This is a genomic window from Streptomyces sediminimaris (assembly GCF_047049295.1).
GTDB lineage: Bacteria > Actinomycetota > Actinomycetes > Streptomycetales > Streptomycetaceae > Streptomyces > Streptomyces sediminimaris.
This window is the reverse complement of sequence record NZ_JBJWOT010000001.1, coordinates 4,938,381-5,159,979: the sequence shown is the minus strand read 5'-3', so window position 1 is coordinate 5,159,979 and position 221,599 is coordinate 4,938,381. Positions and strand designations below refer to the sequence as shown.

Annotated in this window: 229 protein-coding genes and 4 tRNA genes (2 of these 233 only partly in view); 68 read left to right on the top strand and 165 right to left on the bottom strand. The window is 70.1% G+C overall.

The window, feature by feature from the left end; all coding sequences use genetic code 11:
- From ACJ9NR_RS24160 to ACJ9NR_RS24145, 4 genes are all read right to left on the bottom strand, one after another.
- Window positions 1-314, bottom strand: the start of a protein-coding gene (locus ACJ9NR_RS24160) for a serine/threonine-protein kinase (protein ID WP_412493004.1). Its footprint begins 1,375 nt before the window's first position; 314 of the gene's 1,689 nt are visible here — the first part of the coding sequence; it begins with the start codon at window positions 312-314; its stop codon lies off the left edge, out of view.
- 161 nt (window positions 315-475) lie between these two features.
- On the bottom strand, window positions 476-3,244 hold the full coding sequence (locus tag ACJ9NR_RS24155; RefSeq protein ID WP_412493003.1) for a serine/threonine kinase C-terminal domain-containing protein: 2,769 nt from the start codon (window positions 3,242-3,244) through the stop codon (window positions 476-478).
- 164 nt (window positions 3,245-3,408) lie between these two features.
- Complete coding sequence (locus ACJ9NR_RS24150; RefSeq protein WP_412493503.1) at window positions 3,409-5,658, bottom strand: serine/threonine-protein kinase; 2,250 nt, start codon at window positions 5,656-5,658, stop codon at window positions 3,409-3,411.
- A 213-nt stretch (window positions 5,659-5,871) separates the two neighbouring features.
- A complete protein-coding gene (locus ACJ9NR_RS24145; RefSeq protein WP_412493002.1) occupies window positions 5,872-7,578 on the bottom strand; it encodes a glycerol-3-phosphate dehydrogenase/oxidase in 1,707 nt (568 codons plus the stop codon).
- Between the two features lie 273 nt (window positions 7,579-7,851).
- Here ACJ9NR_RS24145 and ACJ9NR_RS24140 point away from each other — a divergent pair, with 273 nt between their 5' ends.
- The gene (locus ACJ9NR_RS24140; protein WP_412493001.1) at window positions 7,852-9,060 is read left to right on the top strand and encodes a nucleotide sugar dehydrogenase; all 1,209 of its coding nucleotides are present in this window, start codon (window positions 7,852-7,854) and stop codon (window positions 9,058-9,060) included.
- Window positions 9,061-9,753: 693 nt separating this feature from the next.
- Here ACJ9NR_RS24140 and ACJ9NR_RS24135 read toward each other — a convergent pair.
- From ACJ9NR_RS24135 to ACJ9NR_RS24120, 4 genes are all read right to left on the bottom strand, one after another.
- Window positions 9,754-10,878 carry a GuaB3 family IMP dehydrogenase-related protein gene (locus ACJ9NR_RS24135; protein WP_412493000.1) on the bottom strand — a complete coding sequence of 375 codons (1,125 nt, stop codon included), beginning with the start codon at window positions 10,876-10,878 and terminating at the stop codon, window positions 9,754-9,756.
- A gap of 117 nt (window positions 10,879-10,995) precedes the next feature.
- Window positions 10,996-12,498: an IMP dehydrogenase gene (gene guaB / locus ACJ9NR_RS24130; protein ID WP_412492999.1), complete on the bottom strand. Its 1,503-nt coding sequence runs from the start codon at window positions 12,496-12,498 to the stop codon at window positions 10,996-10,998.
- A 154-nt stretch (window positions 12,499-12,652) separates the two neighbouring features.
- Complete coding sequence (locus tag ACJ9NR_RS24125; protein WP_404198228.1) at window positions 12,653-13,240, bottom strand: sigma-70 family RNA polymerase sigma factor; 588 nt, start codon at window positions 13,238-13,240, stop codon at window positions 12,653-12,655.
- Window positions 13,241-13,505: 265 nt separating this feature from the next.
- Entirely contained in the window at window positions 13,506-14,117 is a 612-nt protein-coding gene (locus ACJ9NR_RS24120; RefSeq protein ID WP_003948568.1) for a response regulator transcription factor, read from the bottom strand.
- 382 nt (window positions 14,118-14,499) lie between these two features.
- Here ACJ9NR_RS24120 and ACJ9NR_RS24115 point away from each other — a divergent pair, with 382 nt between their 5' ends.
- Window positions 14,500-14,823 (top strand): WhiB family transcriptional regulator, encoded by a 324-nt coding sequence (locus ACJ9NR_RS24115; protein WP_412492998.1) that lies wholly within the window; start codon window positions 14,500-14,502, stop codon window positions 14,821-14,823.
- Window positions 14,824-14,868: 45 nt separating this feature from the next.
- Here ACJ9NR_RS24115 and ACJ9NR_RS24110 read toward each other — a convergent pair whose 3' ends face one another.
- Window positions 14,869-15,774 (bottom strand): LysR family transcriptional regulator, encoded by a 906-nt coding sequence (locus tag ACJ9NR_RS24110; protein WP_412492997.1) that lies wholly within the window; start codon window positions 15,772-15,774, stop codon window positions 14,869-14,871.
- Window positions 15,775-15,856: 82 nt separating this feature from the next.
- On the opposite strand from ACJ9NR_RS24110, the gene ACJ9NR_RS24105 reads away from it, so the two are divergent.
- Complete coding sequence (locus ACJ9NR_RS24105) at window positions 15,857-16,525, top strand: MOSC domain-containing protein (RefSeq protein ID WP_412492996.1); 669 nt, start codon at window positions 15,857-15,859, stop codon at window positions 16,523-16,525.
- Between the two features lie 76 nt (window positions 16,526-16,601).
- Window positions 16,602-17,375: an SDR family NAD(P)-dependent oxidoreductase gene (locus tag ACJ9NR_RS24100; protein ID WP_412492995.1), complete on the top strand. Its 774-nt coding sequence runs from the start codon at window positions 16,602-16,604 to the stop codon at window positions 17,373-17,375.
- A 233-nt stretch (window positions 17,376-17,608) separates the two neighbouring features.
- Here ACJ9NR_RS24100 and groL read toward each other — a convergent pair whose 3' ends face one another.
- The 4 genes from groL to ACJ9NR_RS24080 form a co-directional block, all read right to left on the bottom strand.
- Window positions 17,609-19,234 carry a chaperonin GroEL gene (gene groL, locus ACJ9NR_RS24095; RefSeq protein ID WP_412492994.1) on the bottom strand — a complete coding sequence of 542 codons (1,626 nt, stop codon included), beginning with the start codon at window positions 19,232-19,234 and terminating at the stop codon, window positions 17,609-17,611.
- Window positions 19,235-19,353: 119 nt separating this feature from the next.
- Window positions 19,354-19,662, bottom strand: a complete 309-nt coding sequence (gene groES, locus ACJ9NR_RS24090; protein WP_016434667.1) for a co-chaperone GroES — start codon at window positions 19,660-19,662, stop codon at window positions 19,354-19,356.
- Between the two features lie 265 nt (window positions 19,663-19,927).
- On the bottom strand, window positions 19,928-20,635 hold the full coding sequence (locus ACJ9NR_RS24085) for a polysaccharide deacetylase family protein (RefSeq protein ID WP_434056978.1): 708 nt from the start codon (window positions 20,633-20,635) through the stop codon (window positions 19,928-19,930).
- 107 nt (window positions 20,636-20,742) lie between these two features.
- Window positions 20,743-21,672, bottom strand: coding sequence for a polysaccharide deacetylase family protein (locus ACJ9NR_RS24080; protein WP_412492992.1), 930 nt, complete (start codon window positions 21,670-21,672; stop codon window positions 20,743-20,745).
- 90 nt (window positions 21,673-21,762) lie between these two features.
- On the opposite strand from ACJ9NR_RS24080, the gene ACJ9NR_RS24075 reads away from it, so the two are divergent.
- A complete protein-coding gene (locus ACJ9NR_RS24075; RefSeq protein WP_412492991.1) occupies window positions 21,763-22,938 on the top strand; it encodes a THUMP-like domain-containing protein in 1,176 nt (391 codons plus the stop codon).
- A gap of 11 nt (window positions 22,939-22,949) precedes the next feature.
- Here the strand turns inward: ACJ9NR_RS24075 and ACJ9NR_RS24070 are convergent, their stop codons facing one another.
- The 4 genes from ACJ9NR_RS24070 to ACJ9NR_RS24055 all read right to left on the bottom strand — a co-directional run bounded on the left by ACJ9NR_RS24070 (window position 22,950) and on the right by ACJ9NR_RS24055 (window position 27,167).
- Complete coding sequence (locus ACJ9NR_RS24070) at window positions 22,950-24,221, bottom strand: RNA polymerase sigma factor (RefSeq protein WP_412492990.1); 1,272 nt, start codon at window positions 24,219-24,221, stop codon at window positions 22,950-22,952.
- Window positions 24,222-24,268: 47 nt separating this feature from the next.
- Window positions 24,269-24,625 (bottom strand): YciI family protein, encoded by a 357-nt coding sequence (locus ACJ9NR_RS24065; RefSeq protein ID WP_412492989.1) that lies wholly within the window; start codon window positions 24,623-24,625, stop codon window positions 24,269-24,271.
- A gap of 150 nt (window positions 24,626-24,775) precedes the next feature.
- On the bottom strand, window positions 24,776-25,846 hold the full coding sequence (locus ACJ9NR_RS24060) for an LCP family protein (protein WP_412492988.1): 1,071 nt from the start codon (window positions 25,844-25,846) through the stop codon (window positions 24,776-24,778).
- A 256-nt stretch (window positions 25,847-26,102) separates the two neighbouring features.
- On the bottom strand, window positions 26,103-27,167 hold the full coding sequence (locus ACJ9NR_RS24055; protein ID WP_412492987.1) for a LacI family DNA-binding transcriptional regulator: 1,065 nt from the start codon (window positions 27,165-27,167) through the stop codon (window positions 26,103-26,105).
- A 130-nt stretch (window positions 27,168-27,297) separates the two neighbouring features.
- Between ACJ9NR_RS24055 and ACJ9NR_RS24050 the strand changes: the two genes are divergently transcribed.
- Window positions 27,298-29,601 (top strand): beta-xylosidase/alpha-l-arabinosidase, encoded by a 2,304-nt coding sequence (locus ACJ9NR_RS24050; protein ID WP_412492986.1) that lies wholly within the window; start codon window positions 27,298-27,300, stop codon window positions 29,599-29,601.
- A 28-nt stretch (window positions 29,602-29,629) separates the two neighbouring features.
- Entirely contained in the window at window positions 29,630-30,154 is a 525-nt protein-coding gene (locus ACJ9NR_RS24045) for a hypothetical protein (protein ID WP_412492985.1), read from the top strand.
- On the opposite strand, the gene ACJ9NR_RS24040 is transcribed toward ACJ9NR_RS24045, so the two are convergent.
- From ACJ9NR_RS24040 to tsaB, 4 genes are read right to left on the bottom strand one after another with little or no spacing between them, the layout of a single operon-like run.
- On the bottom strand, window positions 30,105-30,362 hold the full coding sequence (locus ACJ9NR_RS24040) for a hypothetical protein (protein ID WP_412492984.1): 258 nt from the start codon (window positions 30,360-30,362) through the stop codon (window positions 30,105-30,107). The genes ACJ9NR_RS24045 and ACJ9NR_RS24040 overlap by 50 nt on opposite strands.
- Entirely contained in the window at window positions 30,359-31,450 is a 1,092-nt protein-coding gene (tsaD, locus tag ACJ9NR_RS24035; RefSeq protein ID WP_412492983.1) for a tRNA (adenosine(37)-N6)-threonylcarbamoyltransferase complex transferase subunit TsaD, read from the bottom strand. The genes ACJ9NR_RS24040 and tsaD overlap by 4 nt, the downstream gene beginning before the upstream one ends.
- The gene (gene rimI / locus ACJ9NR_RS24030) at window positions 31,443-31,997 is read right to left on the bottom strand and encodes a ribosomal protein S18-alanine N-acetyltransferase (protein ID WP_412492982.1); all 555 of its coding nucleotides are present in this window, start codon (window positions 31,995-31,997) and stop codon (window positions 31,443-31,445) included. Before rimI ends, tsaD begins: the two co-directional genes overlap by 8 nt.
- Window positions 31,994-32,650: a tRNA (adenosine(37)-N6)-threonylcarbamoyltransferase complex dimerization subunit type 1 TsaB gene (gene tsaB / locus ACJ9NR_RS24025; protein ID WP_412492981.1), complete on the bottom strand. Its 657-nt coding sequence runs from the start codon at window positions 32,648-32,650 to the stop codon at window positions 31,994-31,996. Before tsaB ends, rimI begins: the two co-directional genes overlap by 4 nt.
- A gap of 113 nt (window positions 32,651-32,763) precedes the next feature.
- Between tsaB and ACJ9NR_RS24020 the strand changes: the two genes are divergently transcribed.
- On the top strand, window positions 32,764-33,321 hold the full coding sequence (locus ACJ9NR_RS24020) for a hypothetical protein (RefSeq protein ID WP_412492980.1): 558 nt from the start codon (window positions 32,764-32,766) through the stop codon (window positions 33,319-33,321).
- Window positions 33,322-33,348: 27 nt separating this feature from the next.
- Here the strand turns inward: ACJ9NR_RS24020 and ACJ9NR_RS24015 are convergent, their stop codons facing one another.
- The 7 genes from ACJ9NR_RS24015 to glmS all read right to left on the bottom strand — a co-directional run bounded on the left by ACJ9NR_RS24015 (window position 33,349) and on the right by glmS (window position 41,338).
- Window positions 33,349-33,513, bottom strand: a complete 165-nt coding sequence (locus tag ACJ9NR_RS24015) for a hypothetical protein (RefSeq protein WP_412492979.1) — start codon at window positions 33,511-33,513, stop codon at window positions 33,349-33,351.
- Window positions 33,514-33,727: 214 nt separating this feature from the next.
- A complete protein-coding gene (gene tsaE / locus ACJ9NR_RS24010; protein ID WP_412492978.1) occupies window positions 33,728-34,240 on the bottom strand; it encodes a tRNA (adenosine(37)-N6)-threonylcarbamoyltransferase complex ATPase subunit type 1 TsaE in 513 nt (170 codons plus the stop codon).
- On the bottom strand, window positions 34,206-35,447 hold the full coding sequence (locus ACJ9NR_RS24005; protein ID WP_412492977.1) for an alpha/beta fold hydrolase: 1,242 nt from the start codon (window positions 35,445-35,447) through the stop codon (window positions 34,206-34,208). The genes tsaE and ACJ9NR_RS24005 overlap by 35 nt, the downstream gene beginning before the upstream one ends.
- A 63-nt stretch (window positions 35,448-35,510) precedes the next feature.
- Window positions 35,511-36,677, bottom strand: a complete 1,167-nt coding sequence (gene alr / locus ACJ9NR_RS24000; RefSeq protein WP_412492976.1) for an alanine racemase — start codon at window positions 36,675-36,677, stop codon at window positions 35,511-35,513.
- A 760-nt stretch (window positions 36,678-37,437) separates the two neighbouring features.
- Window positions 37,438-38,922 (bottom strand): NAD(P)H-hydrate dehydratase, encoded by a 1,485-nt coding sequence (locus ACJ9NR_RS23995; RefSeq protein WP_412494381.1) that lies wholly within the window; start codon window positions 38,920-38,922, stop codon window positions 37,438-37,440.
- A 160-nt stretch (window positions 38,923-39,082) separates the two neighbouring features.
- The gene (locus ACJ9NR_RS23990) at window positions 39,083-39,454 is read right to left on the bottom strand and encodes a holo-ACP synthase (protein ID WP_412494380.1); all 372 of its coding nucleotides are present in this window, start codon (window positions 39,452-39,454) and stop codon (window positions 39,083-39,085) included.
- A gap of 36 nt (window positions 39,455-39,490) precedes the next feature.
- Window positions 39,491-41,338 (bottom strand): glutamine--fructose-6-phosphate transaminase (isomerizing), encoded by a 1,848-nt coding sequence (glmS, locus tag ACJ9NR_RS23985; protein ID WP_412494379.1) that lies wholly within the window; start codon window positions 41,336-41,338, stop codon window positions 39,491-39,493.
- Window positions 41,339-41,501: 163 nt separating this feature from the next.
- Here glmS and coaA point away from each other — a divergent pair, with 163 nt between their 5' ends.
- Entirely contained in the window at window positions 41,502-42,470 is a 969-nt protein-coding gene (gene coaA / locus ACJ9NR_RS23980) for a type I pantothenate kinase (protein ID WP_412494378.1), read from the top strand.
- A 16-nt stretch (window positions 42,471-42,486) separates the two neighbouring features.
- On the top strand, window positions 42,487-43,431 hold the full coding sequence (locus ACJ9NR_RS23975) for a DUF389 domain-containing protein (RefSeq protein ID WP_412494377.1): 945 nt from the start codon (window positions 42,487-42,489) through the stop codon (window positions 43,429-43,431).
- Between the two features lie 81 nt (window positions 43,432-43,512).
- On the opposite strand, the gene glmM is transcribed toward ACJ9NR_RS23975, so the two are convergent.
- The 3 genes from glmM to rplM form a co-directional block, all read right to left on the bottom strand.
- Complete coding sequence (gene glmM, locus ACJ9NR_RS23970; protein WP_412494376.1) at window positions 43,513-44,871, bottom strand: phosphoglucosamine mutase; 1,359 nt, start codon at window positions 44,869-44,871, stop codon at window positions 43,513-43,515.
- A 147-nt stretch (window positions 44,872-45,018) separates the two neighbouring features.
- A complete protein-coding gene (rpsI, locus tag ACJ9NR_RS23965; protein WP_412494375.1) occupies window positions 45,019-45,540 on the bottom strand; it encodes a 30S ribosomal protein S9 in 522 nt (173 codons plus the stop codon).
- 42 nt (window positions 45,541-45,582) lie between these two features.
- Entirely contained in the window at window positions 45,583-46,026 is a 444-nt protein-coding gene (gene rplM, locus ACJ9NR_RS23960; protein ID WP_412494374.1) for a 50S ribosomal protein L13, read from the bottom strand.
- 334 nt (window positions 46,027-46,360) lie between these two features.
- On the opposite strand from rplM, the gene ACJ9NR_RS23955 reads away from it, so the two are divergent.
- Window positions 46,361-47,242: a hypothetical protein gene (locus ACJ9NR_RS23955; protein ID WP_412494373.1), complete on the top strand. Its 882-nt coding sequence runs from the start codon at window positions 46,361-46,363 to the stop codon at window positions 47,240-47,242.
- 3 nt (window positions 47,243-47,245) lie between these two features.
- Here ACJ9NR_RS23955 and truA read toward each other — a convergent pair whose 3' ends face one another.
- The 32 genes from truA to rpsJ all read right to left on the bottom strand — a co-directional run bounded on the left by truA (window position 47,246) and on the right by rpsJ (window position 65,211).
- Window positions 47,246-48,103 carry a tRNA pseudouridine(38-40) synthase TruA gene (gene truA / locus ACJ9NR_RS23950; protein ID WP_412494372.1) on the bottom strand — a complete coding sequence of 286 codons (858 nt, stop codon included), beginning with the start codon at window positions 48,101-48,103 and terminating at the stop codon, window positions 47,246-47,248.
- 125 nt (window positions 48,104-48,228) lie between these two features.
- The gene (rplQ, locus tag ACJ9NR_RS23945) at window positions 48,229-48,723 is read right to left on the bottom strand and encodes a 50S ribosomal protein L17 (RefSeq protein ID WP_412494371.1); all 495 of its coding nucleotides are present in this window, start codon (window positions 48,721-48,723) and stop codon (window positions 48,229-48,231) included.
- Between the two features lie 115 nt (window positions 48,724-48,838).
- Window positions 48,839-49,861: a DNA-directed RNA polymerase subunit alpha gene (locus ACJ9NR_RS23940; RefSeq protein WP_412494370.1), complete on the bottom strand. Its 1,023-nt coding sequence runs from the start codon at window positions 49,859-49,861 to the stop codon at window positions 48,839-48,841.
- A gap of 149 nt (window positions 49,862-50,010) precedes the next feature.
- On the bottom strand, window positions 50,011-50,415 hold the full coding sequence (gene rpsK / locus ACJ9NR_RS23935) for a 30S ribosomal protein S11 (protein WP_017949643.1): 405 nt from the start codon (window positions 50,413-50,415) through the stop codon (window positions 50,011-50,013).
- Window positions 50,416-50,485: 70 nt separating this feature from the next.
- Window positions 50,486-50,866: a 30S ribosomal protein S13 gene (gene rpsM / locus ACJ9NR_RS23930; protein ID WP_037858429.1), complete on the bottom strand. Its 381-nt coding sequence runs from the start codon at window positions 50,864-50,866 to the stop codon at window positions 50,486-50,488.
- 209 nt (window positions 50,867-51,075) lie between these two features.
- Window positions 51,076-51,189: a 50S ribosomal protein L36 gene (gene rpmJ / locus ACJ9NR_RS23925; RefSeq protein ID WP_003974245.1), complete on the bottom strand. Its 114-nt coding sequence runs from the start codon at window positions 51,187-51,189 to the stop codon at window positions 51,076-51,078.
- Between the two features lie 59 nt (window positions 51,190-51,248).
- Window positions 51,249-51,470, bottom strand: a complete 222-nt coding sequence (infA, locus tag ACJ9NR_RS23920) for a translation initiation factor IF-1 (RefSeq protein ID WP_003948620.1) — start codon at window positions 51,468-51,470, stop codon at window positions 51,249-51,251.
- A gap of 153 nt (window positions 51,471-51,623) precedes the next feature.
- Window positions 51,624-52,460 (bottom strand): type I methionyl aminopeptidase, encoded by an 837-nt coding sequence (gene map / locus ACJ9NR_RS23915; RefSeq protein ID WP_412494369.1) that lies wholly within the window; start codon window positions 52,458-52,460, stop codon window positions 51,624-51,626.
- 141 nt (window positions 52,461-52,601) lie between these two features.
- A complete protein-coding gene (locus ACJ9NR_RS23910; protein ID WP_412494368.1) occupies window positions 52,602-52,976 on the bottom strand; it encodes a hypothetical protein in 375 nt (124 codons plus the stop codon).
- A 248-nt stretch (window positions 52,977-53,224) separates the two neighbouring features.
- Window positions 53,225-53,887 carry an adenylate kinase gene (locus ACJ9NR_RS23905; protein WP_412494367.1) on the bottom strand — a complete coding sequence of 221 codons (663 nt, stop codon included), beginning with the start codon at window positions 53,885-53,887 and terminating at the stop codon, window positions 53,225-53,227.
- Window positions 53,887-55,200, bottom strand: coding sequence for a preprotein translocase subunit SecY (gene secY / locus ACJ9NR_RS23900; protein WP_412494366.1), 1,314 nt, complete (start codon window positions 55,198-55,200; stop codon window positions 53,887-53,889). The genes ACJ9NR_RS23905 and secY overlap by 1 nt, the downstream gene beginning before the upstream one ends.
- A gap of 190 nt (window positions 55,201-55,390) precedes the next feature.
- Window positions 55,391-55,846, bottom strand: a complete 456-nt coding sequence (gene rplO, locus ACJ9NR_RS23895; RefSeq protein WP_412494365.1) for a 50S ribosomal protein L15 — start codon at window positions 55,844-55,846, stop codon at window positions 55,391-55,393.
- Between the two features lie 2 nt (window positions 55,847-55,848).
- Window positions 55,849-56,031 carry a 50S ribosomal protein L30 gene (rpmD, locus tag ACJ9NR_RS23890; protein ID WP_009190145.1) on the bottom strand — a complete coding sequence of 61 codons (183 nt, stop codon included), beginning with the start codon at window positions 56,029-56,031 and terminating at the stop codon, window positions 55,849-55,851.
- A 2-nt stretch (window positions 56,032-56,033) separates the two neighbouring features.
- On the bottom strand, window positions 56,034-56,639 hold the full coding sequence (rpsE, locus tag ACJ9NR_RS23885; RefSeq protein ID WP_019753099.1) for a 30S ribosomal protein S5: 606 nt from the start codon (window positions 56,637-56,639) through the stop codon (window positions 56,034-56,036).
- A 36-nt stretch (window positions 56,640-56,675) separates the two neighbouring features.
- Window positions 56,676-57,059 (bottom strand): 50S ribosomal protein L18, encoded by a 384-nt coding sequence (gene rplR, locus ACJ9NR_RS23880; RefSeq protein ID WP_412494364.1) that lies wholly within the window; start codon window positions 57,057-57,059, stop codon window positions 56,676-56,678.
- A 3-nt stretch (window positions 57,060-57,062) separates the two neighbouring features.
- Window positions 57,063-57,602: a 50S ribosomal protein L6 gene (rplF, locus tag ACJ9NR_RS23875; RefSeq protein WP_412494363.1), complete on the bottom strand. Its 540-nt coding sequence runs from the start codon at window positions 57,600-57,602 to the stop codon at window positions 57,063-57,065.
- 24 nt (window positions 57,603-57,626) lie between these two features.
- Window positions 57,627-58,025, bottom strand: a complete 399-nt coding sequence (gene rpsH / locus ACJ9NR_RS23870) for a 30S ribosomal protein S8 (protein ID WP_055706474.1) — start codon at window positions 58,023-58,025, stop codon at window positions 57,627-57,629.
- A 240-nt stretch (window positions 58,026-58,265) separates the two neighbouring features.
- Window positions 58,266-58,451, bottom strand: a complete 186-nt coding sequence (locus ACJ9NR_RS23865; RefSeq protein ID WP_003948630.1) for a type Z 30S ribosomal protein S14 — start codon at window positions 58,449-58,451, stop codon at window positions 58,266-58,268.
- A gap of 5 nt (window positions 58,452-58,456) precedes the next feature.
- Window positions 58,457-59,014, bottom strand: coding sequence for a 50S ribosomal protein L5 (gene rplE, locus ACJ9NR_RS23860; protein WP_301972795.1), 558 nt, complete (start codon window positions 59,012-59,014; stop codon window positions 58,457-58,459).
- On the bottom strand, window positions 59,014-59,337 hold the full coding sequence (rplX, locus tag ACJ9NR_RS23855; RefSeq protein ID WP_053674523.1) for a 50S ribosomal protein L24: 324 nt from the start codon (window positions 59,335-59,337) through the stop codon (window positions 59,014-59,016). The genes rplE and rplX overlap by 1 nt, the downstream gene beginning before the upstream one ends.
- A gap of 2 nt (window positions 59,338-59,339) precedes the next feature.
- Window positions 59,340-59,708, bottom strand: a complete 369-nt coding sequence (gene rplN / locus ACJ9NR_RS23850; RefSeq protein ID WP_376533033.1) for a 50S ribosomal protein L14 — start codon at window positions 59,706-59,708, stop codon at window positions 59,340-59,342.
- A 107-nt stretch (window positions 59,709-59,815) separates the two neighbouring features.
- Complete coding sequence (rpsQ, locus tag ACJ9NR_RS23845) at window positions 59,816-60,103, bottom strand: 30S ribosomal protein S17 (RefSeq protein ID WP_016434628.1); 288 nt, start codon at window positions 60,101-60,103, stop codon at window positions 59,816-59,818.
- On the bottom strand, window positions 60,103-60,327 hold the full coding sequence (rpmC, locus tag ACJ9NR_RS23840; protein WP_007494763.1) for a 50S ribosomal protein L29: 225 nt from the start codon (window positions 60,325-60,327) through the stop codon (window positions 60,103-60,105). The genes rpsQ and rpmC overlap by 1 nt, the downstream gene beginning before the upstream one ends.
- On the bottom strand, window positions 60,327-60,746 hold the full coding sequence (gene rplP, locus ACJ9NR_RS23835) for a 50S ribosomal protein L16 (RefSeq protein ID WP_009327094.1): 420 nt from the start codon (window positions 60,744-60,746) through the stop codon (window positions 60,327-60,329). The genes rpmC and rplP overlap by 1 nt, the downstream gene beginning before the upstream one ends.
- Window positions 60,747-60,751: 5 nt before the next feature.
- On the bottom strand, window positions 60,752-61,576 hold the full coding sequence (gene rpsC / locus ACJ9NR_RS23830; RefSeq protein WP_412494362.1) for a 30S ribosomal protein S3: 825 nt from the start codon (window positions 61,574-61,576) through the stop codon (window positions 60,752-60,754).
- Window positions 61,576-61,923, bottom strand: coding sequence for a 50S ribosomal protein L22 (gene rplV, locus ACJ9NR_RS23825; protein ID WP_003974262.1), 348 nt, complete (start codon window positions 61,921-61,923; stop codon window positions 61,576-61,578). Before rplV ends, rpsC begins: the two co-directional genes overlap by 1 nt.
- A 44-nt stretch (window positions 61,924-61,967) precedes the next feature.
- Complete coding sequence (gene rpsS, locus ACJ9NR_RS23820; RefSeq protein ID WP_016434625.1) at window positions 61,968-62,249, bottom strand: 30S ribosomal protein S19; 282 nt, start codon at window positions 62,247-62,249, stop codon at window positions 61,968-61,970.
- Between the two features lie 12 nt (window positions 62,250-62,261).
- Window positions 62,262-63,098 carry a 50S ribosomal protein L2 gene (gene rplB / locus ACJ9NR_RS23815; protein WP_393867690.1) on the bottom strand — a complete coding sequence of 279 codons (837 nt, stop codon included), beginning with the start codon at window positions 63,096-63,098 and terminating at the stop codon, window positions 62,262-62,264.
- 40 nt (window positions 63,099-63,138) lie between these two features.
- On the bottom strand, window positions 63,139-63,558 hold the full coding sequence (rplW, locus tag ACJ9NR_RS23810; protein ID WP_412494361.1) for a 50S ribosomal protein L23: 420 nt from the start codon (window positions 63,556-63,558) through the stop codon (window positions 63,139-63,141).
- Window positions 63,558-64,232: a 50S ribosomal protein L4 gene (gene rplD / locus ACJ9NR_RS23805; protein WP_412494360.1), complete on the bottom strand. Its 675-nt coding sequence runs from the start codon at window positions 64,230-64,232 to the stop codon at window positions 63,558-63,560. The genes rplW and rplD overlap by 1 nt, the downstream gene beginning before the upstream one ends.
- 9 nt (window positions 64,233-64,241) lie before the next feature.
- Window positions 64,242-64,886: a 50S ribosomal protein L3 gene (gene rplC, locus ACJ9NR_RS23800; RefSeq protein ID WP_208777383.1), complete on the bottom strand. Its 645-nt coding sequence runs from the start codon at window positions 64,884-64,886 to the stop codon at window positions 64,242-64,244.
- 16 nt (window positions 64,887-64,902) lie between these two features.
- Window positions 64,903-65,211: a 30S ribosomal protein S10 gene (gene rpsJ, locus ACJ9NR_RS23795; RefSeq protein WP_003948644.1), complete on the bottom strand. Its 309-nt coding sequence runs from the start codon at window positions 65,209-65,211 to the stop codon at window positions 64,903-64,905.
- A 579-nt stretch (window positions 65,212-65,790) separates the two neighbouring features.
- On the opposite strand from rpsJ, the gene ACJ9NR_RS23790 reads away from it, so the two are divergent.
- Window positions 65,791-66,963 carry a right-handed parallel beta-helix repeat-containing protein gene (locus ACJ9NR_RS23790; protein WP_412494359.1) on the top strand — a complete coding sequence of 391 codons (1,173 nt, stop codon included), beginning with the start codon at window positions 65,791-65,793 and terminating at the stop codon, window positions 66,961-66,963.
- Window positions 66,964-67,162: 199 nt separating this feature from the next.
- Here the strand turns inward: ACJ9NR_RS23790 and tuf are convergent, their stop codons facing one another.
- The 5 genes from tuf to ACJ9NR_RS23765 form a co-directional block, all read right to left on the bottom strand.
- Window positions 67,163-68,356: an elongation factor Tu gene (gene tuf / locus ACJ9NR_RS23785; RefSeq protein ID WP_412494358.1), complete on the bottom strand. Its 1,194-nt coding sequence runs from the start codon at window positions 68,354-68,356 to the stop codon at window positions 67,163-67,165.
- A 170-nt stretch (window positions 68,357-68,526) separates the two neighbouring features.
- Window positions 68,527-70,653 (bottom strand): elongation factor G, encoded by a 2,127-nt coding sequence (fusA, locus tag ACJ9NR_RS23780; RefSeq protein WP_412494357.1) that lies wholly within the window; start codon window positions 70,651-70,653, stop codon window positions 68,527-68,529.
- 39 nt (window positions 70,654-70,692) lie between these two features.
- Entirely contained in the window at window positions 70,693-71,163 is a 471-nt protein-coding gene (gene rpsG, locus ACJ9NR_RS23775; protein WP_003998848.1) for a 30S ribosomal protein S7, read from the bottom strand.
- Window positions 71,164-71,165: 2 nt separating this feature from the next.
- Window positions 71,166-71,537 (bottom strand): 30S ribosomal protein S12, encoded by a 372-nt coding sequence (rpsL, locus tag ACJ9NR_RS23770; protein ID WP_003948652.1) that lies wholly within the window; start codon window positions 71,535-71,537, stop codon window positions 71,166-71,168.
- Window positions 71,538-71,846: 309 nt separating this feature from the next.
- The gene (locus ACJ9NR_RS23765) at window positions 71,847-72,362 is read right to left on the bottom strand and encodes a DUF1707 and DUF4190 domain-containing protein (protein ID WP_412494356.1); all 516 of its coding nucleotides are present in this window, start codon (window positions 72,360-72,362) and stop codon (window positions 71,847-71,849) included.
- Between the two features lie 231 nt (window positions 72,363-72,593).
- On the opposite strand from ACJ9NR_RS23765, the gene ACJ9NR_RS23760 reads away from it, so the two are divergent.
- Window positions 72,594-73,634 (top strand): hypothetical protein, encoded by a 1,041-nt coding sequence (locus ACJ9NR_RS23760; RefSeq protein ID WP_412494355.1) that lies wholly within the window; start codon window positions 72,594-72,596, stop codon window positions 73,632-73,634.
- Window positions 73,635-73,884: 250 nt separating this feature from the next.
- Here ACJ9NR_RS23760 and ACJ9NR_RS23755 read toward each other — a convergent pair whose 3' ends face one another.
- The 11 genes from ACJ9NR_RS23755 to ACJ9NR_RS23705 all read right to left on the bottom strand — a co-directional run bounded on the left by ACJ9NR_RS23755 (window position 73,885) and on the right by ACJ9NR_RS23705 (window position 88,166).
- Window positions 73,885-77,784 carry a DNA-directed RNA polymerase subunit beta' gene (locus ACJ9NR_RS23755; protein ID WP_412494354.1) on the bottom strand — a complete coding sequence of 1,300 codons (3,900 nt, stop codon included), beginning with the start codon at window positions 77,782-77,784 and terminating at the stop codon, window positions 73,885-73,887.
- Between the two features lie 101 nt (window positions 77,785-77,885).
- On the bottom strand, window positions 77,886-81,371 hold the full coding sequence (gene rpoB, locus ACJ9NR_RS23750) for a DNA-directed RNA polymerase subunit beta (protein ID WP_412494353.1): 3,486 nt from the start codon (window positions 81,369-81,371) through the stop codon (window positions 77,886-77,888).
- Window positions 81,372-81,938: 567 nt separating this feature from the next.
- Window positions 81,939-82,328, bottom strand: a complete 390-nt coding sequence (gene rplL, locus ACJ9NR_RS23745) for a 50S ribosomal protein L7/L12 (RefSeq protein WP_412494394.1) — start codon at window positions 82,326-82,328, stop codon at window positions 81,939-81,941.
- Between the two features lie 146 nt (window positions 82,329-82,474).
- A complete protein-coding gene (gene rplJ / locus ACJ9NR_RS23740; protein WP_412494352.1) occupies window positions 82,475-83,005 on the bottom strand; it encodes a 50S ribosomal protein L10 in 531 nt (176 codons plus the stop codon).
- Window positions 83,006-83,284: 279 nt separating this feature from the next.
- The gene (locus ACJ9NR_RS23735; protein ID WP_412494351.1) at window positions 83,285-84,157 is read right to left on the bottom strand and encodes an SCO4651 family lipoprotein; all 873 of its coding nucleotides are present in this window, start codon (window positions 84,155-84,157) and stop codon (window positions 83,285-83,287) included.
- A 110-nt stretch (window positions 84,158-84,267) separates the two neighbouring features.
- Window positions 84,268-85,176: an SCO4651 family lipoprotein gene (locus ACJ9NR_RS23730; protein ID WP_412512735.1), complete on the bottom strand. Its 909-nt coding sequence runs from the start codon at window positions 85,174-85,176 to the stop codon at window positions 84,268-84,270.
- A 140-nt stretch (window positions 85,177-85,316) separates the two neighbouring features.
- Window positions 85,317-86,042, bottom strand: a complete 726-nt coding sequence (rplA, locus tag ACJ9NR_RS23725; protein WP_412494349.1) for a 50S ribosomal protein L1 — start codon at window positions 86,040-86,042, stop codon at window positions 85,317-85,319.
- An 82-nt stretch (window positions 86,043-86,124) separates the two neighbouring features.
- Window positions 86,125-86,559, bottom strand: a complete 435-nt coding sequence (rplK, locus tag ACJ9NR_RS23720; RefSeq protein WP_412494348.1) for a 50S ribosomal protein L11 — start codon at window positions 86,557-86,559, stop codon at window positions 86,125-86,127.
- 167 nt (window positions 86,560-86,726) lie between these two features.
- Window positions 86,727-87,623 carry a transcription termination/antitermination protein NusG gene (nusG, locus tag ACJ9NR_RS23715; RefSeq protein WP_412494347.1) on the bottom strand — a complete coding sequence of 299 codons (897 nt, stop codon included), beginning with the start codon at window positions 87,621-87,623 and terminating at the stop codon, window positions 86,727-86,729.
- An 80-nt stretch (window positions 87,624-87,703) separates the two neighbouring features.
- Entirely contained in the window at window positions 87,704-87,988 is a 285-nt protein-coding gene (gene secE / locus ACJ9NR_RS23710; RefSeq protein ID WP_412494346.1) for a preprotein translocase subunit SecE, read from the bottom strand.
- Window positions 87,989-88,093: 105 nt separating this feature from the next.
- Window positions 88,094-88,166, bottom strand: a tRNA-Trp gene (locus ACJ9NR_RS23705).
- Window positions 88,167-88,448: 282 nt separating this feature from the next.
- Here ACJ9NR_RS23705 and ACJ9NR_RS23700 point away from each other — a divergent pair.
- Together ACJ9NR_RS23700 and ACJ9NR_RS23695 are read left to right on the top strand one after the other, a co-directional pair.
- Window positions 88,449-89,675 (top strand): pyridoxal phosphate-dependent aminotransferase, encoded by a 1,227-nt coding sequence (locus tag ACJ9NR_RS23700; RefSeq protein WP_412494345.1) that lies wholly within the window; start codon window positions 88,449-88,451, stop codon window positions 89,673-89,675.
- A gap of 270 nt (window positions 89,676-89,945) precedes the next feature.
- The gene (locus ACJ9NR_RS23695; RefSeq protein WP_412494393.1) at window positions 89,946-91,019 is read left to right on the top strand and encodes an adenosine deaminase; all 1,074 of its coding nucleotides are present in this window, start codon (window positions 89,946-89,948) and stop codon (window positions 91,017-91,019) included.
- 441 nt (window positions 91,020-91,460) lie between these two features.
- Here the strand turns inward: ACJ9NR_RS23695 and ACJ9NR_RS23690 are convergent, their stop codons facing one another.
- Entirely contained in the window at window positions 91,461-92,072 is a 612-nt protein-coding gene (locus ACJ9NR_RS23690; RefSeq protein ID WP_412494344.1) for a TetR/AcrR family transcriptional regulator, read from the bottom strand.
- Between the two features lie 176 nt (window positions 92,073-92,248).
- Between ACJ9NR_RS23690 and ACJ9NR_RS23685 the strand changes: the two genes are divergently transcribed.
- Entirely contained in the window at window positions 92,249-92,881 is a 633-nt protein-coding gene (locus ACJ9NR_RS23685) for an NAD(P)-dependent oxidoreductase (protein WP_412494343.1), read from the top strand.
- Between the two features lie 220 nt (window positions 92,882-93,101).
- On the opposite strand, the gene ACJ9NR_RS23680 is transcribed toward ACJ9NR_RS23685, so the two are convergent.
- The 8 genes from ACJ9NR_RS23680 to ACJ9NR_RS23645 all read right to left on the bottom strand — a co-directional run bounded on the left by ACJ9NR_RS23680 (window position 93,102) and on the right by ACJ9NR_RS23645 (window position 98,705).
- Complete coding sequence (locus ACJ9NR_RS23680; RefSeq protein ID WP_412494342.1) at window positions 93,102-94,157, bottom strand: UDP-N-acetylmuramate dehydrogenase; 1,056 nt, start codon at window positions 94,155-94,157, stop codon at window positions 93,102-93,104.
- A gap of 244 nt (window positions 94,158-94,401) precedes the next feature.
- Complete coding sequence (locus tag ACJ9NR_RS23675; RefSeq protein ID WP_412494341.1) at window positions 94,402-95,844, bottom strand: DHA2 family efflux MFS transporter permease subunit; 1,443 nt, start codon at window positions 95,842-95,844, stop codon at window positions 94,402-94,404.
- A 118-nt stretch (window positions 95,845-95,962) separates the two neighbouring features.
- On the bottom strand, window positions 95,963-96,532 hold the full coding sequence (locus tag ACJ9NR_RS23670; protein ID WP_412494340.1) for a TetR/AcrR family transcriptional regulator: 570 nt from the start codon (window positions 96,530-96,532) through the stop codon (window positions 95,963-95,965).
- A 271-nt stretch (window positions 96,533-96,803) separates the two neighbouring features.
- Window positions 96,804-97,232: a MaoC family dehydratase gene (locus ACJ9NR_RS23665; RefSeq protein ID WP_412494339.1), complete on the bottom strand. Its 429-nt coding sequence runs from the start codon at window positions 97,230-97,232 to the stop codon at window positions 96,804-96,806.
- 7 nt (window positions 97,233-97,239) lie between these two features.
- Entirely contained in the window at window positions 97,240-97,692 is a 453-nt protein-coding gene (locus ACJ9NR_RS23660; RefSeq protein WP_412494338.1) for an FAS1-like dehydratase domain-containing protein, read from the bottom strand.
- Between the two features lie 567 nt (window positions 97,693-98,259).
- Window positions 98,260-98,424, bottom strand: coding sequence for a 50S ribosomal protein L33 (rpmG, locus tag ACJ9NR_RS23655; protein WP_003948671.1), 165 nt, complete (start codon window positions 98,422-98,424; stop codon window positions 98,260-98,262).
- Between the two features lie 89 nt (window positions 98,425-98,513).
- Window positions 98,514-98,586: transfer RNA gene (locus ACJ9NR_RS23650), tRNA-Met, on the bottom strand.
- Between the two features lie 46 nt (window positions 98,587-98,632).
- Window positions 98,633-98,705: transfer RNA gene (locus ACJ9NR_RS23645), tRNA-Thr, on the bottom strand.
- Between the two features lie 325 nt (window positions 98,706-99,030).
- Between ACJ9NR_RS23645 and ACJ9NR_RS23640 the strand changes: the two genes are divergently transcribed.
- Both ACJ9NR_RS23640 and ACJ9NR_RS23635 read left to right on the top strand, forming a co-directional pair.
- Window positions 99,031-100,338, top strand: a complete 1,308-nt coding sequence (locus ACJ9NR_RS23640; protein ID WP_412494337.1) for an amidohydrolase family protein — start codon at window positions 99,031-99,033, stop codon at window positions 100,336-100,338.
- A 218-nt stretch (window positions 100,339-100,556) separates the two neighbouring features.
- Window positions 100,557-101,213, top strand: coding sequence for an NAD(P)H-binding protein (locus ACJ9NR_RS23635; protein WP_412494336.1), 657 nt, complete (start codon window positions 100,557-100,559; stop codon window positions 101,211-101,213).
- Window positions 101,214-101,336: 123 nt separating this feature from the next.
- On the opposite strand, the gene ACJ9NR_RS23630 is transcribed toward ACJ9NR_RS23635, so the two are convergent.
- Both ACJ9NR_RS23630 and ACJ9NR_RS23625 read right to left on the bottom strand, forming a co-directional pair.
- On the bottom strand, window positions 101,337-101,549 hold the full coding sequence (locus ACJ9NR_RS23630) for a hypothetical protein (protein ID WP_412494335.1): 213 nt from the start codon (window positions 101,547-101,549) through the stop codon (window positions 101,337-101,339).
- A gap of 143 nt (window positions 101,550-101,692) precedes the next feature.
- A complete protein-coding gene (locus ACJ9NR_RS23625; protein ID WP_412494334.1) occupies window positions 101,693-102,166 on the bottom strand; it encodes an NUDIX hydrolase in 474 nt (157 codons plus the stop codon).
- Between the two features lie 185 nt (window positions 102,167-102,351).
- On the opposite strand from ACJ9NR_RS23625, the gene ACJ9NR_RS23620 reads away from it, so the two are divergent.
- A complete protein-coding gene (locus tag ACJ9NR_RS23620; protein WP_412494333.1) occupies window positions 102,352-104,007 on the top strand; it encodes an MFS transporter in 1,656 nt (551 codons plus the stop codon).
- A gap of 366 nt (window positions 104,008-104,373) precedes the next feature.
- On the opposite strand, the gene ACJ9NR_RS23615 is transcribed toward ACJ9NR_RS23620, so the two are convergent.
- The gene (locus ACJ9NR_RS23615) at window positions 104,374-104,739 is read right to left on the bottom strand and encodes a hypothetical protein (RefSeq protein WP_412494332.1); all 366 of its coding nucleotides are present in this window, start codon (window positions 104,737-104,739) and stop codon (window positions 104,374-104,376) included.
- A gap of 843 nt (window positions 104,740-105,582) precedes the next feature.
- Complete coding sequence (locus ACJ9NR_RS23610) at window positions 105,583-105,780, bottom strand: hypothetical protein (RefSeq protein WP_345660768.1); 198 nt, start codon at window positions 105,778-105,780, stop codon at window positions 105,583-105,585.
- A gap of 2,545 nt (window positions 105,781-108,325) precedes the next feature.
- Here ACJ9NR_RS23610 and ACJ9NR_RS23605 point away from each other — a divergent pair.
- The gene (locus ACJ9NR_RS23605) at window positions 108,326-108,787 is read left to right on the top strand and encodes a GntR family transcriptional regulator (protein WP_412494331.1); all 462 of its coding nucleotides are present in this window, start codon (window positions 108,326-108,328) and stop codon (window positions 108,785-108,787) included.
- Between the two features lies 1 nt (window position 108,788).
- Complete coding sequence (locus ACJ9NR_RS23600) at window positions 108,789-109,355, top strand: HD domain-containing protein (protein ID WP_412494330.1); 567 nt, start codon at window positions 108,789-108,791, stop codon at window positions 109,353-109,355.
- On the opposite strand, the gene ACJ9NR_RS23595 is transcribed toward ACJ9NR_RS23600, so the two are convergent.
- Both ACJ9NR_RS23595 and ACJ9NR_RS23590 read right to left on the bottom strand, forming a co-directional pair.
- Window positions 109,343-109,816, bottom strand: coding sequence for an NUDIX domain-containing protein (locus ACJ9NR_RS23595; protein WP_175434197.1), 474 nt, complete (start codon window positions 109,814-109,816; stop codon window positions 109,343-109,345). The two genes, ACJ9NR_RS23600 and ACJ9NR_RS23595, sit on opposite strands and share 13 nt — an antisense overlap.
- Window positions 109,817-109,818: 2 nt before the next feature.
- Window positions 109,819-110,586 (bottom strand): helix-turn-helix domain-containing protein, encoded by a 768-nt coding sequence (locus ACJ9NR_RS23590; protein ID WP_412494329.1) that lies wholly within the window; start codon window positions 110,584-110,586, stop codon window positions 109,819-109,821.
- Window positions 110,587-111,501: 915 nt separating this feature from the next.
- On the opposite strand from ACJ9NR_RS23590, the gene ACJ9NR_RS23585 reads away from it, so the two are divergent.
- The 12 genes from ACJ9NR_RS23585 (at window position 111,502) to ACJ9NR_RS23530 (ending at window position 121,110) form a co-directional block, all read left to right on the top strand.
- Window positions 111,502-111,771: a DUF6284 family protein gene (locus tag ACJ9NR_RS23585; protein ID WP_285435572.1), complete on the top strand. Its 270-nt coding sequence runs from the start codon at window positions 111,502-111,504 to the stop codon at window positions 111,769-111,771.
- Window positions 111,768-112,112: a hypothetical protein gene (locus tag ACJ9NR_RS23580; RefSeq protein ID WP_412494328.1), complete on the top strand. Its 345-nt coding sequence runs from the start codon at window positions 111,768-111,770 to the stop codon at window positions 112,110-112,112. Before ACJ9NR_RS23585 ends, ACJ9NR_RS23580 begins: the two co-directional genes overlap by 4 nt.
- Window positions 112,109-112,966, top strand: coding sequence for a protein spdB (locus ACJ9NR_RS23575; protein ID WP_412494327.1), 858 nt, complete (start codon window positions 112,109-112,111; stop codon window positions 112,964-112,966). The genes ACJ9NR_RS23580 and ACJ9NR_RS23575 overlap by 4 nt, the downstream gene beginning before the upstream one ends.
- Window positions 112,966-113,301 (top strand): RRQRL motif-containing zinc-binding protein, encoded by a 336-nt coding sequence (locus tag ACJ9NR_RS23570; protein WP_412494326.1) that lies wholly within the window; start codon window positions 112,966-112,968, stop codon window positions 113,299-113,301. Before ACJ9NR_RS23575 ends, ACJ9NR_RS23570 begins: the two co-directional genes overlap by 1 nt.
- 81 nt (window positions 113,302-113,382) lie before the next feature.
- Window positions 113,383-115,557, top strand: coding sequence for a cell division protein FtsK (locus ACJ9NR_RS23565; RefSeq protein WP_412494325.1), 2,175 nt, complete (start codon window positions 113,383-113,385; stop codon window positions 115,555-115,557).
- Window positions 115,558-115,698: 141 nt separating this feature from the next.
- Complete coding sequence (locus tag ACJ9NR_RS23560) at window positions 115,699-115,968, top strand: hypothetical protein (RefSeq protein WP_412494324.1); 270 nt, start codon at window positions 115,699-115,701, stop codon at window positions 115,966-115,968.
- The gene (locus tag ACJ9NR_RS23555; protein WP_328398940.1) at window positions 115,965-116,159 is read left to right on the top strand and encodes a hypothetical protein; all 195 of its coding nucleotides are present in this window, start codon (window positions 115,965-115,967) and stop codon (window positions 116,157-116,159) included. Before ACJ9NR_RS23560 ends, ACJ9NR_RS23555 begins: the two co-directional genes overlap by 4 nt.
- Before the next feature lie 13 nt (window positions 116,160-116,172).
- Window positions 116,173-116,625: a hypothetical protein gene (locus ACJ9NR_RS23550; protein ID WP_412494323.1), complete on the top strand. Its 453-nt coding sequence runs from the start codon at window positions 116,173-116,175 to the stop codon at window positions 116,623-116,625.
- A gap of 91 nt (window positions 116,626-116,716) precedes the next feature.
- Window positions 116,717-117,604: a bifunctional DNA primase/polymerase gene (locus ACJ9NR_RS23545; RefSeq protein ID WP_412494322.1), complete on the top strand. Its 888-nt coding sequence runs from the start codon at window positions 116,717-116,719 to the stop codon at window positions 117,602-117,604.
- 2 nt (window positions 117,605-117,606) lie between these two features.
- Window positions 117,607-119,082 (top strand): AICE element replication initiation protein, encoded by a 1,476-nt coding sequence (locus ACJ9NR_RS23540; RefSeq protein ID WP_412494392.1) that lies wholly within the window; start codon window positions 117,607-117,609, stop codon window positions 119,080-119,082.
- 457 nt (window positions 119,083-119,539) lie between these two features.
- A complete protein-coding gene (locus ACJ9NR_RS23535; protein ID WP_030671993.1) occupies window positions 119,540-119,749 on the top strand; it encodes a helix-turn-helix transcriptional regulator in 210 nt (69 codons plus the stop codon).
- Window positions 119,746-121,110: a tyrosine-type recombinase/integrase gene (locus ACJ9NR_RS23530; RefSeq protein ID WP_412494321.1), complete on the top strand. Its 1,365-nt coding sequence runs from the start codon at window positions 119,746-119,748 to the stop codon at window positions 121,108-121,110. The genes ACJ9NR_RS23535 and ACJ9NR_RS23530 overlap by 4 nt, the downstream gene beginning before the upstream one ends.
- A gap of 153 nt (window positions 121,111-121,263) precedes the next feature.
- Here ACJ9NR_RS23530 and ACJ9NR_RS23525 read toward each other — a convergent pair.
- Window positions 121,264-121,345 (bottom strand) — tRNA-Tyr (locus tag ACJ9NR_RS23525).
- Between the two features lie 232 nt (window positions 121,346-121,577).
- Between ACJ9NR_RS23525 and ACJ9NR_RS23520 the strand changes: the two genes are divergently transcribed.
- Complete coding sequence (locus ACJ9NR_RS23520; RefSeq protein WP_412494320.1) at window positions 121,578-122,066, top strand: YajQ family cyclic di-GMP-binding protein; 489 nt, start codon at window positions 121,578-121,580, stop codon at window positions 122,064-122,066.
- A 19-nt stretch (window positions 122,067-122,085) separates the two neighbouring features.
- Here the strand turns inward: ACJ9NR_RS23520 and ACJ9NR_RS23515 are convergent, their stop codons facing one another.
- Both ACJ9NR_RS23515 and ACJ9NR_RS23510 read right to left on the bottom strand, forming a co-directional pair.
- Complete coding sequence (locus ACJ9NR_RS23515; protein WP_412494319.1) at window positions 122,086-123,444, bottom strand: tyrosine-type recombinase/integrase; 1,359 nt, start codon at window positions 123,442-123,444, stop codon at window positions 122,086-122,088.
- Window positions 123,437-123,976: a hypothetical protein gene (locus ACJ9NR_RS23510; protein WP_412494318.1), complete on the bottom strand. Its 540-nt coding sequence runs from the start codon at window positions 123,974-123,976 to the stop codon at window positions 123,437-123,439. The genes ACJ9NR_RS23515 and ACJ9NR_RS23510 overlap by 8 nt, the downstream gene beginning before the upstream one ends.
- 243 nt (window positions 123,977-124,219) lie before the next feature.
- On the opposite strand from ACJ9NR_RS23510, the gene ACJ9NR_RS23505 reads away from it, so the two are divergent.
- From ACJ9NR_RS23505 to ACJ9NR_RS23455, 11 genes are all read left to right on the top strand, one after another.
- Window positions 124,220-124,429, top strand: coding sequence for a helix-turn-helix transcriptional regulator (locus tag ACJ9NR_RS23505; RefSeq protein WP_412494317.1), 210 nt, complete (start codon window positions 124,220-124,222; stop codon window positions 124,427-124,429).
- A 125-nt stretch (window positions 124,430-124,554) separates the two neighbouring features.
- Complete coding sequence (locus tag ACJ9NR_RS23500; protein WP_412494316.1) at window positions 124,555-124,806, top strand: hypothetical protein; 252 nt, start codon at window positions 124,555-124,557, stop codon at window positions 124,804-124,806.
- Window positions 124,807-124,904: 98 nt separating this feature from the next.
- A complete protein-coding gene (locus ACJ9NR_RS23495; protein ID WP_412494315.1) occupies window positions 124,905-125,699 on the top strand; it encodes a hypothetical protein in 795 nt (264 codons plus the stop codon).
- Window positions 125,699-126,415 (top strand): ATP-binding protein, encoded by a 717-nt coding sequence (locus tag ACJ9NR_RS23490; protein ID WP_412494314.1) that lies wholly within the window; start codon window positions 125,699-125,701, stop codon window positions 126,413-126,415. The genes ACJ9NR_RS23495 and ACJ9NR_RS23490 overlap by 1 nt, the downstream gene beginning before the upstream one ends.
- Window positions 126,412-126,741 carry a hypothetical protein gene (locus tag ACJ9NR_RS23485; RefSeq protein ID WP_412494313.1) on the top strand — a complete coding sequence of 110 codons (330 nt, stop codon included), beginning with the start codon at window positions 126,412-126,414 and terminating at the stop codon, window positions 126,739-126,741. Before ACJ9NR_RS23490 ends, ACJ9NR_RS23485 begins: the two co-directional genes overlap by 4 nt.
- Window positions 126,742-126,830: 89 nt before the next feature.
- Window positions 126,831-127,169, top strand: a complete 339-nt coding sequence (locus ACJ9NR_RS23480) for a hypothetical protein (protein ID WP_412494312.1) — start codon at window positions 126,831-126,833, stop codon at window positions 127,167-127,169.
- Window positions 127,156-127,572: a helix-turn-helix domain-containing protein gene (locus ACJ9NR_RS23475; RefSeq protein WP_412494311.1), complete on the top strand. Its 417-nt coding sequence runs from the start codon at window positions 127,156-127,158 to the stop codon at window positions 127,570-127,572. Before ACJ9NR_RS23480 ends, ACJ9NR_RS23475 begins: the two co-directional genes overlap by 14 nt.
- Window positions 127,541-127,747, top strand: a complete 207-nt coding sequence (locus ACJ9NR_RS23470) for a hypothetical protein (RefSeq protein WP_412494310.1) — start codon at window positions 127,541-127,543, stop codon at window positions 127,745-127,747. The genes ACJ9NR_RS23475 and ACJ9NR_RS23470 overlap by 32 nt, the downstream gene beginning before the upstream one ends.
- Window positions 127,744-128,496: a hypothetical protein gene (locus tag ACJ9NR_RS23465; RefSeq protein ID WP_412494309.1), complete on the top strand. Its 753-nt coding sequence runs from the start codon at window positions 127,744-127,746 to the stop codon at window positions 128,494-128,496. Before ACJ9NR_RS23470 ends, ACJ9NR_RS23465 begins: the two co-directional genes overlap by 4 nt.
- A 4-nt stretch (window positions 128,497-128,500) precedes the next feature.
- Window positions 128,501-131,089 (top strand): phage tail protein, encoded by a 2,589-nt coding sequence (locus ACJ9NR_RS23460; RefSeq protein WP_412494308.1) that lies wholly within the window; start codon window positions 128,501-128,503, stop codon window positions 131,087-131,089.
- A complete protein-coding gene (locus ACJ9NR_RS23455; RefSeq protein WP_412494307.1) occupies window positions 131,086-131,493 on the top strand; it encodes a hypothetical protein in 408 nt (135 codons plus the stop codon). The genes ACJ9NR_RS23460 and ACJ9NR_RS23455 overlap by 4 nt, the downstream gene beginning before the upstream one ends.
- A gap of 5 nt (window positions 131,494-131,498) precedes the next feature.
- Here the strand turns inward: ACJ9NR_RS23455 and ACJ9NR_RS23450 are convergent, their stop codons facing one another.
- Window positions 131,499-131,741 carry a GntR family transcriptional regulator gene (locus ACJ9NR_RS23450; protein WP_412494306.1) on the bottom strand — a complete coding sequence of 81 codons (243 nt, stop codon included), beginning with the start codon at window positions 131,739-131,741 and terminating at the stop codon, window positions 131,499-131,501.
- Window positions 131,742-131,901: 160 nt separating this feature from the next.
- On the opposite strand from ACJ9NR_RS23450, the gene ACJ9NR_RS23445 reads away from it, so the two are divergent.
- Window positions 131,902-132,099 carry a hypothetical protein gene (locus tag ACJ9NR_RS23445; protein ID WP_412494305.1) on the top strand — a complete coding sequence of 66 codons (198 nt, stop codon included), beginning with the start codon at window positions 131,902-131,904 and terminating at the stop codon, window positions 132,097-132,099.
- Entirely contained in the window at window positions 132,096-132,308 is a 213-nt protein-coding gene (locus ACJ9NR_RS23440; RefSeq protein ID WP_412494304.1) for a hypothetical protein, read from the top strand. The genes ACJ9NR_RS23445 and ACJ9NR_RS23440 overlap by 4 nt, the downstream gene beginning before the upstream one ends.
- A gap of 321 nt (window positions 132,309-132,629) precedes the next feature.
- Here ACJ9NR_RS23440 and ACJ9NR_RS23435 read toward each other — a convergent pair whose 3' ends face one another.
- The 21 genes from ACJ9NR_RS23435 to ACJ9NR_RS23335 all read right to left on the bottom strand — a co-directional run bounded on the left by ACJ9NR_RS23435 (window position 132,630) and on the right by ACJ9NR_RS23335 (window position 148,259).
- Window positions 132,630-132,974 carry a hypothetical protein gene (locus ACJ9NR_RS23435; RefSeq protein WP_412494303.1) on the bottom strand — a complete coding sequence of 115 codons (345 nt, stop codon included), beginning with the start codon at window positions 132,972-132,974 and terminating at the stop codon, window positions 132,630-132,632.
- Complete coding sequence (locus tag ACJ9NR_RS23430; RefSeq protein ID WP_412494302.1) at window positions 132,974-133,486, bottom strand: hypothetical protein; 513 nt, start codon at window positions 133,484-133,486, stop codon at window positions 132,974-132,976. Before ACJ9NR_RS23430 ends, ACJ9NR_RS23435 begins: the two co-directional genes overlap by 1 nt.
- A gap of 10 nt (window positions 133,487-133,496) precedes the next feature.
- A complete protein-coding gene (locus ACJ9NR_RS23425; protein WP_412494301.1) occupies window positions 133,497-133,643 on the bottom strand; it encodes a hypothetical protein in 147 nt (48 codons plus the stop codon).
- Window positions 133,644-133,651: 8 nt separating this feature from the next.
- Window positions 133,652-133,990 (bottom strand): helix-turn-helix domain-containing protein, encoded by a 339-nt coding sequence (locus ACJ9NR_RS23420; RefSeq protein WP_412494300.1) that lies wholly within the window; start codon window positions 133,988-133,990, stop codon window positions 133,652-133,654.
- Window positions 133,987-134,172 carry a hypothetical protein gene (locus tag ACJ9NR_RS23415; RefSeq protein ID WP_412494299.1) on the bottom strand — a complete coding sequence of 62 codons (186 nt, stop codon included), beginning with the start codon at window positions 134,170-134,172 and terminating at the stop codon, window positions 133,987-133,989. Before ACJ9NR_RS23415 ends, ACJ9NR_RS23420 begins: the two co-directional genes overlap by 4 nt.
- A complete protein-coding gene (locus ACJ9NR_RS23410) occupies window positions 134,169-134,531 on the bottom strand; it encodes a DUF6907 domain-containing protein (protein ID WP_412494298.1) in 363 nt (120 codons plus the stop codon). The genes ACJ9NR_RS23415 and ACJ9NR_RS23410 overlap by 4 nt, the downstream gene beginning before the upstream one ends.
- Window positions 134,528-134,791, bottom strand: coding sequence for a hypothetical protein (locus tag ACJ9NR_RS23405; protein ID WP_412494297.1), 264 nt, complete (start codon window positions 134,789-134,791; stop codon window positions 134,528-134,530). The genes ACJ9NR_RS23410 and ACJ9NR_RS23405 overlap by 4 nt, the downstream gene beginning before the upstream one ends.
- A 457-nt stretch (window positions 134,792-135,248) precedes the next feature.
- Window positions 135,249-135,515 carry a GlsB/YeaQ/YmgE family stress response membrane protein gene (locus ACJ9NR_RS23400; RefSeq protein WP_412494296.1) on the bottom strand — a complete coding sequence of 89 codons (267 nt, stop codon included), beginning with the start codon at window positions 135,513-135,515 and terminating at the stop codon, window positions 135,249-135,251.
- 357 nt (window positions 135,516-135,872) lie between these two features.
- Complete coding sequence (locus ACJ9NR_RS23395) at window positions 135,873-136,439, bottom strand: SMI1/KNR4 family protein (RefSeq protein WP_412494295.1); 567 nt, start codon at window positions 136,437-136,439, stop codon at window positions 135,873-135,875.
- A gap of 76 nt (window positions 136,440-136,515) precedes the next feature.
- Window positions 136,516-136,908: a YccF domain-containing protein gene (locus ACJ9NR_RS23390; RefSeq protein WP_412494294.1), complete on the bottom strand. Its 393-nt coding sequence runs from the start codon at window positions 136,906-136,908 to the stop codon at window positions 136,516-136,518.
- Window positions 136,905-137,768 (bottom strand): zinc metalloprotease HtpX, encoded by an 864-nt coding sequence (htpX, locus tag ACJ9NR_RS23385; RefSeq protein ID WP_412494293.1) that lies wholly within the window; start codon window positions 137,766-137,768, stop codon window positions 136,905-136,907. Before htpX ends, ACJ9NR_RS23390 begins: the two co-directional genes overlap by 4 nt.
- A 263-nt stretch (window positions 137,769-138,031) precedes the next feature.
- Entirely contained in the window at window positions 138,032-139,552 is a 1,521-nt protein-coding gene (locus ACJ9NR_RS23380; protein ID WP_412494292.1) for an NADH-quinone oxidoreductase subunit N, read from the bottom strand.
- Complete coding sequence (locus tag ACJ9NR_RS23375) at window positions 139,549-141,177, bottom strand: complex I subunit 4 family protein (RefSeq protein WP_412494291.1); 1,629 nt, start codon at window positions 141,175-141,177, stop codon at window positions 139,549-139,551. The genes ACJ9NR_RS23380 and ACJ9NR_RS23375 overlap by 4 nt, the downstream gene beginning before the upstream one ends.
- 6 nt (window positions 141,178-141,183) lie before the next feature.
- Window positions 141,184-143,178, bottom strand: coding sequence for an NADH-quinone oxidoreductase subunit 5 family protein (locus tag ACJ9NR_RS23370; protein ID WP_412494290.1), 1,995 nt, complete (start codon window positions 143,176-143,178; stop codon window positions 141,184-141,186).
- Window positions 143,175-143,564 carry an NADH-quinone oxidoreductase subunit NuoK gene (nuoK, locus tag ACJ9NR_RS23365; RefSeq protein WP_412494289.1) on the bottom strand — a complete coding sequence of 130 codons (390 nt, stop codon included), beginning with the start codon at window positions 143,562-143,564 and terminating at the stop codon, window positions 143,175-143,177. The genes ACJ9NR_RS23370 and nuoK (ACJ9NR_RS23365) overlap by 4 nt, the downstream gene beginning before the upstream one ends.
- Window positions 143,564-144,208 carry an NADH-quinone oxidoreductase subunit J family protein gene (locus tag ACJ9NR_RS23360; RefSeq protein WP_412494288.1) on the bottom strand — a complete coding sequence of 215 codons (645 nt, stop codon included), beginning with the start codon at window positions 144,206-144,208 and terminating at the stop codon, window positions 143,564-143,566. The genes nuoK (ACJ9NR_RS23365) and ACJ9NR_RS23360 overlap by 1 nt, the downstream gene beginning before the upstream one ends.
- A complete protein-coding gene (locus ACJ9NR_RS23355) occupies window positions 144,205-144,780 on the bottom strand; it encodes a NuoI/complex I 23 kDa subunit family protein (RefSeq protein ID WP_412494287.1) in 576 nt (191 codons plus the stop codon). Before ACJ9NR_RS23355 ends, ACJ9NR_RS23360 begins: the two co-directional genes overlap by 4 nt.
- Window positions 144,780-145,748 carry a complex I subunit 1/NuoH family protein gene (locus ACJ9NR_RS23350; protein ID WP_412494286.1) on the bottom strand — a complete coding sequence of 323 codons (969 nt, stop codon included), beginning with the start codon at window positions 145,746-145,748 and terminating at the stop codon, window positions 144,780-144,782. Before ACJ9NR_RS23350 ends, ACJ9NR_RS23355 begins: the two co-directional genes overlap by 1 nt.
- The gene (locus ACJ9NR_RS23345; protein ID WP_412494285.1) at window positions 145,745-147,142 is read right to left on the bottom strand and encodes an NADH-quinone oxidoreductase subunit C; all 1,398 of its coding nucleotides are present in this window, start codon (window positions 147,140-147,142) and stop codon (window positions 145,745-145,747) included. Before ACJ9NR_RS23345 ends, ACJ9NR_RS23350 begins: the two co-directional genes overlap by 4 nt.
- Entirely contained in the window at window positions 147,139-147,876 is a 738-nt protein-coding gene (locus ACJ9NR_RS23340; protein ID WP_412494284.1) for an NADH-quinone oxidoreductase subunit B, read from the bottom strand. The genes ACJ9NR_RS23345 and ACJ9NR_RS23340 overlap by 4 nt, the downstream gene beginning before the upstream one ends.
- Window positions 147,867-148,259, bottom strand: coding sequence for an NADH-quinone oxidoreductase subunit A (locus ACJ9NR_RS23335; RefSeq protein ID WP_412494283.1), 393 nt, complete (start codon window positions 148,257-148,259; stop codon window positions 147,867-147,869). Before ACJ9NR_RS23335 ends, ACJ9NR_RS23340 begins: the two co-directional genes overlap by 10 nt.
- 345 nt (window positions 148,260-148,604) lie before the next feature.
- Between ACJ9NR_RS23335 and ACJ9NR_RS23330 the strand changes: the two genes are divergently transcribed.
- The 5 genes from ACJ9NR_RS23330 (at window position 148,605) to ACJ9NR_RS23310 (ending at window position 155,701) form a co-directional block, all read left to right on the top strand.
- A complete protein-coding gene (locus tag ACJ9NR_RS23330; protein ID WP_412494282.1) occupies window positions 148,605-149,867 on the top strand; it encodes a sensor histidine kinase in 1,263 nt (420 codons plus the stop codon).
- A gap of 157 nt (window positions 149,868-150,024) precedes the next feature.
- Window positions 150,025-151,455: a sensor histidine kinase gene (locus ACJ9NR_RS23325; protein WP_412494281.1), complete on the top strand. Its 1,431-nt coding sequence runs from the start codon at window positions 150,025-150,027 to the stop codon at window positions 151,453-151,455.
- Between the two features lie 168 nt (window positions 151,456-151,623).
- Window positions 151,624-152,283 carry a response regulator transcription factor gene (locus ACJ9NR_RS23320; protein WP_277751740.1) on the top strand — a complete coding sequence of 220 codons (660 nt, stop codon included), beginning with the start codon at window positions 151,624-151,626 and terminating at the stop codon, window positions 152,281-152,283.
- Between the two features lie 381 nt (window positions 152,284-152,664).
- A complete protein-coding gene (locus tag ACJ9NR_RS23315) occupies window positions 152,665-154,593 on the top strand; it encodes a 2-oxoacid:acceptor oxidoreductase subunit alpha (protein ID WP_412494280.1) in 1,929 nt (642 codons plus the stop codon).
- The gene (locus tag ACJ9NR_RS23310; RefSeq protein WP_412494279.1) at window positions 154,586-155,701 is read left to right on the top strand and encodes a 2-oxoacid:ferredoxin oxidoreductase subunit beta; all 1,116 of its coding nucleotides are present in this window, start codon (window positions 154,586-154,588) and stop codon (window positions 155,699-155,701) included. Before ACJ9NR_RS23315 ends, ACJ9NR_RS23310 begins: the two co-directional genes overlap by 8 nt.
- A 95-nt stretch (window positions 155,702-155,796) precedes the next feature.
- Here ACJ9NR_RS23310 and ACJ9NR_RS23305 read toward each other — a convergent pair whose 3' ends face one another.
- The gene (locus ACJ9NR_RS23305) at window positions 155,797-156,195 is read right to left on the bottom strand and encodes a winged helix-turn-helix transcriptional regulator (RefSeq protein WP_412494278.1); all 399 of its coding nucleotides are present in this window, start codon (window positions 156,193-156,195) and stop codon (window positions 155,797-155,799) included.
- Between the two features lie 91 nt (window positions 156,196-156,286).
- Between ACJ9NR_RS23305 and ACJ9NR_RS23300 the strand changes: the two genes are divergently transcribed.
- A complete protein-coding gene (locus ACJ9NR_RS23300) occupies window positions 156,287-157,141 on the top strand; it encodes an SDR family oxidoreductase (protein WP_412494277.1) in 855 nt (284 codons plus the stop codon).
- A gap of 271 nt (window positions 157,142-157,412) precedes the next feature.
- On the top strand, window positions 157,413-158,360 hold the full coding sequence (gene rarD / locus ACJ9NR_RS23295; protein WP_412494276.1) for an EamA family transporter RarD: 948 nt from the start codon (window positions 157,413-157,415) through the stop codon (window positions 158,358-158,360).
- 232 nt (window positions 158,361-158,592) lie between these two features.
- On the opposite strand, the gene ACJ9NR_RS23290 is transcribed toward rarD, so the two are convergent.
- Window positions 158,593-160,143 (bottom strand): tetratricopeptide repeat protein, encoded by a 1,551-nt coding sequence (locus ACJ9NR_RS23290; protein WP_412494275.1) that lies wholly within the window; start codon window positions 160,141-160,143, stop codon window positions 158,593-158,595.
- Window positions 160,144-160,398: 255 nt separating this feature from the next.
- On the opposite strand from ACJ9NR_RS23290, the gene ACJ9NR_RS23285 reads away from it, so the two are divergent.
- Window positions 160,399-160,914 (top strand): hypothetical protein, encoded by a 516-nt coding sequence (locus tag ACJ9NR_RS23285; protein ID WP_412494274.1) that lies wholly within the window; start codon window positions 160,399-160,401, stop codon window positions 160,912-160,914.
- A 247-nt stretch (window positions 160,915-161,161) separates the two neighbouring features.
- On the opposite strand, the gene ACJ9NR_RS23280 is transcribed toward ACJ9NR_RS23285, so the two are convergent.
- The 4 genes from ACJ9NR_RS23280 to ACJ9NR_RS23265 all read right to left on the bottom strand — a co-directional run bounded on the left by ACJ9NR_RS23280 (window position 161,162) and on the right by ACJ9NR_RS23265 (window position 165,859).
- Entirely contained in the window at window positions 161,162-162,040 is an 879-nt protein-coding gene (locus ACJ9NR_RS23280) for an ABC transporter permease (protein ID WP_412494273.1), read from the bottom strand.
- Complete coding sequence (locus tag ACJ9NR_RS23275) at window positions 162,027-163,001, bottom strand: ABC transporter ATP-binding protein (RefSeq protein ID WP_412494272.1); 975 nt, start codon at window positions 162,999-163,001, stop codon at window positions 162,027-162,029. Before ACJ9NR_RS23275 ends, ACJ9NR_RS23280 begins: the two co-directional genes overlap by 14 nt.
- Before the next feature lie 46 nt (window positions 163,002-163,047).
- Window positions 163,048-164,256 (bottom strand): LolA family protein, encoded by a 1,209-nt coding sequence (locus ACJ9NR_RS23270; RefSeq protein ID WP_412494271.1) that lies wholly within the window; start codon window positions 164,254-164,256, stop codon window positions 163,048-163,050.
- 592 nt (window positions 164,257-164,848) lie between these two features.
- Window positions 164,849-165,859, bottom strand: a complete 1,011-nt coding sequence (locus tag ACJ9NR_RS23265; protein ID WP_412494270.1) for a polyprenyl synthetase family protein — start codon at window positions 165,857-165,859, stop codon at window positions 164,849-164,851.
- A 1,095-nt stretch (window positions 165,860-166,954) separates the two neighbouring features.
- On the opposite strand from ACJ9NR_RS23265, the gene ACJ9NR_RS23260 reads away from it, so the two are divergent.
- Entirely contained in the window at window positions 166,955-167,437 is a 483-nt protein-coding gene (locus tag ACJ9NR_RS23260) for a transglycosylase SLT domain-containing protein (protein WP_412494269.1), read from the top strand.
- Window positions 167,438-167,537: 100 nt separating this feature from the next.
- On the opposite strand, the gene ACJ9NR_RS23255 is transcribed toward ACJ9NR_RS23260, so the two are convergent.
- From ACJ9NR_RS23255 to ACJ9NR_RS23245, 3 genes are all read right to left on the bottom strand, one after another.
- Entirely contained in the window at window positions 167,538-168,362 is an 825-nt protein-coding gene (locus ACJ9NR_RS23255) for a Cof-type HAD-IIB family hydrolase (RefSeq protein ID WP_412494268.1), read from the bottom strand.
- A gap of 105 nt (window positions 168,363-168,467) precedes the next feature.
- Window positions 168,468-169,697, bottom strand: a complete 1,230-nt coding sequence (locus ACJ9NR_RS23250; protein ID WP_412494267.1) for an NAD(P)-binding domain-containing protein — start codon at window positions 169,695-169,697, stop codon at window positions 168,468-168,470.
- A 69-nt stretch (window positions 169,698-169,766) separates the two neighbouring features.
- Complete coding sequence (locus tag ACJ9NR_RS23245; protein ID WP_412494266.1) at window positions 169,767-171,035, bottom strand: carboxylate--amine ligase; 1,269 nt, start codon at window positions 171,033-171,035, stop codon at window positions 169,767-169,769.
- Between the two features lie 218 nt (window positions 171,036-171,253).
- On the opposite strand from ACJ9NR_RS23245, the gene fahA reads away from it, so the two are divergent.
- The gene (gene fahA / locus ACJ9NR_RS23240; RefSeq protein WP_412494265.1) at window positions 171,254-172,483 is read left to right on the top strand and encodes a fumarylacetoacetase; all 1,230 of its coding nucleotides are present in this window, start codon (window positions 171,254-171,256) and stop codon (window positions 172,481-172,483) included.
- 322 nt (window positions 172,484-172,805) lie between these two features.
- Window positions 172,806-173,747, top strand: a complete 942-nt coding sequence (locus ACJ9NR_RS23235) for a M56 family metallopeptidase (protein ID WP_412494264.1) — start codon at window positions 172,806-172,808, stop codon at window positions 173,745-173,747.
- A 78-nt stretch (window positions 173,748-173,825) separates the two neighbouring features.
- On the opposite strand, the gene recQ is transcribed toward ACJ9NR_RS23235, so the two are convergent.
- From recQ to ACJ9NR_RS23160, 15 genes are all read right to left on the bottom strand, one after another.
- Window positions 173,826-175,883 (bottom strand): DNA helicase RecQ, encoded by a 2,058-nt coding sequence (recQ, locus tag ACJ9NR_RS23230; RefSeq protein ID WP_412494391.1) that lies wholly within the window; start codon window positions 175,881-175,883, stop codon window positions 173,826-173,828.
- Window positions 175,884-176,128: 245 nt separating this feature from the next.
- Window positions 176,129-177,787, bottom strand: coding sequence for an NADH-quinone oxidoreductase subunit NuoN (gene nuoN, locus ACJ9NR_RS23225; RefSeq protein WP_412494263.1), 1,659 nt, complete (start codon window positions 177,785-177,787; stop codon window positions 176,129-176,131).
- Window positions 177,784-179,355: an NADH-quinone oxidoreductase subunit M gene (locus ACJ9NR_RS23220; protein WP_412494262.1), complete on the bottom strand. Its 1,572-nt coding sequence runs from the start codon at window positions 179,353-179,355 to the stop codon at window positions 177,784-177,786. Before ACJ9NR_RS23220 ends, nuoN begins: the two co-directional genes overlap by 4 nt.
- Before the next feature lie 5 nt (window positions 179,356-179,360).
- Window positions 179,361-181,307 carry an NADH-quinone oxidoreductase subunit L gene (gene nuoL / locus ACJ9NR_RS23215; RefSeq protein ID WP_412494261.1) on the bottom strand — a complete coding sequence of 649 codons (1,947 nt, stop codon included), beginning with the start codon at window positions 181,305-181,307 and terminating at the stop codon, window positions 179,361-179,363.
- Window positions 181,308-181,322: 15 nt separating this feature from the next.
- Complete coding sequence (nuoK, locus tag ACJ9NR_RS23210; protein WP_412494260.1) at window positions 181,323-181,622, bottom strand: NADH-quinone oxidoreductase subunit NuoK; 300 nt, start codon at window positions 181,620-181,622, stop codon at window positions 181,323-181,325.
- On the bottom strand, window positions 181,619-182,458 hold the full coding sequence (locus ACJ9NR_RS23205; RefSeq protein WP_412494259.1) for an NADH-quinone oxidoreductase subunit J: 840 nt from the start codon (window positions 182,456-182,458) through the stop codon (window positions 181,619-181,621). The genes nuoK (ACJ9NR_RS23210) and ACJ9NR_RS23205 overlap by 4 nt, the downstream gene beginning before the upstream one ends.
- Complete coding sequence (nuoI, locus tag ACJ9NR_RS23200; protein WP_412494258.1) at window positions 182,455-183,105, bottom strand: NADH-quinone oxidoreductase subunit NuoI; 651 nt, start codon at window positions 183,103-183,105, stop codon at window positions 182,455-182,457. Before nuoI ends, ACJ9NR_RS23205 begins: the two co-directional genes overlap by 4 nt.
- Entirely contained in the window at window positions 183,098-184,462 is a 1,365-nt protein-coding gene (gene nuoH / locus ACJ9NR_RS23195) for an NADH-quinone oxidoreductase subunit NuoH (protein ID WP_412494257.1), read from the bottom strand. Before nuoH ends, nuoI begins: the two co-directional genes overlap by 8 nt.
- Complete coding sequence (locus tag ACJ9NR_RS23190) at window positions 184,459-186,963, bottom strand: NADH-quinone oxidoreductase subunit G (protein WP_412494256.1); 2,505 nt, start codon at window positions 186,961-186,963, stop codon at window positions 184,459-184,461. The genes nuoH and ACJ9NR_RS23190 overlap by 4 nt, the downstream gene beginning before the upstream one ends.
- Window positions 186,960-188,309 carry an NADH-quinone oxidoreductase subunit NuoF gene (gene nuoF / locus ACJ9NR_RS23185; protein ID WP_412494255.1) on the bottom strand — a complete coding sequence of 450 codons (1,350 nt, stop codon included), beginning with the start codon at window positions 188,307-188,309 and terminating at the stop codon, window positions 186,960-186,962. Before nuoF ends, ACJ9NR_RS23190 begins: the two co-directional genes overlap by 4 nt.
- On the bottom strand, window positions 188,306-189,175 hold the full coding sequence (gene nuoE / locus ACJ9NR_RS23180; protein ID WP_412494254.1) for an NADH-quinone oxidoreductase subunit NuoE: 870 nt from the start codon (window positions 189,173-189,175) through the stop codon (window positions 188,306-188,308). The genes nuoF and nuoE overlap by 4 nt, the downstream gene beginning before the upstream one ends.
- A complete protein-coding gene (locus ACJ9NR_RS23175) occupies window positions 189,172-190,494 on the bottom strand; it encodes an NADH-quinone oxidoreductase subunit D (RefSeq protein ID WP_412494253.1) in 1,323 nt (440 codons plus the stop codon). The genes nuoE and ACJ9NR_RS23175 overlap by 4 nt, the downstream gene beginning before the upstream one ends.
- Window positions 190,491-191,240 (bottom strand): NADH-quinone oxidoreductase subunit C, encoded by a 750-nt coding sequence (locus ACJ9NR_RS23170; RefSeq protein WP_412494252.1) that lies wholly within the window; start codon window positions 191,238-191,240, stop codon window positions 190,491-190,493. The genes ACJ9NR_RS23175 and ACJ9NR_RS23170 overlap by 4 nt, the downstream gene beginning before the upstream one ends.
- Complete coding sequence (locus ACJ9NR_RS23165; protein ID WP_055635348.1) at window positions 191,237-191,791, bottom strand: NuoB/complex I 20 kDa subunit family protein; 555 nt, start codon at window positions 191,789-191,791, stop codon at window positions 191,237-191,239. The genes ACJ9NR_RS23170 and ACJ9NR_RS23165 overlap by 4 nt, the downstream gene beginning before the upstream one ends.
- A gap of 14 nt (window positions 191,792-191,805) precedes the next feature.
- On the bottom strand, window positions 191,806-192,165 hold the full coding sequence (locus ACJ9NR_RS23160; RefSeq protein ID WP_003992243.1) for an NADH-quinone oxidoreductase subunit A: 360 nt from the start codon (window positions 192,163-192,165) through the stop codon (window positions 191,806-191,808).
- 767 nt (window positions 192,166-192,932) lie between these two features.
- On the opposite strand from ACJ9NR_RS23160, the gene ACJ9NR_RS23155 reads away from it, so the two are divergent.
- The gene (locus ACJ9NR_RS23155; protein ID WP_412494251.1) at window positions 192,933-193,742 is read left to right on the top strand and encodes a C40 family peptidase; all 810 of its coding nucleotides are present in this window, start codon (window positions 192,933-192,935) and stop codon (window positions 193,740-193,742) included.
- 235 nt (window positions 193,743-193,977) lie between these two features.
- Window positions 193,978-194,604 (top strand): peptide deformylase, encoded by a 627-nt coding sequence (gene def, locus ACJ9NR_RS23150; protein ID WP_412494250.1) that lies wholly within the window; start codon window positions 193,978-193,980, stop codon window positions 194,602-194,604.
- A gap of 1 nt (window position 194,605) precedes the next feature.
- Here the strand turns inward: def and ACJ9NR_RS23145 are convergent, their stop codons facing one another.
- A complete protein-coding gene (locus tag ACJ9NR_RS23145; RefSeq protein ID WP_412494249.1) occupies window positions 194,606-195,898 on the bottom strand; it encodes a geranylgeranyl reductase family protein in 1,293 nt (430 codons plus the stop codon).
- Between the two features lie 98 nt (window positions 195,899-195,996).
- Between ACJ9NR_RS23145 and ACJ9NR_RS23140 the strand changes: the two genes are divergently transcribed.
- A complete protein-coding gene (locus ACJ9NR_RS23140; RefSeq protein WP_412494248.1) occupies window positions 195,997-196,521 on the top strand; it encodes a GNAT family N-acetyltransferase in 525 nt (174 codons plus the stop codon).
- Between the two features lie 110 nt (window positions 196,522-196,631).
- A complete protein-coding gene (locus ACJ9NR_RS23135) occupies window positions 196,632-196,940 on the top strand; it encodes a PASTA domain-containing protein (RefSeq protein WP_412494247.1) in 309 nt (102 codons plus the stop codon).
- On the opposite strand, the gene ACJ9NR_RS23130 is transcribed toward ACJ9NR_RS23135, so the two are convergent.
- Complete coding sequence (locus tag ACJ9NR_RS23130) at window positions 196,927-197,622, bottom strand: demethylmenaquinone methyltransferase (protein WP_412494246.1); 696 nt, start codon at window positions 197,620-197,622, stop codon at window positions 196,927-196,929. The genes ACJ9NR_RS23135 and ACJ9NR_RS23130 overlap by 14 nt on opposite strands.
- 463 nt (window positions 197,623-198,085) lie before the next feature.
- Here ACJ9NR_RS23130 and ACJ9NR_RS23125 point away from each other — a divergent pair, with 463 nt between their 5' ends.
- The gene (locus ACJ9NR_RS23125; protein ID WP_412494245.1) at window positions 198,086-199,108 is read left to right on the top strand and encodes a chitinase; all 1,023 of its coding nucleotides are present in this window, start codon (window positions 198,086-198,088) and stop codon (window positions 199,106-199,108) included.
- A gap of 10 nt (window positions 199,109-199,118) precedes the next feature.
- Here ACJ9NR_RS23125 and ACJ9NR_RS23120 read toward each other — a convergent pair whose 3' ends face one another.
- The 4 genes from ACJ9NR_RS23120 to ACJ9NR_RS23105 all read right to left on the bottom strand — a co-directional run bounded on the left by ACJ9NR_RS23120 (window position 199,119) and on the right by ACJ9NR_RS23105 (window position 204,928).
- Entirely contained in the window at window positions 199,119-199,571 is a 453-nt protein-coding gene (locus ACJ9NR_RS23120; protein WP_412494244.1) for an imidazolonepropionase-like domain-containing protein, read from the bottom strand.
- 7 nt (window positions 199,572-199,578) lie between these two features.
- The gene (gene mqnC, locus ACJ9NR_RS23115; RefSeq protein ID WP_412494243.1) at window positions 199,579-200,778 is read right to left on the bottom strand and encodes a cyclic dehypoxanthinyl futalosine synthase; all 1,200 of its coding nucleotides are present in this window, start codon (window positions 200,776-200,778) and stop codon (window positions 199,579-199,581) included.
- A 398-nt stretch (window positions 200,779-201,176) separates the two neighbouring features.
- Window positions 201,177-201,920 (bottom strand): prepilin peptidase, encoded by a 744-nt coding sequence (locus tag ACJ9NR_RS23110; RefSeq protein WP_412494242.1) that lies wholly within the window; start codon window positions 201,918-201,920, stop codon window positions 201,177-201,179.
- Window positions 201,917-204,928 (bottom strand): BTAD domain-containing putative transcriptional regulator, encoded by a 3,012-nt coding sequence (locus tag ACJ9NR_RS23105; protein ID WP_412494241.1) that lies wholly within the window; start codon window positions 204,926-204,928, stop codon window positions 201,917-201,919. Before ACJ9NR_RS23105 ends, ACJ9NR_RS23110 begins: the two co-directional genes overlap by 4 nt.
- A 374-nt stretch (window positions 204,929-205,302) precedes the next feature.
- Between ACJ9NR_RS23105 and ACJ9NR_RS23100 the strand changes: the two genes are divergently transcribed.
- Window positions 205,303-205,965 (top strand): hypothetical protein, encoded by a 663-nt coding sequence (locus tag ACJ9NR_RS23100; protein ID WP_412494240.1) that lies wholly within the window; start codon window positions 205,303-205,305, stop codon window positions 205,963-205,965.
- 47 nt (window positions 205,966-206,012) lie between these two features.
- Entirely contained in the window at window positions 206,013-207,014 is a 1,002-nt protein-coding gene (locus tag ACJ9NR_RS23095; RefSeq protein WP_412494390.1) for a hypothetical protein, read from the top strand.
- 31 nt (window positions 207,015-207,045) lie between these two features.
- Here ACJ9NR_RS23095 and ACJ9NR_RS23090 read toward each other — a convergent pair whose 3' ends face one another.
- The 3 genes from ACJ9NR_RS23090 to ACJ9NR_RS23080 form a co-directional block, all read right to left on the bottom strand.
- Window positions 207,046-207,387: a hypothetical protein gene (locus tag ACJ9NR_RS23090; protein WP_412494239.1), complete on the bottom strand. Its 342-nt coding sequence runs from the start codon at window positions 207,385-207,387 to the stop codon at window positions 207,046-207,048.
- Window positions 207,388-207,618: 231 nt separating this feature from the next.
- Window positions 207,619-209,442, bottom strand: coding sequence for a reverse transcriptase domain-containing protein (locus ACJ9NR_RS23085; protein WP_412487980.1), 1,824 nt, complete (start codon window positions 209,440-209,442; stop codon window positions 207,619-207,621).
- A 494-nt stretch (window positions 209,443-209,936) separates the two neighbouring features.
- Window positions 209,937-210,365, bottom strand: coding sequence for an ATP-binding protein (locus tag ACJ9NR_RS23080; protein ID WP_412494238.1), 429 nt, complete (start codon window positions 210,363-210,365; stop codon window positions 209,937-209,939).
- Window positions 210,366-210,599: 234 nt separating this feature from the next.
- Here ACJ9NR_RS23080 and ACJ9NR_RS23075 point away from each other — a divergent pair, with 234 nt between their 5' ends.
- A complete protein-coding gene (locus ACJ9NR_RS23075; protein WP_412494237.1) occupies window positions 210,600-211,451 on the top strand; it encodes a helix-turn-helix domain-containing protein in 852 nt (283 codons plus the stop codon).
- Between the two features lie 7 nt (window positions 211,452-211,458).
- Window positions 211,459-211,662: a DUF397 domain-containing protein gene (locus tag ACJ9NR_RS23070; protein WP_412494236.1), complete on the top strand. Its 204-nt coding sequence runs from the start codon at window positions 211,459-211,461 to the stop codon at window positions 211,660-211,662.
- Between the two features lie 20 nt (window positions 211,663-211,682).
- On the opposite strand, the gene ACJ9NR_RS23065 is transcribed toward ACJ9NR_RS23070, so the two are convergent.
- Both ACJ9NR_RS23065 and ACJ9NR_RS23060 read right to left on the bottom strand, forming a co-directional pair.
- Entirely contained in the window at window positions 211,683-212,369 is a 687-nt protein-coding gene (locus ACJ9NR_RS23065; RefSeq protein ID WP_412494235.1) for a hypothetical protein, read from the bottom strand.
- Window positions 212,370-212,609: 240 nt separating this feature from the next.
- Window positions 212,610-212,927: a hypothetical protein gene (locus ACJ9NR_RS23060; protein ID WP_412494234.1), complete on the bottom strand. Its 318-nt coding sequence runs from the start codon at window positions 212,925-212,927 to the stop codon at window positions 212,610-212,612.
- A gap of 65 nt (window positions 212,928-212,992) precedes the next feature.
- Between ACJ9NR_RS23060 and ACJ9NR_RS23055 the strand changes: the two genes are divergently transcribed.
- A complete protein-coding gene (locus ACJ9NR_RS23055) occupies window positions 212,993-213,331 on the top strand; it encodes a hypothetical protein (protein WP_412494233.1) in 339 nt (112 codons plus the stop codon).
- Between the two features lie 290 nt (window positions 213,332-213,621).
- On the opposite strand, the gene ACJ9NR_RS23050 is transcribed toward ACJ9NR_RS23055, so the two are convergent.
- The 11 genes from ACJ9NR_RS23050 to ACJ9NR_RS23000 all read right to left on the bottom strand — a co-directional run.
- Window positions 213,622-213,936: a hypothetical protein gene (locus ACJ9NR_RS23050; RefSeq protein ID WP_412494232.1), complete on the bottom strand. Its 315-nt coding sequence runs from the start codon at window positions 213,934-213,936 to the stop codon at window positions 213,622-213,624.
- A gap of 34 nt (window positions 213,937-213,970) precedes the next feature.
- Entirely contained in the window at window positions 213,971-214,573 is a 603-nt protein-coding gene (locus tag ACJ9NR_RS23045; RefSeq protein WP_412494231.1) for a hypothetical protein, read from the bottom strand.
- Entirely contained in the window at window positions 214,573-216,342 is a 1,770-nt protein-coding gene (locus ACJ9NR_RS23040; protein ID WP_412494230.1) for a hypothetical protein, read from the bottom strand. Before ACJ9NR_RS23040 ends, ACJ9NR_RS23045 begins: the two co-directional genes overlap by 1 nt.
- Window positions 216,343-216,617: 275 nt before the next feature.
- Entirely contained in the window at window positions 216,618-217,037 is a 420-nt protein-coding gene (locus ACJ9NR_RS23035; RefSeq protein WP_412494229.1) for an SsgA family sporulation/cell division regulator, read from the bottom strand.
- Window positions 217,038-217,438: 401 nt separating this feature from the next.
- Window positions 217,439-218,143: a hypothetical protein gene (locus ACJ9NR_RS23030; protein ID WP_412494228.1), complete on the bottom strand. Its 705-nt coding sequence runs from the start codon at window positions 218,141-218,143 to the stop codon at window positions 217,439-217,441.
- 3 nt (window positions 218,144-218,146) lie between these two features.
- Window positions 218,147-218,626, bottom strand: a complete 480-nt coding sequence (locus ACJ9NR_RS23025) for a TadE/TadG family type IV pilus assembly protein (protein ID WP_412494389.1) — start codon at window positions 218,624-218,626, stop codon at window positions 218,147-218,149.
- Between the two features lie 14 nt (window positions 218,627-218,640).
- On the bottom strand, window positions 218,641-219,018 hold the full coding sequence (locus ACJ9NR_RS23020) for a TadE/TadG family type IV pilus assembly protein (RefSeq protein ID WP_412494388.1): 378 nt from the start codon (window positions 219,016-219,018) through the stop codon (window positions 218,641-218,643).
- 143 nt (window positions 219,019-219,161) lie between these two features.
- The gene (locus tag ACJ9NR_RS23015; protein ID WP_412494227.1) at window positions 219,162-219,608 is read right to left on the bottom strand and encodes a TadE family protein; all 447 of its coding nucleotides are present in this window, start codon (window positions 219,606-219,608) and stop codon (window positions 219,162-219,164) included.
- Between the two features lie 44 nt (window positions 219,609-219,652).
- Entirely contained in the window at window positions 219,653-219,904 is a 252-nt protein-coding gene (locus tag ACJ9NR_RS23010) for a hypothetical protein (RefSeq protein WP_393867815.1), read from the bottom strand.
- 172 nt (window positions 219,905-220,076) lie between these two features.
- Entirely contained in the window at window positions 220,077-221,003 is a 927-nt protein-coding gene (locus ACJ9NR_RS23005; RefSeq protein ID WP_412494226.1) for a type II secretion system F family protein, read from the bottom strand.
- Window positions 221,000-221,599, bottom strand: the 3' portion of a protein-coding gene (locus ACJ9NR_RS23000; protein WP_412494225.1) for a type II secretion system F family protein. 390 nt of this gene lie beyond the right edge of the window; only the last 600 of its 990 coding nucleotides appear in the window; its start codon lies off the right edge, out of view; its stop codon occupies window positions 221,000-221,002. Before ACJ9NR_RS23000 ends, ACJ9NR_RS23005 begins: the two co-directional genes overlap by 4 nt.

Here is a 221,599-nt window from a genome sequence, read left to right as displayed (position 1 = left end):
TCCTTGACCGCGTCGGCCAGCGAGTACCCCTCGACCAGCTCCATGACGATCCACGGGCGGCCGTCGTGCTCCAGCACGTCGTGCACGGTGACCACGGCGGAGTGGTTGATGCGCGCGGCGGCGCGCGCCTCCGCGCGGGTGCGCGCGAGCAACCGCTCCTGATCGCTCTCGGAGACGTAGAGCGCGGCCGTCAACTCCTTGATCGCGACGGCCCGGTGGAGCACCTCGTCGTGCGCCCGCCACACGCGGCCCATGCCACCGCTGCCGATCGAGTCGGCGAGCCGGTAGCGGCCCGCGACAAGCTGGCCCTGCATCTGATTCACGTTGCCCCGCAATGCTCTTGACAGGGTCAGACTAAGGACCGGGTCGCCAACACGGAACCAGGGGGGTGCCAAGGAGACCGCACTGTGACGGTTGTCGCTTCCGTGCGTATGGCGCAACCATCCACGCCTTCACCGGACCTTCACAGGCGGACTCAGCCTGTCACCTGGTAGGTCGTCGACGCCTGCTCGTACAGCTTCGTCACCTCGTCGCGCTGGGACTCGGGACCGCGCACCTGCACGATGTGGTACCGCCCGTCGATGAGCATGGCGAGATTGCGCACATACAGGTCGCGTCCGCCGCCGTCGGTCCAGGTGAACTGCCCCTCCGCCATGGTCCGCGTGCCCACGGTGACGGTGCGCAGCCCGGTCGCGGTGGCCCAGCTGGAGCTGCGGTACGGCTGCAACTCGTGCTCGCTGTCCCGCTGGTAGGCCATCGGGTCCTGGCCGTAGGTGACCGCGCCGTCCCGTCCCTTGACCACGATGAGCTCGAAGTCGCCGTGCGAGTACACGACTTGGTTCCAGGCGTTCTTGGGTGCCCGCGTCCAGCCCTTGCCCACGGCGATCCGGAAGCCCTCCGGGTCCTTGCGCAGGGTGAAGCCGGCGGGGACGTCGGGGCCCGTGGTCCGGCTCTCCGTCGCCCCGGTCGACCCGGACGGGCTCTTCTCCGCGCCGGGCGAGGTCCGGTCGGGGCGTGGCGCGCTGCTCGCGTTCTGCTCCGACTGCGTGGGGGCCGGGCTCACCTCGCCCGCGCTGCCGGTGCGGCCGGTGCCCGCCGCGGCGCCCTCGCCCGCCTTCGGCATGAAGAGCACGGCGTACGCGACCGCCGCGGCCAGCAGGAGCAGGATCAGCACCAGCAGCGTACGGCCCAGTCTGCGCGGGGACTTCGCGTCCTGCCTGGCCCGCTTGTGCCGGCCGTGCGCGCTGGTCGCGGGGAGCCCGGCGCGCCGCCTGCGCACCAGTTCCCCCCGCCGTCGCACGACGGGCAGCCGGCTGGTGTCGGTCGGCGGCGCCGCTATGACGTGCACGCCGGCGTCGGGCTCGGGCGCGGACCGCACGAGCGAGCGCAGCCAGCCGCGCAGTTCCTCGAAGTCCAGCCGCTCGGTGGGATCCTGACGCAGCAGCGACTCGACGACCGGCCTGAGCGGGCCGCACTCCTCGGCGAAGGCGGGCGGCTCGGCACACACCATCTGCACCAGCTCGGCCGTCGACTCCTCGGGATACGGCGCGTGTCCCTGCACGGCCCGGAAGAGCAGCGCCCCCAGCGCCCACAGGTCGGTCGCGGGTCCGACGGGCGGCGCCAGCTGCCAGTTCTCGTGCACCGGTCCGGCCTGCTCGGGCGCCCAGCGCTCGGTCACCGGGCCCACGACGGCCATCCGCGCCTGCCGCGCGCGCTCGGCGGCGAGCGGGGTGGCGGGGCCGCGGGTCACAGGGGCGCCGGCCACGAGGTCGTCCCATCGGCTCGGGGACGCCGCGCCGGACGGCAGCGCGGCGGGAGCAGCCCCGGGCGGGGCGGTCCTGCCGGGGTCGGCGGGCATCGGCACCCCCGCCGGGGGCGCGGTGCCCAGGCCGGGAGCGGGGGCTCCGGGGGCGGTGGGAGCGCCGTAGGCGCCGCCGGCCGGGGCGGCTCCGTCGTCGACGGGCACACCGCCGCTCTCCGTGCCGCCGGGCGGAAGGGCCGTACGGCCGTCCTGGCCGCCCGCGAGGCCGGCCGCCGCCTCGACCCCGGCGCGCGGCGCGGCGCCGTGCCAGGAGGCGCCGCCGACCCCGTACGGATCGGCTATCTGTCCCGGGGGCGGGACCGCGGCGTCGCCGGAGGTGTGCGTCTGCGCCGAGCCGTTGGCCCGGGAGGCCGGGCCGTCCTCGGGCGCGGAGCGGGCACCCGGCAGTGCCGCCCGCTCGCTCTGCTGCGCCTGCTGGACCCTGGCCGCGGCCCGCGCGCCCGCCCGGTACGCGGCGATCGCGCCCGCCCGCGCGGCCCGGATGTCCCCGCCGCTGTCGAGGGCCCTGGGCGCGAGGGCGCCCGGCGCCCCCGCTCCGGGTGCCGTGTCCGCCCCGGCGGGAGCCAGGCCCCCGGCCGCCCGGGCCGCGATCGCCGCGCGCCGGGCGGCCTCGGGATCGGCACCGGGACCGACCTGAGCTGCGTGAGCGCCCTGAGCGCCCTGAGCGCCCTGAGCGCCCTGAGCGCCCGGCAGCCCCGGGCCGCCGGGCGAAGAGGGCCCGGTAGGAGACCGGGAGGCACCGGCCGGACCCGGGGAGGAGCCGGTCATGGGCGCCGGGCCCGCGTCCCCGTCACTCTCCGGAGCCGGGACCGGGTCGTACCCGCACAGCGCCTCCTCCGCCGCGCCGACCGCGAGCCCGGTCAGCATCACCCGGCCGTCGTCGCAGACGAGCACCGTTTTGGCCGTGATGTTCCGGTGCACCCAGCCGTGGGCGTGCAGCACGCGCAGCGCCATCAGGACGTCGGAGGCCACCTCGGCCGCGCGGTACGGCGTCAGAGGCTTCTCGGCGAGCAGTGCCGCCAGCGGACGGGCCTCCACCAACTCGCTGACGATCCACAGCGAACCGCCCTCGGCGAACACGTCGAAGACCTGGTCCAGCCGTGGGTGGTCGGGGATGCGCGCCGCGGCCTGCGCGGCCTCCACCGCACGCCGTACGGCCGGGTCGGTGGGCCGGCGCGTGCCGGCGCGCCCCGCGGACCGGGCTCCCCGCTCCCGCGGACCACGGGCCGTGAAACCGTCGGGCAGGCCATCGGCACCGATCACCTCGGCCTCGACGACTTCGGGCAACGGCACCTGCCTGACCAGCACTTCCTGCCCGCTGTAGGTGTCGAAGGCGCGGGTGTCGGTCAGTTCGTACTCGTCGGCGGGCGGCAGCGGCAGGCGGTAGCGGTCGGCGAGCACCCGACCCGCATAGTCGTCCACGTTGCCTCCCCCGGCAGCCCGGTCGGTCAATTCCGTTCGCCTTGCGCGCCGTTCCGGACCGATACCCGGATGCGTACGGTCCGCAAGCACTCACGATACGTGCCGGAGGCAGGCCGCAAAGAGGGGATGCCAGATCTCACGGCTCAATCGCGGGACCGGTCACGTCACGACCTCGGTTCGAACGTCGCCGTGAGCGTCTTCCAGGTGTCCTGACGGAGTTCGGTGCCCCAATTCGCCGCTTTCGCCGTGTACATCAGACCGTATCCGAGATGGTCGTCGACGACGAATCCCCGGTCGACGGTCCGGTACTTCGTGCCGCCGTCCACATAGGTGAACTCCCAGTCGGCCGTGTTCCAGCCGCGGTAGTCCACCTTCGCTATGCGGATCTTCTGGTACTGCGAGCGCGTCATGTAGCGCTCCTGGTTCTTCCAGTCCGCCACGGGGTCGCTCTTGGGCGCGGACGTCCAGGCGATGAGCAGCTTCTGCCCGTCGGGCCCGGCGAACCGGTCCCCCGCGCTGCCGGTGGACTGGTACTTCCACCCCTTGGGCAGCCCGATCGCGTAGCCCTGGCTCCCCTTGTGCGTCGACTCCGCCCCGTGGCCGCTCCCGGCCGGTCCCCCGGCCGCTCCGCCGCCGGTCGCGCTCGGGCCACCACTGGGCGTACCGGCCGCCGAGGAGGCGGCGCCGGACCGGTCGCCGCCGTCGTCCTGGCGGGTCCCGTCGCTCACGTCCTCCTTGGGACTGGCACTGGCGGACGCGCCGGCCGTGGCCTTCCCGCCGCCCTTCGCGCCACTGGAGTCCTTGCCGTCGTCCCCGCCGAGCGTGAGGGCCAGCACGGTCCCGAGCACGGCCAGCACGACCACGACCGCGATGATCACCAGGGTCCGCTTCGGCACCACGTCGCTCAGTGGCGCCCTGGGCACGGGCCGCGGCGGCAGATCGGGCGGCGGCATGACCGGCCATCCCGAACTGCGCCCGCCGGAGGGGGTGTTCGGCCCCTGCGCCGCCCGCTCCCCGCCCGCGGTGTCCGCACCACGCGACGCGGCCGGGGTTCCCGGGGATCCGGAAGCGACCGTCCCGGAAGAGGCCGCGCCGGTCGAGGCCGCGCCCGTCGAGGCCGCACCGGGAGAGGCAGCACCGGAAGAGGCCGAGGAGCCCGGGGACCGCCCCGGGTCCGGCGGGGCCGGAGACGGCGACGAGGCCGGCGCGGAGCCCGGGGCCGCCGGAGGCGCCGGAGGCAGCGGAGGCAGCGGAGCCGTGCGGGCGGTGGAACCGGCGGCCCCCGCGGGCGCGCCGCCGGAGTCCGGACCGGGCGCGGTACCGGCGGTCCTGCCGCGCGCCGCGGCCGCCGAACCGGCCGCCGCTCCCGCCGCCGCGGCGGCCTTGCGCATGGAACGCAGCGCCCCGCGCAGCTTCTCCGCCGCCTCCTCGCCCCGCTTGCCGCCGGAGCCGCCCGGAGTCGGCCTGCCCTCGGGCCCCTCGGGCTGCACCGGCAGCGGCACGATCTTGGTCGCGTCGGCCGGCGGCTCCGGCTCGTCCCTCCGCTCGGGCGCGTGGATCACCGCGTTGAGCATGGTCCGGGCGCCCGCGTCGTCGAGCCGCTGGGCCGGATCCTTGGTCAGCAGGCCGTAGATGACGTCCTTCAGCGGGCCGGCGTTCTTCGGCTCCTCCAGCGGCTCCGTCATCACCGCGGTCAGCGTCGCTATGGCGGAGCCCTTGTCGTACGGCGGCACGCCCTCGACCGCCGCGTACAGCAGCCCGCCCAGCGACCACAGGTCGGCCGCGGGACCCGGCTTGTGCCCACGGGCCCGCTCGGGGGAGATGTAGGAGGGCGCTCCGACGAGCATGCCGGTCGAGGTGATGGACGGGTCGCCCTCGACCTGGGCGATGCCGAAGTCGGTGAGCACGACCCGGTCCGTCTCGGACTCCAGCAGGACGTTGGAGGGCTTCACGTCGCGGTGCAGGATGCCCTCGCGGTGCGCCGAGCGCAGCACGTCGAGCACCGCGAGACCGACCTCCGCCGCCCGCTTCGGCTCGAGCAGGCCGTCCTCCCGGATGACCTCGGCGAGCGACTTGCCCTCGACGAGCTCCATCACGATCCACGGCCGGTCGTCCTCGTCGACCACGTCGAAGACCGTCACCGCGCTGTTGTTGCGGATCCGTGCGATCGCCTTGGCCTCGCGCAGCGTGCGCGTGATCAGCCGGCGCTTCTCGTCCTCGTCGATGTTCGACGGGAACCGCAGCTCCTTGACGGCCACCGTCCGGCCGAGGGTCTCGTCCTCGGCCCGCCACACCGTGCCCATGCCGCCGCGGCCGAGCACCCTCCCCAGCCGGTACCGCCCGGCGAGCAGACGATCACGGTTGTCCTGACGAGTCTCCTGACGAGATGTCCCCGCCCGCTCCGCCTCCGACATGCGTCCCCTCATGCAACCCGCCCTGACAGAGCCTCCATTGTCTCTCACTCGACAAGTGCCCAGTGCCCAGGGTGCCCGTGGTGCCGTACGGGGGATTTGCGCACCGGGCCCCGCCGGCCCCGCCCCGGCGCCGCTGCGGGTGACACCGCGTCACCACCGCACGTGACCGCAGGTCAGGCCCCTGACCTGCGCGGGGACTCACACGCGGGGGACTTACAGCGGCACGATGTCCGGCGCCCCCAGCCGCGCCGCGTCCGCCGTGAGGTCGTCGGGCTGCCGCTGCGATTCCCGCTCGGCCTCCACCCGCTTCTCGTAGTGCTGGACCTCGCGCTCGATCTGGTCCTTGTCCCAGCCGAGGACCGGTGCCATGAGTTCGGCCGCCTCCCGCGCGCTGCGCGTTCCCCGGTCGAAGGTCTCGATGGAGATGCGGGTGCGCCGGGTGAGCACGTCGTCCAGGTGCCGGGCGCCCTCGTGCGAGGCGGCGTAGACGACTTCGGCGCGCAGATAGTCGTCGGCGGCCTGGAGGGGCTCGCCCAGGGAGGAGTCGGTGGCGATGAGGTCGAGGACCTCCTCCGCCATCGTGCCGTAGCGGTTCAGCAGATGCTCCACGCGCACCACGTGCAGACCCGTCCGCGCCGCGATCCTCGCTCGCGCGTTCCACAGCGCGCGGTAGCCCTCGGCGCCCAGCAGCGGCACGTCCTCCGTCACGCACTCGGCGACCCTCATGTCGAGGCCGTGCACCGCCTCGTCCACCGCGTCCTTGGCCATCACCCGGTACGTCGTGTACTTGCCGCCCGCCACCACGACCAAGCCGGGCGCCGGGTGCGCCACGGTGTGCTCGCGCGACAGCTTGCTGGTGGCGTCCGACTCGCCGGCCAGCAGCGGGCGCAGCCCCGCGTACACCCCCTGCACGTCGTCCCGCGTCAGCGGCACCGCGAGGACCGAGTTCACGTGCTCCAGCAGGTAGTCGATGTCCGCGCTGGACGCGGCGGGGTGCGCCTTGTCGAGGTCCCAGTCGGTGTCCGTGGTGCCGACGATCCAGTGCCGGCCCCACGGGATCACGAACAGGACGGACTTCTCCGTGCGCAGGATCAGCCCGGACGAGGAGCTGATCCGGTCCTTCGGCACCACCAGGTGGATGCCCTTGGACGCCCGGACGTGGAACTGCCCGCGCTCGCCCACCATGGCCTGGGTGTCGTCGGTCCACACGCCCGTGGCGTTGACGACCTGCTTGGCGTGGATCTCGTACTCCCCGCCCCCCTCGACGTCCTGCACGCGCGCGCCGACGACCCGCTCGCCCTCGCGCAGAAAGCCCGTCACCCGCGCGCGGTTGGCCGCCTTCGCGCCGTAGGACACCGCCGTGCGCACCAGGGTGGCCACGTAGCGCGCGTCGTCCATCTGGGCGTCGTAGTACTGCAGGGCCCCGACCAGTGCGTCCTTCTTCAGGGCCGGGGCCACGCGCAGGGCGCGGCGTCGGGTCAGATGACGGTGCAGGGGCAGGCCGCGGCCGTGTCCGCGGGCCATCGACATGGCGTCGTAGAGCGCAACGCCCGAGCCCGCGTACAGCCGCTCCCAGCCCTGGTGCTGCAGCGGGTAGAGGAACGGCACCGGCTTCACCAGATGCGGGGCGAGGCGCTCCAGCAGCAGGCCGCGCTCCTTCAGCGCCTCCCGGACGAGCGCGAAGTCGAGCATCTCCAGATAGCGCAGCCCGCCGTGGACCAGCTTGCTGGACCTGCTGGAGGTGCCCGACGCCCAGTCACGTGCCTCGACCAGGCCGGTGGACAGGCCACGTGTCACCGCGTCGAGGGCGGTGCCCGCGCCCACCACGCCGCCGCCCACCACCAGCACGTCCAGCTCGCGCTCGGCCATTCCCGCCAGTGACTCGGCGCGCTGCGCCGGCCCCAGTGTCGCTGTCCTCACTGCTGCCTCCCGCTATCGGTAGCGCCGGCCGCACCCGTCGGGCGAAGCCCGTGTTCTCTCCCCCATGCCCAGAATTCTGACCGGCTTGCCCGAGTTCAGCCACCACTCACCCCCAGCCTGTGGACAACATTCCCGGGGCCTGCGGAAAACACGGGCGCCCAATACCGCACAACGGTCATATTTACTCCTAGTGTGACATTGCGCCTCACCTGTCCTGTCCACAGGGCTTGCGCACCTGTCCCGCTTCGGCTACTGGGAAGGACGGTCCACGCCATGCCCGCAGATCTCGCCGTCATCGGACTCGGCCCGTTCGGCCTGCCCCTGGCCCAGGCGGCCGTCGCCGCCGGCATCCCCACGCTCGGCTACCGGACCGGTCCCGAACCCGGCTCGCTCAGCCCCGCCGAGCTGCGCCGCATGGTCTCGGGGGGCTTCAGGCACGCCACCACCCCCGGCGAGCTGGGCCGGGTCCGCACGGCGGTCATCTGCGCGCCGACCCCGCGCGGCGCCGACGGCGGCCTCGACCTCGGCCAGGTCGGGGCCGCCGCGCGGACGCTGGCCGCGCACATGCGGCCGCACACCACGGTGATCCTGGAGTCGCCCGTGCCGCCAGGGACGACCGAGGAGGTCCTGCGCCCGGTGCTGGAACAGGGTTCCGGGCTGCGCGCGGGCCGCGACTTCCACCTCGCCTACTCCCCCAGCCGGGTGGACCCCGGCAGCCGCGACTTCACCCCGGCCAACATCCCCAAGGTGATCGGCGGTCTCACGCCGGCGTGCACCGAGTCGGCCGCCGCCTTCTACGGCCGTCTCACCGACAAGGTGGTACGCGCGCGCGGGCTGCGCGAGGCGGAGACCGTGCAGCTGCTGGAGACCAACTTCCGGCACGTCAACATCGCGCTCGTCAACGAGATGGCCGTCCTCTGCCACGGCCTGGGCGTCGACCTGTGGGACGTCATCCGCTGCGCGGAGACCAAGCCGTTCGGCTTCGAGGCCTTCCGCCCCGGCCCCGGCGTCGGCGGCCACGGCGTCCCCCAGGACCTGACCGGGCACACCGGCCGCCCCCTGCGCATGGTCGAACTGGCCCAGCAGGTCAACAGCCAGATGCCCCGTTACGTCGTCCGGCGCGCGGCCACCCTCCTCAACGAGCACGGCAAGTCGGCGCGCGGCGCGCGCGTGCTGCTCCTCGGCGTCACCTACAAGCCCGACCTCGCCGACCAACAGGCCACCCCCGCCCGGGAGATCGCCGTCCGCCTCATGGAACTCGGCGCCTCCGTCAGCTACCACGACCCGCACGTCCCGTCCTGGAACATCCTCGACCGCCCGGTCCCCCGCGCCGACTCGCTCTACGAGGCCGCGGCCGACGCCGACCTGACGATCCTGCTCCAGCAGCACCGCACGTACGACCTGCAGGGACTGTCGGTGAAGGCCCAGCTCCTGCTGGACACGAGGGGCGCCGCGCCGACCGGGGTGGCGCATCGGTTGTGAAGGGGGGCGCGTGGGAGGGCGAGCCCCGGGGGTCGGTGGCATGCGGGACGGGGCGCGGGTACCTTACGGAGACAGGCGGAGCCCACCGCAGCGGTCACTGCGGCAGGCTCCTGGATGGTGCACGGAGTGTCCGCCCCTAGGTTGTCTGGGGGCGGCCGCTCACCAGCCCACCAAGAAGGTGGAGCCCACCGCAGGGGGTACTGCGGCAGGCTCCTGAATGGTGCACGGAGTGTCCGCCCCTAAGTTGCCTGGGGGCGGCCGCTCACCATCCGAAGATCCGCAAGATCCACCTCCTCCGGCACTTCACCGTCCGCAGACGGATCCGATCCCAGCGAGTGGGCTTGCGGTGACGTCCAATGGGCGCCCCCTTCCACGACACCGCCCATTGACCCGGTCGGCGATCCGTCGGACATCGGGCCGGGCCCCGAGGAGCGGGGTCCGGAGCAAGTCCCTGGAAGTGGGCGCTCCAGCAACCTGGGCGCCGACACGGACGTTATCGCCCGCGGACCGGCTGACCAGCCGATATTCGCCGTGAACGCAACCGGGCGCCCCCGCACCACCCCATGCGCCCCGCGCAGGCCCCGGGCATGCGGAAGCGCGCAGGCCCCGGGCACGCGAAAGAGGGCCGGTCACCCCAGCAACCCCAGCAGGTGACCGGCCCCCTTCACGCCGTACGCGCTGTCGCCGTACGCGTTACCGCTTGTGCTGCGAGTCCGCCACCGTGACCTCGACGCGCTGGAACTCCTTGAGCTCGCTGTAGCCGGTCGTGGCCATCGCGCGGCGCAGGGCGCCGAAGAAGTTCATGGAGCCGTCGGGGGTGTGCGAGGGGCCCGTCAGGACCTCCTCGATCGTGCCGACGGTGCCGAGGTCGACCTTCTTGCCGCGCGGCAGCTCCTCGTTGACGGCCTCCATGCCCCAGTGGTGGCCGCGGCCGGGCGCGTCCGTGGCGCGGGCCAGCGGGGAGCCCATCATCACCGAGTCGGCGCCGCAGGCGATCGCCTTCGGGAGGTCGCCGGACCAGCCGACACCGCCGTCGGCGATCACGTGCACGTACCGGCCGCCGGACTCGTCCATGTAGTCGCGGCGGGCCGCGGCCACGTCCGCGACCGCCGTCGCCATTGGGACCTGGATGCCCAGCACGTTGCGCGTGGTGTGCGCCGCGCCGCCGCCGAAGCCGACGAGCACGCCCGCCGCGCCCGTGCGCATCAGGTGCAGGGCCGCCGTGTACGTGGCGCAGCCGCCGACGATCACCGGGACGTCGAGCTCGTAGATGAACTGCTTGAGGTTCAGCGGCTCGTGCGAGCCGGAGACGTGCTCCGCCGAGACCGTCGTGCCGCGGATGACGAAGATGTCCACGCCCGCGTCCACGACCGCCTTGGAGAACTGCGCCGTGCGCTGCGGGGAGAGCGCGGCCGCCGTGACCACCCCGGAGTCGCGCACCTCCTTGATGCGCCGGCCGATCAGCTCCTCCTTGATGGGAGCCGTGTAGATCTCCTGCAGGCGGCGCGTCGCGGCCTGTGCGGGCAGCTCGGCGATCTCGTCGAGCAGCGGCTGGGGGTCCTCGTACCGCGTCCACAGGCCCTCGAGGTTGAGCACGCCGAGGCCGCCGAGCTCACCGATGCGGATCGCGGTGGCCGGTGAGACGACCGAGTCCATGGGGGCGGCGAGGAACGGCAGCTCGAAGCGGTAGGCGTCGATCTGCCAGGCGATCGAGACCTCCTTCGGGTCCCGCGTACGGCGGCTGGGGACGACGGCGATGTCGTCGAAGGCGTACGCCCGGCGGCCGCGCTTGCCGCGCCCGATCTCGATCTCAGTCACGTCTGTGGCCTTTCCCTGATGCGTTGCAGCGTCCTCCAGTATCGCCGACGGGCACGACGAGGGCGGCCCCGGATGTTCCGGGACCGCCCTCACGCGTCCGCTACGCGCGCGTACGCCTCACTTGCTGCTGTAGTTCGGCGCCTCGACCGTCATCTGGATGTCGTGCGGGTGGCTCTCCTTCAGGCCCGCCGAGGTGATCCGCACGAAGCGGCCCTTGGACTCCATCTCCTCGATGGTGGCCGCGCCCACATAGCCCATGGTCTGGCGCAGGCCGCCGACGAGCTGGTGCAGGACGTTGGCGAGCGGGCCGCGGTAGGGCACCTGGCCCTCGACGCCCTCGGGCACGAGCTTGTCGTCGGAGGCGACCTCGGCCTGGAAGTAGCGGTCCTTGGAGAACGACTTCGCCTGGCCGCGGGACTGCATCGCGCCGAGCGATCCCATGCCGCGGTAGGACTTGAACTGCTTGCCGTTGATGAAGAGCAGCTCGCCGGGCGACTCCTCGCAGCCCGCGAGCAGGCTGCCCAGCATGACCGTGTCGGCACCGGCGGCGAGCGCCTTGCCGATGTCGCCGGAGTACTGCAGGCCGCCGTCGCCGATCAGCGGGATGCCCGCGGGACGGGCGGCGAGAGAGGCCTCGTAGATGGCGGTGACCTGCGGGACGCCGATCCCGGCGACCACGCGCGTGGTGCAGATCGAACCGGGGCCCACGCCCACCTTGATGCCGTCCACACCGGCGTCGATCAGTGCCTGCGCGCCGTCACGGGTGGCGACGTTGCCGCCGATCACGTCGACGGACACGCTCGACTTGATCTTCGCCATCCAGCTGAGGGCGTTGCTGTTGTGGCCGTGCGAGGTGTCGACGACCAGGAAGTCCACCCCGGCCCCGGCCAGCGCCTGGGCGCGCTCCAGGGCCTCGGGGCTGGCGCCCACCGCGGCACCGACGAGCAGGCGGCCCTCGGCGTCCTTGGCGGCGTTCGGGTACTTCTCGGCCTTGACGAAGTCCTTGACGGTGATCAGGCCCTTGAGGACGCCCGCGTCGTCGACCAGCGGCAGCTTCTCGATCTTGTGCTTGCGCAGCAGCTGCATGGCGTCGACGCCGGAGATGCCGACCTTGCCGGTGACCAGCGGCATCGGCGTCATCACGTCGCGCACCTGGCGGCTGCGGTCGGTCTCGAAGGCCATGTCGCGGTTGGTGACGATGCCGAGCAGCTTGCCGGCCGGATCGGTCACGGGCACGCCGCTGATGCGGAACTTGCCGCACAGGGCGTCCGCCTCCGCGAGCGTCGCCTCGGGGTGCACCGTGATGGGATCGGTGACCATGCCGGACTCGGACCGCTTGACCAGGTCGACCTGGTTGACCTGGTCCTCGACCGACAGATTGCGGTGCAGCACGCCCACGCCGCCCAGCCGGGCCATCGCGATCGCCATGCGGGACTCGGTCACCTTGTCCATCGCCGCCGAGAGCAGCGGGATGTTGACCCGGACGTTGCGCGAGATGCGGGACGAGGTGTCGACCGCGTTGGGCAGCACCTCGGATGCGCCCGGCAGCAGCAGCACGTCGTCGTAGGTCAGCCCTAGTGTCGCGAATTTACCGGGCACTCCGTCGACGTTCGCAGTCATGACACCTTCCCCACATGGCCTTGATCGGTGCGGATGTCCATGCTAACGGGAAGCGCGCCTCTCACATTCCACGGTCCCGCATGACCTCGGGCTTCGTATGTTCGTACGGAATCGCCGGGCCGCCTGTTCAAAGAAGGCCCTCAGCACTGGGGCGTCACTGCTCCGCGAGCGCCCTGAGCCGGCTCAGCGCACGGTGCTGCGCGACCCGGACCGCCCCGGGTGACATTCCCAACATCTGGCCCGTCTCCTCGGCCGTGAGGCCCACCGCGATGCGCAGCAGGAGCAGTTCGCGCTGGTTCTCGGGGAGGTTGGCCAGGAGCTTCTTGGCCCATTCGGCGTCGCTGCTGAGCAGCGCGCGCTCCTCGGGGCCCAGTGAGTCGTCGGGCCGCTCCGGCATCTCGTCCGACGGCACCGCCGTCGACCCCGGGTGCCGCATCGCCGCCCGCTGCAGGTCCGCGACCTTGTGGGCGGCGATGGCGAAGACGAACGCCTCGAAGGGGCGGCCGGTGTCCTTGTAGCGCGGCAGCGCGAGCAGGACGGCGACGCAGACCTCCTGGGCGAGGTCCTCCACGAAGTGCCGGGCGTCGCCCGGCAGACGGGACAGACGGGTGCGGCAGTAGCGCAGCGCGAGGGGGTGGACGTGGGCGAGCAGGTCGTGTGTCGCCTGTTCGTCCCCGTCGACGGCGCGATGGACGAGCGCACCGATCGCCCCTGCGGCATCCGCCGCCTCGTCGTCGCGCATCGGTCCATGGTGCCTCGCGGCCGCGCGGTCCGTGGCGCCGCGACCGATGTTGTGCACCGAAGCGTTATGAGCAGGTGCGCCGGAACTCATCCCTTGCGCCCTCCTCCTCCGCTCGACCGACTCGTCCCCGAGAGACTCCACACCTCAAGGATGCGGCATCCGCGCCGAAACGAGCAGCGGGCACCCGGCGGGTCGTTTTGCCACCCCCGCCCACCGTGCGGTAGGCGGGGATCCGCCGAACCCCCGCTGTGACACACACAAGGCCCTAACGGACCAGGCCCCAGCGGAAACCGAGCGCCACCGCGTGTGCCCGGTCCGAGGCGCCGAGCTTCTTGAACAGCCGCCGGGCGTGCGTCTTGACGGTGTCCTCGGAGAGGAACAGCTCACGGCCGATCTCCGCGTTGGACCGGCCGTGGCTCATGCCCTCGAGCACCTGGATCTCACGCGCGGTGAGCGTAGGCGCGGCGCCCATCTCGGCCGAGCGCAGCCGCCGCGGGGCCAGCCGCCAGGTCGGGTCGGCGAGCGCCTGCGTGACGGTCGCGCGCAACTCCGCGCGCGAGGCGTCCTTGTGCAGATAGCCGCGGGCACCCGCGGCGACCGCGAGGGCCACGCCGTCCAGGTCCTCGGCGACGGTCAGCATGATGATGCGCGCACCGGGGTCGGCGGACAGCAGCCGCCGTACGGTCTCGACGCCGCCCAGGCCGGGCATGCGCACATCCATCAGAATCAGGTCCGAGCGGTCCGCGCCCCAGCGGCGGAGGACTTCCTCGCCGTTGGCCGCGGTCGTCACGCGCTCGACGCCGGGCACGGTCGCGACCGCGCGGCGGAGCGCCTCTCGGGCAAGCGGGGAGTCGTCGCAGACGAGGACGGATGTCATGGCCGCCCTCCGCAGCTGATGCGCGTCACCTTGAGCCTCCAGGCTGGTACGAAATCGTCACCTGTGCGGTCGACCGTCTCGGACGCCTGCCCGAGCACTTGTTGCTTCAACCGCCTCCGCCCTCTCAACGACGGTCACCCGAAAGAGTTACGGGGCCGTGTGCCATCTTCGGCACTCTACGTGAGGGCGCGGACACGGTGGAGTCATGCGGCGCGGACCCTCAATGTTTCATCACAACCCATGCCCCATTTAGACCCCTTTTCTTCCCAGCTAGTGGTGTCTGAGGCTAGATTCGCAATGAGTCATATTTTCATCTCCTTAGATCGTAGATGTACGGTCGTTGGCACCGTATCCGCTCAGAACGGCTACAAGGGGTCACGTAATGGCAGATTTCTCCCGCCTTCCCGGACCGAACGCGGACCTTTGGGACTGGCAGCTTCTGGCCGCCTGTCGTGGAGTGGACAGCTCGCTCTTCTTTCACCCGGAGGGCGAGCGCGGTGCGGCCCGGAGCGCTCGCGAGAACTCGGCCAAGGAGGTCTGCATGAGGTGCCCCGTGCGCGCGCAGTGCGCGGCGCACGCGCTGGCGGTGCGAGAGCCGTACGGCGTGTGGGGCGGCCTGACCGAGGACGAGCGCGAAGAACTCATGGGACGCGCGCGCAACCGGCTGGTCGTGACGGCCGGCGGGGACAGCGCGTCGAACACTTGAAGGAACGTTTCTCTCTCTCCGTGATGGGCACGCACCGCGTGCCCATCATTTTTGCCGGCGGGCGGCCGCACGGCCGAGGTGCTCCAGGGTCGCCGCCACCGCCGGGACCTGGGCGAGGTCGGGCAGGGTCAGCGCCACGATCTCCCGCCGGACCGCCGGCCGCAGTTCCAGCACGCGCGCGTGCCGCGGCCGTACGGACTCGACGGCGAGCTGCGGCAGGACGGCGACGCCCAGGCCCGCGCCGACCAGGCCGACCACCGCGGGGTAGTCGTCGGTGGCGAAGTCGATGCGCGGGGTGAAGCCGGCTCCCTCGCACACCTCGACCAACTGCCCGCGGCAGCGCGGGCATCCGGCGATCCACGGCTCGTCCGCGAGGTCGCCGATGGCCACCGAGCCGGCCCCCGCGAGCCGGTGCCGCTCCGGCACGAGTCCGACCAGGCGGTCGCTCAGCAGCGGCCGTACGACGAGGTCGTCCCACTCCTCCGCACCCGCCGCGCCCTCGTAGCGGAAGGCCAGTGACACGTCGCAGTCACCCTCGCGCAGCAGTTCGACGGAGGCGGGGGGTTCGGCCTCCTCGAGCGAGACGCGGGTGCCGGGGTGCGCGGCGCGCAGGGCGGCCAGGGCGGTGGGCACGAGCGTGGAGCTGCCGCTGGGGAAGGAGACGAGCCGGACGCGTCCCGCGCGCAGCCCGGCGATCGCCGCGACCTCCTCCTCGGCGGCGGTGAGCCCGGCGAGGATGCCGCCCGCGTGCCGGACGAGCGCCTCGCCCGCCTGCGTCAGCCGCATCTCGCGCCCGCTGCGCACGAGCAGCGGGGTGCCCACGGACGACTCCAGGGCCTTCATCTGCTGGCTCACGGCGGGCTGGGTGCAGCCGAGTTCGCGCCCGGCGGCGGAGAAGGAGCCGGTGGCGGCGACGGCGCGCAGGACACGCAGATGACGGGCTTCGATCACGGGGCCAAGGATAAGAGGTCCTTGGATACGGCAGCCGATGACGCGTCGACGCTTTGGTGTCCTGTCGCCTAACGTGCCGGGCATGAAGCTTCTGTCGGTGAACGTCGGCCGCGCCCGTCCCGTGCCGTACACGAGCCAGCCGCAGGGTCTGACCGGTATCGGCAAGCAGCCGGTGGACGGGCCGGTGCGGGTGGCGGCGCCGGGCCCGAAGGGGGTCGGGGGGAGCGGGCTGGGCGGGGACGCGGTCTGCGACACCCGCCACCACGGCGGCGACGAACAGGCGGTGTACGCCTACGCGCGCGAGGACCTCGACGACTGGGAGCGCGAACTGGGCCGGACCCTGCCCGACGGCTGCTTCGGCGAGAATCTCACGACCGACGGTCTGGACGTGTCCCGGGCGCTGATCGGCGAGCGCTGGCGGATCGGCTCGCGGGTCGTCCTGGAGGTGACCTCGGGGCGGATACCGTGCCGTACGTTCCAGGGCCATATGGGCGAGCGGGGCTGGGTGCGCAGGTTCACCCGGAAGGGCGTCACGGGCGCCTATCTGAGAGTCGTCGAAGCGGGTGAGGTCCGGGCCGGGGATCCGGTCGAGATCGTGCACCGGCCGGAGCACGGGGTGACGGCCGCGATGCAGTTCCGCGCGGTCACCACGGAGCGTGAACTGCTGCCGCGCCTGCTCGCGGCCGGGCCCGCGCTGCACTCGGAGGCGCTGGCGCTCGCCCGCGAGTACGTGGCGCTGAACGGCGGCTGACACGGCGTCACCGAAGCGGTGCCGCACGCCGCCGCGCACGGCGGGGAGCGCCGGCCCCGGTCACTACCCTTGGCCCATGACAACGGCTCTGATTACGGGATCGACCGCGGGCATCGGCGCCGCGTTCGCGCGTCGGCTGGCGGCCGACGGGCACAACCTCGTCCTCGTGGCGCGCGACACCAAGCGGCTGCGGGAGCAGGCGACCGAACTGCACGACCGGCACGGCATCGAGGCGGAGGTCCTCACGGCCGACCTCGCCACGGACGACGGCATCGAGGCCGCGGCCACGCGCGTGTCCGACCGCAGAAACCCCGTCGACCTGCTGGTCAACAACGCCGGTTTCGGCAACAAGGGCCGCTTCCTCGAGGTCTCGATGGCCGACGAGCTGACCATGCTCAAGGTGCACTGCGAGGCGGTGCTGCGGCTCACGGCGGCGGCGACCGGGGCGATGCGCGAGCGCGGCCGGGGCGGAGTCGTCAACGTGGCGTCGGTGGCCGCCTTCGTACCGCGCGGCACCTACGGCGCCTCCAAGGCGTGGGTCGTGCAGTTCACCCAGGGAGCCGCGAAGGACCTGGCGGGCAGCGGCGTGCGGTTGATGGCGCTGTGCCCGGGGTTCGTGCGGACGGAGTTCCACCAGCGGGCGGGCATGGGCACGGACAACATCCCCGGCTGGATGTGGCTGGACGCGGACAAACTGGTCGCGTCGGCGCTGCAGGACCTCGCCCGGGGCAAGTCGCTGTCGATCCCCGATCCCCGCTACAAGGCGCTGATGGGGCTCGTGAAGGTGACGCCGCGGGGGCTGCTGGGCGGGATCACCTCGCGGACGGGGCGGAAGTACGGGCCGCAGTAGGGCCGGTCACCGAGTGCGGCGACCGCCCGTCAGCCGTCGGGCCGCGCGGCGGGCTGAGGACGTCCGGTCGGTCCTGACGTCCCGCCTCTTCCCGCTTCGGCCGGGCGTGCCCGTCCGGGCCGCTCCCCGCCCGGCCCGCATGGATGTCCGGCTTCATCGAGCCGGGGTTCCCCGCCCATGGAGAAGGCCCCCGCTCCTCCGACGGGAGCGGGGGCCTTCTGCGAGCGCGTGCCTCAGTGGGCGTGCCCGTGGCCGCCTGCGGCGGCGGCCGGCTCTTCCTCTTCCTTCTTCTCGACGACCAGGGTCTCGGTCGTCAGCAGGAGGGAGGCGATGGAGGCGGCGTTCTCCAGGGCGGAGCGGGTGACCTTGACCGGGTCGATGACGCCGGCCTTGACCAGGTCGCCGTACTCACCGGTGGCGGCGTTGAAGCCCTGGCCCTTCTCGAGCTCGGCGACCTTGGAGGTGATGACGTAGCCCTCCAGGCCGGCGTTCTCGGCGATCCAGCGCAGCGGCTCGACCGCGGCGCGGCGGACGACCGCGACACCCGTGGCCTCGTCGCCGGTCTTGCCGAGGCTGTCCCCGAGCACCTTCACGGCGTGGACGAGAGCCGAGCCACCACCGGAGACGATGCCCTCCTCGACCGCGGCGCGGGTCGCGGAGATGGCGTCCTCCAGGCGGTGCTTCTTCTCCTTCAGCTCCACCTCGGTGGCGGCGCCGACCTTGATCACGCACACGCCGCCGGCCAGCTTCGCGAGGCGCTCCTGGAGCTTCTCGCGGTCCCAGTCGGAGTCGGTGTTCTCGATCTCGGCCTTGATCTGGGCGACGCGGCCCTGGACGTCGGCGGAGTCACCGGCGCCGTCCACGATGGTCGTGTCGTCCTTGGTGACCGTGATGCGGCGGGCGGAGCCCAGCACCTCCAGGCCGACCTGGTCGAGCTTGAGGCCGACCTCCTCGGAGATGACCGTGGCACCGGTGAGGGTGGCCATGTCCTGCAGCATCGCCTTGCGGCGGTCGCCGAAGCCGGGGGCCTTCACCGCGACGGCGTTGAAGGTGCCGCGGATCTTGTTGACGACCAGCGTCGACAGGGCCTCGCCCTCGACGTCCTCGGCGATGATCAGCAGCGGCTTGGAGGAACCGGCCTGGATGACCTTCTCCAGCAGCGGCAGCAGGTCGGCGATGGAGGAGATCTTGCCCTGGTTGATGAGGACGTAGGCGTCCTCCAGGACAGCTTCCATGCGCTCCTGGTCCGTCACGAAGTACGGCGACAGGTAGCCCTTGTCGAAGGCCATGCCCTCGGTGAAGTCCAGCTCCAGACCGAAGGTGTTGGACTCCTCGACGGTGATGACGCCGTCCTTGCCGACCTTGTCCATCGCCTCGGCGATGAGCTCGCCGACCTGCTCGTCCTGGGCGGACAGCGCGGCCACGGCGGCGATGTCGGACTTCTCGTCGATCGGACGGGCGCCGGCGAGGAGCTCCTCGGAGACGGCGGCCACGGCCGCGTCGATGCCCTTCTTCAGCAGCGCCGGGGAGGCGCCCGCGGCGACGTTCTTCAGGCCCTCGCGCACCAGCGCCTGGGCGAGCACGGTGGCGGTGGTGGTGCCGTCACCCGCGATGTCGTTGGTCTTGGTCGCCACCTCCTTCACCAGCTGCGCGCCGAGGTTCTCGTACGGGTCCTCGACCTCGACCTCACGGGCGATGGTGACGCCGTCGTTGGTGATGGTGGGGGCGCCGAACTTCTTGTCGATGACGACGTTGCGGCCCTTGGGGCCGATCGTCACCTTGACCGTGTCGGCCAGCTTGTTGACGCCGCGCTCGAGGGCGCGACGGGCGTCCTCGTCGAACTTCAGGATCTTCGCCATGACAGCGGGAGCCCTCTCGGATTTCAGGGGTGGAAAAAAGCAGCTGCGCCCCGGGCGCCCGGCTTGTTAATGGTCGCGGGGGCCAGGGGCGCAGCTCGAAGCAATGTGTGCGAGACGAATTACTTCTCGACGATCGCGAGCACGTCGCGAGCCGAGAGGACGAGGTACTCCTCGCCGTTGTACTTCACCTCGGTGCCGCCGTACTTGCTGTACAGCACGATGTCACCGGTCTTGACGTCGAGCGGCAGGCGCTCGCCGTTCTCGAAACGGCCCGGGCCCACGGCCAGGACGACGCCCTCCTGGGGCTTCTCCTTGGCGGTGTCCGGAATGACCAGGCCAGAGGCCGTGGTCTGCTCGGCGTCCAGCGGCTGGACCACGATGCGGTCCTCGAGCGGCTTGATGGCAACCTTGGAGCTGGCGGTCGTCACGATCCGACCTCCCCCTTCGGAGATCTCACGGGGTTAACTGTCTGAGGTGGCGACCAGGTCGATCCGTCGTCGCGGGTGCCGGACCTGCCCGTCGCGTGGTTGGCACTCTCCCGGGGGGAGTGCCAGACCCGAGACTATGACCGCGATTAGCACTCGGTCAAGCGGAGTGCCAGTTCCGGCGGCGCGTCGGCGGGAATCACCGGCCCGACGTGCCCCGTCCGCGGGCGCCGGGCGGGCCGGGAGCGCGTACCCGGCGCCCCGGACTTCAGACGTAGTCCTCCAGGCGCCCCACGGTCAGGCCCCGCTTCTGCAGCCGGCGCAGCAGGCGCAGGGTGCGCCCGCGCAGGCTCAGGCCCGTGCCCTCGTCCGGATCCACCGCGACGATGTCGCCGGGGCCGAGGTGGTGGGCGCCGCCGGCGTACGTCAGGCCGCCGGCGCCGGTCATGGCGACGCGCCAGAGCACGAGGGCCGAGACGCCGCAGTCGGCGGCCGCCCGCCGGGTGGTGGCGTCGTAGGTGCCGTAGGGCGGGCGGAAGAGGCGGGGGCGGACGCCGAAGCGGGAGCGGAGCTTGTCCTGCTGGCCGCAGATCTCGGCGCGCTGGCCGGCGTAGGGCAGTCCGCGCAGGGCGGGGTGGTCGAGGGTGTGGTTCTCGATGCCCGCGCCGACCGCCCGCAGCCGGGCGAAGTGGCCGTAGCCCGGTCCGACGACGCTGTCGGTGAGGAACACGCTGACGGGCAGGCGCAGTTCGCGGACCATGTCGACGAAGCGCGGGTCCCGCTCCGCGCCGTCGTCGTAGGTCAGGAAGACGACCTTGTCGCGGGTCCGCACGCGGCGCACCACCGGGGGCGGCTCCCGGCCCGCCGCGGGGGCCGGTGAGGGGCGGGAGGGCTTCGGCGCCGGCGCGAGCGGGGCGGGCAGGCCCCAGCGGCGGTAGGCCCGCTCGGCCGGGCCGGCCGGCGGGTGCGGCCGCACCCGCTGGGCCGCCTTCTCGCTCAGCCGCTCCAGGGGGTCGACGGACTGGGCGCAGCCGGTGAGCAGCGCGAGTGCCAGCGCGCCGGCCCCCAGGGCCGCCCCCGGCCTCACAGGTAGTCCTGCAGACGGGCGACCGCGTAGCCCTTGGCCGTCACCTTGTCCAGGAAGCGGCGCATGTCGTCGACCATCGTGCCGTGCCACTCGTCGCGGCCGCGGAAGTGGGTGAGGACGATGTCGCCGGGGTGCAGGTCCTGGTCGTCCTCGCGGTACTCCCAGTGGTCGACGTAGACCTCCTCGTCCCAGATGGGCGCGTACTTGATGCCGCAGGACTTGGCGGCGCGCAGGGTGTCCTGGTTGTAGTTGCCGAAGGGTGGGCGGAAGAGGACGGGGCGCTTGCCGTAGTGCTTCTCCAGCACGTCCTGCATGCCGCAGATCTCGCGCCTCTGCTGCCGGTAGGAGAGGGCGGGCAGGTAGGGGTGGTGCAGGGTGTGGTTGTTCAGGACGGCGCCCCGGTCCTGCAGCTTCTTGAAGTAGCCGTAGTCGTCCTTGATCAGGAAGTTGCTGAGGAAGGCGTTGTACGGGATCTTCAGCTCGCTCATCATCCGCAGGAACGCCGGGTCCTTCTCGGCGCCGTCGTCGATGGTCAGGAAGACGACCTTCTGCTTGGTGGGGACGGTGGTGAAGACCGGCGGCAGGCCCAGTTCCTCCTGCCCGCGCACCTCGAAGCCCTTGCGGGCGGTGATCCTCGGCTTCTTCGCGGGCGGCGGCGGGGCCGCGAGCGGGACCCTGGCCAGACCCCAGCGTTTCGCCGCGGCGACGCGGGCGGCGTGCGCCGCGCGCAGCTTCGCGGCGTAGGAGCCGAGGGCGCGGGCGGGGGGCGCCTGAAGCGCCTGCGGGCCGCCGGCCGGACGTGCCTCGCGGCCGCCGGGCGAGCCGCAGCCCGAGGCGACGGCCGCGACGGCCAGGGCGGCGAGGGCGCCACGGACCCGGACACTCCGGTGAGCCCGATTCTTTTCATTTTGTCCTACTTCTCGCATGGCGCCGGATCCTCGCAGGCGCGGGCGGTGAAACGGGCCCGACACCGCTTCCGGAGGCACACCGTCCACCGACTGGCCCACAATGACCCGGTGAACGACCTCGCCCCCCTCCTCACCCCCGAAGGCCGCGCCCTCCTCGAGGAGGTGCGCGGTACGGCGCCCGCCGACGAACTCGCCGTCGCCACCCGGCTGCGCCGCGCGCACCCCGCGCAGCTGGTGGCGGCGGCGATCGGCCAGGCGCGGCTGCGGCAGCGGGCGGCGGCCAAGTTCGGCGCCGCGGACGCGGAGCGGATGTTCTTCACGCCCAACGGCGTGGAGCAGTCGACACGGGCGAGCGTCGCCGCCCACCGCGCGCAGCGGCTGCGGGAGCTGGGGGTGACGTCCGTCGCCGACCTGTGCTGCGGGATCGGCGGGGACGCCGTCGCCTTCGCCCGGGCGGGCATCCGCGTGCTCGCCGTGGACCGGGACCCGGCGGCGGCGGCCGCGGCCCGGGCGAACGCGGGGGCGCTGGGGCTGGGCGAGCTGATCGAGGTGCGCGAGGACGATGTCACACGGGTCGGTACGGACGGGTACGACGCCGTGTTCGTGGACCCGGCGCGGCGGGGCGGACGGGGGCGCGTCTTCGACCCGGAGGCCTACTCCCCGCCCCTGTCGTGGGCCGTGGAGGCCGCCCGCGGGGCACCGCACGCGGCGCTGAAGGTGGCACCCGGCATCCCCCACGAGGCCGTTCCGCAGGACGCCGGGGCCGAGTGGATCTCGGACGGCGGTGACGTGAAGGAGGCGGTGCTGTGGTTCGGGACCCGGCCGGGTGCCGTGCGCGCCACCCTGCTGCCCGGGCCGCGCACGCTGCTCGGCAGGGGGCTGCCGGACCCCGCGGTCCGCCCCGTCGGGCGGTACCTGTACGAGCCCGACGGCGCCGTGATCCGCGCCCATCTGGTCGCCGAGGTGGCCGAGGAGCTGAACGGCGGGCTGATCGACCCCACCATCGCCTACGTCACCTCCGACGAACGGCGCCGGACCCCGTACGCCACCGCCTACGAGATCACCGACCGGCTCCCCTTCAACGTCAAGAAGCTGAAGGCGCTGCTGCGGGAACGCGGGGTCGGCGTGCTGACCGTGAAGAAGCGCGGGTCGGCCGTCGAGCCCGAGGAACTGCGCCGCAGGGTCCTGCCGAAGGCACGGGGGCCGAAGGCGGTCACCGTGTTCCTGACCCGGGTCGCGGGAGCGCCGACGATGCTGATCGGCGCCCCCGTCCAAGGCGGTTAGGGCCCCGACAGTCAGGGCACGTCGAGGGAGCGGAGTCTGCCGCGCAGCAGTTCCCGTTCGCGTTCGTTGCGGGCGAGTTCCGCGGCTCGCCGGAACTCCTCGCGGGCCTCGGCCGTGCGTCCGAGGCGGGCCAGCAGGTCGCCGCGCACGCTGGGCAGCAGGTGGTAGTCGCGCAGGGCGGGTTCGGCGGCGACGGCGTCCGCGATCGCGAGGCCCTCGGCCGGTCCCCGCGCCATCGACACGGCGACGGCGCGGTTGAGTTCGACGACCGGGGAGGGGGCTCGGGCGGCGAGCAGGCCGTAGAGGGTGGCGATGCTCGCCCAGTCGGTCTCCTCGTAGGTGTGGGCGTGCGCGTGGCAGGCGGCGATGGCCGCCTGGAGGGCGTAGGGGCCGGGGGCGCCCGTGGCGGTGGCGTCGGCGAGGTGGAGGGCGGTGATGCCGCGGGCGATGAGCATGCGGTTCCAGCGGCGCCGGTTCTGGTCCTTGAGGAGCACGGGCTCGCCGTCCGCCCCGGTGCGGGCGGCGGTGCGGGAGGCCTGGAACTCCAGCAGGGAGACCAGGGCGTGCACCTCGGGCTCCTTGGGCATCAGCCCGGCCAGCACGCGGGCCAGCCGCAGCGCGTCCTCGCACAGGGCGGGGCGCAGCCAGTCGTCGCCGGCCGTGGCGGCGTACCCCTCGTTGAAGATCAGGTAGATGACGTCGAGCACGGAGCCGAGCCGGGCCTCGCGCTCGGGCCCGCACGGCACCTCGAAGGCGACGTTCCTGCCGGCGAGGGTCTTCTTGGCGCGGACGATGCGCTGGGCGACGGTCGGCTCGGGGACCAGGAAGGCGCGGGCGATCTCGGGCGTCGTCAGACCGCCGAGCAGGCGCAGGGTCAGGGCGATGCGGGCCTCGGCGGACAGCACCGGGTGGCAGGCGGTGAAGACCAGGCGGAGCAGGTCGTCGTCGATGTCCTCGGGGTCGGCGGGCTCCTCCGGCGGGGCCGCCGTCTCCAGGCTGCGGCCGATCTCGGCCAGCTTGCGGGCGTAGTTCTCCCGGCGCCGGACCAGGTCGACGGCCCGGTGCCGGGCCGTGGCCATGAGCCAGGCGCCCGGGTTGTCCGGCACGCCGTCCCGCGGCCACTGCTCCAGGGCGGCGACCAGGGCGTCCTGGGCGAGCTCCTCGGCGATGCCGACGTCGCGGACGACGCGCGTGACGCCGGCGATGACGCGCGGCGACTCGAGGCGGAAGACGGTCTCGATGGCGTGACGCGGGTCGGCGCCGGCGGAGGGCTGTGTGCTCACAGCCCTCCATTCGACACCGCCCCCGGCCCACGGCCAAGAGAAGGCGCTCAGCCCTCCGCGATCTCCCGGACCTCGCAGGTCACGGTCCAGAACTCCTCGTGCACCTTCAGGAACTTCTTCGTCCACTCCAGCGCCTCGGCCATGTCCTTGCACTGCATGATCGCGTAGCCGCCGACGACCTCCTTGGACTCGGTGAAGGGTCCGTCGGTGACGGAGATCCGGCCGCCCTCCCAGTGCACCCGGGTGCCCTGCGCGGGCGGCGTCAGCCCGGCGGTGTCGAGCATGACCCCCGCCTTGGTGACCTCCTCGATCAGCTCGCCCATGCGCTGCATGAGCTCGGGGCTCGGGCCCTCGGCGGGCACGGTGGACTCGTCGATCCGGACGAGCGACAGATAACGCGGCATGACGGCCTCCTCGGTCGGTACGGCCGGTCCTCGCCGGCCTCTCACCCGTGCGTCGATCGGGACCGGGCCGGTTCGACAGACTCAGCGGATTTCTTCGAGGAATTTTCCGCGGAGTGCGTTCTCGCAGTTCAGAGCCGTCTGTGCGGGATCTCAGCGCAGCGACTCCCACAGCGCGCCGGCCGCCGGTTCCTTCGCCACCACGCGGTTGTGGTCCGAGGGGGCCGGCACCACCGGCATCATCACCGTCTGCACGTCGTCGGCGGACAGGCCCTTCAGGCTGCGGCCGAGTTCCACGAGTTCGCTCAGCGAGTCCAGGCCGGTGTCGGTGGTCAGGCTGCTGGTCACCGCCTCGGCGACCGTGTAGAGCCTGGCCGGGTCGGTGAACAGGCTGGTCGAGGAGATCTGTTCCAGCAGGGCCTTGACCAGCTTCTGCTGCAGCCCTATGCGGCCCAGGTCGCTGCCGTCGCCTATGCCGTGCCGGGTGCGGGCGAGGGCCAGGGCCTGCTCGCCGTCGAGCCGGTGGGTGCCCGCCGTGATGTGCAGGTGGCTGTCGTTGTCGTCGATGTCCTGGTCGAGCGTCACGGTGACGCCGCCCAGCGCGTCCACCAGCCGGGCGAAGCCGGAGAAGTCGATCTCGACGTAGTGGTCCATGCGGACGCCCGTGATCGACTCGACGGTCTTGACCGCGCACACCGCCCCGCCCACCGAGTACGCGCTGTTGAACATCGCGCTGTACGCCACCGCCGTCGACCCGCCCGACTTCAGCGGACAGGACGGGCGCGTGACCAGCGTGTCGCGCGGGATGCTGACGACGGTGGCCTTCCTGCGGCCCGCGTCGATGTGCACCACCATCGCCGTGTCGGAGCGGGCGCCGGAGCTGTCGCCCCCGCCGAGCGCCTTGTTCTCCTTGCCGCTGCGCGAGTCCGAACCCAGCACCAGGATGTTCAGCGAGCCGGTCGGGAGCGGGGCGGCGGCACCGGCGGACGGGGTCGCCGGCGGTTTCGCCGGGCGGTCGTCGCCGAGCGCGTTGTCGATGTCGACGCTCTTGATGTTGTCGTTGAGGTGCCAGTACGCCCAGCCCGCCGCGCCCGCGCCCAGCACCAGCAGGCCCGCCAGGGTGAGGCCGGCGGCCTTCAGCACCCTCGACCGCCGGCCCCTCGGTCTGCCCGCCGGTCCACCCGCCGGTCCGCCCGCGTCGCCGTTCTCGTCGTGTCCCGTCACGGACAGGAACGTAAGTCCGAATTATTAGGGGATTGTTAGGGACGGTGACGTGCGGTGGATTTCTTCGGAGAATCTCACCTTTCTCAGGCCGGCGTCATGGCCGGCACCGGATGCGGGCGTCGCGGCCGGCACCGGATGCCGGGGTCACGGCACCGCCACCGGCGCCTGTCCGAAAGTTTCGGTCGGCCAACCGATTGGCTTCGGCGCGACGCGGGGCGGCCCGCGACGGCCCGCGACGGCCCTCGATACGGCCCGGTCAGAGCGCCGGAGGCGCTCCCGTGCTGCTGCGCACCACCAGGCTCGTCGCCAGTTCCACCCGCGTCGCCACCGGTGTCTGGTCCTGCCGCCCCAGGTCGAGCACCAGCTTGGCGGCCGCCTCGGCCATCTCCATCAGCGGCTGCCGCACGGTCGTCAGCGGCGGCCCCACCCAGCGGGCGACCGGCAGATCGTCGAAGCCGACCACGCTCAGGTCCTCCGGGATGCGCAGCCCCAGCTCGCGCGCGGCCTCGTACAGGCCGAGCGCCTGCAGGTCGTTGAGGGCGAACACCGCGGTCGGCCGGTCCGGGCGGCGCAGCAGCTCGAGGCCCTGCCGGTAGCCGGCCTCGTGGTGGAAGTCGCCGGTCACGACCAGCGCCGGGTCGACCGGCAGGCCCGCGGTCTCCAGAGCGGCCCGGTAGCCGTCGACGCGGGCCCGGCTGCACATCATCCGCGAGGGCCCCGTGATGGCGCCGATGCGGGTGTGGCCGAGGTCGACCAGGTGCCGGGTGGCGGCCAGTCCGCCCTGCCAGTTGGTCGCGCCGATCGAGGGCACGTCGACGCCGGGGTCACCGGCCGGGTCCAGCACCACGAACGGGATGGAGCGGCTGGTCAGCAGCGCGCGCTGGGACTCGTCCAGCCCGCTCAGCACCAGGATCACGCCGTGCGGGCGGCGGGCGGCGACCTGGTCGGCCCAGGTCCGTCCCGGGGTCAGCCGGCCGGCGCTCTCGCTGAGCACCACGCTCAGCCCGGTGTCCCGGGCGACGTTCTCCACGCCCCGGATGACCTCCATCGCCCACGCGCTCTCCAGCTCGTGGAAGACCACGTCGATCAGGGGCGAGCGGCTCGCCTCGGCGCGCCGGCGCCGGTAGCCGTGGGTGCGCAGCAGCTCCTCGACGCGGCTGCGGGTGGCGGGGGCGACGTCCGCACGGCCGTTGAGGACCTTCGAAACAGTCGGCGCGGACACGCCGGCCTCGCGGGCGATCTCGGCGAGTGTCGCGGTCTGCGTGGAGCGGCCTGTCGCCGGGGCTGTCGTCCGCGTTTCTACGGGGTCCGGAGGTGTCATGGCGGCGATCGTATCCCCGCGCGACCTCTTGACGAACCCCTCGGACCGCCCTAGGTTTCCGGAACATTCGAGGTTAATATCGAAACATTCGTGAGAGGGCTCACCCCGACTCGACAAGAGCAGGAGTTCAATGACCATCGCGCCCTGGCGTGACCCCGCCCTGCCCGCCGCCTCCCGCGTCGACGACCTCCTCTCCCGGATGACCCTGGAGGAGAAGACCGCCCAGCTCTACGGCGTCTGGGTGGGCGCCGCCACGGACGGCGACGGCGTCGCCCCCCTGCAGTCCGAGATGACGGCCGACTACGCATGGGACGAGCTCGTCGCGCACGGCCTGGGGCAGCTCACCCGCTCCTTCGGCACCGCCCCCGTCGAGCCGGCGCTGGGCGCCCGGGCGCTGGCCCGCGCCCAGCGCCGGATCGTCGCCGCGGGCCGTTTCGGCATCCCGGCCGTCGCCCACGAGGAGTGCCTGGCCGGCTTCACGACCTGGGGCGCCACCGCCTATCCGGTGCCGCTCGCCTGGGGCGCCTCCTTCGACCCGGACCTCGTGGAGGACATGGCCCGCCATATCGGGGCCGACCTGCGCTCCGCGGGCGTCCACCAGGGCCTCGCCCCGGTGCTGGACGTGGTGCGCGATCCGCGCTGGGGCCGGGTGGAGGAGACCATCGGCGAGGACCCGTACCTGGTCGGCACGATCGGCACGGCCTACGTCAGGGGCCTGGAGTCCGCCGGGATCGTCGCCACGCTCAAGCACTTCGCCGGGTACGCCTCCTCCGCGGGCGCCCGCAACCTCGCTCCCGTCCGCGCGGGGGTCCGCGAGCTCGCGGACGTGACGCTCCCGCCCTTCGAGATGGCGCTGCGCGAGGCCGGCCCCCGCTCGGTCATGGCCGCCTACAACGACACGGACGGCGTCCCGGCCTCGGCGGACCCCGGTCTGCTGACCGAACTCCTGCGGGAGCGGTGGGGGTTCACCGGCACGGTCGTCGCCGACTACTTCGGCATCGGCTTCCTGCAGACCCTGCACCGGGTGGCGGGCTCCCCTGCCGAGGCGGCGCACGCGGCGCTGGCGGCCGGCATCGATGTCGAACTGCCGACCCTCAAGTGCTACGGCACACCCCTGCTGGAGGCGGTACGCGCGGGAGCGGTGCCGGAGGCACTGGTCGACCGCGCGGCCCGCCGGGTGCTGCTCCAGAAGTGCGAACTGGGCCTGCTGGACGAGGACTGGGACCCCGAGCCCGCCGCCGCCATCGACCTCGACTCCTCGGCGAACCGGGCCCTGGCCCGCCGGCTCGCCGAGGAGTCGGTGGTGCTCCTGGACAACCCGGACGGGGCCCTGCCGCTCTCGCCCGACACCCGTATCGCGGTGGTCGGCCCGCGGGCGGCCGACGCGCTGGCGATGCTCGGCTGCTACTCCTTCCCGTCCCATGTGCTGCCGCACCACCCCGGCGTGGAGACGGGCGTGGAGATCCCGACCGTGCTGGAGGCGCTGCGGGCCGAACTCCCGGACGCCAAGGTGACGTTCGCCGAGGGCTGCGACACCTCGGACCCGGACGCCTCGGGCTTCGAGGAGGCGGTGGCGCGGACCGCCGAGGCGGACGTGTGCGTGGCCGTCCTGGGCGACCGGGCGGGCCTGTTCGGACGCGGCACCTCCGGCGAGGGCTGCGACGTGCAGGACCTGCGGCTGCCCGGCGTGCAGGCCGAACTGCTGGACGCCCTGGTCGCCACCGGCGTGCCCGTGGTGCTGGTCCTGCTGACCGGACGCCCGTACGCGCTGGGCCGCTGGGACGGCCGGCTGGCCGCGGTGGTGCAGGCCTTCTTCCCCGGGGAGGAGGGCGGCCCCGCGGTGGCCGGCGTGCTGTCGGGCCGGGTGAACCCCTCCGGCCGCCTCCCGGTCAGCGTCCCGCGGGACCCGGGGGGCCAGCCGTGGACCTATCTGCAGCCCCCGCTGGGCCTCGCGGGCGAGGTCAGCAACCTCGACCCGACCCCGCTGTACGCCTTCGGCCACGGCCGCTCGTACACGACCTTCGCCTGGGAGTCGGAGCCGGCGCACGCCGAGATCGGCACGGACGGCTCCTACGACGTCGCCGTCACCGTCCGCAACACGGGCGAGCGCGCGGGCGCCGAGGTGGTGCAGCTGTATCTGCACGACCCGGTCGCCTCGGTGGCCCGTCCGGACGTCCGCCTGATCGGCTACCGGCGACTGGAGCTGGACGCCGGCGAGGCGGCCGAGGTCACCTTCCGCTTCCACGCCGACCTGTCCGCCTTCACCGACCGTTCCGGCGCACGGGTGGTCGAACCCGGCGCCCTGGAACTACGGTTGGCCGCGTCCAGCGCCGACGTACGGCACACGGCGCGGCTGCGCCTCACCGGACCGGTGAGGGTCCTCGGCTCCGGCCGGCGGCTGCGCTGCGAGACGGAGGTGTCGGGGGTGGGGTGACCCTCGCGCCGCAGCGACGGGGGTTGCGATGATCCGGTACGTGCGCCACGAGCTGATGGCCGCCGTCGCCCTGCTGACCGCCGCGGCGGCCGGAGCAGCGGTGGGTGTCCGGGTCGTGGGCGGCGCGTCGGTGCGGGCGGGAACGGTGGCGTGGGTGGCCGTCGCCGCGCTCGCGTTCCTCGCCCTCTCGGCGCGGTTGCGCTCCTCCCGGCTCAAGTGGGTCGGGGACGTCCGGGAGTTCGAGGCGGCGGTCCCGCTGCCGGGCGGCCGGCCGGCCGGGCGCGACCACACGCTGCGCAAGGCGCTGCGTTTCTCGCTGTTCCTGCTGCCGAGCGTGGCCATCGGCCTGCTGGGGCTGCCGTCGGTGCTGCTGGTGGCCCTGGCGCTGTCCCTGGACTGGCTCGCCAAGGCCGCGGTGGGCGCCCGCTGGGAGCGCAGGAACGGCCGGCGTCTGTGGCTGGGCCACGACCCGGCCGATCCCAACCGGCTGTCCTACTGCCCCGTCACTCGGCCCCCGTCGACTCGAACCGCCACCGATGCACCGGCCGGGTGACCAGGTCGCCCTCGGGTTCCGGCAGTTCGGGCAGCTCGGCGTCGTAGGCCGCGTCCCACCAGGTGACGACGAGGACGCGGTCGCCCGGCGCGTGGAAGGTCTCCCGGCGCGAGGGGGCGGCCGGCAGCTCCTGTCCGCGCGCCCAGGCCAGCAGTTCCGCGCCCCGGCCCTCGGCCGCCCGTGCCTCCCACATCAGCGCGACCGTCACGAGTAGAGGTTCTCCTTGCTGACCTCGTGCACGCGGTCGTGGCCGGACCCGGGCACGTGCGGGTCGGTCACCGGCAGCGAGGAGTCCGCCGACAGGTCCCAGCTCGACGGTACACGGCCCCGGGCGACCATCTCCGCGCCGAGCGCCGCCACCATGGCGCCGTTGTCGGTGCACAGCTTCAGCCGCGGCACCCGCAGCCGGATCCCGGCGGCCTCGCAGCGCTCCTGCGCGAGCGTCCGCAGCCGGGAGTTGGCGGCCACGCCGCCGCCGATCATCAGGTGGTCGACGCCCTCGTCCTTGCAGGCCCGTACGGCCTTGCGGGTCAGCACGTCGACGACCGCCTCCTGGAAGGACGCCGCCACGTCACGCACCGGCACCTCCTCCCCCGCCGCCCTCCTGGCCTCGATCCAGCGGGCCACGGACGTCTTCAGGCCGGAGAAGGAGAAGTCGTAGACCGGGTCGCGCGGGCCGGTCAGGCCGCGCGGGAACGCGATCGCCTCCGGGTCGCCCTCGCGCGCGTACCGGTCGATGACCGGGCCGCCGGGGAAGCCGAGGTCGAGCACGCGCGCGATCTTGTCGAAGGCCTCGCCGGCCGCGTCGTCGATGGTCGCGCCCAGGGGCCGCACGTCCGAGGTGATGTCGCTCGACAGCAGCAGGGAGCTGTGCCCGCCGGACACCAGCAGCGCCATGGTCGGCTCGGGCAGCGGGCCGTGCTCCAGCTGGTCCACACAGATGTGGGACGCCAGGTGGTTGACGCCGTAGAGGGGCTTGCCGAGGGCGTAGGCGTACGCCTTCGCCGCCGACACCCCGACCAGCAGGGCGCCGGCGAGCCCGGGACCGGCGGTGACCGCGATGCCGTCCAGGTCACGCGCGGCGACCCCCGCCTCCGTCAGCGCGCGGTCGATCGTCGGCACCATCGCCTCGAGATGGGCGCGGGAGGCGACCTCCGGGACGACGCCGCCGAAGCGGGCGTGCTCGTCGACGCTGGACGCGACGGCGTCCGCGAGCAGGGTGGTGCCGCGGACGATGCCGACGCCGGTCTCGTCGCAGGAGGTCTCGATGCCGAGGACGAGTGGTTCGTCAGCCATTGATCTCGGTTCCTTGTACGGAGGTCGCGCCCGCGGCGGAGCCGCCGTCGGACTCTGTGGTCAGTCGCATGACCAGGGCGTCCACGTTGCCCGGCTGGTAGTAGCCGCGCCGGAAGCCGATGGCCTCGAAGCCGAAGCGCTCGTACAGCTTCTGGGCGCGGATGTTGTCGATCCGGCACTCCAGCATCACTTCGGTGCACTCGAAGGCGGTGGCGGCCTTCAGCAGCTCGGTCAGCAGCAGCCCGCCGAGCCCCGTGCCCCAGTGGTCGCGGGCGACGGCGATGGTCTGGATGTCGGCGCCCGTGGCGGAGCCGCTGTCGGACGCGGTGCCCGACACGGCGACGCCCGCGTACCCGACCAGGCGGTCGCCGTCCTCGGCGACGAGGTAGCGGCGCGTCGCCTCGGGCCCGCGCGCGTGGGCCAGCTCGGACCAGAACATGCCCCGGGACCAGGCGTCCTCGGGGAAGAGGTCCTTCTCCAGCTCGAGCACGGGGTCGATGTCCCACCAGCGCATCTCGCGCAGCCGAGGGTTCACGGGTCCGGTCACTTGGGGGTGACCACCTTGTAGTTCCTGGGGACCTGGGCGTCCGGCCGGCGCAGGTACAGCGGCCGGGGCGCGGGCAGTTCCTCGCCCCGCTCCAGCCGCTCGGCGGCCAGGCCCGCCAGCGCGGCGGCCGAGACGTGCTCCGGCTCGTGCGCCTCGGGGAAGGTGCCGGGGTACAGCAGCGCGCCCGCGCCGACGGCGGGCATTCCGGCCACCTCGTCCGCGATGTCGGCGGGCCGGTCGACGGCCGGGTCGGTCAGACGGGTGCGGGAGTCGGCGTAACGCGCCCAGTAGACCTCCTTGCGCCGGGCGTCGGTCGCCACGACGAACGGGCCGTCGGCGATGCCGGACGCGTACGCCAGGCCGTCGAGCGTGCACACGCCGTGCACGGGGACGCCGAGCGCGAGCCCGAAGGTGTCCGCGGTCATCAGTCCCACGCGCAGCCCGGTGTACGGGCCGGGACCGACGCCCACGACGACGCCGGTGACGGCGTCGAGCCTGAGGCCCGCCTCGGCGAGCACCCGGTCGACGGCCGGCAGCAGCAGCTCTCCGTGCCGGCGCGCGTCCACCTGGCTCGAGGAGGCGATGACGTCCGAGCCGTCGTGCAGGGCGACGGTCACGGCGGGGGTTGCGGTATCCAGAGCGAGCAAGAGCACGCGAACAGCCTACGGCTCCCGCGCCTCCGGTATCGCCGCCCCGGTCGGGCGGGTGAAGGCTGCTACGGTCGCCGCAAGTACGGCGTACGACGTGATGGGTCAGGTGGGCGACGGTGCCAAGCAGCAGCTCCGGATTCGTGTTCGGGCTCACCGCGGCAGCCCTCGCGGCGGTCGGCCTCCTCGGCTACCAGGCCCGCGCGACCGTCCCGGCCGCCCTCGCCAGGCCGCGGGCGAGCGCCTCACCGGCGGCCGTCGCCTCCGCGGCACCCCGCGGCGCGGTGCGGCCGGACGTCCCGCCCGCCGGCTCCGGCGTCGGGGAACGCGTCGTGTACTCGGTGCACGGCCACCGCGTCTGGCTGGTGGGCAGGCGCAACGAGGTCACCCGCAGCTTCCGGGTCACCCCGGGCAGCGTCGACCCGGCGCCCGGCGTCTACCGGGTCACGTCCCGCTCGAACTCGGTCATCGGCACCGACGGCGTCCCCATCGAGCACGTGGTGCGCTTCGCCGACGTCGACGGCGTGGCCGTCGGCTTCAGCGCGGCGGTCGGGAAGAAGTCCGCCCACGTCACCGACCCCGGCGTGCGCACGGGCGGCATCCGCGAGTCCCGCGAGGACGGCACGGCGATGTGGGAGTTCGCGACGATCGGCGCGCAGGTCGCCGTGATTCCCTGAGGCTTGCAGGCGGCTTCTGCGCGGCTTCTACGCGGCTTCCGGCCGCCGGGGCGCCGCGCCGGGGTCCGGCAGCCGCGGCGGGGTCGAGACCGCGCTCGCCGCGGCGCACGACGCCAGCAGATCGCTCATGGACACACCGGCGACGACGGCGTAGGGCTTCTGCTGCTGCTCGCTGCTCTCGGTGGCCGGCACGGACGCCTCCTGAGGACCGGGGGCGGGCGTAGTTAGGTAGACCTAACTACGAACTGGGTACCATGTGACCACGCGCGGGACGGAGAACGCAACAGCTTGCCGACGTCTCGTCGGAACCTTCCGGGACAGGTGCCGCCGCCTGCGGCTTCCCGGCGGACCCGCGGCCGCGGGCGGACGGCGCGGCCGGTCCCGGTCCGCGGTGCGGGCCAGGGGCTCAGGAGGACAGGACGCTCAGGTCCACCGCCGACCAGCGCGCGCCGAGCCCGGTCACCGTCACGTGCCGTACCTCGTCCGTGGTGTCCCCCACGGCCCGGTGGACGACGACGTTGAGCCGGTCCTCGGTCAGCTCCTCGACCTTGCCCTCGCCCCACTCCACGACGATCACCGAGTCGGGCAGCGAGACGTCGAGGTCGAGGTCCTCCATCTCGTCCAGTCCGCCGGACAGGCGGTAGGCGTCGACGTGCACGAGCGGCGGGCCGTCGCCCAGCGACGGGTGCACCCGGGCGATCACGAAGGTCGGCGAGGTCACCGCGCCCCGGACGCCGAGCCCCTCGCCGAGCCCGCGCGTGAGTGTCGTCTTGCCCGCACCGAGCTCGCCGTTGAGCATCACGAGATCGCCGGCGCGCAGCAGTTTGGCCAGGCGGCGACCCAGGTCGCGCATCTGTTCGGGAGAGGTGACGGTCAGCTCGGTCTCAACCGGGTTGTGCGGTGCTGCTGGTGCTTCCATAGCCACCCACGGTAGCCCCTGCGGGAACCGCACCCGCACGGGTGAGGAGGTCGGCCAGCCGGTCGGTGACCACTTCCGGGTGTTCCAGCATGACCAGATGCCCGGCGTCGGGCACCAGCACCAGTTCCGCCTCGGGCAGCAGGTCGGCGATGGCCTCGCTGTGCTCACTGGGCGTGACCAGGTCGCCGATCCCGGCGAGCACCAGCACCGGCAGGTCCGCGAAGTACCCGAGCGCCTCCGTCTTGTCGTGGTCGGTGAAGGCCGGGTAGAACTCGGCGACCACGTCGATCGGCGTGCCCTCGATCATCCGCTCGGCGAACCGCGCCACCGCCGGGTCGACGTCGCGCGAGGCGAAGGAGTACCGCTTGATGACCCCGGCGAACAGGTCGGCGGTCGCCCGGCGCCCCTTCTCCACCAGCGCGGCCTGCGTGCCGAGCGCCTTCAGCACTCCGGGCAGGACGCGGCGCACGGCGTTGACGCCGGCCACGGGCAGCCCGAAGTTGACCTCGCCGAGTCGCCCGGACGACGTACCCACGAGCGCCACGGCGGCGACCCGGTCCCGGACGAGCGCGGGGTACTGGTCGGCCAGCGCCATCATCGTCATCCCGCCCATGGAGTGCCCGACGAGCACGATCGGCCCCTCGGGCGCGGCGGCGTCGATGACGGCCTTCAGATCGCGCCCCAGCTGGTCGATGCTGACCGCCGTGCCGTCCTGTGCCTGCCGCACGCCCCGCCCGGAACGGCCGTGACTGCGCTGGTCCCAGTGGACCGTCCGGACGACGCCCCGCAGGGCCGCGCGCTGGAAGTGCCAGGAGTCCTGGCTGAGGCAGTAGCCGTGACTGAAGACGACGGTGACGGGAGCGGGCGCCTTCCGCCCGAACAGCCGCCGGCGGCGCGGTCCGAGCGCGGGCACGGCCTCGGGGTCGACGTCGTCGACCTCGTAGTACAGCTCCGTGCCGTCGTCGGCCGTGGCCTTGCCGGGGGTGCCGCGCAGCGACCCGTACGGCCCCGCCGAGTCGAGGGCCAGCCGGGCCTTCCTGCGCATGCCGCGGCCGACGGTGAGCCGCTCGATGGCGACACCGGCCGCGGCACCCGCGGCCACCACGCCTATCGCGGTGCCGGCGACGCCCGTGGCCCTGCGCCAGCCTCCGGCCACCCCCGTGGCGGACGCGAGGGCCGTGACGGCCTCGGCACTGCTCTCGCTCACGTACCGCTCCTTCTCGCCGGACTGCTGTCGCGTTTCTCCCGGGTCGCCGGGCCACTGTGCGGGTTACCCGCTTTGTTCCTCGTTCACATAGACGCGCGGAACGCGTGTTCCGATCCGTGTGACGATTTCGTAGGCGATGGTTCCGGCCGCCTGGGCCCAGTCCTCCGCGGTGGGCTCGCCGCGGTCGCCGGGCCCGAAGAGGACCGCCTCGGCGCCGGCCGCGGGCTCGTCACCGCCGAGGTCGACGACGAACTGGTCCATCGCCACCCGTCCCGCCACCGTCCGCCACTTCCCGCCGACCAGCACCGGGCCCGAGCCGGAGGCGTGCCGCGGGACGCCGTCGGCGTATCCGACGGGCACGAGTCCGAGGGTGGTCTCGCCGGGGGTGATGTAGTGATGCCCGTAACTGACGCCGTGACCCCCCGGGACGTGCTTCACCAGCGCGAGGGACGCCGACAGGGTCATCACCGGCCGCAGCCCGAAGTCCGCCGGGGTGCCGACCTCGGGGCTCGGCGAGATGCCGTAGAGCGCGATCCCGGTGCGTACGAGGTCGAAGTGGGCCTCGGGGAGGGTGAGCGTGGCGGGCGAGTTGGCGATGTGCCGCACCTCGGGGCGCACCCCCTGGCCCTCGGCGTACCCGAGCATCTCCCGGAAGCGGGTCAGCTGGCGGGCGATGGAGGGGTGACCGGGCTCGTCGGCGCAGGCGAGGTGCGACCAGAGGCCGGTGACGCGGATCAGCCCCTCGGCCTCGGCCCGCAGGGCCGCCGCGACCAGCTCGGTCCAGTCCTCGCCGGGCTGGCAGCCGCCCCGCCCCAGGCCGGTGTCGGCCTTGAGCTGCACGCGCGCGGGCAGACCCGCCCGGCGGGCGGCCCGGGTGACCTCCACCAGAGCCCACATGCCGCTCACCGACACGTCGATGTCGGCCTCGACGGCCTCCCGCCAGGGTCCGCCCGGCGTCCACAGCCAGCACATGACGCGTCCGGGCAGCCCGGCGGCCCGCAGCGCGAGCGCTTCCTCGGGCGTGGCGGTGCCCAGCCAGGCGGCCCCCGCCTCGACGGCCGCCCGCGCGCACGGCACGGCGCCGTGGCCGTACGCGTCGGACTTCACCACGGCCATGAGGGCGGCGCCCGGCGCCCGCGCGCGCAGGGCCCGCGCGTTGGCGCGCAGCGCGCCCAGGTCGATCTCGGCACGGGCGCGCAGGGGCGCGGTCGGGGCGGCTGTCTCAGTCATGACGCCACCAGTGTCGCAGAGGGGCCGGACAGCCCGGTCGCACCGGCCCCATGGAACCGCCACGAGCTGGAGCGACACCTCCCGCGGACCTGTCACCCACCTCTCCCGTGAGCCCGGCCGGCGGTGTCAGGCCCACCGGGCGCGTCAGACCCACCGGGCGCGTCAGCCCCATCGGCCACGTCACCGGCCGCGTCAGCCCCATCGGCTGCGTCAGACCCACCGCCCACGTCAGACCCACCGCCCACGTCAGACCCACCGCCCACGTCAGACCCACCGCCCACGTCAGACCCACCGCCCACGTCAGACCCACCGCCCACGTCAGACCCACCGCCCACGTCAGACCCACCGCCCACGTCAGACCCACCGCCCACGTCAGACCCACCGCCCACGTCAGACCCACCGCCCACGTCAGACCCACCGCCCACGTCAGACCCACCGCCCACGTCAGACCCACCGCCCACGTCAGACCCACCGCCCACGTCAGACCCACCGCCCACGTCAGACCCATCGGCTACGTCAGGCCCGCCGACCCCCTCAGTCCCGCAGATCTCCCAAGGCCCGCGAGGGGCCAGACGACCCGCCAGGCCGTGTGTCCCGTCAGCCCTGCGGGTCCCCCTCAGCCCGATCAGTCCTGACAGATCCATCAGCCACGCCAGTGACCGACGGTCCCGCAGACGCGGCGGGTACGCCGGCCCGCCGGCCCCGCCGGCGCCCCCGGTCCCGTCAGTGCCCTTGAGTCCCGCCGGTCCCCTCAGTCCCCTCAGTCCCGCACATCCCTCCAGGCCGCCGGAATCGCCTCCGCCACGTCGTGGGCGCCCGCCGGGGCGCCGTCCGCCGCGTAGCGTCCCGCCAGGCCGTGCAGGTACGCCGCCACGCTTCCCGCGTCCCGGGCCCGGAGCCCGGCCGCCAGGAGGGATCCGGCCAGGCCCGACAGCACGTCGCCGCTTCCGGCCGTGGCCAGCCACGGCGTGCCCGTGGCGTTCACCCGTACGGCGCCGCCCCGCGCGTCGGCGACGAGGGTGGTCGAGCCCTTGAGGAGCACGGTCGCCCCGTACCGCGAGGCGAGTTCGCGCGCCCAGGTCAGACGCGCGCCCTCGACGGTCTCCCGCGAGACGCCCAGCAGGGCGGCGGCCTCGCCCGCGTGCGGAGTCATCAGGGTGGGTGCCGTACGGGCCCGTACGGCAGCGGCGTCGGCGAGCCGCAGGCCGTCCGCGTCGATGAGCACGGGCACGTCGGAGGAGAGCACCTCCCCCACGGCGGACGCGTCGTCCCCGGCGCCGGGCCCCACGACCCACGCCTGCACCCGCCCGGCGTGCTTCGGGCCCTGGTCCGACACGAGCGTCTCGGGGAACCGGGAGATCACCGCGTCCCCGGCGGGCCCGACGTACCGCACGGCCCCCGCCCCGCCCCGCAGCGCCCCGGACACGGCGAGCACGGCGGCACCCGGGTAGCGGGCGGACCCGGCGGCGATGCCCACGACGCCGCGCCGGTACTTGTCGCTCTCGGCGGCCGGTGCCGGCAGCAGCCGGGCCACGTCCGCGTGCTGCAGCGCCTCCAGCTCGGGCTCGTCGGGCAGCTCGCCGTCCAGCCCGATGCCGACGAGCCGCACGGAACCGGCGTACTCGCGCGCGGGGTCGATCAGCAGCCCCGGCTTGTGCGTGCCGAAGGTGACGGTGAGGTCGGCGCGTACGGCCTCACCGTGCACCTCCCCGGTGTCGGCGTCGACGCCGCTCGGCAGGTCCACGGCGACCACGGCGGCCCGGGACTCGGCGGCGCAGGCCGCCAACCGCGCGGCCTCGGGCCGCAGTCCGCCCTTGCCGCCGATCCCCACGATGCCGTCGACGACGAGATCGGCCCGCAGGATCGCCTCTTCCACGGCGCCGACACCGGCCGCCGCGGCGGCGCCGGCGCCCCGGCCCGCGTCCGCGTCCGCGCCGAGGGCCCGCCCGCCGGCCCGCAGCAGCGCCGCGAGCCCCGCGGCGTGGGCCCGTTCGGGCGCGAGCAGCACGGCGGCGACCCCCGCCCCGCGCCGGGCCAGCCGGGCGCCCGCGTACAGGGCGTCGCCCCCGTTGTCGCCGCTCCCGACGAGCAGCACGACCCGGCTGCCGTACACCCGCCCGAGCAACCCGGCGCAGGCGGCGGCCAGCCCGGCGGCGGCGCGCTGCATCAGCGCCCCCTCCGGGAGCCGCGCCATCAGCGCACGCTCGGCCGTCCTTACCGTCTCCACGCTGTAGGCAGTACGCATGCGGTCGAGTCTGCCCCGATCCGGGCCCGGGGCGCACCCCCGCCCGGCCGGGGCGGGGAGCCCCTCGGGACGGGAGACGGGACGGGACGCGGGACGGGGATAGGGCGAGCTCGGGGCGAAGGGCGTCGGCACGGTGGCCGTCGTCCCGCGCGCCGAAGGGTCACCCCTCGGCGACCACCACGGCCGAGGCGACCCCCGCGTCATGGCTGAGCGACACGTGCCAGGCCCGCACGCCCAGCTCCGCCGCCCTGGCCGCCACCGTGCCCTTCACCCGCAGCCGCGGCTGCCCGCTGTCCTCGACGTACACCTCGGCGTCCGTCCAGAGCAGGCCGGCCGGCGCCCCGAGCGCCTTGGCCAGCGCCTCCTTCGCGGCGAAGCGCGCGGCCAGCGAGGCGACGCCCCGGCGCCCACCGCCGGGCAGCAGCAGCTCACGCTCGACGAACAGCCGTCGCGCCATCCCGGGCGTCCGCTCCAGCGACGCCTCGAACCGCTCGATCTCCGCCACGTCGATCCCGACGCCGATGATGCTCATGGCGAGCACCCTACGAGGAGATCACCGCGGGCGAGGTCACTCCACCGTCACCGACTTGGCCAGGTTGCGCGGCTGGTCCACCTCGTTGCCCCGCGCCGTCGCCAGTTCGCAGGCGAACACCTGGAGCGGGACCGTGGCCACCAGGGGCTGCAGGAGGGTCGGCGTGGCCGGAATGCGGATCAGGTGGTCGGCGTACGGGACGACCGCCTCGTCACCCTCCTCCGCGATCACGATGGTGCGCGCCCCGCGGGCCCGGATCTCCTGGATGTTGGAGACGACCTTGTCGTGCAGCACGGACCGGCCCCGCGGCGACGGCACGACCACCACGACCGGCATGCCCTCCTCGATCAGCGCGATCGGGCCGTGCTTCAGCTCCCCCGCCGCGAAGCCCTCGGCGTGCATGTACGCGAGCTCCTTGAGCTTCAGCGCGCCCTCCAGCGCGACCGGATGGCCGACGTGCCGCCCGAGGAACAGCACCGTGTCCTCGGTGGCGAGCGAGCGCGCCAGCGCCCGTACCGGCTCCATGGTCCCGAGCACCCGCTCGACGGCGCCGGAGATGTGCGACAGGTCGCGGATGACGGCCCCGATCTCGTCGCCCCACTGGGTGCCGCGCACCTGGCCGAGGTACAGCGCGACGAGATAGCAGGCGACCAGCTGCGTCAGGAACGCCTTGGTCGAGGCGACGGCGACCTCGGGCCCGGCGTGGGTGTAGAGCACGGCGTCCGACTCGCGCGGGATCGTCGAGCCGTTGGTGTTGCAGATCGCCAGCACACGGGAGCCCTGTTCACGGGCGTGCCGCACGGCCATCAGCGTGTCCATGGTCTCCCCGGACTGCGAGATCGCGATCACCAGCGAGCGCGGCCCCAGGATCGGGTCCCGGTAGCGGAACTCGCTCGCCAGCTCCACCTCGCAGGGGATCCGCGTCCAGTGCTCGATGGCGTACTTGGCGATCATCCCGGCGTGGAAGGCCGTACCGCACGCGACCACGACGACCTTGTCGACCTCCCGCAGCACCCCGGCGGGGATCCGCACCTCGTCCAGGGTCAGCGAGCCGCCCGCGTCGATGCGTCCCAGCAGCGTGTCGGCGACCGCCTTGGGCTGCTCGGCGATCTCCTTGAGCATGAAGTAGTCGTGGCCGCCCTTCTCCGCGGCCGACGCGTCCCAGTCGACGTGGTAGGGCCGGGCGTCGGCGGGCCGCCCGTCGAAGCCGGTCACCGTCACGCCGTCCCGCCGCAGCTCGACCACCTGGTCCTGCCCCAGCTCGAGCGCCGACCGGGTGTGCGCGATGAACGCGGCGACGTCCGAGGCGAGGAAGGCCTCACCGTCCCCGACCCCCACCACCAGCGGCGAGTTCCGCCGCGCCCCCACCACCACGTCCGGCGCGTCCGCGTGCGCGGCGACCAGGGTGAACGCCCCCTGGAGCCGCCGGCACACCAGCCGCATCGCCTCCGCCAGGTCGGCCGTCGCGGAGAACTCCTCCGCGAGCAGATGGGCCACGACCTCGGTGTCGGTCTCGGAGACCAGGTGGTGGCCGCGCTCGGCCAGCTCGGCCCGCAGCGCCGCGAAGTTCTCGATGATCCCGTTGTGCACGACGGCGACCCGTCCCGCGTTGTCCAGGTGCGGGTGCGCGTTCGCGTCCGTGGGTCCCCCGTGCGTGGCCCACCGGGTGTGCCCGATCCCGGTGCCCCCGGTCGGCAGCGGCCGCTCCAGCAGCTCCTTCTCCAGGTTGACCAGCTTGCCGGCCTTCTTCGCGGCCGCCGGCCCGCCGTCCGCGATCACCGCGACACCCGCCGAGTCGTAGCCCCGGTACTCCAGCCGCTTCAGCCCGGCCATGACGACCTCGAGCGCAGACTGCGGCCCCACGTAACCCACGATTCCGCACATGCGCCGCAGCCTACGGTCCAGCGCCCGCCGGAAAGAGGCGCTGCGTGCCCGAAATCGGAAATTCCCACTGTCGTACGACAACGGCGGGCCGACGTGACACAGCCCACCCGCCGACGGGTCCCCACTCCGTTAACAATGGAATGTGATCTCTCCGGTCTCCCCGATGCCCCGGAGCGCCCACCGGCCCAGGCCGGAGGCGACTCCCTACGTCGACCTCACCCGAGCCGAGTGGAGCGCGCTGCGCGAGAAGACGCCGCTGCCGCTCACCGCGGAGGAGGTCGAGAAGCTGCGTGGCCTCGGCGACGTGATCGACCTCGACGAGGTGCGGGACATCTACCTCCCGCTGTCGCGGCTGCTCAACCTCTACGTCGGCGCCACGGACGGCCTCAGAGGCGCCCTGAACACGTTCCTCGGCGAGCAGGGCTCCCAGTCCGGCACTCCCTTCGTCATAGGAGTCGCCGGCTCCGTGGCGGTGGGCAAGTCCACCGTCGCCCGCCTGCTGCGCGCCCTGCTCTCCCGCTGGCCCGAGCACCCGCGCGTGGAACTGGTGACCACGGACGGCTTCCTGCTGCCCACCAGGGAACTGCGGGCCCGCGGCCTGATGTCGCGCAAGGGCTTCCCCGAGTCCTACGACCGCCGCGCCCTCACCCGCTTCGTCGCCGACATCAAGGCCGGCAAGGACGAGGTGACCGCCCCGGTCTACTCCCACCTGATCTACGACATCGTCCCGGACCGCAGGCTCACCGTCCGCCGCCCCGACATCCTCATCGTCGAGGGCCTGAACGTCCTGCAGCCCGCGCTCCCCGGCAAGGACGGCCGCACCCGCGTCGGCCTCGCCGACTACTTCGACTTCAGCGTCTACGTCGACGCCCGCGCCGAGGACATCGAGCGCTGGTACCTCAACCGCTTCCGCAAGCTGCGCGAGACGGCCTTCCAGAACCCGTCCTCGTACTTCCGCAAGTACACGCAGGTCTCCGAGGACGAGGCCCTCGACTACGCCCGCACGATGTGGCGCACCATCAACAAGCCCAATCTGGTGGAGAACATCGCGCCCACCCGCGGCCGGGCCACCCTGGTCCTGCGCAAGGGCCCGGACCACAAGGTCCAGCGGCTCAGCCTGCGCAAACTGTGACCGCTAACCTGCCCCCATGCTGCACCTGCGCCTGATCACGCCGTCCGGCACGACCGACGACGTGGTCCGCCTGATCGAGCGGACGGCCGGCACCGCGCACCTGGTCGTGCTGCCCGGCGCCGCCCGCAACCCGGTGGGCGACCTGGTGCTGTGCGACGTCGCCCGCGAGGCGGGGGACCCGCTCATCGGCGGTCTCAGGGCGCTGGGCCTCGACAGGACGGGCTCGATCGCCGTCGACGACGTCGGCCTGAGCCTGTCGCGCCGGGCCGACAAGGCCGAGCAGGAGGCGCCCGGCGAGGGCGCGGACGCGGTGCTGTGGGAGGGGCTGACGGAGGCGACCCACGAGGAGTCGACCCTGTCGGTCACCTACGTCGCCTTCATCACGCTGGCCACGATGATCGCGGCCTGCGGTGTCGTGCTCGACAACGCGATCCTGATCGTGGGCGCGATGGCGGTGGGCCCGGAGTTCGGTCCGCTGGCGGGCATCAGCACCGCGGTGGTGCGGCGCCACCCACGGCTCGCGCTGCGCTCGCTGACCGCGCTGCTGGTCGGCTTCGCGGCGGCGATGCTGGTGACGGTCGGCTTCAGTCTGTTCATGGACGCCATCGGGCAGTTCCACAAGTCCGACCTCGAGGGCGCCCGCCCCAACACGGCGTTCGTGTACGCGCCCGACGCCTTCTCGTTCGTCGTGGCCGTACTGGCCGGCATCGCGGGCACGCTCTCGCTGACCTCGGCCAAGTCGGGCGCCCTGGTGGGAGTCGCCATCTCGGTGACCACCGTCCCGGCCGCCGCCAACGCCGCCGTGGCCCTCGCCTACGGCGACACCTCCCAGACGGTCGGCTCCACCAACCAGCTCCTGCTGAACCTGCTCGGCATCGTCCTCGCGGGCATCGGCACGCTCGGCGCCCAGAAGTACTTCTGGAGACGTCAGCGCACGGCGCCTCAGGGGAGGGAGCCTTAGGGAGGCGGGGAACCGCGCGGCAAGCCACGGAGAACCCGCGGCCCGCGACGCGCGGGTCCCCGCCCCGAACCCGGCGGAGTCCTAACCCAGCGCCGACTTCACCGCGTCGGCGAGCCGCCCGGCGACGGACCGCGCCTGGTCGATGTCCGCCGCCTCGACCATCACCCGGACCAACGGCTCCGTACCCGAAGGCCGCAGCAACACCCGCCCCGTGGAGCCGAGTTCACGCTCCGCGTCGCCCACCGCGGCGGCCAGCTCCGCGGAGGTCCGCACCCGCGACCTGTCCACGTCCGGCACGTTGATCAGCACCTGCGGCAACCGCTCCATCACGGCCGCCAGTTCCCGCAGCGACCGTCCGGTCTCCGCGACCCGGGCGGCCAGCATCAGCCCCGTCAGCGTGCCGTCACCGGTGGTCGCGTGGTCCAGGATGATCACGTGCCCGGACTGCTCGCCGCCGAGCGCGTACCCGTGCTCCTTCATCTCCTCCAGGACGTACCGGTCACCGACCGCGGTCTGGATCAGCCGCAGCCCCTCGCGCTCCAGCGCCAGCTTGAAGCCCAGGTTGGACATCACCGTGGCGACCACCGTGTCCGAGCGCAGCGCGGAGCGCTCCCGCATGGCCAGCGCGAGCACGGCCAGGATCTGGTCGCCGTCGATCTCCGCGCCGGTGTGGTCCACGGCGAGGCAGCGGTCGGCGTCGCCGTCGTGCGCGATGCCGAGGTGCGCCCCGTGCTCGACGACGGCGGCCTTCAGCTGGTCCAGATGGGTCGAGCCGCAGCCGTCGTTGATGTTCAGCCCGTCCGGCTCGGCGCCGATCGTGATCACCTCGGCGCCGGCCCGCGAGAACGCCTCGGGCGAGACCCGCGCGGCCGCGCCGTGCGCCTCGTCGAGGACGATCCTCAGCCCGTCCAGCCGGTTCGGCAGCACGGCGACGAGGTGGGCGACGTACTGGTCGAACCCCTCGTCGTAGGACCGCACGCGTCCCACGCCCGCGCCCGTGGGGCGCGACCAGGGCTCGCCGTGCCGGTGCGACTCGTACACGGCCTCGATCCGGTCCTCGAGCTCGTCGGCGAGCTTGTGGCCGCCGCGGGCGAAGAACTTGACGCCGTTGTCGGGCATGGCGTTGTGGCTCGCGGAGAGCATCACGCCGAGGTCGGCGCCGAGCGCGCCGGTGAGGTACGCCACCGCGGGCGTCGGCAGCACGCCCACGCGCAGGACGTCCACGCCGGCACTGGCGAGGCCCGCGACCACGGCGGCCTCCAGGAACTCCCCGGACGCGCGCGGGTCCCGTCCGACGACCGCCCTCGGCCGGTGGCCCTCGAAGGTGCCCGCCTCGGCGAGTACGTGCGCCGCGGCCACGGAGAGGCCGAGCGCCATCTCCGCCGTCAGGTCCGCGTTGGCGACGCCACGCACGCCGTCCGTGCCGAAGAGTCGTCCCACTGTGTCGTCCTCCGAATTGCTGAAGAGAGTGCGGCTCACTCCCGGGTACATCCCCTGAGACTGTCCGGGGACGGTAGGGGTTGTGTAAACGAACCGCCCCGGTCGCACAACCGTGCGCCGGGGCGATTGTCGCAGGACAGCGAAGGCTTAGCGCTTGCTGTACTGCGGAGCCTTGCGGGCCTTCTTCAGACCGGCCTTCTTGCGCTCGACCGCACGGTCGTCGCGCTTGAGGAAGCCGGCCTTCTTGAGCGGGCCGCGGTTGTTGTCGACGTCGGCCTCGTTCAGCGCGCGGGCGACACCCAGACGGAGCGCACCGGCCTGGCCGGAGACACCGCCACCCGCGATGCGGGCGATGACGTCGTAGCGGCCCTCGAGCTCGAGCACCTTGAAGGGCTCGTTGACTTCCTGCTGGTGCACCTTGTTGGGGAAGTAGTCCTCAAGGGTGCGACCGTTGATCTTCCACTTGCCGGAGCCCGGGACGATCCGGACGCGGGCGATGGCGTTCTTGCGGCGCCCCAGACCGGCGGCCGGCTGCGGGTCGCCGAAGCGGGACGCCATGGACTCCGACGTGTACTCGCCCTCGACGGGCGCGTCGGACTCGGTGGTGTAGCTCTCGATGTCGACGATCTCTTCGCCCTCGACGGGCGTCTCGACGGTGGTCTCGGCCACGATGCTCCTCAGATTCTCTTCAGTCTTAGGGGGTGGCCGGACTTACTGCGCGACCTGGGTGATCTCGAACGGCACCGGCTGCTGGGCAGCGTGCGGGTGCTGGTCGCCCGAGTAGACCTTCAGCTTGGTGAGCATCTGACGGCCCAGGGAGTTCTTGGGGAGCATGCCCTTGACGGCCTTCTCGACCGCCTTCTCGGGGTTCTTGTCGAGCAGCTCGTCGTAACGCACGGAGCGCAGACCACCCGGGTAGCCGGAGTGGCGGTACGCCATCTTCTGAGTCCGCTTGTTGCCGGACAGGTGCACCTTGTCGGCGTTGATGATGATGACGAAGTCACCGGTGTCGACGTGGGGGGCGTAGATCGGCTTGTGCTTGCCCCGCAGGAGGGACGCGGCGGTGGTGGCGAGACGGCCCAGGACAACGTCCTGGGCGTCGATGACATGCCACTGGCGCGTCACATCGCCGGGCTTGGGGCTGTACGTACGCACGGTTCGTAGCCTTCGCTTCGAGTGAATGGTCCTGAACAGGTCACCGAAACGATCACGACAGCCTGGACCGCACGGCGGCGACGCATACCGCGTAGTGGGGTCGCTGGTCATCGGCCCGGTGGACCGGTGTAAGGGCCCGTCCCGTGAGAATGAGCAAGCCAATACACAACGAAGAAGCAGGATACCGGGGCGCACCCGGAAGGGTCAAAACGAGCCCGGTCGCACCCGCCGCCCCGTTCCCCGGCCACACAATGTACGGCAGTGCCGGAAAGGTCCCCGGGCAGCCCGCCGGAGCCACACCGGCACCTGTCGCCCCCCGTCTAAGATGCGCCCCATGAGCTACGGGCAGCAGGGGGGACCCCCGTCCCAGTGGGACCCCTGGAAACCAAACTCCCAGCAGCCGTGGAACGGCGGCGGGGACAGCCGGACTCCGGACTGGGCGGCGCTGGCGGAGGCGTCCGAGGCACGCAACAGGAGGCGCCGGCTGCTGTTCATCGGCGGCGGCGTGCTCGCCACCGTCGCGATAGGCACCGCCGTCGCCATGGCCGTGGTGTCGGCGAACGGCGACGACAAGGCGTCCGGAAACCCCGGCAACGTGCCGGCCAGCGGCTCCATCCCCAGCAGCAGCGCGACGGCCCCGTCCTTCGCGCCGACCAGCGCCCCGCCCCCGCTGGACCCGAAGGAGTTCATCTCCAGCAAGGCCAAGGACACGGCCCCGCTCAGCGCGGAGACCCTCTTCCCGGGCACCCAGCTGACCATCGGCTCGACCGTGTACAAGAAGGGCGCGACGGCCGACACCCGCAACTGCGCCTCCGCCGCCGCGGGCACCCTCCCGAAGGTCCTCACCGCCGGCAAGTGCACCCGCCTGCTGCGCGTGAGCTACGTCAGGGGCGGCGTGGCGGTGACCGTCGGCGTGGCCGTCTTCGACACCGAGGCCCGGGCCACCGCGGCCAAGGGCCAGGCCGACGACAAGAGCCTCGTGCAGGCCCTCCCGGGCAAGGGCGTGAAGCCCTTCTGCAACTCCGCGACCTGCCGCACGACGACCAACTCCTACGGCCGCTACGCCTACTTCACCACCGCCGGCTTCACCAACGGCAAGGACGTCACGAAGGCGGACACCCAGGTGTTCAAGGCCGGCGACGACCTGGCCGAGTTCGCCTTCAGCCAGATCCGCAGGCGCGGCGAGGCGCAGGCCTCGGCCGCGGCGGCCGGGTAGCGGTCAGCAGCAGCCGGCACCCGGCAGCGACCGCTTGTTGCGCGCCTCCCTGCTGCGCGCGGCGAGCAGGTCGTCCGCCGGGTAGCCGACCTCCTCCAGGGTCAGCCCGTGCGGCCGTACGACATGGACGGCCGAATCCCGTACGCCGGCGGCGAGCACCTTGCCTGGCCAGTCCGGCGCCCGGTGCCCGTCCCCCACGAACAGCAGCGCCCCGATCAGCGAGCGCACCATGTTGTGGCAGAAGGCGTCGGCCCGCACGGTCGCGGTGATGATCCCGTCGTCCCCGCGCACCAGGCTCAGCCGCTGCAGCGTGCGGATGGTGGTCGCGCCCTCCCGCTTCTTGCAGTAGGCGGCGAAGTCGTGCTCCCCCAGCAGGTGCTCGGCGGCCTCGTTCATGGCGTCGACGTCCAGGGGCCAGTCGTGCCAGAGGACGTGGTTCCGCAGCAGCGGGTCCACCCCGCCGGGGTTGTCGGTGACGCGGTAGGCGTACCGCCGCCAGACCGCCGAGAAGCGTGCGTCGAAGCCGCTGGGCGCCTCCCTGAGGGCCCACACCCGCACGTCCCTGGGCAGCCGGCCGGCGAGCCGCTTGAGCAGCTTGTCGTGGTGCGCGCCCCAGACCTCCCGCGGCAGGTCGACATGGGCGACCTGACCGCGGGCGTGCACCCCGGCGTCGGTCCGCCCGGCCACGGTCAGCTCGTACGTCGTCCCCCCCGACCGTGTGACGGTACGCAGCGCGTCCTCGATCTCCCCCTGCACGGTCCGTCGTCCCCCGGCCTGCTTGGCCCACCCGGAGAACTCGCTCCCGTCGTAGGAGAGATCGAGACGGACACGGACGTGACCGGGCTGCACTTCGTCACTCACACGGAGATCCTCTCAGGAACGGCAAGTGGGCCCGTCCAGAGAAGGAACGGGCCCACTGCCGCGCCCCTTCAGGGGCGCGGGGAACTGCGCGACCAGCCACTGCGGACCGGCGGCCGAAGGAGGGCTTACGCCTCCTCGGCCTCCGGCTTCGCGTCCTCGACGGCCTCGTCGGCCTTGGTCTCCTCGACCTTGGCCTCCTCGGTCTCCTTGACCGCACGCTTGGTGGCGGCCTCGGCCTCGCCGGTCGCCTGCTGCGCGACCGTCAGCGCCTCCACCAGCTCGATGACGGCCATGGGCGCGTTGTCGCCACGGCGGTTACCGATCTTGGTGATGCGGGTGTAGCCACCCGGACGGTTCTCGTAGCGCGGGCCGATCTCGGTGAAGAGCGTGTGCACGACGCTCTTGTCCGTGATGACCTGCAGCACCTGGCGGCGGTTGTGAAGGTCGCCCTTCTTCGCCTTGGTGACCAGACGCTCGGCGTACGGGCGCAGGCGGCGGGCCTTCGCCTCGGTGGTGGTGATCCGGCCGTGCTCGAAGAGCGCCTTCGCGAGGTTCGCGAGGAGCAGCTTCTCGTGCGCGGCGCTGCCGCCCAGACGGGCACCCTTGGTGGGCTTCGGCATTTCTTTCTCCTGTGTGTCTGCCCCGGCCGTGTCAGGTACCGGGGTCAGTATCCGAGCGGGCGGTTGCCCGTCGGAGATCCGGGGCCCACCGACGCGGACCCCGGAAGCGGAAGACTCAGTACTGCTCGGTCTCGACGAACCCGGCGTCCGCGTCGTCGTCGGCGCCGAAGGCGTCGGCGGCGGCCGTGGGGTCGAATCCGGGCGGGCTGTCCTTCAGGGCCAGGCCCATGCCGGCCAGCTTCGCCTTGACCTCGTCGATCGACTTCGCACCGAAGTTGCGGATGTCGAGCAGGTCGGCCTCGGAGCGGGCGACGAGCTCGCCCACCGAGTGGATGCCCTCGCGCTTGAGGCAGTTGTAGGAGCGGACGGTGAGCTCGAGCTCCTCGATCGGCAGCGCCAGGTCGGCGGCGAGGGCGGCGTCCGTGGGGGACGGGCCCATGTCGATGCCCTCGGCGTCGATGTTCAGCTCGCGCGCGAGACCGAACAGCTCCACCAGGGTCTTGCCGGCCGAGGCCATGGCGTCACGCGGACGCATCGCCTGCTTGGTCTCGACGTCGACGACCAGCTTGTCGAAGTCGGTGCGCTGCTCGACACGGGTCGCCTCGACCTTGTACGTGACCTTCAGCACCGGCGAGTAGATGGAGTCCACCGGGATACGGCCGATCTCCTGGCCCACCTGCTTGTTCTGCACGGCGGAGACGTAACCGCGGCCGCGCTCGACCGTCAGCTCCATCTCCAGCTTGCCCTTGCCGTTGAGCGTGGCCAGGACCAGGTCGGGGTTGTGCACCTCGACACCGGCCGGGGGCGCGATGTCGGCGGCGGTGACCAGACCCGGACCCTGCTTGCGCAGGTACATCACGACCGGCTCGTCGTGCTCGGAGGAGACGACCAGCTGCTTGATGTTGAGGATCAGGTCGGTGACGTCCTCCTTGACGCCCGGCACGGTGGTGAACTCGTGCAGGACGCCGTCGATGCGGATGGACGTGACGGCGGCACCCGGGATCGAGGACAGCAGGGTACGGCGCAGGGAGTTGCCGAGGGTGTAACCGAAGCCCGGCTCCAGCGGCTCGATCACGAACCGGGACCGGAACTCGTCGACGACCTCTTCGGTCAACGAGGGACGCTGAGCGATCAGCATGTGTGGATCAGATCCTTCTTTCGTGGACGCCCGCTATTTGACGTCCGACGGAAACCGCACCCGTGAGAAGTGCGGGTACTGCAAGGGTACGGGCGATACGGCCCGTTCAAGGAGCCGTACCGCCCGAGAAGCCCTGAAACAGCCGTGCGTCAGACGCGGCGGCGCTTCGGCGGACGGCAGCCGTTGTGCGGGGTCGGGGTGACGTCCTGGATGGAGCCGACCTCGAGACCGGTCGCCTGCAGCGAACGGATCGCGGTCTCACGGCCGGAACCCGGGCCCTTCACGAACACATCGACCTTGCGCATGCCGTGCTCCTGGGCGCGCCGGGCGGCCGACTCGGCGGCCATCTGCGCGGCGAACGGCGTGGACTTCCGCGAGCCCTTGAAGCCGACGTGGCCGGCGGAGGCCCAGGAGATCACGTTGCCGGACGGGTCCGTGATCGAGACGATCGTGTTGTTGAACGTGCTCTTGATGTGCGCGTGGCCGTGAGCGACGTTCTTCTTTTCCTTGCGGCGCACCTTCTTGACGGCGCCCTGACGTCCCTTGGGGGGCATCTGCTAACTCCTACGGGGAGGTGGTCGGTCCTACAGCGAAGACCGCTGATGAAGCGTTGTCCGCCGAGGACTACTTCTTGCCCGGCTTCTTCTTGCCGGCGATGGCGCGACGCGGGCCCTTGCGGGTGCGGGCGTTGGTGCTGGTGCGCTGACCACGGACAGGCAGACCGCGGCGGTGACGCAGACCCTGGTAGCAGCCGATCTCGACCTTGCGGCGGATGTCGGCCTGGATCTCGCGACGGAGGTCACCCTCGGTCTTGATGTTGTTGTCGACGTACTCGCGGATCGCGACGAGCTGCTCCTCGGAGAGGTCGCGGACGCGGGTGTTCGGGTCGACGCCGGTGGCAGCCAGCGTCTGCTGCGAGAGGGTCCGGCCGATGCCGAACACGTAGGTGAGCGCAACCTCCACGCGCTTTTCGCGCGGGATGTCGACACCGGAAACGCGTGCCATTCAATGGCTCCTGGTGATCTTCGGAGGTCTTCCGCAGAACCGCCTCCCGGCCGCCGGCCTCTTCTGTTCCGAAGATTTGGTACGGACTGGGTCCCCGGCCTCCGAGCCGGGGGTGTCGGGCACCTGCCGGTGTCCGGGTCCTGCGTATGAACATATTCAGCTTGCGTCGCGCGAATCTCTGCGAGGTGAGCAGAGGGATCGGTCGTGCGTCAGCCCTGGCGCTGCTTGTGGCGCGGGTTGTCGCAGATGACCATGACCCGACCGTGACGGCGGATCACCCTGCACTTGTCGCAGATCTTCTTGACGCTCGGCTTGACCTTCATGGGATTGAGGTTCTCCGGGTCAGTGCCACCACCCCGCGCGAGCGGGATGCGGGCAAGATCTACTTGTAGCGGTAGACGATCCGGCCACGCGTCAGGTCGTACGGAGACAGCTCCACCACGACCCGGTCGTCAGGGAGGATGCGGATGTAGTGCATACGCATCTTGCCGCTGATGTGTGCCAGGACCTGGTGGCCGTTCTGGAGCTCGACCTTGAACATGGCGTTCGGCAGAGACTCGACGACAGTGCCCTCGATCTCGATGGCACCTTGCTTCTTGGCCACGCTTCGCCCTTCGAATCGACTACCTTGATCGACTCCCGTTGCTTTCCCTTAGGGACGCATGCGGACATGCGGGTGCACGAGAGCCGACGAGTCAGTCTACGTCAGCGCACCCTGAAAGACGAATCGAGCAAGTCTGCCCCGGCACGGAGATCCTTAAGCAAGAGGGTCCGGTGCCGCCACGATCCCGTGCTCCGCCAGCTTCGCCTTGCCGCCGTCCGGAGCCGTGAGGACCAGGGGGCCCTGTTCCGTCAGGGCCACCGAGTGCTCCCAGTGGGAGGACCAGGTCCCGTCGGTGGTGATGACCGTCCAGTCGTCGGAGAGGACCTCGGTCTTCGGGGTGCCCAGCGACACCATCGGCTCGATGGCGAGGCAGAAGCCGGGGACCAGCTTGGGGCCCTTGCCCCGGCGCCGGTCGACGTAGTTCAGCAGGTGCGGGTCCATGTGCATCTCGGTGCCGATGCCGTGGCCGCCGTAGTCCTCGATGATGCCGTACTTGCCACCGCCCGGCTTCGGCTGGCGGCGGATGTAGGTCTCGATGGCGCGGGAGACGTCGACGAGCCGGTTGCCCTGCTTCATCGCCGCGATGCCGGCCCACATCGACTCCTCGGTGACCCGGGAGAGCTCGAGCAGCTCCGGGGCGTGGCCGGAACCGACGAAGGCGGTGTACGCCGCGTCGCCGTGCCAGCCGTCGATGATCGCGCCGCAGTCGATGGAGATGATGTCGCCGTCCTTCAGGACGACCTCGTCGGAGGGGATGCCGTGGACCACGACCTCGTTGACGGAGGTGCAGATCGTGGCGGGGAAGCCGCCGTAGCCGAGGAAGTTGGGCTTGGCGTCGTGCTCGGCCAGCACCTTGCGCGCGACCTGGTCCAGGTCCCTGGTGGAGGCGCCGGGCACCGCCGCCTCGCGCGTCGCCGCGTGGATGGCGGCCACGACAAGCCCGGCCTCACGCATCTTGGCGATCTGCTCGGGGCTCTTGATCTGCACCATGATGGATTTGCGCCTCCTGGCCACTGGTATCGCGACGCACAAGGATACGCGTAGGTGCACGCGTACGCCGAAACGGCCAAGGCGCGCGTGAAATGCGACAGAGCCCCGGTCGGTGACCGGGGCTCTGTCACTTCGCAAGGCTTACTCGTGGAAGTAGCGGGACCCGACGCAGGCGCCGCCGCCGTTCCAGCACAGCACCATGTCGTAGGGCTGCTTGCCGATGATGTTGTGCGACTTCTGGTCGCAGCCGGCGTCTCCGCCGTCATCGATGGTCTCGGCGATGACGATGTTGCCGTCGGTGTCAACGGTCCGCACGTAGCCGGTGACGCCGTGGCCGTCCTTCTTGGTGTCGCAGACGATGAAGATGTCCCCATCATCGATGAACGTCATGTAGCCACGGCCGTTCGGAAGTTGGATGCCAAGGTTCCCGGCCAGGGCCGGAGACGATCCGAAACCGATCATCATGGCGGCAGCTGCGCCTACCATGGCTCCCCTTTTGAGCATGGTCTTGACCACGTGATTCCCCCTTGTTCCCAGGTCGCGGAACGACCCAACTGCATTGCGGCGCACCACGGTTGCACCAGTGCCCCGCTGGTCGCCATGATCATACCGAACAGGATTATGAATGTCCACGGTCAAAGGGGTTGCCGCCCTCACCGCGAACGCATCAAGACGTCCACGAGTCCGAGGTTTACGGCCGTCCACGCCCAACGCCCGGCTGGAAGACCCAGCCGGGCGTTCGTCGTGCGTAACTGCAAGCGCTTCTACTTGCCGTCGTCCTCACGCTTGAGTGCTTCCAGCGCCCGCTGCGTGACCTCGTCCACCGGGCCCAGGGAGGAGATCGTGACGACCAGGCCCTGCGCCTTGTAGTAGTCGATGATCGGCTCGGTCTGCGTGTGGTAGACCTCGAGCCGCTTGCGGACGGTCTCCTCGGAGTCGTCGTCGCGCTGGTAGAGCTCCCCGCCGCAGACGTCGCAGACGCCTTCCTTCTTCGCGGGGCTGTACGTCACGTGGAACACGTGCGCGGAGTCGTTGCGGCAGATGCGCCGGCCGGCGATGCGCTTGACGACCTCTGCCTCGGGAACCTCGAGGTCGAGCACGGCGTCCAGCTTGATGTTCTCGGTCTTGAGCAGCTCGTCGAGCGCCTCGGCCTGCGAGACGTTGCGCGGGAAACCGTCGAGCAGGAAGCCGTTCTCCGCGTCCGGCTGCTCCATGCGGTCCTTCGCCATGGCGATGGTCACCTCGTCGGGGACGAGGTTCCCGGCGTCCATGTAGGACTTCGCGAGCTTCCCGAGCTCCGTCTGCTGGCTGATGTTGGCCCGGAACAGATCGCCCGTGGAAATGTGCGGGATCGACAGCTTCCCGGCAAGACGCGTGGCCTGAGTGCCCTTTCCGGCACCGGGCGGCCCGACGAGGACGATTCGCATCAGCGGAGGAACCCTTCGTAATTGCGCTGCTGGAGCTGGCTCTCGATCTGCTTCACCGTCTCGAGACCCACACCCACGATGATCAGGATGCTCGTCCCGCCGAACGGGAAGTTCTGGTTCGCGTTGAAGCCCACCAACGCCATTGTCGGTACGAGAGCGATCACACCCAGATACAGCGAACCCGGCCAGGTGATCCGGTTGAGCACGTAGCTGAGGTACTCAGCGGTCGGTCGGCCAGCCCGGATGCCCGGGATGAAGCCACCATACTTCTTCATGTTGTCGGCGACTTCTTCGGGGTTGAAGGAGATCGCCACGTAGAAGAAGGCGAAGAAAACGATCAGCAGGAAATAGCTGATCATGTAGATCGGGTGGTCACCCTTGGTCAGGTTCTGCTCGACCCAGGTCTTCCAGCCCGCCTTGCCCCCGGAGAACTGAGCGATCAGCGCCGGGATGTAGAGCAGTGACGACGCGAAGATGACCGGGATCACACCCGCCTGGTTGACCTTCAGCGGGATGTACGTCGACGTACCGCCGTAGGAACGGCGGCCGATCATGCGCTTCGCGTACTGCACGGGGATGCGCCGCTGCGCCTGCTCGACGAAGACCACCAGACCGACCATGACCAGGCCGACGAGGACGACGGTGCCGAACTCGATCCAGCCGCCGGCCAGGGTGCCCTGCTTCTTGATGGCCCACAGCGCGGAGGGGAAGGTCGCGGCGATCGAGATGAACATCAGGATCGACATGCCGTTGCCGATGCCGCGGTCGGTGATCAGCTCGCCGAGCCACATCACGACGGCGGTACCGGCGGTCATGCAGATGACCATGGTGACGGTGGTGAAGATCGCCTGGTCCGGGACGATGTTGGAGGCGACCGTGCACCCGGAGAAGAGGGCGCCGCTGCGGGCGGTGGCCACCAGGCCGGTGCCCTGCAGGATGGCGAGCGCCACGGTCAGGTAGCGGGTGTACTGCGTGATCTTCGCCGTGCCCGCCTGGCCCTCCTTCTTGAGGGCCTCCAGACGCGGGATCACCACGGTCAGCAGCTGCAGAATGATGCTCGCCGTGATGTACGGCATGATGCCGAGCGCGAAGACCGTGATCTGCAGCAGCGCGCCGCCGCTGAACATGTTGACCAGACCGAAGATGCCCTGGGTTCCGGACGCCTGGTCCACACAACTCTGGACGGCCTGATAGTTGACGCCCGGGATCGGGATGTGGGTACCGACCCGGTACACCACGATGATGCCGAGCGTGAAGAGCAGCTTCTTGCGCAGGTCGGGCGTCCTGAACGCCCGGGCGAACGCGGTGAGCACGGTGCCTCCTGCGACCCCCGCGCAACTGCGTCAAGGGTGACGGTCTTGAGGTTCGACGGATACAAAGAAGAACAGTGCTGGCTACCTTACCGGCGGCACAGCTCCCCGTGGAACGACCAACCGGGGATACCCCTGTGTGGGATATCCCCGGTCGGGATCGTTCAGGTCATCGAGCGGTCACCTGAATGACTCAGACGAGCTCGGTGACGGTGCCGCCGGCGGCGGTGATCTTCTCCTTGGCGGAGCCGGAGACGGCGTCGACCGTCACCTGCAGCGCCACGGAGATCTCGCCCTGGCCGAGCACCTTGACGAGCGAGTTCTTGCGAACGGCGCCCCTGGCCACCAGGCCCTCGACGGTGACCTCGCCACCCTCGGGGTAGAGCGCGGCCAGCTTGTCGAGGTTCACGACCTGGTACTCGGTCTTGAACGGGTTCTTGAAGCCCTTCAGCTTCGGGAGGCGCATGTGGAGGGGCATCTGCCCACCCTCGAAGCGCTCCGGAACCTGGTAGCGGGCCTTCGTGCCCTTGGTACCACGACCGGCCGTCTTACCCTTCGACGCCTCACCACGACCGACACGGGTCTTGGCGGTCTTGGCGCCCGGGGCGGGACGGAGGTTGTGGATCTTGAGCGGGTTCTGCTCCGCCATGATCAGTCGACCTCCTCGACCGTCACGAGGTGGCGGACGGTGTGCACCATGCCGCGGAACTCGGGGCGGTCCTCCTTGACGACCACGTCACCCAGGCGCTTGAGGCCCAGGGAACGCAGGGTGTCACGGTGGTTCTGCTTGCTGCCGATGTAGGACTTCGTCTGCGTGATCTTGAGCTGCGCCATGATTACGCACCCGCCCCGGCACGCGCACGCAGGAGGGCCGCGGGGGCGACGTCCTCGAGGGGCAGACCGCGGCGGGCCGCGATCTCCTCGGGGCGCTGCAGGCCCTTGAGGGCCTCCACGGTCGCGTGCACGATGTTGATCGCGTTGTCGGAGCCGAGCGACTTCGACAGCACGTCGTGGATACCGGCGCACTCGAGCACGGCGCGCACCGGGCCGCCGGCGATCACACCGGTACCGGGGGACGCGGGCTTGAGCAGCACGACGCCGGCAGCCTTCTCACCCTGGATCGGGTGCGGGATGGTGCCCTGGATGCGCGGGACCTTGAAGAAGTGCTTCTTGGCCTCCTCAACGCCCTTGGCGATGGCGGCCGGCACCTCCTTGGCCTTGCCGTATCCGACACCCACGGTGCCGTCACCGTCGCCCACCACGACCAGCGCGGTGAAGCTGAAGCGACGACCACCCTTCACAACCTTGGCGACGCGGTTGATCGCGACGACGCGCTCAACGTACGCGGTCTTCTCGGCGGCAGCAGCGCCGCCGTCACGGCCCTTCCGGTCCCGCCGCTCGCCGCCACCGGCACCGCTTCCGCGGCGCTGGGGTCCAGCCATTGGATTACCTCTCTCTTTCCGCTAGCTACAAGCGGCTCAGAACTTGAGCCCGGCCTCGCGGGCGGCGTCCGCCAGGGCGGCGATGCGCCCGGCGTACTGGTTGCCACCGCGGTCGAACACGACGGCCTCGACACCGGCGGCCTTCGCACGCTCGGCGACCAGGGCGCCGACCTGCTTGGCCTGCGCGGACTTGTCGCCCTCGCCACCGCGGATCGAGCTGTCCAGAGTGGACGCCGACGCCAGGGTGTGGCCCTTCAGGTCGTCGATCACCTGCGCCACGATGTGGCGGTTGGAGCGGGTCACGACCAGACGGGGACGCTCCGCCGTACCGGAAAGGGTCTTGCGGATCCGGATGTGACGGCGCTTGATCGCGGCGCGCTTGTAGGCGTCGCCCTTGAGGATCTTCTGCCCGTATGCCATGGCTTACTTACCCGCCTTTCCGACCTTGCGCCGGATGACTTCGCCCTCGTACTTGACGCCCTTGGCCTTGTACGGGTCGGGCTTGCGCAGCTTGCGGATGTTGGCCGCAACCTCGCCGACCTTCTGCTTGTCGATGCCCTCGACCGAGAAGCGGGTCGGGGTCTCCACCTTGAAGGTGATGCCCTCGGGCGCCTCGACGGTGATCGGGTGGCTGTAGCCGAGCGCGAACTCGAGGTTCGAGCCCTTGGCCGTCACGCGGTAACCGACACCGCTGATCTCGAGCTTCTTCACGTAACCCTGGGTCACGCCGGTGATCATGTTCGCCACCAGCGTGCGGGACAGGCCGTGCAGGGCCTTGCTCTGACGCTCGTCGTTGGGGCGGGTGACGCTGAGCACGCCGTCCTCACCCTTGGCGATGTCGATCGGCGCTACGACGGTGTGGGTCAGCGTGCCCTTGGGGCCCTTGACCGAGACCGTACGGCCGTCGATGGTGACGTCCACGCCGGCGGGAACCGCGATGGGGAGCTTGCCGATGCGCGACATAGCTGTTTCCTCCGTTCCCTTCCGCTACCAGACGTAGGCGAGGACTTCCCCACCCACGCCCTTCTTGCCGGCCTGCTTGTCGGTGAGGAGCCCGTGCGACGTGGAGATGATCGCCACGCCGAGGCCGCCGAGCACCTTCGGCAGGTTGGTGGACTTCGCGTACACCCGGAGACCGGGCTTGGAGATCCGCTTGATGCCCGCGATGGAGCGCTCACGGTTCGGGCCGAACTTCAGCTCGAGGACGAGGTTCTTGCCGACCTCGGCGTCCTCGACGCGCCAGCCCGTGATGAAGCCCTCCTGCTGGAGGATCTCCGCGATGTGAGACTTGATCTTGGAGTGCGGCATCGACACCGAGTCGTGGTACGCCGAGTTCGCGTTCCGCAGACGCGTAAGCATGTCTGCGATCGGATCAGTCATGGTCATGAATTGGCCTTCGGCCTCTCTCGCCGGGGTTTCCTGGTGCGCCATCCCTCTCCCCGATCCGGGACGGGACGGGTGCGGCGCGGTGGACCTACGGCGTAGTAAGCAAACGATTGTGGGCCCTGCCCACGGGCGTACGGGCGGCCGTCAGGCGCCCAACCCCCCAAGCCTAAGCCATGGAAGGGAGGGCGCCTGACACGCCCATTGCTTACCGAGAGCCCCGGGAATCCCTGAAAGGGGGGATTACCAGGAGCTCTTGGTCACGCCCGGCAGCTCGCCGCGGTGAGCCATCTCACGAAGGCACACGCGGCACAGGCCGAACTTGCGGTACACGGAGTGGGGACGGCCGCAGCGCTGGCAGCGGGTGTAGCCCCGCACACCGAACTTGGGCTTGCGAGCAGCCTTCGCGATGAGAGCCTTCTTCGCCATCTCGCTCACGCCTCCTTGAACGGGAAGCCGAGGTGACGCAGAAGGGCACGGCCCTCTTCGTCGTTGGTCGCCGTGGTGACCACGGTGATGTCCATACCCCGGACGCGGTCGATCTTGTCCTGGTCGATCTCGTGGAACATGACCTGCTCCGTGAGACCGAAGGTGTAGTTGCCACGGCCGTCGAACTGCTTGGGGGACAGACCGCGGAAGTCGCGGATGCGCGGCAGCGCGAGCGACAGGGTGCGGTCCAGGAACTCCCACATGCGGTCGCCACGGAGCGTGACGTGGGCACCGATCGGCTGGCCCTCACGCAGCTTGAACTGCGCGATGGACTTGCGGGCCTTGGTGACGGCCGGCTTCTGACCGGTGATGGTGGTCAGGTCGCGGATCGCGCCCTCGATCAGCTTCGAGTCACGGGCGGCGTCGCCGACACCCATGTTGACCACGATCTTGACGAGGCCGGGAACCTGCATGACGTTCTCGTACTTGAACTGGTCACGCAGCTTGCCCGCGATCTCCTCGCGGTACTTCTGCTTCAGACGCGGAGTGGTGGTGGTAGCCATCAGATGTCCTCACCCGTCCGCTTGGCAACGCGGATCTTGTTGCCCTCGTCGTCGAAGCGGTAACCGACACGCGTGACGACCTTGTTGCCGTCCTTCTCAACGACCAGCTGGACGTTGGAGACGTGGATCGGCGCCTCGGTCGTGACGATGCCGCCGGCCTGCGAACCGCGAGCGGTCGGACCGGCCTTGGTGTGCTTCTTGACCCGGTTGACACCCTCGACCAGGACACGCTCGTCGCGCGGGTAAGCGGCGATGACCTTGCCCTGCTTGCCCTTGTCCTTGCCGGTGATGACCTGGACCAGGTCGCCCTTCTTGATCTTCATGCTTACAGCACCTCCGGCGCGAGCGAGATGATCTTCATGAACCTCTTCTCGCGCAGCTCACGGCCGACCGGGCCGAAGATGCGAGTGCCTCGAGGGTCGCCGTCGTTCTTCAGAATGACGGCGGCGTTCTCGTCGAAGCGGATGTACGAGCCGTCCGGACGGCGGCGCTCCTTGACGGTGCGAACGATGACCGCCTTGACGACGTCACCCTTCTTCACGTTGCCACCGGGGATCGCGTCCTTGACGGTGGCGACGATGACGTCACCGATGCCCGCGTAGCGGCGACCGGAGCCACCGAGCACACGGATGCAAAGGATCTCCTTCGCCCCCGTGTTGTCGGCGACACGAAGTCGCGACTCCTGCTGGATCACGTCTATCTCCTGTTTGTCTGCCGGTTCCCCGGGGGCCGTCCTTCGACGGCCCCCGGAGCCTGGCGGAACTGACCTGCGGGGCCCCTACGTTTCTAGGGCCGCAGGAATTACTTGGCCTTCTCGAGGATCTCGACGACGCGCCAGCGCTTCGTCGCGGACAGCGGCCGGGTCTCCGCGAGGAGGACACGGTCGCCGACGCCCGCGGCGTTCTGCTCGTCGTGCGCCTTGAGCTTGTTCGTACGGCGGATGACCTTGCCGTACAGCGCGTGCTTCACGCGGTCCTCGACGGCGACGACGACGGTCTTGTCCATCTTGTCGCTGACGACGAGACCCTCACGGGTCTTGCGGAAGCCTCGTGCGGCCTTCGTCTCTTCAGTCACATTGCTCTCGCTCATCAGGCGTTCTCCACCGTCTCGATGCCGAGCTCACGCTCACGCATGAGGGTGTAGATCCGGGCGATGTCCTTGCGGACCGCCTTGAGACGGCCATGGTTCTCGAGCTGACCCGTGGCCGCCTGGAAGCGGAGGTTGAACAGCTCTTCCTTGGCCTCGCGGAGCTTCGCCAGAAGCTCCTCGTTGCCCAGCTCGCGCAGCTCGGACGCCTTGGTGCCGGCCGACATCACGCTTCACCTGCCTCGCGCTTGACGATCCGGCACTTCATCGGCAGCTTGTGGGCCGCACGGGTCAGCGCCTCACGGGCGATCTTCTCGTTGGGGTACGACAGCTCGAACATCACGCGTCCGGGCTTGACGTTGGCGATCCACCACTCCGGGGAGCCCTTACCGGAACCCATGCGGGTCTCGGCGGGCTTCTTGGTGAGGGGACGGTCCGGGTAGATGTTGATCCAGACCTTGCCACCACGCTTGATGTGACGCGTCATGGCGATACGAGCGGCCTCGATCTGACGGTTGGTCACGTACGCCGGGGTGAGCGCCTGGATGCCGTACTCGCCGAACGCAACCTGGGTACCGCCCTTGGCAGCGCCGCTGCGCTTGGGGTGGTGCTGCTTGCGGTGCTTGACCCTACGGGGGATCAGCATGTCGGTCAGGCCTCCGTTCCGGTGCTCTCAGCCGGCCCGTCGGTCTTGGGCGCCTCGGCCTTGGGGGCCTCGGCGGCCGGAGCCGACTGCTGCGGCTTGCGACCGCGCCGCTCGCCACCGCGGCCACCACGGGCCGGGCGGTCGGCACCACGGGCCGGGCGGTTGCCCGCACGGGCCGCGGCGTTCTCGGCACGGACCTCGGCGATGTTCTTGACGTCGCCCTTGTAGATCCAGACCTTCACGCCGATGCGGCCGAAGGTCGTCTTGGCCTCGAAGAAGCCGTAGTCCACGTTCGCGCGGAGCGTGTGCAGGGGCACGCGGCCCTCGCGGTAGAACTCCGAGCGGGACATCTCGGCGCCGCCGAGGCGGCCACCGCACTGGATCTTGATGCCCTTGGCGCCGGCCTTCATCGCCGACTGCATGCTCTTGCGCATGGCACGGCGGAAGGAGACGCGGGAGGAGAGCTGTTCGGCGACGGCCTGGGCCACCAGCTGGGCGTCGGTCTCGGGGTTCTTGACCTCGAGGATGTTCAGCTGGACCTGCTTGCCCGTGAGCTTCTCGAGGTCACCGCGGATGCGGTCGGCCTCGGCGCCGCGGCGGCCGATGACGATGCCCGGGCGGGCGGTGTGGATGTCCACCCGCACGCGGTCACGGGTGCGCTCGATCTCCACCTTGGAGATGCCGGCGCGCTCCATGCCGGACGTCATCATCCGGCGGATGGCGACGTCTTCCTTGACGTAGTCCTTGTACAGCTTGTCGGCGTACCACCGGGACTTGAAGTCGGTGGTGACACCGAGCCGGAACCCATGCGGGTTAACCTTCTGGCCCATTACCGGGTTCCTTCCTTGCTGCTGACGACCACGGTGATGTGGCTGGTCCGCTTGCGGATCCGGTAGGCACGGCCCTGGGCGCGCGGCCGGAACCGCTTCAGGGTCGGGCCCTCGTCGACGTACGCCTCGGAGATGAAGAGGCTGTCGGCGTCGGTGTGGTCGTAGTTGTGCGCGGCGTTGGCGATGGCGCTGTCGAGCACCTTGCCGACGGGCACGGAGGCTGCCTGCGGAGCGAATCGCAGAACAGCCTGAGCCTCCGTGGCGTCCATGCCACGGATAAGGTCCACCACGCGGCGGGCCTTCATGGGCGTAACGCGGATGTACCGCGCCTGGGCCCTGGCTTCCATGGTTGTCCCTCTCAGTTACTTACGTGTCTGAATGCGATCCGCTGCTAGCGGCGCTTCGACTTCCGGTCGTCCTTGACGTGACCCCGGAAGGTGCGCGTCGGCGAGAACTCGCCGAGCTTGTGGCCGACCATCGACTCGGTGACGAACACCGGGATGTGGGTCTTGCCGTTGTGCACCGCGATCGTGTGACCGAGCATGGCCGGGACGATCATCGAGCGACGGGACCAGGTCTTGATGACGTTCTTGGTGCCGGCTTCGTTCTGGACTTCCACCTTCTTGATCAGGTGGTCGTCGACGAAGGGCCCCTTCTTGAGACTGCGCGGCATCTAAACCCGCTCCTAGCGCTTCTTGTTCGTCTTGCGGCGGCGGACGATGTACTTGTTCGACGCCTTCTTGGGCGAACGAGTACGACCTTCCTTCTGGCCCCAGGGGCTGACCGGGTGGCGACCACCGGAGGTCTTGCCCTCACCACCACCGTGGGGGTGGTCAACCGGGTTCATCGCCACACCGCGGACGGTCGGGCGGACGCCCAGCCAGCGCTTGCGGCCGGCCTTGCCCCAGTTGATGTTGCTCTGCTCGGCGTTGCCGACCTCGCCGACCGTGGCGCGGCAGCGCTGGTCGACCAGGCGGATCTCACCGGAGGGCATGCGGAGGTGGGCCATCGAGCCCTCCTTCGCGAGCAGCTGCACGGAGGCACCCGCGGAGCGGGCGAACTTGGCGCCGCCGCCGGGACGAAGCTCCACGGAGTGGATCGTCGTACCGACCGGGATGTTGCGCAGCGCCAGGTTGTTGCCGGGCTTGATGTCGGCGCCGGGACCGTTCTCGATCCGGTCGCCCTGGCTCAGACCCCGCGGCGCCAGGATGTAGCGCTTCTCGCCGTCCGCGTAGTGGAGCAGCGCGATGCGCGCGGTGCGGTTGGGGTCGTACTCGATGTGCGCGACCTTCGCCGGCACGCCGTCCTTGTCGTGACGACGGAAGTCGATCACGCGGTAGGCGCGCTTGTGGCCACCGCCCTGGTGGCGGACGGTCACACGACCGGAATTGTTACGGCCGCCCTTGCTGTGCAGGGGACGGACCAGCGACTTCTCCGGCGTGGACCGCGTGACCTCGACGAAGTCGGCGACGCTGGAACCACGACGGCCCGGCGTAGTCGGCTTGTACTTGCGGATTCCCATTTCTCAGTCCTCGTCCGATATCGGACGGTCCGGACCGCCCTCAGGCGGTCGGACCGCCGAAGATGTCGATACGGTCGCCCTCGGCGAGGGTCACGATCGCGCGCTTGGTGGCGGCACGCTGGCCGAAGCCCGTGCGGGTCCGCTTGCGCTTGCCCTGGCGGTTGATCGTGTTGACCCCGGTGACCTTGACGTCGAAGACCGCCTGGACGGCCTCCTTGATCTGGGTCTTGTTGGCACGCGGGTCGACGACGAACGTGTACTTGTTGTCGTCGAGCAGCGCGTAGCTCTTCTCGGAGACGACCGGCTTCAGCAGGACGTCACGGGGGTCCGTGTACGACTTGCTCAGCGGGGTCTCGACGGTGTTCTTGCCCTCGGCGGCGTGGCGGCGCGCCTTGGCGACGCGCGCGGCCTTGGCGGCCTTCGCAGCCTTGGAGGCGATGCTCGGGTGACGCGTAGCCATCAGGCCTCGCTCCCTTCGGTGTCGGCAGCCGGCGATGCGGGCGCGCCGGACACGAAGGACTCGAGAGCGGCCTGGGTGAAGACCACGTCGTCCGAGACGAGAACGTCGTACGTGTTCAGCTGGCCCGGCTCCAGGATGTGGACCTGGGGCAGGTTGCGGGCGGACAGCCACGCGGCCTCGTCGGCGCGGTCGACGACCAGGAGCAGGTTCTTGCGCTCCGAGATCTTGCCGAACAGCGTCCGGGCGGCCTTGGTGGAGGGGGTCTCGCCCTCGATCACGCCGGAGACGACGTGAATGCGGTTGTGGCGGGCCCGGTCGGTGAGGGCGTGACGCAGCGCGGCAGCCTTCATCTTCTTCGGGGTCCGCTGCGAGTAGTCGCGCGGCACGGGACCGTGCACGACGCCACCACCGGCGAACTGCGGGGCGCGGGTCGAACCCTGACGGGCGCGGCCGGTGCCCTTCTGGCGGTACGGCTTCTTGCCGCCACCACGGACCTCGCCACGGGTCTTGGTCTTGTGCGTGCCCTGACGGGCCGCGGCCAGCTGCGCGACGACGACCTGGTGGATCAGCGGGATGCTGACCTTCTCGACGTCGAAGATCTCCGCGGGGAGCTCGACGGAACCGGCCTTCTCGCCCGCCGGCGAAAGGATGTCGATGTTGATTGAAGTACTCATCGGCTTACCTCAGGCCCCCTTGGCCGCGGTGCGGACCAGGACGAGGCCGCCGTTCGGACCGGGAACCGCGCCCTTGATGAGCAGCAGACCCTTCTCCGCGTCAACGGCGTGGACGGTCAGGTTCTGGGTGGTGACCCGCTCGTTGCCCATACGACCCGCCATGCGGAGGCCCTTGAACACACGGCCCGGGGTGGCGCAGCCACCGATGGAACCGGGAGAGCGGTGCTTGCGCTGGGTGCCGTGACCGGCGCCGAGGCCACCGAAGTTGTGGCGCTTCATGACACCGGCGAAGCCCTTGCCCTTGCTCTTGCCGGTGACGTCGACCTTCACGCCGGCCTCGAACACCTCGGCGGTGATCTCCTGGCCGAGGGTGTACTCGGCGGCGTCCGCGGTGCGGATCTCGACGAGGTGGCGGCGGGGGGTGACGTCGGCCTTGGCGAAGTGGCCCTTGAGGGGCTTGTTCACCTTGCGCGGGTCGATCTCGCCGAAGGCGATCTGGACCGACTCGTAGCCGTCGCTGTCGTTCGTGCGGACCTGGGTCACGACGTTGGGGCCGGCCTTGACGACGGTGACGGGGACGACGCGGTTGTTCTCGTCCCACACCTGCGTCATGCCGAGCTTCTCGCCCAGGATGCCCTTGATCTGCTTGGTCATTCTCAGATCACCGGCCTCAGAGCTTGATCTCGATGTCGACACCGGCCGGGAGGTCGAGTCGCATCAGGGAGTCAACGGTCTTGGGCGTCGGGTCGAGGATGTCGATCAGGCGCTTGTGCGTGCGCATCTCGAAGTGCTCGCGCGAGTCCTTGTACTTGTGCGGCGACTTGATGACGCAGTACACGTTCTTCTCAGTGGGCAGCGGCACCGGGCCCGCGACCGACGCACCAGTACGCGTCACCGTCTCGACGATCTTCTTCGCCGAGGAGTCGATGACCTCGTGGTCGTAGGCCTTGAGCCGGATGCGGATCTTCTGTCCCGCCATGGCTACTCAGTAGTCCTGTCTCTCGTAACGCTCTGGAACCCGGTGTTCCGTGGCTCTCTCTCCGACCCACGCGGTCGGGCGTGTCGCACCCTCGCTGACACAGATGCCCCTTGTTCGAACATCCCTGCTGGGAGAGCGCGGCCCTTGCGGAACCGCAGGCCGGGGACGAGAAGTCCACCGGGTGCCTGGCCGGTGCCGCACCGACACTTCCCGGAAGATTCCCGTACGTCCGCCCCAGCGCTGCCTCGCGGCAGTTAGGGCGACGAGTACTGTGGGACTCGCTTCCGGTCCCCCCGGCGGGAGGCGCGCAGCATCAACACTCGACCGAGCAACTCGGACAGTCTGCCATATGGGGCAGGGGCCTGGCCAATCGAGCCGGAGAGAATACCCCGAGGGTGACGCAGGTCAAACCCGCACCCTCCCCGCGACACGGGGCTTGTTCATCCTTGTGAATAAGAATCAAGCACTTGTCTATTGACGTGTCCACAGCAACCGCTTACGGTCCCGTTCGAGGATACGAGAAAGCGCTTTCTCCTGCACGGCAGAGCCCTGGTCACGGACGAACCCGGAGGCATCACCATGCAAGTGAGACCCGTCATCGCGTGCGTCAGCCTGCTGGCAGGCGCGCTCGTCGCGCTGTCCGGCGCGCCGGCGCAGGCCGCGAGCACCACGCAGTACGTGTCGCCCGGCGGCACCGCCGGCGCGGCCGGCACGCAGTCCGCCCCGACGACGCTCGCCACGGCGATCAGCCGCATCGCGCCGGGCGGCACCATCTACCTGCGCGGCGGCACCTACCACTACTCCTCGACCGTCACGATCCCGGCCGGCGGCGACGGCACCGCGGGCGCCCGCACCACCCTGAGCGCCTACCCGGGCGAGAGCCCGGTGCTCGACTTCTCGGCGCAGAGCGAGAGTTCCTCCCACCGCGGCCTGCAGCTGTTCGCGAACTACTGGCACCTGTACGGCCTCACCGTCGAACACGCCGGCGACAACGGCATCTACATCGGCGGCAGCCACAACGTCGTCGAGCGCATGGTGACCGCCTACAACCGCGACACCGGACTCCAGCTCGGCCGGATCTCCTCCGGCACCCCGAGCTCCCAGTGGCCGTCCGACAACCTGGTGGTGAGCTCGGAGTCGCACGACAACGCCGACTCCGACGGCGAGGACGCCGACGGCTTCGCGTCGAAGCTCACCACGGGCACCGGGAACGTCTTCCGCTACGACGTCTCCCACAACAACATCGACGACGGCTGGGACCTCTACACCAAGACCGCCACGGGCGCCATCGGCCCGGTGACGATCGAGTACTCGCTGTCGTACCGCAACGGCACCCTGTCCGACGGCAGCCAGAGCGGCGACGGCGACCGCAACGGCTACAAGCTCGGCGGCGACGGCATCGCCGTCGACCACGTCGTCCGGCACGACATCGCCTACGGCAACGGCCACCACGGGTACACCTACAACAACAACCCCGGCACCATGACGATCTCCAGCAACGCGAGCGTCGACAACGCCGAGCGCAACTTCTCCTTCGACAAGGGCACGTCGGTGTTCCGCGGCAACACCTCGTGCCGGTTCGCCGTCGACGGCTCCAACGACAAGACGGTCGGCGACGCCGACGGCTCCAACCAGTTCTGGACCGGCACCAACGGCTCCCGCTGCTCCTCCTACGGCGGCTCCCTGGGCTGGTCCTTCGCCTCCGACGGCCGGCTGGCCGTGACCTTCGGCGGCAGGGTGGTGACGCCGTAGGCGGCAAGCGGTGAGCGGCACGGCGGGGTCCGTACGACGGTGTCGTACGGACCCCTGCGTCCTCGCTGCGTCCGCGCGCCGCGCGGCACAGCCGTCACAGAGGACGGCCGAAGGGCCCGCGGGCAGCCGAAAGGGCCCGTACGACCGGAGTCGTACGGGCCCTTCAGAGTCCTGCCGGGTCAGCCCTCGCGGGCCAAGATCACTTGTTGATCTTGGTGACCTGGCCGGCGCCCACGGTCCGGCCACCCTCGCGGATGGCGAACTTCAGGCCCTCCTCCATGGCGACGGGCTGGATGAGCTCCACCTTCATCTCGGTGTTGTCACCCGGCATGACCATCTCGGTGCCCTCGGGGAGGGTCACCACGCCGGTCACGTCCGTCGTACGGAAGTAGAACTGCGGGCGGTAGTTGTTGAAGAACGGCGTGTGGCGGCCACCCTCGTCCTTGGAGAGGATGTAGGCCTGCGCCTCGAACTCGGTGTGCGGGGTGACCGAGCCCGGCTTGATGATGACCTGGCCGCGCTCGACGTCCTCGCGCTTGATGCCGCGGAGCAGCAGACCGACGTTCTCACCGGCCTGGCCCTCGTCGAGCAGCTTGCGGAACATCTCGATGCCGGTGACCGTGGTGGAGGTCTTCTCCGGCTTGATGCCGATGATGTCCACGGTCTCGTTGACCTTCAGGATGCCGCGCTCGATACGGCCGGTGACGACCGTACCGCGACCGGTGATCGTGAAGACGTCCTCGATCGGCATGAGGAACGGCTTGTCGACGTCGCGCTCCGGCTCCGGGATCGACTCGTCGACGGCCTTCATCAGGTCCAGGACCGACTGGCCCCACTCCTTGTCGCCCTCGAGCGCCTTCAGAGCCGAGACCTTGACGACCGGAACGTCGTCGCCGGGGAACTCGTACTCGGAGAGCAGCTCGCGGACCTCGAGCTCGACGAGCTCCAGGATCTCCTCGTCGTCCACCATGTCGGCCTTGTTCAGGGCGACGACGATGTACGGAACGCCGACCTGGCGGGCCAGGAGCACGTGCTCCTTGGTCTGCGGCATCGGGCCGTCGGTGGCGGCGACCACGAGGATGGCGCCGTCCATCTGAGCGGCACCGGTGATCATGTTCTTGATGTAGTCCGCGTGACCGGGGCAGTCGACGTGGGCGTAGTGACGGGTCTCCGTCTGGTACTCGACGTGCGCGATGGAGATGGTGATACCGCGCTGGCGCTCTTCGGGAGCCTTGTCGATCTGGTCGAACGCCGAGGCCTCGTTCAGGTCCGGGTACGCGTCGTGCAGCACCTTGGTAATGGCGGCCGTGAGGGTCGTCTTACCGTGGTCGATGTGACCGATGGTGCCGATGTTGACGTGCGGCTTAGTCCGCTCGAACTTCGCCTTCGCCACTGGGGTCCTCCTGTGGAGTGGTTCTGGTACGCCTTACTTCATCGGCGCCAGGTGATCTTTGCTGTCAGTGCCCGGGCCCCGGGGCATTCCCCCACGATTGGGGAGGAATGCCCCGGCAGGCTCCGGGGTCAAGCCTAAGGCGTGTGAACGCGGTGCGTTAACGCGGTGCGTTACTCGCCCTTGGCCTTCGCGATGATCTCCTCGGCGACGTTCCGCGGAACCTCGGCGTAGGAGTCGAACTGCATGGAGTAGCTCGCGCGGCCGGACGTCTTGCTGCGCAGGTCGCCGACGTAGCCGAACATCTCCGAGAGGGGCACGAGGCCCTTCACGACGCGGGCACCGGCCCGCTCCTCCATGGCCTGGATCTGGCCACGGCGGGAGTTGATGTCGCCGATGACGTCACCCATGTAGTCCTCGGGCGTGGTGACCTCTACGGCCATCATGGGCTCGAGCAGCACGGGGCTGGCCTTGCGCGCGGCCTCCTTGAAGGCCTGCGAACCGGCGATCTTGAAGGCGAGCTCGGAGGAGTCGACCTCGTGGTAGCCACCGTCGATCAGCGTGACGCGCACGCCGGTCATCTCGTAGCCCGCGAGGATGCCGAACTGCATGGCCTCCTGCGCACCGGCGTCCACCGAAGGGATGTACTCCTTCGGGATGCGGCCACCGGTCACCTTGTTCACGAACTCGTACGAGGCGTCGCCGCCCTCGATCGGCTCGATCGCGATCTGCACCTTGGCGAACTGACCGGTACCACCGGTCTGCTTCTTGTGGGTGTAGTCCACGCGCTCGACGGCCTTGCGGATCGTCTCGCGGTAGGCGACCTGCGGCTTGCCGACGTTGGCCTCGACCTTGAACTCACGGCGCATCCGGTCGACCAGCACCTCGAGGTGCAGCTCGCCCATGCCGCCGATGATGGTCTGGCCGGTCTCCTCGTCCGAGTGGACCTGGAAGGACGGGTCCTCCTCGGCCAGGCGCTGGATCGCGACGCCCAGCTTCTCCTGGTCGCCCTTGGACTTGGGCTCGATGGCGACCTGGATGACCGGCGCCGGGAAGTCCATGGACTCCAGGATGACCGGGGCCTTGTCGTCGCACAGCGTCTCGCCGGTCGTGGTCTGCTTCAGACCCATGACCGCGACGATGTCGCCGGCGCCCACCGACTCGATCTCCTCACGCTTGTTCGCGTGCATGCGGTAGATCTTGCCGATGCGCTCCTTCTTGCCCTTGACGGAGTTCAGCACCGAGGTGCCGGACACCAGGCGGCCCGAGTAGACCCGGACGAAGGTGAGCTTGCCGAGGTGCGGGTCGCTCATGATCTTGAAGGCGAGCGCGGACAGCGGCTCGTCCTCGGACGGCTTGCGCCTGACGACCGTCTCCGGGTCCTTCACGTCGTGGCCCTCGATGGCCTCGACGTCCAGGGGGGAGGGGAGGTAGCGCACGACCGCGTCGAGCAGGGGCTGGACGCCCTTGTTCTTGAACGCGGTACCGCAGAACACCGGGGTGACCGTGGTGTCCTGGGACTTGCCGGACGCGATGGTGATGCGGCGGATCGCGGCGTACAGCTGCTCCACGGTGGGCTCGGTGCCCTCCAGGTACAGCTCCATGATCTCTTCGTCGTTCTCGGCCACGGCCTCGAGCAGCTTGCCGCGGTACTCCTCGGCAGCCTCGACGTGGGTGTCCGGGATGTCGACGGTGTCGTACATCTCGCCCTTGGTGGCCTCGGCGGACCAGACCAGGGCCTTCATCGTCACGAGGTCGACGACGCCCTTGAAATCGGCCTCGGCCCCGATCGGCAGCTGCATCACGATCGGCTGAGCGCCCAGGCGGTCGGAGATCATGTCGACGCAGCGGTGGAACTCGGCACCGGTCCGGTCGAGCTTGTTGACGAAGCAGATACGCGGGACGCCGTAGCGGTCCGCCTGACGCCACACCGTCTCGGACTGGGGCTCGACGCCGGCGACGCCGTCGAACACCGTCACGGCACCGTCGAGCACGCGCAGCGAACGCTCCACCTCGACGGTGAAGTCGACGTGGCCCGGCGTGTCGATGATGTTGATGGTGTGATCGACGTCCTCCAGCGGCCAGTGACAGGTGGTGGCAGCAGAGGTGATCGTGATGCCACGCTCCTGCTCCTGCTCCATCCAGTCCATGGTGGCAGCGCCGTCGTGGACCTCACCGATCTTGTAGGAGACGCCGGTGTAGAACAGGATCCGCTCGGTGGTGGTCGTCTTGCCCGCGTCGATGTGGGCCATGATCCCGATGTTGCGGACCTTGGCCAGGTCAAGTGAAGTGGTAGCCATAAGGCTTCAGTCTTCTCTCGGTCTCGATGTGGGTAGCGACTACCAGCGGTAGTGCGCGAAGGCCTTGTTGGACTCGGCCATCTTGTGCGTGTCCTCGCGCTTCTTCACCGCGGCACCGAGGCCGTTGGAGGCGTCGAGGAGCTCGTTGAGCAGACGCTCGGTCATGGTCTTCTCGCGACGGGCGCGGGAGTAGCCCACGAGCCAGCGCAGCGCCAGGGTGTTGGCACGGCCGGGCTTGACCTCGACCGGGACCTGGTAGGTGGCGCCACCGACGCGGCGGGACTTGACCTCGAGGGTCGGCTTGATGTTCTCGAGAGCGCGCTTGAGGGTGATGACCGGGTCGTTGCCGGTCTTCTCGCGCAGGCCCTCCATGGCGCCGTAGACGATGCGCTCGGCGGTGGAGCGCTTGCCGTTCAGCAGCACCTTGTTGATGAGCGACGTGACCAGAGGAGAACCGTAGACCGGGTCGATGATGACCGGGCGCTTCGGGGCGGGGCCCTTACGAGGCATTCTTACTTCTCCTTCTTGGCGCCGTAGCGGGAACGGGCCTGCTTGCGGTTCTTGACACCCTGGGTGTCGAGGGAGCCACGGATGATCTTGTAGCGAACACCCGGCAGGTCCTTCACACGGCCGCCGCGCACGAGCACGATGGAGTGCTCCTGCAGGTTGTGTCCCTCACCCGGAATGTAAGCGGTGACCTCGATCCCGCTGGTCAGACGCACACGCGCGACCTTACGCAGGGCCGAGTTCGGCTTCTTCGGGGTGGTCGTGAACACACGCGTGCAGACGCCACGGCGCTGAGGGGAACCCTCGAGTGCGGGCGTCTTGTTCTTCTCGACCTTGTCCTGCCGGCCCTTGCGGACCAGCTGCTGGATCGTAGGCACTACTTCTCCGGTTTCTGTGTGCCGATGGGTACAGCTAACCTGGAACGTCACCGACCCACGCGGTCGGGTGTGTCGAATCCGGCGGACTCCCGCCGCGAGGCGAAAAGAGCACAGATTACGGTGGCCGCTCACAGCTCGCTATGCGGTTTGAAGGCACGCACGAGAGCCAGGGCACACCCCAGGCACAAGGTATGAGCGTACCTACCTCATTCGCTGCGGTCAAAACAAATGGGCCTCGCCCGCATCGCCGTGCGCCTCATGTCAAGACCATGCACGCGATCGGTCTCCGATTCACCGCGACGGCGGTCGTCATCCGGAGGCGAGGGCCACCGCGAACAGCAGCGTCAGCACCAGGGCCCAGCCGGCGGTCGACAGCCAGCCCAGCACCAGCCCGGTCAGGGCGAGCCCTTCGCCTGCCTCTCCGGTCCGGTCCATCTCGTTGCGTGCCGTGTGCCCCAGGATGACGGCGGGTATGCCCGTGAGCCCCATCGTCGGCACGCACAGCAGCCCGCAGACTGCGGCCCCGATCGCCTTGGCGTTCGTCTGCCGCCGGACGGCGGGCTGGAACGTCTGCGGCACGGCCGGGGAGACGGCAGACTGCGGCACGGGCCCCGTGGGCAGGTCGGCGACCAGCAGGGCCAGCTCCCCCACCGTACGCGCCGCATACGCCCGCGCCACGCGCTTCTCGAACTCGTGGTGCTCCAGCCGTCCCTCCCCGTAACCGGCTCTGAGCACGTCGACGGCGCGCTCGCGGTCGGCGTGGGAGGCGAGCATGGACGGGGTGTTCTGCGCCTGCCACGGCTGCCACGGCGTCGGGTACGACACGGACACCTCCCCCAGAGGCGGCTGTATGCCTTCATCATGCTCCAACGCGCTGATTTCGGCATCGGTTCCCGCGGTATCCCCCCGGCCTCCTCCCGTTGCCGGAGCCCGGCAACGGGAGCCCGCCCGACATGGCCCGGGACGGCCCCTCACGGCGGGCGCCCGCGCGACGCACGATGGGCCCCGGAGGGGAGGTCCCGTCGGACGTCCCGGTGGACGGACGGGGGTGGCCGAATGACATCCGGCAGCAGGGCGCCGTGGGGCAGATGTCTGGGGTACGGGCTGATCAGCGGGACGCTCGCCTTCGTGCTGCTCGGTCTTCTCCTGAGCCTGCTCCCGCTCGGCGACGGCGGGGCCGCGCTCCTCATGTACGTCGCCCTGGTGGTCCCGCCGGCCCTGTCCGCCCACCGGTTCGCGCCCGGAGGCGACCGCGGGAGGAGGCTCGAGCCGCGCCCCGCACAGAAGCCGTCCCTGCCCCGGCCGCCCCGGCGGACCGCCGGCGAGTCGGCCGACCGGGCCATCACCGCGTACGGAGAACTCCTGCGCCTGCACACCTACCGCCCCGGGCCGTGCTCCGATCCGGACGACCTCGCCGCCTACCGCACCGCCGTGGAGGCCTACGACGAGGCCAGAGCGAGCACCCCCGCCCGGGTGCCGGAACTCCTGGAACGCGGCCGGGCGGCCCTGGAACGCCTGGACACCGCACGCGTGGCGGGCACCGACATCGCCTGGACACGCGGCACCGGCGGCACCAGGGTCCGTGTTCCCAGGCCCGCAGAGGGCGGCCCCGCGCTGCTGGTCTTCGAGACCGACAACGCCTCCGGCAGCTTCTCGGTGCGCGACCGAGGCAGCACGGGCGGACGGCTCCGGGTACTGCTCAAGGGGGCGTTCGAACCCTCCCGGACGGGTCCCGGCCGAGCGCGGGTGCTGCTGCCGGAGCAACACGGTGCGGAGATGTTCCTGGACGTCTGGGCCACGGGCCCCTGGCGGATCGCGCTGCGTCCGCCCGGCGAGGCCCGACGGCTGGAGACGGGTGTGCCGCTGACCGGGCACGGCATCGAAACGGTGCTCAAGGACGACGGGTACCGTGCGGTCGAGATCGAGCACCACGGAACGGGCGCGTTCGCACTCCGCGAAGCCACCCGGACGTACCGCCCGGGCCGGCTGCTCGCCGAGGGCCGCGACCACGCCCGCCTGACGGTCGCCGTACCGGAGGGGCGTCGCGTCCTCCGCGTCGAGGCCACGGGGCGCTGGACCCTGCGCCTGGCCATCTGACCGGTCCCGAACTGACCGGTCCCGAAGTCTCTGCGGGGTGCACCCGCCCCGGGCCGCATACGCGTGTCGGCCACGGCGGCTGATCGCCGCCTCCCGGCAGACGCCGGCGCTCGGCACGTAGGCTCTGGCCCTCCTCCCCCTGGCCACGCCCTGCCCGGGCCCGGTGGCCGCCGTCCTGGGAGCCGAGGCGCCGGCACGCCGAGGGGCGGCCACCCCGCAAGGTGACCGCCCCTCGGTTCAAGCTGCCCGCCTACTGGTTGTACGGACCGTAGTCGTAGTCCTCCAGCGGAACGGCCTGGCCGGAGCCCGTGCCGAACGGCGAGTAGTCGATGTCGTCGTAGCCGACCGCCGAGTACATCGCGGCCTTGGCCTCCTCGGTCGGCTCGACCCGGATGTTGCGGTAGCGGGACAGGCCCGTACCGGCCGGGATGAGCTTACCGATGATGACGTTCTCCTTGAGGCCGATGAGCGAGTCGGACTTGGCGTTGATCGCCGCGTCCGTGAGGACCCGCGTCGTCTCCTGGAAGGACGCCGCCGACAGCCAGGACTCCGTGGCCAGCGAGGCCTTGGTGATGCCCATGAGCTGCGGACGGCCGGAGGCCGGGTGACCGCCCTCCTGGACCACACGACGGTTCTCGGTCTCGAACTTCGAGCGCTCGACCAGCTCGCCGGGCAGCAGCTCGGCGTCGCCGGACTCGATGATCGTCACCCGGCGCAGCATCTGCCGGATGATGATCTCGATGTGCTTGTCGTGGATCGACACACCCTGCGAGTTGTAGACCTTCTGGACCTCGCCGACCAGGTGGACCTGGACGGCGCGCTGGCCCAGGATGCGCAGCACGTCGTGCGGGTTGGTGGCACCCACGGTGAGCTTCTGGCCCACCTCGACGTGCTCGCCCTCGCTGACCAGGAGCCGGGCACGCTTGGAGATCGGGTACGCCGTCTCGTCGCTGCCGTCGTCCGGGGTGACGACGATCTTCTTCGTCTTCTCGGTCTCCTCGATCCGCGCGCGGCCGGAGGCCTCGGAGATCGGGGCGACACCCTTCGGGGTACGGGCCTCGAAGAGCTCGACGACACGCGGCAGACCCTGGGTGATGTCGTCACCGGCCACACCACCGGTGTGGAAGGTACGCATCGTCAGCTGGGTGCCGGGCTCACCGATGGACTGGGCGGCGATGATGCCGACCGCCTCACCGATGTCGACCAGCTTGCCCGTCGCCAGGGAGCGGCCGTAGCACATGGCGCACGTGCCGACCTGGGACTCGCAGGTCAGGATCGAGCGGGTCTTGACCTCCTCGACGCCGTTCGCGACCAGCTGGTCGATGAGGACGTCACCGAGGTCCACGCCCGCCGGGGCGAGCACCTTGCCGTCGACCACGATGTCCTCGGCGAGGCAGCGCGCGTACACGCTGGTCTCGACGTCGTCCGCCTTGCGCAGGACGCCGTCGGCGCCGCGCTCGGCGATCCTGAGGCGCAGACCGCGGTCGGTGCCGCAGTCCTCCTCGCGGATGATGACGTCCTGGGAGACGTCGACCAGACGACGGGTGAGGTAACCGGAGTCGGCGGTACGCAGGGCGGTGTCCGCCAGACCCTTACGGGCACCGTGCGTGGAGATGAAGTACTCCAGCACGGACAGGCCCTCGCGGAACGACGCCTTGATCGGACGCGGGATCGTCTCGTTCTTCGCGTTCGACACCAGACCACGCATACCGGCGATCTGACGCATCTGCATCATGTTGCCTCGTGCACCCGAGTTCACCATCATGAAGATCGGGTTGGTCTTCGGGAAGTTGTCGTTCATCGCCTCGGCGACCTCGTTGGTCGCCTTGGTCCAGATCGCGATGAGCTCCTGCGTGCGCTCGTCCTTGGTGATCAGACCGCGCTCGTACTGCTTCTGGACCTTCTCGTCCTGCGCCTCGTAGCCCTTGACGATCTCCTTCTTCGCCTCGGGAACGACGACGTCGGAGATGGCCACGGTGACACCGGAACGGGTCGCCCAGTAGAAGCCGGCCGCCTTCAGGTTGTCGAGCGTCGCCGCCACGATGACCTTCGGGTAGCGCTCGGCGAGGTCGTTGACGATCTCGGAGAGCTGCTTCTTGCCGACCTCGTAGTCGACGAACGGGTAGTCCTCGGGCAGCAGCTCGTTGAAGAGCGCCCGGCCGAGGGTCGTCCGCAGCCGGAAGCTGTCACCCTGCTGCCACTCCGGCTCGCCCTCCTCGCGCTCCGGCGGGGTCCAGCCGCGCGGCGGGATGGTGCCCACCGGGAAGCGGATGTCCACCTTCGACTGCAGCGAGAGCTCGCCGGCGTCGAACGCCATGATCGCCTCGGCCACGGACGCGAAGGAGCGGTCCTCGCCCTTGACGTCGCGCATCTCGCCGTCGGTGGTGAGGAAGAACAGACCGAGGACCATGTCCTGGGTCGGCATCGTCACCGGACGGCCGTCGGCCGGCTTGAGGATGTTGTTCGAGGACAGCATCAGGATGCGGGCCTCGGCCTGCGCCTCCGCGGACAGCGGCAGGTGCACGGCCATCTGGTCACCGTCGAAGTCCGCGTTGAACGCGGTGCACACGAGCGGGTGGATCTGGATGGCCTTGCCCTCGACCAGCTGCGGCTCGAAGGCCTGGATGCCGAGGCGGTGCAGGGTGGGGGCACGGTTGAGCAGCACCGGGTGCTCGGCGATGACCTCTTCGAGGACGTCGTACACGACGGTGCGGCCGCGCTCCACCATGCGCTTGGCGCTCTTGATGTTCTGCGCGTGGTTGAGGTCCACCAGGCGCTTCATCACGAACGGCTTGAACAGCTCCAGCGCCATCGCCTTCGGCAGACCGCACTGGTGCAGCTTCAGCTGCGGGCCGACGACGATCACGGAACGCGCGGAGTAGTCCACGCGCTTGCCGAGCAGGTTCTGGCGGAAGCGGCCCTGCTTGCCCTTGAGCATGTCGGACAGCGACTTCAGCGGACGGTTGCCGGGGCCCGTGACCGGGCGGCCGCGGCGGCCGTTGTCGAAGAGCGCGTCGACGGCCTCCTGGAGCATGCGCTTCTCGTTGTTCACGATGATCTCGGGCGCACCGAGGTCGAGAAGCCGCTTCAGGCGGTTGTTGCGGTTGATGACACGGCGGTACAGGTCGTTCAGGTCGGAGGTCGCGAAGCGGCCACCGTCCAGCTGCACCATCGGACGCAGGTCCGGCGGGATGACCGGCACGCAGTCCAGCACCATGCCCTTGGGGCTGTTGGACGTCTGCAGGAACGCGGAGACGACCTTCAGGCGCTTGAGCGCACGGGTCTTCTTCTGGCCCTTGCCGGTACGGATGATCTCGCGGAGCTTCTCGGCCTCCTCCTCGAGGTCGAAGGACTCCAGGCGCTTCTGCAGCGCCGCGGCACCCATCGAGCCGTCGAAGTAGGTGCCGAAGCGGTCGCGCAGCTCGCGGTAGAGCAGCTCGTCGCCCTCGAGGTCCTGGACCTTGAGGTTCTTGAACCGGGTCCACACCTCGTCGAGGCGGTCGATCTCGCGCTGCGCGCGGTCGCGCAGCTGCTTCATCTCGCGCTCGGCGCCCTCGCGCACCTTGCGGCGCACGTCGGCCTTGGCGCCCTCGGCCTCCAGCTCGGCCAGGTCGGACTCGAGCTTCTTGGCGCGGGCCTCCAGGTCGGCGTCCCGGCGGTTCTCGACCTGCTGCCGCTCGACGGAGACGTGCGCCTCCAGGGAGGGCAGGTCGCGGGTACGGCGCTCCTCGTCGACGTACGTGATCATGTACGCCGCGAAGTAGATGACCTTCTCGAGGTCCTTCGGCGCCAGGTCCAGCAGGTAGCCGAGGCGCGAGGGGACACCCTTGAAGTACCAGATGTGCGTGACGGGGGCGGCCAGTTCGATGTGGCCCATCCGCTCACGGCGCACCTTGGCGCGCGTCACCTCGACACCGCAGCGCTCACAGATGATGCCCTTGAACCGGACACGCTTGTACTTGCCGCAGTAGCACTCCCAGTCCCGGGTCGGACCGAAGATCTTCTCGCAGAAGAGTCCGTCCTTTTCCGGCTTGAGCGTGCGGTAGTTGATCGTCTCGGGCTTCTTGACCTCGCCGTGGCTCCACTGACGGATGTCGTCGGCGGTGGCCAGGCCGATCCGGAGCTCATCGAAGAAGTTGACGTCGAGCACTATGCGTCAATCCCTCTCAGGGTTGTAAGTCGTGGGGTCTGATACGGGGGTCCTGGGGCCGGCCGGAGGTTCCTCACCAGTTCCTCCGGCCGGAACTCCCGTCAGACCTCTTCGACGCTGCTCGGCTCGCGCCGGGACAGGTCGATGCCGAGCTCCTCCGCTGCGCGGAAGACATCCTCGTCGGTGTCACGCATCTCGATGGACATACCGTCGCTGGACAGCACCTCCACGTTCAGGCAGAGAGACTGCATCTCCTTGATGAGCACCTTGAAGGACTCGGGGATGCCGGGCTCGGGGATGTTCTCGCCCTTGACGATGGCCTCGTAGACCTTCACGCGGCCGGTGACGTCGTCGGACTTGATGGTCAGCAGCTCCTGGAGGGCGTACGCGGCACCGTAGGCCTCGAGGGCCCACACCTCCATCTCGCCGAAGCGCTGGCCACCGAACTGGGCCTTACCACCCAGCGGCTGCTGGGTGATCATCGAGTACGGGCCGGTCGAGCGGGCGTGCAGCTTGTCGTCGACCAGGTGGTGCAGCTTCAGGATGTACATGAAGCCGACCGAGATCGGGTCCGGGAACGGCTCACCGCTGCGGCCGTCGAACAGCCGCGCCTTACCGGTCGGGAGCACCATGCGCTCGCCGTCCCGGTTCGGGATGGTGTGGTTCAGCAGACCCGCGAGCTCGTCCTCGCGCGCCCCGTCGAAGACGGGGGTCGCGACGTTCGTGCCCGGGTCGACCTGGTCGGCGCCGATCACCTGGAGGCGCTGCGCCCACTCCTCCGCGAGGCCGGAGACGTCCCAGCCGCGGCTGGCGAGCCAGCCGAGGTGGATCTCCAGGACCTGTCCCGGGTTCATCCGGGACGGCACGCCCAGCGGGTTGAGGATGATGTCGACCGGGGTGCCGTCCTCCAGGAACGGCATGTCCTCGATCGGCAGGATCTTCGAGATGACGCCCTTGTTGCCGTGGCGGCCGGCGAGCTTGTCACCGTCGGTGATCTTGCGCTTCTGCGCCACGTACACGCGCACCAGCTGGTTCACACCGGGGGGAAGCTCGTCGCCCTCCTCGCGGTCGAAGACGCGCACGCCGATGACCTTGCCGGTCTCGCCGTGCGGCACCTTCAGCGAGGTGTCACGGACCTCACGGGCCTTCTCACCGAAGATCGCGCGCAGCAGGCGCTCCTCCGGCGTCAGCTCGGTCTCACCCTTGGGGGTCACCTTGCCGACGAGGATGTCGCCCGCGATGACCTCGGCGCCGATGCGGATGATGCCGCGCTCGTCGAGGTCGGCGAGGACCTCCTCGGAGACGTTCGGGATGTCCCGGGTGATCTCCTCGGGGCCGAGCTTGGTGTCACGGGCGTCGACCTCGTGCTCCTCGATGTGGATCGAGGAGAGGACGTCGTCCTGCACGAGGCGCTGCGACAGGATGATCGCGTCCTCGTAGTTGTGACCCTCCCACGGCATGAACGCCACGAGCAGGTTCTTGCCCAGCGCCATCTCGCCGTTCTGGGTGGCGGGACCGTCGGCGAGCACCTGGCCCGTGATGATCCGGTCGCCCTCGTTGACGATGACCTTCTGGTTGACCGAGGTGCCCTGGTTGGACCGGGAGAACTTGGCCAGGCGGTACGTGATGTACGTGCCGTCGTCGTTGGCGGTGGTGATGTAGTCCGCGGAGACCTCCTGGACCACACCGTCCTTCTCGGCCTTGACCACGTCGCCGGCGTCGACCGCGGAGCGGTACTCCATGCCGGTGCCGACGAGCGGCGCCTCGGACTTGATGAGCGGCACGGCCTGGCGCATCATGTTCGCGCCCATCAGGGCACGGTTGGCGTCGTCGTGCTCGAGGAACGGGATCATGGCGGTCGCGACCGACACCATCTGGCGCGGCGAGACGTCCATGTAGTCCACGTCGTCACCGGCGACGTAGTCGACCTCGCCGCCACGGCGGCGGACGAGGACGCGGTTCTCGGCGAAGCGCAGGTCGTCGTTGAGCGTGGCGTTGGCCTGCGCGATGACGAAGCGGTCCTCCTCGTCGGCGGTCAGGTAGTCGACGTCGTCGGTGACCTGGCCGTCCACGACCTTGCGGTACGGCGTCTCGACGAAACCGAACGCGTTGACCCGGCCGTAGGAGGCGAGCGAGCCGATCAGACCGATGTTCGGGCCTTCGGGCGTCTCGATCGGGCACATGCGGCCGTAGTGCGAGGGGTGCACGTCGCGGACCTCGAAGCCGGCCCGCTCACGGGAGAGACCACCCGGGCCAAGGGCCGACAGACGGCGCTTGTGGGTGAGACCCGACAGCGGGTTGTTCTGGTCCATGAACTGCGACAGCTGGCTGGTGCCGAAGAACTCCTTGATGGAGGCGACGACCGGCCGGATGTTGATCAGGGTCTGCGGCGTGATCGCCTCGACGTCCTGGGTCGTCATGCGCTCACGCACGACGCGCTCCATACGGGCCAGACCGGTGCGGACCTGGTTCTGGATGAGCTCGCCGACACTGCGCAGACGGCGGTTGCCGAAGTGGTCGATGTCGTCGGTCTCGACGACGATCGACTGGCCGCTGTCGCCGACCGTCTCGATCTCGCCCGCGTGCAGCTTCACCAGGTACTTGATCGTCGAGATGATGTCCTCGACGGTCAGGATGCCCGCGTCCAGCGGAGCGTCCGCGCCCAGCTTCTTGTTGACCTTGTAGCGGCCGACCTTGGCGAGGTCGTAGCGCTTGGGGTTGAAGTAGAGGTTCTCCAGCAGCGTCTGCGCGGCCTCGCGCGTGGGGGGCTCGCCCGGGCGCAGCTTGCGGTAGATGTCGAGCAGCGCGTCGTCCTGGCCCTGGGTGTGGTCCTTCTCCAGGGTGGCGCGCATCGACTCGTACTCGCCGAACTCCTCGAGGATCTGCTCGGTGGTCCAGCCGAGAGCCTTCAGGAGCACGGTGACGGACTGCTTGCGCTTGCGGTCGATGCGGACACCGACCATGTCGCGCTTGTCGATCTCCATCTCCAGCCAGGCGCCCCGGGACGGGATGATCTTGGCGGAGAAGATGTCCTTGTCGGACGTCTTGTCGATGGAGGAGTCGAAGTAGACACCCGGCGAACGGACCAGCTGCGACACCACGACACGCTCGGTGCCGTTGATGACGAAGGTGCCCTTGTTGGTCATGAGCGGGAAGTCGCCCATGAAGACCGTCTGGGACTTGATCTCGCCGGTCTCGTTGTTGGTGAACTCGGCCGTGACGAAGAGCGGGGCCGCGTACGTGAAGTCGCGCTCCTTGCACTCGTCGATGCTGTTCTTCGGCGGTTCGAAACGGTGGTCGCGGAACGTCAGCGACATCGACCCGGAGAAGTCCTCGATCGGGGAGATCTCCTCGAAGATCTCCTCGAGACCGGACTTGGTGGGGACGTCCTGACCGGACTCCAGAGCCTCCTCGACCCGACTCTGCCAGGCGGTGTTGCCGAGCAGCCAGTCGAAGCTCTCGGTCTGCAGCGCGAGCAGGTTGGGAACCTCGAGAGGCTCCTTGATCTTTGCAAAGGAGATGCGCAGCGGGGCGGTGCTGGCGCCGTTGTTCGTATTCGCGGTCGAGGCATTGCGCGAGGCGGCCAAGAGGGGGTCCTTCCGAGGGCTCGGACTCACTACGCGCGTACCGGTCCCTTGCCGGCGCACAGAGACAGATTCCCCTGAAGCGGCCATTCGGCCAGGTCAGGGACGGTCTGATCGTCGGTGCTGAGGCGAGGGCAGACCCCTGGTGACGGGCAGGGGACAGCTAACAGGCAGCGCAAAGGGTCAGTGTAGCCACTTGGCACACTGATGTCCAGCCCCGCTTTTTTCTGTGACCCTCGTTGTCCTCAACGCCCTCGGCATGCCTGCCCTCGATGCACGTTGATACTGCCCTCTTCGCCGCCGATCCATGCCTCGGATTCGGATCCTTGTGACGACGCGTCCTGAGAATTGCGCGCTGCGTGCGGTTCGTCAAGGCCCCCATGGCCCAAACCACATGTCAACTGGGGGGCCTTGGCACTTCTGCGGCACGACGAAGATCACCATACTCCGCGCACCGACCGGTGCAAGGCAGCCGCCGCCCGACGCCCGGGAACGCCGAAGAGCGACCACCCGGATGGATGATCGCTCTTCGGCACTCAGGCGTTACAGCCCTGGGGGCTGTGCGAGGTCTTACTTGACCTCGACCGAGGCGCCGGCGCCCTCGAGGGACTCCTTGGCCTTGTCGGCGGCGTCCTTGGCGACCTTCTCGAGAACGGGCTTCGGGGCGCCGTCCACGAGGTCCTTGGCCTCCTTCAGACCCAGCGAGGTCAGCTCACGCACGACCTTGATGACCTGGATCTTCTTGTCGCCGGCGCCGGTGAGGATGACGTCGAACTCGTCCTTCTCCTCGACGGCCTCGGCGCCGGCGCCGGCACCGCCGGCGGGGGCGGCGACGGCGACGGCCGCGGCGGCGGCGGTGACGTCGAACTTCTCCTCGAACGCCTTCACGAACTCGGAGAGCTGGATGAGGGTCATGCCCTCGAACTCGGCGAGCAGTTCGTCCTGGGTGAGAGCCACGATGGCTTTCCTTCCACTAATTCGGCTGGTGCCGGATGTACATGTCTGGCGGGCGTGCGCCTTGCGGCGTTACTGCGTAGACGTTCGGCCCGCTGCAACCTCTGCCTCGGGGCGGGAAGCCTCAGGCGGCGGTCGATGCGCGAGCCGAGTTACTCGGCACCGCCCTGCTCGTCCTGCTTGGCGCGAAGCGCGTCCACGGTGCGGACGAGCTTCGACGGGAGCGCCTGGAAGACCTGGGCAGCCTGCGTCTGCTTGCCCTTCAGGGCGCCCGCCAGCTTGGCGAGCAGAACCTCGCGGGACTCGAGGTCCGCGAGCTTCTTGATCTCGTCGGCGGACATCGCCTTGCCGTCAAGGACACCGCCCTTGATGACGAGGTTCGGGTTGTCCTTGGCGAAGTCACGAAGACCCTTCGCCGACTCCACCGGGTCACCGGTGACGAAGGCGACCGCCGTCGGACCGTTGAACAGGTCGTCGAGCGTCGTGATCCCGGCCTCGTTGGCCGCAATCTTGGTCAGCGTGTTCTTCACCACGGCGTACTGGGCGTTCTCACCGAGCGAACGACGCAGCGTCTTCAGCTGCGCCACGGTGAGACCCCGGTACTCGGTCAGCACGGCGGCGCTCGAGCTGCGGAACTGCTCCGTCAGCTCGGCCACCGCGGCAGCCTTGTCGGGCCTTGCCATAAGCGTCGGCCTCCTTCCGGGTGATGGGACCGCTCGGAAGGGGCTGGGGTAAACGAAACGCCCCGGCGCAGGCGCACGGGGCGTTGCTCGACCGGATTCCCCATGGACAGGGGCGTTCCGGGAGCACTTCCACAGTCACCTGCGCGGGTCGTCCGCGGTTCAGCGGATCCTTCGGCCACCGGGCCCTCTTGCGAGCGCACGGCAACGACCAGCGGTCTTTGGCTTCCGTAGGAGACTACGTGACCGGATCGCCGTCAGGCAAATCCGGTCCTACGGCGCTCAGCCGTTCTCCATCTCCTTCATCATCGCGGCCAGGTCGACGGTCTCCTTGGCGGGCGGGGCCGTGACGGTCACCGGCTTGTTGTAGTCGAGGAAGGTGATGGTCATGTCCATCGGGCCCTTGTCGGCGTCGCCGCGCATCCGGAACTGCCTGGTGTGGTCGTCGCCGTCGATCCACATGTCCATGGTCATCGAGTCGATGCCCATCTTCTCGTACTCCTTGAGGCTCTTCTCCCGCTCCTCGCGGACGGTCTTGTCCTCGTCCTTGAAGGAGGCCTTGAGGTCGGCGAAGGTGACCGTGCCCCGGTAGTGGGTGGTCTTGACCCCCTCGACGGTCTCGGTGCCGACCTTCTTCACGTCCTTGGAGCCGGTGAGGAAGGTGGAGTCGCTGGCCGGGTTCTGGTCGGCCTGGCCGGCGCCCAGCTGCTGGGCGTTCAGCTCCTTGTCGGCGCCGAGCGCGGACATGTCGAACTTGATCCAGGTCTTGCCGTCCATGTCCTTGGCCATGTCGGCGTTGCCGCCGATGTACATGGCCTTGTCCACGAGCCGGATCTCGACCGGGCCGTCGGCGCCCTTGCCCTGCGTCGTCATCTTCATGCTCATGGCCAGCGGCTTCATGCTCATCGCCGCCTCGCCGGAGATCTGTCCCTCCTCGGGGACCTTGCCGGTCATCCGGTAGCGCAGCGACGTGATCTTCTCGGTGTTGCTGGCCGCCTTGGCGATGGCTGCGGCCGGCGTCATCGCCGGCGACTTCTCCGCCTTGTCGCTCTTGTCGCTCTTCTGGCAGGCGACGGCTCCCCCGGCGAGCAGCAGGGCGGCGAGGCCGGCACCCATCGCTCTGCGGCGCACCGAACCACGAACGGCAGACTTCATCGATTCCCCCCAAAGGAATGCATGGCTGATACACAGTAAGGACGTGAGCCTAGCCTCAAGAGGTGGCAAAGGTCATCCCAATTCCCCGATGAACTTCTGCATCAGCTGTGTCAGGAGCCGCCGCCGGTCAGGTTCCGGTTCTTCAGCAGCTTCCTGAAGTCCTCGGTGTCCCCCGCCGGCGGCTCGGCGGCGGACGCCTTGACGCCGTAGTGGCTGTAGTACGCGGTCTGGCTGTACTCGCCCGCCGACATCCGGCCCTTCTCGATCTTCTTCACCAGCAGGTCCCGGCCGTCGATCCAGATGTCGACGGTCTCGGTGCTGACGCCCGCCTGGGTGAGCTGCCTGCGGAGACCGGCCAGCTGGCCCGCGGAGAGTCCGGAGTTCTTCCCGGCGAGGTCGGCGACGTCCACCGTGCCGGAGTAGTGCGTGGCCTCCACCCCGCGCACCTTCTCGGTGCCGACCTTCCTGACGTCCCCGGAGGCGAGCAGGAGCTTCACCGACTGGTTGGGCGTGGTGTTCTGCATCTGGTCCTTGAGGTAGGCGCCGGAGCTGCCGCCGAGGGCGGCGAGATCGGCGTAGCCGTACCGGATCCAGTGCCTGCCGCCCGCCTGCCGGGCGAACCGGTCGCCCATCCTGGCGTAGTAGGCGTCGGGCAGGTAGCGGGCCTCCATCGACGTGGTGCCGAGCCGGCGCATGGTGTCCGCCACGGAGCCCCCGGTGTACGTGATGGTCAGGTCCCCGGTGAGCCCGTCGGCCCAGCCGAGGGCGCCGTCGGCCTTCATCGACATCAGCGAGCCCATCGTGGTCGTCGATTCGACCTCGGCGGAGTCGGCGCCGCCGGTGGAGCGCTCGGCGCTGCGCAGCGCCGCGACGGGGCTGAGGCGGGCGGTGCCCGGGCCGGACGCCCGGTCGTCCTTGCCGCCGCCGGAGGAGCCCGAGAAGCCGCAGGCCGCCGTCCCCGACAGCGCGGTCACCACCGCGGCGGCCAGGCCCACTCGGCGCACCGTCGTGCTCTTCATCCGTCCCCCACCCCTGTGCGGTCGCTGTGTCTGCACGCTAACGCAGGGCACAGCCGCGTATCAGGAAAAGGGACGGGCCCCGCACCTTCGCAGGATGCGGGGCCCGCCCAAAACGCGCGTACGCGCGACGGCCGTCAGGATCAGACGGCGGCCGGGTCCTCCTCGACGAGGAGGTTGCGGGTGCGGTTCGGGTCGACCGGGATGCCGGGGCCCATGGTGGTGCTGACCGCGGCCTTCTTGATGTAGCGGCCCTTGGCGGCGGACGGCTTCAGACGGAGGATCTCCTCCAGCGCGGCGCCGTAGTTCTCCACCAGCTTGTCGTCGTCGAACGACGTCTTGCCGATGATGAAGTGCAGGTTCGAGTGCTTGTCGACGCGGAACTCGATCTTGCCGCCCTTGATGTCGTTGACGGCCTTCGTCACGTCCGGGGTCACGGTGCCGGTCTTGGGGTTCGGCATGAGACCACGGGGACCGAGCACCCGGCCGAGGCGGCCGACCTTGCCCATGAGGTCCGGGGTGGCGACGACGGCGTCGAAGTCCAGGCGGCCCTTCGACACCTCGTCGATCAGCTCGTCGGCACCGACGATGTCGGCGCCCGCGGCACGCGCGGCCTCGGCACGGTCACCGGTCGCGAAGACCAGGACCCGGGCGGTCTTACCGGTGCCGTGCGGAAGGTTCACGGTGCCACGGACCATCTGGTCGGCCTTGCGCGGGTCGACACCCAGGCGGAAGGCGACCTCGACGGTGCCGTCGAACTTGGTCGTGGAGGTCTCCTTGGCGAGACGGACGGCCTCGAGCGGGGCGTAGAGCTTGTCCCGGTCGATCTTCTCGTCCGCAGCGCGGAGAGACTTGCTGCGCTTGCTCACTGCTTCTCCTGGTGAGTCTTAGGAGTTGTGGTCCGGGCCGAGCAGGCCCCGCCACTTCTGCTGGTTTACGGGGGAGTTGGGCTCAGCCCTCGACCGTGACGCCCATGGAACGCGCGGTGCCGGCGATGATCTTCGCGGCGGCGTCCAGGTCGTTGGCGTTGAGGTCGGGGAGCTTGGTCTGGGCGATCTCGCGGACCTGCGCGTCGGTGATCTTCGCGACCTTGGTCTTGTGCGGCTCGCCGGAGCCCTTCTCGATGCCCGCGGCCTTGAGGATCATCTTGGCGGCCGGCGGCGTCTTGGTGATGAAGGTGAAGGAGCGGTCCTCGTAGACCGTGATCTCCACCGGGATCACCCAGCCACGCTGCGACTCGGTCGCGGCGTTGTACGCCTTGCAGAACTCCATGATGTTGACGCCGTGCTGACCCAGCGCGGGGCCGACCGGCGGGGCCGGGTTGGCGGCACCGGCCTGGATCTGGAGCTTGATGAGCCCCGTGACCTTCTTCTTCTTGGGAGGCATTGCTCTCCGGGTCCTTTCGGTTCGGGTCCTGCCTGCACACGGGGACCACCCGAACGCAGGCATACCGCACAACGATAACGGGTATGGATGCGCGGCCAAAAACCGAGCAGGTCAGGCGAACGTGCGAGCGCTCGCCTGACCTGCTCGGAAGCTGTTTCCGGACGAAGCTAGTTCTTCTGGATCTGGTCGAAGGAGAGCTCGACCGGCGTCTCGCGGCCGAAGATCTCCACCAGGCCCTTGACCTTCTTCGAGTCCGGGTTGATCTCGTTGATGGTCGCCTGGAGCGTGGCGAAGGGACCGTCGGTGACGGTGACCGAGTCGCCGACCTCGAAGTCCAGCACCTGGACCTCGACCTTGCGCTGCGGGGCCGGCTTGCCCTCGGCCTCGGCGGCCTCGCGGGCGGCCTTCTCCTCGGCCTCCGGGGCGAGCATCTTGACGATCTCGTCCAGGGTCAGCGGGTAGGGGTCGTAGGCGTTGCCCACGAATCCGGTGACGCCCGGGGTGTTGCGGACGACGCCCCAGGACTCGTTCGTCAGGTCCATGCGGACCAGGACGTAGCCCGGGAGCTTGTTCTGCTTGATCGTCTTGCGGTCGCCGTTCTTGATCTGGACGACCTCTTCCTGCGGCACCTCGGCCTGGAAGATGTAGTCCTCGACGTTCAGCGAGACGGCGCGCTGCTCCAGGTTGGTCTTCACGCGGTTCTCGTAGCCGGCGTAGGTGTGGATGACGTACCACTCGCCGGGCAGAGTGCGAAGCTCCTCGCGGAGGGCCGTGATCGGGTCGACCGGCTCGGCCTCCTCCTCGGCGGGCTCCTCCTCGGAAACCTCTTCACCGGCGCCTTCGTCGGAAGGCTCTTCCCCGGCGGCCTCGTCGGAAGACTCTCCCCCGGCGGTCTCCCGCTCCTCGTCCACAACCTGCAGGGCGGCCTCCTCGGCGGGGTCGCCCGCCTCGGCCTCGGCAGCCTCGAACTCGTCCTTGTCGTCCGCACCCTCGACGATGTCCAGCTCGTCGTCCACGGACTGGTCCGGCTCGATGGCGTCGTCGTTCAGGTTCGTGTCAGACACGGTGGCTGCTTCTTCCTGGATACATAGGGGTGGAACATGCGAAAGGAGCGCCGGGTACCTCGGCGCCCTTCGCTCTCGGCTCAGCCGAAGACGTACTTGGCCGCGTGGCTGAGGCCATAGTCAATCACCATCACCAGGCCGATCATGATGGCGACGAAGAAGATCACCACGGTGGTGTACGACGTCAGCTGGTTGCGCGTGGGCCAGACGACCTTGCGGAGTTCGGCGATGATCTGGCGATAGAAGAGCCCGAGCCGCTTGAACGGACCCTTCTTGGCCCGCTTGCCGCCCTTGCGGGCCTTCTTCGGCTCCTGCGCCTCGTCCTGGGCGTCAGGCGTGTCGATGGAGCCCACGGCGTCCGCCATTCGTCCTCACCTGTTCCCGGGTCGTGGCCGTGCCGCGCCCGGTCTGAGCCGCACGGCGTTGCGTTGCTGGACGTTCATGCGCACACCTGGCGAAGGTGTGTGTAGCAGGGCCGGAGGGACTTGAACCCCCAACCGCCGGTTTTGGAGACCGGTGCTCTACCAATTGAGCTACGACCCTTTGCGTGTCCCCCAACGTACCGCATCCGGACGGGTGCTCGGTGTGCACCGTCCGCGGCGCGGCAGCTGATGGCCAACGAGGTGAGAGTGTACGTGGTCCGAAGCGCCCCGTCGAACAGAAAGCGCCCGTGGGGGCTTTGGGAGCACGGGACGGACCGGAAATGGCGGAAGATCACCCAGGCCACCGATGGATTCCGGACGGGTGTTCAACGGCCGACCCCTGGATGTTCAGTCTGTGAAACCCGCGTGCCGCGCCGGTTTCCGGTCTGAAACGATGGGTCCCATGAGCGCTGCAACCCCTCCCACCGAGCGCCGGGTCTCCGCCCGAGTCGGCGCGATCTCCGAGTCCGCCACCCTCGCCGTGGACGCCAAGGCGAAGGCTCTCAAGGCCGCCGGGCGGCCGGTGATCGGCTTCGGCGCCGGTGAGCCCGACTTCCCGACTCCGGACTACATCGTCGAGGCCGCGATCGAGGCCTGCAGGAACCCGAAGTACCACCGGTACACGCCGGCCGGCGGTCTGCCCGAGCTGAAGTCCGCGATCGCCGCGAAGACGCTGCGCGACTCGGGCTGGGAGCCCGACGTCTCGCAGATCCTCGTCACCAACGGCGGCAAGCAGGCGATCTACGAGGCCTTCGCCGCGATCCTCGACCCGGGCGACGAGGTCATCGTGCCGGCGCCGTACTGGACGACGTACCCGGAGTCGATCCGGCTGGCGGGCGGGGTCCCGGTGGAGGTCGTCGCGGACGAGACGACCGGCTACCGCGTGAGCGTGGAGCAGCTGGAGGCGGCCCGCACGGAGAAGACGAAGGTCGTCCTCTTCGTCTCGCCGTCCAACCCGACCGGCGCGGTGTACTCCGAGGCCGAGACCGAGGCGATCGGCCGCTGGGCCGTCGAGCACGGCCTGTGGGTGCTGACCGACGAGATCTACGAGCACCTGGTCTACGGCGACGCGGTCTCGGTGTCCCTGCCGGCGCTGCTGCCCGAGCTGCGCGAGAAGTGCGTCGTCGTCAACGGAGTCGCCAAGACGTACGCGATGACCGGCTGGCGCGTGGGCTGGGTCATCGGCCCGAAGGACGTCGTCAAGGCGGCCACCAACCTGCAGTCGCACGCCACGTCGAACGTGTCCAACGTGGCACAGGTGGCGGCGCTGGCGGCCGTCTCCGGCGACCTGGAGGCCGTGGCGGCGATGCGCGAGGCCTTCGACCGCCGCCGCAGGACCATCGTGCGGATGCTCAACGAGATCGACGGCGTGGTCTGCCCGGAGCCCGAGGGCGCCTTCTACGCGTACCCCTCGGTCAAGGACCTGCTCGGCAGGGAGATCCGCGGCAAGCGCCCGCAGGACACGGTCGAGCTCGCCGCGCTGATCCTGGAGGAGGCCGAGGTCGCGGTCGTCCCGGGCGAGGCGTTCGGCACGCCGGGCTACCTGCGGCTGTCGTACGCCCTGGGTGACGAGGACCTCGTCGAGGGGGTCAGCCGGATCCAGAAGCTGCTGGCGGAGGCGAAGGCCTGACGTCCGCGCCACACAGGGGCTGACGCGCCGGTTCCGGCGCGCCGGCCCCTGTTTCTTTGGGTTTCTTTTCAGTGGTTGGACTGGTTGCAGTGGTTGGACTGGTTGCAGTGGTTGGGCTGGTTGCAGTGGTTGGGCTGGTTGCAGTGGTTGGGCTGGTTGGACTGGTTTCACGGGTTTCACTGGCCGGGCCATCTGGTTTCTTTGTGCGAGCAAGACCACGTACGGGGAATCCGCTACCGGGACGGCCAGGACGTACGGCAGGATCCTGGGATGCTGAGCTCTTCAGAGGGACACCCCCCGAACCCCCCATGTGTACGTGATGTCTCTGAGCTGCCGAAGGCCCATCTGCATCTGCACTTCACCGGGTCGATGCGGCCCACCACTGTCCTGGAGCTGGCCGACAAGTACGGCGTGCGGCTGCCCGAGACGCTGGCCGAGGCGCTGACCAGCGGGGAGCCGCCGAAGCTGCGGGCGACGGACGAGCGGGGCTGGTTCCGCTTCCAGCGGTTGTACGACGCCGCGCGCTCGTGTCTGCGGCAGCCCGAGGACATTCAGCGGCTGGTGCGGGAGGCCGCCGAGGAGGATCTGAGGGACGGCTCGGGCTGGCTGGAGATCCAGGTGGACCCGACGTCGTACGCGCCCCGTCTGGGCGGTCTCATCCCCGCGCTGGAGATCATCCTGGACGCGGTGGACACGACGATGCGGGAGACCGGCCTGGGCATGCGGGTGCTGGTCGCCGCGAACCGTATGAAGCACCCGCTGGACGCCCGCACGCTGGCCCGCCTCGCGGTGCGGTACGCGGAGCGGGGTGTGGTCGGCTTCGGCCTCTCCAACGACGAGCGCCGCGGCATGGCGAGGGATTTCGACCGGGCGTTCGCGATCGCGCGGGAGGGCGGTCTGCTGTCGGCCCCGCACGGCGGTGAGCTGACCGGCCCCGCCTCGGTCCACGACTGCCTGGACGACCTGCGCGCCCACCGCGTCGGGCACGGTGTGCGGGCGGCGGAGGATCCGCGGCTCATGGCGCGGCTGGCGCGCGAGGGCGTCACCTGCGAGGTGTGTCCCGCCTCGAACGTGGCCCTGGGCGTGTACGAGAAGCCGGAGGACGTCCCGCTCAGGACGTTCCTCGACGCCGGTGTCCCGATGGCGCTCGGCGCCGACGACCCCCTTCTGTTCGGCTCCCGGCTGGCCGCTCAGTACGAGATCGCGCGCCGCCACCACGGCTTCACGGACGAGGAGCTGGCGGAACTGGCCCGCCAGTCGGTACGGGCCTCCGCGGCACCGGAGGACGTGAAGGCGAAGCTGCTCTCCGGCGTCGACGACTGGCTCGGGGCCCCGGTCGGCTGAAGCGCGCACAGGGCGGGCAGGGCCGGCCGGGCGGGCCGGGCGGGCCGGGCGGGCCGGGCGGGCCGGGCGTACAGCCGTCCTTGGTGCAGGCGTGCTCGGTACGGGCGTGCTCGGTACGGGCGTGCTCGGTACGGGCGTGCTCGGTACGGGCGTGCTCGGAACGGGCGTGCTCGGAACGGGCGTGCTCGGTACGGGCGTGCTCGGAACGGGCGTGCTCGGAACGGGCGTGCTCGGTACGGGCGTGCTCGGTACGGGCGTGCTCGGTACGGGCGTGCTCGGTACGGGCGTGCTCGGTACGGGCGTGCTCGGTACGGGCGGCCTCGGTACGGGGCAGGCGGTGCGGGGCGGGGGCGGAAGCCGTGGAGACTCAGTCGCACGGGAACGGGGTGAGCGGGGCGGCCGTGCGGCGCGACGCGGCCGGTCAGGCCTCCGGCGTTGTCCTCACGCCGGAGCCTCGGCGACGGAGATTCCGGCGGTCAGCGTGCGGGCGAGGCGGCGGGCGAAGTCGTCGGCCGGCGGTGGCGTACCGGTCTCCGTCGACTCGTACGCGAACGCCCGCTGGGCACAGGCGCCGAGGAGGAGGGAGGCCGCGGCGAAGGTGTCGGCGTCCGGGCGGACGCGCCCGAGTTCCTGCTCGGCGCGCAGATAGGTGTCCAGCCCCTGGATCGGCATGTGCGGCCCGGTGCCCATCTTCCGCATCGCGTCGTCGTGCCGCCGCTTGAGCTGGGTCTCCGCGTAGAGCGAGGCGGCGATGGGGAAGCTCTGCTCGTAGAAGAGGGCGGCCTGACGGGCGATCTCGGTGAGGTTCTCCTCCAGCGTGCCCTGGCCGGGCTCGGCGGCGAGGCTGCTCAGCAGGGGCGTCAGCCGGGGCAGGCGCTCCGACAGGACGCGGATGAACAGCTCCTCCTTGTTCGCGAAGTGCTTGTAGAGCGCAGCCTCGGAGCAGCCCGCCGCCCTGGCGATCTCCTTGGTGGTGGTGCGGGCCAGCCCGACGGTGAGCATCAGCTCGTGAGCGGCATCGAGGATGCGGACCCGGGCCGGTCTGGTCTCCATGGCACGTCCAATCAGACTTGACGGGTGGGTGAGTGCTTACTCACTCTAGTGGAAAGTGTGGTGAGTGAATACTCACCCACCCATCCACAGGGCCCCTCCCAGGTTCCTCCCCCATACGGGCACCCAGAGGACACCTAGAGGGCACCCACCCACGAACTGAGAGCACGGGAGTACTCATGAAACTCACCGTTTTCGGCGCCACCGGCGGCATCGGGCGGCAGATCGTCCACCAGGCCCTGGACGCGGGCCACGAGGTCACGGCGGTCGTGCGGGATCCGGCGCGGCTGTCCGTGACGGGCGAGCGGCTGGAGGTGTTCCGGAACGACCTGACCGACGCGCGGTCCTTGCGTCCGGCGGTGGCCGGCCGGGACGTGGTCCTGTCCGGCCTCGGAGCGCGCAGGCGCAAGGACGCGGGGGTCGCGGCCCGGCTCACCCGTACGGTTCTGGGTGCCATGGAGGCCGAAGGGGCGCGGCGGCTGCTGGTCGTGAGCGCCGGGCCGGTCGGGCCGGCGCCCGAGGGCGAGGGGCTGCTCGACCGCACCGCGCGCGGGATCGTCTCGGCCCTGCTGAAGGACGTCTACGCCGACCTGCGCGAGATGGAGGCGGAGCTGGCCCGCAGCGCCACGGACTGGACGGTGGTGCGGCCGCCGCGACTGCAGGACAAGCCGGTCACGGGTGTCTACCGGACGGTGGTGGGCGGCTTCCCGGCCGGGGGCAGGTTCATCGCGCGCGCGGACGTGGCCCACGCGATGCTGGCGATGGCCGGCGACAAGGAGACGGTGAAGCAGGGAGTGGGCGTGGCCTACTGAGACCGCCTCGCGAGGCCGGTCACCGAGGCGCCCAACGAGGCCGCCGCTGAGGCCGCGCCCATGAGACCGCCCGCTGAGGCCGCCCATTGAGGCCGCCTACGACGACGGACGGCGATCACGGACCATGATCACGGGTCACGATCACAGACGGTGATCACGGACAGCGCTCACGGCCCCGGCCGCGCCCTTCGTCGCGGCCGCGGAGACCTCGCGTGCCTCCCTACAGGCTGACCCCGACCGTGACCGGTTCGTTGACCAGCGTGATCCCGAAGGCCTCGCGGACACCGGCGACGACCTCGCGGGCGAGGGCGAGCAGGTCCTCGGTGGTGGCCGCGCCCCGGTTGGTGAGGGCGAGGGTGTGCTTGGTGGAGATGCGGGCGGGCCCGGTGCCGTAGCCCTTGGTGAAGCCCGCCTTGTCGATCAGCCAGGCCGCGGATGTCTTGGTGCGGCTCTCCCCCGCCGGATACGCGGGCGGCTCCACTCCGTCGCCGAGCCGCTCCCGCACGCGCGCGCGGAACGCCGCGAACTGCGCCTCCGTGAGGATCGGGTTGGTGAAGAAGGAACCGGCCGACCAGGTGTCGTGATCCTCGGGGTCCAGGACCATGCCCTTGCCGGAGCGCAGCTTGAGGACGGTCTCGCGGGCCGCGGTCAGCGGCACCCGGTCGCCGGGCTCGACGCCGAGGGCGCGGGCCGTCTCGGCGTACCTGATCGGGCCGGAGAGCCCGTCCGCGTCCTCAAGCTCGAAGCGGACGCGCAGGACGACGTAGCGCTCGGGATCGGACTTGAAGCGGCTGTGGCGGTAGGAGAAGGCGCACTCCGCGTTCGGAATCGTGACCGTCTCGCGCGTGCGGCGGTCGTAGGCGACGACCTCGGTGATGGTGGAGGAGACCTCCTGGCCGTACGCCCCCACGTTCTGGATGGGGGTCGCGCCCGCCGAGCCCGGGATGCCTGCCAGGCACTCGATACCGGCGAGGCCGGCCTCCACGGTGCGGGCGACGGCGTCCGTCCACACCTCGCCGGCGGCCAGCTCCACATGTGTGCCGCTCTGCTCGAAGCCCTTGGTGGCGATGACGAGTGCGGTGCCCGCGAAGCCCTTGTCGCCGATGACCAGGTTCGATCCGCCGCCGATCACCAGCAGCGGGGTGCCGGTGTCGTCGGCCTCGCGGACGGCGGCGATCACCTCGGCGTCGGTCGTCGCCGTGAGCTGCCGGGTCGCGGGACCGCCCAGCCGGAAGGTGGTCAGCGGGGCGAGAGGGGCGTCGTGGAGTTCCTGCACGGGCCCAAGACTACGAGACGCCACCGACAGCCCCGGTCGCGTTCCGCCGTCGGCTCGGCCACGCGCGCGTACGGCCCCGCCGGGGTGGGCGGGGCCGTACGCGCGCGTGCTCTGCTCGGGCGCCGGAACCCCCGACTCCACCTGTTCCTGGTGGGGCCCTGGGCGGATGGGGCACTGGGCGGGTGGAGAGCCCCCCGGGCGAGTGGGGCACTGAGCGGGTGGAGAGCCCTGGGCGGTCGGGGGGTCAGGAGGACGCCGGCTCGAGCACCGGCTCCGCCGTCCGTTCGCCGGCCGTGGCGAGTTCGGCGGCGCGCCGCCGGGTCGGGACCAGCAGCGCCGCCACCCCGGCGAGCGCGACGACCGAGGAGCCCGTCACGAGCGCGGGCTTCAGGCCGTCGACGAAGGCGTGGGCGGACTCGTAGCCGCCCTGCGCCAAGAAGATCGACGACATGATCGCGATGCCGAGTGCGCCGCCGACCTCGCGCAGGGCGTTGTTGGCACCGGAGGCGATGCCCTGTTCCCTGGGGCGGACGCTGGACATGACCAGGTTGGAGGCCGGGGCGAAGAACAGCGCCATGCCGATGCCGCTGACGATCAGCCCCGGCAGCTGGGAACCGTAGGAGACGCCGGCCTCCACCACGACGGCCAGCCAGCCGAGGCCGGCGGCCTGCAGGAAGAGCCCGGTGGCGACGACGGGGCGGCCGCCGATGCGGTCGGACAGGATGCCTGCGATCGGCGCGACGAGCATCGGCATGCCGGTCCAGGGCAGCATCCTCAGGCCGGCCTCGGTGGGCGAGTAGCCGAGGACGCCCTGCATGAACTGGCTGAGCAGGAAGATCGAGCCGAACATGCCGAGGAACATCAGCAGGCTCGCGGCGTTGATCCCGGAGAAGGCGCGGGAGCGGAACAGCCGCATGGGCAGCATGGGGTTCCCGGCGCGCAGGCTGTAGAGGACGAAGCCGATGAGCAGTGCGGCGCCGGCGAACAGGCCGGTCATCACCAGCGGACCGGTCCAGCCGTCGGCGGGCCCGCGGACCAGGCCGTAGACGATCCCGAAGAGGCCGCCGCTGGCGAGCAGGGTGCCGGGGACGTCGAGGGGGGCGCCGGTGCCGTGGGACTCGGCCAGGCGCAGCCGGGCGAGTGGCAGCACGGCGATGCCCAGCGGGACGTTCAGCCAGAAGATCCAGTGCCAGGAGACGTGCTCGGTGAGGCTGCCGCCGATCAGTGGTCCGGAGGCCACGGCGAGACCGTTGACGGCGCCCCATATGCCGTACGCCATGCCGCGCTTGGCGGCGGGCACGGCGGCGGTCAGCAGGGTGAGCGTCAGGGGCATCATGATGGTCGCGCCGACGCCCTGGACCGCGCGGGCGGCGATCAGGGAGTCGATCCCGGTGGCCATGGCCGCCGCGGCGGAGGCTCCGGTGAAGACGGTGAGGCCGGCGAGGAACATCCGGCGGCGGCCGAAGCGGTCGCCGAGCGCCGCGCCGAACATCAGCAGGACGGCGAAGGTGAGGGTGTACGCGCTCACCGTCCACTCCAGGTCCCCCAGTGCCCCGCCGAGATCTTTGCGGATGGAGGGCAGGGCGGTGGTGACGACGAGGTTGTCGAGGGCCGCCATGAATCCGGCGACGCTGGTGATGACGAGGGCCCAGGTGGTTCCCCCGCGCCGTGCGGTCTGCTGTGACATCGCTCCCCCAGCGGGTGAGCCGACCGCTGCTGCGGCCGGTCTGGTTAGTTATTGATGACTAATTTTTACGGGCATGAAAAGGCGCCGTGTCGTCCTTCCGTAACGCCCTTTCCGTGGGTCACTTCCCCAGCCGTCCCTTGAGCCGCGCCTCCGGGAACAACCCCTCCCAGACCCGGTGCTCCGGCGGGAAGCCCATCGCCACCAGGCAGTTGATGAGCATTCCGTACGCCATGAACGTCGTCGTCTCCTCGACGTCGGCACCGAGCGGCAGATGGACCGTGTCCCACAGCCGCATCCAGCCCGCCCGCACCTCCTCGCCAAGCTCGTGGTCACCGGCCTGCTCGGCGGCGGCGACGGTGACGTACATCTGCATCTGCATCAGCAGCCGCTCGGGCTGCTCCGCGATGACCCTGGTGTACGCGTTCGCCATGGCGAGCTCGGCCTCTTCGCCCTCCAGCCCCTCGGCGGCCTCCTGGAACGTGCGGACGGTGTCCTCCATGCACCGCTGGGCCGCCGCCAGGAAGATCGCCTTCTTCCCCGGGAAGAGCCGGAAGAGATACGGCTGCGAGACCCCGACCCGCTTGGCGATCGCCTCGGTCGAGGTGCCGTAATAACCGCCCCGGGCGAACTCGGCGGTCGCCGCGCGGATGACACTCTCGCGCCTCTCTTCTGCACTCATCCTGACCATGCCGGTAAGTTAGTACTCAATCACTAACTACGTCAAGGGGCGGCCGGAACGACATTTCGGCTTTCGGCGGGCCGCGCGCCGTAGTCCGCAACGGGGCGCCGGGGCCCCCGACGCGGCAGTCGTGACGTTCAGCGGAACGGCCACCGGCCTTCATCCGTTGTCGCACGTAGGGGGCCCGACGCAGGTAAGAGGCGCCCGCCATGGCGAGCACCCCTTACCGCGGTTTCGGTTTCCCTCCGGTCTCCCCGTCGCTCAGGGCGCTCAGGGCCGCTCAGGCCAGCCGTACGACCGCCCGCGACATCCCCAGCACCTTCTGGCCCCCACTGGTCACCGTGAGGTCCACGCGAACCGTGTTGTCATCGAGCTTGGCGGCGACCTTGCCGCTGACCTCGATCGTGGCGCCCCGGTCGTCGTTGGGGACGACGACGGGCCGGGTGAAGCGGACGCCGTACTCGACGACCGCGCCCGGGTCACCGGTCCAGTCGGTGACCACCCGGATCGCCTCGGCCATGGTGAACATGCCGTGCGCGATGACGTCCGGCAGCCCGACCTCCTTGGCGAACTTCTCGTTCCAGTGGATCGGGTTGAAGTCCCCGGACGCGCCCGCGTACCGGACCAGCGTCGCGCGGGTCACGGTGAAGGTCTGGGCGGGCAGTTCCGTGCCGACCTCGACGCCGTCGTAAGCGATCTTCGCCGTCATCGGTTCCTCACGCCTCCCCTGCCGCGCGGGCGACGAGCTTCGTCCAGGCGGTGACGACGTGCTCGCCCGCCTCGTCGTGGACCTCGCCGCGGATGTCCACGATCTCGTTGCCGGCCATGGACTTGACGGCCTCGATGGTCGAGGTGACGGTCAGCCGGTCCCCGGCGCGCACCGGGCGGACGTAGGCGAACTTCTGGTCGCCGTGCACGACGCGGCTGTAGTCCAGGCCGAGTCGCGGATCCTCGACGACCTGGCCCGCGGCCTTGAAGGTGATGGCGAAGACGAAGGTCGGCGGGGCGATCACGTCCGGGTGACCGAGGGCCTTGGCGGCCTCCGGGTCCGTGTACGCCGGGTTGGGGTCCCCCACCGCTTCCGCGAACTCGCGGATCTTCTCCCGGCCCACCTCATAGGGCTCGGTGGGCGGGTAACTGCGCCCCACGAAGGACTGGTCGAGCGCCATGGCTCGGCACCTCCTGGTGTCTGCCTGTCGACGACCGGCGGATGCGCCGGGGCCGGTCGGGTCGGTGGTTGGTGGTTAGGGGTTGGCGGTTAGGGGTTGGCGGTTGCCGGTTGCCGGTTGGTCGAGACGATGGTTGGTCGGGACGGTAGCTGGTCGGCCGGGGCTCCGGTGGGGCCGGTGACCCGGTCGAGCGGGGCTCCGGTCGTGCCGGTGGCCGCTCGGGACGGTAGCTGGTCGGCCGGGGCCCCGGTGGGGCCGGTGACCCGGTCGAGCGGGGCTCCGGTCGTGCCGGTGGCCGCTCGGGACGGTGGGCCCGTAGGGACGGGGGTCCGGTTGGGTCGGTGGCCGATTGCCGAATGCCGTCGACCGGTCAGACGAATGCTGTCGACCGGTCAGACAAGTGCCGCCGGGCGGGCCACCGACGCGCGCGAGCAAGTCCGTCGGCCGGTAGTCCCGGCACTCGCTGCCAGTCGACCGGTAGCCGCCGCCGATCGGACGGTAACCGGGACCGAAACGACGCGAGGCCGCCCCCTGACTGTAGGGGGCGGCCTCGCGAACGAGCCTGATTTATCGCGTCTCGCGGTGCGCGGTGTGCGCGTTGCAACGCGGGCAGTGCTTCTTCATCTCAAGACGGTCCGGGTTGTTACGCCGGTTCTTCTTGGTGATGTAGTTCCGCTCCTTGCACTCCACGCAGGCCAGCGTGATCTTCGGGCGGACGTCGGTGGCAGCCACGTGAGTGCTCCTTGACGAACGGATGGGATGATTTAACGCAAGAAAGAGTAGCCGATCGAAGGACCGACCCCGCAATCGGCTACTGTCAGTAGCGGTGACCGGACTTGAACCGGTGACACAGCGATTATGAGCCGCTTGCTCTACCGACTGAGCTACACCGCTGCGATGCGATCCGTTCCCGCCAGGCGACGGGAACCTCACACACCAGAGCCCCAAAACGGAATCGAACCGTTGACCTTCTCCTTACCATGGAGACGCTCTGCCGACTGAGCTATTGGGGCGAGCGATGAAGACATTACACGCTCCGCCGCCGTTCGCCCAAATCCGTTTCGCGGCCCCGTCCCGGCCTGTTCCACGACCTGATCCGTGACCGGATCCACGGCCCGATCCACGGCGTGATCCACGGCCTGATCCGCAATGTGTGACTGCTCCCGCCCAGGTCCGTCCCCCTGCTGCCCACGAGTCGCTGCGGTCTCTGCCGTACGGCGGGCCACACCGGTACGACTATTGCGCTCCTCCCCGACACGGGCGGATCGCCGTCCTAGGCTCGACCCACTCTGCGTGATCTTGCGTCTTGCCGCACAGTCCCCGAGCACCTGGAGTGCGATGCCCGAGAGCCAGCCGCCGTCCCACTCGTGGTCCTCATCGTCGTCCTCGTCGTCGTCCTCGTCGTCGGGCGCCTCGGGCGATTCGGGTTCCCCGGGACAGGGGGGCGACCCGTCCGCGCTGCTGCTGTGCGGGGCGCGGCTGACCGACGGACGGACCGTGGACGTACGGCTGGGCGGCGGGCGCATCGAGGCGGTCGGCACCACCGGCAGCCTGGCCGGGGGCGGACCACCGGGCTGCGGCACGCGCGTGGATCTCACCGGTTATCTGCTCCTGCCGGCGCCGGCAGAGCCGCACGCCCACCCGGACGCCGCGCTGTCGGCCGAGGGCGACGGACCGGTCTCCTACGACTCCGAGGACGTCCAGCGCCGGGCCACGGAGGCGGCGTTGCTCCAGCTGGGACACGGGGCGACCGCGCTGCGCGCCCATGTGCGGGTGGGTGACGTCCAGGGGCTGGGGGCGCTCGCCGCCGTACTGCAGGCGCGGCGTTCGCTGCGCGGGCTGACGGAACTGACGACGGTGGCGATGCCGAGGGTGCTGACCGGTGTGGCCGGTGCGGACGGGCTGGCGGTGCTGCGGGACGCACTGAAGATGGGCGCGTCCGTGGTGGGCGGCTGTCCGGACCTGGACCCGGATCCGACCGGGTACGTGGAGGCGGTTCTCGAGGTCGCCTCCGAACACGGCTGCCCAGTCGACCTGCACACCGACGCCGCCGACCCGGCCCGGCTCGCCCGCCTCGTCGCGATGGCGGCGGGGCTGCGCCCCGGTGTGACGCTCGGCCCGTGCGGCGGCCTCGCCGACCTGCCCACCGAACTGGTCCGGCGTACGGCCGACCAGCTCGCGGCGGCCGGGGTGACGGTCGTATGCCTGCCGCAGGGCGGCTGCGACGGTTCCGACCAGCGCGAGACGGCTCCGGTACGGCTGCTGCGGGCCGCCGGTGTGCGGGTCGCGGCGGGCAGCGGCGCCCTGCGTGACCTGTCGAACCCGGTGGGGCGCGGGGACCCTCTGGAGGCGGCCTACCTGCTGGCCTCGCGGTACGGGTGGCGGCCCGAGGACGCCTACGAGGCGGTGAGCTCGTCGGCGCGGGCCGTCATGGGGCTGCCCGAGGTGCGCGTGGAGGCGGGCTTCCCGGCCGAGTTGCTGGCCGTGCGCGGCGACCGGCTGGCCGGGGCGCTCTCACTGGCGTACAGCCGGATCGTGGTGCACCGGGGACGTGTGGTGGCGCGCACGAGCGCGGTACGGGAGTACTGCAACTCGGCCGCGACGGAGTTGGGGCTGCCTCGGCAGGGGCGGGGCGAGTTGTCGTAGGGGTGCGGGCGCTGCTGAGTGGTCACCGCTGCTGCTGAGTGCTGGGCGTGCCGACGCTGAGCGTCGGAGGGTGGGGACGTGCGCGGGGGCGTGCGCGGGCGCACACGCCGGACATGTGCGCGGGCGCGTGCGCGCCGGGCGTGCGTTTCGCATGCGCAGCCTGAGTCGCGGTCCAAGTCGTGCGGCGGACGCGGCCGTCCGGGCGTACGGTCGGAAACATGCGCATTGTCATCGCTGGTGGTCATGGTCAGATCGCGCTGCGGCTCGAGCGGCTGCTCGCCGCGCGCGGTGACGAGGTGGCGGGCATCATCCGTCACGCCGAGCAGCGCGACGACCTGCGGAAAGCCGGTGCCGAACCGATCCTGCTCGATCTGGAGTCGGCGTCGGTGGAGGAAGTGGCGGCGCAGTTGCGCGGCGCCGACGCCGCTGTCTTCGCGGCGGGCGCGGGACCGGGCAGCGGGGCAGCCCGCAAGGACACGGTGGACAAGGGCGCGGCGATCCTGTTCGCGGACGCGGCGGTCCGGGCCGGCGTACGGCGCCACGTGGTCGTCTCGTCGATGGGCGCCGACCCCGCGCACCAGGGGGACGACATCTTCGACGTGTACCTGCGCGCGAAGGGCGAGGCCGACGCGTACGTACGACGGCTCGACGCGCTGGACGCGACGATCCTGCGTCCGGGCATGCTGACGAACGACGCCGGCACCGGTCTCGTACGACTGGAGGCCCACACGGGCCGTGGTCCGATCCCGCGCGACGATGTGGCCGCCGTACTGGCGGAGTTGGTGGACACGCCGGCGACGACCGGTCTGATCCTGGAAGTGATCAACGGTTCGGCTCCGGTGTCGGTGGCGGTGAAGTCGGTCGCGGGGAACTGAGAAGCCGTACCGGCTGACGAAACCCTACCGGCCGAGGAAGTCGTACCGGCCGAGGAAGTCGTACCGGCCGAGGAGCGTATCGACCCAAAAGGCCGTATCGGCCCATGAGCCCGTCCGGGCTGCCTAGAACAGTGGCAGCTGGCCCGGGATGTCGGGGAGGACGTAACCGTCCAACGCCGGTTGTGTCGCGTCGGGTTGGGGCCGGCGGCGGGAGCCGGGGCAGGAGACGAGTACGCCGTTCTCGCGCGCGTCGGGCGGGTCGTGCCGCGCGAACCGGCCGGCGACGACGGCGATCTCGCGACGGCATTCCGGGCAGCGCCTGCGACGAGTGGACATGGGGTCAGTGTGCCCTGGACGGGCACGTGTTGCGTGCGGAGCGCACACCTGGCCGGGCCACGATCCGCCGATGCGCCGATGCGCCGCCGCGCCGCGATCGGCCGGTGCAGGGACACCACGACCGGCCGCCGGTACGGGTACGGTCAGCCGATGTAGGGGGACGTACGTGTCCAATCCATCGCGTGGTCGATGCGCAGGCGCATCGTCGGATGGATGTCCAGGCCGGGCAGGTCGTCCGGGGCGACCCAGCGGGCGGCGGGGGTCTCGCTGCTGGTGCGGAGTTCACCGCCTGTGGGACGCGCCCGGAAGCAGATGCTGAACTGCTGACGGACCTCGCCGTCGTCGTAGCGCATGACATGGCCGGGATCGGTGTAGAGCCCGGAGAGGCCGACGACCTCGACCTCGATCCCCGTCTCCTCCCGGACCTCGCGCACCACGGTTTCGCTGATGGACTCCCCCACCTCGTGCCCGCCTCCGGGCAGTGCCCAGCGGCCGTTGTCGGAGCGCCGGATCATCAGTACGTATCCCGCGCTGTTCTGCACGAACGCCACCACGGAGGGCACCACCGAGTTCGCCGGCGGGGCGCTGGGGTCGTGGAGGTAGTCGATCCGTCCCATATATGCGTACGTACCCCGTTCTGCCCGGGACCCGATATTGCCCTTGCTTAAGTCAATCAACTGACTTAGCTTAAGCTGTCGCGCACGCACGACGCCGGTACCAGCACCCGCAGCACACGGACGCAGGCCCGGCGTCCCACCAGCGCGCCCATGCCCGCCGCACTGAGCCCACGGAGGCCCGGCCCATGTCCCCTGCACTCCCCCGCCCAGCCGCCGACGGCGGGGCGGTGAGCGTGGCGCCGCGGGCCGGTGCCGTCGTCGCGGTCCTGGCCTTCGGCGGGATCGTGGTCTCGCTGATGCAGACCCTGGTGATTCCGATCGTCCCGGAGCTGCCGAAGCTGCTGGCCTCCCCCGCGTCCGACACCGCGTGGGCCGTCACGGCGACGCTGCTGGCCGCCGCCGTGGCCGTTCCGATGATGGGGCGGCTGGGAGACATGTACGGCAAGCGCCGGATGCTGCTGGTCAGCCTCGCGCTGCTGGTCGCCGGCTCGGTCACGGCCGCGCTGAGCGACTCACTGGCCCCGATGATCGTCGGGCGGGCGCTGCAGGGCATGGCCAGCGGTGTGATCCCGCTCGGCATCAGCATCATGCGGGACGAGCTGCCCGCCGAACGGCTCGGCTCGGCCACCGCCCTGATGAGCGCCTCCCTCGGCGTCGGCGGTGCGCTCGGGCTGCCCGCGGCGGCTCTGATCGCGGACAACTTCGACTGGCACGTGCTGTTCTGGAGTTCGGCGGGGATGGGCGTCGTAGCGCTGCTGCTCGTGCTGTCCGTGGTACCGGAGTCGGAGGTGCGGACGGGCGGACGGTTCGACGTCGTCGGCGGCCTCGGGATGGCGGCCGGCCTGCTCTGCCTGCTGCTGCCGATCTCCAAGGGCGGCGACTGGGGCTGGGGCAGCGGCACCACGCTCGGCCTGTTCGGCACCTGTGCCGCGGTCCTCCTGCTGTGGGGCTGGTACGAACTCCGCACCGACCAGCCCTTGGTCGACCTGCGTACCACCGCCCGCCGCCAGGTGCTGGTCACCAACCTCGCGTCGGTCGCGCTCGGCTTCGGCATGTTCGCGATGTCCCTGGTGCTTCCCCAGCTGTTGCAGTTGCCCGAGGCGACCGGCTACGGACTCGGCAGGTCCCTGCTCACCGCGGGCCTGGTCATGGCCCCGTCCGGCCTGGTGATGATGGCCGTCGCCCCGCTCTCCGCCGCCCTCTCCAGGGCCAAGGGCCCGAAAGCCAGCCTGATGCTCGGCTCCCTCATCGTGGCCGCCGGCTACGGCCTCAACATCGTGCTGATGGCCGAAGTCTGGCAGTTCGTTCTTGTGTCCTGCGTCATCGGCTCCGGCATCGGCTTCACCTACGGCGCCATGCCCGCCCTCATCATGGGCGCGGTGCCGCCGTCGCAGTCGGGCGCGGCCAACAGCCTCAACACCCTGATGCGGTCCATCGGTACGTCGACCGCGAGCGCCGTCGCCGGCGTCATCCTCTCCCAGATGACCACCGGCCTCGGCGGCGTCGCGCTCCCCTCGGAAGACGGCTTCAGAACGGTCCTCGCGGTGGGCGGCGGCGCCGCTCTGCTGGCTTTCGCGGTGGCTTCGTTCATTCCGCGGCACGGGATGGGATCAGCCGCGGGCGCGCCTGAGACCGAAGCCGGGGTCGTCGGGGAAGAGAACGGAGCCGGGGTCAGGGAAGAGGACGGAGCCGGGGTGCAGGAAGAGAGGGGAGCCGGGGTCGGGGCCGAGTCCAGGGTCGCGGGCGAGGCCGGGGTCGGGGGCGAAGCCGGGGTCGGGGGCGAAGCCGGGGTCGGGGGCGAAGCCGGGGTCGGGGGCGAAGCCGGGCGAGCGGGCTCGTAGGGCTCGCGGACGTGGACCTCGTACGCCTCGTGATCGCCAGGGTGGTCGACGGAGCATGGTGCCACCGGGTTTGACCTGACAGAACAAACAGCATGCAGCACGAAGACCCCTCTCCACTCCGCGTTCCCGCAGGGTGGAGGGGGGGTCTTCCGCAGCGTGGCGGCGCAGGTTTCGAAATCTGCGAAGGCTGAGCCGGCAGATTGTGCGGTGAGTTGCGCGATACACCCCGCCGACGGCAGTCGTTCGCGCGCCGTTGGCGCCGCGACGTGCTGTTCCAAGTTCTGGACGTCCCCTGGACGTCCATACGGGAGGCGCCGACCGTGCGGTTCGGCGCCGAGACCCGCGTGAAGCTACTTGCCTGTGAAACTACTTGCTCAGGACGATGGTGTTGTTGCACCCCAGGGTCGAGCCGACGTTGGTGCTCTGGGTGCCGGGTGAGCCGTTGCCGTTGTGCGCGTTGGCCTCCAGGCCGTTCTCGAACCCGGACTGCCCCTGCACGTCGACGTTCTCTTCGGTCGTCGTGCATGTGGTGCTCTGGCTGAATTGCGTCGTCTGGCTCTCTTGAGCGCTGTGCTCGCGCCCGTGTGCGTGTCCGCGGCCGTGTGCGTGTCCGCGCCCGTGTTTGGGATTGTGCCCGTCCCCGTACCCGTGGGCGTAGGCGGTGCCGGAGCCGAGGAAGCCGACGGCGCCGAGGAGGACGGCCACGACAACGGTCTTGCGAGGCTTGTGCATGTCTTCTCCAGGTGTTGAAACGACGCGAACGTCATCTGCCACGCCACAAGATGACGAGAGGTTAATGCGCAAATGTCCTATATCTGCTCGTCGGCACGCCGGATCGTCTGATCAACGAGCGGGGGCACAGTCGGTCCGCCGGCAAGCCCAAGTTCCTTGCCGGGCCGAGGCCTTGCGAGACCGAACGCGGACGTGACCCCTCCCCCAGAACCACCCGTGTGGCCGCGCCTCGAGCGCGAGGCGGGATGGGCCATTCGACGCTGAACCAACCTGCACGCCGATCTACTGGCGACGAGCCCTCCCGCTTCAACACGGCGGCCCTGCCGCAACCGCTCTCCGGTCTCTGCGGCCCAGCCTTAAACCACTCTCCTCTCCGCTCTCCGGTCTCTACGCAACGCGCATCCCGGTGTCGAGCGGCAGGCGAGAGGCTGGCACTTCCGGAAGTCCGAGCCCTCTGGGCCTTGTGAGCGCGGAGGTTCCCGAGGGCCAGACCCGGCGAGAAAGGGATCACCACGTAGAGCCGCGGCGAAGGCGGGGGCTTTGACTTTCACGCCGAGGCGCAGAAGAAGCTTGCGTTCGAACGCCAAACAGAGCGAGACAGTGCGCCGATCATCGAGGCACATGACCAAGGGCCCTGTGACCTGCCGTTTTGGCAGGTCACAGGGCCCTTGGTTTTCCGTGTGGCGGCGCCAGGATTCGAACCTGGGAAGGCTGAGCCGGCAGATTTACAGTCTCATCACGTCCAGCGGGCCGCCTAGCCTCTGACCTCCGATGATGCCCGTCGCGTGATCCCGATGACGTTGCACCGTCCACGCCTCGTCCACTACCGAAGCCCCCTTCCGCTCATTCCGTCATGAAGCGATGCGCGGCCAGGCCGAGACTGGCCGTCCCCATGAACGCTGCACCGCTGGCCCCGACGACCGCGGGCCCTGCGGCCCCAGCCATCTGAAAGAGCACACCCGCGGCAACAGCTCCAACCACGCTGGCCAGAAGAATGATCGCCAGCCAGACGGCCTTCTGCGAAGGGTTGTTCCCGTTCACCTGTTCTCCTCCCCTCAGCGCTTCTGCGCCGAGAGACCTCGTTCGCCAACGCCTCCCCTGGCGGGCAATCCCAAGGTGACAGAGACAAAACCGCAGGTCAAAGGGCATAGTGAGCGTTACTGGAGGAGACTACCTGCCGTCCTGATGTACCACATGAGAGCCTGCGAAGTAGCAAAATGACCTTTGAGCAGAAGCGTTTGTCCGCTCTCAGGGGAAGGTATAAGGAGGAACCCCCGGGACCCCTGGTACCCCTGGGACCCCTGTACCCCCGGTTTCTCCTTCAGGAAGGTCGATGACTTTGCCCAACCCCCTCTTTCCCTCTGCGGTCAGGAAGCTCGAGCAGGCGGCCGACCGGGCTGCGCGGCGCGGGAAGGTCCCATTTCCGCCATCGTTCGTCAGGTCCCAAATCGACGGAGTACGACCGCCCCTTGCCCGACTCATCCAGGGCGGCCGGGGAGGAGAGGTCCGCCTCAAGCTCTATCTATGCATCACGATGATGGCTACGGCTAAGCCGTACGACCTTCGACAGCCACCGGCTCCGCATGCGTGGGCACGCATGCTCGCCTTACCTTCCGATACAGGGCCTAGGCGGGTAAACAGCAACCTAAAGTGGTTGAGTCAGAACGGGTTCATTGAATTGGAACCTAGGCGTGGCAATACCCCAGCCATCAAATTGATCTCCACCGAGCAGCCGGGAGGTGTATACGTCCGCGCAAGTACTCAGGGACGGTACGTGGGTATCCCCATCGAGTTCTGGCGGCACGGCTGGATTCTCCATCTGAGTGCAACTGGAATCGCACTGCTCTTTGCGCTAATAGAAGCTCAGGGCGGATACAAAAAGCCACGTTACATCACTAAGGAGCGGCGCGACTCCTATGGCCTTTCTCACAACACATGGACCGCAGCAAGGAAGGAGCTTGAGAATCAGGGGTTCCTGATGGTCAAGCGGACTCCCCAAGGGAGCGATTTCGACTATCGCAGGTTGCGGAATTCATACTGGGTAGATGAAGGCAGGTTTCTAGACCCACCGGGTTCCATCCTTCCTCCGGGGTCCACAGTTCTCGAGAGCCCTAGTTAAAATGCACATTCTCCACGTACAGGAGCGGGAAGAATAATGCGACAGTCGAGCGAGCCAGAAGAAGCTAGAGCACGCGCTAATTTCAGCGCAAGGAGCCGTACCATCCTCGCCCAACGAGCCGCATATCGATGCTCCAATCCAAATTGCGGAGCGTTGACAATTGGACCCGGCGACAAGGGGGACGATGTTGCCATTAGCGGAACGGGCGCGCATATCTACGCAGCAGCGATCGGCGGCCCACGCGGCACAGGCGGTTTGTCACCTGCCGAGAGGAGCGCTCTCACTAACGGCATATGGCTCTGTGCTACATGCGGAAGACTAGTCGATACGAATGAGGGGAATACATACCCTGCCCCGCTGCTGCGAAGCTGGAAAGACTGGCATGAAACACGAACTCGACTCGAAATGGGAGGATACGCCAGACCAATAGGGTGGATCCAATCGCTGGATATAATCGATCACTTTCTCTTGGCACCGTCAGTTGTGCGGTTCTCACGCTGCAATCTCATCATAGGAAACAACGGGTCAGGAAAGACTGTTCTCCTGTCACTGCTACAGTCAATGTCGGATCCCGACACCCTTACCAGGATGAGGCTCGAACCTTCACCGCGCATGAACGCTAGAGTCAACTGGTACGACCCTCAACCGAGGATCGCCGAAATTTTAGCGGAAGAACACTCACTAGTTTTTCGAGTTGATGGCGTTGAGGCATTTTTCCCGCCGCGTCCATTCCGAACAATCTCTGTACGCGAGCCGGGATCGACCCGAAGTGGGAATTTGACAAACTTGGCCCGCAGTCTAGGAATTCCTAAGTGGGTAGTGCGTAACGCAGTCGAACGAATGCCAGACGTCCTGGCGGAGGCCATAATGGAGACTACGGTAGATGGAGAGCAAGTAGCCTTTCGTACCCCCGGCGACTCGACTTTACGGCCTTTCGAATATCACTCTGGTGGGCGTCAGAACGCGTTCACCGTGCAACTAATCGCGACAATCGGGGAGGTGCAAGCGCGCAGCGAACCTACGATTCTTCTTCTTGATGCTGCTACCGAGGCCGTGGATTTCGACACAAGAAATCGGATGTTTGACCTACTTAGCTCACCAGCCCGGTCCTTCCAGACGATTGTCACGTCTTCAATACCATTTCAGGTGGGCCATGAGTGGACGGTTTCCCTACTGCGACGAAAAGCGAACGGTCTGACTCACGTCATCCAAGATCTACCCGATTCGGTGGCTCGGCTCGTACACCACGAGGCGTGAGGGAACCCGCAGACTGCACAAGATCGCTACTCCACACCCTGTGACCTGCTGCTCAGCCGCATACGGGTGCCAGGACAGGCAAAGCCGTCCGCGTCTCCTCCTGATCTTGAAACCGTCCGTGCGCACCGCTGTGCGCGACCCCTCCGCGACGGCCGGCAGTCGTGGGAGGCTTACCGGTGGTGTCGACTGCCCGGCGGAGAGGGAGAGCGAGTGTCGCAGCAGGCCAACCCTCGGGGAACCTTCCTGAAGATTGCCGACTCAGTGAAGAGGCAGATCGAAGACGACCCGACCATGACAGAACTTCCGTCGCTGGCTGAACTCATGCGCGATCACAAGGTCTCACGCGGGGTCGCCCTGCGTGCGTTCGGCGTCCTGCGTCAGGAAGGCGTGGCCGAACCGGTGCGGGGTGAGCGGTGGCGAGTCGTACGCGCGGGGGCGTCGGTCGACCGGCGCCCACTCGATCACCGAATCGCAGAGATCATCGCGACTGAGGGACTCGAAGTAGGGGAAGCGTTCCCGAGCGCTTCCGCACTGGCCGAACGGTTCGGAGTGTCACGTCCAACCGTGACGAAGGCGCTGGAGAAGTTGGAGGCCGCCGGCGTGCTGGCGGGCGGAGGACAGGGCAAGGTGCGGACGGTCCGCGCCGTGCCGGCGCGAGAGGGGCGTTCGTAGCTTGTCGACGTTGACGGAGTGGGCTTATCCCCTGGCTGAGTCGCTGCTCGCTGAGCCGCTGCCGCGACGCTGGAAACACTGCCTCGGGGTCGCTGAGAGGGCGCGCACCATCGCGCTCATCCTCGATCAGGATGCGGATCTGTTGGAGGCTGCGGCGGTCCTGCATGACATCGGCTATGCGCCGGACCTGGCCAAGACAGGCTTCCACCCCCTGGACGGCGCACGGTACCTCCGGGACGTGGCTGCCGCCGACGAGCAGGTCGTCAACCTGATCGCCCATCACTCGTGCTCATGGCTTGAGGCGGACGCGCGCGGCTTGCGTGCTGAGCTTGACGGTGAGTTCCCCCGTGAGAGCGAGCACCTGAACGATGCGCTCTGCTACTGCGACATGAACACCACCCCGGACGGCACCCCGACCAACCCCGTGGACCGGATCAACGAAATCACCGGGCGCTACGGGCCGGACAGCCTGATCGGCAAGTTCATCCGGCGTGCCGAACCCGAGATCATCGCGTGCACCTGCCGCGTCCTCGAACGGGTCGCCGCCGCCAAGCGTCAGCCGATGTAAGGCGCCGTGCGCGTCCGATCCATAGCGTGCTCAATCCGGAGCCGCATCGTGGGGTGCACGTCCAGCGTCGCCAGGTCCGCCGGGGCAACCCATCGGACCTGAGTCGTTTCGTTGCTCGTACGGAGGTCGCCGCCGACCGGCCGGGCCCGGAAGCAAATGCTGAACTGCTGACGGACTTCGCCATCGTCGTACTGCATGACATGCCCGGGGTCTGTGTAGAGGCCGGACACGTCGATCACCTCCGCCCTGATGCCGGTCTCTTCCCAGACCTCACGGACCACCGTGTCACTGATGGACTCCCCCACGTCGTGACCACCGCCGGGCAGTGCCCACCTGCCGTTGTCAGAGCGCTGGATCATCAACACCTGCCCTGCGTCGTTCTGGACGAAAGCAACGACGGACGGTACGACCGAGTTGGCCGGCGGTGCGTCCGGGTCGTGCAGGTAGTCGATACGTCCCATGGTCAGGCTCCCGTGATGCTCTTGACGTCCTGGTCAGTGACCGGACGCGCGTTCTCCCATGTGTGATCGATGCTATTCGCGTACGTGTCGAAGAGACTTCCGCCGGGAAGTCGCCGCAGGTGCAGTACGGGCGCCATGTAGGCGCCGATGCCGTAGACGTGGGGATTAACGAGCATCTCGTCATCGGCCCGGTAGATCGAGTTGTACAGCGTCGAATCGTGCAGCCGGAAACCGACGTCCGGGTGACTCCGCATGAGGGGGCGGTACAGCACGAGGGCATTGCGGATCTTGCCGTCCATGATGTGGTGTCCCTCGTCAATGCCGCGTTGCCGGACAGCCGTACACTCCGGGTCCCCCAGCAGGATGCGCACCCGGGCACCCGCTTTCACCTTCGCCCTCACGAGGTCATGGAAGAGCGGGTCCTCAGACAGGAAGAGACCCGAGTACACGAGGACGTCCAGGTTTCGCTCAGCACGTCCGTACAGCTCTCGCCAGAGGCCAGTAGGCACCGTGTGGCGATGCGGGTAGACCGTCGCTATCTCGGCTTTGGTGAGGTCCGCCGCACTGCCGACGGTCCGCCCGTCCTCCCACAGCATGGTGACGTCGACTTTGAGGGCCGCTGCTGTCGCGTACTGGTGACGCAGGTACGGCACCTTGCCCTGGGTAATCCAGCGTTCGACCGTCTTGGGGCTCACCTCGATCGCCTCAGCGAGGCTCTGCACGGTCATGCCACGGGCGAGGAGAGCGGTCCGCAAGCGCTCGTTCGACATCTGCACCCCCGGTGGGACGTCTAGGGACTTCTTGACCGTAGCTAGAAGTCCCAGAGCTGTCCATGAGTGGGGTGACCAACTCCCCTGACCTGCCGCGATTCTGAAGACACGTCAAGACGTCCCGACGCGAGACGAAGAGATTGCGTCGCTGTACTTGACGGCACCCTATGCAGTACCTGTAAAACAGGTACTGCACCGCACGGAGGAAAGCCCCGGCTCTCGCTGGGGGTGAGTACGAAGGAAGCGGCCGTTAGTTGAGAACTGAACAGTGATCGTGCGGAGCCGACGCGAGAGCGGCGGTCACGGTAGGTGCCCAGGGCGAGGGTCCGGGGGCAAACCGCCGTGATGAACGGCGCTCTCCCCCTACGTGCCTGGCAGGCGCCAACCGGTCCCGGGTGTGGGGAAGGACAGCGAGGCTCCAACGCACGTGGCGGCAAGAGTGAGACCGCCCCCGCGACGACCGGGTGATGTCGTCGGCGGCAATGCCACGCCCACCGGCTCCGGAGAAAGCCCCTGATCAAGGGGTTCCGCCCGGTGTGGGCCGCCCTGCTGGCGTCAGAGCAGTGACGATGACGCACCCGACTTCACCGGCTCGGGATCGGTGCCCGTGGCAACGGAGCACCGGTGAAAGCCGTGTCCCTGCGAACGCGGGAGGTCGGTTGTGAACCGACGACATATAAGGGCGCTGCCGCTCGGACCGGCCGGCGGCGCCTGGACAGCAAGCACGGTCCGCCACGGCTCGCAGCACGTCACGCTGCGGCCGGCTGCCTCTCCCGCCCGTCCGTTCCGCGCATGGCGTGAGGACGTACGGACGGGAGCGCGGGGAGCCGGAACCGACTCCAACGGCGAGCGGCTCCCGGGGTGCCACCCGGGAGCCGCGTTCGGGCCGTTCCTCTCTGGAAGGAACCACGACCCATGAGCGACATCGTCACATACCAGGACGCAGCCACGGCGTTCGCCGACTTCATCGAACCGACCGCTGCGGAGCTGGACGCGATCGAGCGCGAGATGCCCGTCATCCTGGCGGACGTCGAGCTGCTGGACGCGCACATCGTCACCCTGGACCGCACCCCGAGCGAGCTGGACGAGCGGCGTATCCGCCGGGCCCGGCGCCGGGCGCTCGCCGCCCGCGTCGCGCTGGTCAACCGCGCGGCAGGTACGAGCATGCCCGGGGGTGCGGCATGACGCTGGAAGAACTCGCCATCCCGCTGCGGACGCTGCGACTGCTGGCCGTGGACTTCCCCGGCCTGCCCGCCCCCGACGTGGACGTCTCCCCGCTCTACCCGGAGCGGCTGCGGCTGTCCTTCCACGACACCTCGTGCGAGAGCCTCACCGCGTTCGAGCAGTGGCGCACCGCCCTGCGGATCGCCCCGGAAGCGGTCGACTCCCGCACCCAGAGCGCGGGCCGCACCCGCGTCCTGAAGGCCGAAGGGCAGTTCGCCGGCGCGGGCATCGTCCTGACCGCGTATGCCGATCAGCCGGACGTCGACCGTGCCCCTGCGGGGCAGGCGGGAGGTGCCCGGTGAAGGCCAAGACCGTGCTTCCGGCTGTCGCGATGACGGCCGTGTCGATGGTGCTCACCCTCGCGGTGGTCATGATGTGGCTGGGGGCGGCGGTGCCGTGGCCGGTCGCCCTGGTCGTCGGTCTCGGTATCGACGGGGGATGGCTGGCCACCCTCGCCTACGAACGCCGCCTGGCCGCGCAGGGCGACCACAACCGCGCCGTAACGGCGGTCGGCTGGTCCTTCGGCGTCCTCGCCGCCGGCGTCCTGGTCGCTCACGCCCTGACCGCTGAGCACTCTGCTGGCGCTTGGCTTGCTGTGGCGTGGCTGCCGATCGCGGCCAAGGCCCTGTGGCTCGTGCACAGCCTGTGGGAGCGCACCGCGCTCACGCCGCTCGCGCTGGAGGCCATCCGCGGCATTCAGCAGGAGGCACGCGATGAAGCGGCCGTGGCCCGTGCCCGGCTGCGGGCGGAAGCGGCCACCGAGGAGACCCGGTTGACGGCCGTGACGGAAGCCGGCGCCCGCGTCGCACGCGTCCAGGCACAGACCGCACAGACCCTCGCGGGTGCGTGGTCGACGCTGGAGTCCGCCCGCAAAGGCGAGGAGACCGGCAGGGCCCTGACCAGCGTGACGACCCCCGTCACACCCGGCGTCACGGCCCGCTGGGAACTCCCGGTGTGGGGGCCGACCGATCCGGTGCCGGCGCTGGAGGCGGGGGCGCCCGCGCTGTCGGATGACGCGCTGGACACGCTGGTTCACGAGATTCGGTACAGCCAGACGCCGCCCCTGTCGTACCGCGACATGGCCACCCGCTTCCGGGCTGCCGGCCACTCCGCCTCTGAGGTCCGGTTGCGGGCCGCGTGGAAGCGCGTCGCCTGATGGCTGCGCTGCCGGTCTACCGGTGGCGCCTGGCCCCGGACGGCTACGCCACCCGCCGCCAACTCCGGGCGCGCGGGCTGCGGCCCGGTGGTCAGGGTGTGGCCGCGCAGCTCGAACGGCCGCGCCGCCGCCGGGGCCCGCTGGTCGCCTACCTCTACCGCGTCGACTTGGCCAAGCCGGTAAGGCCGATGACGCCGGCCCGGTGGGCGGCGCTCGCCAAAGCCAACACCGCCCGCCGCACCTGCCCGGCCTGCCGGCATGACGTCGGATACGTCATCCCCCCGACGCTCGGCTCCTGCGTGCCGTGCGCCTACCCCGAGCAGTACGCCGCCTGAAGTCCCGGCGGGGCCCGTCCGCATACCTCCTACAGCGACGGACCGGGCCCCGCCTTCCCTCTGCGAGAGAAGGAAGTCTCAGTGAAGCATCCCGACGACGACCACGAACTGTTCAACCGCCTGGAAGCCGAAATGGCCGCCGACCACGGCGCCGATGTGGTCGACCTGGGCAAGGCCCGCGCCGCCCGCGAACCGGCCCCCGCCCCGGAGCCTGAGCCGGCGGACCCGGACACGCCGGTCATGGTCGACCAGCCCGCCCCCGCGGCTACCGGTCCGGGCTACCTCGGTCGGCTCGCTGGCGCCCGCCGACGCGCGGTCGTGCCGGTCTGGCTGAAGTCCGTGGCTGAGCTGCGGACCGCGTCCGCGTGGGTGGCCCGCCACTACGCCCACGCCGCCGGCTACCACGCGCTTCGTGCCCCGGTCTACGCTGCCCGCCTCGCCCTTCAGGCACCGGCCGGCGCCGCGAAGTTCATCGGGGGCACGATGCGTTGGGTGGCCGACCGCGAGGGCGAACCGGTCCGCCTCGCGGCCGTACGGCGGGAGGACGCTGCCGAGTACCTGAAGCTGTCGCGGCAGCGTGACGGACGGGTCCGGCTGCGGACCCTGGTCGCCGTGCTGGGAATGTTCGTTGGCCTCGGTCTGGCGCTCGCGCTGTATGTGCTGGCTCCCGACTGGCTGCAAGCCGTGTCCGTGGGCGCGGTCGTCCTCGCCTTGGGGGCCGCCGGCCGTAAGGCGGACGCCCCGGTCGTGCACCGGGCGGTGGAACTGCCCAAGGCCACGAAGCTGACCAGTGACATCGTGCTGCGGGCGCTGGGTGCGCTGGGCATTCCCGCGATCAATCAGGCACAGGGCAAGGGACGGGATGGGTTCGAGTTCACCGCCCCGATCACCCGCGACGGGCCCGGCTGGCGTGCGGAGGGAAACCTGCCCTACGGCGTGACCGTGACGGACATCATCGAGCGTCGCGAGCGGCTCGCTTCCGGTCTGCGCCGCCCGCTCGGGTGCGTGTGGCCCGAGGCGGTGCCGGATGAGCACACTGGGCACCTGGTGTTGTGGGTGGGGGATCAGGACATGTCCCGTGCGTCTCAGCCGGCGTGGCCGCTGCTGAAGTCCGGGCAGGTGGATCTGTTCAAGCCGGTCGCCTACGGCACCGACCAGCGCGGCCGGTGGACCGAAGTCACGCTCATGTACATTGCCGGCGTCATCGGCGCGATCCCGCGCATGGGTAAGACGTTCCTTCTGCGTCTGCTGCTGCTGATCGCGGCTCTCGATCCGCGTGCTGAGCTGCACACCTACGACATGAAGGGCACCGGCGACCTTGACCCGGTGGGCAACGCGGTCGGCTACCGGCACGCGGCCGGCGACGACGACGAACCCGTGCAGTATGCGCTGGACGACTTCCGGGCCCTGCGCGAGGAACTGCGCCGCCGCACGAAGGTGATCCGCTCCCTGCCCCGGGACATCTGCCCCGAGTCCAAGGTGACCAGCGCCCTTGCCGACAAGCGGTCCCTTGGCCTGCACCCGATCGTGGTCGGCGTGGATGAGTGCCAGGTCCTCTTTGAACACCCCGAGCACGGCAAGGAGTTCGAGGAGATCATCACCGACCTGGTCAAGCGCGGTCCCGCCACCGGCATCGTGGTGTTGCTGGCCACGCAGCGCCCGGACGCCAAGTCGCTGCCCACCGGCATCAGCGCGAACGCCTCCGCGCGGTGGTGCCTGAAGGTGATGGGCCAGTTGGAGAACGACATGGTGCTGGGCACTTCCGCCTACAAGCGCGGGGTACGGGCGACCATGTTCGCCTGGGGAGACAAGGGCATCCACTACTTCGTGGGTGAAGGCTCCGACGCCCGTATCGTCCGCTCCGTCTACGTCGACGCCAGCGGCGCCGAAGCCATCGCCGCGCGCGCCCGCCGCGTCCGGGAGAAGGCCGGACTGCTCGCCGGCCACGCTCTCGGAGAGGCACCCGAGCCGACCACGGCCGCCTACGACCTGCTCGCGGACATCCTCGCGGTCGTCCCGGCCAAGGAGGCCAAGGCGTGGTCGGAAACCATCGTGACCCGGCTCGCGGACCTGCGCCCCGAGGTCTACGACGGATGGGACCCCGATGCGCTCGCCGTCGCGCTCAAGCCGCACGGCGTGTCCACCATCCAGGTCGGGCGCCGGGTGAGCGGCAAGGTCGTCAACAGGCGCGGTGTCGACCGCTCCCACATCACCGCAGCAATTGCGGAGCGTGACGGAAAGCGGGACGCGGGCTGACGCTCCGGGGCCGCTAACGATAGCGGCACCTCCCGCTAACGTTAGCGGCCCCGCTAGCGCCCCAAACCGCCTCTGATCAGGCCGCTAGCGGATAGCGGCCCACCTGCGCAAACCCCAAAAACCCGCCAGGAAGGGCCCCACGTGACCCCCGCCCTGCTCGCTATCGCCTGCCTGCTCATTGTCACTCTTGGTTACGCCGGTGTGTGTGCGGCGTCGCCGTTCGGTGACTGCCGTCGCTGCCGTGGCATGGGCCACGCGCTCAAGACGGACCGCAAGGGACGCATGAAGCGCGGCAAGGACTGCCGCCGCTGCCACGCCACCGGCAAGCGCATCCGTACCGGCCGCTGGCTCTACAACCGCTGGGCGCGCATCTACCGCGCCGGCACCGACGCCCCGGGAGGGTCCCGATGATTCTCGACATCTCCGCCGTGCTGCTGTTTGGCGCCGCCTCCGTCTTCGCGGTCAAGACCAAGTCCGCCGGCGGCGGCGCCGCGCTCGTGCTGTTCCTGTTCGGGTTCTTCGCCGCCGGCACCGGCGCCTACGAGCCCATCCACAACCTCGTGCAGGCATCCGCCGACGCCCTGTCCGCCCTCGGCAACTGAAGGAGACCCGGCCGTGAACGAACCCACCACTCATCACACCGCGCCCCTCGTAGTCCACCACCCCACCCCGATCAGCCCCGCCGTACACGCGGAGCCGGTCGTCCCCGTCCAGCCGGGCCACATCCCGGCCGTGGCGAGCGTCGTCCTGCCGGACGGCCGTGTCGTCACCGGTTACGCCGTGGCACCGGCTCAGCCGGAACCGGTCGCCGCCAAGCCGGCTGTGTCCCGCACAGCGGTGAACGTCGCCCTCGGGGGCGTTGGGTTCCTGGCGGTGTGCGGCGGGCTGCTGCTGCTCACCTCGTTCATCGCGGCCCTGACCGCGTTCATCGGACAGCTCATCATCCTCGCCGCCGTGACCTTCGGCGGGTGGATCGCTGTCCAGGTGTTCAGCGCGAGCGGCCACCAGGGCGGGACCACGGTCAACATCCGTAAGGCCGTGATCAAGCGCAACCACTTCCACAGCTAGCTACGCCACGGGCGGCCCCCTCGTCTCGCCAAAGTCGCGGGGCCGCCCGTGCCCAACCAGCCCATCTCAGACCTGTTGGAGGTCTCCCAGCATGACGCAACCGACCCTGATCCGGCGAGTGAGCGGCGGCATTAACGCGCTGCCCAGTCTCTTGCCGGCTGCTCTGGCACTGGCCGTGACCGGTGTACCCGTGCTGCCGCTGCGGCGGGGAAAGGTGCCGTTCGGCAACTGCCCTACCTGCGTGGGCAACGCGTGCGGTGGCCGGCCGAACATGAAGACCCCGGGCCCCTGCGACTGCCCCGGCGTCTGCCACGCGTGGGCCGCCGCCACCACTTCCCCCGAAGTCATCGTGTCAGCCCCGTGGGCCGCGGCGTGGCGGCGGGCGGTGTGCGTGGGCTACCACCCCGGCGGCGCCGGCCTGACCGTGGTCGACCTGGACGACGCGGACGCCATCGCATGGGCGCGCACCGCGCTGCCGGCCACGCGGACCGTAGCGACGACGCGGGGTGAGCACTGGATCTACCGAGGCGCCATGACGTCCCGCAACGCGGTCCGGCCCGGCGTCGACATCAAGTCGTCCATGTCGTACGCCCGCTACCTCGGGCCCGGCACCGGCACCATGACCGACCTGCCCGACGCCGTGCGCGCCCTCGCGGTGAAGAAGCCGTCCATGGTCCGGTGGGTGCCGCCCGCCGGCGCCGTGCCTGCGAGGCCCGGGGGCGGGGAGTGCCCGCACCGCACACCCGCCTACCTGGAACGCGGCATCGCTATGGCCGTGCAGCAGATCGGCGCCGCCCGCAGCACAGTGCACGCCACGGTGTACCGCACGTTCCTAGCGGTGCTGTCCCGGCACGGCCGGTGCGGCTGCCTCACCGACACCCACGTCGCCCGGCTGTTCACCGCCGCGCAGACCAAGGGCGAAACTCTGCGGCACTGCACGGACGCGTGGAACAACGCCCGCACCACATTGGGAATGTGACGATGTCCGACGACGACAAGAACCCCGCACGCCAGGTCATCACCGACTACGCCCAATCCCACTTCCGGTACTTCCGCACCGCTGACGGCACCGTGTACGCGCAGAAGAACGGCCACCCCGTGGCCCGACCGATCCGCTCCCAGGGCACCACCGGAAGCCACCGGCAGGAACTCATGGTCGGTCTCTTCCGCGACGGGGTGGGCGTGTTCAACGGCACCGCCATGAAGGAAGCGCTGGATTTGATCGAAGCGTTGGCGCTGACCGAGGACGTGCAACCCGTGCACATCCGCGTCGCCCCCGGATTCGACGGGGCGACGTGGCTTGACCTCGGGCGCAGCGACGGGCAATCGGTACGTATCCACCCCACCGGCTGGGACATCCGCACCCCCGATCCGCAAGAGGTCTGCTGGCGCCGTACCCAGCTCACGGGGGAGTTGCCCCTGCCGGCCCAGGACACCAACGGCAAGGGCATCGATCTGTTGATGCGGCTGTGCAACTTCGCCAACGCCGAGACGGAGTGCCTGGCCATTGCGTGGTTGATCGGCTGCCTGGGGCCGTCCGTGCCCGTCCCGGCGCCGTTCCTCACCGGGCCCCAGGGGGCGGGCAAGTCGACGGGCGGGCGGATGCTCGTACGGATCATCGAGGGTATGAGCGGCGACCTGCGCCGCGCGCCGAAGGATGAGGAAAACCTGATCGCGGCGGTCGCCGCCGGTTGGGTCACCGCCCTGGACAACCTCTCCCACATGACCCCTGACCTGTCCGACGCGATGTGCTGCATCGTCACCGGCGCCGAGAACGTCAAACGGGCCCTGTTCACCGACGGGGACGTGTTCCGCGTCGGCTACCGCCGACCGCTGCTGCTGACCGGCATCGACGTAGGCGTGATCCGCCCCGACCTCGCCGAACGGCTCCTCCCGCTGCGGCTGGAACGCCCCCGCGTGCGGCGCACCGAGGCGGAACTGTGGTCCGACTTCGCAGAGGTGCTGCCCGTCATCCTCGGATCGCTCCTGGACCTCACCGTGCAGGTGCGGGCGGCTGAGGCGGACATCCCGACCGACCTGCGCATGGCCGACTTCGCGCACCTGTGCGCGCAGCTCGACGCCGCAACCGGTCTCGGGGCACTTGCCGCCTACCGGGCCAGCCTGGACGACCTCAACGACGACGTCATTGAGGGCGACCTGTTGGCGCAGACCGTGCTGAAGCACGCTGCCGGCATCGCGCCGGGGGCGGAAGAGCGGATGACGTCCGCCGAGTGGCTGTACGCCCTCACGGGCCTCTACAGCGGCGAGGAGTGCCGTCCCCTTCCAAAAGGCTGGCCGACTACCGGAAAGGTGCTCTCAGACCGTCTCAAGCGCCTTCAGCCCACCCTCGCCGCCCGTGGCGTCCTCATTGACTGGGGACGCACCAAGACGTCCCGGTACATCGAGATCGCGCGCCCCGCCGCACCACCGCCGTCCGAGCAGGAAGCCGCCTTCTGACCGCCAGGCACCCGGCGGGCCGGAACAAGCAAGAGGAGCACCCGTCCCCGCGTGCTCCTCTTGCTGTTCGGCGGCGCCGCCGCCCTGCGAAGGTCGCGCCGCGCAGCGGCTCCTTCTTCACGCTCTGAGCCGCGCACCACAACACACACCATCCCCTCTTTGTCCCAAGTAGGAAGACGCTGCGTCACCTGCGTCACCCACACCCCGCAAACGGCGTGTGAGCTGCCGGAACAGCGGTGACGCAGACGGCCGATTCCTGCGTCACCCTGCGTCACCCGCGTCACCCGGTGACGCAGGTCTACGTCACCGGTGACGCACCCCCCAGGCCCTGCGTCACCCTGAAATCGCAGGTCAGGGCCCCGAATGACGCAGATGACGCGGGTGACGCAGAAATCCGCACCTCGGACACAGCCGCGTACAGCCGCACCCCGAAATGCCCAGGTATGGAGACCCCAGCATGACCACGCCCACCCGGCGCCGCCGCACTCCGAAAGACGAGTTGATCCCCCTGCCGGAAGTTCTGGAAGAACTCGGCATCAGCCGCCCGACTTGGTACCGCTGGCGCGACCGTGGCCTCACCCCCGAGGCACGCCGCACACCGTCCGGCCGCATCTGCGTACGCCGCAGCGTCCTGGACGCCTTCAAGGACGAGTTGGAGGCCGCGTGACCGAGTGGAGCTACACCGTAAAGTTCTGGGCCATCCGAAAGCGCAGCTACCGGAAGCCGTACCAACTGCGTTGGATGGTGGGCACCCGCGAACACGCGGAATCGTTCCTCACCCAGGGCTTGGCCGACAGCCGCCGGTCAGAACTCATGACGGCGGCCCGGAAGGGTGAGCCGTTCGACGTGGAGAGCGGCCTCCCGAAGTCCATGGTCGACCAGAAGCGTGACATCTCCTGGTACGAGCACGCGCGCAACTACATCGCGATGAAGTGGGACGACTCCCCGGGCAACACCCGGCGGACGTTGGCCGAAGCCATGGCGACCGTGACGCCGGCGTTCGTGAAGGACACCAAGGGCATGCCCGACGCCCGGACCGTACGGAGCGCTCTGTACGGGTGGGCGTTCAACAAGAACCGGTGGGAGGAAGAGCCTCCGGCTGAGGTGGCACAGGTGCTCGCCTGGTTCCAGCGGAAGTCGCTGCCCATGTCGGCCCTCACGGACCGGCTGTTGGTGAAGGCCGCGCTCAGGGCCCTGTCCAAGCGGCTGGACGGGAAGACGGCGGCCCCGGGGACGATCAGTCGCAAGCGTGCGATCTTCTACAACTCCCTTGAGTTCGCGGTCGATGCCGAGTTGCTGACGGACAACCCGTTGGACCGCGTCAAGTGGAAGGCGCCCGAGCAGGTTACGGAGGAAGTGGACCCGGCATGCGTCCCGAATCCGGCGCAAGCCGCCAAGCTGCTGACCGCCGTGCGTGACCAGAGCAAGCGGGGGCGCCGGCTCGCTGCGTTCTTCGGCTGCATGTACTACGCCGCCGCGCGGCCGGCGGAAGTGATCGGCCTACGGGTCACGGACTGCGATCTCCCCCGGCGGGGGTGGGGCGTGCTCCGGCTCCATGAAACCCGTCCCCGATCCGGCACCGCATGGACAGACAGTGGTGAGGCGCACGAGAGACGGGGCCTGAAGCACCGCCCGCGGAAGGCAGTGCGGCCCGTGCCGATTCCGCCGGAACTGGTCGCGCTGTTGCGGTGGCACCTCACCGCGTACGGCACGGCGCCAGACGGTCGCGTCTTCCAGACACTCCGAGGTGGACTCGTGCAGGACACCGGATACGGGGAGGTGTGGGCTGAAGCAAGGTCGCGCGCACTGACGCCGACCGAGTTCCACTCGGCACTGGCCAAGCGGCCTTATGACCTTCGTCATGCCGCAGTGTCGACGTGGCTCAGCTCGGGTGTGGAACCGCAACTCGTGGCTGAGCGGGCCGGCCACAGTGTGGCGGTCCTGTTTCGCGTGTACGCCAAGTTCCTAAAGGACGGCGACGATGCGGCCAACGCCAAGATCTCCGCACGACTGGGACGGAGCGTCTGACGCAGCGGGAATCCCGTCCGCGCTCCGTCCGCAGAGTCCGAGACAGGGCGTTCGAACGCGAGACAGGGTGAGACACCCCGCCCTTTGAGGTGATGTACGACAAGAGGCCCGTGACCTGCTGAGACAGCAGGTCACGGGCCTCTTGTTCCCGTGTGGCGGCGCCAGGATTCGAACCTGGGAAGGCTGAGCCGGCAGATTTACAGTCTGCTCCCTTTGGCCGCTCGGGCACACCGCCGGGGTCGATGCCGTGGGAACCGCCTTGCGGCGGTGCTCCGTGGCAACGACGTAAACAATACCCGATGCGGAGGGGTGCTTCGCCACCCGATTGATCTGCGCCCGGAGGACCGCGGGTGGCTAGGCTTGTCCGAATGCGGCCCGGGGCACGCCGGGCTCGGCGCCGCCCCCACGTATGCCGATACACACCCGTACGCACCCCGTTTTCGCACCGATACAAGGAGCCACAGGACATGGCCGACTCCAGTTTCGACATCGTCTCGAAGGTCGAGCGGCAGGAGGTCGACAACGCCCTCAACCAGACCGCCAAGGAGATCTCTCAGCGCTACGACTTCAAGGGCGTGGGCGCCTCGATCGCGTGGTCCGGCGAGAAGATCCTGATGGAGGCGAACTCCGAGGACCGGGTCAAGGCCGTTCTCGACGTCTTCCAGTCCAAGCTGATCAAGCGTGGGATCTCCCTGAAGGCGCTCGATGCCGGGGAGCCCCAGCTGTCCGGCAAGGAGTACAAGATCTTCGCCTCCATCGAGGAGGGCATCTCCCAGGAGAACGCGAAGAAGGTGGCGAAGATCATCCGTGACGAGGGTCCCAAGGGCGTCAAGGCGCAGGTGCAGGGTGAGGAGCTGCGGGTCAGCTCCAAGAGCCGGGACGACCTGCAGGCCGTGATCGCCCTGTTGAAGGGCAAGGACTTCGACTTCGCGCTGCAGTTCGTGAACTACCGGTGAGCTGAGCGCCTGAACTGCACTAACTAGAAATGGACTGAGCGGGAGGGCACAACGCGGGCACATCGCCGAGGACCGCCTCGACGGCCGCCCGCGTCGTGTCCTCATCGTCTGGCCAAAGGTGGGTGTAGATGTCGAGCGTGATCGACGGCTTCGAGTGGCCCAATCGCCGCTGCACCGTCTTCACGCTCTCCCGGTTCTTGATCAGCGCCGAGGCGTAGAAGTGGCGGAGGTCGTGCATGCTCGTGCCCTCCGGCACACGGACCGAAGCAGGCTCCTGCCCCTCCGGCCGACCGCGCTGCACCCACACCGCGTAGGCCTCCGCGTAGGCCTTGCTGAGCGCCTTGTTGGCCCGCTCCTCCATCCGGGCCCAGACGTGCGACCAGTTGGCCCGCTTCAGCACCACGCCGCGTTCATTCGTCCACAGCATGCGGGCGTCACGGCGCTTCGGCTTGCGCGGGTCGGTGCGGTCCTCGATGTCGACGACGGCCGCCGGGTACTGCTGGAGGTGCGCCGCCAGGGCGTCAACTGCGAGGCCGGCCAAGGGAACGGTGCGGTAGCTCTCGTGAGTCTTGGGCTCGCCGAGGTACGGCTCAGGCGGCTCCTCACCGTGCAGCTCGGCGTCCTTGTCGGGGGTGATGAGCTGCTGGCGCACCGTCACCTCGCGGCGCAGGAAGTCGATGCAGTCGACCTCAAGGCCGAACACCTCGCCCTGCCGCAGCCCGGACGCCACGGCCAGCAGGATCATGGCCCGGTACCAGGGCGGAGCAGCCTCGATAAGGGCACGGACCGCGTCCTTGTGCAGCGGCACGATCTCCGGCCGCCGCGCCTCGGGCAGCTTGATGCCGGCGCACGGGTTCAGCGCGATCGTCCGGTCTCGGACCGCGGTACCCATGATCGTGACGAGGTACGAGAACGTCACCCGGAGCGTGGACGGGGCGAGGACCTGCGACCGATCCTTGACCCATGCCTGGATCTCCGAAGGGCGGATCGTGACGATCGGCCGGTCCCCAAACGCCGGGTAGATGTGCAGCCGAAGGCCCCGCTCGACGCGTGAGGGCGTGGTGCCCTTGTGCACCGCGGTGGTCCGCCAGCGCTCGGCGACCGCGCGGAAGCTCTCCTTGCCCGCGGCCGGGTCGACGTACAGGCCGCGGGCAAGGTCAGCCTCGATCGTGGCCGCGCGGGTGTCGGCCTGACTGCGCTTGGCGAAGTTCTCCTTCTGCTGCTCGCCGGCCGCGTCCCGCCAACGAACCTGCCAGCGCTTCCCCTTGCCGTGGTCCTTGCTGGGCACCAGGACGCGAGTCTTCGTGGAGTGCTCGACGCAGGGCTCGGCACCCTTCTTCGGACGGGAAAGGTGCCAGCGGTCGTAGACGCTAGCCATCCCTCTCCTCCCGCCGGCGCCGGGCAAAGCTCAGCAGATCCTCGTGCTCCGCCTGAACTCGGTCAATCTCCGAGCTGAGGCGTTCGGCGGAACTGCGGGCAGCAGCCAGATACCGCTGGTACGCCCTCTCGTAGTCCGGCATGCTCGCTGAGGCGAATCCCGAGACAGCCAGGAGCCGATAGACGTCTCGGCGCACCTCATCGGCCAACCGTCCGGCGGGTTGCCGACGGGCGTGACGCTCCTCTGCGGGCAGGCTCAGGCGCTCGAACTCTTCTGCGCGGGCCGGATCAACCGGCTCCCAGGGTTCGTCTGGCAGGGCTGCCTCAGCCCTCCCCCAGCGCCATGCATCATCTCGTCGCGCGGTCACGGAGCTGGTCAGCTCGAATGCCGCGTCCGGCTTCTTGTCGATAGGGAGCAGCAGGGAGAGCGGGCTAACCCCCAAGGCCAGCGCTAGAGCCACCAACTCATCGGCCGTGACCTCGCGGCTCTTCCTGGTTGCTCCCTGCGCGAGGCCGCGCTCGATGTTCGCCAAGGACGACTGCGTCAAGCGGCGAGCTCCGACACGGGCGCACTCATCCGCGAGTTGCCGAACGCTCCACCCTCGCTCCTTGCGGTAGCGGCGTACCTGCTGGGCGACTGTGGCACCCACCGGAGTATCGGTTTCTGTCACAGCGACAAAACTACGTGGCGCATTGACAAATGTCTAGCAGTAGCGGCAAGCTAAGCCATGTTCGGTCACAGCGACCAAACACAATGTCGCATTGACGGAGTGATCATGCACAGCGCCACAAAGACGCTTCCGGCCGCGCGCCGCCCGCTCGCCACCCCACAGGAGATCGCCGAGTTCTGTGGCGTCCCCCTCGGCACCGTGTACCAGTGGTCCAGCCGCGGCGGTGGCCCCAAGTTCATCAAGGTCGGCCGGCACCTCCGAGCCCGCTGGTCCGACGTTGAGCGGTGGCTCGACTCCCAGACGATCGCCGCATGAAAGCGGCCCCCAGCAGGCGCGCCAACGCCTCGCTGAGGGCCTATCCGATCCCAGAAACGCCGAAGCCCCGGGGCTGATCGCTCGCCAGCGACCCCGAGGCTCCAACAGAAACGGACGAAGCCAGCATGGCACACCTCGTACCCACCCAGGAACCGGTGGTTCTCTCGGTTCCTCGCGTCAGTCTCGCCCGGACCGGCCGCCTGCCGCACGTCGTCCAAGCCGTTCAGCCGGCGGACGAGGACCAGGCCTTCGAGATCGCCCTCGCCGCGATCACCGCCGCCTACAAGGCCACCACCGACCCCGAGGGCATGTGGCTCGCCCTGCGGTCCGCGGTGAACCTCTGCGCTGGCCGGGACGCTCGCACCGGCGAGAAGTAACGCGCGGCGCACGTGATCGATCCGACCGCCCCGACAGCCCCCAGCAGCGCGCTGGGGGCCGCCCGGGCGCCAGCACGACCGAAGGCAGGCAGCTGAACATGGGCTACGAGCTGTACCGCGAGGTCAAGGTGTGGGCCCCTGACGGCCTCACCAAGGGCGAGAAGCTCGCCGCGCTCGTGCTTGCCGACGACGCCAACGACGCCACCCGCCTCACGTTTCACAGCGTGGTGGACGCCGAGATCATGCGGCAGGCCATGGTCCCTGATGACCGGGCGATGCGCCGCATCGTGGCCAAGCTCCAGGAGTGGAAGGTGTTGGAGCACGCCGGGGGTGGCCACAACGGGCGCACCGCGAAGTACCGCTTCCTGCACCTGGAACCTGCCGGGTCTCCGAAGGCGGATGAAAACCACCCGCCTACAGACGACGTAGCCGGGCAGAAACCACCCGCCAACTCGGAAGAGAACATGCCGAAGGGTGCGGAAAACCACCCGCCTACAGACGACGTAGCCGGGCGATTTTCTGCAAGTAGCCGGGTGGAAACCACCCGCCCTACCCCTTCCGCTTCCTCAACTAGCTCTTCCTCAACAACAAAGAGTGCGGGCAAGCCCGCCTCTCGCGCGACGACCGCGCCGGACCGCTTCCCGCTCGATGAGCGGATGTACCGCTGGGCCGCTGAGAAGGGCTTGGACCGCGACCGCGTGCACGGCGAGACAGAGAAGTTCCTCGACTACCACCGCTCGAAGGGCACCAAGCACCGCGACTGGAACGCCGCCTGGCGCAACTGGATGCGCAAGGCCATCGAGTTCACCGCCCGCGGCCCGGCACGCCCCAGCGGTCACACGCCCTATCAGGCGCCCAGAGACCACTCCGTGTACGAGAACGGATTCTTCTGATGCCCGAGCCCACCAGCCTCGCCGACAACAAGGTCATGAGCCGCATGCGGCAGCTGCTCGCCGCCCGCGGCCTGGACCTCCCCGCCGGCCCCATCGACGACGACCCCACCCCCGACGAACCGGGCCACCCCGAATACCACCGCCGCCAGCGCATCGCCGTCGCCCTCAGCCGGTGGGAGACCGCCACCCCCTACCGCTACCAGCAGGCCACCGCCACGCACCCCCAGGTGACCGCCTGGGCCGATCGCGCCGTCGCCGACCCGCGCACCGCCGGGATCCTCCTCCTCACCGGACCGTTCGGCACCGGCAAGACCCACCAGGCGTACGGCGCCCTGCGCCGCATCGCCGAGGCCGCCGTCGACAACTACGCCATCGTCGCCATGACCGCCCCGGACATGTACGCCCTGCTGCGGCCCGGTGGCAGCGATCACGGCATCCAGCACGAGATCAAGCGCCTCGGGAGCATCCCGCTGCTGCTGATCGACGACCTCGGCACCGAGAAGATCAGCGAGTTCACCGAAGAGGCCACCTACCGGCTCCTCAACGAACGGTACGTGGAGTCCCGTCCGCTGATCATCACCACCAACCTGCCAGCCCGCGCGCCCGGGCAAGTCGACCTGCTCGACAAGCTCGGGGACCGGATCGTGTCCCGGCTCGCCGAGAGCGCCGTGATCGTCCCCTTCAGCGGTACGGACCGCCGCCGGGACCGTTCGTGACCGACAGCTGCCCCCGCTGCCTCGCCAGCACGGAACCCCAGGACCCGGCAGACGACCCACAGCGCTACATCTGCCGGGCCTGCGGCCACTCCTGGACCACCAACCGCCTCGAAACCGTCTGGGCCCCTCCAGCGGACGCCTACGCGATCTACGACGACCCCGACGCCTGGGAAGCCAACGACCCCCAACCCGAACCCTGGTGGACCGACCAGGACCAGAACCAGCCACCCCAATCGCCCGGTGACCGCGACCTGATCGCCGAGATCCTCGCCCGCGAAAACCGCACCACCTACACCGTCGAACGCGCAGACCAACCCACCGACTAGGAACCGCAGAACCGGTTCCCGTTCGGGGTTCGCGTCACGCGGAGACACACAGGCGCGGTACCTACCCCCGCACCCCCAGGAGCCTCCCCATGGACGACCAGACGCCCCCCACCACCCTCCCCGCGTCCGGCCGCAGCTACCCCGGACGCTCGGCCCTCGATCACGCTGAGAGTCGCCTCCGTGCCGCCCTCGCCCGCCTGGCCCGCGATCCCGACACCTACGAGCAGGCCGGCGCCCTCGCCGCTGCTGCCGCTACCGCCCTGGCGGAGATCACGGAGGCTGCCCACAAGGCGGAGGAGAACTCGCCGTTGACCCGGGCGCGGATGCAGCGGCGGAAGGACCGGGTCGCGCGGCAGTTCCGGCGGGCCGGCCGTCCAGTGCCCGACGCCCTCAAGCCGCCCCAGGAGCAGCCGCGTGACGGCGCCTGAGACGGCCTCGCCGCTGCCGATCGATCGGGAGGTGGCCGCCGAGCTGCTGCGCGTCATCACACCCGCCCTCACCGCCCGCGTACGCACTGACGGCCTGCCACTGTCCGCGCGCACGGTCGCTGTGCTCCGCCAGCTGCACGACGCCGCCGAACGCCCCGCAGGTCAGCCGACTGCCGATGTCGGAAGTGAAGATCACCCGACCCCCACAGTGGAACTCGCCGTAGTGGAGGCCGCCCGTCGCCTCGGCTGCCGGCCCCGCTGGATTCGGACGCTCCTGGAGTCCGGACGCCTGCGGGGCCGGCGCGTCCATCCCCGCATGTGGCTGGTCGACGAAGCCTCCCTGGACGAACTCAGGTTCGGGAGGACCACCCGTGGCAGACGTGAAGATCCCGCCCAATGCTGACCTTGGCGCAGTCATCCGCGAGTACTACGCCGAACGCGCGCAGGCACTTGCAGCGGCCACCGGAGGCGAGCAGCCCACCAAGCCCGTCGACAACATCGCCGCGTTTTTCAAGCGGCGTGCTGATGGCTTGCGCGCCGCTCAGTCCGCCCGTATCGCCGCTGGAGGCCGGGCATGACGACGCCGCAGAAGACCGCCGCCGCCATCACGGCCGCCGAGCAGGAAGCACACGACGCCGAGGAACTCATCACCGCCCTCGAGGAACGCGTCCGCGACGGCGACACCGACGTCAGCCCCGAACAGCTCGCCGCGCAACGCGACCTCGGCCGCTTCGCCCGCCTGCGCGCCGAGGCAGCCCGCCGCAAGCACGAACGCGCCCTCGCCGCCGACCGCGACCAGCGCGCCCAGGACGCCGCCCAGCGCGCCCGGCAGCTCCTCGCCGACGACTCCACCGAGCCGATCCTCGACGCCGCGCAGGACGCCGTCACCGCCCTCGCCCGCCTGGCGAAGCTCGCCCGCGACCGCAACACCGCCGTGCAGGACGTCGCCACTCAAGTCGTGGACGCCAACGAGGAACTCAAGCAGGCCGGCGCCGCGACCCCGTGGCCGATGAACGAGCACGGCGTCCGTGCCGGACACGTCCCGGTCCCCTCCGTGACGGTGTCCGGGCACGGCCGCGTACAGGCCGCTGATCCGGGCGAACTCGCCGCCGCCGCCCTGGTGGTCGCCCTCGGCGCGGACGTGGGCGCACAGCAGCGGGCGCGTGACCTGCTGGCCGGGATGCGAAACAGCCGTGTCCGCTCACTCGGCGCGGCCGTCCCGGGCCTGGCCGACGCCTGGCGCGTCAGCTCCCAGGAGTGGCAGGCCACGGACGCACTCACCCGCTCCGCGCTGACCGAGCAGGGCCGCAGGCCGCTGAAGGACTGAGTCCATGGCCCTGACTATCGGCACCCTGGTCGGCCTGATCCGCGCGGACGACTCCGGCATGCGCCGCGGCCTGACGGACGCCGAACTCCGCATGCGCGGCCTCCAGCGCGACATGGACGGCCGACTGCGCGACATCAGAGGCCGGTTCGTCTCCGAGTCTCGCCTGATGGGCAGGTCGCTGGGGGACGGCATCGGCGACGGCGGTGACCGTGCTCACCTGTCCCTGAAGCGGATCGCGGGCATGGCCGGCGGCCTCGCTGGTGTCGCCGCATCCGCCGGGCGGATGGCCGCGATGCTCGGCACAGCAGCGCCCGCAGCCGCGGGTGTGGCTGCCGCGCTCGCCAACATCGCACCCGCCGCCGGTGTGGCCGCTACCGGTGTCGTCGGCGTCGCCCTTGCCGCGGGCGCCGTGAAGATCGGCATATCCGGCGTCGGCGACGCCGTCAAGGCCGCGTTCAACGCGAAGAACCCCCAGCAGCTCGCCGAAGCGTTGAAGGGCCTGGCACCTAACGCGCGCTCCTTCGTGCAGCAACTCAAGGGGATGCAGGGCCAGTTCACCGCCCTCAAGAAGCAGGTACAGAACCAGCTCTTCGCGGGCCTGGACGGCGTCCTCAAGCGCATGGGGCAGTCCACCCTGCCCGTCATCCGCACCGGCCTGACCGGCGCGGCGGGCGCCCTGAACCAGATGGCCAAGGGTGTGGGCAACGCCGCGATCGGCCTGTCGACGAGCGGCACGCTCGGCAAGGCGATCAGGTCGGCGACTGGCGGGCTCGGCAACCTCACCCACATTCCCGGCCAGGTCGTGACCGCGCTGGGGCAAATCGCTGCCGCGGCCGGCCCCAGCTTCCAGCGGCTGACCCAGGCCGCCGGGTCCGCGTTCGGCTCGCTGTCCGACAAGCTGTCCGACGCGTTCTCCTCCGGCAAGATGCAGAAGGTCATCGAGAACGCGATCAGCCTGATCGGTGACCTCGCCGACGTCGCGGGCAATGTCGGCTCGATCCTCGGCTCCGTCTTCTCCGCCGTGCAGGTCTCCGGCGGAGGCTTCATCGGCACCCTGAAGACGATCTCAGGCGCGCTCGCTGACGCGTTCGCCTCCCCCGCCGTACAGGGCGGGCTGAAGGCGCTGTTCTCCACCATGTCCACCGTGGCGCAGACGGCCGCGCCGCTGCTGACGCAGGCCCTCGGGGTGATCGGGCCGGTCCTCGAACAGCTCGGCCCGCCGGTGCAGACGCTGATCAAGGCGCTCGGTGATGCCCTGTCGCCGATCATCGACGCGCTGGGGCCGGTCCTGGAGTCCGCGGCCGGCGCCGTCGGCACCCTCGTCACGGCCCTCGCGCCGATCTTGCCGATCATCGGGGACCTGGTCGCTCAACTCCTGCCCGCACTGACGCCACTCCTGGACTCGGTGACGGGCTGGTTCTCGCAGGCCGCGCCGGTCGTACTCCTCCTTGCCCAAACCCTGGGCACCGCGCTCTCACCGATCCTGGCCACCCTGCCGACCCTCGTACAGCCCATCGCGGACCTGATCGGGCAGCTCGCGCAGACCCTGTTCCCGGTCCTCTCCGACCTGGTAGTGGCCCTGGCGCCGAGCCTGGCCAGGCTCGGCGGCACGATCTCCACCCTGGCCGTCGCCCTGGCGCCGCTCATCGAGGCCGTGGCTGGTCTGGTCGTGCAGCTCCTCCAGGCCCTCATGCCGATCATCGAGCCTCTGATCGGGCTCGTCATGAAACTGGCGGACATCTTCACCCGGGTCCTGGCCGCGGAGATCACGAACGTGGTCATCCCCGTCATCGACACCATCGTCGCGCTGCTGCATGGCGACTTCTCCGGCGCCTGGTCGCACGCCAAGGAGGCCGTCGACGGAGCGAAGCGGCTGATCGGGAAAGCGGTCACGCTGCTGGGGCAGCTTGTCGGCAAGGGCATCGACACGGCGATCGGCTGGCTCAAGGGCATGCCCGGCCGGGCCTTGTCCGCACTCAGTGCACTCTCCGGGTACCTGCGCTCCCGCGCCCTCGAGGCCGGCGGCAAGCTCGTGTCGGCGATCAGCGGCAAGGTCGGGGACGCGGTCAGCCGCGTGAGAGCCCTGCCCGGGAAGGCAAAGTCCGCGCTCGGCAACCTCGGCAGCTATCTCCTCTCCGCGGGCAAGTCCCTGATCCAGGGCTTCATCAACGGCATCAAGTCGAAGCTCGGATCGGTCGCGAGTGCCGCGAAGTCGGTGGTCTCCGCGGCAGCGGACTTCTTCCCGCACTCCCCGGCGAAGAAGGGCCCATTCTCGGGCCGCGGCTACACGCTGCACTCCGGGCGGGCCCTGATCCAGGGCTTCCAGAAGGGCATTGCCGACCGGCTGCCCGGGCTGCAAAGCCAGTTGCAGGGGCTGGGCGCCGGCATGCCGAGGGGCTTCGCTCTGGCCGGGATGCCGGCGTCGGCCGTCGCCGGTGGCGCGGGCGCGATCCCGGGCGCGGGTGCAGGCAAGAGGGTGACGAACAACTACAACACCACGTACAACCTGGAGCACAGGGAGATGACCATCCAGCAGCTCGATGCGCTCCAGCGCCGCCAGGACGCCCGGGCACGGGTCGGGAGGCCGCGTTGACCGGGCGGGGCCGCGATGCGGCGACGTACGAGCGGCGAGGGGCCACGGAGTCCGACCGGGGGTTCCTCGCCGAGGTGGACCGGCATCAGCCGGAGCTGGTGCGCGAGGAGCGCTACACGGAGACGTGGCAGCGCGGGCCGCTCACTCTCATCCTGCCGCCGGTACGGGAGTGGTACCCGCCCGAGTTGAAGGCTGCCACCCAGTTGGGGCGGCAGAGCGCCATGGACGGGCACTGCACGGCGTGCGGGGCGTACAGCCGGGCGACAGACGGCGAGTGGTACATGAAGCACGAGGACACGTGCATGGCCACTGATGACGCGCTGGACATGCTGATCAACGAGGCCACGTTGAAGATGTTCCCCGCTGATGATCCAGACGGGCCGCCGCCCGGCTTGCTGGACTGACGCGCTTAGGCCTCCGGCTTGGGCAGCTCGGCGACGAAGCTGCCCATGCCAGGCGTGGTCACGATCAGGCCCTCTTCGCGGAGGGCGGCCGTGGCTTTCCGCACGGTGCCGCGGGCGACTCCGAACTCGGCCTCCAGCTGTACCTCACTGATCAAGGCGCGGGCCGGCAGCTGGCCGCTGGTGATGCGCTCGCGGAGCGTGTCGCGGATCTGCTCCCACTTGGGCCGGGTCGGGTCGAATTCGATCACGTGTCGGACAGTACGTACCCGGTCGTATCAGGGCATAGAGATGCACATCCATACGTAGGCGTGGACAGGGGTGTACAGGCTGCCTAGCCTGTGACCCACAAAGGCCCCCGCAGTCGGCCAGGACCCGGGGGCGTGGACGACAGCCCGAGGAGCCGCCGCCATGCCACAGCGTACGGACACCACCACCGGCACGGACACCCCCCGCTCATGGGCGCACTGCGCCTGGCACGGCGGCATGAGCGACACGGCCCGCCTCGTGCGGATCATCGAGCAGGGCTCCGGCCCGGGCGCCGCCCTGTTCGCCTGCGCGCCGTGCCGCGAGGTGTACCGCCTGGTCCCCATCGCCGACCAGCCGTGAGTGCCCTGCCCGAGCCGCCGGCCGCGGTGGACCTGACCCGCGCGCAGTACGCGGGGTGGGCCTGCTGCTGGTGCGGCAGGAGTCTGCTGCACGTGCGCGGCGCCGTGTCCGCCGGCACTGCGCGCGGCACGGTCGGCGCCGTCGTCCTGGACGTGGACGTGTACGGCTGCCCGCCGGGTGAGGGCTGCGGCCCCTACCGCGACCGGTAGCCGCCCCTGGGTCGCCCTCGGTGCGCATTCTGCGGCGCGCTGGGGGCCGGGTGTGGTGAGATGCGTCCACCACCCCACGCGCTCGCCCCCGTGGGCTCGAGCGCGCAGACGGCCCCCACCCTCCCTCGGGTGGGGGCCGCTCTGCTGTACGCGGACACCACAACGGCCCCCGGGGGCGCACCCGGGGGCCGTTGTGGTCTCTATGCCGATCACGACTGTAGTGGCTGGATCACTTCTGGTGGGGGCACCCCTTCACCCACCACCCGCATTCGGGGCAGTAGTCGTACGTTCGGGCCAGCGCGGCGCGGACGAGGCGACGGATCATCGGTCGTTCACCTCCCCCTCGACACGTCGGGGATACAAGATCGTCATCCCCTCCCCCGGCCCCTGCTGGATGCGCTCGATTTCGTCGCTATGAGCTGCAAAGACATCGCCCGAGAGGGGCGGTGGGGGAGTGGCCGACGAATCGGACATACGGGATGCCGACCGGTGCAGGGCCACACCGCCGGCCACCGTCACCAGAAGCACCCCCGCGGCCTCATCGACGGCGAACGCGGCCCCCACCACGGCCCCGGCCAGGGTGACCGCGACCAGGACGCCAGCGGCCCGCGAGGGCTCGTTTTCAGCCTCCTGCCCCTCCTGCGCCTCCTGCTTCCGGCGGCCCATCACAGGGCCCCGTAGACCTGGCCGCCGAGCCAGTTCGCGGCCGTCGCGAGCGGCACCGCGGCGAACCCCGCGACGCCGGCCGACGTGGCAAGGCAGATGCCGCACCACGCCCCGCGCTTGAGCACCGCGGACCGCTCCCCGCTCGCCTTGGCCACGGCTGCCACGAACCCGACGGTCAGGATCAGCACGACGGCCAGGCCCTGCGCGGAGAGCGGGACGAACGTCTTCGCCGCTGCCAGCTGCCCGCCGTGGCCGCCGACGCCCCACACGAGTGCGACGTCGCCGAGCCAGTTGGAGATGCCGAGCACGCTGCTGGAGACCAGGCCGACCAGGCCGCCGACGCCGAGCGTGGTCAGCGCGCCGTAGCACCAGGAGGCGAGCCAGGGCAGCAGCCGGGACAGGTGCTTGATCGGGTCCTTGGTGAGAGGTTTCCGACCAGGCCACCAGGTGACGACCTGGTGGATCAGGAGACAGAGGCCGATGGCGACGCCACCGAAGGTTACGTAGTTCACGAGGAGTTCCTCAGCGGAGGATGGCCACGGCGAGCGCGGCGAGGGTGACGATGAACGCGACGGTCCCGGTGATCGGGGGGACGTCGCGGAGCGCGACAGCGCACAGCCCGGCGAGGGCGAGCACGGCACACAGGCCGAAGAGCAGACCGGCGAGCATGACGGGCGTCAGGGCCCGTCACGACGGGCCGTGACGCCCCGCACGACGGGCGTCGTGACGGGCGTCCGCGCGTCGGTCACCGCGTCCGCTGTGGCACGGATCGCGGCCCGCGCCGCGTGCACGTTCTGCGCCACCGTGTCGGGAACGTCGTGCACAGAGCGCAGCACGGTGAGCGCCTCGCGCAGCGGCGCGTCCAGGCGCAGCACGAGGTGCCCTGTGTGGCCGGCGTTGTGGAGGTCGCGCCGCACGGTCTCCTTGGAAACACCCAGCTCGGAGGCGATGTCGGCGACGTTCATGCCGCGGTCGGCGAGGTGGCCGACGATGATCTGTCGCGTCGTCCGCTTCACCGTGCACCACCGCCACGGACGATGGCGCAGGCGAGCAGGCGGGCGCCCTCGCGATCCTGCATGGTGCGGGCGGTGATGAGCGCGGCGAAGAGGACCGGCATGGAGGCCGGCGGCCGCGGACGCGCATGGGCGCGGGCGATCGCCTGGGCCTCGGTCGGACGCGCGATACGGGAGCCGTTCACTGGCCACCCCCGAGGATCACCGTCAGCTGCTCGGCGAGCGCGCGCAGCTGGCCGGCGCCCGTGTCCATCGCCGCGGCGAGGTCGTGCAGGCCGACCGGGGTCAGGCCGTCCGGCCCGGTGTGGAAGGCGAGCGTCACCGCCGCGCGCGGCGGCACGGGCCTGTAGGGGGCGTGGAAGAGCAGTCCGGTGCCGAGCTGCCAGCCGGCGCCCGTCAGCGTCGTGACGGGGCTCGCGTGGTGCAGGTCGACGCGACGCGTCTCGGGGTCGTGGTGACTGTGGCCCGCGCACCAGGACGGCTCGGGAAGCGTGACGTCCCCAGCGTCGGAGGTGGGCAGCGTGATCATGTGCGGGGCGGTCATCGGCCCTCACCCCAGGCGCGGTAGCCGGTAGCCGAGTGCTCGGCGAGCCGCTCGCGCAGGTACTGGGTGGTCCACTCGACGCCGAGCGGGTGGCCCTCAAGGAGGTTGGCGAGGGCGATCTTCGTGTGCATCGCGCGGTCGTTCAGGACGCGGTCGTGCGCCTCCTGGTCGCCGATGGTGGCGGGACGGGGGATGTCGATGGCTTCGAGGACAGCCGCCAGGAGATCGCGAACGGGGCCGTCCGGGATACGGTCGTGCATGGGTCTGGACTCCTTGATCGGAAGGGTCTGGATCAAGGCGCCGTTCGATGTTGCGAGCATCGGGCGGCGCCGCTCTGTCTGCGCAAAGCAGACGAGCGGAGTCGGGAGGGGCGCGAGCACCCGAGGGCACACTCAGGGCACAAGACGCCAGATAACAGTGCGCAACAGCGGCAAACACTGTCAGTAGTTTTCGCACGTCAACCGGCCTTTCGGCGGTAACGTGCAGGTCAGACGATCAAGCTGGCGGTACGTGAACTACCGGTGACCGGCTCACCGCCCGTCCGTTGACGAGAGGGCGTGACAGGGGCAGCCGTCCTGGTCACGCCCTTCCGTCTTCCGTCGTCGTCGACCGGCAGGTCAGTGCCGGGACACCGAGGAATTGGCGGGACCGGGCCGGCGGAGGGTGGGGGCCGTCGGCGCCCACCCTCCGTGCTGCTGGCCGCAGTCGAGGGTGTGCTCAGTCGCGCGAGTTGCCGAACAGGATGCGGTACGCGATCAGCAGGACCAGCGAGCCGCCGATGGCGGCTGCCCAGGTCGCCCCGTCGTAGAAGTTCTTGGTGATCGGGTGGTCGAGCCAGCGCGACGAGATCCAGCCACCGATGAACGCGCCCGCGATGCCGATGAGCGTCGTGCCGATGAAGCCGCCCGGGTCGCGGCCCGGGAGCAGGAACTTGGCGATGGCCCCGGCCAGCAGCCCCAGGATGATCCAGCTGATGATGGTCATGCCCTCAAACCTGCCCTTCCGCGCTGTGCGTGCACTTTCCGGACAGTGTGCGTTCGGTCAAGATCCGCTGTGCGTCGCGCGCTGGTGCCTGCCCTTTCGATGACCAGGACGTCATGACGGCCCCTTGCGGTTGCAGTGATCAGCAGAGTGATCAGCAGCCCGGGAGTCGGGACCTCGGAATCTTCGCCAGCCGAAGGCGTGCGGCGCGGGCGACCGGGCCTGGCCTGCTGCCCGGCCTCGCCGTGCCGCGGTCCTCGCTCGCTGCGACGTCCTGGCCACCGGCACGGCCGGGGCCGCTTCATCGCCGGCCTCAGGCGCGTGTACGTGCAAGGCCCGCACATACCTGCAAGGCCGCTGCTAAGACGATCCCCGCGCCTGCGTGCGTATGCGGAAATCGCTCCACGGAATCATCTCCAGCTCCTCGTTCGTCTCCTCGTACCAGCCTGTGCCGTCCAGCCAGGCGCTCAGCCAGGCGGTGAGGCTGGGGGCGTCGACGTACCAGGCGTGGCCGTCCTCGTCGGCGTTCGGCTCGTAGAGCAGGACGGGGGCCTCCGGGGCGTGGCAGTCCACGCAGGCGTACATCGCGCAGCCCCAGTGCGATATCGGCAGGACGCCCTCGGGCCAGGGCCGGTCGGGGTCCTTGCGGCCGCTGTCGCGGTTGGCGAGGTACTGGACGACGGCGGCGGGCTCGCCGGCGGGTGGGCTGTCGAGGAGGGGCAGCAGGCCGTACTCCGGGCCGAAGCCGCCGTCGCCTATGCGCAGATAGAGGCGGGCGAGCAGGGGAGGCAGGGGGAAGCCGAGGGCGGCCTCGGCGCGGGCCAGGGTCGGCGCGTCGGCCGGCTCCGGCAGTGAAGGCCAGCCCCACGGACGGGTGTTGTGCGCCTTGACCGCCACCCGTGCCAGCAACTGCTCGTTCTCGCTCATGGGTTCATGATGCAAGGCGCCACTGACAATCGGGCCGGCCTGTGGACAACCGCCGGGCTGTGGAAAAGTCGTTCGGTCAGCGAGCCGCGAACGGCTCGTCCGTCCGCACGATCTCACGGCCGAGCGGCAGCAGCGAGACCGGGATCAGCTTGAAGTTGGCGATGCCGAATGGGATGCCGATGATCGTGACGCACAGGGCGATGCCGGTGACGATGTGCGTGAGCGCCAGCCACCAGCCCGCGAGGACCAGCCAGAGAACGTTGCCGATGCAGGAGGGCGCACCGGCGTCGCGGCGCTCGACCGTCGTGTACCCGAAGGGCCACAGGGCGTAGACGCCGATACGGAACGCGGCGATGCCGAACGGGATGCCGATGATCGTGACGCACAGCAGCACGCCCGCGGCCAGATACCCGAGGAACAGCCAGAAGCCGCTCAGAACGAGCCAAATGACGTTCAGGATGGTTTTCACTGCTGTCGACCTGCCATCTTCTCGAGCCGGGCGATGCGCTCTGCCATCGGCGGGTGAGTCGAGAACATCTTGGAGAGCCCCTGCCCCGGGCGGAAAGGGTTCGCGATCATCATATGGCTGGCGGTTTCGATACGCGGCTCGGGCGGCAGGGGCAGCTGCTTGGTCCCCGCTTCGAGCTTGTGCAGCGCACTGGCGAGCGCGAGCGGGTCGCCGGTCAGCTGGGCCCCGGACGCGTCGGCCTCGTACTCCCTGGAGCGGCTGATGGCCAGCTGGATGAGGCTGGCCGCGAGCGGGCCCAGGATCATGATCATCAGCATGCCGAGGATGCCCGGGCCGTCGTCGTCGTCCGAGCGGCCGACGGGGATCAGCCAGGCGAAGTTGACCAGGAACATGATCACGGAGGCCAGGGCGCCGGCGACCGACGAGATGAGGATGTCGCGGTTGTAGACGTGACTCAGCTCATGGCCGATGACACCGCGCAGTTCGCGCTCGTCCAGGATGCGCAGGATGCCTTCCGTGCAGCACACGGCGGCGTTGCGCGGGTTGCGGCCCGTCGCGAAGGCGTTCGGTGCCTCCGTCGGCGAGATGTACAGGCGCGGCATGGGCTGGCGGGCCTGCGTGGAGAGGTCGCGTACCATGCGGTAGAGGGCGGGGGCCTCGAACTCGCTGACCGGACGCGCCCGCATCGCGCGCAGTGCCAGCTTGTCGCTGTTCCAGTACGCGTACGCGTTCGTGCCCAGTGCGATCACAACCGCGACGACGAGCCCCATGCGGCCGAAGAAACTGCCGATGACGATGATGAGGGCGGACAGTCCCCCGAGGAGTACTGCGGTCCTTAGCCCGTTGTGCCGGCGGTGCACGGTACGCCCTCCAAGTGGTGCAGCAGGGGAACCCTTTGCTTGCTGAGCTTGCTTGCTGTCCCGGGTACCACCGGTGCCGTGGTTTCACGTCCAGTGGACCCTTCCGCACTGGTCAACGCCAGGCGAGGGCCACTAGTTCCCTTGTGCGCACGGCGCCGCCCGTCGGCCGACCGGGTGACGGGCCGGCGCTGTGCGGCCGATGGGTGGCCGACGGGTGCCCGAAGGGTGGCCGACGGGCGCCCGAAAGGCCCGGCGGCCGGTCGTCAGAAGAGGGCCGTGTCGGCGAAGCGCAGGATCAGCTGGGGGGCGCCGGAAAAGGCGACGGCGAGGACGCCGGTGAGAGTGATGGCAGCGGTGAGCGGCGCGGGGAGACGGTGCCCGACGGGCTCGCCCTCGGGTGCGCGGAACAGCAGCGCCGTCCACTGGAGGTAGTAGAAGAGCGCGATCACGACGTTGGCGGCCATGACCACGGCCAGCCAGCCGAGTCCCGCGTCGACCGCCGCCGAGAACACGGTGACCTTGGCGAAGAGGCCGATGATGCCCGGGGGCAGTCCTGCCAGGCAGAGCAGGAAGAAGGCCATCACAAGTGCGGCGAGCGGGTTCGTGGCGTAGAGGCCGCGGTAGTCCGTGACGCGGTTCGCGGCCCTGGTGCGGCCCACCAGCGCGACCACGGCGAAGGCTCCGAGGTTCACGGCCGCGTACATGAGGGCGTAGGCGACCGTGGAGCCGATGGAGTGTTCGGCGTCGCCGGAGTAGGCGGCCGCGGCGATCGGTACGAGGAGGTAGCCGGCCTGGCCCACCGATGACCAGGCGAGGAGCCGTACCGCGCTGTACGCGCGCGTGGCCTGCTGGCGGAGGGCGCCGACGTTGCCGACGGTCATGGTGAGCGCGGCCAGGGCGGCGAGCGCGGGGCCCCAGACGTCGGCGTAGGAGGGGAACGCGACGACGGTGACGAGGATCAGGCCGGAGAAGCCGACCGCCTTGCCGACGACCGAGAGGAAGGCGGCGACCGGCAGGGGCGCCCCTACGTAGGTGTCCGGGACCCAGAAGTGGAAGGGCGCGGCGGCTGTCTTGAAGGCGAAGCCGATCAGGGTGAGGACCACACCGGTCTGGGCGAGGGTGTGCAGCTGTCCGTCGACGTGCTGGATGCGGTCGGCGATCTGGGTGAGGTAGAGGGTGCCCGTGGAGGCGTACACGAAGCTGATGCCCATGAGGCTGACGGCGGTCGCGGTGACCGACGACAGGAAGAACTTCAGGGCCGCTTCGGAGGACTTCTTGTCGCCGTACCGGAGGCCGACGAGCGCGAAGGCCGGCAGAGAGGCGACCTCGAGGGCGACGATCAGGGTCGCGAGGTCGCGGGAGGCGGGCAGCAGGGCCGCGCCGGCCGCGGAGGACAGCAGCAGGAACCAGTACTCCCCTTCGGGGAGTTGTCTGTCGGCGTCCTTCAGGGCGGTCACCGACAGGAGTGCGGCGAGGAGGGCGCCGCCGAGGACGAGGAGCTGGATCACCAGGGTGAACCGGTCGGCCGTGTAGCTGCACGCGTGCGTGCCGTGCACGCAGAAGGTGCTGCGGTCGCCGTCCCGCAGCGGCAGGAGCATCAGCGCGGCGGCGGCCAGGCCCGCGACGGAGAGCCAGCCGAGGAGGGGCTTGCGCGCCTCGGCCAGAAACAGGTCGGCGACGAGCACCACGAGCGCGACCACGGCGGCGATGGCCGGCGGCGCGACGGCGAGCCAGTCGACGGACTGGACGAGGTTCGCGGCCAGCGGCTGGGCCAGGGAGCTCATCGGGTGCCTCCTGCGAGGAGCTGCTGGACGGCCGGGTCGGTCAGGCCGAGCAGGGCCCTGGGCCACAGCCCGGCGACGACGGTGAGGGCGACGAGCGGGGTCCAGGCCGCGAACTCGTACGTGTGGACGTCGGCGAGCTGCGGCGTCTCCTCCGGTACGGCGCCCATGCAGACGCGGCGGACCACGACGAGCATGTACGCGGCCGTCAGGAGGGTGCCGAAGGCCGCGATCGCCATGAAGGTGAGGAAGGCGGGGCGGTTGAGGTCGGCGGCGGGCTTGAACGCGCCGAACAGCGCCAGCATCTCGCCCCAGAAGCCGGCCAGGCCCGGCAGCCCGAGCGAGGCCACGGCGCCGAAGGCGAGCAGGCCGCCGAGGCGGGGGGCCTGGCCGTAGAGCGCGGCGCCCGTCCGGAGATCGTTCGGTGCGGCAGAGCCGCTCGTCGTGGGGCCGCGGTCGGGAGACGGGAGGGAGAGGGTGTCGAGGTCGGTCGTGCCCGTGCGGTCCTTCAGCGCGCCGACCAGGAAGAAGAGCAGGCCGGTGATGAGGCCGTGGGCGATGTTGGCGAACAGTGCGCCGTTCACGCCGGTCGGGGTCATGGTCGCGATGCCGAGCAGGACGAAGCCCATGTGGCCGACGGAGGAGTAGGCGATGAGCCGCTTGAGGTCACCCTTCGCGCCCTGCTTGACGAGGGCCAGGCAGGCCAGAGATCCGTAGATGATCCCGACGACGGCGAAGGCGGCGAGGTAGGGCGCGAAGGTGTGGAATCCGTCCGGCGCGATCGGCAGCAGAATCCTGACGAAACCGTACGTACCCATCTTCAGCAGGACACCGGCCAGCAGGACCGAGCCGACGGTCGGCGCCGAGGTGTGGGCGTCGGGCAGCCAGCTGTGCAGCGGCCACATCGGCGTCTTGACAGCGAGCCCGATCCCGATCGCCAGAACGGCGATGACCTGCACGGATGAGGTCAGTGACCGGCCGTTGTCAGTGGCGAGTGCCACCATGTCGAATGTGCCGGACCTGAGGCCGATCAGGAGCAGGCCGAGCAGCATGACGACCGAACCGAGCAGTGTGTAGAGGATGAACCGCCAGGCGGCCCGGGTCCGGCCCTCGCCGCCCCAGCGGGCGATGAGGAAGTACATCGGGATGAGCACCATCTCGAACGCCAGGAAGAACAGCAGCAGATCGAGGACGGCGAAGGTCGCGAGGGTGCCGGACTCGAGGACGAGCAGCAGTGCGACGAAGGCCTTCGGGGTCGGGCCCGCGGGCATCTTGAAGTACGAGTAGAGCGCGCACAGGAAGGTCAGCAGCGCGGTCAGGACCAGAAGGGGGAGGGAGATGCCGTCGATGCCGAGGTGGATGCGCACGTCCAGCGCGGGGATCCAGCTGATGTCGGTCGTGGCCTGCATCGTCGACGGATGGTCGTGGTCGAAGCCGAGCGCGAGGACGATCGCGGCGATGAGGACCACGCCGGTCACCGTCACGCCGTGGCGCAGCACGGCCTGCTCGGGCGACTTCCCCTTCAGCCCGGGCGGGGCCGGCAGGAGGGCGGCGAGCGCGCCGAGGAGCGGCACGACGACGATCAACGCCAGAAGGGCCTGCATCACGGACTCGCTGATATCGATCACGCCTGCTCACGCTCCCGTGGCGACGAGGACGGCGGCGACCGCGAGGACGACGGTGCCGGCGAGCAGCGCGCTCACATAGGTCTGCACATTGCCGGTCTGGGCGCGCCGTACGGCGGCACCCAGCAGGCGGGGTAGGGCCCCCGCACCGCGTACGTAGGTCTCGACGACCTCGCGGTCCAGGAACCGGACGAGACTCGCTCCGGCCAGGACCGGGCGGACGAAGAGAGCCGCGTACACGGCGTCCAGGTGGAAGCCGACGGCCGCGTGCCGGTGCAGCGGGCCGAGCAGCAGCCGTCCCGGGTCCGCCGGGTCGGGCGCGGAGGCGACGTCGCCGTACGCGGGCGCGTGGCTGGCGATGGCCTCGGCCTCGACCAGTCCGGCGTCGCCCTCGGGGTGGGCCGCGACCGCGCCCAGCGGGACTCCGGCCGCGAGTGCCGTGCTGTGCCGCCAGGCGGCGTAGGTGACGATGCCGCCGACGAGGGCCACGCCGGTGCCGAGCACGGAGGTGGTCAGGGCCGGCGCGAGACCGCGGCCGTCGAACCAGTCGGGCAGCAGGCGGTAGGTGAATCCGCCGAAGGCGAGGGACGGGAGGGCGAGGACCCACAGCACCACGGTCATGGTGAGCGGCTGACGGCCGTGGTCGGGGGCCTCGGCGCCCCGGCCGCGGAAGGCGAGCAGCCACAGCCGCGTCGCGTACGCGGCGGTGAGCGCGGCGGTGACCAGGCCGGCGAGGAGGGTGATCCAGCCTGCGGCGCCGGGGGCGTGCCCGGTGTGGCCGGTGGCGACGTGCTCGGCGGCGCCGAGGACGGACTCCTTGGAGAAGAAGCCGCTGAAGGGCGGGATCGCGGCGAGCGCGAGCAGCGCCACGGTCATCGTCCAGAAGGCGTCGGGGACGCGCTCGCGCAGGTCCTTCATGCGGGACATGGCGGCCAGCGAGTTGGTGCCGGCGGCGTGGATGATCACGCCGGCCGCGAGGAAGAGCAGCGCCTTGAAGGCGCCGTGGGCTAGGAGGTGGAAGACGGCGGCGGAACGGTCGCCGACGGCGAGGGCGCCGGTCATATAGCCGAGCTGGCCGATCGTCGAGTAGGCGAGGACGCGCTTGATGTCGTCCTGGGCGAGCGCGGCGATGCCCGAGCCGAGCATCGTGACGGCGGCCATGACGGCGAGGACCACCATCGCGGCCGAGGATGCCTCGAAGACCGGAAGGAGACGGGAGACGAAGTAGACACCGGCGGCGACCATGGTCGCGGCGTGGATCAGCGCGGAGACGGGCGTCGGGCCCGCCATCGCGTCGGGGAGCCAGGTGTGCAGCGGGAACTGCGCCGACTTGCCCGCCACGCCGGCCAGGAGCAGCAGGGCGACGAGCGTCGGGTGGCCGAGTCCGCCGTGTGCGACGGCGCCGAGGATCTTCGTGATGCGGAAGGACCCGGTGTCGGTGGCGAGGGCGAACAGGCCGATGAGGAAGGGGACGTCACCGAGCTTGGTCACCAGGAAGGCCTTGATGGAGGCGGCGCGGGCCTCCGGGGTCTCCCAGTAGTGGCCGACCAGGAAGTACGAGCAGATGCCCATGACCTCCCAGCCGACCAGGAGCACGATCAGGTCGCCGGAGTAGACGACGAGCAGCATCGCGGAGGTGAACAGGGAGACGAGAGCGGCGTAGGAGGGGTAGCGCGGGTCGTCGCGCAGGTAGCCCGTCGAGTAGATCTGCACGCAGGAGGCGATGACGCCGACCAGGACGGCGACGAGGGCGGCGAAGCCGTCGATGTGCAGGGCGAGTTCGATCGGGACCGAGCCGGTGGGCGTGAGCTCGGTGTGCGCGTCGACGGCCTGGTCGCCGCCCTGGCGCACGGCGACCAGCACGGCCAGCACGAAGGCGGCGAGGGACGGCAGGACGGCGAGCGGGCGGACGAAGCCGGGGGCCGTGCGGCCCAGGAGCAGGCCGGCCGCGGCGCCCAGGAACGGCAGAAGGGGGACGAGGGCGGCGAGGGTGGTCGTGGTCACGCGGTGGCCTCAGCCTTCCCGGTCCGGTCCGCCGTCAGGGTGTCGCCGTCGGGACCGTCGCTCTCGTGGCCCTCGGCGCTGTCGCGGAGCCTGTCGATGTCGGAGGTGCCGCGGTTGCGGTAGACGGCGAGGACGATCGCCAGGCCGATGCCGATCTCGGCGGCGGCGATGGCGATGGTGAACAGGGTCAGGGCCTGGCCGGAGTGCAGCGTGTCGCGGGCGGTCTTGCTGAGCCAGACGTCGAAGGCGACGAGGTTGAGGTTGACGGCGTTGAGCATCAGCTCGACGGACATCAGGACCAGGACCGCGTTGCGGCGGGCCAGGACGCCGTACAGGCCGGTGCAGAACAACAGGGCGGAGAGCACGGCGGGATAGGCGAGGTGCATCAGCGGACACCTTCCTTCTCGCTTCGGGCGCCCGCTGGGGCCGGGGAGCTCGCGGCACCGGACGCCTCGTCCGCCTTGGCCTTGCGGGACAGGACGATCGCGCCGACCAGGGCGGCGAGGAGGAGTACGGAGAGGGCCTCGAAGGGGAGGACCCAGTTCTGGAAGAGGCTCGCCCCGGTGGCGGCGGTGGAGCCGGCGGCCGGTCCGTCCAGGTCGATCCAGGTCGTGCGGAAGGCGTCGACGACGACCCAGACCAGGGCGGCGGCCGCGGCGACCGCCACGGTGAGGGCGGCCCAGCGGTTGCCGGAGTCCGCGTCCGGGGAGCGGCCGATGGGGGCCTTGGTGAGCATCAGACCGAACAGGAGGAGGACGACGACGGAACCGACGTAGATGAGGACCTGCACCCAGGCGATGAACTCGGCGGTGAGCAGGAGGTATTCGACGGCGAGGCCGCCGAGGGTGACCACCAGCCACAGGGCGGCGTGAACCAGCTGCCGGGTGGTGACCGTGACCAGGGCCGCGCCGAAGGTGACCAGGCCGACGAGGAGGAAGGCGATCTCGACGCCGGTCGGGGAGAGGAAGCCGTGGGCGTCGGCGGCCAGGGTCGTGGCGGGGGCCGCGGTGGCGGCTGCGGCGGGGCTCACGACTCTCCTTCCCGCGGTTCCGCCTGGGCGGCCGCCAGCTTCTCGGCGGTCTTGCGGGCGGCGGCGATCTCCTTCGGTTCCTCCGCGGCGGGGTCGAGGGCCGGCGGGGCGGGGACCGTCCACATCCACTCGCGGAGCTTGTCGCGTTCGTGGGTGAGCTCGTGGATGTCGGTCTCGGCGTACTCGAACTCCGGTGACCAGAACAGGGCGTCGAAAGGACAGACCTCGATGCAGATACCGCAGTACATGCACAGGGCGAAGTCGATGGCGAAGCGGTCGAGGACGTTGCGGCTGCGTTCGCGGCCGCCGGGGGCCGCCGCGGGGACCGTCTCCTTGTGGGAGTCGATGTAGATGCACCAGTCCGGGCACTCGCGGGCGCACAGCATGCAGACCGTGCAGTTCTCCTCGAACAGGCCGATGACGCCGCGGGTGCGGGGCGGCAGGTCGGGCTGGACGTCGGGGTACTGCTCGGTGACGGACTTGCGCGTCATCGTGCGCAGAGTCACGGCGAGGCCCTTGGCCAGGCCGGAGCCGGGGATGCGGGACCGCGTGGTCGGCAGCGGCTCAGCCATCAGGAGATCACCACCTTGACGATGCCGGTGAGGGCGATCTGGGCGAGGGAAAGGGGGACGAGGAGGGTCCAGGAGAGCTTCTGGAGCTGGTCCTCGCGCAACCGGGGATAGGTGACGCGGAGCCAGATCACGAGGAAGGCGAGGACGGCCGTCTTCAGCAGCGTCCAGACCCAGCCGAGGCCGTCGGCGCCCCAGGGGCCGTGCCAGCCGCCGAGGAAGAGGACGGTGGTCAGACCGCACAGGACGATGATTCCGGCGTACTCGGCGAGGAGGAACAGGGCGAAGCGGAGACCGGTGTACTCGGTGTACGCGCCGAAGATGATCTCCGAGTCGGCGACGGGCATGTCGAAGGGCGGGCGCTGGAGTTCGGCGAGTCCGGCGACGAAGAAGACGACCGCGCCGACGATCTGCCAGGGCAGCCACCACCACTCGAAGGCGTCCAGGATGCCGGGGAGGGAGACGGTGCCGGCCGCCATCGCCACGGAGGCTGTGGCGAGGAGCATCGGGAGCTCGTAGGCGAGGAGCTGGGCCGCGGTGCGCAGGCCGCCGAGGAGGGAGAACTTGTTGGCGGAGGCCCAGCCGGCCATGAGGGAGCCGAGGACGCCGACGCCCATCACCGCGAGGACGAAGAAGATGCCGGCGTCCAGGACCTGGCCGACCGCGCCCTCTCCCGGGCCGATGGGGATGGCGAGGAGGACGACGAGGTACGGCAGGAGGGCGACGGCGGGGGCGAGCTGGAAGACGCGGCGGTCCGCGCCCCTCGGCACGATGTCTTCCTTCTGTGCGAACTTCACGCCGTCGGCTACGAGTTGGGCCCAGCCGTGGAAGCCGCCGGCGTACATCGGACCGAGGCGGCCCTGCATGTGGGCCATGACCTTGTGCTCGGTCTGGCCGACGATCAGGGGGAAGGTGAGGAAGACGACGAAGACGATCAGGAGTCGCAGGGTGACGTCCAGGGCGTCGGTCACTGCGGGCCTCCTGCGGGGTCTTCGGGGTGCGCCGTGTTTTGGGGGTCTGCGGCGGGGTCCTCCGGGTTCGCCAGATCGTGCTTCCCCGAACCGGCGTCGGCGTCGGTCTCGGAGCCTGTGTCTGCGTCGGTGTCGGCGTCAGCGCCTGTGTCTGCGTCTGCGTCTGCGTCTGCGTCGGGGCCTGTGTCTGCGTCTGCGGGCGGTTTCGGCGCTCGCTCGCGTGCGCGCGTCGGCTCGGCGTCTCGCTCGGCGTCCGGCTCGATGTCCGGCTCGCCGTCCCGCTGGTCGACCGGCTCCGCGACCGGGCTGGGCGCCTTCTCATCACCCGGCTCGTCGAACGCCGGGCGGGCGTGGTGCCACGGGGCGTCGGAACTGCGGGAGGCGGGGCGGGGGTTCCGGCCCTCTGCCGACGGGACGGCAGCGGTCTGAGAAGAGGAGTCTTCGCTGGGCGCGGCCTCTGCGGCACCGGATTCGGCAGCCGGCCGCTGGCTCGCCGACCCCTCTGCGGCCGTTCGGGCACGCCGAGGTCCGGCCGCCGCCTCACCACCGGGCTCCGCAGCAGGTCGCCGACTTGCCGAGCCCTCCGCCGCCGAACGAGAACGCCGCGACGCACCCGCACCCGCACCCTCACCAGCCGCCGCAGCCTGACTGACCGACCCCTCCGCCGCCGAACGGGAACGCCGCGACGCACCCGTGGCCGCACCGGCTGCGGCTGCCGCCGTCTGACTGGCCGAGCCTTCCCCGGCCGAACGCGTGCGCCGCGCCGGGCGTTCGCCCGCCGCCGTTCGGCCCGCTCCTCGTGCCGGGCGGGTGGGGGCGGGTGGGAGTTGGCCCTTCTGGGGGCCCCACTCGTTGGGGTCGGGGACGCCCGGGGGGAGCATCTGGCGCCGCTTGGGACCGCCGTGGTCGGACTCGCCCGGCTCCTTGGCGCCGGGCCAGGCCTTGGCGACGCGGGCGGCGAGGACGAAGTCCTTGCGGAGGGGGTGACCTTCGAAGGTCTCCGGCAGCAGCAGGTGATCCAGAGCCGGGTGGCCCTCGAAGCCGACGCCGAACATCTCGTGGGTCTCGCGTTCGTGCCAGGCGGCGCCCGCGTACACGCCGACGGCGGAGGGCAGCGTCGGGGCCTCGTGCGGGACCGTGGTGCGTACCAGCAGACGGCGCACGGGAGACAGGGACACGACGTGGGCCGCGACGCGGAAACCCGTGCCCGGTTCGTCCACCGCGCTGAGCCAGTCGAAGTACGTGCAGGACAGCCGGTCGCGCGCGGCCTCCAGGGCGGTGAGCCAGGACGCCGGCGGGACGTCGACCGTAAGCACCTCGTACGACTCCTCGGCCGTGGCCTCCGGACCGAACAGTTCCTCGGCGGGGGCGGGCAGCCAGCCGACGGTGCTCATCGGCCCTCCCCGGAAGGGGACCCGGCCCCCGGTGGCCGGACCAGGTCGCTCTGCAGGGCCGCGGCCGAGGCACGGGAGGTGCCGTACCGCTCCCCCAGCGACTCCCGGGCGATCTTCTCCTGGAGCTTCAGGATCCCCTGGAGCAGGGCCTCGGGGCGGGGCGGGCAGCCGGGGACGTAGACGTCGACCGGGATGATCTGGTCCACGCCCTTGGTGACGGAGTAGGAGTCCCAGTAGGGGCCGCCGCAGTTGCTGCAAGCGCCGAAGGAGATGACGTACTTCGGTTCGGGCATCTGCTCGTAGAGGCGCTTCACGGCGGGCGCCATCTTGTCCGTGACCGTTCCGGAGACGACCATCAGGTCGGCCTGGCGCGGGCCCGGCGCGAAGGGGATGACGCCGAGCCGGATGAAGTCGTGGCGGGCCATCGACGCGGCGATGAACTCGATCGCGCAGCAGGCCAGGCCGAAGTTGAAGACCCAGAGGGAGTAGCGGCGGCCCCAGTTCAGAACCACCTTCATCGGCTCCGGAGCGAGACGGGCCAGCGCGCCGAGCCTCCCCCTGCCTTCCGCGGGGGGACTCCCGGGCTCCGGCAGCAGAACGGGCTCCGGACCCGCGACCGCCTTCACCGGCTGCCCGTCCCGTCCGCCTCGTTCGTCTCGTCCGCCCCGTCCGTCCCGTCCGTTCTGTTCGTTCTGTTCGTTCTGTCCGTTGGTGTCTGGCGTCGTCATGTCCATGCCAGAACGCCCTTCTTGTATGCGTACAGCAGGCCCACGGTCAGGAAGCCGAGGAAGACGAACATCTCCACGAGCGTCGTGGCGCCGTAGCCGGGGGCGGCGAAGACCGTCGCCCAGGGGAACAGGAAGATCGAGTCGACGGCGAAGATGACGTACAGGAAGGCGTAGACGTAGTAGCGGACCTGGGTGTGGGCCCAGCCCTCGCCGACGGGGTCGACTCCGCACTCGTACGTCAGGAGCTTCTCGGGGGTGGGCACCACGGGCCGCAGCAGGCGGCCGGCCCCGAAGGCGACCGCGACGAAGAGCACGCCGACGAGGGCGAGCAGTCCGACGACGGAGTACGACTGGAAGTAGTCCGCCGCGACGACGGTCGGTTCCCGCACGTCCGTCTCCTCGCTCCCTGACTCGGCACGCCGCTGTGACCTGCGGCCCTGATGAACACCGCTGTTCGACGATCTGTACGCACGGGAGTCTAGGCCCTGATAAAGGGACGGTAAGCAGCCCATCACGCCTTGAGATGCGCTTGAGACGCCGGGCACGCTTCCGGGCAGGACGCCGGGCACGCTTCCGGGCAGGACCGGGCACCCTTCTAGGCGGGACGCCGGGCGCCCTTCCGGGCGGGACGCCGGGCGCCCTTCCGGGCGGGATGCCGGGGTGGGGTTTTCCCCAGGGGGCGACGGCTGCCGACCTCATGGCGCGAGCGGGCGGCGCACGGCACGCTGGCCCATATGACCGAACGACTCTCGCGCCCGATGGGGGCTGTGGAAGGTGACGGCGACCGTCTGCCGCCTCCCCGTTTCGCCTACGACCGGCAGACCTGGAAGGAGATCGCCCACCTCCTGGTGAACCTCCCGGTGGGGCTGCTCGGGTTCGTCTACGTCGTGACGGCGCTGTTCACGAGCTTCGGGCTGACGGTGACGGTGATCGGCTTCCCGCTGCTCGCGGCCGCGCTGGCGGGCTCGCGGATGCTGGGCCGGATGGAGCGGACACGGGCCAGGAAGCTGCTCGGGACGCACGTCGAGGAGCCGAGCCCGCTGCCCGGACGCGGCACCGGCTTCCTCCCGCGGCTGTGGATGCGGCTGAAGGACCCGGTGGGCTGGCGGGCGGTGCTGTACGGCTTCATCCGGTTGCCCTGGGGCGTCCTCACCTTCGCCACCACGCTGACCTCGCTGTTCGTGCTGTGGCCGGTGCTGCCGTTCGTCGCGCGGGGGCTGACCAACGCCGACCGGGCGATGGTGCGCGGGCTGCTGTCGCCCTCCGACGAGCTGGAGCGGCGCATCGCGGAGCTGGAGTCGGACCGGGGGGTGGTGGTCGACACGGCCAACGCCGATCTGCGGCGGATCGAGCGCGATCTGCACGACGGGGCGCAGGCCCGGCTGGTCAACCTGGCGATGGGCCTCGGCCTGGCCAAGGAGAAGCTCCTGGAGGACCCCGACTCGGCGGCGGAGATGGTCGCTGAGGCGCACGGCGAGGTGAAGCTCGCGCTGCAGGAGCTGCGGGACCTGGCCCGCGGCATCCATCCGGCCGTCCTCACCGACCGGGGTCTGGACGCCGCCCTGTCCGCGGTGGCCTCGCGCTGCACCGTCCCCGTGACGGTGACGGTCGACCTCGACGCACGACCCGCCGCGGCCATCGAGGGCATCGCCTACTTCACCGTCTCCGAGCTGCTGCAGAACGTCAGCAAGCACAGCGGGGCGAAGACCGCGTCGGTCGAGGTGTGGCGGGCGAAGGAACGGCTGCTGATCCAGGTGGAGGACGACGGGTCGGGGGGCGCGCACCTGGGGAGCGGGGGTGCGTCGCGCGGCGATCCGGCTGAGGGCGGCGATGGGAGACCCGAGGGCGGTACGGGCATGCAGGGGCTCGCCGACCGGCTGGACGCGGTCGACGGGCTGTTCGTCATCGACTCGCCGCGGGGCGGGCCGACCGTCATCACGGCGGAGCTGCCGTGGCGCGACCGCGCGCCCGGCGACGGGCGCCCCGCCGGGAGGTGACGGGCGCCCCGCCGGGAGGTGAGGTGGGGAAAACCCCCCTTCCAAGAGACCGACGTACTCCATGGAAGGCGGCCCCGCGGCGGAGGAACGTGGAGGTACCGCGGGACAGCCGCAGGGACGGGCAGGACGAGCAGGACGAGCAGAACGGACGACGCCGATGGCCGCGCAGTACGGGCAGGGCTACGGGCAGGACCAGGTGCAGGGCTACGGGCAGAACCACGCGCAGAACCACGCGCAGGGCCACGCGCAGGGTTACGGGCTCGGATACGACGACGGTCCCGGCCGCGGCGAGCGCCGGCGGCTGCCGGCCGGGCTGCGGGCGCCGTTCGAGGCGCGCAGCTGGCGGGAGTTCGCGTATGTGCTGCTGAGCCTGCCGATCGGCGTCGCGCTCTTCGTCTACGCCGTCACGATGGTCTCGCTCGGGGCCGGTCTGCTGGTGACGTTCCTCGGTGTCCCGGTGCTCGCCGCGGGGCTGGCCGGCTGCCGGGGCATCGCGGCGCTGGAGCGGACGCGGGCGCGCGCGCTGCTCGGTCTGGAGGTGGCCGACCCCGAGCCGCTGCGGATGCGGAAGTCCGGGGTGATGGCCTGGATGGGGGCGGTGCTGAAGAGCGGCACGTCCTGGCGGACGCTGCTGTACGCGCTGCTGCAGTTCCCCTGGTCGGTGTTCTCGTTCGTGGTCGCGCTGAACTTCTGGGCGTACGGATGGGCGCTGCTGACGTACCCGCTGTGGTTCTGGCTCTTTCCCGTGTACGGCGGCCAGGGCGGGCTCCAGCTCTACGGCGACTCCAGCCACAGCGTCTACCTCGACAACCCCTTCGAGATCACCGTCACCGCGCTGGTGGGGTTGGTCTTCACGCTGGCCACGCCGTGGATCGTGCGGGCGCTGACGACGGTGGACCGGCTGATGGTGCACGGGCTGCTCGGGCCGTCGCGGCTGTCGGCGCGGGTGGTGGAGCTGGAGTCGGACCGCGGGGTCGTGGTGGACACCGCGGCCGCGGACCTGCGGCGGATCGAGCGGGACCTGCACGACGGGGCGCAGGCCCGGCTGGTGGCGCTCGCCATGGATCTGGGGCTGGCGAAGGAGAAGCTGGCGGAGGATCCGCGGGCGGCGGCGCGGATGGTGGACGAGGCGCACGGCGAGGTGAAGACGGCGCTCCAGGAGCTGCGGGACCTGGCGCGCGGGATCCATCCGGCGGTGCTGACGGACCGCGGGCTGGACGCCGCCCTGTCCGCTGTGGCCTCGCGGTGCACCGTGCCGGTGCAGGTGGAGGTCGACCTGGACGAGCGGCCGGCGCCGGCGATCGAGGGGATCGCGTACTTCACGGTGTCGGAACTGCTGCAGAACATCAGCAAGCACGCGCGGGCCACCTGGGCGGCCGTGGACGTGTGGCGAGTGGAGAACCGGCTGATGGTGCAGGTCATGGACAACGGGGTCGGCGGCGCCGACGCCTCCGGCGGCTCGGGGCTGGCGGGGCTGGCCGGGCGGCTGGACGCCGTGGACGGGATCCTCGTGGTGGATTCGCCGGCCGGTGGGCCCACCCGGGTCACCGCGGAGCTGCCCTGGCGCGGGGAGCGGGCGCTCGGCTGAGGGCCGGGGACCGCCCGCGCGGGCCGAAAGTCGTCCTGCGCTGCACTCCTGCGCTGCACATGTTCGCGCTGATTGCCGTTCCCCCGGCGCAGTCCGGTCCGAATGCTGGAATGCTGGACTACTGGCATACGGAAACGGGCTGGGGGGCCGGACATCGTGGAGGACAGGGTGCGGGTGGTCATCGCCGAGGACTCAGTGCTGCTCAGGGAGGGGCTGACCCGGCTGCTGACCGACCGCGGGCACGACGTCGTCGCCGGTGTGGGTGACGGGGAGGCGCTGATCAAGACGATCACCGAGCTGGACGGACAGGGCGAGCTGCCGGACGTCGTGGTCGCGGACGTGCGGATGCCACCGACACACACCGACGAGGGCGTGCGGGCGGCGGTGCAGTTGCGCAAGGCGCATCCCGGACTCGGTGTGCTGGTGCTGTCGCAGTACGTGGAGGAGCGCTACGCCACCGAACTGCTGGCCGGTTCCAGCCATGGCGTCGGCTATCTGCTCAAAGACCGCGTGGCCGAGGTCCGGGAGTTCGTGGACGCGGTGGTGCGGGTGGCCCAGGGGGGCACCGCGCTGGACCCGGAAGTGGTCGCGCAGCTGCTCGGCCGCAGCCGTAAGCAGGACGTGCTGGCGGGGCTGACGCCCCGGGAGCGGGAGGTGCTGGGGCTGATGGCCGAGGGACGGACGAATTCGGCCATCGCACGGCAGCTCGTGGTCAGCGACGGCGCCGTCGAGAAGCACGTGAGCAACATCTTCCTGAAGCTCGGACTTTCCCAGAGTGACGGGGATCACCGGCGTGTTCTCGCGGTACTCACCTATCTGAACTCATGACGGGCTGACACTTGGTCCGTGGGCGGCTGTCCGCTCGTCGCGCCCGGCTGTCCATCCGCCTGTCGGTCTGTCGGTCCGTCCGTCGGTCCGTCTGTCGGTCCGTCCGTCGGTCCGTCTGTCGGTCCCGCTGTCGGTCCGTCTGTGAGTCCGCCCTAGAACTGCCCTAGAACTGCCCTAGAACCGAAACGGACGCGGGGAGCGTCTTCAAAGGAGCGCCGGGGGGCGAGAAATCATGACAAGTCGGGGTGTCGCGGCGTCTCGGATTCGTGTCCATCATGCGAATGGCCGCGGGAAGGCGACCCTAACCGACGTAGGGTTGATCCTGGGAGGGCCTGCGGGAAGGCCGGTCCCAGACAGCCGCCTCGAGGGAGGTCCAGTTCAGTGACCAGCCAGGTCAGCAGGACAGCGGAGCAGGCAGACGGAGCCGTCGTCGGAGAACAGCGCGAACCGGGCGGAGCGAAGGACGTACGGAGGCTGGACCGGGTGATCATCCGGTTCGCGGGGGACTCCGGCGACGGTATGCAGCTCACCGGCGACCGGTTCACCTCCGAGACGGCGTCCTTCGGCAACGACCTGTCGACGCTGCCGAACTTCCCCGCCGAGATCCGCGCCCCCGCCGGCACCCTGCCGGGTGTCTCCTCCTTCCAGCTCCACTTCGCCGACCACGACATCCTCACGCCGGGCGACGCGCCGAACGTCCTGGTCGCGATGAACCCGGCCGCCCTGAAGGCGAACATCGCCGACCTGCCGCGCGGCGCGGAGATCATCGTCAACACGGACGAGTTCACCAAACGGGCGATGCAGAAGGTCGGCTACCCGGCCTCCCCGCTGGAGGACGGCTCGCTCGACGGCTACAGCCTGCATCCGGTGCCGCTGACGACGCTGACGGTCGAGGCGCTGAAGGAGTTCGACCTCAGCCGCAAGGAGGCCGAGCGCAGCAAGAACATGTTCGCGCTGGGGCTGCTGTCGTGGATGTACCACCGGCCGACCGAGGGCACGGAGAAGTTCCTGCGCTCCAAGTTCGCCAAGAAGCCCGAGATCGCCGAGGCGAACCTCGCCGCCTTCCGCGCCGGCTGGAACTTCGGCGAGACGACCGAGGACTTCGCGGTCTCCTACGAGGTCGCGCCGGCCGCCACCGCCTTTCCGCCCGGCACCTACCGCAACATCTCCGGCAACCTCGCCCTCGCCTACGGCCTGATCGCCGCCTCACGCCAGGCCGACCTGCCGCTGTTCCTGGGCTCGTACCCGATCACCCCGGCCTCGGACATCCTGCACGAGCTGAGCAGGCACAAGAACTTCGGCGTGCGCACCTTCCAGGCCGAGGACGAGATCGCCGGCATCGGCGCGGCGCTGGGCGCGGCCTTCGGCGGCTCGCTGGCCGTGACCACCACCTCCGGTCCCGGCGTGGCGCTCAAGAGCGAGACCATCGGGCTCGCGGTCTCGCTGGAGCTGCCGCTGCTGGTCGTGGACATCCAGCGGGGCGGGCCGTCCACCGGCCTGCCGACCAAGACCGAGCAGGCCGACCTGCTCCAGGCGATGTACGGCCGCAACGGCGAGGCGCCGGTGCCGGTCATCGCCCCGAAGACCCCGGCCGACTGCTTCGACGCGGCCATGGAGGCGGCGCGGATCGCGCTGACGTACCGCACCCCGGTGGTGCTGCTGTCCGACGGCTACCTGGCCAACGGCTCCGAGCCGTGGCGCATCCCCGAGCTCGACGAGCTCCCGGACCTGAGCGTGCAGTTCGCGCAGGGCCCGAACCACACCCTCGACGACGGCACCGAGGTCTTCTGGCCGTACAAGCGCGACCCGCAGACCCTCGCCCGCCCCTGGGCCGTCCCCGGCACGCCCGGCCTCGAACACCGCATCGGCGGCATCGAGAAGGAGGACGGCACCGGCAACATCTCCTACGCGCCCGCCAACCACGACTTCATGGTCCGCACCCGCCAGGCCAAGGTCGACGGCATCGACGTGCCGGACCTGGAGGTCGACGACCCGCACGAGGCGCGGACGCTGGTGCTCGGCTGGGGTTCGACGTACGGGCCGATCACCGCCGCGGTACGGCGGCTGCGCGCGGCCGGGGAGTCGGTCGCGCAGGCCCATCTGCGCCACATCAGCCCCTTCCCGCGCAATCTCGGAACGGTGCTGAAGCGCTACGACAAGGTGGTGATCCCCGAGATGAACCTCGGGCAGCTCGCCACCCTGATCCGGGCGAAGTACCTGGTCGACGCCCACTCGTACAACCAGGTGAACGGTATGCCGTTCAAGGCCGAACAGCTCGCCACGGCTCTCAAGGAGGCCATCGATGGCTGAGACGTCCACGGAAGGCACGGGCACGATCGAGGCGCTCTCCCTCGTTCCCAAGGCCGAGGCCCGCCAGTCCATGAAGGACTTCAAGTCCGACCAGGAAGTGCGCTGGTGCCCCGGCTGCGGTGACTACGCGATCCTGGCGGCCGTGCAGGGCTTCATGCCGGAGCTGGGCCTGGCCAAGGAGAACATCGTCTTCGTCTCGGGCATCGGCTGCTCGTCCCGCTTCCCGTACTACATGAACACGTACGGCATGCACTCCATCCACGGACGGGCCCCGGCCATCGCGACCGGTCTGGCCTCCAGCAGGCGCGATCTGTCGGTGTGGGTCGTCACGGGCGACGGCGACGCCCTGTCCATCGGCGGCAACCACCTCATCCACGCCCTGCGCCGGAACGTCAACCTCAAGATCCTGCTGTTCAACAACCGGATCTACGGTCTCACCAAGGGGCAGTACTCCCCCACCTCGGAGATCGGCAAGATCACGAAGTCGACGCCGATGGGGTCGCTCGACGCGCCCTTCAACCCGGTGTCGCTGGCCATCGGCGCGGAGGCGTCCTTCGTCGCCCGGACCATCGACTCCGACCGCAAGCACCTCACGTCGGTGCTGCGCGAGGCGGCCGCCCACCCGGGCACGGCGCTGATCGAGATCTACCAGAACTGCAACATCTTCAACGACGGCGCCTTCGACGCCGTCAAGGACAAGCAGCAGGCCGAGGAAGCGGTGATCCGGCTGGAGCACGGGCAGCCGATCCGCTTCGGGGGTGGGGGCACCTCCCGCTCGAGCGGAGCCGAGAGTGGGGGAGGTTCACGCGGTGTCGTGCGGGACCCGGCGACCGGTGATCTGAAGGTCGTCACCGTGACGCCGCAGAACGAGGCGGACGTGCTGGTCCACGACGCGCACGCCGCGTCGCCCACCACCGCCTTCGCGCTGTCCCGGCTGGCCGACCCGGACACCCTGCACCACACCCCGATCGGTGTGCTCAGGTCCGTCGACCGCCCGGTGTACGACACGCTGATGGCCGACCAGCTCGACTCGGCCGTCGAGCACCACGGCAAGGGCGACCTGGCGGCCCTGCTGGCCGGCGGCGACACCTGGACGGTCGTCGGCTGACGGAGCGCGATCAGGAGAAACAGGAACGCGAGCGGGAGCAGGAGGGGGAGCAGGAGGGGCGAGCGGGATCAGGAACAGGGGCATCGGGAGCGGGATCAGGGAGCGTCGGGACCTGCTCGGCGGGTGTCGTACGCCTCCCGGGCCTGCTGCACCGCGTCCATCCGCTTCTTCGTCCACATCGCCAGGCCGCGCACCTGCTCCGCCGCCTCCCGGCCCAGATCGGTCAGGGAGTAGTCGACCCTGGGCGGGATCACGGGCTTGGCGTCACGGTGCACCAGGCCGTCGCGTTCCAGGGTCTGGAGGGTCTGGGTGAGCATCTTCTCGCTGACGCCGCGGCCGTAGCCGCCGACGGCGCGGCGCAGTTCGCTGAAGCGGTAGGGGCGGTCGAGGAGCTCGATCAGGACCAGGACACCCCAGCGGCTGGTGACATGTTCGAGGACGAGGCGATAGGGGCACATCGCCTCGACGACCGTCTCCGTTCTACTTACTCCCATGCCAGTACCTTACTTCAAAGTTGGTACTTTCCAATAGTTAGCGCAGCTCCTAGGGTAAGTGTCATCCGCACCCCACAAGGAGTTCGCCATCATGAGCATCGTCGTCACCGGCGCCACCGGACACCTCGGCCGCCACGTCGTGGAACAGCTGCTGGAGAAGGTCCCCGCCGACCGGATCACGGCGGTCGTACGGGACGCATCCAGGGCCGCCGACCTCGCCGGACGCGGCGTGAGGCTCGCGGTCGCCGACTACAACAGCCCCGAGACCTTCGGCGGCGTCTTCTCGGCCGGGGACAAGGTGCTGCTCATCTCCGGCACCGAGTTCGACAAGGACCGGGTCGCCCAGCACAAGGTCGTGATCGACGCCGCGAAGGCCGCCGGCGTCGCCCTGCTCGCCTACACCAGCGCCCCCGCGAGCCTGACGGCCGCTCTCGCCGACGACCACCGCGGCACCGAGGCGGCCCTGCTCGCCTCCGGCGTGCCGTACACGCTGCTGCGCAACGGCTGGTACCACGAGAACTACACCGAGAACCTCGCCCCGGTGCTGGAGCACGGCGCCGTCGTCCAGGCCGCCGGCGAGGGCCGCGTCTCCTCCGCCTCGCGCGCGGACTACGCGGCCGCCGCGGTCGCGGTCCTGACCGGCGAGGGCCACGAGAACAAGGCGTACGAGCTGGGTGGCGACGAGGCGTGGAGCTTCGCCGAGTACGCGGCAGAGCTGAGCCGGCAGACCGGCCGGGAGATCACCTACAACCCCGTCTCGGTCGAGGCCTACACCGGCATCCTGACCGGCGCCGGCCTGCCCGGCCCGCTCGCCGCGATGTTCGCGGGCGTGGACGCCTCCATCGAGAAGGGCGAACTGGTGGTCTCCACCGGTGATCTGTCCCGGCTGGCCGGCCGTCCGACCACCCCGCTCTCCGACGCCGTCGCGGCGGCACTCAAGGGCTGACGGCGGCCGGGCACCGACTCCCCCTGCACCCGCGCCCCGCGCACCCCGGGGCTCCCGGACTGCCCGGACCGCCCGGACTGCCCGGGCTCTCGGACTCTCGGACTCTCGGACTCTCGGGCTCTCGGGCTCTCGGACTGCCCGGACCCCCCGGCGGCCCGCGAGGACACCACCCTCGCCTGTCATGACCGTATGGCGATACGGGCATGACAGGTGAGGGTGGTTGGCGTTACCTTCTGCCTGGCACACGTGTGCGGCAAGGTGAGGAGGGCCCGTGAGCGGGAAGTCGAGCGGCGAGCGACGCACAGGACTGCTGAACGGCTTCGCGGCCTACGGGATGTGGGGCCTGGTCCCCCTCTTCTGGCCGCTGCTGAAGCCCGCGGGCGCGGTGGAGATCCTCGCCCACCGGATGGCCTGGTCCCTCGTCTTCGTGGCCGTCGCCCTCGTCGTGACACGGCGCTGGGCCTGGGCCGGCGAGCTGCTGCGGCAGCCGCGCAGGCTCGGGCTGGTCACGGTCGCCGCGGCCGTGATCACCGTCAACTGGGGCGTCTACATCTGGTCCGTGAACAGTGGGCACGTGGTCGAGGCCTCGCTCGGGTACTTCATCAACCCGCTGGTCACCATCGCCATGGGCGTGCTGCTGCTGAAGGAGCGGCTGCGTCCGGTGCAGTGGGTGGCCGTCGCGACCGGCTTCGCCGCCGTCGTCGTGCTCACCGTGGGCTACGGGCAGTTGCCGTGGATCTCGCTCACGCTCGCCTTCTCGTTCGCCACGTACGGGCTGGTGAAGAAGAAGGTCGCCCTCGGCGGGATGGAGTCGCTGGCCGCCGAGACCGCGATCCAGTTCATACCCGCGGTCGGCTATCTGCTGTGGCTGTCCTCGCGGGGCGGGTCTACGTTCGCGACCGAAGGGGCGGGGCACGGAGCGCTGCTCGCGGCGACCGGGGTGGTCACCGCGCTGCCGCTGGTCTGCTTCGGGGCGGCGGCGATCCGGGTGCCGTTGTCGACACTCGGGCTGCTGCAGTATCTGGCGCCGGTGTTCCAGTTCCTGCTCGGGATCTTCTACTTCCACGAGGAGATGCCGGTGGAGCGGTGGGCCGGGTTCGGGCTGGTGTGGGTGGCGCTGTCCCTGTTGACCTGGGACGCGTTGCGCGCTGCGCGCGGACCCCGCAGGATCCGGGCGCCGAAGGCGGAGGCTCCGGCCGCCACGGCGGTGGACGTGTGACGCCGGACGGGCCACTGCCACCGCCGCTCCTGCGGCGCGTGGTCCACGGCTGTCTTTCTGAATCCCGGCTCCTGACGCCCTCCCCTACTGACGCCCTCCCCTACTGACGCCCTCGTCTCCTGACGTTCTCGTGTCCTCGTGTCCTGGCGTCATGGCGTCACGGCGTCACGGCGTCACGGCGTCACCGTGTCCTGGCGTCACGGCGCCCTGGCGTCCGGGAGCGAGTCGTCTGCTACGGGGCCGACTTGCGGGCGCGTTCCGTGAGCCTGCCCATGCGGGCGCGGGCCGACTCCAGTTGCTCGATGTCGTCGGCGGCCGGGCCGTCCTCGGCGGTGAGCTCGGTCCACAGGCCGATCAGCTCGCGGCCCAGCTCCAGCCCCTGCCGCGGTTCGCGCACGGCGCGCCAGGCGGAGGCCGCGCTCTGGACGTTGCCGTAGGCCGCCTCCGCGTCACCGGTGCGCCGGCGGATCCGGGCGAGGTCCAGCGAGAGCCGGAAGGAGCGGACCGGGTCACCGGCCAGGTAGGCGATGTACGCGGTGAGTTCGCGTAGCCGCAGTACCTCGTCGTGGTCCGGTCCGAGTGCCGCCGACGCCTCCGCGACCGCGCTCTCGGCCAGTCCCGCCGCCGCTTCCGTCCGGCCCGCCTTCACGGCCTCGTTGATCTGCGCCATCGGTTCCACGAGGAAGCTGGTGGTGGCCGGCGGCTCGTCGCCGAGGACGGCCTCGGCCACGGCGTCGAAGCCGCGGGCCGGGGTCTGCCTGGCGTCGGGGTCGGCGGCCGGGTCCACGTCCAGGGGCATGACGGTGAGGGAGGAACTCGACGGACGTCCGGAGGCGGGTTCCGGCCGTCGGGCGGGTTCCGGCCGTCGGGCGGGTTCCGGCCGCGGGGCGGGCGTGTCCTGGGGGGCCGGGTGGCGCTGCGGCACCGCGTCCATCGGCGGCGGCGGGCCGAACTCGCCCTTCGGCGCCGCGACCGTGCCGGGGGCCCGGTCCTCGGCCGACTCGGGCACCGCCCGCAGCGGGAACGTCGACGGGGCGTCCGCCCCGCCCGGTTCCGGGACGGCCCGCAGGGGGAACGTCGGCACGTTCTCCCCCAGCGGCTGCGGCTCCGACACCGCCCGCAGCGGGAAGGTCGGCGCGGTCTCCCGCTGAGGTTCCGAGGCCGCCCGCAGGGCATGCGTCGGCTTGTCGCGCCGGGGCTGCCGCTCGGATTCGGACTGCCGCGCCCCCGCCGCGGGGGCCTCCGGCTCGGCGGGCGGCACGGACGGCAGCGGGGAAGCAGCCGGATACGAGGACGGAGCCGGTGAAAGTGCCGCTGCCGCTTCCGGTGCCTGTGTCGGCGTCCGTGCCGGTACCGGAGCGGGCGGCGGAGGCGGAGGCGGGAGCACCCGCGCCGCCTCCCCAGGCTGCCCCGCAGGGGCCGACTGCGCGGGGGCCGACTGCGAGGGCGCCGCCGGCTGTCCGGCGGGTGCCATCCGCGCAGGCTCCCCCGTGAAGCCGCTGGCTCCGTCGGGTGCCACCTCGAGGGGGACGACGTAGCCGATCCGCTCGTCGTGGACCGTGGCCAGGACCGGGTGGCCGGTGGCGAGGGCGATGCGCGTGAGGTGGTTCAGGACGGCCTGCTGGATCTCCTCGCCGGCCGCCGCGCCGACCGGCACACCGCCGACCCACGCGCCCACCGGCCCCGCCACGGGGACGCGGACGTCGATCGGGGCCGCCGCGAGGGCCGCCGAGCCCGCGGCGTGCTTGTGTTCCCGCTTGTTCTCGCGGCTGAGTCGAGACATCGCTTCCCTCACTCGGATGCGTCGGGGAGTCCGTGGACGGCGCGTCCGGCTTCCATGGTGCTCCCTCCCGCCGTCGGACTTCCGCTCCCCCGGCGTCAAGACCCGGTTGTGCACGTACTCTCGAGTCTCTCCGGTCGCTGCCGGTTCTCACGTCACCGTGGCGTCACAGCCTCGTCCCAGGTACCGCGCCCACCCTCGCGTGACCGTACCCGGGTCACGACGATCAGGGAGGCGTGAGGAGAGAGGAGAGCGGGCATGCGGACGGATGTGCAGAAGGGACCGGAGATCTGGCTCCGCGGCCCGGTCGCCGTACCGGGGCCGGGACCGGTGGAGCCCGCTCATGCCCACGCCACCGCCCGGCGCTACTCCTGGGTCGCCACCCACGGCGGCGCCGGCGTCACCACGCTCGCCGCGGTCTTCGGCGGTCACGACTGCGGCCGTGACTGGCCTGGTCCCGGGGACCCGGCGTCCGTGCTGCTCGTGGCCCGTACGCACGCGTCGGGCCTCGCGGCCGTGCTGCGCACCCTGGAGGTGTTCCGGCTCGGGGAGGCCCCGCCCGGGCTCGACCTCGACGGGGTCGTACTGGTCGCGGACGCCCCGGGGCGGCTGCCGAAGCCGCTCGAGAAGCAGGTCCGGCTGATCGAGTCGGTCGTCGACGTCTACCGCGTGCCCTGGGTGACCGACTGGCGCCTGGGCGACCTCGGCGGCCGTCCGCCCCGTGAGACGGAGGCCCTCGCCCGGCTGACCGGAGCGGGCGAACGCCGCCGGTGACCGGCGGCCGGTGACCGGCGGACGACGTCCGGCGGATGGCGGATGGCGGCCGACGGGTCGCGGCCGGTGACGGGCGGCCGACATCCGGCGGTCGGTGACGGGCGGCCGGTGACAGGCGGCCGACATCCGGCGGTCGGTGATGAGCGGTCGGTGACAGGCGGCCGAGGTCCGGCGGCCGGTGACAAGCGGTCGGTGACAGGCGGCCGACATCCGGCGGCCGGTGACGGGCGGTCCGTGGACCGTGTCCTCAGGCGGTGATGTCCTTCGTGGTGAACCGCGCCCATGCCGCCGAGCCGAACACCGCCGCGTACAGGGCCTGGAGGCCGAGGTTCTTCGTCAGGTCGTCCCAGTAGACCGGCTCCCGCATCAGGTCCGCGAAGGACAGCCAGTAGTGGGAGAAGAAGTACGGCTGCACGGCGTGCAGTTGGGGGATCTGGTCGAGGATCTGGACGGTGATCAGCAGTCCGACCGTGGTCGCCATCGCGGCGATGCCGCTGCCGGTGAGCGTGGAGACGAACAGGCCCAGGGCCGCGACGCCCACCAGTGAGACGGCGACGACCAGGGCGATCAGCAGGGCCCGCCCCAGGCCCTCGGCGAAGGAGATCTGAGTACCGGAGATCGTCGTGAGATCACCGAGCGGGAAGAGGACGGCCCCGACGGTCAGCGCCGAGACCGCGACCACGAGGGTGGCCACCAGGCAGAAGGACATCACGGTCGCGTACTTGGTCAGCAGCAGGCGGGTGCGGCCCGCGGGGGCGACCAGGAGGTAGCGCAGGGTGCCCGAGTTCGCCTCGCCGGCGATCGCGTCGCCCGCCACGACACCGATCGCCATCGGCAGGAAGAACGGCAGCGTCGCGGCCAGTGCGGTGAAGACCAGGAACAGGCCGTTGTTGGTGATCTGCGAGATGAACGCCGGGCCGCCGCCGCCATCGCCGCGGCCGCCGCCGACCGTCGAGCCGCCGTTGGTCTCGATCTTGACCGCGATGCCGACCAGGATCGGCACCGCCGCCAGCACGGCCAGCAGCGCGAGGGTGCGCCAGCGCCGGAAGGTGGTGAGCAGTTCGCTGCGCAGGAGCCCGAAGGTCCACAGCGGCCGTGGTGCGCGCACCGCCTCAGCCTGCGACATCGAAACCCTCCCCGGTCAGTGCCACGAACGCGTCCTCCAGGGAGGCCCGCTCCACGCCGAAGCCGCGGACGCGGACGCCGGCCGTCACCAGCGCGGCGTTCACCTCCGCGAGATCGCGGTCGGGCGGCTCCGCGCTCACCCGGTCCTCGGCCACGACGACGTCGGCGGCGCCCTGCTCCTTCAGCACCCGGGCCGCGTCCCCGGGGTCGGGCGTGGTGACGACCAGCCGGCCGCGCACCCCCGCCGACAGGGCGGCCACCGGGCCCTGGGTGATCAGACGGCCCCGCGCCATCACCGCGGCATGGGTGCAGACCTGCTCGATCTCGTCGAGCAGGTGGGAGGAGAGGAAGACGGTGGTGCCGTCGGAGGCCAACTCCCTGACCAGGGAGCGGATCTCGCGCATGCCCTGCGGGTCGAGGCCGTTGGTCGGCTCGTCCAGCACCAGCAGCCTGCGCGGCTGGAGCAGCGCGGCAGCGAGACCGAGGCGCTGCTTCATCCCCAGCGAGTACGCCTTCGCCTTCTTGCCGGCCGCGGCCGTCAGGCCCACCCGGTCCAGCGCCGCCGCGACGCGGGTGCGCCGGGTGCGCGGATCGGCGGTCGGGTCGGCAGCGTCGTAGCGCAGAAGGTTGTCGCGGCCGGAGAGGAAGCCGTAGAGGGCGGGGCCCTCGATCAGGGCGCCGACGTGCGGGAGCACGGTGCGCGAGGCGCGCGGCATGGGCCGCCCGAGCACGCGCGCCGTGCCCGACGTGGGCTCGATGAGCCCCATCAGCATGCGGATCGTGGTGGTCTTTCCCGAGCCGTTCGGACCGAGGAAGCCGAAGACGCTGCCCGCCGGGACGGTCAGGTCCAGGCCGTCGACGGCGAGCTGCCCGCCGCGGTAGCGCTTGGTGAGCCCGTGGGTGGCGATGACGCCGTCACCCGGCCCGCCCCCCTCCGGCTCCGTGGCGGACGCTTCGCCCATCGGCTCCCTCGATTCGTCATACGCGCACGGCGGTCGACCGCGCTGTCTACTTCCCCGCGTCGGCGGCCTTCACCAGCGCGGCCTTGTTCACCGCGCCGACGTAGACCTTGCCGTCGTCGGTGATCAGGGCGTTGACCAGACGGGTCTTGAAGACCGTGCCCGAGCCGAACTTGCCGGAGACCTTGTCGCCGAGCGAGTCCAGGAAGCCACCGAACTGACCGCCGGCCCGGGAGCCGGACGGCACTCCCTTGCCGCCGGTGTCGAAGGTGGCGATGGAGTTCCAGCCCTTGCCGAGGACCTTCATCCCGCCGGCGCCCTCGGCGAGGGCCCCGCCGGGCATCGGTGCCCTGTCGGTGCCCTTGAGCCCGTGCCCGGCCCGGCCGCCCTCGGTGACCTTCGCACCCTTGGGCGGGGTGAAGTCGAAGGTCGAGGAGCTCGGCCGGGCGAAGGAGACCTGGGTGAAGCCCGCGTCGATCACGGCGGCGCCGCCGCTCGACGGCGTCAGCGTGAACTTCAGCGGCATCCCGGTCTTGGCGTCCACGGCCACGGTGATCTGGCCGACGGTCGACCCGGACTGCTTCGGCTTGACGACCAGTCGGTAGGCGTCACGGCCCGCGACCTGGGCGGTGCCCTGGACGCGCACGGAAGTCGTGGCGTCGACCGACTTCAGGGCCTCGTCGGTGAGGTCCTTGGGCGTGGCCGGGACGTCCTGCTTCTTCTGCGCCTCGGCGTTGTCGGCGGCGGTGGCGTGGTAGACCTCGTTCGACCGGCTGTCGTAGCCCCAGACGTCCTTGCCGTTGTGGATGAGGCTGTATTCCGCCGCCTTCTCCAGCAGCGAGACCTTCTGCCGGTCCGGGCCGTCGGACGCGACGCGCAGGGTGTGCGTGCCGGTGGCGAGCTCGGTGAGCTTGGAGCTGGGATCGGCGGACGAGCCGTCACCGGACCCGGCGGCTCCGGAGGCCAGGCTGTTCTCGAGCCCGCCGAGGTTCGGCAGGCCCAGATCCGTGCTGATCTTCACGGTGCCGGACATCTGCTGCACGTCCGACTTGGCGATCTTGTCGATGAGCTGCTGCGCGCTGATCTTCGGCAGGTTGGGGTCGCCGGAGTCGGCGAGGGCCGGGACGAGCCCGATGGTCGCCGCCGCCACCCCCACCACCGCGACCGGGACCACATACCGTGCGGCCTTGCGCCGGCCCGCACGGAGGTCGTCGGCCTCCTCGGCGGTCGTGCTCTCGTCGGATTCGTACGGTGCCATGTGTGCGCTACCTCCGTCGTCGGCGGCGGCTTGGCCAACTCGCGTGGTTCTGTTGCCCACCCCGTGCCGCCATTCTCACCCGAATCGGTGAGGAGTGGTGATTTCCGTGGTTTCCATCTCACCAAATCCGCCAGGAGGAAGCGTCAGACCGGGGATTCAACTCCGTGTACACCTGGGGTATGACGCGGGAGGGCGACGCCTCCCCCGACCCGTAGGGGTCGTACGGGAAATGGGCCCCGAAGGTGAGTCCCTGTCAGTTCCCGGCGGTCGGCCCCGACCCGTCGGTTCAGGTCCTTCCCGCGGACCGACCGGCGCCCCTGCGCCGGCCTCACGGCACCGACTGCGGAAGTGATCTCGTCACAGAAGCGATCTCGGATTGGACTAGGTCCAGGTCTGTGAGGTGCACCACAGCGGGCGAAGCGCAAGGCGCGCGCCCTTTTTCCGAGGGGTCTCGGACGGCGCGGGAAGACTCAGCCGACGCCACCGTGATGACTCAGCCGACGCCACCGTGATGACTCAGCCGGCCCGGGACGACTCAGTCAGCGCGGGACGACTCAGCCGGCCCGGGCGGACTCAATCAGCCCGGGAGGACTCAGCCGGCCCGGTGGACCACGGCGTCGCACATCTCCATCAGCGCCAGCTTCGCGTCGCACTCCGCAAGCGGGGCCAGCGCCGCACGCGCTTCCTCCGCGTACCGCACGGTGTCGCGGCGGGCCCGCCCCAGCGCGGGGTGCGTCCGCAGCCCGGCCAGCGCCTCCTCGAGCCGCGCGTCGTCACTCAGGTCGGAGTCCAGCAGCTCGCACAGGGCGATGTCCTCGGCCAGCCCCAGCCGCGCCGCCCGCTCCCGCAGCCGCAGCACCGGGAGGGTGGGAATCCCCTCGCGGAGGTCGGTCCCCGGCGTCTTGCCGGACTCCCGCGAGTCGGACGCGATGTCCAGCACGTCGTCGGCCAGCTGGAAGGCGACCCCGAGCCGCTCGCCGTACTGGGTCAGCACGTCCACGACCGTCTCGTCGGCGCCCGACATCATCGCCCCGAAGCGGCACGACACGGCCACCAGCGAACCCGTCTTGCCGCCCAGCACGTCCAGGTAGTGATCGACCGGGTCCCGGCCGTCCTGCGGTCCCGCCGTCTCCAGGATCTGCCCCGTGACCAGGCGCTCGAACGCCTCGGCCTGCACCCGGACCGCCTCCGGCCCCAGGTCGGCCAGGATGTGCGAGGCGCGCGCGAACAGGAAGTCGCCGGTGAGGACCGCGACCGAGTTGCCCCAGCGGGTATTGGCACTGTCCACACCGCGCCGCACCGCGGCCTCGTCCATCACGTCGTCGTGGTACAGGGTCGCCAGATGGGTCAGCTCGACCACGACGGCCGAGGGCACGACCCCCGGCGCGTAGGGGTCGCCGAACTGCGCGGCGAGCATCACCAGCAGGGGACGAAACCGCTTGCCGCCCGCCCGCACCAGGTGCTGGGCGGCCTCCGTGATGAAGGGGACCTCACTCTTGGTGGCTTCGAGCAAACCCTCCTCGACAGCCGCCAATCCGGCCTGGACATCGGCTTCCAGAGCCTGGTCCCGCACGCTCAGCCCGAACGGCCCGACGACGGTCACGAGGGGTCTCCTGTCTGCTGGTGTCCACTGGCGTTCTACGCGGTTTGTCGATAGGTCGCTGCCATCACTCAAGTCAGCGTATCCGGTCACCTTTCGATCACCCATGCCGCCCACCCGTCCACCACGGGCGGTATCGGATCACGACCGGTATGTTTTTGATCGCCTCATATGAGCTGATATCTACCGACTTGTCTACCGGCACTTCGGACGATCCCCGGGACGGCCACGGACCGCGACTCGAAGACCCTCGCGACATCACTCCTCCGGACCGCCACAGAGGGATTCCCCGGACCTCCGCGGAGGGCTCTTCCGGACCACCGGGGAGGACTCTTCCGGACCGCCCAGAGGGTTCCCCCGGACCACCACGGAGGGCTCTTCCAGACCACCCAGAGGGTTCCTCCGGACCGCCCAGAGGGTTCCCCCGGGCCTCCGCGGAGGGCTCTTCCGGACCCCGCAGAGGACGACTGCCCCGTGAACGATCTGCACCACACGAGGGGTTCCGCCGGGTGGGCCACGCGCCCCGGCAGCTCGTGATCATCGACTCTGATTCGTCCCTTTTTGACCTTCAATAGGACGGTCTGCGTCGAGGCCGAAAAGGTGACCCTCCACCGGACTTGGGGGCGACGGACCCCATGAGCGGCTGGTTGCACATGAGTTGAGCTCATTGCCCGATTTGCCGCTCTTGCGGATGCCAGTGAGTTGGGTCACGTCGGCCTGGGATCCGACGGCTCCTCAGCTTCCCCGTCATCCCGTCACGCACAGGCCAGTTGGGGATTGGCAACAGCAAAGGATCAAGCGCCCCACAAACCCCGACCAAGGTCAACAGGCGTGGTCTGTGAATCCGGCACTTGTTCCGGACATGTGCTCTCGCATACGTTCCCGGCCAGTCGGGCAGACGCCGAATCCTGCCGCAGCCCGGCCGACCCATCGACCAACCCACTCGCACGGCAGGAGCGGGGGACCCAGGTAAGTCGCCGGACCGGGCACCGCCCCGGACCGGCTGGGGGTGAAGTCGCGCCGCCCTTCGGCCGCGCGGCCGGGCAGCTCCCGCCCGAACCCGACAGCTCACCTCGCAGGCGCCGGAGAGGAATCCCCATGTCCGCTGCCGCTCGGCACCGCCGTCCCAAGAACTCCCGCCTCGCCCGCAAGCTCGCCGTCGCCGGCACGGGTGCCGCCGTCCTGGCCCTCCCGATCATCGGCGCGACCAGCGCCTCCGCGGCCACACCGACGACGCTCACCGCGACCTCCATGGGTTACGCCGACAACCTCGACGGCTGGATCCGGGCCTCCCTGCAGGTCATGTCGCAGCAGGGCATCCCCGGTTCGTACGACGGCATCTACCGCAACATCATGCGCGAGTCCTCGGGCAACCCCGCCGCCATCAACAACTGGGACTCGAACGCGCTGGCCGGCACCCCCTCCAAGGGCCTGCTCCAGGTCATCGACCCGACGTTCCTCGCCTACCACGTGCCCGGCACGCTGATGAACCCCTACGACCCGGTCGCCAACATCACCGCCGCCTGCAAGTACGCCGCCGCGCGCTACGGGTCGATCGACAACGTCTACGGCGCCTACTGAGCACTCCGCCCGCCCTGGCGCGGAATGCCGGCCCCTTGCTGCGAGTAGCCCGAAGCAGCCCAGGCCGACGGCTCACAGCTCACGGCTCACGGCTCACGGCTCACGGCTCACGGCTCACGGCGAGGAACAGTCGCTCGAGGACGACGGCGATGCCGTCGTCCTCGTTCGACAGGGTGATCTCGTCGGCCACCGCCTTCAGTTCGGGATGGGCGTTGGCCATGGCGACCCCGTGGGCCGCCCAGTCGAACATGGGGATGTCGTTGGGCATGTCGCCGAAGGCGATCGTCTCCCGCGGGCCGAGCCCCAGGTGCGCGGCCGCCAGAGCGAGGCCCGTCGCCTTGGTGATGCCGCATGGCTGGAGTTCGACGGTGCCGGGCCCCGACATGGTGACGGAGGCGAGCGAGCCGACCACCGAGCGCGCCGCCGCCGCCAACTCGTCGTCGGACAGGTCGGGGTGGCGCAGCAGCACCTTGCTGATGGGCGCGCACCACAGGTCGTCGCGCCGGTCGACCCGCACGGCCGGCAATGTGGGGTGCGGCATCAGATAGCCGGGCTCGATGAGCGTGAGCCCGTCCACACCGTCCTGGTCCACGGCCGCGAACACCTGGCCCACCTCGGCCTCGATCTTGCCGAGGGCGGTCTCGGCGAGCTCCCTCTCCAGCGTGACGGACCACAGCAGACGGTCCGCGCCGACGTCGTACACCTGCGCGCCCTGCCCGCACACCGCGAGCCCCCCGCTGCCCAGGTCGTCGAGGAGCGGCCGCACCCTGGGCGCCGGCCGGCCCGTCACGACCAGGTGCCGGGCCCCGGCCCGGGCCACCCGCGCGAGCGCGGCGAGGGACCGCTCGGACAGCGTGTCGTCGCCTCTCAGCAGCGTGCCGTCCAGGTCGGTGGCGATGAGTGCATATGCGGTGGGTGCGGCCATGATCAGAGAATACGGACCGGACGCGCCACCGACTCATCGCGAACCGGACGACCACGGCACCCACCGTGGTTCACACTCAACCTCCTTGCCTCCGCGGGCCCTTCGTCACCGCCCGGCGCCCCGGCCCCGGCTCTGCCCATGTGCCGCCACCAGGTGCCCCGCCAGCCTCGGCGAGGCGAACTCCGTGCCGCACACGAACCGCATCACCGGTCCGTACGACGCCGCCGCCGGCAGGCCCGTGAAGTACAGACCGGGGACCGAGGAGACGTATCCCGCGCCCAGCTCGGGCGCGCCCCGGCTCACCGCCAGGCGGGTGCGCAGTCCGTGCCCGAGGAAGTCCATCGCCGCGATGTCGACCCGGTACCCGGTGGCCGCGATCACGTGGTCGGCGGTCAGCTCCTGGGTGTGGCCCGCCTGCGTGCGGACCGTCAGCCTCGGGCTGCCGTCGGCCGCGTCCGCCCGCACGATCCGGTCGATCTCGCTGACCCGCACCTTGTCCTCGAAGCGGTCACGCAGCCACCAGGCGCCGAGCGGACCGAGGACGCGGCGCACGAGGTAGTGGCGGACCCCGGCCGGGAGGTGGCGGTAGGGGTGCGGGTAGTGGCTGAGCGCCCACAGGGACCAGGCGCGGCCGAAGGGCGACTCGGGACGCAGCCTGGGCTGCTTCCACGGCGGCGCCCCGAAGGCGACCTTGCCGCGGCCGCGGGAGACCACCCGCACCCGCGCGCCCGCCTCTGCCGCCAGCGCCGCCGTCTCCAGCGCGGACTGCCCGGCGCCGACGACGATCAGGTCCTGGCCGGCGTAGCGCGTGAGGTCGTGCTCCTGGGAGCTGTGGGAGACGGGGCCCGTGGGCGCCGGTCCGTCCGGCACGGCCGCGGCGAGCTCCGGCGGCAGGTGCGCGAGGCCGGACAGGCCGGTCGCCACGACGACCGCGCAGGCGGTGAACAACTCCCCCGAGTCCAGCTTCAGTTCGAAGCCGCCGCTCTTGTGCCGGTCCACCGAGACCACCCGCACCCGCTCCAGCTCGGGCACCAGCCTGTCCTGGAACCACTCGCCGTAGCCGATGAAGGTCTCGATCGGGATGATGTCCTCGTCCGTCACCAGCCGCCTGATGCCGGCCGCGTCGCAGTAGTCGGCGAGGCGGTGGCCCTGTTGCGGGGCGTCGATGCTGGAGGCGGCCGGGGTCGACTTCAGGAGCATGCCCGCGGGCATGTGGTCGCGCCAGCTGACCATGGGATCGCCGAAGACCCGCACCGGAACGCCACGCGCCGTGAGATGGGCGGCGGTCGACAGGCCGAACGGCCCGGCGCCCACGACTGCAACCGGTTGCATCACGAAGTCCCTCCCCAGGACGTCACTTCGTCACTTCGTGTCCGGCTCTCGCGGCTGGTCGGCTCCGCTCGGCTAGCCGCTCGAACCGGTGCCGCCGCCACGGCGGCTGGTCCGCCACAGCTGATACAGGTGCTTCGCGCCCGGCCGCACGAAGCGCGCGAGCATCGTCAGGAACGGCAGCGGGTCGTCACCCGCGAGCCAGGCCAGTTCCGTCCCGCTCGCGCGCGCCGGTGCGTGCGGCGTCGTGTAGCCGCTGCGGCGGTAGGCGAGCAGGGCCGGCAGGTCGATGTTCTCCACGATGTACCGGTGGCCGGCCCGTTGTTCCCCCTCCGGGACGGAGCGGCCGGTGAGGTCCAGGTGCATGGCGCGGACCACGTCCACCCCCGACTCGTTCTCGAAGAGCCGGAACTGGGCGCCCATGCGCGGGTTGAAGTCGAGGAGCTTGTACTGTCCGTCGCGCCGGTCGAAGCGCAGGTCGAGGTCGATGACGCCGGTGAAGCCGATCTGCTTGATGAAACGGCCGGCGAGGTCGGCGAGTTCCGGGTTGTCGACGACGTACGCGTTCGCCGTCATGCCCGCGTGCGGCGGCCAGGAGCGCACCTTCACTCCCGTGAACATGGCGAGCGGGGTGGAGTCCCGGTCGAAGTAGGCGTGCACGATCCAGTCCTCCGCCTCCTCCCGCGGCAGGTACTCCTGGAGGATCACCCCCGGGCACTCGCCCCAGTCGCGGGCGAGGCGCAGCAGGCCCTCAGGGGTGGCGATCCGCGTCGTGCCGTTCACCGCCGGCCGCCTGCGCCGCACGAACGCCTCACGGTTCTTGGCCACCACCGGGAACCGGGCCTTCTCGGCGAAGGCCACGATGTCGTCGTACGACTGCGGAAAGGCGGCCGCCGGGCTCGCGATGCCGTGCTCCACGCACAGCTCGTGCAGGCCCTGCTTGCTCGCGAGGCGGCGCGGCAGGGCGGGGTCGACGGGGGGAAAGAGGAAGCTGCCGGCGAGTGCGTCCTGGTGCTCGGCGATCAGGACGGCCGCCTCCTCGTCGGTCGGGACGAGGACGGTGGGACGGCCGATGCCGCGGCCGATCCGGATCAGCCCCTCCACCAGCTGCTCCGGGTGCTCCGTGCCGGTGGTCGGCCAGGTGAAGGCCTTCTTGAGGTAGCGGGAGGAGGCGGCGGGTGTGTAGCGGTCCTCGGTGATCGCGTACATCGGCACGCCGAGGCGGCCCAGGGTGCGGATCGCGCCGACGCCGCCGTGGTGCAGCGGATAGTCGCCGATCTTGACGATCAGGCCGGGCACGTCACGGTCGGCCTGAAATGGCGCACTGCCGCTGCTCCTGGCCACGGGTCCCCCCACGTGTCCCCCCTACGGACCGGACCCACCCCGTCCGTGTCCCCCAAAGGACGCTAAGCCGGAATTGAGTGCTCCGACAAGACCAATACGGACATTGCAATCTCTTTAGACACTGCCCAAGCGGGCAACTCCGCCGTAACGTGTGGCCCGGCCACATGACGGCCCGTGACAGAACGCTCGCGACCCGGTGAGAGTGAGGCAGCCACCCCATGCCCCCCTTCGATGTCCCCGAGGGCGACCCCTTCGGACCGCACAACCTTCCGTACGGCGTCTTCTCACCCGGCGATCCGGAGCGGCGGACCGTCGGCGTCCGGCTCGGCGACCACGTCCTCGACGCGGGCGCGGCGGCGCTCGCGCTCGGCTCCCCCTACGCCTCCCTGCTCGCCCGGCCCTCGCTCAACCCGCTCCTCGCCGCGGGCCGCACCGCCTGGTCGGACGTACGGCGCGCGCTGACGGCGTGGGTGACGGTGCCGGCGCACCAGGAGGCCGTCGCGGCCTTCCTGCATCCGCTGTCCTCGGTGACGCTGCACCTGCCGTTCGAGGTCGCGGACTACGTCGACTTCTACGCGTCCGAGCACCACGCCCGCAACGTCGGGCAGATCTTCCGCCCGGACGCGGCGGACTCGCTCACGCCGAACTGGAAGCACCTGCCGATCGGCTACCACGGGCGGTCCGGCACGGTCGTGGTGTCGGGCACGGACGTCGTACGGCCCTCCGGCCAGCGCAAGGCACCGGCGGACCCGGCGCCCGTCTTCGGGCCGTCCGTCCGCCTGGACATCGAGGCCGAGGTCGGCTTCGTGGTCGGCGTGCCCTCGCCGCAGGGGACACCGGTGGCGCTCGGCGACTTCCGGGAGCACGTCTTCGGGCTGTGCCTGCTCAACGACTGGTCCGCACGCGACATCCAGGCCTGGGAGTACGTCCCCCTCGGCCCGTTCCTCGGCAAGTCCTTCGCGACCTCGGTGTCGGCCTGGGTCACCCCTCTGGACGCGCTGGAGGACGCGCGCGTGGCGCCGCCGGAGCGCACCCACACGCTGCTGCCCTATCTGGACGACACCCAGGGCGCCGGCGACGAGCCCGGCGGCTACGACCTGCGCATCTCCGTCGCGCTCAACGGCCATGTCATCTCCGAGCCGCCCTTCTCCACCATGTACTGGACGGCCGCTCAGCAGCTCGCTCACATGACGGTCAACGGCGCCTCCCTGCGCACCGGCGACCTGTACGGCTCGGGCACGGTGAGCGGCACGGAGCCGTCCCAGCGCGGGTCCCTGCTGGAGCTGACCTGGAACGGACGCGACCCCCTGGAACTCCCCGACGGCAAGCGGACCTTCCTGGAGGACGGAGACATCGTGACCCTCTCGGCGTGGGCGCCCGGGCCGGGTGGAGTGCCGGTGGGACTCGGGGAGGTCAGCGGGCGGATCGTGGCCGGGACGCGGGAGTAGGGGCAGCCGGGCGGGGGGGCAGCAGCCGGTGGAGGCGGGTCCGGGTGGGGGTCAGCGGCCGGGTGGGGGCGGTTCCGGGTGGGGGTCAGCACCCGGGTGGGGGCGGGGCCGGGCCGGTGGTCGCGGCAAGGGCGTTGCGGGAGGCCTGAGTTGCAGGGCGTGACGGTGGCCGCACGGGACGTACGGGATGGTCATCGTCTCCTGACTCCCGCGCCGTTCGCCGTCATACTGTCGGCGGGCGTCCCGCGCGCCGAGCCGCAACGCCCCGCCGCAGCACCCCACCGCACCGCCCCTCCTCCGACCAGGAACCGGAGACCGTGGCATGACCGTCTGCCTGCTCCTGTTGAGCTTCGTCGCCCTGATGGCCGCCGTGCCGGTTCCGCGTGCGCTGGTACGGGCGGCGTGGCCCGAGCGGGAGCCCGTGGTCGCGCTGTGGGTGTGGCAGTGCCTGGTCGCCACCGTCCTGCTGTGCTGTCTGACGGCGCTGGTGCTCGGCGCGGCCGCCGTCTTCCACACCTTCCGCGACCACGTCTTCGCACCGGCGCCGCCGGCCGTGACCGCGGCCTACGACCTGACCGCCGCCCCGTCCTGGGCCGCCACCCTCACCCTCCTGCTGGCCTGCGGCGCCGCCTGGACGACGACGATGCTCGCGCGTGAGCTCGTCGAGGCACGCCGGCGCCGCGGACAGGCGCGGGCCCATCTGCGCGAACGCGTCCCCGAGCTGCCCGCCGGGCTGGAGGAGGCGGCGCGCGGTCCGCTGCTGGTGCTGGAGGACGAGTACCCCGACGCCTGGTGGATGCCGGGTCACCCGCCCCAGCTCGTGGTCACCACGGGCGCGCTGCACCGCCTCACCGACCACCAGCTCGACGCCGTCCTCACCCACGAACGCGACCACGCCCGCGCCCACCACGACTGGCTCCTGCACCTGTCGAGCGCGCTGGCCACGGGCTTTCCCCGGGTTCCGCTGTTCGCCCACTTCTGCGAGCAGACGCACCGGCTGGTGGAGCTGGCGGCGGACGACACGGCGTCCCGGCGGTGCGGCCACCTGACCACCGCACTGGCCCTGATCGAACTGAACCAGCACCGCGGGGTACTGTCCTGCGCCTCCAGCCACCGCCTCCTCGGCGAACGGGTCGACCGTCTGCTCAAGCCTCCGCCACGGCTCGGCCGCCGGCACCGGGCCCTGACCACGACCGTCGCCGCGCTGGTGCCCCTGCTGCCGCTGCTGATCATTTTCGCGCCTGGACTGACGGCGCTGGGCTGACGGCCGCTCGTCGCGCCGCCGTCGCACGCGACCCGGCCGCCGTGACGTGGCCGCTGCGGGAGGGCGCCGGTCCGCCCCTCATATCCAGTCGTCCGGTTCCGGCTCCGCGTCCGTCTCGGGCCAGTCGTCCTCGGCGTCCGTACCCGTACCGGTACCCGTACCCGCGTCCGTGCCCGTACCTGCGTCCGTACCCGTACCCGCGTCCGTACCCGTCGCGCGGGCGCCCTCGGGAGCTGCCGCGGGCGCCGGGTCGGAGGCGCCGTCCAGCGAGGCCAGTACCGCCAGCACGCCCTCCCCGTACGTCGCCAGCTTCTTCTCGCCGACGCCGCTGATGCCGCCGAGCTGCCGCACCGACGTCGGCCAGGCGGTGGCGATCTCGCGGAGCGTGGCGTCGTGGAAGATGACGTAGGCCGGGACGCCCTGTTCCCGGGCCTGCTCGGCGCGCCAGGCGCGCAGGGCCTCGAACGCGGGCCGCAGTTCCTCCGGCAGCTCGGCCGCGGCGGCCCTGGCCTTGCGCTCACCCTTGCCGGAGGACGCCGGCCGGGAGGCCGCAGGCTTCTTCGGCTCCTTGCGCAGCGGCACCTCGCGCTCGCGCCGCAGCACCGAGCCGCTGTCCTCGGTCAGCACCAGCGTGCCGTACTCGCCCTCCACCGCGAGCAGTCCCTGGGCCAGCATCTGCCGTACGACACCGCGCCATTCGCCCTCGGTGAGCTCCTCGCCGATGCCGAACACGGACAGCTGGTCGTGGTCGAACTGGATCACCTTGGCCGTGCGCCGCCCGAGCAGGATGTCGACGATCTGGACCGCGCCGAACTTCTGCCCGCGCTCGCGCTGGAGCCGCACCACCGTCGACAGCACCTTCTGGGCGGCGATCGTGCCGTCCCAGGTCTCCGGCGGGACGAGGCAGGTGTCGCAGTTGCCGCAGCCGGCCGGCTCGGGGTCCTGGCCGAAGTAGGCGAGCAGCTGTCCGCGACGGCACCGGGACGTCTCGCACAGCGCCAGCATCGAGTCCAGATGGGCGGCGGCCCGGCGCCGGAACGCCTCGTCACCCTCGCCGGTCTGGATCAGTTTGCGCTGCTGTATGACGTCGTTGAGGCCGTACGCCATCCATGCCGTCGAGGGCAGTCCGTCCCGGCCGGCCCGCCCCGTCTCCTGGTAGTAGCCCTCGACCGACTTCGGCAGGTCGAGGTGGGCGACGAAGCGGACGTCCGGCTTGTCGATGCCCATGCCGAAGGCGATGGTGGCGACCACGACCAGGCCCTCCTCGCGCAGGAACCGGGACTGGTGCGCCGCGCGCGTGCCCGCGTCCAGGCCCGCGTGGTACGGCACCGCCTCGATGCCGTTGCGCGAGAGGAACTCCGCGGTCGCCTCGACCGACTTGCGCGAGAGGCAGTACACGATGCCCGCGTCGCCCGCGTGTTCCTCCCGCAGGAAGCTCAGCAGCTGCTTCTTGGGGTCGGCCTTGGGCACGATCCGGTACTGGATGTTGGGCCGGTCGAAGCTCGCCACGAAGTGCCGGGCCGCCGGCATGTGCAGCCGCTCGGTGATCTCCTGGTGCGTGGCGTGCGTGGCCGTGGCCGTGAGCGCGACGCGGGGGACCTCCGGCCAGCGCTCGCCGAGCAGCGAGAGGGCGAGGTAGTCGGGGCGGAAGTCGTGGCCCCACTGGGACACGCAGTGGGCCTCGTCGATCGCGAAGAGCGCGATCTTGCCGCGGGAGAGCAGGTCGAGGGTCGCGTCCAGGCGCAGCCGCTCGGGCGCCAGGTACAGCAGGTCCAGCTCGCCGGCCAGGAACTCGGCCTCGACCACCCTGCGCTCGTCGAAGTCCTGCGTGGAGTTCATGAACCCGGCGCGCACGCCGAGTGCCCGCAGCGCGTCCACCTGGTCCTGCATCAGCGCGATGAGCGGGGAGACCACGATGCCCGTGCCGGGTCTGACCAGGGCCGGGATCTGGTAGCACAGCGACTTGCCGCCGCCGGTCGGCATGAGGACCACGGCGTCGCCGCCGGCCACCACGTGCTCGATGACCGCTTCCTGCTCGCCGCGGAAGGACTCGTAGCCGAAGACCCGGTGGAGCGTGGCCAGCGCCTCGCCGTCGGTCAAGCCTGGCATCTCGATGGTTCCGCCCGTCCCGCTCATCGTCGTGTCCCCCGTACGTCGTCCCTCGACCACTGCCTCAACGATAGGGGCCCGCACCGACAGCATCGGAGTTATCCACAGACCCGTACCGGTGCCCTCGGTGAATCCGGCGGGCATCCGCCGTGAACCAGCGGGCATCCGCCGTGGTCCCGGCGGGCGTCCGCCCATCCCAGGGACCGGCCGCGCACTGCGAAGGGCCCCGGTTCCGTCGGGAACCGGGGCCCTGTGCGGTCGGCAGCCGCGCATCAGCGCACGAAGACTCCCGCCTGGTTCGCCAGGTCCAGGAAGTACTGGGGTGCCACACCGAGCACCACCGTGACCAGCACGCCGAGGCCGATCGCCGTCGTCGTCAGCGGTGACGGCACGGCGACCGTCGGGCCCTCGGGCCGCGGCTCGCTGAAGAACATCAGCACGATCACCCGGATGTAGAAGAAGGCCGCGACCGCGGACGAGATCACACCGATCACGACCAGCGGGGCCGCGCCGCCCTCCGCCGCCGCCTTGAACACGGCGAACTTCCCGGCGAAGCCGGAGGTCAGCGGGATACCGGCGAAGGCCAGCAGGAACACCGCGAACACGGCCGCCACCAGCGGCGAGCGACGGCCCAGCCCGGCCCACTTGGACAGGTGCGTCGCCTCACCGCCCGCGTCCCGCACCAGCGTGACCACGGCGAACGCGCCGAGCGTCACGAAGGAGTACGCGGCCAGGTAGAAGAGGACGGACGAGACACCGTCCTTCGAGGTCGCGATGACACCCGCGAGGATGAATCCCGCGTGCGCGATCGAGGAGTACGCCAGCAGCCGCTTGATGTCCGTCTGGGTGATCGCGACGATCGCGCCGCCCAGCATGGTGACGATCGCGACGGCCCACATGACCGGCCGCCAGTCCCAGCGCAGTCCGGGCAGGACGACGTAGAGCAGGCGGAGCAGCGCACCGAACGCCGCCACCTTCGTCGCCGACGCCATGAACCCGGTCACCGGGGTCGGAGCACCCTGGTAGACGTCCGGCGTCCACATGTGGAACGGGACCGCGCCCACCTTGAACAGCAGCCCCATGACGATCATGGCGCCGCCGACCAGCAGCAGCGCGTCGTTGCCCATGGTGCCCGCGAGCGCCGGGTCGACGTTCGTGACGGTGCCGTCGACGACCTGCGCGATCCTCGCGTACGTCACCGAGCCCGCGTAGCCGTACAGCATCGCGATGCCGAACAGCGTGAACGCGGAGGCGAAGGCGCCGAGCAGGAAGTACTTGACCGCGGCCTCCTGCGACATCAGCCGCTTGCGGCGGGCCACCGCGCAGAGCAGGTAGAGCGGCAGCGAGAAGACCTCCAGGGCCACGAAGAGCGTCAGCAGGTCGTTGGCCGACGGGAAGACCAGCATGCCCGCGACCGCGAAGAGCAGCAGCGGGAACACCTCGGTGGTGGTGAACCCCGCCTTCACCGCGGCCTTCTCGCTCTCGCTGCCCGGCACGGACGCGGCCTGCGCGGCGAAGGAGTCGACGCGGTTGCCGTGCGCCTGCGGGTCCAGGCGCCGCTCGGCGAAGGTGAACAGGCCGACCAGTCCGGCCAGCAGGATCGTGCCCTGCAGGAACAGGGACGGCCCGTCGACCGCGATCGCGCCCATCGCCGCGATGTGCGCCTTGGTGGTGCCGTACCCGTCGGCCGCGAGTGCCACGACCGCCGCGAAGGCGGCGCAGAGCGCGACCGCGGAGACGAACAGCTGGGCGTAGTAACGGGACTTGCGTGGCACGAACGCCTCGACCAGCACCCCGACGATCGCCGCGCCCACGACGATCAAGGTGGGCGACAACTGCCCGTATTCGATCTTCGGCGCGGGAATCTTCGAGATCGGGTCGGCCGCGGTGGCCGCCGTTGTCCACAGGCTGTGGACGGCTGTTGCGCTCACTTGGCCGCCTCCACCGAGGGCTTGGGGTCCTTCTTGTGTACGTCGGACAGGGTCGACTTCACGGCCGGGTTGACGATGTCCGTCACCGGCTTCGGGTAGACGCCCAGGAAGACCAGCAGGACGATCAGCGGGGCGACGACCACGAGTTCACGGACCCTGAGGTCGGGCATCGCGGAGACCTCCCGCTTCACCGGGCCCGTCATCGTCCGCTGATACAGGACGAGGGCGTAGAGCGCGGCGAGGACGATGCCGAAGGTGCCGATGATGCCGATCGCCGGATAGCGCGTGAACGTGCCGACCAGGACGAGGAACTCGCTCACGAAGGGCGCGAGCCCCGGCAGGGAGAGCGTCGCCAGCGTGCCGATCAGGAACGTGCCGGCGAGCACCGGGGCGACCTTCTGGACGCCTCCGTAGTCGGCGATGAGCCGCGAGCCGCGCCGCGAGATGAGGAATCCGGCGAGCAGCATCCACGCGGCCGTGGAAATACCGTGGTTGACCATGTAGAGCGTCGCACCGGACTGGCCCTGGCTGGTCATCGCGAAGATGCCCATGATGATGAAGCCGAAGTGCGAGATCGACGCGTACGCCACCAGCCGCTTGATGTCCCGCTGGCCGACGGCCAGGAGCGCCCCGTAGACGATGCTGATCAGGGCGAGGACGAGGATGACGGGCGTCGCCCACTTCGACGCCTCCGGGAAGAGCTGGAGGCAGAAGCGGAGCATCGCGAAGGTGCCCACCTTGTCGACGACCGCCGTGATCAGGACCGCGACCGGCGCGGTGGACTCCTGCATGGCGTTGGGCAGCCAGGTGTGCAGCGGCCACAGCGGCGCCTTCACCGCGAAGGCGAAGAAGAAGCCGAGGAACAGCCAGCGTTCGGTGCTCGTCGCCATGTGGAGCGAGCCGTCGGCCCGGGCCTGGGCGATCTCCTGGAGGCTGAAGTTCCCGGCGACCACGTACAGGCCGATCACCGCGGCCAGCATGATCAGGCCGCCGACCAGGTTGTAGAGGAGGAACTTCACGGCGGCGTACGACCGCTGCGTCGACGCCGCCTCCTCGCCGTGCTCGTGCGCGTGGTCCCCGAAGCCGCCGATGAGGAAGTACATCGGAATGAGCATGGCTTCGAAGAAGATGTAGAAGAGGAAGACGTCGGTGGCCTCGAAGGAGATGATCACCATCGCCTCGACGGCCAGGATCAGGGCGAAGAAGCCCTGCGTCGGCCGCCACCGCCTGCTTCCGGTCTCCAGCGGATCGGCGTCGTGCCAGCCCGCGAGGATGATGAACGGGATCAGCAGGGCGGTCAGCGCGAGCAGCGCCACCCCGATGCCGTCCACGCCCAGTTCGTATCTGACCCCGAAGGCCTTGATCCAGGCGTGGGACTCGGTGAGCTGGTAGCGGCCGCCGCCCGGGTCGAAGCGGACCAGGACGGTGATCGCGAGGGCGAGGGTGGCCAGCGAGACGAGCAGCGCGAGCCACTTCGCGGCGGTGCGCCGCGCGGCCGGCACGGCCGCCGTGGCGACCGCCCCGATCGCCGGGAGCACCGCCGTCGCTGTCAGCAGAGGAAAGGACATCGGTATCAGACCGCCCTCATCAGCAGGGTCGCGGCGATGATGAGCGCCGCACCGCCGAACATCGAGACCGCGTAGGAGCGCGCGAAGCCGTTCTGCAGCTTGCGCATTCGCCCGGACAGGCCGCCGACCGAGGCCGCCGTGCCGTTGACGACCCCGTCGACCAGGGTGTGGTCGACGTACACCAGGGAGCGCGTGAGGTGCTCGCCGCCGCGGACCAGGACGACGTGGTTGAAGTCGTCCTGCAGCAGGTCGCGCCGGGCGGCCCGGGTGAGCAGGGATCCGCGCGGGGCGACGGAGGGGACCGGGCGGCGGCTGTACATGGCGTAGGCGACGCCGACGCCGATGACCAGGCAGGCCATGGTCGCGCCGGTGATCGTCGCCGCGCCGACCGGCGAGTTGCCCTCACTGTGCCCGGTGACCGGCTCCAGCCAGTGCAGGAAGCGGTCGCCGATGCTGAAGAACGCGCCGCCGAAGACGGACCCGATGGCCAGCACGATCATGGGGATCGTCATGACCTTCGGGGACTCGTGCGGGTGCGGCTCGGCGTGCTCGCCCCGGTGCTCGGCGGCGGGCTCCGCGCTCGGTGCCTCGGGAGAGCGGGTGGACCGGTTCCTCCAGCGCTCCTCGCCGAAGAACGTCATCAGCATCACGCGCGTCATGTAGAACGCGGTGATGGCCGCGCCCACCAGGGCGCACGCGCCCAGGATCCAGCCCTCGGTGCCGCCCTTCGCGAAGGCCGCCTCGATGATCTTGTCCTTGGAGAAGAATCCGGACAGGCCCGGGAAGCCGATGATCGCGAGGTAGCCGAGGCCGAAGGTGATGAAGGTGACCGGCATGTACTTGCGCAGGCCGCCGTACTTCCTCATGTCGACCTCGTCGTTCATGCCGTGCATGACCGATCCGGCGCCGAGGAAGAGCCCGGCCTTGAAGAAGCCGTGCGTCACCAGGTGCATGATCGCGAAGACGTAGCCGATGGGGCCGAGGCCCGCGGCCAGCACCATGTAGCCGATCTGCGACATCGTCGAGCCGGCCAGTGCCTTCTTGATGTCGTCCTTCGCGCAACCGACGATCGCACCGAAGATGAGCGTGACGGCACCGACCACGGCGACCGCCAGCTGCGCGTCCGGCGCGGCGTTGAAGATCGCTCCGGAGCGGACGATGAGGTAGACGCCCGCGGTCACCATCGTCGCGGCGTGGATGAGGGCCGAGACCGGGGTCGGGCCCTCCATCGCGTCCCCGAGCCAGGACTGCAGCGGCACCTGGGCGGACTTGCCGCAGGCGGCGAGCAGGAGCGTCAGGCCGATCGCGGTGAGCTTGCCCTCGCTTGTGTCGCCGGTGTGGCTGAGGACCGGCCCGAAGGCGAAGGTGCCGAACGTCGTGAACATCAGCATGATCGCGATGGACAGGCCCATGTCGCCGACCCGGTTGACCAGGAAGGCCTTCTTCGCCGCCGTCGCCGCGCTGGGCTTGTGCTGCCAGAAGCCGATCAGCAGGTAGGAGGCGAGGCCCACGCCCTCCCAGCCGACGTACAGCAGCAGGTAGTTGTCGGCGAGGACCAGCAGGAGCATCGCCGCGAGGAACAGGTTCAGGTAGCCGAAGAAGCGGCGGCGGCGCTCGTCATGCTCCATGTACCCGACCGAGTACAGGTGGATCAGCGAGCCGACGCCGGTGATCAGCAGGACGAAGGTCATCGACAGCTGGTCCAGGCGGAAGGTGACGTCCGCCTGGAAGCCCCCGACCGGGATCCAGCTGAACAGGTGCTGCATCAGGGTCCGGTGTTCGGCGTCCTTGCCGAGCAGGTCGGCGAAGAGGATCACACCGAACACGAAGGACGCGGTCGACATCAGCACGCCGATCCAGTGGCCGACGGCATCGAGCCGCCGGCCGCCGCACAGCAGTACGGCCGCTCCGAGCAGTGGCGCCGCCACCAGCAGCGCAATCAGGTTCTCCACGATTCTTCCGACCCCTCAGAGCTTCATCAGGCTGGCGTCGTCGACCGAGGCCGAGTGGCGGGAACGGAACAGGGACACGATGATCGCGAGTCCGACCACGACCTCCGCCGCGGCGACGACCATCGTGAAGAACGCGATGATCTGGCCGTCGAGGTTGCCGTGCATCCGGGAGAAGGTGACGAACGAGAGGTTGCAGGCGTTCAGCATCAGCTCGATGCACATGAACACGACGATCGCGTTGCGCCGGATCAGCACGCCGGTGGCGCCGATCGTGAACAACAGGGCCGAGAGGTACAGGTAGTTGACCGGGTTCACTTCGACGCCTCCTCCCGCTTGAAGGTGGCCGGTTCGATCTCGGTGCGCTCCAGGCGCTCCTGCGCGCGCTGCTCCAGTGCCCTGAGGTCGTTGAGCGCCTCGGCCGACACGTCCCGGATCTGGCCGCGCTCGCGCAGCGTCTTGCTGACGGTGAGCTCGGACGGGGTGCCGTCGGGCAGCAGGCCGGCGATGTCCACCGCGTTGTGCCGCGCGTACACGCCCGGCGCCGGCAGCGGCGGCACGTGCTTGCCCTCGCGGACGCGCTGCTCCGACAGCTCGCGCTGGGTCTTGGCGCGCTCGGTGCGCTCGCGGTGGGTGAGCACCATGGCGCCCACCGCCGCCGTGATCAGCAGGGCGCCGGTGATCTCGAAGGCGAAGACGTACTTGGTGAAGATGAGGGCCGCGAGGCCCTCCACATTGCCGTTCGCGTTCGCCTGGGAGAGGCCGTCGAAGTCCTTCAGCGACGCGTTGCCGATCCCGGCGAGCAGCAGGACGCCGAAGCCCAGGCCGCAGAGAAGGGCCAGCCAGCGCTGGCCCTTGATGGTCTCCCTCAGGGAGTCCGCCGCGGTCACGCCGACCAGCATCACCACGAACAGGAACAGCATCATGATCGCGCCGGTGTAGACGACGATCTGCACGATGCCCAGGAAGTAGGCGCCGTTGGCGAGGTAGAACACCGCCAGGATGATCATGGTGCCGGCGAGCGAGAGCGCGCTGTGCACGGCCTTCTTCATGAAGACCGTGGACAGGGCGCCGAGCACGGCGACGGTGCCGAGGACCCAGAACTGGAAGGCCTCTCCGGTGGAGGTGGAGTAGGCGGCGAGCTGTGCTGTCATCGGCCGATCACCTTCTCCGACGCCGGCTCGGCCTCACCGAAGGTGGAGGATGCCTCCTGGACCACCTCGCCCTTGGAGAGGGCCACCTGGCGCTCCGTGCCGGGCGCGGCCTCGGTGACGAGTCCCCGGTAGTAGTCGTGCTCGTCCATCCCCGGGTAGATGGCGTGCGGGCTGTCGACCATGCCCTCTTCGAGGCCCGCGAGCAGCTGTTCCTTGGTGTAGATGAGGTTGGCGCGGCTGGAGTCGGCGAGCTCGAAGTCGTTGGTCATCGTCAGCGCGCGCGTGGGGCACGCCTCGATGCACAGGCCGCACAGGATGCAACGGGCGTAGTTGATCTGGTAGACGCGGCCGTACCGCTCGCCCGGCGAGTAGCGCTCCTCGTCCGTGTTGTCCGCGCCCTCCACGTAGATCGCGTCGGCGGGGCAGGCCCAGGCGCACAGCTCGCAGCCGACGCACTTCTCGAGGCCGTCCGGATGGCGGTTGAGCTGGTGCCGTCCGTGGAACCGGGGGGCGGTGGTCTTGTGCTGCTCCGGGTACTGCTCGGTCAGCCGCTTCTTGAACATGGCCTTGAAGGTCACGCCGAAGCCTGCGACGGGGTTCATGAAGCCGGGCTTCAACTGCTCGGTCTCCTTGGGCTCCTCAGCCATCGGACGCCTCCTTTCCATCCGAAGATCCGTCACTGGCAGTATCCGGCCCGCCACTGACAATCAGCTCCCGCTCCCGGCGCGGGCTGCGCCTGGGCACCGGCGGGAGCTCCTGTCCGGGAAGCGGGGGCACGGGGAATCCACCGGCCATGGCGTCGAAGCCGGCCGGTTCGGCGACCGGCTGCTCGGCCGCCCTGTGCTTCTCGCGGAACATGTCGACGACGAAGGACAACAGCAGCAGGGCGAGGACGCCGCCGCCGATGTACAGGGCGATGTCGGCGAAGTCGTAATTCTCGTTCCTGAGCGCCCGGACGGTCGCGACCAGCATCAGCCAGACCACGGAGACCGGGATGAGGACCTTCCAGCCGAGCTTCATCAGCTGGTCGTAGCGGACCCGCGGGAGCGTGCCGCGCAGCCAGATGAAGAAGAACAGCAGCAGCTGCACCTTGATCGTGAACCACAGCAGCGGCCACCAGCCGTGGTTGGCGCCCTCCCAGAAGGTGCTGATCGGCCAGGGGGCGCGCCAGCCGCCGAGGAAGAGCGTGCTCGACACGGCCGAGACCGTCACCATGTTCACGTACTCGGCGAGCATGAACATCGCGAACTTGATCGACGAGTACTCGGTGTTGAAGCCGCCGACCAGGTCGCCCTCGGACTCCGGCATGTCGAACGGGGCGCGGTTGGTCTCGCCGACCATGGTGACGATGTAGAGGATGAAGGAGACCGGCAGCAGCAGGATGTACCAGCGGTCGTGCTGCTGCTCGACGATCGTCGACGTCGACATCGACCCCGAGTAGAGGAACACCGAGGCGAAGGCGGCGCCCATCGCGATCTCGTAGGAGATCATCTGCGCGCACGAGCGCAGGCCGCCCAGCAGCGGGTACGTCGATCCGGAGCTCCAGCCCGCCAGCACGATGCCGTAGATGCCGACCGAGGCGACCGCGAGGATGTAGAGCATCGCGATCGGCAGGTCGGTCAGCTGCATCGTGGTGCGGTGGCCGAAGACCGAGATCTCGTTGTCGGCCGGGCCGAAGGGGATCACCGCGATCGCCATGAAGGCCGGGATGGCCGCGACGATCGGTGCGAGGACGTAGACCACCTTGTCCGCGCGCTTGACGATGAGGTCTTCCTTGAGCATCAGCTTCACGCCGTCGGCGAGCGACTGGAGCATGCCCCAGGGGCCGTGCCGGTTGGGGCCGATGCGCAGCTGCATCCAGGCGACGACCTTGCGCTCCCAGACGATGGAGAACAGCACGGTCACCATCAGGAAGGCGAAGCAGAAGACGGCCTTGACGACGACCAGCCACCAGGGGTCGCGGCCGAACATCGAGAGGTCTGCAGCGGCGAGGTACGGGCTCATGCCTCCACCTCCTTCGGGGCCTCGCCGACGAGCGTCGCCGGGCCGATACGGACGAGAGCGCCGGGCAGCGCCCCGGTGTCGGAGGCGACGCCCGCGCCGGCGGAGTTCAGCGGGAGCCAGACCACGCGGTCGGGCATCTCCGTGATCTCCAGCGGCAGCTCCACCGATCCCGAGGGACCGGTCACGCGGAGGAGGTCGCCTTCCTCGACGCCCGCCTCGGCGGCGGTCGCGGCCGACACGCGCGCGTGGGCGGCGTGCCGGGTGCCGGTGAGCGCCTCGTCGCCCTGCTGGAGGAGTCCCTGGTCGAGCAGGAGGCGGTGGCCCGAGAGCACGGCCTCCCCGGCGGCGGGCCGGGGCAGGACGCCCCCGCTCTCCAGGGGTCCGGTGGCCCGCGGTCCGTCCCAGGCGCCGAGCCGGTCGATCTCCGCGCGCACGGTGCGCAGATCGGGCAGCCCCAGGTGGACGTCCATGGCGTCGGCCAGCATCTGCAGCACGCGCGCGTCGGTGGGCGCGAGACGGCGGGTCATCTGCTCCGGCTTGAGCGCGGCGTCGAAGGAGCGCACCCGGCCCTCCCAGTTGAGGAACGTGCCGGCCTTCTCGGCGACCGCGGCGACGGGCAGCACCACGTCCGCGAGTTCGCTCACCTCGCTGGGCCGCAGCTCCAGCGACAGCACGAAGCCGGCCTCGTGAAGGGCTTCACGCGCGCGGGCCGGGTCGGGCAGATCGGCGACCTCGACGCCCGCGACCACGAGCGCCTGCAGCTCGCCGCCGGCCGCGGCCTCGAGGATCTGGCCGGTGTCGCGGCCGTAGCGGTGCGGGAGTTCGGCCAGGCCCCAGGCGGCGGCCACCTCTTCCCGCGCGCGCGGGTCGGTCGCCGGGCGTCCGCCCGGCAGCAGCGACGGCAGCGCGCCGACCTCGAGGGCGCCGCGCTCTCCGGCCCGCCGCGGGATCCACGCCAGCCGGGCGCCGGTCGCGGAGGCGGCCCGTACGGCGGCGGTGAGCCCGCCCGCGACGGCGGCCAGCCGTTCACCGACGACGATCACCGCGCCCTCGGCGCGCAGCGCCTCCGCGGCCCTCGCGCCGTCGCCCTCCAGGCCGACCCCGCTCGCGAGGGCGTCCAGCCACTCGGTCTCGGTGCCGGGGGCCGCGGCCAGCAGGGTGCCGCCGGCCTTCTCCAGACCACGGGTGGCGTACGTGGCGAGCGAGAACACCTTCTGCCCGTGCTTGCGCCAGGCCTTGCGCAGCTTCAGGAAGACTCCGGGCGCCTCCTCCTCCGCCTCGAACCCGACCAGCAGGACGGCCGGTGCCTTCTCCAGGGAGGTGTACGTGACGCCCGTACCGTCGAGGTCACGGCCGCGTCCGGCGATCCGCGCCGCCAGGAAGTCGGCCTCCTCGCCGGTGTGCACGCGCGCGCGGAAGTCGATGTCGTTGGTGTCGAGCGCCACGCGCGCGAACTTGCTGTACGCGTAGGCGTCCTCGACGGTCAGCCGGCCGCCGGTCAGGACACCGGTCCGGCCGCGCGAGGCGAGCAGGCCCTGCGCGGCGATCCGCAGCGCGTCCGGCCAGGAGGCGGGCTCCAGCTCGCCCTCGGCGTTGCGCACCAGCGGCGTGTCGAGCCGGTCGCGCTGCTGTGCGTACCGGAAGGCGAAGCGCCCCTTGTCGCAGAGCCATTCCTCGTTGACCTCGGGGTCGTTGGCCGCGAGCCGGCGCATGACCTTGCCGCGCCGGTGGTCGGTGCGGGTGGCGCAGCCACCGGAGCAGTGCTCGCACACGCCCGGCGAGGAGACCAGGTCGAACGGGCGGGAGCGGAATCGGTACGCCGCCGAGGTCAGCGCGCCGACCGGGCAGATCTGGATGGTGTTGCCGGAGAAGTAGGACTCGAAGGGGTCGCCCTTGCCGATGCCCACCTGCTGCAGGGCGCCCCGCTCCAGCATCTCGATGATCGGGTCGCCCGCGACCTGGTTGGAGAAGCGGGTGCAGCGGGCGCACAGCACGCACCGCTCGCGGTCTAGCAGCACCTGCGTGGAGATCGGGATCGGCTTCTCGTACGTCCGCTTCGTCCCGTCGAAGCGGGACTCGGCGGTGCCGTGCGCCATGGACTGGTTCTGCAGCGGGCACTCGCCGCCCTTGTCGCAGACCGGGCAGTCCAGCGGGTGGTTGATGAGGAGGAACTCCATCACACCGTGCTGGGCCTTCTCGGCGACCGGCGAGGTCAGCTGCGTCTTCACGACCATGCCGTCGGTGCACGTGATGGTGCAGGACGCCATCGGCTTGCGCTGGCCCTCGACCTCGACGAGGCACTGGCGGCAGGCGCCGACCGGGTCGAGGAGGGGGTGGTCGCAGAAGCGGGGGATCTCGATACCGATCTGCTCGGCGGCCCGGATGACCAGGGTGCCCTTGGGCACGCTGATCTCGGCGCCGTCGATCGTCAGCGTCACGAGATCCTCCGGCGGGACCGCCGCCTCTCCCCCGCCCGAGGGAGCGCTGGTGGTCACAGTCATGCGTTCACCTCCGTGCGGTCGGCCCAGGCCGTCGACTTGGCCGGGTCGAAGGGGCAGCCGCGGCCCGTGATGTGCTGCTCGTACTCCTCGCGGAAGTACTTCAGCGAGGAGAAGATCGGCGAGGCGGCACCGTCGCCGAGCGCGCAGAAAGCCCTGCCGTTGATGTTGTCCGCGATGTCGTTGAGCTTGTCGAGGTCGGACATCTTGCCCTTGCCGGCCTCGAGGTCGCGCATCAACTGCACGAGCCAGTACGTGCCTTCGCGGCAGGGCGTGCACTTGCCGCAGGACTCGTGGGCGTAGAACTCGGACCAGCGGGTGACGGCGCGCACGACGCAGGTCGTCTCGTCGAAGCACTGCAGGGCCTTGGTGCCGAGCATGGAGCCGGCGGCGCCCACTGCCTCGTAGTCGAGAGGGACGTCGAGGTGCTCGTCGGTGAGCAGCGGCGTGGAGGAGCCGCCCGGCGTCCAGAACTTCAGGCGGTGGCCCGGCCGCATGCCGCCGCTCATGTCGAGCAGCTGGCGGAGCGTGATGCCGAGCGGGGCCTCGTACTGGCCGGGGCTCGCGACATGGCCGCTGAGCGAGTAGAGCGTGAAGCCCGGGGACTTCTCGCTGCCCATCGACCGGAACCATTCCTTGCCCCGGTTCAGGATTGCGGGAACCGACGCGATCGACTCGACGTTGTTCACAACAGTCGGGCACGCGTAGAGGCCCGCCACGGCGGGGAAAGGAGGACGCAGCCGCGGTTGACCCCGGCGGCCTTCGAGCGAGTCGAGCAGTGCGGTCTCCTCACCGCAGATGTACGCGCCCGCGCCCGCGTGCACGGTGACGTCCAGGTTCAGGCCGCTGCCCAGGATGTTCTCGCCGAGGTAGCCGGCCTCGTGGGCCTCGCGCACGGCCTCGTGCAACCGCCGCAGGACGGGGACGACCTCACCCCGGAGATAGATGAAGGCGTGCGACGACCTGATGGCGTAACACGCGATGACGATGCCCTCGATGAGGCTGTGCGGGTTCGAGAAGAGGAGCGGGATGTCCTTGCAGGTCCCCGGCTCCGACTCGTCGGCGTTGACAACAAGATAGTGCGGCTTTCCGTCTCCCTGCGGAATGAACTGCCATTTCATTCCCGTCGGGAATCCCGCGCCGCCGCGGCCGCGCAGCCCGGAGTCCTTGACGTACGCGATCAGGTCGTCCGGTGACATCGCGAGCGCCTTGCGGAGCCCCTCGTACCCCTCGTGCCTTTTGTAGACGTCCAGCGTCCAGGACCTGTCCTCGTCCCAGAAGGCCGACAGCACGGGCGCGAGCAGCTTCTCGGGGCTGGTGTCTTTGAGTTCGGCTGCCAAGGTCATCACTCCCCCTCCTCGGCGGTGGGCCCGGCCGGGTGGGCCGGGTCGGAGGCCGACGTCTCCTGCGGCGCGTCGTGCGAGCTGAGGTGCTCGGTCGGCGACGGTTCGTGCACGGCGGCGCCCTGCTCGTCGTGCGGTCCGCCGTCGCGCGGATGGACCACGCGCGCGGGTGCGGTCTCTCCCTTGGCCAGGCGGAGGCCCACCAGCGACGCCGGTCCCGCGCTGCCGCTCTCCTCGACGGCCCCGGGCCGCTCGTCGGGGAAGCCGGCCAGCATCCGCGCGGTCTCCTTGAAGGTGCACAGGCGCGCCCCGCGCGTGGGCTCGACGTCCCGCCCCGCGCGCAGGTCGTCGACGAGGCGCTTGGCACTGGCCGGGGTCTGGTTGTCGAAGAACTCCCAGTTGACCATCACCACCGGCGCGAAGTCGCAGGCCGCGTTGCACTCGATGTGCTCCAGGGTGACCTTGCCGTCGCCGGTGGTCTCGCCGTTGCCGACGCCGAGGTGCTCCTGGAGCTCCTCGAAGATCGCGTCACCGCCCATCACCGCGCACAGCGTGTTGGTGCAGACGCCCACCTGGTAGTCGCCGGACGGCTTGCGCCGGTACATGGTGTAGAAGGTGGCGACGGCGGTGACCTCGGCCGTGGTCAGGTCCAGCAGGTCCGCGCAGAACTGCATCCCGGTGCGCGTGACATGGCCCTCCTCCGACTGCACGAGGTGCAGCAGCGGCAGGAGCGCCGACCGGGAGTCCGGGTAGCGGGCGATGATCTCGCGCGCGTCCGCCTCGAGCCGGGTCCGGACCTCGTCCGGGTAGGCGGGCGCGGGCAGTTCGGGCATGCCCAGGCTGACGCCCCGCTCCGAAGAACTGGTGGTCACCGGTCGACGCCTCCCATCACGGGGTCGATGGACGCGACGGCGACGATGACGTCGGCGACCTGGCCGCCCTCGCACATCGCCGCCATGGCCTGCAGGTTGGTGAAGGACGGGTCGCGGAAGTGGACCCGGAAGGGGCGGGTGCCGCCGTCGGACACGGCGTGCACCCCGAGTTCGCCCTTGGGCGACTCGACGGCCGCGTACGCCTGTCCCGGCGGGACGCGGAAGCCCTCGGTGACCAGCTTGAAGTGATGGATCAGGGCCTCCATGGAAGTGCCCATGATCTTCTTGATGTGGTCGAGGGAGTTGCCGAGCCCGTCGGGTCCCAGGGCGAGCTGGGCGGGCCAGGCGATCTTCTTGTCGGCGACCATGACCGGGCCGGGCTGGAGCCGGTCCAGGCACTGCTCGACGATCCCGAGGGACTGGCGCATCTCCTCCAGGCGGATCAGGAAGCGCCCGTAGGAGTCGCAGGTGTCGGCGGTCGGGACCTCGAAGTCGTACGTCTCGTAACCGCAGTACGGCTGTGTCTTGCGCAGGTCGTGCGGCAGGCCGGTGGAGCGCAGGATCGGGCCGGTGGCGCCGAGCGCCATGCAGCCGGCCAGGTCGAGATAGCCGACGTCCTGCATACGGGCCTTGAAGATGGGGTTCCCGGTGGCGAGCTTGTCGTACTCCGGGAGGTTCTTCTTCATCTTCTTCACGAACTCGCGGATGTGGTCCACCGCGCCGGGCGGCAGGTCCTGGGCGAGTCCGCCGGGGCGGATGTACGCGTGGTTCATCCTCAGGCCCGTGATGAGCTCGTAGATGTCGAGAATCATTTCACGATCACGGAATCCGTAGATCATGATCGTGGTGGCGCCGAGCTCCATGCCGCCGGTGGCGATGCACACCAGGTGGGAGGAGAGCCGGTTCAGCTCCATCAGGAGCACCCGGATGATCTTGGCGCGCTCGGTGATCTGGTCCTCGATGCCGAGGAGCTTCTCAACGGCGAGACAGTAGGCGGTCTCGTTGAAGAAGGACGTCAGGTAGTCCATGCGCGTCACGAACGTGGTGCCCTGCGTCCACGTGCGGAACTCGAGGTTCTTCTCGATGCCCGTGTGGAGGTAGCCGATGCCGCAGCGGGCCTCGGTCACCGTCTCGCCCTCGATCTCCAGGATGAGCCGGAGCACGCCGTGGGTGGACGGGTGCTGGGGACCCATGTTGACGACGATGCGCTCGTCGTCGGCGCGGGCCGCGGACTGGACGACCTCGTCCCAGTCGCCACCGGTGACCGTGTATACGGTGCCCTCGGTGGTCTCGCGGGCGGATGCTGACTGCGTGCTCACGAGTACGACCTCCGCTGGTCCGGAGCCGGGATCTGGGCGCCCTTGTACTCGACGGGAATGCCGCCGAGGGGGTAGTCCTTGCGCTGCGGGTGGCCCTGCCAGTCGTCCGGCATCATGATCCGGGTCAGGGCCGGGTGACCGTCGAAGACGATGCCGAAGAAGTCGTAGGTCTCGCGCTCGTGCCAGTCGTTGGTCGGATACACGGAGACCAGCGACGGGATCCTCGGGTCGCTGTCGGGGGCGCTCACCTCGAGCCGGATCAGCCGGTTGTGGGTGATCGAGCGCAGGTGGTAGACGGCGTGCAGTTCGCGGCCCTTGTCGTGCAGGTAGTGCACGCCGCTGACGCCGGTGCACAGTTCGAAGCGCAGGGCCGGGTCGTCGCGCAGCGTCCGCGCGACGCGCAGCAGGTGCTCGCGCTCGATGTGGAAGGTGAGTTCCCCGCGGTCGACGACCGTCTTCTCGATCGCGTTGTCGGGCAGCAGCCCCTGTTCCTCCAGGGCGCCCTCGAGTTCGTCGGCGACCTCGTCGAACCAGCCGCCGTAGGGGCGGGCCGCGGGTCCCGGCAGGCGGATCGAGCGGACCAGGCCGCCGTAGCCGGAGGTGTCGCCGCCGTTCTCGGCGCCGAACATGCCGCGCTGGACGCGGATCTCCTCGCCGCCCGCGCCACGCCGGCCGGGGAGATTGGAGGCACCGAGGTCCTTCTCGGGGTTGGCCCCGTTGGTGCCCGTGCCGTTCGCGTCGCTCACCGCAGCAGCCCCTTCATCTCGATCGTGGGCAGGGCCTTGAGCGCCGCTTCCTCCGCCTCGCGGGCCGCCTCCTCGGCGTTCACGCCGAGCTTGGAGTTCTGGATCTTGTGGTGCAGCTTGAGGATGGCGTCCATCAGCATCTCGGGCCGCGGCGGGCAGCCGGGCAGATAGATGTCGACGGGGACGATGTGGTCGACGCCCTGGACGATCGCGTAGTTGTTGAACATGCCGCCCGAGGAGGCGCAGACCCCCATGGAGATCACCCACTTGGGGTTCGGCATCTGGTCGTAGACCTGGCGCAGCACCGGTGCCATCTTCTGGCTCACCCGGCCGGCCACGATCATGAGGTCCGCCTGACGGGGCGAGCCGCGGAAGACCTCCATGCCGAAGCGGGCCAGGTCGTAGCGCCCGGCGCCGGTGGTCATCATCTCGATGGCACAGCAGGCGAGGCCGAAGGTGGCCGGGAAGACGGACGCCTTGCGCACCCAGCCCGCGGCCTGCTCGACGGTGGTCAGCAGAAATCCGCTCGGCAGCTTTTCTTCGAGTCCCATGTCCTAAAGGCCCCTCAGTCCCATTCCAGGCCGCCGCGCCGCCATACGTACGCGTACGCGACGAAGACGGTGAGCACGAAGAGCAGCATCTCCACGAGCCCGAAAATCCCCAGGGCGTCGAAGGTGACGGCCCAGGGGTAGAGGAAGACGATCTCGATGTCGAAGACGATGAAGAGCATCGCCGTCAGGTAGTACTTGATGGGGAAACGCCCGCCGCCGGCCGGCGTGGGGGTCGGCTCGATGCCGCACTCGTAGGCCTCGAGCTTGGCCCGGTTGTAACGCTTCGGACCGATCAGCGTGGCCATGACCACGGAGAAGATCGCAAAGCCTGCCCCGAGGGCTCCCAGTACGAGGATGGGCGCATACGCGTTCACCGCTCCTCGCTCCTCTCAGTCGGCACTGACTGCTGGCGTTGGCGCCGGACTCACACCCACCTCATACGCCCCTCTCACCCCGTCCGTCTCGACGAAGATCGAGAACATGTGAAGCAGGTCACAAGCCCAACTGCCTCGCATCTTATGCCCGAGGCTCTGTGATCTGCGACACGGGGTATTGCACAAGCTTTGTGATCTCCACCACCTGACGAAGGATCATGAAGTCGGATGAGTGGTGATCTTCATACGTGAAGCATCCGAGGGGTCACCAGAGGTGACATTTCCGCTAGTCCCCGCAGCTCGGAGGGGGCGTCTCAATATCAAGATGCTTCGCTTGCATGCAAATTCGCGGTGGACGAGTTGCCTTGATAAAGGCGCCGTTCACACATCAGGGGGAGGCGTGCGGTGCGGTGTGGACGCGTGCGCGCGTTCACGAGCCGGAGCCCGGTCGTGACCCGGGCGCAATCCCGTCGTGATCTACGCGCGGGACGCACGCTCCGGCGTGACCGTTGCGTGACCTCCGCCACACACATGAGAGGCGCATGAGAACGGGGCTTGGCCAACTGTCCCAACCGATGGTAGGTGCGGGGCAATTCGGGCGTAACGATGAAAGACCGTGATCACGGGGGCAATGGGTCGCGTCCGCAATGTCCGTTACGGCGTCAATAAGGGCCGCCGGCAGCGGGTTTCGGGGCGTCGGTTGAACAACTGTGGCGCACCACACGTTCCTTGAAGGTATGGAGGAGCCCCTGATACCGGTTGTTCTCATGTCCCACACCGCTCACATACGCAGCCACCGGAAACCCCGCCGCACCGCGACGACGTCGCTCGCGATGCGCGTCGGTGTGACCGGTGGCGTCCTCAGCATGGCAGCGGCGGGTGCGTCGGCTTCGGCGAGCGCCGCCGAGCCGGTGACCCAGACCCTCGAACTGCCCACCCTGACGGCCGATCTGGCCTCTCAGGTCGCCCAGTCCGCGGACGCCACGCAGCAGGCGGCCGCGAACTACCAGCTGCAGGCCGAGCGTGACGCGGCCGCCGCAAAGGCCGCCAAGCAGGCCAAGTCGGACCTCGCGGCAGCCAAGAAGAAGGCCGAGGCCAAGAAGAAGGCGGCCGCGGAGGCCGCTCGCAGGGCCGCTGCCGAGCGCGCCTCGCGCAGCACGCAGCGCACCACCCTGGCCGCCTCCGCGAGCTCCACGACCGCCACCAGCTCCTCCACGGCCACCGGTTCGGCCGCGGCGGTCATCGCCTTCGTGAAGGCCCAGGTCGGTGACGCGTACGTCTCCGGCGGCACCGGCCCCAACTCGTGGGACTGCTCCGGCCTGGTGCAGGCCGCCTTCAAGCAGGTCGGCGTCGACCTGCCGCGCGTCTCGCAGGACCAGTCGACGGCCGGCACCCAGGTCTCGCTGAGCAACCTGCAGGCCGGCGACATCCTGTACTGGGGCGGCGCGGGCAGCGCGTACCACGTGGCGGTGTACGTCGGCGACGGCATGTTCGTCGGCGCGCAGAACCCCTCCAGCGGCGTCGTCGAGAAGCCGCTCTCCTACGACCCGCCGACCGGCGCGGTGCGGGTGCTCTGACGCCCGCCACGACACGAACCCACGGAAGGACCGCAGCCGCTCGGGAGCTGCGGTCCTTCCGTCCGTTTCACCCGACTTGACCCGGGCTCAGCCGCGACGGACCTCACCGATCCGTTCGCGGGGCCCGGCTCTGTGTGATCTGTTGTCATGAAGGCCGCAGGGCAGGGGGAGGTTCCGCGGGCCGGAACCCCGTGCACCCGCCGGCGGCATCGTCACAGCCACAGAGGAGACACACATGCCCAGCGTGTTCGTGCAAGGCAGGCCCGTCGAGTCGTATCCGCCGCTGGCGCCCGAGGCCCGTCGCGGGTCGGTGCGGCGCATCACCGAGGTCGGCGAGGAGGTGCTGCACAAGCCGTGCCGGGACGTCACCGAGTTCGGGCCCGATCTCGCCGCGCTCATCGACGACATGTTCCTGACGATGTACGTGGCCGAGGGCGCCGGGCTCGCGGCGAACCAAGTCGGTGTCGGTCTGCGGCTGTTCGTCTACGACTGCGCGGACGACGACGGAGTCCGGCATGTCGGGCATGTCGTCAACCCGGTCCTCGACGCCCTCTCCCCCGCCGGGCGCCGGCTGCTGGACGAGGGCGAGGGATGTCTGTCGGTGCCGGGGGCCCTGATGGACGTGGCGCGTCCGGACCGGGCCGTGGTGCGCGGCCTCGACAAGGACGGGCGGCCGCTCGTCGTCGAGGGCACCGGGTACTTCGCCCGCTGTCTGGAGCACGAGACCGACCACTGCGACGGCCGGGTCTATCTGGACCGGCTCTCCGGGCGCGAGCGCATGGACGCGCTGCGGCAGGCCGCGGACCGGCGTGACGAGGTGTTCGCCCGCCGGGCCGCGAACGTGGTGGCCCTGAAGGGCTGATTCACGCCTTCGGTGCCACCTTGCTCAGCCCGTTGATGATCCGGTCCATCGCGTCGCCGCCGGTGGGGTCGGTCAGGTTCGCCAGCAGCTTCAGGGTGAACTTCATCAGCATCGGGTGGGTCAGGCCCCGCTGGGTCGCGACCTTCATGACCTTCGGGTTGCCGATGAGCTTCACGAAGGCGCGGCCCAGCGTGTAGTAGCCGCCGTAGGTGTCCTTCAGGATGCGCGGGTAGCTGCGCAGCGCCAGTTCGCGGCCCGAGGGCGTCGGGCGGGCGTGCGCCTGGACGATGACGTCGGCGGCGATCTGGCCGGACTCCATGGCGTAGGCGATGCCCTCGCCGTTGAAGGGGTTCACCAGGCCGCCGGCGTCGCCGACCAGCAGCAGGCCCCTGGTGTAGTGGGGCTGGCGGTTGAAGGCCATGGGCAGGGCGGCACCGCGGATCGGGCCCGTCATGTTCTCGGGCGTGTAGCCCCAGTCCTCGGGCATGGAGGCGCACCAGGCCTTCAGGACCTCGCGCCAGTCCAGGTCCTTGAAGGAGGCCGAGGTGTTCAGGACGCCGAGGCCGACGTTCGACGTGCCGTCGCCCATGCCGAAGATCCAGCCGTAGCCGGGCAGCAGCCGGTCCTGGGGGCCACGGCGGTCCCACAGCTCCAGCCAGGACTCCAGGTAGTCGTCGTCGTGGCGGGGCGACTCGAAGTACGTCCGTACGGCCACGCCCATCGGGCGGTCCTCGCGGCGGTGCAGGCCCATCGCCAGCGACAGCCGCGTGGAGTTGCCGTCGGCGGCGACGACCAGCGGCGCGTGGAAGGTGACCTGGCGCTTGTCGTCGCCGAGCTTGGCGTGGACGCCGGTGATGCGGCCGGTGCGGTCGTCGACGATCGGGGCGCCGACGTTGCAGCGCTCGTACAGCCGCGCGCCCGCCTTCTGGGCCTGACGGGCGAGCTGCTCGTCGAAGTCGTCGCGCTTGCGGACGAGGCCGTAGTCGGGGAAGGAGGCGAGATCCGGCCAGTCGAGCTGGAGGCGGCTGCCGCCGCCGATGATGCGCAGCCCCTTGTTGCGCAGCCAGCCGGCCTCCTCGGAGATGTCGATGCCCATGGCCACGAGCTGCTTGACCGCGCGCGGGGTGAGGCCGTCGCCGCAGACCTTCTCCCGCGGGAACTCGGTCTTCTCCAGCAGCAGGACGTCGAGGCCCGACTTGGCGAGGTGGTAGGCGGTCGTGGAGCCGGCCGGCCCCGCGCCCACGACGATCACATCGGCGGTGTTCTCGGAGAGCGGCTCGGTCGCGACGGTCACGGCGGGATCTCCCCAACTTCGAAATCTCTGTGCCGGACGGCACGGGACAGAGGCAGTCTATTCAGCAGCACTGATCACCCGGCTGAAGGGCTGCCCCCGTGAACCGAGCTCTCCCCGTCGTACGGCTGCGCGTCCCCACGGACGAGGACGCGATCGCCTGGCACCGCGTCTTCGACGACCCGGAGGTCATGGAGTTCCACGGCGGCACGTCCGCGGAGCTGTCCGTCTACGAGGAGCTCACCGCCCGCCAGCGCCGGCACGACGCCGAGCTGGGCTACTGCCTGTGGACCATGGTCGACGGCGCCGGGCGGGTCGTCGGCTTCACCGGCGCCCAGCCGTGGCCGCAGGACTGGGGCCCGGTGGGCGAGACGGAGATCGGGTGGCGGCTCGGGCGGGAGTTCTGGGGCAAGGGCTACGCCGGCGCGGCCGCGCGGATGACGCTGGAGCGGCTGAGGGCGGCCGGGCTGCCGAGCGTGGTGGCGATGATCAGACCCGGGAACGAACGGTCCATAGCGGTCGCGAAGCGTCTCGGCATGGAGCTGAGGGAGACATATCCGCACCCGCGGCTCCAGGAGGACGCGCTCTGCTTCGCGCTCGACCTCCGCGGCGGTCACGGCGAGTAACCGACTGCTACAGAAAGACACCCGGCGCTTCCGGGCGGCACCCCCTTGCGGTTACTCTGCCAGTACCGCTGGGGGTGACATCTGTGCGCATAACACCCAAAACGCCCGAAGTGCGCGTACCACGGCTTGTCGGACTCATGGCCATGGACGCGCGCAGGACGGCCGAGGCGACCGGCCTCTTCCTGAACGCACCGGACCGGCCCGACTTCCACCAGACCGTCGTCGAGTACGTCGTACGGCAGTACCCGCAGCCGGGCGCCGAGGTGCCCCGGGACTCCGTGGTCTACGTGTGGTTCGACTTCGGCGAGGGAGAGGGCGGCGGCGGAGTGCGCGAGCCGCGCCTCCCCGGGCCGCCGGCCGGCGGGCTCCAGCGCGAGCTCGACGAGCCGGGCGACCCCTACGTGGTCAGCTCCGCTTGAACCCGCGGTGCAGGGCGACCACGCCGCCCGTGAGGTTGCGCCACGCCACCTTCGACCAGCCGGCCCTCCGCAGCCGCTCGGCCAGCGCGGGCTGGTCGGGCCAGGCGCGGATGGACTCGGCGAGGTAGACGTAGGCGTCGGGGTTGGAGGAGACCGTCCGGGCGACCGGCGGGAGGGCGCGCATCAGGTACTCGGTGTAGACGGTGCGGAAGGGCGCCCAGGTCGGGTGGGAGAACTCGCAGATCACCACCCGGCCACCGGGCCGGGTCACCCGGTGCATCTCGCGCAGGGCCGCGTCGAAGTCCTGCACGTTGCGCAGCCCGAAGGAGATCGTGACGGCGTCGAAGACGTCGTCACGGAACGGCAGCCTGGTCGCGTCGCCCGCGGTCAGCGGCAGCCAGGGGTGCCGCTGCTTGCCGACCTGGAGCATGCCGAGCGAGAAGTCGCACGGGACGACGTACGCGCCGGTGCGGGCGAACGGCAGCGAGGAGGTCGCCGTACCGGCCGCGAGGTCCAGGACCTTCTGGGCCGGCCGCGCGTCGACCGCCCTCGCCACCTCCCTGCGCCACACCCGGTCCTGGCCGAGCGACAGCACGTCGTTGGTCAGGTCGTACCGTTGCGCCACGTCGTCGAACATCGAGGCGACTTCGTGCGGCTGCTTGTTCAGGGAAGCGCGGGTCACCCCGCCATTGTTGCAGCCCACCCGCCCGGAACGAGCCGGGGCTTCTTGCCCGCGGCCACGTCCTCCGCCCAAGACCTGGGCGAGCGGGTTCCCGTCCAGGTCTTGGGTGCCGGAGTCGGCCTGGTGCGAGAAGGCGTACCAGCCGCCGTGGCCGGGTGCCGCGAGCGGGAGGACGACGACCGGCGCCGGCCCCGTCCGCCGCAGCACGCCGTCGCGGTGGGCGAAGCCGAGGATCCAGTCGCACGGTTTTCGTTGGCAGGCTCGGAATGCATTCTCCGGACGTCAGGGAGTCTTTATGTGACCGGGTTCGGCCTTCTTGTGAGGCACATATGAGAAACGCCTTGGGCTGTCTCCCGCCTGTGGAATAGCGTGAACGCCTGCGCGAACCGTGTGAGACGTTGCCTTTTTGAATGAGCCCTTGTTTCGAGCCTGAGACAGAAATCACGAGAGCGGGTGCATACGAATGCCGGGGTTCCGGAAGCCGGCGGCCGGGCTCACGTGTCTGTTCGCCCTGGCCGCCGCGGGCTGTTCCGCGGGCTCGGGCGGGAGCACGGACGCCCCGTCGAGGTCCCGGGAGTCCGCCGCCGCGTCGGCCCCCGCACCGTCCGGCACGTCGTACGCCCCCTACGTGAGCGCCACGGACGCCTCCGGGACCGACTCCAGCGGCTCGCCCTCGACGTACAACCTCGCCTTCGTGACCGCGGACGGCAGCGGCTGCACACCGAAGTGGAACGGCGAGAAGGCCCTCACCGACCCGGCGGTGACGTCCCGGATCGCTCGGCTGCGCGGGACCGGCGGCTCCGTACGCGTCTCCTTCGGCGGCGCCTCGGGCAAGGAGCTGGCGTCGACCTGCGACAGCGCCTCCGCGCTGGCGGCGGCGTACGGCAAGGCGCTGGACGCGGCCGGCGCCACCCGCGCCGACTTCGACATCGAGGGCGCCGGGCTGACCGACGCCGACTCGGTCGCCCGGCGCTCGCAGGCGATCGCGCTGCTGCAGAAGGAGCGCGGCGGCCTGGAGGTCTCCTTCACGCTGCCGGTCATGCCGTCCGGGCTGGACTCCGGCGGCCTGGCGCTGCTGGAGTCCGCGAACACCTACGACGTCCGGGTCGCCACGGTCGATCTCATGACCATGAACTACGGCGAGTCCTACACCGGCGACATGGGTGACTACGCGCTCACCTCGGCGAAGGCGGCCCACGCGCAGCTGAAGAAGGTCTTCGGCCTGTCCGACGCGGGCGCCTGGCAGGGCATGGCGCTCACCTCGATGATCGGCGTGAACGACATCGCCGGCGAGACGTTCACCCTGTCCGACGCGGCGCAGGTGCGGACGTTCGCGCGGCAGAAGGCGATGGCGTGGGTGTCGATGTGGGCGACCTTCCGGGACCAGCAGTGCGAGGCCGGGAAGCCGGCGCGGGACGACGCGGCGACCGACTGCAGCGGGGTCGAGCAGAGTCCGGGCGAGTTCGGGAGGGCGTTCGCGGGCTGAGCCGCCCTGCTCAGCGGCGCCGGTGCACCAGCCGCCCGGCGCACACCGTCGCCACGCACGCGCCCGTTTCGTCGACTACGGCGAGGTCGGCCCGGCCGCCGGGCGCGAGCGTCGCCGCCCGCCACTGCCCGAGCACGAGCACGTCGTTGCGCTCGGCCGCCGCGCGGAGTCCGGGCGAGCCGGCATGGGCCTCCAGGACGGCCGCCGCGCCGAGCTTGAGCACGGCGTGGACGCGTTCGCGCGGGGACGGGGCGTCGGGGAGCGGTCCCTCGTGGACGCGGGCCGGCCCGAGCACACCGGGCCAGCGCCGCACCCGGGCGCCGGGGAACCGCTCGCGGACCTCCGCCAGCGTGCCGACGGCGGCGATCCGGCCGCCGTCGACGGCGACGGCGCCGTCCCGCACCGCCGGCGCGCCGTCCGCCCAGCCGTGGCGGACCTCGTCCGCCGCGTGAACCGTCAGCACGGGCAGGTCAGTTGGAGGCGAGGAGCTTCAGCTCCGGGTGGGCCGTGCCGCCCGCGATCGCCGTGGAGGAGATGTGCGACATGACCCGCTCGTCGACGGGGTCGTCGGCCGGGTCGTCGTGCACCACCAGGTGCTCGTACGTCGTCGAGCGCTGGGCCGGGACGCGCCCGGCCTTCCTGATCAGGTCGATGATCTCCAGCCGGTTGGAGCGGTGCCTGGCACCGGCCGAGGAGACGACGTTCTCCTCCAGCATGATCGAGCCGAGGTCGTCGGCGCCGTAGTGCAGGGAGAGCTGCCCGATCTCCTTGCCCGTGGTCAGCCACGAGCCCTGGATGTGCCGGACGTTGTCGAGGAAGAGCCGGGCGATGGCGATCATCCGCAGGTACTCGAAGATCGTGGCCTGCGTGCGGCCCTTCAGATGGTTGTTCTCGGGCTGGTAGGTGTACGGGATGAAGGCGCGGAAGCCGCCCGTGCGGTCCTGTACGTCACGGATCATCCGCAGGTGCTCGATGCGCTCGGCGTTGGTCTCGCCGGTGCCCATGAGCATGGTGGAGGTGGACTCCACGCCCAGCCGGTGCGCGGTCTCCATGATCTCCAGCCAGCGCTCGCCGGACTCCTTCAGCGGCGCGATCGCCTTGCGCGGCCGCTCCGGGAGCAGCTCGGCGCCGGCGCCCGCGAAGGAGTCGAGCCCGGCGGCGTGGATGCGGCCGATCGCCTCCTCGACGGAGACCTTCGAGATCCGCGCCATGTGCTCGACCTCGCTCGCCCCCAGGCTGTGGATGACGAGCTGCGGGAACTCCTTCTTGATGGCCGCGAAGTGCTTCTCGTAGTACTCGACGCCGTAGTCCGGGTGGTGCCCGCCCTGGAACATGATCTGCGTGCCGCCCAGCTCGACGGTCTCGGCGCAGCGCCGCAGGATGTCGTCGAGGTCGCGCGTCCAGCCCTTCTCCGTGTCCTTGGGGGCGGCGTAGAAGGCGCAGAACTTGCACGCAGTGACGCAGACGTTGGTGTAGTTGATGTTGCGCTCGATGATGTACGTCGCGATGTGCTCGGTGCCCGCGTACTCACGGCGGCGCACGGCGTCGGCGGCGGACCCCAGGGCGTGCAGCGGGGCGTCGCGGTAGAGGTCGAGGGCTTCTTCCGGGGTGATCCGCCCGCCGGCCGCGGCACGGTCGAGGACGGACTGAAGGTCGGCCTTCTCGGTCACCGGGGCGTCCCTTTCGTCAAGGAGATCAAGGCAGGGGATGGGCGCGGAGCGCTCGGAACAAGGCTGGTGGTGGGAGACGGGTGGGCAGACCAGACCAGCGTACGCCAGCCGTTTCGCGCTCCCGACGCCAGGCCGCGCGGGCCCGCGGCATCAGGCGGCGCGGACCACACGACATCAGGCCGCGCGAGCCACGCGACGTCAAGCGACGCGAGCCACACGACATCAGGCGGCGCAGGCCACACGACATCAGGCGACGCGGGCCCGCGGCACCAGGCGACGCGGACCACGCGACATCAGGCCGCGCGAGCCACGCGACGTCAGGCGACGCGAGCCACACGACATCAGGCCGCGCGGGCCCGCGGCATCAGGCGGCGCGGACCACACGACATCAGGCGACGTCAGGCGGCGTACGCCCCGACGAGGACTCCGGCGAACGCCCCGGCGATCAGGAACGGTCCGAACGCGATGGCCGTCTTGCGCCCGGCCCGCCGCACGACGACGAGCGCGCCCCCGTACAGCGCCCCGAGCAGGAACGCGGCGAAGGCGCCCAGCACGAGCGTCGGCCAGCCGTACCAGCCCAGGGCCGCGCCCAGCCCGAGCGCCAGCTTGACGTCGCCGAAGCCCATCCCGCCGGGGTTGATGAGGAACAGCACGAAGAAGGCGCCGCCCAGCGCGAGGGCGCCGTAGAGCGCGGTGAGCCAGTCGCCGGCGTGCTCGGGCAGCAGCGCGGCCACGCCGAGCAGGACGAGCGCGGCGGCCGCCAGCGGCAGCGTGAGCACGTCCGGCAGCCGCCTCACCCGGAGGTCGACGACCGCCAGCAGCACGCAGGCGGGCCCGAGCAGCAGCCACACGCCCAGTTCGGGCCGGGTGCCGGTGGCGGCGGCGAGGGCGGCGCAGACGAGGGCGGTGGCGAAGATCACGGGCGCCGCGCTCGCGTAGGCCGCCTCCGCGGGCCCGCACCGCGCGCAGCGCGCCCGCCCCAGCCACCCGGTCACGGGGTGCCGGCCGGGGCAGGCGGCGCGCCACTCCTCGCCTGAGGGCACGGAGAAGCGGTACGCGGCCCGGGGCAGCAGCGCTCCCGCCGCCGCGCCCCACAGGGCGGCGAGGGCGGTCAGCAGGGCCGTGCTCACCCCGCCGCTCATCCCACGGCGGCGACGCCGCTGCGCCACGACGGCAGCAGTTCGTCGAGCAACGCCTCGGTGCGCGGCGGCAGTCCGCGCGCGCCGCTGCGGCCCACCAGGTCGGCGGCGAGGGCCTGAAGGCGGTCGGTGTCACCGGTGGCGTGGGTGGCGCGCAGCAGCTCGTTGAAGAGCCGTTCGTCGGCGGGCGCGGAGTTGAGGGCCGCGCCCAGCGCCTCGATCGCCCGCTCCGCGCGGTCCTTCTCCAGGTGGAACGCGGACAGCGCGAGTCCGATGTCCGCGACGAGCAGCGGGAGCTGGGCGTCGATGATCTCGTGAGTGAGCCAGCGGTAGCGCCCCTCGGGCCGGTCGGCCAGCAGCGGGCCGCGCACCAGCACCAGCGCGTCGGTGAGCAGCCGCCCGCGCACCGCGCGGCTGTCGACGCCCTTGCCCTGCGTGGCCTCGTGGTAGAGCGATCGCAGCACGTCCAGGTCGGACACCACGGACTTGGCGAGCACCAGCCGCCCGGTCGCGTCGGCGGACAGCCGCGGGCTGCCGTCCGGATCGGCGCCGAGCCAGCCCGCCAGACGCTCCAGCAGTGCGTCCCGTACGTCCTCGGTGACGCCCCGCGGCCACAGCGCGGAGGCCAGCACCCGGGGGTGCACGCCCTCGCGGTGCAGGAGCAGCAGCGCCAGCGCCTCGTGCAGCAGCGCGCTGCGCTCGCCGTCCGGGGTGTCGAGCCCGATGATCTCGTACGGGCCGACCAGGCGCGCGTACACCGCCGGGCGCCCCTGCTCGCTGACGTCGACCAGGAACGGCGGGGTGGGCGCGGGCCCCTGCGGGTCGTGCTCGGGGTCGGCCTCGACGAACAGCTCCACGACGGCGCGCTGGGTTGCCGACGGCAGCAGCTGCGCGTCGAGTTCGAGCCCGAGCAGCGGGGCGAGCAGCTTGCCCTCGCCGGTGACCTCCATCTCCCAGGCGGCGCCGGGCAGATCGCCGGACTCGGTGCCGACGAGGTAGCCGATGCCGAGCCGGCTCGCGTCGGAGGCGAGTTCGGCCAGCTTGGCGGCGTCCTCGGGCGACGGCTGGGCGGCGAGGAGCACCAGATGCGGCGCCCAGCGGGTGTGCTGGGCGGGCCCGGTACGCCCGGTGAGGACCGAGTCGTGGCCGGCCGCCCCCAGCGCCCCGCGCCGCTGCCGGGTCTCGGCCTCCATCGTCTCGATGAGGTCGTCGATGCCGTCGAGGTGGCGCAGGCGGTTGGGCGCGAGGGGAGTCAGGTCCTCCCCGAAGCCGACGAGGGTGATGGTCATGCGGTCCGACCACCCGTTGGTGGCCAGCTCCGCGGCGACGGAGGCGAAGACGGCGGCCCGGTCGGCCTCGCGGCCGCTGAGGGAGACGATGCCCGGCACGGACTCCAGGTTGAGCAGCAGCCGCGAGTCGTCCATGGTGCCGAGGCTGACCAGGCCCGGGTACGGGGCGGCCGTGTCGACGTCCTGGTACCGCTCGGCGTCGCTGCGGGCCAGCATCCAGAACGTCTGGTCCTGCCCGAGCTGCCAGGGCGCGGGCGGCTTCCCGGCAGGCTGGGCGAGTTGCAGATGCAGATCGCCGTTGCTGAGCCAGGCGGCGTAGACGGTGGGCAGGGCCCGCGACTCACCGGCGAGCTGGGCGGCCAGGCCCCGCAGCGACCGGTCCAGCAGTCGTACGCCGTCGGGGTCGGCGCCGATGAGCAGGGCGTCCTGCGCGTCCGCGGCGTCGCCGGTCGGCGTCGGCGGCTCCATGCCGCGCCGACCGCCGACGGCACCGAGGGCCGACTGCCACAGCGCCTGCCGGCGGCGCCGGCCGAGGGCGCCGAGGAGACCGGCGGCGAGGAGGGGCGCGCCGAGGAGGGCCTGGGGCAGCCCGAAGGCGCTGCCGAAGGCGCTTGCACCGCTGGTCGCGGCCGGCGCGGTGGGCTGTCGGCCGCTGTCGGGGGCGGGGCGCTGCCCGGGGACGGTGGCCTGCTGTCCGTGGCCGCCGCCTTGGGCGTGGTCGCCGCCCTGAGCTTGGTCGCCGCCCTGGGCGTGGCTGCCTTGGGCGTGGTCGGTGTCGTGGGCGGCCTGACCGCCGGACTTGGCGTAGTCGTGGATCTGCTGCTGGACGCCGTGCGGGACATGGGCGTCGGGCATCTCGACGAGTTCGCCGCCGTGCGCGTCACCGGGCATCTCCATGATCCAGCCGGGCCGGATGAGGCTGGCCTCGGACAACCGCGAACCGTCCGGCTGGACACGGTCCTTGTTGAGCTCGTAGATCTCCTTGTACCGCCGTCCGTCGCCGAGATGCCGCTGGGCGATCTCCCAGAGGGAGTCGTGGTGGCGCCCCTCGGGCGGCTGGATCCGGTAGTACTTCGTGTCGCCGTGCTGCCTGGCGGTGCTGCCGGCGTCGGCCTGCGCGTGCGAGGCCTGCTCGGCGAGGGCGGCGGCGGTGCTGGCTGCCTGCTCCTGCTGCTGGGCGAGGATTCCGGGCGTCGCCTGCGCCGCGGCGACGGTGGGCTTCTGGTTCCCCTCCAGGCTGTGCCCGAGCTGCGACAGCCCCGGCGTGAGGCTGGCGGCGGTCGCGCCGACGAGCAGCAGGGCGGCGACGAGCTGGCGCGCGAGCAGCTGACTGGGCCCGGCCCCGGGAACACGTCCGGGCACCCCCACCCCGGAGAGCGCCGCCTTCACCTCGACGAGCACACACGCGGTGAACTGGGCCCAGGCCAGCCACACGACGACGGTCAGGATGTGCAGGAAGGTCGTGACAGTGATCTCCTGCCGCAGCCAGTCCAGACTCGGCACGCCGTGCGGCAGCGGCCACCCGATCAGCACGGCGAGCGCCCCGGGCACCCCGACCACGAGGGCGAGCAACGCCACGAACGCGAAGAACGCCTTGACGAAGTCCCCGAACGAGCGCCGCCGGACACGGACGGCCTGAGGCGTCCGGTTCCTCGGCCCCGTCGAGGCCGTCGAGTTGCCCGTCGAGCGTCCCGTCGAGCTTGAGGTGCTGCGTCGCGGCATGGCGGTGTCCTGATGTGTCGTGTGTGTGCGAGGTGCGGTGGCTGTGAGGTGTGGTGAGCCCGGGTCGAGCCTACAGAGATCTTATGGACTCTTATTTGGGACGTCTGGACTCTTATCCGGGACGTCGAAGACCGGACAGGACGAAGCGAACACGCCTGCCACCCGATAAGTCACCCCGTGCCCCCTAAGCCCGATTCACCCCGGCGATTCCGTCGCCATCACGGGTTCACTTGCCTACGATCCCTGTTCCCGCGCCGGTCACGCCAGACTCCTCACATCCCCCACACAATCCCCCACCGCCACGCCAGACCCTCTTACCGCCCCCTGATAGCTTCGTTCCCCGTTGCACACAGCCGACTCCGGGGGAGATCACCGTGGCCCGCCGCGCCTTGCCGACCACCGCTGCCGCGTTCGCCGTCTCGGCGGCTCTTCTGCTCACCGGGTGCGGTGGCGGCGGGAAGTCCTCGCCGGATGACATCAAGGGGGCGGACACGGGGTCGGGGAGCCCTTCGGCTTCGGCGTCGGCTTCCCCGTCGATCGACCGGCCCGACGTAAGCCTTCCCAAAGATCTGAAGCTGGTCTTCGACTTCGACAAGCCGTCGGACCCGGACAGCGCTGCGGCGCTGGACGACGCAGCCAACTACATCCGTGCCCTGAACCACGGCATCACCAAGCAGAACGCCCAGGACCCGGCCTTCCAGTTCTACTCGGCAGGGGACGCCGCCCGGTACGCGAACTCGCAGATCAAGACATACGTCAAGGGCGGTTGGACACTCACCGGCACGGACCGCTACTACCGGGCCGAGGCCAGCAGCCCCGACAAGTCGAAGAACGTGAAACTCGTACACGTTTCATTCTGCGAGAACCAGGCCAAGGCATATGGCAAGGAAGTGAAGACCGGGAAGGTCCTCTACACCAAGGAAAGCCTGAGCAGCTATCTGAAGTTCAGCATCCTCATGGCATCCACCAAGGCGTCGCCCGTGTGGAAGGCCCAGACGATCACTGTTACGGCCAAGGCGAAGGAGTGCCAGGAGTGATCTCCTTCAGGCATGTGCGGTGGGGCGCGGTCATCGCGGCGGGGAGTCTGCTCTGGACGGCGGGCACGGCGTACGCCGACAAGCCCACGTCCGGTGCCCACGGCGGCTCCAACGGCAAAAGCGTCTACGCCTCCGCCAGCTACTCCACCATCAAGGTCCGCCAGATCAGCGGCCCCACCCGGGGCAAGCGCGGCAGCCTCTCCTCCGTGGACGTCAACTGGAAGCCCCCGGCCTGCTGGTACGAGCCCGTCTTCACCGGCCAGGAGCTGAAGGACTTCGTCAACCGCAACGACGGCGACGGCGACGTCGGCATCCACGAGTCCTGGTTCGGCAAGCAACTCTGGACCGACCACTACCGGGACGGCAAACCGGAACACAACTTCGACGACGCGAACACCGTCGCCGAGGGCTACAAGAACTGGAACCTCGGCAAGGACGGCTACTTCTGGCGCAGCGTCGCACCGGACAAGAGCGACCCCGATTCCTGGGACTGCGGCAGGATCATGTTCTGGCAGGACGCCAACGTGGTCCCCAAGGTGCCCCACGCCCCCACCCCGGAGATGCTCGCCGAGTACGCCTACAACAAGGTGCAGGTCCCCGACACCGAGATCAAACTCAAGCCCACCGCCAAGTCCACCGTCAACCTGCCCACTTGGGTGTGGCAGGACAAGGGCAAGTTCAAGGCGATCACGGTCCGCGCGGAGCTCCCCCGCACCAACCTCTGGGCCGAGACGACCGCCAAGCCGGTCGCCCTCCACCTGGAGCCGGGCACCCAGGACGCGACGACCTACCCGTCCTCCGGCGACTGCAGGATCAACGACGACGGCTCGATCGGCACGCCGTACACGCAGGGCGACGCCGACAAGACCCCGCCCTGCGGCATCACCTACCTGCACGCCACGAACGGCACCCCGTACCACCTCAAGGCCAGCATCACCTGGCACGTCACCTGGCGAGGAACGGGCAAAGCCAACGGCACCCTCCCCGAGGGCACCTTCGACACGACGCAGGACGTGAACGTCCAGGAGATCCAGGCCGTCAACCGCTGAACAGGCCCGGCTCACGTCTGCCCAGCTCGCGTCAGCCCGGCTCGTCCACGCACAGGTCCTCCGCGGACGCGGCGTGGACGGCGCGCTGCGCCCAGACCTCCAGCCGGGCCAGACCGGAGCAGGCCTCCACCCGCTCACGCACGTACCTCGGAACAGAGACGCCGCGCCACTCCAGAATGCGCAGCGTCATCTCGGCGCGATCTTCGAGGCGACCTTCCTCCCGCCCCTCTTCTCGGCCTTCTTCCCACCCTTCCTCCCGCACCTTCTCGGCGACCTCGTGCCGGAAGAAGTAGTTCACCGCCATCATCTGCTCCTTCCAGATCTCCTTGGCCTGGGCATCGACCAAGCAGGATTCGACGAACTGCGCGAGCATCCCCGCATTCTCGGCAGAGGTCGTAGGCCCAGCTGCCGCGCTCGCCCTCGTCCCGCTCCCCCCGGGACTCGACGACCAGATCTTCATGCAGCGAGCCGACCATCAGCTCTCCTTTCCGTACGACTTGATCAACGGTCTACGCCGCTACGAGGGTGAGGTGGGCCGCCGGGCGAGGTGGCAGCGGAGCTGCCCCTTTTCCCAGCGACCTCCTCCCGAACCCGTCGTGCGACGTTAATCGCAACGGGCTCTCCAGTGACTGCCGTGAGCTGCGGTTTCGCGTCCAACATGGATGCCGTCGTGGCAGGTTGAGCAGACCACGAGTGTCTTGCGTCGTTTCCTGGCCATGAGGGCTGCCCAGTTGGGTTGTTCCTGCCCGAGCCGGTCGAGGTCTGCGAGCTTGCGGATCTGGTGGACCTGGATTTTCTCGGTCTGTCCGCAGAGTTCGCAGAAGCCTGCCAGCAGCCGCCTGGTCAACTCGCGCCGACGAGGGGGACTGTGGGCAGGGTCGCGGTCCTTCAGGACTGCGGACTTCTGCCGTTTGAGTGGAATGCCACCGAACTGTGCGATCAGCGGTTTCCTGCTCGGGGCACGGGTGATGCCGGCCTGGAGACACTTGCGAGGCCCGGCCGGGGTGTCGATGGTGACCTTGTACTTGCGGGCCATCTTCGACATGGTCGAGCGATGCTTGTTCGCCAGGGAGCACAGCAGCGAGGACTGCATGACCCAGTGCAACCGGTTCAGTCGGAAGACGTCACCGGCGAGCAGGTAGTACTGAACGATTCCGCGGTACCTGGCGCCGTAGATGCTGACGATGGTGTAGTCGTCGTAGTTGAGCATCGAGGTCTGCCGCGCGGGTTTTCCGCGTTTCAGGTACGGGGCGCATTTTGCCTTGATCACGTCCTTCGGGACGCGCAGTTCAACGGTGCCGTTGACCGACCGACGCTTGCGCCTGCGGCCTGATCTCCGTTCTGCCCTGCTGTCGTTCTTGTGGATCGTGATCTCGTATCCGAGGAATCTCGCCCTGCCGGTTCCGGCGTGGGTGATCAGCGTTTTCTCCTGTGAAAGTTCCAGCTTGAGATCGTCTCGCAGGAACTGAGTCAGGCGCTGTTTGATTTCCTCGGCTTCAGCCTTCGGTCCGGTGAACCCGATTAGGGTGTCGTCGGCGTATCTCACATAGCGTAGGCGGCGGTATCCCGGGTCGGACATATCCTGGCTCGGGAGGCTGTGCTGCCGCTTGCGCAGGGCGCGCACTTCGGCGCGGTCTCCGCGCCTGCGTGCCCGCTGGATAGCCGCTTCGACCTCGCGGTACTCAAGGTTCCTCGCCCTGAGCTTTCCACGGGTGCATTCCGGCATGAGGATTGTTTCGACGAAGGTGTCCAGCTTGTGCAGGTAGATATTGGACAGGATGGGTGAGAGAACCCCACCTTGCGGTGTGCCACTGAGTGTGGCATTCCATTTCCAGTCCTCTAGGTATCCGGCTCGGAGCATGTTCTGCACGAGCCGCAGGAACCGGTTGTCGTGGATTCTTTCACCCAGGGTGTCGAGCATCACCTGATGGTCAAGCGAGTCGAAGCACTGGGAGATGTCCCCCTCGATGAACCAGGTTGTCCCTGTCCACACCACTGCCACTTCGCGTAGTGCCGAGTGGCAGCCTCGGTCGGGACGGAAGCCGTGGGACCGGTCGGAGAACTGCGGCTCGTAGTACGCCTCCAGCAGGAGGCGCATGACCTCGCCGACCAGTTTGTCCGTCCACGACGGCAGGCCCAGCGGTCTCCTCTTCCCGTTCTTTTTCGGGATGTAGGTCCGCTGCACCGGCTCGAATCGAAAACGCTCGTGACGTAGCGCATCAATGATGCGTTCGATCTTGTCCAGTGACATGCCGTCTGCGGTTTCCCCTGAGACCCCGGGCGTCATCGCCCCCTGGTTGGAGTAGATGCGTCCGTGGGCCATCAGATACAACTGCGGGTTGAACATTTGCCGATACAGCTCATTGCATGGCAGGTTCCGCCTGCCGCGTTCACGGAGGATCTCAAGCACCGCTTCGGCGTTCTGCATTTCGCATACCTCCCGGTCTTGTTGATCCCACATCACCTGTGCCCCTTCGCCCTGTTTCCGGTTTTCCCGGACCCCTTGGCAGGTCGTTACTCCTGCGACTACTACGGGCACTCCGTCACCATGGGGCTCGCGCCCTTTAGGTGATCCCCTGTTTCGTCTGAATGTACGTTCTAGCGCGATTTAGGCGCCCCATTCATCTCCTTGAATTCCCTCACTGGGAATCGCCCCGTCCCCTGGAGTTGCGCGGGCCGTGCAACGTAGCCCGTGCAGAGAACGGCGCCGGCATCAGGTATCTTTCCGGCGGACCTGTCTTTTAGTCGACTGGAGATTGGGGTTCAGGCAATCCAGCTTTCGCCATGTCGCGCGGGTCTCGCGGCGCACCGTCCCTAATACCTGGACCCGGTCACCGCTTTCCTGACATGCTACGGTCCCCTCCGCCTTTCGACTTCAGGTAAGTCATTGGACCCAGGGATATCCTCCAAATCCCTCCCGGCTCAGCCGGGGATACATTCAGACGCCTCCAGGGCGCACTCACACCACACGTACTTGCCGCGATGCCCGCCCCTGGCCAGCGGCTGCCACCCCCAGAGATCGGAGCAGGCCCGCACCAGAGCGAGCCCCCGCCCCGCCTCCAGGTCGGTGACGCACCCCGACTCCCCCGGCGGCCCGGGCGGTTCCGGACTCGCGTCCCACGCCCCGACCCGCAGCACGCCGGCCGACCAGCGCACCCGCAGCGCCGCGGGCCCCTCGGTATGGCGTACGGCGTTGGAGACCAACTCCGCCGCGAGCAGCTCCGCCGTGTCGACCAGGGCGATCAGGCCGTGCATGGTGAGGATCAGACGGAGGGTGCGGCGGCAGACGGTGACGGCACGAGTGTCGTTCGGGATGTGGAGGGAGTACTCCCAGGGGTCGGTTTCCGGCATGGCTGAACTCCTGTCAGGCAGAGGGAGGTTGGCAGGTCGCTGCGCTCGCGGGCGGTGACAGTGCCGCAGCCGTCATGGCATGACGGAGTGGTGCGCTTCCGAAGTCCCGGTTTCGCAGGGTGCTCGGGGCGCCACCGACAGTAGGGCCATATTTTGGGACCGAGCAAGTCGTTGCCATAGTCTTCCACCCGAACGAAGTGCTGCATCGGTGCTGTTGAGGCCGGGAAGGAAACCATGGCGCGCAGGAAGGAACCCACCGCACGCCAGCAACGTCTGGGCACTGAGCTGCGCAAACTGCGGGAGGCTGCCGGACTCAAGGGGCGCGAGGCCGCCGCGTTGCTCGGTACGGACTCGGCTCAGGTGAGCCAGATCGAGTTCGGCACGGCGGGCGTGAGTGAGGAACGCGTACGACGACTCGCCGCTCACTACGCCTGCGCGGACGCCGAGTTGACCGAGGCGCTGGTGGCCATGGCTGCCGACCGGACCCGCGGCTGGTGGGAGGAGTACCGAGGCCATCTGCCTACGTCATTCCTCGACCTGTCCGAGCTGGAGCACCACGCCGACTACCGATGGGACGTCGACTTCGTCCACATCCCCGGCCTCCTCCAGACAGCGGCCTACGCCCGGGCGCTCTTCTCCTACATGAATCCGGACTTCCCGGAGAGCGAGCTGGAGCGCCGGGTGGAGCACCGCATGAGGCGCAAGGTCATCATCGGCTCCGCCAACGCCACCCCGTACCGGACGGTGATCCACGAAGCGGCGCTACGCATCCGGGTCGGCGACCGCGCCGCGACACGTACGCAGCTCACCCACATCTTGGAGCTGTCCGAGGACGACCACATCACCGTGCGGGTCATCCCGTTCGACCTGGACGGCTTCGCCGGAGCGGGAAGCACCATGGTGTACGCCGGCGGACCGGTCCCCCAGCTGGACACCGTCGTACGCGACGGGCCCCACGGGACCGTGTTCGTCGATGCCGAAGCCCAACTCGGCCGCTTTCGAACGCTCTTCCGTAGAGTGGAGGCAGTGTCACTGGAGCCCAGGCGTTCACGTGACTTCATCAAGCGGCTGGCGAAAGAGCTGTGAGGCCACCATGGCAACCCCCGATACCTGGCGCAAGTCGTCCTACTCCGGCGGCGGCGAGGGCAACGCTTGCGTGGAGATAGCGAACCGCCACGCCCGTATAGCCGTACGCGACTCGAAGGACCCTTCTCAGGGCACCCTTTCCTTCCCGACCGGAACCTTCATCGCTTTCGTCGACGTACTCAAAACGAACACACCACGCAAGACGGCCTGACCCGCAACCGCGGCACGGCATCAGGGACGTGACGTGACCTGTGCGAGAGCGGTGCGTAGTTGCTCGGGATGGCGGGTGGGGACGCACCAGACGGGAGAGGGAGCGAAGCGTTGGGGTGATCCGGGCTTCCAGAAGGAGCCTTCCGCCGGTGGGCGGAACCGCGGGACGGACGCGGCGGAGAGGTCGACGTTGAGCACCAGGACAGCTCGCATGTACGGAGCTGTCAGGAGGCCGAGCCTGATGGCGCGGCTCGCCGTCTCCGTACGAGACGCGCCCACGCCCTCGCCGAGCTTGGCGAACTTCCGGATCTCCCGGCGCTCGGTGATCACCTCCACGCGTTGCACCGCGTCCCAGGGGCAGAAGAAGACCTGCCGCCGCTGTGCTCTCGCCCGTGACAGCTTCGTCTGCGGCTTCACTCCCGCCCGCGCGCGCTCGTAGCGCCGGATGCCGCCGATCCAGATTCCGGCCGAGTCGACACGAATGCCGACGGGCCGATTCTCGGCCAGGTGAATGCCGCCGAGACCCACGGAGCCGAAAATGCCCAGAATCACGCCGATCATGAAGACGTAGTCACCGGTCACTGCCAGCGTTGTGAACGACGCCACCAGGAGCAGGGGCCACAAGAAGCCGTGCAACACCAGCGGCCACCGCAGCGCCGAGCGCTCCTCCGTGTAGTAGGCGGGCTGGGTCATCTCGGGCAGGTTCATGCGGCGTTTCCCCGGCGGGTGAACAGATCGGACAGGAGGCGGCCGAAAGCGTCGTCGTCACAGTCGATCGGCGGGACGGTGCGGCCGGGACTGCCGGTACTTTCCTGCTCGACGCACAGAACCGAAGGACCGCCTCGACGCACCTCGAAGCGATCACGTGCCGGACCCGAGCCGTGTCGGGTCGATACACGCTGACAGTCATCACGAGGACAGCTGCGGTCAGCAGACGGCGTACGAGGTTCAGCCCATCCGCCCGGCAAGGAACCTACGCTCGCTGTCGGCCTCGGCCTGCGTCACTTCCTTCGGATGCGAGGCGCGCTGACTCCTCACTTCGGCCAGAAACTCATGCGCCTGCTTGGACAGATCGGTATGAGCTCCATGCAGATCGCTCCCCCACGCGCGCGCGTTGGGACCGACCCAGACATCGCCCTTGCCGCCGGCCATCTGCTTGTCGGCGGTCTTGAGGGCGTCGGCCACCGTGCCGATGTTCTTGGACATTTCCTGGTAGAGCTTGTCCAGCTCTTGCCAGATCGGGCTCGGCACCTTCTTGTCAGTCATGAAGCTCCGTTCAGTAAATCGGCGCCTTGCGCGTGCTTCGGGGCACCGCGTGGGGATCGGGGAAGGTGATCGACATCGGAATCCGCTACCTCTTTTCCGTCAACACCTCAAGGCGAATTGAACACAAAGTCAATTCCCAGGATCGGGGAAACCTGTCGGCACTGGCGATGACGCTGCTTGCGAACCTCTGTACCGATCCGGAGTCGTCGTATCATATGCATGCTCGAGCACACCCGAAGATTCACACATTTACTCTGTACCTGCAGAATTATCGACCAGTCATTGATTTCCGTTGGACGCAGCGCCACCTTTATGCCATTCCGGGTGGCCGATCGACGAACTCCACTGGAAGGCTCAAGCTTCCACCCGATACTGACCAGCTTCGCTGCCGCTATATCCGCTAGATGTTCTGAAGATTCCTTGTCTCCCTTTTCGGAAGTCAAAAGGTTTTCAGTCCTGTAGACCATCGAGTCATTCTTGACTTTATCGCAGTCTGTGAATTTCCCGTCTCCGTCCCCTTGAGTAACCGCAGTTCCGATCGCTCCGTGAACTTGCCAGTACGTCTCTGCGATGGGGCGTCTCGTCTTCTCGGCAAGACGTTTGCCTTCCTCCACGCTCAGTCTGTTATCACCACTCGAGCATGCGCTGAGGACCATCGCACTGAGTGTGACGAGCAGCAGAGACCTTCTCACGTTCAGCCCATCCGCCCGGCGAGGAACCTACGCTCGCTGTCGGCCTCGGCCTGCGTCACTTCCTTCGGATGCGAGGCACGCCGACTCCTCACTTCGGCCAGAAGCTCATGCGCCTGCCTGGACAGATCGGTATGAGCTCCATGCAGATCGCTCCCCCAAGCGCGCGCCTTGGGAGCGACCCAGACATCGCCCTTGCCGCCGGCCATCTGCTTGTCGGCAGTCTTGAGCACGTCGGCCACTGTGGCGATGTCTTTGGACACTTCTTGGTAGAGCGCATCCAACTCTTGCCATGCAGGGCTCGGCGCTTTGTCGGTCATGGGACTCCAGTCGTGTGCGGGCAACGTTAGGGGATCAGGGAGTCGTCGCATCCGAATCGAGGAAGGACGGTATGGGGGTGGGCGACGCAGAGGAGGAGCGGTACTCATCTCGCTTCGACCCGCCATAGGCATCGAAAATATCGCCCTTGGCCGGACCAACGTTCGTGCACTTTCCCCGTACGTCTAGGCGGGCCAGAGCGCCTTCCCCGGCGGTGCGGTTCAGCAGGTTCAACTGAACCTCGACACCGTTTTTCATCGCCGATTGTCTCTTATTACCGGCTGGCTTGAGCTGCCAACCGACAGCGCTCAGGCGACTCTTCACCATCGCCACGAACTGTTCGTCGGTTTGCTTTTTCGACTTCCCTTCGACGGGTTCATCTACAACGTAAACAAGTGAATCCTTCGAACTCGGATCCGCGCAACCGGTGAAACCGCCGACACCGAGCGTCAAATAGAATTGGTCACCGAGGGCTTTGTGCAGCTTCCAGTACGTTTTCGCGACTGGTCGACGGGATTCGTCGGCGGCTTTTTTGCCATCAGAGACGCTCATTCCTCCATCGCTGCACCCTGCAGCGAGAGTGGAAAGGGTAAGAAGTGCAGCAGCCGACAGAAAAAAGCCGCGATAATCGCTTTTCATCAATTCCCTCCTTCAGTTCCATTGAGCCGTCCCTGATCCAGTTGCTGAAACTCTTCGTTGGACGCCTGTGCCAGGTTCTGGTCCTTGAGCCACTCGTTGTACGCCCGAAGCTGCTCCGGAGAAGCATGAGTCACGATCAATCCCGCATCGGGCCCGTCACTCTGCAAGAAGGGTTTGCCGCCGCAGTAAGCGTCGGCATATTTTTGCGGGTCCCCAATGGCGCCATTTTTGAGGTATGCAGCCTGGGTCGCACGCATCCACTCGTCACGCCAAGTCAATGCGGAGGGTGGCGCCGGGTTCTTTCCTTGGTCCACCAGTTGCAGGTCTGAGGTGAAGGTGTCGATCACGTCGTTGATGACAGCCTTCGACACCGTCGTGGCAGCAGCACCGGGATCGAACGCCACCTCGACGCCGGTACCGAGGGCTGTCTTCAGTTTGCCGGTGAGCGTGGAATTCCACTTGGCGGCATCGTCCGCGTTCTTCTTCTTCACTTCCTTGTAGACCAACATGGCCTCTGAGCTGAACACCCCGTCGATCATTCCACTCGCGTGCAGCGCTTCAGGGTTGTCGGGATTGCTGAGAGCGAGATCCTTGGACTTCTGCTTGCTGAACGCCAGTAGTTCGGCAGTGGCTTTCGGATTGTGCATCGACTCGTTGATGAAGGCCCGCATGTAGTCATCGGACACCGAAATGTGACCGGAACCGGGATCAGCGGGGGCAGGGTCCGTGAGAATCGACTGGACGTCGTCCCAGCGAGTCATGATGATCTGGCTGAAGGCAGCCTGGACCTCCGGGTGCGTGCTTTCGTCGGGATGCTTTCCGTAGTACGTGATCAGCTTCTCCGCGTTCTCCGCGGCCATTTTCGGATCCGCACCCATGTCGTCCAGCGTGCCCGCCTTGATGACCCCCGCGAACGCCTTCGCCTGGAAGTCCGGGAGCCCGCCGTGGTGGTCCGAGTCGTCCTTCATCCAGGCCGGGATGACGTCCATGTTGTCGTGGAGGAACTTGGTGGAGGCTGCGGGGTCGTTGCCCATGGCCTCCCAGACCTTCTCGCCGTACATGTAGTTGCCCGGGGCCAGGCACTGCTTGCCGAGGTTGGCCACGACGTCCGTCGGGAAGTCGGCGTAGGCCAGAAGACCGGAGAGGTGCTGGAGGTCCTCGTCGCCGTAGTCGTCCTTGAAGGTCGTTCCGGCGCGCATGGCCGTGGCCACCGCCGTGGCCAGGACGCGGGTGCCGGCCTCGGGGTTGTCGGGGCTGTACATCATCGGGCCGTCCTGGAGGCGGTACAGCGCGGTGTCGCCCAGTTCGTCCATCGCGGCCTTGCAGTAGTCCGGGTCGTACTGGTTGGCCTCGAGCTGCTTCATGTAGTCCGCGAGGCTCATGTCGCCGTCCTTGTAGGCCTTTGCGGCCTTCTTCGCGGCCTTCCGGGCCTCCGACTGGGACTTGTACCGGCCGATGTCCCCGGCACCCGCCGACACCATGCCGCCGCCGAGGCCGATCTCCTTGTCCCGCTTCTCCTCGTCCATGGCCAGGCTGTGCCGGCGGCGGAGCATGGGGAGCTGGTCGTGCGCCCAGCTGAGGTGCCTGGTCATCTTCGACAGACGAGAGGTGTCCATCTGAAGCCGGCGTGCCTGGCTCATCCAGCTGTTGATGTGCGGCTGGGCAGCTGCACCACCGTCGCCCGTGCTCGTGTTGATCACTCTGATCAGATCGCCGAGCCTGTCCGGGTTGATACCGCGGAAATCTCCCCCGCCGCCGTCCGGGCGCATGCACTCCCCCAGGTCAATGTCTCACTCATGTGCAGATGTTGAGCGGTGCCGCACCATTGGGACGGGTGCGATCCAAGCCTTCCGGAGGCTATCCGTGGAGCGTGCGGTTTCGCTAGTGCCAACGGTTTTGTCGGCACCCCTACGGCTGAAGCGCACAGGCACCACGCCGACACCGTACGGTCGTGCTTCACGAAACCTTCGCCAATGCTGACGGATTCACCCGCATCCACGGGCCGGCTGAGGCTTTGGCCTCCCGGCCGACAACTGCGCCTTTTTCACGCGCCTTTCGGCACGGGTGCGCATCCCTGGTCGAGTGCCGGCTCCACGGGCTCCGCGCCTCGCTCCGTGACCTCGTAGGAGCGGGTCAGGAACCGGCGGAGGGCGGTCGTGTCGAAGCGGACCGCCGCCGTGCCCTCCGGGGTGTGGAGTTCTACGACGGTGCGGGAGTGGGACGGGCCGTGCGGGCGCAGGCGTACGGTGCCGAGGCCCGACGGGCCGCTCAGGCCCTCCTCCAGGAGACTGCGGGCGAAGGTCCAGGTCACCTCCTCGTCGTCCAGCGAGATCCACGCCGGGAAGACCAGGTGCACCGCCAGGGGGTCGTCGGAGGTGTACCGGAGGGTCACAGGCACCGCCACCTCCTCGTCGTCGGGCGTGAGCAGGTGGGCACCTGTGGGCTGCTCCAGGGCTATGTACACGGGCAGGGTTCTCTTTTCGGACAGGGGGGCGGTGGCAAGAGGCGGACGGCGGAGGGGGAGGGTGGGCATGTCGGGTCGGGCGGGGGCCAGTTGGGCCTGTGTTCATGTAGAGCGCGGAGAGGGGTTTGGATTACGCCATAACGAGTGGTGATTTTCGTGGCGTGCGTCACATGGGTGGCTGTCGGGGCTATGGGCTGGAACTCGCGTATGCCCGCTCGCCCGCCCGAAACGCATGCAACGCTTCTACGGCCTGGAACGCCCGCAACGCCTCTACGGCCTGGAAGCGCCGCCTGGAAGCGCCTGAACCTCCTCGACGGCCTGGAGCGTCTGGGTGGCGCCGAAGTCCCCTGCTCCGTACCGCGCTTCGCCGACACGTCGCCGTCGGCCGACCGGCCCGTCGCTCACGCCTCCCGCAGCACCCCGAGCGCGAACGCCAGCCGGCGGTCCAGCCAGCTCGCCCTCGGGGCGTACGTCCTGATGCCGTCCACATGGCCCGCCGTCAGCGCCACCGGCTCCTCGTCGCCCTCCGCGATCCAGGTGATCGGCCTGGGGACGTACGAGCCCCCCGCCCCCGTGTCCGCGGCGCCGAAGCTGAGGACGGAGTCGACGACGCCCTCGACCAGCTTGCCGGCGCCGCGGACCACGGTGTCCACGCCCCGTTCGGCGACGTCCTTCACACCGCCCTTGGCCCAGTGGTAACGGGCCACGACGTCCGCGTGGCCGGGCTGCTGGAGCCACCAGCCGTGCTGGATGGTGCGCTTGGCGGCCGGGGTGCGGTGGATCAGGCCCAGTTCCGTGCCACTCGCGTCCACGACGCGGTAACGTGCGCCGCCCTTCTCGGGGCTGAGGGAGCACACCGGGGTCTCCGGCCGCGTGGCGTCGTACAGCGCGTACGACGGGATCTCCTCCCGCGTGGCGGAGACCAGGACCGACGGGGCGAAGTGCCGTACGCCTCCGACCATCGTGGCCACGCGTACCGCCGGCTGCCCCGTCAGCTTCTTGCGGCGCAGGGTCGACGGGCGCACGAGGTCGGTGACCGAGAACAGCGCCACCCGTTCCCATGGCACCGCTTCGACGACCGGTTCGGGCTTCCTCCGTCCGAGCACGGCTCAGCCCACCTCGTTCTCTGCCAGCGCCTGGCCGTGCACCACCACGTCCCCGCCGTAGAACATCCCGGTGAAGACGGGCGTGTACGTCAACTGCACCTCGACCCGCACCTGCTGGGCGTCGGCGGACACGCAGTGGCTCGCGGCGATGTCGGCGCCGGACATGTTCATCTGCCGGGCGAAGGTCTTCACACGGGCGTCGCAGTCCTGGTAGTTGATCGGTGCGGGGCCCGCCCGGTTGTCGTAGAGGGCCTCGCGGTCGATGTCCTGGGCGGCGTAGCGCGCCGCCTGTTCGGCGATGTCCGCGGCCCGCTCCCGCTTCGAGATGGACAGACCGCCGTCGATGACGAAGGCCGACAGGGACAGGAAGACGATGGCGAAGATGATGACCGCGCCCGCGCCCGAACCGCGGTCGTCCAGATGGGCGCGGCGGGCGGACAGCCACGTACTCACGGGTCGGGGCACCCGTACCCGTCCCCGCATGAAGTGCCAGTGCCTCACGCCGTCCTCCGGAACGGGTCCAGCGGCGAGCTGAAGCTCGCCTTCAGCGTCGTGGGGACGTTCAGGCCCAGCATCGCCAGGCCCCGGACCTGGCAGCTGACCTCCACCGAGAAGATGGTGTCCGGCTCGAAGCCCGCGCTCGTCTGTACGACGGACACCGGCCCGGAGCAGACGTCGGAGAGGTCCGCCTGTGCCGCCTTCTTCGCCTCGGCGATCGCGGTCGCGTGGTCCTTCTGGATCGAGCCCGCGCGGGCGGCGTCCCGTGCCGCGCCGTCGAGCGCGCCACGGCCGTCGACCAGCTGGCCGAAGGCCACCAGCACCAGGATGAACAGGATCATCACCGGCGCCAGGATCACCACCTCGATGGTGGACAGGCCGCGGTCGTCCCCACCGCACCGGTCGTCCCCACCGCACCGGCCTTGCCGTTCCCGCCGTTCCCGCCGTTCGCCCCGTTCGCCGTCCGCGCCCCGCATGACCCGGTCGCGCCACGCGGTAACGCGCCCCGCAGAAGGCCCCATCAGTTCCCCCCGTTGTCCTGGACGAACCGTTCCACCGGTCCTGACGACTGCGCGTGCACCGTCAGGTCGAGCCCCGGGAACACCGTCGGCACCCGTGCGGAGATCTCCACGCCCACCGTGTTCTGCTCCGGCTGCAGCAGCGTCACGTCCGGCGACAGCACCAGCTGCGGGCCGAGCTGGCTGATGTAGCTGTCGACCACGTCCCGCGCCTCGCCCCGCCACGCGCCGGGCTGGTCGTGCGCCGTGGCACGCGCCTTGCGGGCGCCCGCCTGCGCCGCCGCCTGCGCCACGTGGTCGGCGAAGAAGTACAGCGCGAACTGCACGGTCGCGAAAATCATGAAGAACAGGACGGGCGTGAGCAGCACGAACTCGATCGCGGTCATGCCGGAATCGCCGCGGGCGGAGGCGGCCTCCACCCGGCGGCGCAGCCAGCGGCGTACGCGCATCGACAACCCCGTAGAACCAGGTCCGGATGATCCTCTGCGAACGCTCAGCAGGTCTTGCCCGCGTCCGCGCCCTTGATACAGTTGCCGACCTTGTTGGCGCCGTCGCTCAGCGCCGCGTTGATGATCGCGGCGACCACGCCCACGATCGCCACGACGACGGCGGAGATGATGACCCACTCGACCGCGGACGCGCCACGGTCCAGCTCGCCGGAGCGGGCGCGCTGCACGCGGCCCTGCAGGAAGGTGACCAGGAAGTCCATGGCCGGAATACCGGTCTGGAAGTTCCGTGTGTTCATGGGGAGATGTCCTCTCTGAAGCGGTTCGCCGGCTGTGTTGTCGCGCTGGTGTCGCTGGACGTCGCTCGTGTCGCTGAAAGTTGCTGGTATCGCTGGAGGTATCGCTGGTCTCGCTGGTCTCGCTGGGGATATCGCTTGTGTCGGTGGTGGTCGCGGGTGGTTCAGGGGTCCGTCATGACACCTGAAACACCCGCATGGCCGCCGGGAAGATCAGGAACACCAGGAAGCCGGCGCACAGCAGCAGCTGGGCCACGAGCATCGACTGGGACTTCTCGCCCGCGCTGCCCTCGATCTCGGACAGTTCGCGGTGCCGCATGGTCTCGGCGCGGGAGGCGAGCGACTCGCGGACCTTCGCTCCGTCGTCCGCGACGAGGGCGAGGGAGGCGGAGAGGTCCTTGAGCTCCTCCACGCCGATCTCCTCACCGAGCTGCCCCAGCGCCTGCCACTGGCTGATGCCGGTGATACGGGCGTCCGCCAGGGCGTTGCGGATGCGCTGCGTCGCCCAGCCGTCCGAGACCTCGGCCGCGGCCATGAGCGCCTCGGGCAGACCGCGACCGCCGGCGAGGCTCATCGAGACCAGGTCCAGGTACGCGCCGATCACGCGCCGCAGGTCGCGCCGCTTCTCGGTGGCGTCCCGCCGCACCTCCAGGTCGGGCAGCAGGAAGAACACCGCCGCGAAGGCCAGCGCCAGCCAGACCGGGACGATCGGGCTGCTGCCGAAACCCAGCGTCCAGACGATCACGAACAGGAACGGGCCGAAGAACAGCCCCGCCACCGCCAGCAGCACCTTCGTGGCCAGGAACTTCTCCCAGCTGCGGTCCAGCACGGCGAGGTCCGCGCGCAGCGAGCGCTGCTCCCAGCCCTGTTGCAGGTAGAACTCGGCCACCCGCTCGCCGACTTCGGCCCGCAGCGCGCCCAGACGGCCCTGGTCCCGCGTGGTGCGGGCCGAGGACTCGTACGCCGCGCCCCGCGCCCGCATCGCGTCGATCCGCGCGACCTGCGAGACCGCGCTGCGCTTCGACGGCATGAGGGCGCGTACGAGGGCGTAGACGCCCAGGCCCAGGACCGCGCCGACGACGATCGGCATCGTCAGGTTCACCGTCGTACCCCCTCTTCGTGCGACGCGTGCGACGCGTGCGACGCGTGCCGGTCCGGTGTGCGGGGCCGTACGAACTGCACCGAGGCCTCGTCCCGCACCAGGAACCGCTCCGGCGTCTCGATGGTCGACAGCTTGCGCAGCCACCAGAAGCCGAGCGCGAACAGGCCGCAGACGCAGGCGAGCACGAGCTGGCCGACGGGTGTTCCGTACGGCGCCACGAACTCGCGGTTGAAGATGGACAGGCCCAGGACGAACGCGATCGAGACCGCGACGACGATCTGGACCGAGCGGCGGGTGGAGGCGCGCTGGGCCATCACGCGCTGGCGCATGTCCACCTCTTCGCGCGCCGACTTGGCGAGCGCGCCCAGGACCTGGCGCAGGCCGGGGCCGCGCAGCCGGGCGTTGAGGATGAGCGCCGCGACGATGATGTCGGCGGAGGCGTCGTTGATCTCGTCGGCGAGGTGCTGCAGCGCCTCGGGAAGCGGGGTGCGGGACCGGAGCCGGTCGACGAGCGCGTCCAGGTGCGGGCGCAGGACAGGGGCCGCCGCGCGCGCCGACGCCGGGATGGCCTGCTCCAGGCCCACCGCGCCTGCGAT

Excerpts from the sequence above, each read along its gene's own strand:
- ACJ9NR_RS24150 (WP_412493503.1), bottom strand. The coding sequence starts at position 5,658 with ATGTCGGAGGCGGAGCGGGCGGGGACATCTCGTCAGGAGACTCGTCAG.
- ACJ9NR_RS24140 (WP_412493001.1), top strand. The coding sequence starts at position 7,852 with ATGCCCGCAGATCTCGCCGTCATCGGACTCGGCCCGTTCGGCCTGCCC.
- guaB (WP_412492999.1), bottom strand. The coding sequence starts at position 12,498 with ATGACTGCGAACGTCGACGGAGTGCCCGGTAAATTCGCGACACTAGGG.
- ACJ9NR_RS24125 (WP_404198228.1), bottom strand. The coding sequence starts at position 13,240 with ATGCGCGACGACGAGGCGGCGGATGCCGCAGGGGCGATCGGTGCGCTC.
- ACJ9NR_RS24120 (WP_003948568.1), bottom strand. The coding sequence starts at position 14,117 with ATGACATCCGTCCTCGTCTGCGACGACTCCCCGCTTGCCCGAGAGGCG.
- ACJ9NR_RS24115 (WP_412492998.1), top strand. The coding sequence starts at position 14,500 with ATGGCAGATTTCTCCCGCCTTCCCGGACCGAACGCGGACCTTTGGGAC.
- ACJ9NR_RS24105 (WP_412492996.1), top strand. The coding sequence starts at position 15,857 with ATGAAGCTTCTGTCGGTGAACGTCGGCCGCGCCCGTCCCGTGCCGTAC.
- ACJ9NR_RS24100 (WP_412492995.1), top strand. The coding sequence starts at position 16,602 with ATGACAACGGCTCTGATTACGGGATCGACCGCGGGCATCGGCGCCGCG.
- groL (WP_412492994.1), bottom strand. The coding sequence starts at position 19,234 with ATGGCGAAGATCCTGAAGTTCGACGAGGACGCCCGTCGCGCCCTCGAG.
- ACJ9NR_RS24080 (WP_412492992.1), bottom strand. The coding sequence starts at position 21,672 with ATGCGAGAAGTAGGACAAAATGAAAAGAATCGGGCTCACCGGAGTGTC.
- ACJ9NR_RS24065 (WP_412492989.1), bottom strand. The coding sequence starts at position 24,625 with ATGCCGCGTTATCTGTCGCTCGTCCGGATCGACGAGTCCACCGTGCCC.
- ACJ9NR_RS24055 (WP_412492987.1), bottom strand. The coding sequence starts at position 27,167 with ATGACACCTCCGGACCCCGTAGAAACGCGGACGACAGCCCCGGCGACA.
- ACJ9NR_RS24050 (WP_412492986.1), top strand. The coding sequence starts at position 27,298 with ATGACCATCGCGCCCTGGCGTGACCCCGCCCTGCCCGCCGCCTCCCGC.
- ACJ9NR_RS24045 (WP_412492985.1), top strand. The coding sequence starts at position 29,630 with ATGATCCGGTACGTGCGCCACGAGCTGATGGCCGCCGTCGCCCTGCTG.
- tsaD (WP_412492983.1), bottom strand. The coding sequence starts at position 31,450 with ATGGCTGACGAACCACTCGTCCTCGGCATCGAGACCTCCTGCGACGAG.
- tsaE (WP_412492978.1), bottom strand. The coding sequence starts at position 34,240 with ATGGAAGCACCAGCAGCACCGCACAACCCGGTTGAGACCGAGCTGACC.
- alr (WP_412492976.1), bottom strand. The coding sequence starts at position 36,677 with ATGACTGAGACAGCCGCCCCGACCGCGCCCCTGCGCGCCCGTGCCGAG.
- ACJ9NR_RS23995 (WP_412494381.1), bottom strand. The coding sequence starts at position 38,922 with ATGCGTACTGCCTACAGCGTGGAGACGGTAAGGACGGCCGAGCGTGCG.
- ACJ9NR_RS23990 (WP_412494380.1), bottom strand. The coding sequence starts at position 39,454 with ATGAGCATCATCGGCGTCGGGATCGACGTGGCGGAGATCGAGCGGTTC.
- glmS (WP_412494379.1), bottom strand. The coding sequence starts at position 41,338 with ATGTGCGGAATCGTGGGTTACGTGGGGCCGCAGTCTGCGCTCGAGGTC.
- coaA (WP_412494378.1), top strand. The coding sequence starts at position 41,502 with ATGCCCCGGAGCGCCCACCGGCCCAGGCCGGAGGCGACTCCCTACGTC.
- ACJ9NR_RS23975 (WP_412494377.1), top strand. The coding sequence starts at position 42,487 with ATGCTGCACCTGCGCCTGATCACGCCGTCCGGCACGACCGACGACGTG.
- ACJ9NR_RS23955 (WP_412494373.1), top strand. The coding sequence starts at position 46,361 with ATGAGCTACGGGCAGCAGGGGGGACCCCCGTCCCAGTGGGACCCCTGG.
- rplQ (WP_412494371.1), bottom strand. The coding sequence starts at position 48,723 with ATGCCGAAGCCCACCAAGGGTGCCCGTCTGGGCGGCAGCGCCGCGCAC.
- ACJ9NR_RS23940 (WP_412494370.1), bottom strand. The coding sequence starts at position 49,861 with ATGCTGATCGCTCAGCGTCCCTCGTTGACCGAAGAGGTCGTCGACGAG.
- rpsK (WP_017949643.1), bottom strand. The coding sequence starts at position 50,415 with ATGCCCCCCAAGGGACGTCAGGGCGCCGTCAAGAAGGTGCGCCGCAAG.
- rpsM (WP_037858429.1), bottom strand. The coding sequence starts at position 50,866 with ATGGCACGCGTTTCCGGTGTCGACATCCCGCGCGAAAAGCGCGTGGAG.
- rpmJ (WP_003974245.1), bottom strand. The coding sequence starts at position 51,189 with ATGAAGGTCAAGCCGAGCGTCAAGAAGATCTGCGACAAGTGCAGGGTG.
- map (WP_412494369.1), bottom strand. The coding sequence starts at position 52,460 with ATGGTGCAGATCAAGAGCCCCGAGCAGATCGCCAAGATGCGTGAGGCC.
- ACJ9NR_RS23905 (WP_412494367.1), bottom strand. The coding sequence starts at position 53,887 with ATGCGAATCGTCCTCGTCGGGCCGCCCGGTGCCGGAAAGGGCACTCAG.
- rplO (WP_412494365.1), bottom strand. The coding sequence starts at position 55,846 with ATGGCGGAGCAGAACCCGCTCAAGATCCACAACCTCCGTCCCGCCCCG.
- rpmD (WP_009190145.1), bottom strand. The coding sequence starts at position 56,031 with ATGGCGCAGCTCAAGATCACGCAGACGAAGTCCTACATCGGCAGCAAG.
- rpsE (WP_019753099.1), bottom strand. The coding sequence starts at position 56,639 with ATGGCTGGACCCCAGCGCCGCGGAAGCGGTGCCGGTGGCGGCGAGCGG.
- rplR (WP_412494364.1), bottom strand. The coding sequence starts at position 57,059 with ATGGCATACGGGCAGAAGATCCTCAAGGGCGACGCCTACAAGCGCGCC.
- rplF (WP_412494363.1), bottom strand. The coding sequence starts at position 57,602 with ATGTCGCGCATCGGCAAGCTCCCCATCGCGGTTCCCGCCGGCGTGGAC.
- rpsH (WP_055706474.1), bottom strand. The coding sequence starts at position 58,025 with ATGACCATGACTGATCCGATCGCAGACATGCTTACGCGTCTGCGGAAC.
- ACJ9NR_RS23865 (WP_003948630.1), bottom strand. The coding sequence starts at position 58,451 with ATGGCGAAGAAGGCTCTCATCGCGAAGGCTGCTCGCAAGCCCAAGTTC.
- rplE (WP_301972795.1), bottom strand. The coding sequence starts at position 59,014 with ATGGCTACCACCACCACTCCGCGTCTGAAGCAGAAGTACCGCGAGGAG.
- rplX (WP_053674523.1), bottom strand. The coding sequence starts at position 59,337 with ATGAAGATCAAGAAGGGCGACCTGGTCCAGGTCATCACCGGCAAGGAC.
- rpsQ (WP_016434628.1), bottom strand. The coding sequence starts at position 60,103 with ATGAGCGAGAGCAATGTGACTGAAGAGACGAAGGCCGCACGAGGCTTC.
- rpmC (WP_007494763.1), bottom strand. The coding sequence starts at position 60,327 with ATGTCGGCCGGCACCAAGGCGTCCGAGCTGCGCGAGCTGGGCAACGAG.
- rplP (WP_009327094.1), bottom strand. The coding sequence starts at position 60,746 with ATGCTGATCCCCCGTAGGGTCAAGCACCGCAAGCAGCACCACCCCAAG.
- rpsC (WP_412494362.1), bottom strand. The coding sequence starts at position 61,576 with ATGGGCCAGAAGGTTAACCCGCATGGGTTCCGGCTCGGTGTCACCACC.
- rplV (WP_003974262.1), bottom strand. The coding sequence starts at position 61,923 with ATGGAAGCCAGGGCCCAGGCGCGGTACATCCGCGTTACGCCCATGAAG.
- rpsS (WP_016434625.1), bottom strand. The coding sequence starts at position 62,249 with ATGCCGCGCAGTCTCAAGAAGGGGCCCTTCGTCGACGACCACCTGATC.
- rplB (WP_393867690.1), bottom strand. The coding sequence starts at position 63,098 with ATGGGAATCCGCAAGTACAAGCCGACTACGCCGGGCCGTCGTGGTTCC.
- rplW (WP_412494361.1), bottom strand. The coding sequence starts at position 63,558 with ATGGCTACGCGTCACCCGAGCATCGCCTCCAAGGCTGCGAAGGCCGCC.
- rplD (WP_412494360.1), bottom strand. The coding sequence starts at position 64,232 with ATGAGTACTTCAATCAACATCGACATCCTTTCGCCGGCGGGCGAGAAG.
- rplC (WP_208777383.1), bottom strand. The coding sequence starts at position 64,886 with ATGACCAAGCAGATCAAGGGCATCCTGGGCGAGAAGCTCGGCATGACG.
- rpsJ (WP_003948644.1), bottom strand. The coding sequence starts at position 65,211 with ATGGCGGGACAGAAGATCCGCATCCGGCTCAAGGCCTACGACCACGAG.
- ACJ9NR_RS23790 (WP_412494359.1), top strand. The coding sequence starts at position 65,791 with ATGCAAGTGAGACCCGTCATCGCGTGCGTCAGCCTGCTGGCAGGCGCG.
- fusA (WP_412494357.1), bottom strand. The coding sequence starts at position 70,653 with ATGGCTACCACTTCACTTGACCTGGCCAAGGTCCGCAACATCGGGATC.
- rpsG (WP_003998848.1), bottom strand. The coding sequence starts at position 71,163 with ATGCCTCGTAAGGGCCCCGCCCCGAAGCGCCCGGTCATCATCGACCCG.
- ACJ9NR_RS23760 (WP_412494355.1), top strand. The coding sequence starts at position 72,594 with ATGACATCCGGCAGCAGGGCGCCGTGGGGCAGATGTCTGGGGTACGGG.
- rplJ (WP_412494352.1), bottom strand. The coding sequence starts at position 83,005 with ATGGCAAGGCCCGACAAGGCTGCCGCGGTGGCCGAGCTGACGGAGCAG.
- ACJ9NR_RS23735 (WP_412494351.1), bottom strand. The coding sequence starts at position 84,157 with ATGAAGTCTGCCGTTCGTGGTTCGGTGCGCCGCAGAGCGATGGGTGCC.
- ACJ9NR_RS23730 (WP_412512735.1), bottom strand. The coding sequence starts at position 85,176 with ATGAAGAGCACGACGGTGCGCCGAGTGGGCCTGGCCGCCGCGGTGGTG.
- rplK (WP_412494348.1), bottom strand. The coding sequence starts at position 86,559 with ATGCCTCCCAAGAAGAAGAAGGTCACGGGGCTCATCAAGCTCCAGATC.
- secE (WP_412494346.1), bottom strand. The coding sequence starts at position 87,988 with ATGGCGGACGCCGTGGGCTCCATCGACACGCCTGACGCCCAGGACGAG.
- ACJ9NR_RS23700 (WP_412494345.1), top strand. The coding sequence starts at position 88,449 with ATGAGCGCTGCAACCCCTCCCACCGAGCGCCGGGTCTCCGCCCGAGTC.
- ACJ9NR_RS23695 (WP_412494393.1), top strand. The coding sequence starts at position 89,946 with ATGCTGAGCTCTTCAGAGGGACACCCCCCGAACCCCCCATGTGTACGT.
- ACJ9NR_RS23690 (WP_412494344.1), bottom strand. The coding sequence starts at position 92,072 with ATGGAGACCAGACCGGCCCGGGTCCGCATCCTCGATGCCGCTCACGAG.
- ACJ9NR_RS23685 (WP_412494343.1), top strand. The coding sequence starts at position 92,249 with ATGAAACTCACCGTTTTCGGCGCCACCGGCGGCATCGGGCGGCAGATC.
- ACJ9NR_RS23675 (WP_412494341.1), bottom strand. The coding sequence starts at position 95,844 with ATGTCACAGCAGACCGCACGGCGCGGGGGAACCACCTGGGCCCTCGTC.
- ACJ9NR_RS23670 (WP_412494340.1), bottom strand. The coding sequence starts at position 96,532 with ATGGTCAGGATGAGTGCAGAAGAGAGGCGCGAGAGTGTCATCCGCGCG.
- ACJ9NR_RS23665 (WP_412494339.1), bottom strand. The coding sequence starts at position 97,232 with ATGACGGCGAAGATCGCTTACGACGGCGTCGAGGTCGGCACGGAACTG.
- ACJ9NR_RS23660 (WP_412494338.1), bottom strand. The coding sequence starts at position 97,692 with ATGGCGCTCGACCAGTCCTTCGTGGGGCGCAGTTACCCGCCCACCGAG.
- ACJ9NR_RS23640 (WP_412494337.1), top strand. The coding sequence starts at position 99,031 with ATGCCCGAGAGCCAGCCGCCGTCCCACTCGTGGTCCTCATCGTCGTCC.
- ACJ9NR_RS23635 (WP_412494336.1), top strand. The coding sequence starts at position 100,557 with ATGCGCATTGTCATCGCTGGTGGTCATGGTCAGATCGCGCTGCGGCTC.
- ACJ9NR_RS23630 (WP_412494335.1), bottom strand. The coding sequence starts at position 101,549 with ATGTCCACTCGTCGCAGGCGCTGCCCGGAATGCCGTCGCGAGATCGCC.
- ACJ9NR_RS23625 (WP_412494334.1), bottom strand. The coding sequence starts at position 102,166 with ATGGGACGGATCGACTACCTCCACGACCCCAGCGCCCCGCCGGCGAAC.
- ACJ9NR_RS23620 (WP_412494333.1), top strand. The coding sequence starts at position 102,352 with ATGTCCCCTGCACTCCCCCGCCCAGCCGCCGACGGCGGGGCGGTGAGC.
- ACJ9NR_RS23615 (WP_412494332.1), bottom strand. The coding sequence starts at position 104,739 with ATGCACAAGCCTCGCAAGACCGTTGTCGTGGCCGTCCTCCTCGGCGCC.
- ACJ9NR_RS23595 (WP_175434197.1), bottom strand. The coding sequence starts at position 109,816 with ATGGGACGTATCGACTACCTGCACGACCCGGACGCACCGCCGGCCAAC.
- ACJ9NR_RS23590 (WP_412494329.1), bottom strand. The coding sequence starts at position 110,586 with ATGTCGAACGAGCGCTTGCGGACCGCTCTCCTCGCCCGTGGCATGACC.
- ACJ9NR_RS23585 (WP_285435572.1), top strand. The coding sequence starts at position 111,502 with ATGAGCGACATCGTCACATACCAGGACGCAGCCACGGCGTTCGCCGAC.
- ACJ9NR_RS23580 (WP_412494328.1), top strand. The coding sequence starts at position 111,768 with ATGACGCTGGAAGAACTCGCCATCCCGCTGCGGACGCTGCGACTGCTG.
- ACJ9NR_RS23570 (WP_412494326.1), top strand. The coding sequence starts at position 112,966 with ATGGCTGCGCTGCCGGTCTACCGGTGGCGCCTGGCCCCGGACGGCTAC.
- ACJ9NR_RS23555 (WP_328398940.1), top strand. The coding sequence starts at position 115,965 with ATGATTCTCGACATCTCCGCCGTGCTGCTGTTTGGCGCCGCCTCCGTC.
- ACJ9NR_RS23545 (WP_412494322.1), top strand. The coding sequence starts at position 116,717 with ATGACGCAACCGACCCTGATCCGGCGAGTGAGCGGCGGCATTAACGCG.
- ACJ9NR_RS23540 (WP_412494392.1), top strand. The coding sequence starts at position 117,607 with ATGTCCGACGACGACAAGAACCCCGCACGCCAGGTCATCACCGACTAC.
- ACJ9NR_RS23535 (WP_030671993.1), top strand. The coding sequence starts at position 119,540 with ATGACCACGCCCACCCGGCGCCGCCGCACTCCGAAAGACGAGTTGATC.
- ACJ9NR_RS23520 (WP_412494320.1), top strand. The coding sequence starts at position 121,578 with ATGGCCGACTCCAGTTTCGACATCGTCTCGAAGGTCGAGCGGCAGGAG.
- ACJ9NR_RS23515 (WP_412494319.1), bottom strand. The coding sequence starts at position 123,444 with ATGGCTAGCGTCTACGACCGCTGGCACCTTTCCCGTCCGAAGAAGGGT.
- ACJ9NR_RS23505 (WP_412494317.1), top strand. The coding sequence starts at position 124,220 with ATGCACAGCGCCACAAAGACGCTTCCGGCCGCGCGCCGCCCGCTCGCC.
- ACJ9NR_RS23500 (WP_412494316.1), top strand. The coding sequence starts at position 124,555 with ATGGCACACCTCGTACCCACCCAGGAACCGGTGGTTCTCTCGGTTCCT.
- ACJ9NR_RS23495 (WP_412494315.1), top strand. The coding sequence starts at position 124,905 with ATGGGCTACGAGCTGTACCGCGAGGTCAAGGTGTGGGCCCCTGACGGC.
- ACJ9NR_RS23490 (WP_412494314.1), top strand. The coding sequence starts at position 125,699 with ATGCCCGAGCCCACCAGCCTCGCCGACAACAAGGTCATGAGCCGCATG.
- ACJ9NR_RS23480 (WP_412494312.1), top strand. The coding sequence starts at position 126,831 with ATGGACGACCAGACGCCCCCCACCACCCTCCCCGCGTCCGGCCGCAGC.
- ACJ9NR_RS23465 (WP_412494309.1), top strand. The coding sequence starts at position 127,744 with ATGACGACGCCGCAGAAGACCGCCGCCGCCATCACGGCCGCCGAGCAG.
- ACJ9NR_RS23460 (WP_412494308.1), top strand. The coding sequence starts at position 128,501 with ATGGCCCTGACTATCGGCACCCTGGTCGGCCTGATCCGCGCGGACGAC.
- ACJ9NR_RS23445 (WP_412494305.1), top strand. The coding sequence starts at position 131,902 with ATGCCACAGCGTACGGACACCACCACCGGCACGGACACCCCCCGCTCA.
- ACJ9NR_RS23435 (WP_412494303.1), bottom strand. The coding sequence starts at position 132,974 with ATGGGCCGCCGGAAGCAGGAGGCGCAGGAGGGGCAGGAGGCTGAAAAC.
- ACJ9NR_RS23425 (WP_412494301.1), bottom strand. The coding sequence starts at position 133,643 with ATGCTCGCCGGTCTGCTCTTCGGCCTGTGTGCCGTGCTCGCCCTCGCC.
- ACJ9NR_RS23410 (WP_412494298.1), bottom strand. The coding sequence starts at position 134,531 with ATGACCGCCCCGCACATGATCACGCTGCCCACCTCCGACGCTGGGGAC.
- ACJ9NR_RS23405 (WP_412494297.1), bottom strand. The coding sequence starts at position 134,791 with ATGCACGACCGTATCCCGGACGGCCCCGTTCGCGATCTCCTGGCGGCT.
- ACJ9NR_RS23400 (WP_412494296.1), bottom strand. The coding sequence starts at position 135,515 with ATGACCATCATCAGCTGGATCATCCTGGGGCTGCTGGCCGGGGCCATC.
- ACJ9NR_RS23395 (WP_412494295.1), bottom strand. The coding sequence starts at position 136,439 with ATGAGCGAGAACGAGCAGTTGCTGGCACGGGTGGCGGTCAAGGCGCAC.
- ACJ9NR_RS23380 (WP_412494292.1), bottom strand. The coding sequence starts at position 139,552 with ATGAGCTCCCTGGCCCAGCCGCTGGCCGCGAACCTCGTCCAGTCCGTC.
- nuoK (WP_412494289.1), bottom strand. The coding sequence starts at position 143,564 with ATGCACCTCGCCTATCCCGCCGTGCTCTCCGCCCTGTTGTTCTGCACC.
- ACJ9NR_RS23355 (WP_412494287.1), bottom strand. The coding sequence starts at position 144,780 with ATGGCTGAGCCGCTGCCGACCACGCGGTCCCGCATCCCCGGCTCCGGC.
- ACJ9NR_RS23345 (WP_412494285.1), bottom strand. The coding sequence starts at position 147,142 with ATGAGCACCGTCGGCTGGCTGCCCGCCCCCGCCGAGGAACTGTTCGGT.
- ACJ9NR_RS23340 (WP_412494284.1), bottom strand. The coding sequence starts at position 147,876 with ATGGACATGACGACGCCAGACACCAACGGACAGAACGAACAGAACGAA.
- ACJ9NR_RS23330 (WP_412494282.1), top strand. The coding sequence starts at position 148,605 with ATGACCGAACGACTCTCGCGCCCGATGGGGGCTGTGGAAGGTGACGGC.
- ACJ9NR_RS23325 (WP_412494281.1), top strand. The coding sequence starts at position 150,025 with ATGGCCGCGCAGTACGGGCAGGGCTACGGGCAGGACCAGGTGCAGGGC.
- ACJ9NR_RS23310 (WP_412494279.1), top strand. The coding sequence starts at position 154,586 with ATGGCTGAGACGTCCACGGAAGGCACGGGCACGATCGAGGCGCTCTCC.
- ACJ9NR_RS23305 (WP_412494278.1), bottom strand. The coding sequence starts at position 156,195 with ATGGGAGTAAGTAGAACGGAGACGGTCGTCGAGGCGATGTGCCCCTAT.
- ACJ9NR_RS23300 (WP_412494277.1), top strand. The coding sequence starts at position 156,287 with ATGAGCATCGTCGTCACCGGCGCCACCGGACACCTCGGCCGCCACGTC.
- ACJ9NR_RS23290 (WP_412494275.1), bottom strand. The coding sequence starts at position 160,143 with ATGTCTCGACTCAGCCGCGAGAACAAGCGGGAACACAAGCACGCCGCG.
- ACJ9NR_RS23285 (WP_412494274.1), top strand. The coding sequence starts at position 160,399 with ATGCGGACGGATGTGCAGAAGGGACCGGAGATCTGGCTCCGCGGCCCG.
- ACJ9NR_RS23280 (WP_412494273.1), bottom strand. The coding sequence starts at position 162,040 with ATGTCGCAGGCTGAGGCGGTGCGCGCACCACGGCCGCTGTGGACCTTC.
- ACJ9NR_RS23275 (WP_412494272.1), bottom strand. The coding sequence starts at position 163,001 with ATGGGCGAAGCGTCCGCCACGGAGCCGGAGGGGGGCGGGCCGGGTGAC.
- ACJ9NR_RS23270 (WP_412494271.1), bottom strand. The coding sequence starts at position 164,256 with ATGGCACCGTACGAATCCGACGAGAGCACGACCGCCGAGGAGGCCGAC.
- ACJ9NR_RS23260 (WP_412494269.1), top strand. The coding sequence starts at position 166,955 with ATGTCCGCTGCCGCTCGGCACCGCCGTCCCAAGAACTCCCGCCTCGCC.
- ACJ9NR_RS23255 (WP_412494268.1), bottom strand. The coding sequence starts at position 168,362 with ATGGCCGCACCCACCGCATATGCACTCATCGCCACCGACCTGGACGGC.
- fahA (WP_412494265.1), top strand. The coding sequence starts at position 171,254 with ATGCCCCCCTTCGATGTCCCCGAGGGCGACCCCTTCGGACCGCACAAC.
- ACJ9NR_RS23235 (WP_412494264.1), top strand. The coding sequence starts at position 172,806 with ATGACCGTCTGCCTGCTCCTGTTGAGCTTCGTCGCCCTGATGGCCGCC.
- recQ (WP_412494391.1), bottom strand. The coding sequence starts at position 175,883 with ATGAGCGGGACGGGCGGAACCATCGAGATGCCAGGCTTGACCGACGGC.
- ACJ9NR_RS23220 (WP_412494262.1), bottom strand. The coding sequence starts at position 179,355 with ATGTCCTTTCCTCTGCTGACAGCGACGGCGGTGCTCCCGGCGATCGGG.
- ACJ9NR_RS23205 (WP_412494259.1), bottom strand. The coding sequence starts at position 182,458 with ATGACAGCACAGCTCGCCGCCTACTCCACCTCCACCGGAGAGGCCTTC.
- nuoI (WP_412494258.1), bottom strand. The coding sequence starts at position 183,105 with ATGGCTGAGGAGCCCAAGGAGACCGAGCAGTTGAAGCCCGGCTTCATG.
- nuoH (WP_412494257.1), bottom strand. The coding sequence starts at position 184,462 with ATGAGCCCGTACCTCGCCGCTGCAGACCTCTCGATGTTCGGCCGCGAC.
- ACJ9NR_RS23190 (WP_412494256.1), bottom strand. The coding sequence starts at position 186,963 with ATGACTGTGACCACCAGCGCTCCCTCGGGCGGGGGAGAGGCGGCGGTC.
- ACJ9NR_RS23165 (WP_055635348.1), bottom strand. The coding sequence starts at position 191,791 with ATGGGACTCGAAGAAAAGCTGCCGAGCGGATTTCTGCTGACCACCGTC.
- ACJ9NR_RS23155 (WP_412494251.1), top strand. The coding sequence starts at position 192,933 with ATGTCCCACACCGCTCACATACGCAGCCACCGGAAACCCCGCCGCACC.
- def (WP_412494250.1), top strand. The coding sequence starts at position 193,978 with ATGCCCAGCGTGTTCGTGCAAGGCAGGCCCGTCGAGTCGTATCCGCCG.
- ACJ9NR_RS23125 (WP_412494245.1), top strand. The coding sequence starts at position 198,086 with ATGCCGGGGTTCCGGAAGCCGGCGGCCGGGCTCACGTGTCTGTTCGCC.
- ACJ9NR_RS23110 (WP_412494242.1), bottom strand. The coding sequence starts at position 201,920 with ATGAGCGGCGGGGTGAGCACGGCCCTGCTGACCGCCCTCGCCGCCCTG.
- ACJ9NR_RS23105 (WP_412494241.1), bottom strand. The coding sequence starts at position 204,928 with ATGCCGCGACGCAGCACCTCAAGCTCGACGGGACGCTCGACGGGCAAC.
- ACJ9NR_RS23090 (WP_412494239.1), bottom strand. The coding sequence starts at position 207,387 with ATGCTCGCGCAGTTCGTCGAATCCTGCTTGGTCGATGCCCAGGCCAAG.
- ACJ9NR_RS23085 (WP_412487980.1), bottom strand. The coding sequence starts at position 209,442 with ATGCAGAACGCCGAAGCGGTGCTTGAGATCCTCCGTGAACGCGGCAGG.
- ACJ9NR_RS23080 (WP_412494238.1), bottom strand. The coding sequence starts at position 210,365 with ATGCCGGAAACCGACCCCTGGGAGTACTCCCTCCACATCCCGAACGAC.
- ACJ9NR_RS23075 (WP_412494237.1), top strand. The coding sequence starts at position 210,600 with ATGGCGCGCAGGAAGGAACCCACCGCACGCCAGCAACGTCTGGGCACT.
- ACJ9NR_RS23070 (WP_412494236.1), top strand. The coding sequence starts at position 211,459 with ATGGCAACCCCCGATACCTGGCGCAAGTCGTCCTACTCCGGCGGCGGC.
- ACJ9NR_RS23065 (WP_412494235.1), bottom strand. The coding sequence starts at position 212,369 with ATGAACCTGCCCGAGATGACCCAGCCCGCCTACTACACGGAGGAGCGC.
- ACJ9NR_RS23060 (WP_412494234.1), bottom strand. The coding sequence starts at position 212,927 with ATGACTGACAAGAAGGTGCCGAGCCCGATCTGGCAAGAGCTGGACAAG.
- ACJ9NR_RS23050 (WP_412494232.1), bottom strand. The coding sequence starts at position 213,936 with ATGACCGACAAAGCGCCGAGCCCTGCATGGCAAGAGTTGGATGCGCTC.
- ACJ9NR_RS23045 (WP_412494231.1), bottom strand. The coding sequence starts at position 214,573 with ATGAAAAGCGATTATCGCGGCTTTTTTCTGTCGGCTGCTGCACTTCTT.
- ACJ9NR_RS23040 (WP_412494230.1), bottom strand. The coding sequence starts at position 216,342 with ATGCGCCCGGACGGCGGCGGGGGAGATTTCCGCGGTATCAACCCGGAC.
- ACJ9NR_RS23025 (WP_412494389.1), bottom strand. The coding sequence starts at position 218,626 with ATGCGGGGACGGGTACGGGTGCCCCGACCCGTGAGTACGTGGCTGTCC.
- ACJ9NR_RS23015 (WP_412494227.1), bottom strand. The coding sequence starts at position 219,608 with ATGCGCGTACGCCGCTGGCTGCGCCGCCGGGTGGAGGCCGCCTCCGCC.
- ACJ9NR_RS23010 (WP_393867815.1), bottom strand. The coding sequence starts at position 219,904 with ATGAACACACGGAACTTCCAGACCGGTATTCCGGCCATGGACTTCCTG.